The organism is Brucella anthropi, assembly GCF_046630315.1.
In the GTDB taxonomy this organism is placed as follows: Bacteria; Pseudomonadota; Alphaproteobacteria; order Rhizobiales; family Rhizobiaceae; genus Brucella; species Brucella anthropi_A.
On the sequence record NZ_LQBD01000036.1, the window covers coordinates 1 to 201,997 of the forward strand.

Genomic DNA, 201,997 nt, shown 5'->3' on the forward strand with positions numbered 1-201,997 from the left:
TAGCCGCGCTCGGTAATCTGCGCGACAGCATCGCGCTTGAACTCGTCACTGAAATTGCCAGACCCCATCATGGCCTCCTTGCCTCAAAAATAGGGAAGAAAGCGTCCACAAATCTAGGGGCTATTCAATACTTATCTGCAACCGTTTTGGCGCTTAGGCCTTTCTGATGGCGTAGATGGTCCGCCCACCGGCCAATGTCTTTCGGTGTGATGGCGTGGGCGTCTTCATGTTCAAGGAAGCTTATAAGTGCGCTCAGCTTCTGGCGATAATCTCCAACCGTTCGGGCTGATTTCCCGTCCGCAAGGTGGTCTTTCTCCCATCGTTCGAACAGTTGGGTTAACGTTAGCGCCGGTCGAGCTACCGCAGTTGCCTGTGATTCCTCTGGAGCCTCAAAGGCTGGAAAGCGTTCTGCGTTCAGGTCAGGACCATAATCCCCACTGCCACGGCGCTCCAACAATAGGGCAAGCTCACGAGCAGCTTTGTCGAATTGTTCCAGAAGTTTTTCACGGGAGGCCGTATCCACGGATAGGTGATGTTCAGATAGAACGCCATCAACCCAAGACCCTAACCGCTCATCCAAGCTCCTTTGACCGATCATAAGAGAACCGTAGGCGCTGGCCTGCTGCCGTGCTTCTATTGCATCCCAGTCACGGGCACGTTTCGCCCATAGCGCCGCCTCGCCGGGTTCATCTTCCAAAGCCTGACGCATGGTGAGGTAATACCGACCAGCGAGCGCCACGCACTGCCGTAGCGTCAAAGATATTGGCTGTTCAGCGAAGGAAAGCCAGATGCGGTCAAACTCGGTTTGTGCCTCATTACCCCTACGTTTGGCTTCCGCAACGTCTTTCGTTTGCAGGGAAACCGTAAGATCGTTGCCGATTAGAGGTGTGAAAACTTGACCGTCGATGGTTACGGTCACGCGTTTCCCTTTCGCCACACTCCGTAAGGGAGCTGGAACACGCTGCCTGTACCAATAGACGCCTGTACGGGGATGCTTATAAGGGCGGGGCATAAAAAGAACCATGTGTGTCACCTGTGTGTAGCACAAGCGACCTCAAAAAACTTAGCAAACCCTTATACTTATGGGAAATCAAGAAGATAGAATGGTGCTGCGAGAGAGGATTGAACTCTCGACCTCTCCCTTACCAAGGGAGTGCTCTACCACTGAGCTACCGCAGCAATCTCTTGAGTGCGGCGGACTTCTGCCACATCATTACGCAAATCGCAAGCAAGCAATTGCATTTCTTTTCACATAATGTGGAAATCTGCCGGGCACGCATTTGAAACCCGCTTTTCCGGCTCTTTTTCCCGTAGTAAAAGACCGCCATGAGCGAAAATACGACCAATAAAGAGAAACAGACCCAATCGGACCAGCGCAAAAAACGCCGGGCCGAGGAATTGCGGGCGAATCTGATGCGCCGCAAAGCACAATCCAGATCGCGTCGTGCCGGTGAAGCCGATGAACGCAACGACGGCATCACCGCCGCCAGCAGCGATACAGACTGAGAATCACAGCAAAAAGCCTTCCTTGAAGATAGGGGGGCTCTGCGATAAAAGCTCATTTCTGTTCTTCGCAGCGATATCGTCCCATCGTGATTCGTGTTTGACGTATTTTGGCCGCAAGACTCGTAATTTCATGACCCAACGCCGCCGCGCCGCAAGGGCTGCCGGATCTGGTGCAATTTATCGGGCAAGGCATCGGCCCAGAAGGTGACACAGCATGGATCGCATTAAAATCGTCGGCGGCAACAAGCTCAACGGCGTTATTCCCATTTCCGGTGCCAAGAATGCCGCCCTACCGTTGATGATCGCCTCGCTTCTGACCGACGATACGCTGACGCTGGAAAATGTGCCGCATCTGGCCGACGTCGAGCAGCTGATCCGCATCCTCAGCAATCACGGCGTCGATTATTCGGTCAATGGCCGTCGCGAGCATCAGAATGGAGCCTATTCGCGCACCATCCATTTCACCGCCCGCAACATCGTCACCACCACCGCGCCTTATGAACTCGTGTCCAAGATGCGCGCGAGCTTCTGGGTGATCGGCCCGCTTCTGGCGCGCACCGGCGAGGCAACCGTGTCGCTGCCGGGCGGCTGCGCCATCGGCACCCGTCCCGTGGACCTGCTGCTGGAATCCCTCCAGGCGCTGGGAGCGGAAATCGATATTGAGAACGGCTATGCCAAGGCCCGCGCGCCGAAGGGCGGCCTTGTCGGCGCACGCTACAGCTTTCCGAAAGTGTCTGTCGGCGCAACCCATGTCATGCTGATGGCGGCAACGCTCGCCAAGGGCGAAACCATCATCGAAAATGCCGCCCGCGAACCGGAAGTCGTCAACCTTGCCGACTGCCTCAATGCGATGGGCGCCCGGATCACCGGTGCGGGCACCAGCACGATCCATATCGAAGGCGTTACCAGCCTTTCGGGCGCGCGCGTGCGTGTCATTCCCGATCGTATTGAAACCGGAACCTATGCCATGGCTGTCGCCATGACGGGCGGCGATGTGCTTCTGGAAGGCGCGCAGGAATGCCAGCTTTCCGCCGCACTTGAAACATTGCGTCAGGCTGGCGCAGAAATCACCGAGACCAATAGCGGTCTGCGCGTCGTGCGCAACGGTCACGGCATCCACCCCGTCGACGTCACGACCGACCCCTTCCCCGGTTTCCCGACCGATTTGCAGGCCCAGTTCATGGGCCTGATGACCAAGGCAAAGGGCACCTCGCACATCACGGAAACGATTTTTGAAAATCGCTTCATGCATGTGCAGGAGCTGGCGCGTCTTGGCGCAAAAATTTCCCTGTCCGGCCAGACGGCAACCGTCGAGGGCGTGGAACGCCTGAAGGGCGCACAGGTGATGGCAACGGATCTGCGCGCCTCCGTTTCGCTTGTGATCGCCGGTCTTGCCGCCGAGGGCGAAACCATGGTCAACCGCGTCTATCATCTGGATCGCGGCTTCGAACGGCTTGAGGAAAAGCTGTCGCGGTGCGGCGCGATCGTCGAACGCATCAGCGGTTGACAGGGCCTGGCCGGAGTGACCTTCATTGCTCCGGCTGTTGCCCGCCCAATCTTCGGGAAACCAATCGGACAGCGACAGGCTTGAAAAGCCTGTCGATTTTTTGGTTTCGACATGCCAAGTTGGTAATCGGCCAAGTTGGTAATCAGCCAAGTGGGTAATTGATCTTCCGCCCGCCGGGCGCTTTTATTGACCGACAATGGAAAAGTGGTGCTGGACGATGGATATGTTGAAGCTTGTGGCGCTGGATGAGGAGGATTTGCAGGTTCTCTCCGCTCATCTTCAGGACGCAGTTTTGAAAGTATCCGATCTCCAGTATATCGGGAACGAAAAGCGTTTCATCCTGACGGCAAACCGTTTTGTCTGGGAAGAAAGCAAGCCGAGATTCCTGCGCAAGCCGCAATACCAGCGCCGACGCACCGCCCTGCATTTCAACCGTGTGATTGCGGCGAAGGCAACCGGCATCAATCGCCAGAAACCCGATGATGTGCTTTCCCTGATGGCCATCCGGTTCACCGCCGGCGACACACCGGCCGGAACAATAGAACTGACTTTTTCGGCAAATGCGGCTATCCGTCTTGAAGTCGAATGCATCGAGGCGCAAATGACGGACCTCGGCGCGGCATGGGAAACAGAATCGCTTCCCCGCCATAACGTCTGAGAGAAGGTTCCGCACAACCGTCTTTCGTCCGCCGGGCACAGGTCCGGCAAGCATATTTGAAGGAACAGAAGCGTGGTCAAGACGCTCAGACAAACCGATCCCGATTTCGAGAATAATTTCGAGATATTTCTGGCAGGCAAGCGCGAGGCGTCCGAGGATGTCGATCGCGCGGCCCGCGAAATCGTCGACCGCGTGCGCCGGGAAGGCGACAGCGCGCTCATCGACTATTCGCGCCGCTTCGACCGGATCGATCTCGAAAAAACCGGCATCGCGGTCACAGAGGCCGAAATCGACGCGGCTTTCGATGCGGCCCCGGCATCGACGGTCGAAGCGCTGAAGCTTGCCCGTGAGCGCATCGAAAAACATCATGCGCGGCAGTTGCCGAAGGATGACCGCTATACCGATGCGCTTGGCGTGGAGCTTGGCTCGCGCTGGACGGCCATCGAGGCTGTGGGGCTTTATGTCCCAGGCGGCACGGCAAGCTATCCCAGTTCCGTCCTGATGAACGCCGTTCCCGCCAAGGTGGCGGGCGTGGAGCGCATCGTCATGGTGGTTCCGGCCCCCGACGGCATTCTCAATCCGCTGGTTCTGGTGGCTGCCCGTCTGGCGGGCGTTTCCGAGATTTATCGTGTCGGCGGCGCGCAGGCCGTCGCGGCGCTTGCCTACGGCACCGAAACCATTCGCCCCGTTGCCAAGATCGTGGGCCCCGGCAATGCCTATGTGGCCGCCGCCAAGCGCATCGTTTTCGGCACGGTCGGCATCGACATGATCGCAGGCCCGTCGGAAGTGCTGATCATCGCCGACAAGGACAACAATCCTGACTGGATCGCCGCCGATCTTCTTGCGCAGGCCGAGCACGATGCCGCCGCGCAATCCATCCTGATGACCGATGACGAGGCTCTGGCGACGGCAGTGGAGGAGGCTGTTGAAAGGCAGCTTCGCACCCTGCCGCGCGCGCAGACGGCTGCCGCAAGCTGGCGCGATTTCGGGGCCGTTATTCTGGTCGAGGATTTCGAGGCAGCCATTCCGCTTGCCAATCGCATCGCAGCCGAGCATCTGGAAATCGCCACCGCCGATCCGGAAGCCCTGCTGCCAAAAATTCGCAATGCGGGATCGATCTTCATCGGCGGCTATACGCCCGAAGTGATCGGCGATTATGTCGGCGGCTGCAACCATGTTCTGCCGACGGCGCGCTCGGCGCGTTTCTCATCGGGCCTGTCCGTTCTCGATTACATGAAGCGCACGTCGCTCCTCAAGCTCGGCCCCGATCAGCTGCGTGTGCTGGGGCCGGCTGCAATCGAGATTGCCCGCGCTGAAGGCCTTGATGCCCATGCGCAGTCTGTCGCCATCCGGTTGAATCTATGAGGTGACATGACTGCCGGTGTTCCAGATGCCCGCCTTGTTGACGTCGAGCTCGATGAATCCATCGGGCGTTCGACGCCTGATGTCGAGCATGAACGCGCGGTGGCCATTTTTGACCTTATCGAAGAAAACTCCTTCCACCCGATCGGAGACGATAAGGGCGGGCCTTACCGGCTGAAGCTTTCGCTGATGGAATCACGGCTGATCTTCGCGATCACGCGGGAAAGCGGGGAGGATGTCGCAACCCATATTCTCTCGCTCACGCCGCTGCGGCGTGTCGTTCGGGATTATTTCATGATTTGCGAAAGCTATTATCAGGCGATCCGGTCCGCGACCCCGAGCAAGATCGAGGCAATCGACATGGGGCGGCGCGGCCTGCACAATGAAGGATCGCAAACCCTGCAAGCGCGGTTGAAGGGCAAGATCGAGGTTGATTTCAACACGGCCCGGCGGCTTTTCACACTTGTCTGCGTCCTGCACTGGAGAGGCTGACCATCGATGACCGTCACCGATGCCTCCCCTGCCAATGTGCGTGCCGACGACAAGGAGGATCATAAACCGCGCTTGCCGAAATCGCTGCTTTTCGTCTGCGGCAAGAATGCAATTCGTTCGCCCATGGCGGAATTGCTTGCAAGAAAGGCCCTGCCGCCCAATATTTATGTGGCGTCGGCAGGCGTGAAGCGGGGCGAGCGCGATCCGTTTGTCGATGCGGTTCTTCAGGAAGAGGGTCTCTCGCTCGACAACCGGCAGCCGCGCGGCCTTGAAGAACTTGCGGACGGTTATTTCGACCTGATCGTAACGCTGACGCCGCTTGCCCATCACACCGTGCTGGAGCGGATGCGCGGGTTCTCGGTCGATGTCGAATATTGGCCGACGCCCGACCCGACCCTTGTTACAGGCAGCAGGGACCAGATCATGGCGGCCTATCGCGATGTGCGTGACCGCCTGAAGCGGCAAATCACGCAGCGTTTCGATAAGCAATAAGTTCGCGGAATTCCGTTGTTCACAAATGCCGCCTAATCATATAGGTTCCGCGCAAATTCAGACCTAAAGACCGCTCGAGAGCGGCATTTTATCGAAGAAAGAAACAGGTATCGCATGGCGAAAGAAGAAGTCCTAGAATTTCCGGGTGTTGTTACGGAACTGTTGCCGAATGCCATGTTCCGCGTGAAGCTCGAGAACGAACATGAGATCATCGCCCATACGGCCGGCCGCATGCGCAAGAATCGCATCCGCGTTCTGGCCGGTGACAAGGTGCTGGTTGAAATGACCCCTTACGACCTGACCAAGGGCCGCATCACCTACCGCTTCAAGTAAGCAATCCGTTCCAGGAAATGTCTATTCGATGAGCGCGCAACACAAGCTGGTTCTTGCCTCCGGTTCTCCACGCAGGATCGAGCTTCTGGGGCAGGCAGGCATCGAACCGGACCATATCTGTCCGGCCGATATAGATGAGACGCCGCAGCGTGGCGAACATCCGCGCTCGCTGGCGAAGCGTCTGTCGCGGGAAAAGGCGCGCCGGGCCGAGGAGCAGCTGAAGGACGATGCGAATTTCGCACATGCCTTCATTCTTGCAGCCGACACGGTTGTGGCCGTTGGCCGCCGCATCCTCCCCAAGGCGGAGATTGCCGACGAAGCGCGGGAATGCCTGCGCCTGCTTTCGGGGCGCACGCACAAGGTCTTCACCGGGGTGAGCCTCGTCCTGCCGAATGGAAACCTGCGCCAGACACTGGTTGAAACAAGGCTGCGTTTCGAGCGGCTGTCCCGACAAGAGATGGATGCCTATCTCTCCTCCGGCGAATGGCGGGGCAAGGCGGGCGGCTATGCCATACAGGGCCTGGCGGGCAGCTTTGTCGTCAAGCTGGTTGGCTCCTATACCAATGTGGTGGGATTGCCGTTGCAGGAGACGATAGGCCTGCTGCGCGATGTCGGCTATCCGGTTTACGCCAACTGGAACAGCGGAAAAGTCTGAAAAACTGCCATGAGCGACAAGAAGGACATATCAGCAGCAGCGGGCGCCCGCGTGACGCCCTTGCGCCCGACGCGCCCCTGCCCGGAATGCGGAAAGCCCTCGGCGCGCGAATCCTATCCGTTCTGTTCGCCGCGCTGCAAAAGCATCGACCTCAATCGCTGGCTGTCGGGCAGTTATGTCTTGCCGGGAAAGCCGCTTGATGAAGAGGAAGAAGAGGGAAACTAGACGGTTTCAAAGCATCTTCCTGCAATGAAATCAGCTATTTATCGAAACTGTGCGAAAAGCTGATAAAAATTGCGATACGGTGCTGGACAGCGCGGAATTTAATGCTATAACCCACCCACTTCCGGCGGGAACCAACACCGCCTCGAACGAGCGAACAGCTTGTTACGGATGCCCGGATAGCTCAGTTGGTAGAGCAGCGGATTGAAAATCCGCGTGTCGGTGGTTCGAATCCGCCTCCGGGCACCACTTTTCATTTAAAACATCAAGTAATTCGATTGCTTAGGCTTGAGAGTCTCACTCCACCTAAAGCCCCCCCCTTTCATGCTTTTGGTGGAAGCATCATGCCAACCAATATAATTCCGTATCCGAAACGATTACCCCCCTTCTGAACGCGGATTGCCGATATCAGCAATATAGCATGATACAGGCTGATATTGACTTGTACGCCTGATTGACGTACATAAAGCCAACAACAACTAGCTTAAGGAGGCTGACATGTTGGCTTTCCATGATGAAGTTAGCGACATTGACGAAAAGAGCAGCGAAAGGATGAACTTTCGCACCAAGCCTCGGATCAAGAGGACCATACAGCGCGCAGCCGCTCTTTCTGGCGTGGATGACTCAGTCTTCACCATGAGCGCGGCATACAAGGCTGCGATGGAAACCATTGCTGCGCATGAGCGCACGCTGTTGCAGCCGGTGGACCATGAAGCATTCTTTACGCTTCTCGATAATCCTCCTGAGCCGACCGCCCATTTGAAGGCAGCATTTGCCCGCCACAGAAAGACGGTCATTTCCAAGTGACGCAGGAAACTTCCGGTCTGCATATCATCGAGCCGTTCGATCCAGCCAAACATGATCGAGCGGCTTTTTCTTGTGGTGTGCCGCAAGTTGATAACTTCCTCAAGCTGACGGCGAACAAGCTATCCAGGGCCGATGCAATCCGCGTCTTTGTCCTGACCAGCGCCACATATGAGCTTATGGGCTTTTATGCCCTCAATGTTCATTCCGTCGATTACCAGGACCTCCCGGCGCAATATGCCAAAAACCGACCAGGCCACGGCAACATTCCTGCTGCATATATTTCAATGATAGGCGTGGACAGCCGCTTTCAAGGGCAAGGGTTAGGGGAAACCCTGCTCATTGATGCCATGGAGCGGATTGTCATGGTTGCCGACCAGATAGGCATAAGCGTTATCATGCTTGATGTGCTGGATTGCGGCGACGAGAAGAACACTGCGCGCAGGCTGCGGCTTTATACAGAAAGGTTTGGCTTCACGCCTTTGCCTTCCAATCCGCTTCGGCTTTTCATCCCTATTAAAACTGTCAGAGCGGCTCTCATGGGCTGATTGCCAGTTACCAGCCTCGCGCACGACAGGCACCCTGCCCGCCTTCGACGTTCCGGCAGGCTGACTGTTCGTTGTGGGCGACGCGCTGATGATCCACTTTCTATAAGCGAAAAAGCCGCGCTTCCCGGCGCGGCTTTTCAGCATTCAAAAACGATGGCGTTCAGCCCTTGAACGTGTATTCCGCAATCGATTGCGGCTTCATTTCAATCGAGAAGCCCGGCAGTGACGGCGGCATATAGGCCGCATCCTTGATCACGCATGGATCGATGAAGTGTTCGTGCAGATGATCGACATATTCGATCACGCGGCCTTCCTTGGTTCCGGAAACGGCCACATAATCGATCATCGACAGATGCTGCACATATTCGCACAGGCCCACACCGCCTGCATGCGGCCAGACCGGCTTGCCGAACTTGGCCGCCATCAGCAGCACGGCCAGAACTTCGTTCAGGCCGCCCATGCGGCACGAATCGATCTGCACGATGTCGATGGCGCCTTCCGCGATGAACTGCTTGAACATGATGCGGTTCTGGCACATTTCGCCGGTCGCGACCTTTATCTGGCCGATGGCCTCGCGGATCTTGCGATGGCCCGCCACATCGTCAGGGCTGGTCGGCTCCTCGATGAAGAAGGGCTTGCAGAAGGCCAGCTTGTTGACCCATTCGATGGCCTGACCGACCTCCCAGACCTGATTGGCGTCGATCATCAGATAGCGGTCCGGGCCGATCACTTCACGCGCGATGGTGAGACGACGGATATCGTCTTCCAGATCGCGGCCAACCTTCATCTTGACGTGGTCGAAGCCCTCGTCAATGGCTTCCTGGCAGAGACGGCGCAGCTTGTCGTCGTTATAGCCAAGCCAGCCAGCGGACGTCGTGTAGCAGGCATAGCCTTCCGCCTCGAGCGTGGCGATGCGCTCAGCCTTGCCGGCTTCCGCCTTGCGCAGGATCGCGACGGCTTCATCGCGCGTCAGCGCGTCGGTCAGATAGCGATAATCGACGATATCGGCGATCTCTTCCGGCGACATGTCGGCGACAAGCCGCCATACCGGCTTGCCCGCCTGCTTGGCAGCCAGGTCCCAGAAGGCGTTGACGACGGCGCCGGTGGCCAGATGCATCGCGCCCTTGTCCGGGCCGATCCAGCGCAGCTGGCTGTCGCCCGTCAGATAGCGCCAGAACTTGCCGGGCGCGGCGCGAAAATCTTCCAGCGAAGCGCCCACGACCAGATGGCGCATGGCAAGAATGGCCTGACAGCAGATATCGTTGCCGCGACCGATGGTGAAGGTGAGACCATGGCCTTTCAGCGCCGCGTCATCCGTGTCGAGAATGACATAGGCCGCCGAATAATCCGGGTCCGGGTTCATGGCGTCCGAGCCATCCAGACTTTGCGAAGTCGGAAAGCGGAGATCGAAGACGCGCAGGTCAGTGATTTTCGTCATGATTGTTTCCGTGATCGGAGCATGATCCCAAAAGGCGGCAGGCGGTTTTGGGACCATGCCAAAAAGCCTAGATGTCGGCGCGCACGTTCTGCTTCTGCGTGCCGAGGCCCTCAATGCCGAGTTCCACGACATCGCCAGCCTTGAGATAGCGCGGCGGCTTCATGCCCATGCCGACGCCGGGAGGCGTGCCGGTGGAGATGATGTCGCCCGGCTGCAAGGACATGAACTGCGAGAGATAGGATACGAGATAGCGCACGCCATAAACCATGGTCTTCGTCGAGCCGTCCTGCATGGTTTCACCATTGACGGTGAGCCACATCTTGAGATCCTGCGGGTCGGCAACTTCGTCCTTGGTGACGAGCCACGGGCCGGTCGGGCCAAATGTGTCGCAGGACTTACCCTTGGTCCACTGACCGGCGCGCTCGATCTGGAAAGCGCGTTCGGAAACGTCGTGCAGCGTGCAATAGCCCGCGACATAATCGAGCGCGTCTTCTTCCGAGACATATTTCGCGGTTTTGCCGATGACGATGCCAAGCTCGACTTCCCAGTCGGTCTTTTCAGAGCCGCGCGGGATCAGCAGGTCGTCGTTGGGGCCGACGATGGCCGAGGTGGCCTTCATGAAGATGACCGGCTCCGGCGGCACGGCCATGCCGGATTCGGCAGCGTGGTCGGCATAGTTGAGCCCGATGCAGATGAACTTGCCGGTGCCCGCAACGCACGGGCCAAGGCGCGGATTGCCTTCAACCTTCGGCAGCGCATTGACGTCGACCGCGCCAAGCTTGGCCAGGGCATCCGGGGCCAGAGCCGCGCCGGAAAGATCGCCTATATGGGCGGAAAGATCGCGGATCGCGCCGTCGGCATCGAGAAGGCCCGGCTTTTCCTGACCGGCTTCACCGTAACGAAGAAATTTCATGAGTTTGCTCCTTTGAGAGGATGAAAGAGAGGGCGCTGAGACTAAATCGTCCAGCCGCCATCAATGTTGTAGGCTTGGCCGGTGGTATAAGTTGCACCGGCGAGGTAAACGGCAAGTTCCGCAATCTCTTCCGGCTGGCCGATACGGCCAATCGGCTGGCGGGCGATGAAGGCGGCGCGCTGTTCTTCATAATCGCCCTGCGCACGCAGACGGTCCTGCAAGGACGGGCTTTCAACCGTGCCGGGGCAGATGGCATTGCAGCGGATGCCCTTGGTGACATAATCGGCAGCAACGGCTTTGGTAAGGCCGATGACGGCAGCCTTGGTGACGCCATAGGCAAAGCGGTTCGGCACACCCTTCACGCTCGATGCGACGGAAGCCATGTTGACGATAGAACCGTCCTTGCGTTCCAGCATGCCCGGCAGCACGGCGCGGATGGTGCGGATCATCGAACGGATGTTGAGATTGACCGCGAAATCGAGGTCTTCGTCCTTCATTTCAAGGATGGAACCGCCATGGACGACACCGGCACAGTTGAACAGGATGTCCACCTGCCCGATTTCGGCGACAAGCGCCTTCACTTCCGCGTCGTCAAGCACGTTGAGCTTGCGGGTGATGATGCCGTTGACACCTTCGATTTCGCTGAGCACATCCATGTTGATGTCGGTCGCATAGACCCTGGCGCCGGCTTCCGCAAAGGCCAGCGCGCTTGCGCGGCCAATGCCTTGAGCTGCTGCCGTCACCAGCGCGGTTTTTCCATCAAAACGTATCGTCATTCTTCAAGCCTTCCGTTCGACAAGCAGGATGTGGTCGCAAGCCAGCACCACTTCGTCCCGCTGGTTAAGCACTTCGCAGCGTTCCGTCACGCGGCCCATGGCGGCGCGCTTGGGGTCGTCTTCTTTTGCACTGATCGTCACGCGCGTGCGGATCGTATCGCCGATATGCACCGGACGCACGAAACGAAGCCGGTCATAACCATAGGAAAATGCGACAGGGTTGATCAGCGTCGCGGTCAGCCCGACGCCGATGGCAAAGATCATCGTGCCGTGGGCGATGCGCTGGCCGCCCGGCAAGGTCTTCGCAAATTCCGCATCCATGTGGTGCGGGAAGAAATCGCCCGTATGACCGGCGTGAACCACGAAATCCGTTTCGGTGATCGTGCGGCCATAGGTCATGCGCCCGGACCCCAGTTCATAATCTTCAAAATAGATTATCTGTTCGGCCATGGTCAAAACTCCGGCTTTGCGGCAAGCGGCGTGGCGGGTGCGGCGCTTGACCGATAGGCCGCCTCGACCAGCGCCATGGTGTGCCAGGCATCCTCGACCGAGCCGACCAGTTCGGCATCCTCGCCTGTCGCGAAGCGCTGCAACTGCGCCATGCGGTTCAGGAATGCGTCGGGGAACCATGCGCCTTCCAGCGGCACGCAAACCCAGTCATCGCCGCCCTTGGGCCTGATCCACAATTCATCCGGCTCGCCGCGCGGATAGTCGAGATTGACGCCGAGTTTCACATAGGCCGCACCCTCTGTCCCGCAGATGCGGAACTCGCAAGCCTGAAACTTGCGGCCGAAATCATGATCGTGATTGATCGACAGCGCGCAGCGCACGCGGTCGCCGTAATCGAGGATTGCCGCCGTGCGCGTCTGCGCCACATCGTGGTTCGGATGGCCGATAGTCTTGGCGTGAACACCCAAGGGATCGCCCAAAAGCCCGCGCACGAAATCCAGATAATGGATCGAGTGCATGGCGATTTCGATGCGCGGCAGGCCTTTGAGGAAAGGCCACAGGCCCCATGGGGTCGCAAGCGCCAGCCATGCGTCGAAATCCACCACTTCGCCCAGCCAGCCCTTGTCGACGGCGTCGTAAAGGGCGAGCATCATCGGCGCAAAACGCAGCTGGAAATTCACCGCCGCTTTCAGATTGCGCGCACGGCAGACCTTCAGGATTTCCGTTGCCGCTGCCAGATCGCCGCCCATCGGCTTCTGGATCAGACATGCCGCCCCTTCGGGCAATTGAGCGAGGATCGATGCATGGGCCGAGGGCGGCGTCGCCAGATCGAAGATCGCGCCCTTAACGGCTATCGCTTCCTCCAGGCTTGCAAAAGCCTTCACGCCCCATTGGCCGACCAGCGCCGATGCCTTGTCCAGATTGGGATCGAAAATGCCTGCAACCGGAAAGCCGCCCTTTTGATAGGCGGGCAGATGCGCGTCGCCGACAATGCTGCCCGCGCCGAAAATCACGATGGGTTTCGGTTTGGACGGCCTTGCCCACCATTGGCGCAGCTGCTTTGGGTCGAAAGCGTCAGTCATGATGAAAAACCTCCTCCATCATCGCCCACCACTCACCTTCTTTCCGGGTCTCGAGCGGCTTCTGGCATGGCATGCAGACCGACCACCATTCCTGATTCTTCGGGTTATCGGCCATCTTCTTCATATCGGCCTCAAAATCGGTGCCGACATAGTCCCATGTGCCGAACAACAGGTTCTCCGGCTCTTTGAGAAAGATCGTATAATTGGTGATGTTGCACTGGGAAATGAGCGCCAGAATTTCCGGCCACACGGCAGCGTGCAGCTTTTTATATTCCGCGATCTTCTCGGGCCTGAGCCCGATCACCATGCCCATTCTTTGTTTCCGGCTTTGAACCATCACGACCTCGCGATCTCGCGGGTGAATTCGGAAATCGACCGCGAACGCACCGCATCCCAATCCCACGCGATGCCGATGCCCGGCTCCGATGGAGCGATGGCATGGCCGTCACGGATTTCCATGCCTTTGGTGGTCAGATCATCAAGCTGCGGGATATATTCGACATAGCGCCCGTTCTGCACGGCACAAGTGAGGCTGACATGCAGTTCCATCAGGAAGTGCGGGCAGACCGGAATGTCGAAGGCTTCCGCAGCGTGCGCCACTTTCAGCCATGGCGTGATGCCGCCGATGCGCGCCACATCCACCTGCACGATGGAGCAGGCGCCTTTCTGCATATATTCGCGGAAATGGCGGATCGAATAGATCGATTCACCGACCGCGATGGGCGTCGCGGTGGAGCGCGTGAGGCGGATATGGCCGTCGAGATCGTCGGCGGGAAGCGGCTCCTCGATCCATGCGAGATCAAGCTCCTTCAGGCGCTCGGCGCGACGGATCGCTTCATCGACCGTAAAGCCCTGATTGCAGTCGGTCATGATCTCGAAACCGTCCCCCACGGCTGCGCGCACTGCCGAAAGACGCGCATGGTCTTCCGCGCCATGCGGCTTGCCGATCTTGACCTTGGAGCCGGAAAAGCCCCTGGCCTTGGCTTCCATGGCATCCTCGACCAGCGCTTCCTTTTCGATATGCAGCCAGCCGCCCTCGGTCGTGTAAAGCGGACACCGATCCTTGGCGCCGCCTGCAAGTTTCCACAGCGGCAGGTTCTGCTTCTTGGCACGCAGATCCCAAAGGGCCGTATCGATGGCCGCGAGCGCCAGCGCGGTGATCGCGCCGATGGTGGTGGCATGGGTTGCAAATTCGAGCTTGCGCCAGATCGCCTCGATGCAATCGGCATCCTCACCGATGATCAGCGGCACCAGATGATCGCTCAACAGCCGCATGACGGACGAGCCGCCGGTGCCGATCGTATAGCTGTAGCCCGTACCCACCGCGCCATCGCTGTCGGTGATGGTGACGATGGGCGTTTCCTGGCTGACAAAGCTCTGGATCGCATCGGTACGCCTGACCTTCGGCGGAAGGTCGACCATGCGCAGTTCGACTTTTTCAATGCGCGCCATGACTAGACCGCCAGACTCTTGCCGCTGGCCGCATCGAACAGATGCGCCTGCGACAGATCGAAATGCATGGAGATGGCTTCACCGGCATTGAGCGTGCGCGGATTGAGCATGCGCGCCACCCATTCCCTGCCCGCGAATTCGACAAAGACCAGCGTTTCATTGCCGAGCGGCTCGGTGATCGAAACGCGCATGTCCTTTTCATGCACGGCCTCGCCGGTGGAAAGGCCGTGCCCTTTCGGGAAAATATCGTCCGGGCGCAGACCGAATGTCACCTTCGCGCCGTCCGTGACCCTGTCCTTGAACTGCCGGGGCACCGGCAGGCGGTCGCCATTGGCGAAGACCAGCTCCGCGCCCTGCACCGTTGCCTCGGCCATATTCATGGGCGGCGAACCGATAAAGCCCGCGACAAACTGCGTTGCCGGGCGCTTGAACACTTCATCCGGCGTTCCGACCTGTTCGATATGGCCGTCGCGCATGATGACGATGCGGTCGGCGAGCGTCATGGCCTCGACCTGGTCATGTGTCACATAAACGACGGTGGACTGCACCTTGGCATGAAGCTTCTTGATTTCGGTGCGCATCTGGGTGCGCAATTTCGCATCGAGATTGGACAGCGGCTCGTCGAACAGGAACACTTCCGGATTGCGCACGATGGCGCGCCCCATGGCGACGCGCTGGCGCTGGCCGCCCGAAAGCTGTGCCGGGCGGCGCTCCATCAGCGCTTCCAGACCGAGGATCGCCGAAGCCTCGTTGACGCGGCGGTCGATTTCCGCCTGCGGCTGTTTGGCGATTTTCAGCGAAAAGCCCATATTCTCGCGCACCGACATATGCGGATAAAGCGCATAGGACTGGAACACCATCGAGATGTTGCGGTCGCGCGGCGGCAGGTCGTTGACTTGCTTGCCGCCGATTTCCAGCGCGCCGTCTGAAATGCTTTCAAGCCCTGCGATCATGCGCAGCGTCGTGGACTTGCCGCAGCCGGAGGGGCCGACAAGTGCGACAAACTCCTTGTCGGCGATTTCGAGATTGATGCCATGCACCACTTCGACAGTGCCGTAACGCTTGACGAGATTTTTGATGGAAAGCTTGGCCATTGTTCTATCAACCTTTAACCGCGCCGAACGTCAGACCAGCAACAAGGTGCTTCTGGACGATGAATGTGAGGGTCAGCGCCGGAATAATCATCACGACCGCCAGCGCGCACATGCCGCGCCAGTCGATGGTGAATTCAGCCGTGTAATCGAGAAGACCGACAGGAAGGGTCTTGGAATTGACGGAACGGGTGAGCTGGGATGCCAGCGCATATTCGTTCCATGAAGTGAGAAAGGCGAAGATGCCAGCGGTCGCAATGCCGGGACCGGCCAGCGGAAATTCCACCTGCCAGAAGGCCTGCCAGCGCGTGCAGCCGTCAATCTGGGCGGCTTCCGCCAGATCCTTCGGCACCTGACGGAAGAAACCGTCGATCAGCCAGATCGTGAACGGCACATTCAGCGCCACATAGGTGAGGATCAGCCCAAAATGGGTGTCGATGATGCCGATGCGCGAATAGACCATGAAGAGCGGCAGCGAAAGCGCGATGCCCGGCACCGAGCGCGTCAGCATGAGGCCGAGAAAGCTTGTCGACTTGCCCCGGAACCGGAAGCGCGCAAAGGCATAGCCGCCCGAAACCCCGACGATGAGCGCAACCACGGTGGACGTGACCGAGATGATGAGCGAATTGCGGAAATAATCCCAGACCGGAATGCCGCCGCCGCCTGCGCCAGAAAACATCGCATAATAGGCATCGAGCGTGATTTCCTGCGGGATCCAGACCGGCGGCTTGGCCATGATCTCGACCGGCGGGCGCAGCGAGGACAGCACGATCCACAGGCCCGGAAGGCAGATGATCGCCATCGCCAGAAACAGGCCGACGAGATAGGCGACCTTTTTGATGCGGCGCAGCCAGCGATGCTGGCTGTTGGAGAGCGTTGTTGTTGCCATGATTACCACTCCGCTCCAATTTGCGCGCGTGCGGCTGCAAGCTTGTGGAAGAACATTACGGTGAAGAGGATCGAAAGCAGGATCGCGACATAGGCCATGGCATTGGCCAGTCCCATCTGCGCATCCGAATAGGCGGTGCGCCCCACCAGCGTCCAGATCAGCTCGGTGCGGCGCGCCGGTCCGCCATCGGTCATGATCTTCACGATGTCATAGGCGCGCGCCACGTCGAGCGAACGGATGGTCATGGCGATGAAGGCAAAGGGCATCAGATAGGGCCAGATGACATAGCGGAAGGTCTGCCATGGCGTGCAGCCATCGACGCGCGCCGCCTCCACCGGGTCCTGCGGCATGGACAGAAGGCCGCCCAGGATGAGGATCGCGAATACCGAGGTCGACATCCACACCTCCGCCAGCAAAATCGCAAACAGCGCCAGATTGCCGTCGATCAGCCACGGAATGGCCGTCTCGGTGATGCCAAGCGATTGCAGCGCATTGTTCACCAGACCGATATTGTCGTTGAACATGAACTTGAACTGAAAGCCGACCAGAACCGGCGAAAACATCATCGGAAACATCATCAGCGTGCGCAGGGTGCGCTGGCCGCGGGTGGCCTTGTTGACGAGCAGCGCCAGACCAAGCCCGAGCAGCATTTCCAGATTGAGCGCAATGGTGAGGAAGATCACCGTGCGGATGAATGCGGCCCAGAACACCCAGTCGGTCATGATGCGCTGATAGTTGCGCAGGCCGATGAACTTGAACAGGCTGTCGGGGCGCGTCAACCGGAATGGCGTGAAGCTTGAATAAAGCGAAAGCGCGAGAGGAAACAGAACCACCGCTGCGAGGATGATGATGGCCGGGAGCAGAAGCAGGACCGGCGGGGAGATTCGTTTAAACATTGTTCTTCCGAAGCGGTGAAACCAGCATCAAGGCGCGCATCTCGTCCAAAAATCGCCACGCACTTTTCGGGATGCGCTTGAATGGCCCGCCCGTTCTGAACGGGCCATGAAGTCACAGTTTAAATCAGGCGAAGAGGCCCGACACTACAATTGCAAATTCGTCAGGCCGTGGCGAAAAGAGTGATTTTCGAGCACCGGAGCGCAGACAAATTGCTCTTTGCAGCCCGGCATCACGAGGAATGCAAATGTAGTGTTAGAGTTCGCCAGCATCCTCAAGTATCTGCGTTGCCTTCTTGGCCGCATCGTCAAGCGCTTGCTGCGAGGTCTTGTCGCCAAGGATCGCCGCCTGAAGTTCAGGATAGACAGCGTTGGAAATCTCGATCCAGGACGGGGTCTGCGGAACCGGGAAAGCGGTCTTTGCCGTTTCCTGGAAGACCGAGAGCACTTCCTTCTTGTACGGATCCGACGCAGCCTGCTCGATGACGTAATCCCAGACGGCGGTTCGCGTCGGCAGCGTGCCGGCGGCCGATTCCTGCTTCTGCGAATCCTCGTTGGTCAGGAACCAGACGAGCGAGGCAGCCGCTTCCTTCGTCGGGCAGGCTTCCGTTACCGAGAAGCCGTGATGACCCGACCAGCCGGTGCGCTTGCCGGAAGAGCCGGTCGGCGCCGGAACGATGCCGACATTGCCCGCAACCTTCGACGATTTCGGATCGTTGAAATAGGTCGCCCAGCCCGGCCAATCCAGATTGAGCGCAATGGTGCCCGAGGCAAAGCCCGCGCCCAGTTCATCCCAGAGATAGTTGGTCGTGCCTGCGGGAACGGCCTTGGCCTTGTAGAGATTGACGAACCAGTCGAGCGCACGCACACCGGCTTGCGAATTGAAGGCGGGCTTGCCGTCCTTGTCGAGATATTCGCCGCCTTCCGCGACCAGCATTTCATAGAAGCGGCCATTGATGGCCTCTTCCTTGCCGGCAAACTGCGTGCCGTAGAAATTCGGCGGATCGGCAAAGAACACAGCCTGATCGGACACTTCCTTCCAGGTCTTCGGCGGCGCCAGATCGTAACCGTATTTTTCCTTGAAAGCGGTCTTCTTGGCGGCGTCTTCGTAAAGGTTCTTCTGATAGTAGAGCGCCGATACGTCATATTGCGCGCGCGGCAGCATGACCAGCTTGCCGTTCAGCGTGGAAGCCTTGATGACCGATGGCACGAAACCTTCGATTTCACCCGATGGCAACAGGGCGTTCAGATCGGTATAAAGATCGGTATATTGCGGCGCAAAGGACGAATGGTTGGAGCCGACGCACCAGTTGATCGATCCCGAAGCGATGTCCGACTTGATCTCCTTGTCCAGTTCGAAATGGTTCTTCTTGGACAGGATATTGACCTTGGCGCCGGTCGCCTTTTCCCATTCGGCAATGCGCGAATAGAGCGCTTCATATTGCTGACCGCCGATCAGCTTGGCGTTGATGGTCACGCCTTCGAATTTACCCGGCAGATCGGCCGCACCGGCGGACCCGATGGCCATTGCCAAAAGAGCAGTTCCCGCCAGGCAGGACGCTTTGAAATTCATGATGCTTCTCCTCCTCACGACGAACCCTTCCCCGGCCCGTCCCCAATTGTGAATTTGGTATTTATATGCAAACATATTATTCAGCACTGGTCAAGGCGGGTTTCCGCGCATTTACGACTTTCGCAATGCCGGCTGTTCGTATATGAAGATTGCTATTCATAAGGGGAGCCACATTGGAAACCGACGATCGCTATCGCGCGCCCGCGCTGGACAAGGGGCTGGATATTCTGGAACTGCTCGCCAGCGTGGATGGCGGGCTGACGCAGGCGGAAATCGCCAAACATCTCGACCGCAGCCCCAACGAATTCTACCGGATGCTCGACCGTCTGGTGAAGCGCGGTTATGTGACCAAGCTCGAAGGCGACCGCTATTCGCTGACGCTGAAGCTGTTCGGCCTTGCGCATCTTCATGCGCCTGTCCGCAGGCTTGCCTCCTTCGCCACGCCCTTCATGCGCGAGCTTGCCGACCGCTCGAAACAGGCCAACCAGCTTGCCGTGTTCGACCGCGGCTCCGTCGTGGTCATCGCGCAGCAGGAAGCGCCGGATTACTGGGGGATTTCGATCCGCGTCGGCTCGCATATCAGCCTGTTCGACACCGGCTCCGGCCATGTGCTTCTCGCCTTCCGTTCGCCGGAAGAACGCAAGATGATGATTGCCGAATATGTGAAAGACAGCGAAAGCGTGAAGCTCGACCAGAGTTTTTATCAGCGGCTCGACCAGATTCGCGAACGCGGCTATGAGATGATGCCGAGCGCCCAGGTCGCGGGCGTCTACAATCTCTCGGCTCCGATTCTGGGGCCGGACGGGACATGCATCGCCTCGCTGACCTGCCCTTACGTAACGCTGGTCAACTCGGCCTCCGCCCCCGATATCACGCAGACCATCAGCCTGCTGCAAAAGACCGTCAAGGATCTCTCGAAACTGGTGGGGTCCGATATCGGCGCAACGGATTGAACATCGTGGTAATTCTTATTTGAAAACTCTCTTCTTTTTTGAAAGTATGGCGCCGGAGGAGAGTTTTCATGATGATCGATACCCATCTGCACCTGATCGACAAAAGCGCGCTCAATTATCCGTGGCTTGGCGATGTTCCGGCGCTTGACCGCGACTTTCTGTTCGAGACCTATCGGAAACAGGCCGAACGCTGCGGCATCGGCGCGGCGCTGCATATGGAAGTGGATGTCGCGGCTGACAGCATTCAGGCCGAGACTGATCATATTCAGGAGATTTCAATCGCGAATGGTGGTTTCATAAAAGGCGCCATTGCCTCGTGCCGCCCGGAGGAGCCGGGATTCGCGGAATATCTCGACTTGCAGCTTGGCAATCCTTTCGTCAAGGGCTTTCGCCGCGTGCTGCATGTCGTGCCGGACACTGTTTCTGAAAGCCCGTTGTTTCGCGAAAATATCAAGCGGCTCGGCGGCACCGGCCTGACCTTTGATCTCTGCACGCTGCCGCATCAGGTCGACAAGGTGACGGCCCTTGCCGATCTTGGCCCCGACGTGCAATTCGTGCTCGATCACTGCGGCGTGCCGGATATCAAATCGGGTGCGCTGGAAGTCTGGCAAAAGGGGATCACCGAGATTGCCCGCAGGCCGAATGTCGTCGCCAAAATCTCCGGTGTGGTCGCCTATGCCAATGCTGAAAGCTGGACTGTCGAAACCTTGCGCCCCTATGTGGAGCATGTCATTCAGGCTTTCGGCTGGGAACGCATTGTGTGGGGCAGCGACTGGCCGGTCTGCACATTAGCCAGCAATGTCGATGCCGGGCTTTCGACATGGGTGGCGACCACCCATGCCCTGTTGGCGGGATGCAGCACAGACGAAAAGGCGCGCCTCCTGTCCGAAAATGCGCGCCGTCTGTGGAAGCTATGAAAAGCTTTCGCGGAAAAGCCGGTTGAGATCGGCGACGACATCTTCCGCCCTGTCGTTTTCCAGCAAGCCCCGGTTGATGCGCTCTGAAGCCGCGTCCTGAAACGGCATATAGCCGTCATGGCGCGGGCGCACCCATGCGCCTTCCAGCGTCGCGCGCGTGTCGCGATAGAAGCCGGACGTCGCCTCGTTTACCGTATCGTCTTCCCAGGCAGCCGCATGGCCCGGCTGACCGTTGGAGGCCGCATAAAGTCCCTTCTGCACGTCACCGCTTGCCACCCAATAGGCAAAATCGATAGCCGCTTCAGGATGCTTGCTGAAGGCCGAAACCGCGATGCCCGTGCCGCCCAGTGCCGAGCCCGCGACACCTGCCGCGCCCGCTGGAATATCGGCAAAGCGGATCAGGCGTCCGCGAAATCCGGGCATGGCATAGTTCACATAGCCATAGATCAGCGGCGAACAGGCGATTTCGGATTCCGGCTCCGCCATGTCCTCGAACACGGCAATCGGGTCCATGCCAAAGCATTGCGGCTTCACCAGCGAAGCGATTTCCCGCAATTGCTCGAAAGCCTGCGCGCCGTGCTGAACGGAGATCAGCGCGTCCCCGGTCGCGCAGGGCGTACCGTTATTGGCGGCCAGCGTATAGAAACTCATCAGCGAATGCGGCGGGCGCAGCGGCAGCAGCACTTTCCCGGCGCGGGCAAGGCGCAGCACCTCGCTCCACGCGGTTGCGGGCTTTTCCATCCGATCGGGACGCCACGCCTGAACCTGCGTTGCGGCATCGAGCGGAAAGGCCCATTGCCGCCCCTGCCAGTTATAGCTCGGGAAGGACTGGCCCACGGAACCATCGGCAAGCGCCTTCAATTCCGCCTCGCGGCCCGCCACGTCGAGCGGCAGTAGGCAGCCTTCCTTGGTGATCTGGCCGACATGCGGATGGTCGATCACGATCATATCGAAATTGCGCGCCAGTTCCTCGACCGGAAAAGTCTCGAAATCCTGCAGCGACCGCTTTTCCCATTCGATCTCGACGCCCTTGCCCCGCAACCAGCGCCCGGAACAGGCGACCATCGGATCATAGCCGCGCGGATGGCTCCACGTCATGCCCTTCAGCCTGATCGTGCTCATAGGCCGAACTCCTCGCGTATCTGCCGGCTGTTTTCGCCAATGCGCGGTGCGGCGCGCGCCACCTTCGGGCGCTGCCCGTTAATGCGCAGCGGGGAGCGCGTGGTGGTGATGGACACATCATCCTCGCGCGTCACCGTCTGGAGCATGTCGAGAACGCCAAAACCTTCGCTTGCAAGCAGCTCTTCCCAGTTGAGAACGCGGGCGCACCAGATATCGGCGGGCTCCAGAATGTCCAGCCATTCATCGACGGTCTTCTCGGCAATGCGGTCGGCAATCAGGCGCTTGATCTCATCGCGCTTGTTGAAGGCGATTTTCGGATCATCGGCAAAGGGTGCCAGCGTGTCGGTTTCAAGCAATGCCGCCAGTTTTGGAATGGGCATCATCGCGATTGCGAGATAACCGTCCGCAGCCGGATAGACGCCATAAGGCGCTGCAAGATAGGCATGGGCGCTGCGGAATTCGGAACGTCTGGGCAGGCGGCGACCATCGTTCAGATGGGTCGTCAGCACCTCGAACTGGAAATCGACCAGCGCTTCGAGCAGGCTGGTTTCGACATGCGCGCCCTTGTTGGTTATGCCGCGGCGAACCAGTGCCGCGAGAATCCCCTGCGCTGCCGCCGCGCCAGCCAGCATGTCGGCAACGGCGAGGCCAAACGGCACCGGCCCCTGGCCCTCATCGCCATTGAGCCACATCAGGCCGGAGCGCGCCTGCGCCAGCAGATCCTGCCCCGGACGCCCGACCCACGGCCCCTCCTCGCCATAGCCGCTGATCGACGCATAGACGAGGCGCGGATTGATCTCCTTAGCCGCCGCATAATCGAGGCCGAGACGCTTTATGACACCGGGACGGAAATTCTGGATCAGCACATCAGCCTGTGTGAGGAGTTTCTTCAACGCGGCCAGATCGTCGGGATTTTTAAGGTCAATGGCAAGGCTGTCCTTGCCGCGATTGATGGCATGGAAAATGGTGGAATCGCCGCCGATTTCCGTGTCGCTCAGATAAAGCCTGCGCGAGAGATCCCCGCCATCGGGCCGCTCGATCTTGATGACGCGCGCACCGAGGTCCATCAGGCGCAATGAGCAATATGGCCCCGACAGAAACTGGCTCATATCGACGACAACAAGCCCGCTCAGCGGCAGTTCGCTTTCCGGCATCGGGAAATTCCCTCCTCATGAATTTCTTATGTGAATATAGTCTTCACATATGGATTTACGGAAGGCAAGGCCGAAATTGGGGCCGGAACAGGTTTCGAACGCTCCCCTCGTCCTTCGACACGGCGCTTCGCACCGGCTCAGGATGAGGGGAGGAGAAGTCGGCGCTCCAGGCTCTAATGCATGTCTCCCAAAAGTGGGAACCGCCTTCGCGGGGAAATCAGTCCACTGGACTGATTTCTGATCCCGCTACGATGGGATAAAGACATGCAGGAAAACAAAACTTAAAGCGTGTCGTATGACTACGATAAAATGCGACGCGCTTTAAAATGCAAAACGCCGCCCGGTGAAGGCGGCGTTTTCAAGAGAAACAAGCAACCACTCAGATAGAAAGCTGGACCTCGTTGCTTGCCAGTTCCAGCAAGGTCCAGACATGATCGGCAAACGAGTTCCACACTTCGATCCGGTAATGGTTCGCATCCCATTTGAGCAGAATGATCTGGGCATGGTCGAAGACCGTGCGCGCCGCGCCCGGTGCTGGCATTTCGGCAAGGTTCAAAGGCGAAGCCGCATTGAGCAGCCATTCCGCCTCAGGGCCGGAAATATCGATGCCCGTCTCGCGGTGGCTCACTTCCGTCAGGCTGTGCGGCTCGGTTTCATAAAGCTTGGCGAAAGCCGCAACAATGGCCGTCCCCTTGCTTTCATCCGCCCAGATATACCATTCATCCGGTCCGATGCAGGCAACCGCAATATCGCCGGTGCGCGCAAGACCGCCGATGCGGGCGGGAATTTCTGCACCCAGCGCCTTTTCAGCCAGCGGCAGTTTTGCCGGGGCAATGCGCAGGATGAAGCGAGCCGCGTCATCGGCTGCGTGGATTTCCAGACGGCCGGAAATGACGACCTTGCGGCTTGAATAAGGTTTTGTTTCAACGAGCATGGTTCGATCCTTATCCGTTGCCATTCAACTTGCTTCCTTCGGGGTCGTAAAAGACCATGCCCGACACAATGGCCTCATGCACGCTGCCATCCGGCATCGGCATATAAAGCGTTTCGCCCATGCGGTCCTTGCCGCCCGACACCAGCGCCATGGCGATGGACCGGCCAAGCGTCTCGCTCCAATAAGACGAGGTGACATGGCCGAGCATGGTCATGGGCAGCGGCTGTTTCGGATCGGCGACGATCTGCGCGCCCTCCTCCAGCACCAGCTTCGGGTCCCTGGTCAGAAGCCCGACCAGATGCTTGCGGTCCTTTTTCAGCATGTCGGGGCGCGACAGCGAACGCTTGCCGACGAAATCCGGCTTCTGCTTGCCGATGGCCCAGCCAAGGCTGGCATCATCCGGCGTCACGGTGCCATCCGTGTCCTGCCCGACAATGATATAGCCCTTTTCGGCGCGCAGAACGTGCATGGTTTCGGTGCCGTAAGGCGTGATGTCATATTGCCGACCGGCCTCATAAAGCGCCTTCCACAGCGACAGGCCGTAACGGGCAGGCACGTTGATCTCGAAGCCCAGCTCGCCCGTAAAACTCATACGGAACAGACGCGCAGGCACGCCAAGGAAGGTGCATTCCGCAACCGACATATGCGGGAAGGCTTCATCGGAAATGTCCAAGCCCTCGACCATCGGCTCGATGAGCCTGCGCGCATTCGGGCCATTGATCGCCACCACCGCCCATTGCTCGGTGGTGGAGGTGAGCGCGACTTGCAGCTCCGGCCATTCGGTCTGGAGATAATCCTCCATCATGTTGAGAACACGCGCCGCACCGCCGGTCGTGGTCGTCACATGGAAACGGTCCTGCGTCAGGCGGCCGACCACACCGTCATCGCGGATGAAGCCGTCCTCGCCGAGCAGCAGGCCATAGCGGCAGCGCCCGATGCCAAGCTTGGTCCATGGGTTGGTGTACATGCGGTTCATGAATTCCGCCGCGTCCGGCCCGACCACCTCGATCTTGCCCAGTGTGGAGGCATCGAACATGCCGAGCGACTGGCGGGTCGCCCTGCATTCCCGCGCCACGGCCTGATGCATGTCTTCGCCGGGCTTCGGGAAATACCAGGCGCGCCGCCACAGCGACACCGGCTCAAAAGCCGCGCCATGCTGTTCGGCCCAGGCGTCGATCGGCGTCTTGCGCGTCACATCGAACAGTTTTCCGCGATTATAGCCGCAGAAAGCACCGAAAGTGGTCGGCGTATAGGGCGGGCGGAAGGTGGTGAGCCCCACCTGCGGCGCGGGCCGCTTCAAGGCATCGGACGCAACCGCAAGACCGTTGATGTTGGAGGTCTTGCCCTGATCGGTCGCCATGCCGTTGGTGGTGTAGCGCTTGACATGCTCGATGGAGCGGAAGCCCTCGCGCACGGCAAGGCGAATATCCTTGGCGGTCACATCATTCTGGAAATCGATGAAGGCCTTGGCCTTGCCCGGATCGCGATCCGTCGGCAATTCGCGGCAGCTGACGCCATCGCAGACGAAATCGCCCGCAACCGCATATTCCCGCGCGCTTTCCTTGTAACCGGCATCGTAACCGGCATCGCCCGCCGCATCGGCGCCGCATTGCGCGCCTTCACGCAGCGCCGCTTCCAGGTCGAAATGGCCGTTGCCCGCGCCAGCGCAGCGGCTTTCTTCCGTGCGTGCGCCCGGCAGGTAGATCTGGCGCTCCTCATCCCAGACAAGCTGGCCCTTGGTGTGCGAGAAGAGATGGACGCTCGGCGTCCAGCCGCCGGACATCAGCACCACATCGCAGGCGATGACGCGCGGCGCACCGACAGAACCGCCCCGCACCGGATTGGCCCGCACGGAGGAAACCCGGTGACGCCCGCCCGTATCGGTCACGGTCCAGCCGGTCAGCGTTTCGATGCCCAGCATTTTTGCGCGGTTGACGAGGCTGTCGGCAACCTTATCGCGCACATCGACGATGGCCGGAACCTTGACGCCTGCGACAGCGAGGTCGAAAGCCGCAAGCCATGCGCTGTCATGCGAGGTGACGACCGCGGCCCTGTTGCCGACCTTGACGCCATAGCGGTTGAGATAGGTGCGCGCGGCTCCCGCCAGCATCACGCCCGGACGGTCGTTGCCGGCAAAGACCAGCGGCTTTTCAATCGCACCCTGCGCCAGCACGACCTGCTTTGCGCGCACGCGCCACATGCGTTCACGCGGCGCGTTGGATGGCGGGTTCGGCAGGTGATCGGTCAGGCGCTGGCAAAGACCCAGCATGTTCTGGTGATAATAGCCAATCGCCGTGGTGCGCGGCAAAAGCGTGACATTGGGCATGGCGGCAAGCGCGCCCAGCGTTTCACCCAGCCAGTCCCAGCTTGCGCGGCCATTGATGACCGGCTCCGGCTCCGACAGAAGCGAGCCGCCCAGTTCCGCCTGCTCATCGCAGACCATGACCTTCGCGCCGCTTTTGGCCGCTTCCAGCGCTGCCGCAAGCCCGGCTGGCCCGCCGCCTACGACAAGCACATCGCAATAGGCATAGCGGCTGGCATAGGTGTCGGGATCGGGTTCGGACGGCGATTTGCCAAGACCGGCCGCGCCCCGGATGAAAGGCTCGTAAACCTTGTTCCAGAAGCTCTTCGGCCACATGAAGGTCTTGTAGTAGAAGCCCGCCGAAAAGAACATGTAGAGCACATCGTTGATCGCCCCCACATCATGCTTCAGCGACGGCCAATGGTTCTGGCTCTCAGCCTTCAGGCCGTCATAAAGCTCCAGCGCGGTGGCGCGCGTGTTCGGCTCGAACCGGCCCGGCCCGCGCGAGACGCCCATCAGCGCGTTCGGCTCTTCCGAACCCGCCGACAGAATGCCGCGCGGGCGGTGATATTTGAACGAACGGCCCGTCAGATGCTCGCCATTGGCCAAAAGGGCCGAGGCCAGCGTGTCGCCTTCAAAGCCGGAATAGGTCTTGCCGTTGAAGGTGAAGCGAACGGACTTCGCCTTGTTCACGCGGCCCTTGTTCTGAATGCGCATGTCAGTCATCATTTCGTCTCCGCAGCCGGAGTTTCTGCCAAAGCAGGACGGGGTTCACCGGCCTTGTAGGTGGTGACAAACTTGTCGCTCACCGTGTCGCGCACGGCATTGAAGAAACGGCCGCAGCCATGGATGTGCCGCCAGCGTTCAAAATGCGTGCCGCGCGGGTTGGAGCGGGTGAACAGGAAATCGCGCCATTCATCATCGGAAAGCGTCGAGGGATCGGCCGGGCGCGCAATATGCGCTTCGCCCGCATAGGCGAATTCGAGTTCCGGGCGCTCCATCTCGCAATAAGGGCAACGGATTAAAAGCATATCATACCTCCCTTAGTGCGCGACGGCGGCGGCAGCCGCTTCGTCGATCAGGCGGCCGGTGGTGAAGCGTTCCAGCGTGAAAGGCGCGTTGATCCAGTGCGGCTCGTCGCGGGCAATCGTATGGGCAAAGACATGGGCCGACCCCGGCGTCGCCTTGAAACCGCCCGTGCCCCAGCCGCAATTGACATAAAGCCCCGGCACCGGCGTCTTGCCGATGATCGGCGAGCGATCCGGCGTGACGTCGACGATGCCGCCCCATTTGCGCAACATGCGCATGCGGGTGAAGATCGGGAAGACCTCGCAGATCGCGGCCAGCGTGTGCTCGATCAGCGGCAGGCCGCCGCGCTGGCTGTAGGACACATATTGGTCGGTGCCCGAACCGATCACCAGTTCGCCCTTGTCGGACTGGCTGATATAGGCATGCACCGTGTTCGACATGACCACGCAGGGGAAGATCGGCTTGACCGGCTCCGACACCAGCGCCTGCAGCGGGAAGCTTTCCAGCGGCATGCGCACGCCTGCCGTATCCATCACGACGGAGGTATTGCCCGCAGCCGATACCGCCACCTTCTTCGCCTTGATGAAACCCCGCGCCGTTTCAACGCCGGTCACGCGGCCCGAGGCATCGCGGCGGATCGCCAGAACCGGGCAGTTCTGGATGATGTCGACGCCGCGCTGCGACGCGCCGCGCGCATAGCCCCAGGCAACCGCATCATGGCGGGCCACGCCGCCGCGCCGCTGCAAGGTCGCACCCACGACCGGATAACGGGCATTGGGGGAGATATCGAGCGGCGGGCAATAGTCCTTCGCCTGTTCCTTCGTCAGCCATTCATTGTCGATGCCGTTGAGGCGGTTGGCATGGATATGGCGCTTGAAGCTCTGCACGTCATGCACCGTATGCGCCAGCATCATCACGCCGCGCTGCGAGAACATGACATTATAATTGAGGTCCTGGCTCAGCCCCTCCCACAGTTTCATCGCATGTTCGTAGAGATGCGCGCTCTCGTCATAAAGATAGTTGGAGCGAATGATGGTCGTGTTGCGCCCGGTATTGCCGCCGCCGAGCCACCCCTTCTCGATGACCGCGACATTGGTGATGCCGTGTTCCTTGGCCAGATAATAGGCGGCGCCAAGCCCATGCCCGCCCGCGCCGACGATGATGACATTATATTCGGCCTTGGGTTGGGCGTCGGGCCATTGCGGCTCCCAGTTCCTGTTGCCGGAAAGCGCATTCTTGACGACTGAAGCTAAAGAAAAGCGGGACATGAACAACCACCATTTTCACCGGCCCCGCGCACCGTCGCGGCACGCACGAAGCCTTTGACGGTAGTTGTATTGCCTCCCCTTCAGGCCCGACAGCAGGCTTGCGTCAAAAGACGCCACAAATACGACATGCCCACCATTTCGCGACATACCGTCCAGGGGTCTTTGCGGCGCTGTCGGCGGGGTTTGCGCCCATGCGGGGGGTGCGCGAATTTGCCCATATAAAATAGGACAATATTGTTGTCCTTTTCTCTTTTCTTTTATTGCGCGAAGGCGTAGGCAGACATACGCAAAATCGCATTTTTAAATTCCCAAACGCAAGAAAGGTGATTTCGTGACCAACGAGAATCTGCTCGAAAGCGCACTCGTCCGGCTGGACGAAGCGGCAAGCCACATCAACATCGATGCGGATGTCATCGAAAAGCTGAAATTTGCGCGTGAAACCATGAAAGTGCGGCTGATGATCCGCATGGACGACGGTTCGCGCAAGTCCTTTCTTGCGTGGCGCTGCCGCTATGACGACACCCGCGGACCGACCAAGGGCGGCATCCGCTACCATCCGGATACGACCGCCGAAGAGGTCGAGACGCTCGCCTTCTGGATGACCTTCAAATGCGCCGTGATGAACCTGCCCTATGGCGGCGGCAAGGGCGCGATCCAGGTCGATCCGCGCCAGCTTTCCAAGGCGGAACTGGAGCGCCTTTCGCGCGCCTATATCCAGGCATTTTCCGGCATCATCGGCCCGGACCGCGATATTCCGGCGCCGGACGTCTACACCAATTCCATGATCATGGGCTGGATGGCCGACGAATATTCCCAGATCGTCGGCCAGTCCTCGCCCGCCGTCATCACCGGCAAGCCTCTGGCGCTCGGCGGCTCGCTCGGCCGCAATGACGCGACCGCGCGCGGCGGCTTCTATCTCGTTCGCCACCTGTCGAACGATCTGGGCCTTGCCTCGCAGCTTCGCGTCACCGTTCAGGGTTTCGGCAATGCGGGCCAGTTCATGGCGAAGCTGATGGCAGGCGACGGCCACAAGATCGTCGCCGTATCGGATTCGGCTGGCGCTGTTTACTGCGCAAACGGGCTTGATCTCGACGCGCTTCTGGAAGCAAAGGCGCACAACAAGTCCGTTGTCTCGACCGCCGGCAAGAACGGCCACGAGGCCATCACCCCGGATGAGCTGATTGCCGCCGATTGCGACGTGCTGGTGCCAAGCGCCATGGAAAACATGATCCATGCGGGCAATGCGGCCACCATCAAGGCCAAGCTGATCGTCGAACTGGCCAATGGTCCCGTCACGCCGGAAGCCGACACCATCCTGCAGGAAAACGGCGTCGTGGTTCTGCCGGACATTCTGGCCAATGCCGGTGGCGTGACGGTTTCCTATTTCGAATGGGTGCAGAACCGCCAGGGTTATTACTGGACGCTGGAAGAAATCCATGAGCGCCTGAAAACCATCATGGAGCGCGAGGGCCGCGCCATCTGGAACCATGCCAAGCAGCACAATGTGACAGTGCGCTCGGCAGCCTATGTTCATGCGCTGCAACGCCTGGCCCAGGCCATCGAGGCACACGGCACGCAGAACGATTTCGCTGCCTGACCCGGCCTTTCGACATCCCCCCTCCCGGCCAGTCCGCTGTCGGGAGGGGCGAAGGGCGGCTTGGTTTTCCCGCCCGCGCTACCGTTTCAAGCCGCTGCCGCCCCCAGCCGGCAATACTCAAGACGTTTTTTTATTAGCGATTGATTGAAAGCAAAGCGGCCTCTTTAAAGCCATTCTAAATTCCTGGCGCGCCGCAGGACTTGTCATGGGTCTTGATACCAATCAAAGAGATTCTAGGCGGCGCCTTTTGAAGGCTGAAACGATGAAAAACTTCATAATTGCTTCTCTCGTGGGAATTTCTGCCGCTTTGCCCCTCCCAGCCAATGCGGAAATCAGCAAGACCCCGGAAAACAGCACGATTGTAAACGGCCTGGATTTTGGCCCATTGGCCAAACTGGTCGGCACATGGAAAACGGCAGAGCCTGGCGGTACGGACGTTGCTCCCGGCAAGGACGGGTCCGATGTCGGCAAGGGCGGCACGGCTGTAGAACCATATTATGAAGTCATGACCTTTGAACCGGCGGCAGACGCCACCAATGCAAGCGACCAGTATCTGGCGGCCATGTATTACAAGCATGAAGTTTTCCGTGTGAGAGACAACGGCAAGTTTCATGACCAGAGAGGGTATTTAACATACGATAAGAAAAACAATACCGTATACAATACTTTCTGTATTCCCCGAGCGGTCTGCGTTGTCGCTGAAGGACCAGCCGGAGAAACCATGTCTCTCGAAACAAAGGGAAACGGGGTTGCGGAATCCGACTATATGTCGAAAAACGACAAGACGATGAAGTTTTCTTTCGACATCGATCTTTCCGGCGATCAGCTTCAATACACGCAGGTGACGAGCTTGCAAGTCTATGGAGAGCCGTTCGAGCATGTGGATACGAGCACGCTTGAAAAAGTAAAATAACGCTCGAAACAAGCCAATGTGCCCGAACCCGATGCGTGAAGCCATCGGGTTCGGTCGCCGTGCCTCCTGCCAGCCCGCTGTCAGGAGGGGGGACGAACGGCGGTTTCCTTTTCCCGCCCGCGCTATAGTTTACCTTCCCAAGGGAAAAAACAGCGTGATGGGATGAAGAGCATGTCGTACAGGAACTTGTTGAAGGGAAGTGCCGTCGCACTTGCCCTTTTTGCGGGCGCGATCCAGTTTTCTAGCCTCGCCGAGGCGCAGGTCGTCGTTTCATCCAAGATCGACACCGAAGGCGGTGTGCTTGGCAATATCATTCTGGCCGTCCTCAATGCCAATGGCATCGAAACAACCGACCGCATCCAGCTTGGCGCGACGCCGGTGGTGCGCAAGGCGATCACGGCAGGCGAGATCGACATCTATCCCGAATATACCGGCAATGCGGCCTTTTTCTTCAACAAGGCCGACGATCCGCTCTGGAAAGACCCGGCCAAGGCTTTCGAGACGGCAAAACAGCTCGATTACGACGCCAACAAGATCGTGTGGCTGGCGCCGTCCCCCGCCAACAACACATGGGGCATCGCGGTGCGCAAGGATGTGGCCGATCAAAACAAGCTCGCGAGCCTCAGCGATTTCGGCAAATATGTTGCAGGCGGCGGCAAGGTGGTTCTGGCGGCATCGTCGGAATTCGTGAACTCGGCGGCGGCGCTGCCTGCCTTCCAGACCGCCTATGGCTTCACCCTGAAACCAGACCAGCTCATCACGCTTTCGGGCGGCGATACGGCGGCGACGATTGCAGCCGCGGCCAACCAGACCAACGGCGCCAATGCCGCCATGGTCTATGGCACCGATGGCGGCATCGCGCCATCCGGGCTCACCGTGCTGGAAGACGACAAGCATGTGCAGCCGGTCTATCAGCCCGCGCCGATCATCCGCGAGGCGGTTTTGAAAAAGAACCCGAAGATCGAGGACCTTCTGAAACCCGTCTTCGAGAAGCTCGACCTCACCACCTTGCAGGAATTGAATGGCCGCGTGCAGCTTGGCGGCGAACCGGCAAAAGCGGTGGCGCAGAACTTTTTGAAGAAGAACGGTTTTCTGAAGTAGACGCGATAAGGCAGCAGCCCCTTGCCGGAAACCATCGCAGCACAGGAACCGCGCGCCGCCAGGCGCCCAAGGCCCGCAGCCCCGCCAGACGGCCCAGGCGGCCCAGGAGGCAGCACAGGCAGCACAGGCGGTTTTGCAGGCCGGATCGACAAGCTCGGCTTCGTCATAACCGTTCTCGGGGTCGGCGGGCTTCTGCTCCCCTTCGCCACGTTTCGCGCCAACCGCATCGTACAGGGCGAGCCGCGCTTTCTGTTCGATGCCCTGCCCGGCGCGATTGCGGGGCTTCTGGTCCTCGTCATCGGCGCAAGCCTGCTCATCGCGCTCCTTTCACGACACCGCCTCCTGCGGCTTGGCGCAAGCCTCATCAGCCTCGCCATATTGCTGGTGACGATCGGGCTTGCCGCCGCGCATCTGGCGCCGGAGGGCAACACTTATGCGCGCATATCGCCCGCCTCCGGCTTCTGGCTCCTGCTTTTCGCGCTGGCGCTCTATGCGGCTGACAGTCTGGTGCGGCTGGCGGTGCGCCCGCTCCCGCGCATCGCCCTGCTGGTCGTCGCGACGGGCCTGCTCGCGCTGCTGCTGTCCTCCGGCCTGTGGGACGATATTTCCTTCATGAAGGAATATCACAGCCGCGCGGCAAGCTTCTGGACCGAGGCGCGGCGGCATATCGCGCTTGCGCTCGGCTCGCTTCTGGCCGCCGGCCTTGCGGGCATTCCGCTCGGCCTCGTCTGCCACCGCCTGCCGCGCCTTCGGGCCTTGGTCCTCAACAGCCTCAACATCGTGCAGACCATTCCATCCATGGCGCTGTTCGGCCTGTTGATTGCGCCGCTCAGCTGGTTTGCGGCGCAATATCCGTGGGCGGCAAGCCTCGGAATCAGGGGCATCGGCGCGGCCCCGGCTTTCGTCGCGCTGTTTGTCTATTCGCTCCTGCCCATCGTCGCCAACACCGTGGCGGGGCTGGCGCAGGTGCCCGAACCCGTGACCGACGCCGCGCGCGGCATGGGAATGACCCGGCTGCAAAGACTGTTCAGGACAGAGTTTCCGCTGGCCTTTCCGGTCATTCTCACCGGCATACGCATCGTGATGGTGCAGAATATCGGCCTCACCACCATTGCCGCGCTGATCGGCGGCGGCGGTTTTGGCATTTTCGTCTTTCAGGGCATCGGCCAGACGGCAATGGACCTCGTGCTGCTGGGCGCGCTGCCGACCGTGCTTCTGGCCTTTGCCGCCGCCGTGATCCTCGATGGGACAATCGAAATCGCCGACAGGGGGAAATCCGCATGATCGAGTTCGACCGGATCACCAGGATGTATAATGGCCGGGCGGCGGTGGACGAGGTGAGCTTCACCATCGAACCGCACAGCATCGCGGCGATTGTGGGCACATCCGGCTCCGGCAAGACGACGCTCTTGCGCATGGTCAACCGGCTGGTGGAGCCGACCGCCGGTGAAATCCGCGTTGACGGGCAAAGCATTCTGGATGAGCCCGGCCATCAGTTACGGCGGCGGATCGGCTATGTGATCCAGCAGCACGGGCTTTTTCCGCATCGCACGGTGGCTGAAAACATCGCGACCGTTCCCGTGCTTCTCGGCTGGCCGAAACAGCGCATCAAGGCGCGCGTGGATGAACTGCTGGAGCTGTTCCAGCTTGAACCGGACGCCTATCGCGACCGCTATCCGCACGAACTTTCCGGCGGGCAGCAGCAGCGCGTCGGCGTGGCGCGGGCGCTTGCCGCCGGACCGAACATCCTTTTGATGGACGAGCCATTCGGCGCGCTCGACCCGGTGATCCGCGCCAAGGCACAGGAAGACCTCAAGGCCATCCAGCGGCGCTTCGGCACGACCATCCTGCTTGTCACGCATGATATGGAGGAAGCGATCTCGCTTGGCGACCGCATCGCGGTGATGGATGAGGGCAAGCTTTTGCAGTTCGGCCCGCCCGCCGAAATTCTGGCCCGCCCGGCGACCGAATTCGTCGAACGGCTGGTGGGAACCGGAGAGAGGCCGTTCCGTCTTCTCTCGCTCACCGACCTGAAAACCGTGCTGCAACCGGGCGATGCCAGCGGCGCGGCCATGCCCGTCACGGCCTCGCAGCGCGATGCGCTGGCGGAACTCCTCTGGTCGGGCCGAAGGGCGCTGCCGGTGCTCGATGAGGATGGCCGGGCGCTTGGCCGCGTGACACTGGAAAAGCTGGTGCATCAGGCAGAGCGCCCGGCATGAAGCTTTTCCTCTCCCTGCTTCCGCGCCTTGCCCTTCTGGCGGTGCTGCTGCTCTTTCTCCTGCATCCGCATCTTTTCGAGCCGGTTTTCCGCCCGCTCGTCGATGCGGGAACCCCGGTCATCTATGACCGTGCGAACCTGATGACGCTCACCTTGCAGCATCTGGGACTGGTGGCGCTCGCCACCTTCTGCTCGACGCTTTTAGCCGTCGCCATGGCGATCTTCGTCACGCGCAGGCAGGGCGCGGAATTCCTGCCCCTGTCGCGCAGCCTGGTCAATATCGGCCAGACTTTCCCGCCCGTCGCGGTTCTGGCGCTGGCCGTGCCGGTGTTCGGCTTCGGCGACAAGCCGACGCTGATCGCGCTGTTCCTCTATGGCCTGCTGCCGATCTTCGAGAACACGCTCACCGGATTGACCAGCCTGCCGCCGCCCATCGTGGAGGCCGCGCGCGGCATGGGCATGACGGGCATGCAACGGCTTTTCAAGGTGGAGATGCCGCTTGCCATGCCGGTGATCCTTGCCGGCATCCGGCTTTCCGCCGTCATTGGCCTCGCCACCGCCACCATCGGCTCCACGGTTGCGGCAAAGACGCTGGGCGAGGTCATCATTGCCGGGCTTATCTCCAACAATCTCGCCTTCGTGCTGCAAGGGGGCCTGGTCGTTGCGGCACTCGCCATCCTCATCTTCGATGCGTTTCAGGCTATCGAGCGCTATCTGATGAGGCGAACGGCCTGACATGCCTCTTTGAATAGATTTGGCGCCTTCCTATATGCTGTCAAACAGCAAACCAGCGAGGCACGAGATGAATATCGGCCAGGCCGCCGCCGCATCGGGCATATCGGCAAAGATGATCCGCCATTATGAAACCATCGGGCTCATCGAAGCTGCCGGCAGGACCAGTTCCGGCTATCGCGTCTATACGCAGAAGGATGTCGAGACGCTGCGCTTCATTCGCCGCAGCCGCGACCTCGGCTTTCCGGTGGACCAGATCAAGGAACTGCTGGCGCTCTGGCGCGACCGCAACCGTGCTTCCGCCGATGTGAAGAAAGTGGCGCTCGGCCATGTCGAGGAACTGGAAGCAAAGATGCGCCAGCTTCAGGAAATGGCCGACACATTGCGCCATCTGGCCAGAAACTGCCACGGAGACAACCGCCCCGATTGCCCCATCATCCATCAGCTTGCCGAGCAGGGACAGGAGGCGCGCAAGCCTCCCCACCCCCGCAAAGGCGAATTGCTGCACGGCAAGATATGATCGGCTTTTCGGCAGCTCTTGCGCCGGAGAAATCGGAAGGGAAATGCCCGTCCTTAATTGAGGCAGAACGAAGGCAAGAGGGTTTTGGCGCTTGAATGCCGTCAAACGATGCGCGAACCGGCCTATTTTCGCCCGTCAATTGCGGCGAGCGCATGGCAAAATTGTGTATATTGTGGCTTTCGGCCCCATCAGGCCGAGCTTCGCATGAAAAGCTGGCTGCCCAGATGGCGAATTTCCGACTGCCCGGACAGGGTGTTTTCGCGGCCATTGATGCGGGAAAAAAGCATGTCGAGACCAAGCTCGGCAATCTGCCGATAATCCTGCGCAACGGTGGTCAGAGCCGGACAGGTGAAGCGGCTCAAGGGATGGTCGTCATGGCCTGCAACGCGCAGATCGCAGCCTTCCTCGCGCCCGACCCGCAGCTTGCGCTCGAAGGCGGCCGAAATCACGCCGAAGGCAAGCCGATCATTGGCGCATAGAACGGTGCGCGTCGGAAATCCGCCGCGATCGAAAATCCGGCCCGCTTCCTGATAGCCCAGTTCCTCGAAATTCCAGTTCTTTGCGGTGATTGGAAGGACGATCGGCTCGACGCCGAGCCTTTCCATGGTTTCGATATAGGCGGCGCGCCGTTCCACCGCGTTCTGGTTGACAAGAGGCATTTCGAGGAAGCAGGGGTGTTCCCCTGTTCTGTAAAGATATTCCGTGATGTTGCCGATGCTCTGGCGGTTGTCGGTGCCGACAAAAGGCTGGTCGTCGCCGATGCGGCTGTCCAGAAATACGGCGGGTATCGAAGCCGACAGGCTGGAAAGCAGTTTTGCATCCGTGTCGAAACCGAGCGGGGCCATCAGGACGCCGGCGATCTTGAGGGACATCAGGGTCCGCATTGCCCGCGCCTCAAGTTTTCTCTCGCCATGGGAGGAAAGCACGATGGTCCAGTAGCCCTCCGCCAGACAGCGCATTTCGATCTGGCGGATGATCTCCGCATAGAATGGATCGGAAATATGCGGAACGATGACGCCGATATTCTTCGGTTTCTTGCGATTGAGGCTGACCGCAAAAATATTCGGCTGGTAATTGTGGTCCTTCAGCGCCTTTTCGATCCGGGCGCGCGTGGAAGGCTTTACGCTTTCGGGATTGTCGAAATATTTCGAGACCGTCGGACGGGACAATCCGCTCGCGGATGCGAATTCTTCCATCGTCCTGATCTTGTGTTCGGTCATGCCTTGCTTTTCCCGTTGCGGGTATCGGGCGATTTTTTCGACGCCACCCACTTTTCTTTTCATGCGTAAATTTATTTCCATGCAGAAGCAACCCACTTTCACGCCATTCCGGCAAACGATGTGGATTTGCGATTATTCTCTCAATGCGTTTTGGTAGCGCAAGGGCGGATTCAATCGTTAAAATTTTTACACGTGAAAAATTTTATATTGACACGATGAACGCGCTCCAGCATGTCTAGGGGAAGCTCACTCATGAGCTGAAGGCCCCTGCCCTTCGGGAGGTTTGACGTTGGCGACGACCGATGAACCAGCAGGAAAACCGTTGTTCATGTCCCATAGAAGGACGCCCGGCGAGCGCCGGTCATTCGGAGGAAATCATGTTTCGCAAATCGCTCAGCCGCATTCTCTTTTCCGGCGTTGCCCTTGCCCTGATGGCGGGTGCGGCGTCCGCCGAAGGCATCGGCGCATCGCTTCTCACCCAGCAGCATCCTTTCTATATCTCGCTCGCAGACGCGATGAAGAAGGAAGCGCAGGCGGAAGGCGTGCCGCTGGAAGTCTCCATCGCCAATCAGGACCTGAGCAAGCAGCTCGCCGATGTGGAAGATTTCATCACCAAGGGCGTCGATGTCATCATCATCTCGCCGGTTGACAGCAAGGGCGTCCGCTCGGCCATCAACAAGGCTGAAAAGGCTGGCATCAAGGTCATCACGGTCGATGTTCCGGCCAATAATGTGGATGTGACCTCCTTTGTCGGCACGGACAATTTCGCCGGCGGCGAAAAGGCTGCCGAACTGATGGCAAAGTCCATCGGCGAAAAGGGCAATGTGGCGATTATCGACTACCCGACGGTTCAGTCGGTCGTGGACCGCGTTGAAGGTTTCAAGAAGGGCATCGCCAAGTATCCGGACGTCAAGATCGTGGCGATCCAGCCCGGCATCACCCGTCCGGAAGCGCTTTCGGCTGCGCAGAACATCCTTCAGGCCAATCCTGATATCGTCGGCATTTTCGGCTTCGGTGACGATGCAGCGCTTGCCGCTGCCTCGGCTGTCAAGTCGGCCAAGCTTGAAAAACAGGTCAAGGTGATCGGTTTCGATGGCATGGAAGAAGCCCGCAATGCCGTGAAGAACGATCCGGTCATGGTTGGCGTTATCGCCCAGTATCCGGACCAGATGGGCAAGGTTGCGGTTGAAACCGCCGCCAAGGTCATCAAGGGCGAGGAAGTTCCGGCCAAGCAGCCGATCGTTCCGGGCGTCGTCACCAAGGATGGCGAAACCAAGTAAAACCGCGCGAAACAGCGACACTCCTCCCAGTCGCTGTTTCTATTCTGCGTGCGGCGGCGGGTGAACACCACACACCTTGCCGCCGTCGCATCCATTTAGAGCGCGTTTCGATCTGCCTGGATCAGATCGGCGCCCTAACTTCCTATGATTCAAGCATAATCTTTTCGATCCTCGTTTCACTCCGGTCGGATTATGCTCCAGACCACAGGAGGCCCTCAAAGTGACAAATCCCGTGACAGCCATCAGACCCGAACCGGCGACGGCCCCGGATGTCGTGCTCGACATTCGCGATGTCGCTAAATCCTTCGGTCCCGTGGTTGCGCTGAAGCGCATGAACCTCACCGTGCGTCGCGGCCGCGTGCATACGCTGCTCGGCGAAAACGGCGCGGGCAAATCCACGCTGATGAAAATCCTGGCAGGCGTGTTCAAGCCCACCTCCGGCACCATCCTGCTCAAAGGGGCGCCCTATGCGCCGAAAGACCCGCGCGATGCGCGCGCCAGCGGCATTGCCATTGTCTTTCAGGAACTGAGCCTGTCGCGCAATCTCACGGTCGCCGAAAATATCTTCGCCAATCATGAGCCAAGCCGCTTTGGTTTCATCCGCGAGCGCACGCTGAATGCGGAAGCGATGAATCTGGTGGCCGATCTCGGCCTGCCGGTCGATGCGCGCGCGAAAGTCGGCGATCTTTCGATTGCCCAGCGCCAGCTCGTCGAAATCGCCAAGGGCCTCAGCCTCCCTGCCGATGTGGTCATTCTGGATGAGCCGACCTCATCGCTGTCGGACAGTGAGGCGGAAATCCTGTTTTCCATCATCGAGCGCCTGAAAGCCCGCGGCACCGCCATCATCTATATTTCGCACCGCATGGAAGAAATCATGCGGCTTTCCGACGACATTACGGTCGTGCGCGACGGCGAATATGTCACGACCACGCAAAAGAGCGAGACCAGCATCGAGCGGCTGATTGCCCTCATGGTTGGCCGCGAGATGAACGACATCTACCCGCCGCGCGAAGCGCCGCGCCCTTCGGACACTGTTCCGCCAATTCTCGAAACGAAAAACCTGTCCGTTCCGGGCAAGTTCCACGATGTTTCGATCGATGTAAAGCCAGGCGAGGTTCTGGGCCTTTTCGGCCTTGTCGGCTCCGGCCGGTCGGATGTGATGAAGGCCCTGTTCGGCATGGCGCAGCCGACGGGCGAAATCAGGCTTGACGGCCAGCCCGTCACCCTTGCCTCGCCCACCGATGCCATTCGCAACGGCATTGCCTTCGTGACGGAAAACCGCAAGGAGGAAGGGCTGGTTCTGCCGCACAGTGTGGAGCGCAACATCAACATGGTCGCGCTCGGCCAGCTGGCAGGCCCTTTCGGCCTCATGCGTTCATCGGCGGAGCGCTCCGCCGCCAAAACGGAAGTGCTGCGACTTGCCATCAAGACAGCGTCGCTCGACACGGTTGCCGGGTCGCTCAGCGGCGGCAACCAGCAGAAGATCGTGCTGGCCAAATGGCTCCAGACACAGCCGCGCATCCTCATTCTCGATGAGCCGACGCGCGGCGTCGATGTCGGCGCGAAATTCGAAATCTATCGCATCATCCGTGAACTTGCCGCCAATGGCGCGGCGATCCTGATGGTTTCCTCCGAACTGCCGGAAGTGCTGGGCCTCAGCGACCGGGTGGCCGTCATGCATGACAAGCGTGTCGCCGCCATTGTCGATGCCGATGGCCTTACGCCCGAAACCGTCATGAGCTATGCAGCAGGAATGCACCAATGAGCAATGCAGATATTCAGAAGAAAGCCGTGGACGCCGAAGTCCGCCGTTCGCTTTTCTCCTCCCCGCTGGTGCGTCAATATGGCGGCATCATCATTTCACTCGCCGTGCTGTGCGTCGTTTTCGCGGTGCTGAACCCGCGCTTCCTCGCCTTCAACAATTTCATGAATATCATGCAGCAGGTGGCGGTGATCGCCGTTGCCGCCTATGGCATGACCTATGTGATCCTGCTCGGCGAGATCGACCTTTCCATCGGCTCCATCATCGCCGTTTCCGGCATGGTGGCGGCACAGGCCTTCGCGATGGGCTTCGGCTTTGTGCCGACCGTCGTGTTTACCCTTGCGGCGGGCGCCATCATGGGCGGATTGAACGGCGTGCTTTCCGCCAAGCTGATGCTGCCCTCCTTCATCGTGACGGTCGCGACCATGGGCATCTATCGCGGCATGGTCAGCCTGCCGACCAATGGCGCGCCCGAAATCATCGAAAACGACACCTGGCTTGCCATCGGTTCGGAAAGCTGGCTCGGCCTGCCGATCATCATCTGGATCGTCGGCATCCTGTTCATCTTCAACTATATCCTTCTGTCCAAGACCGTTTTCGGTCGCCGCATCTATCTGACCGGCGGCAACAAGGAGGCGGCGATCTATTCCGGCATCCGTGTCGACCGCATCAAGATCATCGTTTTCATGATCTCCGGCATCATGGCGGCAATCAGCGGCATCCTGCTATCTTCGCGCCTGTCCTCCGCGCAGACCAATGCGGGCATGGGCTATGAACTCGACGCCATCGCAGCCGTTGTCCTGGGCGGCACCTCGCTTGCCGGCGGCGTCGGCACCATGGTCGGCACCATTCTGGGCGCGCTCATCATCGGCGTCATCAACAACGGCATGAACATGCTGTCCGTGCCCTATTTCTATCAGCTCATCGTCAAGGGCGTCGTCATCCTCGTCGCCGTCTGGCTCGACGTGCGCTCCAAATCCATGCGCGCATAATCGGGTAAAGCCATGAAGAAAATCATCACCATCGGCGAAATCGTCGTCGAGATCATGGCCGTGGAAACCGGCAACGGTTTCAAGTCCGCCATCCCGCTGATCGGGCCTTTCGCTTCCGGCGCGCCTGCGATCTTCATCGATCAGGCAGCCAAGATGGGCCAGCCCTGCGGACTTGTCAGCGCGGTCGGCAATGACGATTTCGGCGCGCTCAATGTCGAGCGGCTGCAAAAGGACGGCGTGGACGTTTCGGCCATCGGCGTGCATCCGACAGCCGCCACCGGCAGCGCCTTCGTGCGGTATCGCCCGGACGGCAATCGCGATTTCATCTTCAACATCAGGCACAGCGCATGCAGCGCCATCGGCCTGACGCCGGAAGCCGAAAGGCTGATCGAGACCGCAGATCACCTGCATATCATGGGTTCGGCGCTGTTCTCGGACGGCATTGTTTCGGCGATCCATGAGGCAACGATCCGCATCAAGGCGAAGGGCGGCACCGTGTCCTTCGACCCGAATATCCGCAAGGAAATGCTGGAACTGCCGGGCATGCGTGAGGCACTTTCCCATGCTCTGGAAAATACCGATCTCTTCATGCCGAGCGGCACGGAAATCTTTCTCTTCACTAGGGCAACCGAGGAAAAGGCAGCCGTGGAAGAACTTCTGGCGCGCGGCATCAAGGCCATTGTGGTGAAGCGCGGGGCAGAAGGGGCGAGCTATTTCGACCAGTCCGGCGAAGTTTTTGCGCCCGCCTTCAAGGTGGAGGAAATCGACCCGACCGGCGCAGGCGACAGTTTTGGCGCGGCCTTCGTCACCTGCTGGCTGCGCGGCATGGCGCCGAAGGACGTCATCGCCATCGCCAATGCCACCGGCGCACGCGCTGTCGGCGTCAAGGGACCGATGGAAGGCACCTCCACCATGGCGGAAATCGAATCCTTCCTTGAAAAGCACGGAGTTCAGGCATGAGCAGCACCAAGACCCTCGGCGCCCTTCCCAGCCGCTATGCAAGCGGTGCACGCGGCGGCATCACCTCCATCTGCTCCGCCCATCCGCTCGTGATCGAAGCCGCCCTTCTGGAAGGCGTTGCCACCAAAACGGATGTTCTGATCGAGGCCACCTGCAATCAGGTCAATCAGGATGGCGGCTATACGGGCATGACGCCCGCCGATTTCCGCCATTTTGTGGAGGATATCGCGGCCCGCATCGGCTTCGACACCAGGCGGCTCGTTCTGGGCGGCGACCATCTCGGCCCCAATCCGTGGAAGCATCTGCCCGCCGAAGAGGCGATGCAGAAATCCGAAGTCATGATCGATGCATTCGTGCGCGCGGGCTTCACCAAGATCCATCTCGACACGTCGATGGGCTGCGCTGGCGAGCCGGTCGCCCTGCCCGATGCCGTGACCGCCGAGCGCGCGGCGCGGCTTGCAAAAGTTTCGGAAACTGCCGCCCGTGAAGCCGGCTACGATCTGCCGGTCTACATCATCGGCACCGAAGTGCCGATCCCCGGCGGCGCAATGGAAGAAATCGAAGAGCTGGAACTGACCAGGCCGGACGCGGCGGTCGAAACCGTCGCCATTCACCGCAAGGCTTTCGCAGCGCTCGGACTGGACGATGCCTTTGCCCGCGCCATCGGCGTCGTGGTGCAGCCGGGCGTCGAATTCGGCAACGAGAATGTCGTGTTCTACGATAGCGAGAAGGCGACGGCGCTGAGCGGCGTTCTCGGCGAAATGCCGCAATTCGTGTTCGAAGCCCATTCGACCGACTATCAGCCGGTGGAGGCGCTTTCCGATCTGGTTCACGACGGTTTCGCCATTTTGAAAGTCGGTCCCGGCCTGACTTTCGCGCTGCGCGAGGCGCTCTATGGCCTTGACCAGATTGCGGCCTTCCTCGACAAGCTGCCGGAAGAGGAAACCCTGCGCGGCAAGATGGAAGCGCTGCTTCTGGCCGAGCCGAAGAACTGGGAAAAATACTATCACGGCGATGGCGAGGAACTGCGTCTGCAGCGCCATTTCTCCTATAGCGACCGCATTCGCTATTACTGGCCGCATCCGGTGGCGACGGCTGCCGTGGATGCGCTTTTGAAGCGTCTGGAAGGCCGCAAGATACCGGAAACACTGATCAGCCAGTATCTCGGCACGCTCTATCCGGCTGTCGCATCGGGACGGGTGGAAGCCACACCGCATGCGCTGATGGTGGAAGCCGTCCGCAATGTTGTGCGCACCTACGGCAAGGCCGTCGGCACGCACTGAAACCGAAAGGCGCGGTCGGAACCGCGCCTTTTTCCATGTTCATGATTCCATCGGGCTTTTGAAGGCCTTGAGCCGCAAGGCGTTGCTCAGCACGAAGATGCTTGAGAAAGCCATGGCGCCCGCCGCCAGAACCGGCGACAGCAGGGTTCCGGTGAAGGGATAGAGAACACCCGCCGCGACCGGGATAAGCGCCACGTTATAGGCGAAGGCCCAGAACAGGTTTTCTCCAATATTGCGGATCGTCGCCTTGGAGATCGCAATGGCATTGACCACGCCGCGCAGATCACCCGACATCAGCACCACATCCGCACTTTCAATCGCGATATCCGTTCCGGTGCCAATGGCGATACCGACATCGGCAGCGGCCAGCGCGGGCGCATCGTTGATGCCGTCACCCACGAAGGCGATGCGCTTGCCGCCCGCCGAAAGGCGCTTGAGCGCCGCGACCTTGCCGTCCGGCAGCACTTCCGCCACGACTTCATCAATGCCAAGGCGTTTTGCGATGGCTTCCGCCGTGCGGCGATTGTCGCCGGTGATCATGGCGACCTTCAGTCCCTGCTCGTGAAGAGCGGCAATCGCCGCTGGCGTGGTTTCCTTCATGGGATCGGCGACGGTGAGGATCGCCGCCAGCTTGCCATCAACGGCCGCATAGAGCGGGGATTGCCCCTCATCGCCAAAACGCTTCGCATCATCGGCAAAGGTCGCAACATCATGTCCGAGCTTCGCCATGTAACGGTCGGCACCGATGGCGACTTCCCGCCCATCGACGCTCGCCTTCAGGCCGAAGCCCGGCACCGCCTCGAAAGCCGATACGTCCGCGAGCTTCAATCCCTTTTCCTTCGCGGCTTCCACGATCGCATCGGCGATCGGGTGTTCGGACCGCGCCTCCACGGCGGCGACGAGCGCCAGAAGCTCATCCTTGTCGAAGCCTTCCACCGTATCGAAATGGGCGAGAGCGGGCTTTCCTTCAGTCAGCGTGCCGGTCTTGTCGACGGCAATAATGGAAGCATCGCGCAGGGTTTGCAGCGCATCGCCGCGACGGAACAGGACGCCGAATTCGGCCGCGCGCCCGGTGCCCACCATGATTGATGTCGGGGTGGCAAGGCCCATGGCGCACGGGCAGGCGATGATGACGACGGCAATCGCATTGACCAGCGCATAGCCCATCATGGCGGTGCCGCCAATGGCCAGCCAAAGCACGAAGGTGAGCGCCGCGGCGGCCATGACCGCGGGCACGAACCAGCCCGTCACCTTGTCCACCGTGGCCTGGATGGGCAGCTTGTCGGCCTGCGCATCCTGGACCATGCGGATGATCTGCGAGATCACCATGTCGCGGCCAACCTTGGTGGCGCGGAAGGTGAAGGCGCCGGTCTTGTTGATGGTGCCGCCGACCACTTCCGCGCCCTTTTCCTTGACGACGGGAACAGGCTCGCCGGTAATCATCGATTCATCCACATAGGACGAGCCCTCGATCACCGCGCCGTCGACGGGAACCTTTTCGCCGGGGCGCACCTGCACGATATCGCCTGCGCGCACCTCTTCCAGCGGCACATCGATGGCCTGCCCATCGCGCACCACACGGGCGGATTTGGCCTGCAAGCCGACGAGACGGCTGATCGCGGCGCTGGTGCGGCCCTTGGCGCGCGCTTCCAGATAGCGGCCGATGAGGATGAGCGTGACGATCACCGCCGCCGCCTCGAAATAGACATTGACGGTGCCTTGCGGCAGCACGCCCGGCAGGAAGGTGGCGACGACCGAAAAGCCCCAGGCGGCAAGCGTGCCGACCACGACCAGCGAGTTCATGTCCGGCGTGCCGCGCAGAAGCGTGGGAACGCCCTTCTTGAAAAAGCGCAGGCCCGGCCCGAACAGGACCAGCGTTGTCAGCACGAATTGCAGATACCAGCTGTTCTGCATCCCGATCCGGTCCATGACGAACATATGGACAGCCGGGATGAGGTGGGACCCCATTTCCAGAATGAAGACCGGCAGGGTGAGAATGGCCGCGAGAATGACGCTTTTCTTCAGTTCCGCCGCTTCCGCATCGCGCTTTTCAGACTGCGTTTCCTGTTGGGCGTCGCTGCGGGCCTCGTCCAGCGCGCGCGCCTCATAACCGGCATTTTCGACCGCCTTGACGAGGTCGGACAAGGGCACCTGCCCGGCAAGCTCCACATGGGCGCGCTCGGTTGCCAGATTGACGCTGGCGCGGGTCACGCCCGGCACGGCGTTCAACGCCTTTTCCACCTTGCTGACGCAGGAAGCGCAGCTCATGCCTTCAATGGCGAGATCGACCGCGCCCGCCGGAACATCATAACCGGCCTTGCGGATGGCCTCGATCACGGCGGGCAGGTCCGGCGTGCCGCTGAAGGTCACATCCGCGCGCTCGGTCGCGAGATTGACCGAGACCTTGTCGACGCCGGGAACCCTGGAAACGGCTTTTTCGACGGAAGAGACGCAGGAAGCGCAACTCATGCCCTCCACCGGCACGGGAAAGCTTGTGGCGCCGGGCTTTACAATCTTGTTCATGGCAATCCCTTTCGTGACATTCACTTGTCGAAAATCGAGAGTTGCCCCTTGTTAGTCCTTCCAACCGTTGGAAGGTCAAGCCCCTTTCAATATAATCGTCAGACAGCAAGTATATTATGCGGGCGAACCGTGCCAAGACCGGCGCTGCTGCGGTTCTGGATAAAGGAAGGCACATCGCCCGCGGGCATGGGCCGACCGGTCAGGAACCCCTGCACCTCACCGAAACGCTCGGTCTTCAAACGTTCGAGCTGCTGGGTTGTTTCCACGCCTTCCGCCGTGGTGACGATATTGAAGCCCGCGCCGAGTGTCGCCACGGCCTGGATGATGGCCAGATCGCGCGTGTCGACCTCAATTCCGGAAACGAAACTGCGGTCGATCTTGATCTTGTCGAAGGGAAAGGAGCGCAGATAGCTCAGCGAGGAATAACCCGTGCCGAAATCATCCATCGCAATGCGCACGCCCAGCCGGCGCAGTTCAAACAGGAGTTCGATATTGTTCTTGCTGTTGGAAAGGAAGACCGATTCCGTGATTTCGAGTTCGAGCCGATCCGGCGACAGGCAGGCCGCGCCCAGCGCATCGGTGACGGACCGCAGAAGCGTCGTCTGGCTGAACTGCACCGGCGAAAGATTGACGGAAACCTTGATATCGTCCGGCCACAGCGCAGCTTCGCGACATGCGGCGGCGAGAACCCAGTCGCCGATGGGGCCGATCAATCCGGTTTCCTCCGCCAGCGGAATGAATTCGGCGGGCGAAACCATGCCGCGATCGGGATGACGCCAGCGGATAAGCGCCTCAAAGCCGGAAATCCTGCCGGTCTCAAGATTGAAGATCGGCTGATAATGCAGCTCGAACTGTTCGTCCAGCAGGGCCTGGCGCAATTCGCCGGTCATGACGTGCCGCTTTTCCGCTGCCAGGCGCAGGGCGTGCTGGTAGAAACGGAATGTGCGCCGCCCCCCGGATTTTGACGCATAGAGCGCAAGATCGGCATTGCGCATCAAGACGTCGGGATTGTCTCCATGCAAGGGCGCCTGGGCGATGCCCATGCTGCAGGTGACGAATTCCGACTTGCCCACCAGCTTGAACGCATCCTGAAAAGCCGACAGGACGCGGTCGGCGAACATTGCAACCTGGCCCAGCGTGCCGCTGCGGTAAATGATGGCGAATTCGTCGCCGCCCAGCCGGGCAATGAACTCGTCCGATGTCGCGATCTGCTTCAGCCGGCGCGCCACTTCCTGCAAAAGCTGGTCGCCCGCCTGATGGCCGATGCTGTCATTGATGTCCTTGAAATGATCGATATCGAGATAGAACAGGGCGAAGGGATCGCTGTCGCTGCCCTTCTTCAACAGGTTCTCGACATGGTGGGCGAAACAGGCGCGGTTCGGCAGGCCGGTCAGGCTGTCATGCATGGCGATATGGGCCATGCGTTCCTCGATCTCGCGCCGCTCGGTCACATCCTCGACCAGCCCGATCAGATAGCGCGGCTCATCGCCCTCGACCGGCGGGATGGACGATTTAATGATCCGCATCGTGCGCGCGGTGCCGTCCTTGCGCTCGACCTTGCGCTCGACACTCAGCACCTCGCGGCGGCGCATCGCCATGCGGTCGTGCTGACCGATGACAGCCGCCTCGCGCTCCGGAAAAAGATCGAGATCGGTCGCCCCCAACGCTTCGTCCATCGGCTGGCCGCTCGCGATCGATGCCGCCTGATTATAAAGCACATAACGGCCATTGTCGTGCATATCCTTGACGAAAACACCGAGCGGCAGATTGTTGACCAGACTGTCCAGCAGGGTCTGGGCGTGGCTTGCCTGGCGATTGGCCTGCGCCAGTTCGGTCCTGTCCTGCACAATGGCCAGAATCGCTTCCCTGCCGTCGAACACCACCTGACGCCCGTAGGTGAGGACATCCATGATTTCACCATTGGCGCGCAGGTGCTGCCAGCGTTCGGGCCGTTCGAGATCGCTGCGGTCGCGAATGGCCGCCAGCATCCTGTCGCGCTCGGTTCGGGGCCGGATGTCGAGCACCGTCATGCCGGGAATTTCGTCGGCGGTATAGCCATAGAGCCGGTATGCGGCATCGTTCATGACGATGAAATGCAGCGTCTCGGGATCATAGACCCACATGGGGGTCGGATGCGTCGTAAAAAGGATGCGGAAGTCCTGTTCGGACGTGCGCGCCATCGTACCTTCCGCCGAAGCCGCAGCGCCCTTCCGCTTCCTCATCGAAAACCCCTCATCCGACTGATCCTGCAATCTTATTTCAATCCAGCCCATGACGCGAACCGTCTCTTTTCATCGCATCATGGGTAACACGCGCAAGACGCACCCCGCGCGCAGATTAAAGCCGAGAATTTTAATAAAGCCTATACAAATCAGGGGGCGATATAAGGATTTCCTGCAAAGCCACATTTTTTCCATCGCTTGACCGGCCCGCCATTCCGGCCTATGCCTGTCGACGCAAAATTCGTTGGGGTGCCTTCGAAGCAGGATCAGGAAAAGTGCGAAGCGGTTTTCCGTCCGATCCTGCGACATGAAAGGCTGAGAGACGCATTCCCGCGTCAACCCATTGAACCTGATCCGGGTAATACCTGCGTAGGGAACGGAGTTTGGCGCGTCGCGGACGGGGTTCATTCCCCATGGGAGCTTATGCTCCATCAAGGTTCATGACGTCTCATTTTCCGTTCGGAATGAGAGACGTCGAAATGGACCAGAAACAGAGTTTCTCCCGAACCAATCCAACCGATAACCATGCGGCATCCGTGCCCATATGCGTCACCATTGCGGGGTCCGACTCCAGCGGCGGCGCGGGCATTCAGGCCGACCTCAAGGCGTTTTCGGCGCTTGGCGTCTATGGCGCAAGCGTGATCGCCGCCGTCACCGTGCAGAACACACGCACCGTCAGCGCCGTGCATGATGTGCCGCCGCAGATCGTGGCGGGACAGATCGACACCGTCTTCAGCGATCTCGATGTCGCCGCCGTCAAGATCGGCATGGTTTCAGTACCTGAAACCATCGAAGCCATTGCGCGCGGGCTTGCACATTTTTCCGGTCCCATCGTGCTCGATCCGGTGATGATTGCAAAATCCGGCGACCGGCTGTTGAGCGAGACGGCGATTTCGCGCTTACGCGAAAGGCTGGTGCCGCTGGCAACGTTGCTTACCCCCAACCGGCCCGAAGCCGCCTGCCTGCTCGACACCCGCGCAGCCGAAAACGATGCCGAGGCGGAAGAACAGGGCCGCGCCCTGCTCAACCTCGGTACCAGGGCGGTCCTGATGAAAGGCGGCCATGCGGAAGGGGCGATCTGCACCGATCTCCTGATCCGCCGCGACCGCCCGACCCTGCGCATCGAAGCGCCGCGCATTCTCACCCGCAATACGCATGGCACCGGCTGCACGCTTTCATCCGCCATCGCCGCCGGACTTTCACGCAACCTGCCGCTCGAAACGGCGCTTGCCCAGGCTCATGCCTATCTGCAAGGGGCAATCCGCGCCGCCGACCGGCTGAAGATCGGACATGGCCATGGGCCGGTGCATCATTTCCACGCCCTTTGGAAACAGGCCGAAAGGGAGGCGATCTGATGCGCGTCACGATCATCGGAGCCGGCGTGGCGGGCCTTGTCACCGCCGCCGAATTCACCGATCAGGGCCATGCCGTCACCGTCATCGCGAAAAGTGCCGAGATCGGCTCGGACAGCTGCTCGTGGTTTGCGGGCGGCATGCTGGCCCCCTGGTGCGAGGGCGAAAGCGCCGAAGAACCCGTGGTGCGTCTCGGACAGGAGGCCATCGGCTGGTGGGAGCGCCACGTCTCGACCGTCAGGCGCAAGGGGACGCTCGTGCTCTCCCACATGCGGGACATGAGCGAGCTGCGCCGCTTCGCACGGCGGACCGAGGCTTTCGACACGATCGACCAGAGCCGCCTCGACGCGCTGGAGCCGGATCTGGCCGGGCGGTTCCGGCAGGGCCTGTTCTTTGCCGGGGAAGGCCATCTCGATCCGCGCCGGACATTGATCGAACTTGCCGAAAGGCTGCGGCGACAGGGCGTGGTCTTTCACCTTGGCGTCGACGCCAAAGACATATCCGTCGCAGCCGACATCACCGTCGATGCGCGCGGCCTTGCCGCCCGCGACACCTTGCAGGACCTGCGCGGCGTCAAGGGCGAGATGCTGATCGTGCGCTCGCGCGATATCGATCTTTCGCGGCCCGTGCGCCTTCTGCATCCGCGCATCCCGCTTTACATCGTGCCGCGCGGCGACGGCATCCACATGATCGGCGCCACCATGATCGAAAGCGACGACCGCCGCGGCATCAGCGTGCGCTCCACGCTGGAACTCCTGAGCGCGGCCTATGCGCTGCACCCGGCTTTCGGCGAGGCGGAAATCCTTGAAGTGGGCGTCGATGCCCGCCCCGCCTTTGCCGACAACCTGCCGCGTGTGCGACGCCGCGGCGACACCGTCTATGTCAACGGCCTTTACCGGCACGGTTTCCTGCTTTCGCCCACGGTCGCCCGCATGGCGGTGGCGGTTGCAACCAATGCGCAGGCTGAGCCCGACTTTGTGGAGGACTATGCATGACCATCGTTTTGAACGGCGAGGCGCACGAAACCGCCTCGGCCACGCTCGCCGCCCTTCTCAGGGAAATCGAACTTGATGAAGCCGTGGTCGCAACCGCGCTCAACGGCGAGTTCATCCCCGCCGAGGCGCGGGAAGACGCAAATATTTCCGAGGGCGACCGGATCGAAGTTCTCGCCCCCATGCAGGGAGGTTGAGATGCTGGAATTCTACGGAAAGAGATTTGAAAGCCGCCTTCTGCTCGGCACCGCGCAATATCCCTCGCCCGCTATCCTTGCGGATGCGGTGCGCGCCTCGCAGGCCGGGATCGTCACCGTGTCGCTACGCCGGGAAAGCGGCGAAGCGCGTGCCGGTCAGGATTTCTGGGCGCTCATCAAGGAGCTTGGCGTGGCCGTTCTGCCCAATACGGCGGGCTGTCACACACCGCGCGAGGCAATAACCACGGCGCATATGGCGCGCGAGGTGTTCGGCACCAGCTGGATCAAGCTCGAAGTGATCGGCGACACCGACACCTTGCAGCCGGACCCGTTCGGGCTGGTCGAGGCGGCGCGCGTTCTGTGCGACGAGGGTTTTGCGGTCTTTCCCTATATGAATGACGATCTGGTCGTGGCGGAAAAGCTCCTTGAGGCAGGATGCAAGGTCTTGATGCCGTGGGGCGCGCCCATCGGCTCGGGACGCGGCCTCAACAACCCATACGCGCTCAAAACCATGCGCGCGCATTTCCCCGACATTCCGCTGGTGGTCGATGCGGGCATCGGCGTGCCGTCCCATGCGGCGGCGGCGATGGAACTTGGTTTCGACGCCGTGCTCATCAACACCGCCGTCGCCAAGGCTGGCGATCCGGCGGCGATGGCGCGCGCCTTTGCGCTGGCGGTCGAGGCCGGGCGGCTTGCCTGTGAGGCCGACCCGATCGAAGCCCGCGACATGGCGGCACCTTCCACCCCCCTTCTCGGAAAGGCATTCCTGTGACGGCACTCGATCCCTTCTACCCGATTTTCGACAGCGCGGACTGGCTGGAGCGCATGGTGCCGCTCGGCATCAGGCTGGTGCAATTGCGCGTGAAGAACAGAAGCGAGCCGGAGCTTCGCGCTGAAATCCGTGCCGCCCGCGACGTCTGCGCCGCGCATCGATGCCAGCTCATCGTCAACGATTACTGGAAACTGGCGCTGGAGGAAGGCTGCGACTTCATCCATCTCGGCCAGGAAGACCTTGACGATGCCGATCTTAACGCCATCCGCGCCGGTGGCCTGAAGCTTGGCGTTTCAAGCCATGACGCAGCCGAACTTGACCGCGCTTTGTCGGTCAGGCCCGATTATATCGCGCTCGGCCCCGTCTATCCGACCATTCTCAAGAAGATGAAATGGCACGAGCAGGGCCTGCCGCGCCTTGGAGAATGGAAAGCGCGGATCGGCGATATCCCGCTGGTGGGCATCGGGGGATTAAACGTCGAACGCGCGCCGGGCGTTTTCGATGCGGGCGCGGACATTGTTTCCGTCGTGACCGACATCACGCTTCACGCCGATCCGGCCGCGCGCGTTCGCGAATGGATCACCGTCACCCGGCCTTTCGTCGTCTGAAATCACAGCTCTGGAGGAACATCATGAAGAAAATGGCATTTGCCGCGCTGTTCGGCGCGGCGCTCAGCTTCGCCTCGTCGGCGGAAGCCGCGGAAGCCAATGACAGGCTGAAGCTCATCCTCGACTGGTATGTGAACCCCGATCACGGGCCGATCATCGTTGCCGACAAGCTCGGCTACTTCAGGCAAGCGGGGCTGGACGTGGATATCGTCGCGCCTGCCGATGCTTCCGTGCCGCCGAAAATGGTTGCCGCCGGTCAGGCCGACCTTGCCGTCTCCTATCAGCAGCAGGTGCATCTGCAAGTGCATGAGGGCCTGCCGGTCATCCGTGTCGGCACGCTGATCGACTCGCCGCTCAACTGCCTGATGACCCGCGATGACGGATCAGTGAATGCAATTGCCGATCTCAAGGGCAAGAAGATCGGCTATTCGGTTGCGGGCGTCGAGGAAACCCTGCTCGGCACCATTCTCGGCCGGCATGGCATCACGCTTTCCGATGTCGAACTCATCAATGTCAATTTCTCGCTGGCGCCATCGCTGATGTCGAAACAGGTCGATGCGGTGATGGGCGCCTATCGCAATGTGGAACTGAACCAGATGGCCGTCGAGGGCGTTCCCGGCAAGTGCTTCTTCGTCGAGGAGGAAGGCGTGCCGGTCTATGACGAGCTGGTCTATGTCGCAAACAGCGACAAGCTCGACGCGGCGGAGAAGGACAAGATTTCCCGCTTTCTGGCCGCCACAGAAAAGGCCGCGCAATATATCGTCAATCACCCGGAGAAGAGCTACGAGGTCTTTACCTCCTACAGCACGGAACTGAAGGATGAATTGAACCAGCGCGCGTGGAAAGACACGGTTGCCCGCTTCTCGCGCGCGCCGGCAAGCCTCGATCATGGCCGCTGGAGCCGCTACGAAGCCTATCTGAAGGACCATGGCCTTGTGCCGTCCATCCTGCCGGTCGAAAAATTCGCCATCGACGTCAATGCGGGAGGGAGCAGGTCATGAGCCAGCCGCAGCCGCATTATTCATCCGAACTGTTCACGCGCCTTCGCGCCGCGACGCTTGCCGACTGGAAACCCTATATCGAGCATGATTTCGTGCTGGGGCTTGGCGACGGCACGCTGCCGAAAGCGGCCTTCCTGCATTATCTGCGGCAGGATTATGTCTATCTGCACCACTATGCCCGCGCCTTCGCGCTCGGCGTCGTCAAGGCCAACAGCTTGCAGGAAACGCGGCTCTGCGCCGATATCATGCACGGTCTTGCCCATATGGAACTGCCTTTGCATGTCAGCATCTGCGCCCGTGAAGGCATCAGCGAGGACGCGCTTTACGCCACGAAGGAGGAGCCGGAAAACCTTGCCTATACGCGCTATGTGCTCGATTGCGGACAGGCGGGCGATTTTCTCGACCTGCTGACGGCGCTGGTGCCCTGCGCGCACGGCTATGGCGAGATCGGCCTCAACCTTGCCGCCACGGCCTTGCCCGGCACGCCCTATCAGGAATGGATCGACACCTATGCCGGGCCTGAATATCAGGATATGTGCCACACGGTGGGCAGGCTTTTCGATCAGGCCGCGAAGGACCGCATCGGCTGCGATTTCGAGAAAAGCCCGCGCTGGCCAAGACTCTGCCAGATTTTTGCGACCGCAAGCAGGCTCGAAGCCGATTTCTGGTCCATGGGTTTGAAAGCCGGATCGTGAACGCGGCGCTCCCGAACCGAAGCCGAATGAAGCGCGCCGCCGATGGTTTCCTGTCGGTGGCGGCGGCACTCGCCATCTGGCAGGCGGTGGTCAGCATCGGGCAGATGCCGCGCTTCATCCTGCCGGGACCGCTCGATGTCGTGCAGGCGCTCGTGGCGAATGCGGGGCTGATCGCGGAAAACGCGGCCGCCACCATCGGCGAGGTGCTGGGCGGTCTGGTGCTGGGCTGCGCGGTCGGGATCGCGACCGCAATCGGGCTGATGATGTCGCCGCTCGCGCAGCGGCTCGTCATGCCGGTGATGGTGTTCAGCCAGGCCATCCCGATCTTCGCGCTCGCGCCCATTTTGACCTTGTGGCTCGGCTACGGCCCCGCATCGAAGGTCGCGGTCACAGTGCTGATGATCTTCTTTCCGGTTGTCTCCACCTTTTTCGACGGGATGCGGCGCACCGAAACGAGCCTGATCGACGCGGCGGAAATTCTGGGGGCCGGACGCATGGCGATCCTGTTTCGCATCCGCATCCCCTCCGCCTTTCCGTCACTGGCGTCGGGCCTCAGCCTCGCCGCCGTCTATGCGCCCATCGGGGCGGTGGTGGGCGAGTGGGTCGGCGCATCGAAGGGCCTCGGCTATCTGATGCTGCTTGCCAATGGGCGCGCCAAGGTGGACCTCATGTTTGCCTGCCTGTTCGTGCTGGCGGCTTTCACCATGGTGCTGCATGGGCTTGTTTCGCATTTTGCCCGCAAGCTTGCCGCCTGGCCGAAAAAAACCGCATGAAAAAACCGGCGGTCGCCCGCCGGTTTTCGCATTCATCAAGGTCATCAGGCCAGCGTATAGGCCGTCTTGACGGTGGTGTAGAACTCGGCTGCATAGCGCCCCTGCTCGCGCGGGCCGAAGCTCGATCCCTTGCGCCCGCCAAACGGCACATGGAAATCGACGCCTGCCGTCGGCAGATTGACCATCACCATGCCCGCTTCCGAATTGCGCTTGAAATGGGTCGCATATTTCAGGCTCGTCGTGCAGATGCCCGACGACAGGCCGAAGCTCGTATCGTTGGCCGTGGCAAGCGCTTCCTCATAATCCTTCACGCGGATGACCGAGGCGACGGGCCCAAAGATTTCCTCGCGGCTGATGCGCATCTGATTGGTGGCTTCCGTGAAGAGCGCCGGCTGGAGATAGAAGCCCGGCGTTTCGCGGTTGAGACGCTCGCCGCCAAAGGCAAGCTTCGCACCTTCCTTGCGGCCGATCTCGATATAATCCATGTCCTGCTTGAGCTGGCTTTCATCCACGACCGGGCCGATATGGGTGCCCTGCTTCAGCGCATTGTCGACCACGACGGTCTTCAGCTTTTCGATTGCCGCGGCGACGAACTTGTCGTGGATGCCTTCCGTCACGATGATGCGCGAGGAAGCCGTGCAGCGCTGGCCGGTGGAGAAGAAGGCGGAATTGACGACCGATTCAACCGCGACATCGAGATCGGCATCGTCCAGAACGACGACCGGGTTCTTGCCGCCCATTTCAAGCTGGAAGCGGCGGTTATGCTCGATGGAGGCCGCCGCCACGCGCTTGCCCGTGCCGGTCGATCCGGTGAAGGTGACGGCGTTGACATCCGCGCTGTCGAGGATGGTCTGGCCGACCACAGACCCCTTGCCCATGACGAGGTTGAGAACGCCCTTTGGCAGACCGGCGCGATGGAGAATATCGACAATCGCCCAGGAGCAGCCCGGCACGAGGTCGGCCGGCTTGAAAACGATCGTATTGCCATAGCAAAGGGCCGGCGCGATCTTCCATGCGGGAATGGCGATCGGGAAGTTCCACGGCGTGATGATGCCGACCACGCCGACCGGCTCCCGCGTGACCTCGACACCGATGCCCGGACGGGCGGATGGCAGAACCTCGCCAGCAAGGCGAAGGGCTTCGCCTGCGAAGAAATCGAAAATCTGGCTGGCGCGGATGGTTTCGCCAATCCCCTCAGCCAGTGTCTTGCCTTCCTCGCGCGACAACAGACGGCCAAGCTCGTCCTTGCGCGCCAGGATTTCGTCGGCGGTCTTGCGCAGGATGGCGTGCCGCTCCAGAATGCCGGACCGCGACCAGGCCGGGAAAGCGGCCTTTGCAGCGGCAATCGCAGCCTTGGTGTCCTCGGCGGTCGCCCGCGCATAGGTTCCCACGACATCATTGGTGTCCGAAGGATTGATATTGGCGATCCCGTCGCCGCCGACCCATTCGCCCGCAATCAGATTTTGATGAATTGTCATGAAACTCTCCCTGTGCGCCGCACTGATATATCTCAAGATGAGCCTTCGCCCATGAGCCGTGGAATTGCAAGGCCACAGCCGCCTTGTAACGAAAAAAGTGAAATACGGACCCGATGACGGCCAGCGGAAGGCTTGCAAATTTGTCACAGTCAAATCCGTGGATGGACAAACCACCATTTTGCGCCTTGGCAAAACTTTCTGCTCATTTATTGTGCACCCATCTGCAACACTGGCAAGAGGTATGAGATGCGTGTCTATTACCCATTCCCGATGGTGCCCAGTGTTCGCGCGGGCGCTTCCAAGCTTTAAGTCCTTGGCCCGCAATGCAGGCTAAGGCCTGAACGCCCGTCCAGGGCGCAATTTCAAATCATCGCTTATCGTGGCCCTCTTTTGCGGGCCGATAGTCCTGTTTTCTCGATCAAGGGACCAGCATCCGTCTTCGCACGGGCTGGTGGTATTCATATGACTCGGTTTCGCATCGATTTCCGGGGACCTGCCTTCCGCAATGTCCTCGGCTACACTTTCAGCCATTGGCGAAGTCAGCCCTTGCGGCTGTCGCTGATGATAATCGGCATGCTGCTTGCAACAGCCGCAGATGTTCTGACGCCGCTCTATTCCGGGCGGCTGGTGGATTCACTGTCACTGGGCGCCGGCGCCTGGGACGCCGCCATCCATGCCCTCATCATCCTGCTTTCGCTGGGCGCGCTGGCGCTCGTCTCGCGGCAGGTGACGTTCTATGTCCTCACCGATTTCACCTTGAAAATCATGAGCGACATGGCGGCAAGCGCCTTCCGCAAGCTGCAACGCTTCTCGACCGACTGGCACGCCAATGCCTTTGCCGGATCGACGGTGCGCAAGGTGACGCGCGGCATGTGGGCGCTCGACCTGCTCAACGACACACTCATCATCGCGCTTCTGCCCTCGCTCCTGATGCTGCTGGGCTCGGTGGTGCTGCTGGCCTGGTTCTGGCCGCTGATGGGGCTGCTGGTCGCCATCGGCTCGGTGCTTTACATCGCCTGCACGGTCGTGATTTCGCTCGGCTTCGTTGCGCCTGCGGCAACGCTTGCCAATAGCTGGGACACGCGCATGGGCGGCGCGCTGGCCGATGCCATTTCGTGCAATGCCGTCGTCAAGGCTTTCGGAGCGGAGCGGCGCGAGGATGCGCGGCTGGCCAAGGTTGTGAACAAATGGCGCGGCCGCACACGGCGCACATGGCTGATCGGCACGCTGAACGGCTTCATTCAGGGCATGAACCTCCTGGTGATGCGCGGCGTCATCATTGCCTTTGCGCTCTATCTGTGGACCAGGGGACAGGCGACAGCCGGCGACATCACCTTCGTCCTGACAGCCTTCTTCATGCTGCAAGGCTATCTTCGCGATGTGGGCATGCATATCCGCAACCTGCAACGCTCGGTCAACGACATGGAGGAACTGGTCGATATCGAGGCACAGCCCTACGGCATTGCCGACAAGCCCGGTGCTCCGGCGATCAGGATCGGAGACGGCGCGATCACCTTCGATCACGTCACCTTCCATTACGGCAATCACGAAGTCGCCCTCTATCGCGACTTCTCGGTCAGGATCGAGGCCGGAGAACGTGTCGGTCTGGTCGGGCATTCGGGTTCGGGCAAGACAACCTTCGTCAAGCTCATCCAGCGTCTCTACGACGTCAATGGCGGCGCGATTCTGATCGACGGGCAGAACATTGCCGATGTCACGCAGGCATCGCTCCGATCGCAGATTGCCATCGTGCAGCAGGAGCCGATCCTGTTCCACCGGACGCTGGCCGAAAACATCGCCTATGCCCGCCCCGGCGCGACACAGGCCGAGATCGAGGAAGCCGCACGCCTTGCAAGCGCGCATGACTTCATCACCCGCTTGCCGAAGGGCTATGCAACGCTTGTCGGCGAACGCGGCGTGAAGCTTTCCGGCGGTGAACGCCAGCGTGTGGCGATTGCCCGCGCCTTTCTGGCGGATGCACCGATCCTCATTCTGGATGAAGCCACATCAAGCCTCGATTCAGAATCGGAAGTGCTGATCCAGCAGGCGATGGAGCGGCTGATGGTGGGGCGCACAACGCTGGTCATCGCCCACCGGCTTTCGACAGTGCGCGCGCTCGACCGGCTGCTCGTTTTCGACAAGGGCAAGATCCTCGAGGAAGGCGATCACGACGCGCTTATCCGCAAGCCGGACGGCATCTATCGCCGCCTGTTCGAGCGGCAGGCGCTGGAACTGACCAAGGGACTGGAAGACGTCATTTCGTAATCCACCCCGCCAAATGGTCATGGGCAGGGCCGGACACGTTCCGGCCCTGTCTTCATTTTATATCTGTTTGTTTTTATGCCTGTTTTTACCCGGAAACCGGCGCCCGCCTTCGGGGGGCATGCGCCATTCATCATCCATTCAGATCACGGTGCGTATCACGCGCGGCGCAAGCGGTGCCCAAACGTGAGTTGACATTTCCATGACGGAAATGTGACAGGCTTTTTGTGAAATATTGGGAGTGAGCGAGTAGATCATGCCGGGTGTGATGGAAAACGCTGCCGCGCGTCGCTGGAGCGATGCCGCGATTTTCGGGCCTGCCCGTATTGCCTGGCCGCTGCGTCTTGGCGCAATCGCGCTTGCCTCCATCGTGCTGTCCACCCTTCTCGTTTTCGCCATCGAATGGATCGTGCGCGGCTCGTTCACCGAAACGATGCAGTTTTTCCGCACGCCGCATAAGCCCGCCTGGACCACAGTTGCGCTGTTCGTCGTGGTGCTGACGGCAAGCGATGCCGTTTTCGGGCGCATCCATTACGGCTTTTTCGTCATTGGTCCGCTGGCGCTGATCGCCGCCACCACCGCGCGCGAAAAGAGCCTCTATCTCGGCGATCCGCTTTATCCGAGTGACTTTCTCTATGCCCGCCAGATCGTGGACCTGCTGCCGCTTCTGGTGCGGGACCGTCCATGGAGCGCTGTCGGCATAGCGCTGCTTCTCATCGCTTCCGCGGCCCTGATGATTGGCGTGACCCTGTTCTGGTGGCGGCGCTTCGACCCCATTCCGTGGAAGGGGCGGGGGCTGCGCCTCGCCTTCGCGCTGCCGCTGCTGGCCTGGTTCGCGGTGATTTCAGACTATGCAAGCTTTTCGCTGGCGCGCGACCGGCTGCGCATTCTGCCGATCATGTGGGACCAGAAGGAAAACTACGCGCATAATGGCTTTACCATGGCCTTCATTCTGAATGTGCCGATGGCGACCGTCTTCGCGCCAGAAGGCTATTCTGCGGACGCGATTGCAGCCATCGAACCGCCCGCGCAGTTGATCCCGGCCACGTTCGGCAGCAGCAGCAGGCCGGATATCATCATGGTGATGAGCGAATCCTTCTGGGACCCCACACGGCTTCCGGGTGTGGCTTTCAGCGCCGACCCGATCCCGACGGTGCGCGCGGAACAATCCGGCCACGTCTTCTCGCCGGAATTCGGCGGCATGACCGCCAATGTGGAATTCGAGGCGCTGACCGGGTTTTCCAAGGCCTTCCTGCCTTCCGGCAGCATTCCCTATCAGCAATATGTCCGCCGTCCGCTTCCCTCGCTCGCAAGCTTCTTCAAGGATCAGGGCTATGCGACGCGGGCGATCCACCCCTATCGCCAGTGGTTCTGGAATCGCGGTCCGGTCTATGAAAACATGGGCTTCGACAAGTTCATGTCGGAAGAAAACATGCCGCCGCTGGAAAAGCGCGGCGCGCTGGCCTCCGATGCGGCCCTGACCAATGAAATCATCCGCGAAGCAGATGCCATGGACGCGCCGTTCTTCTTCTTCGCGGTTTCCCTTCAGGGCCATGGCCCTTATGAGACCAATCGTTACCCGGATTCCAGGCTCGAAGTGCAGGCCGACACCAGCGACCATGCGCGCCAGTCCATCCGCTCCTATGCGCAAGGCGCCATGGATGCCGATGCAAGCCTGGCGCGGCTGATGGAATGGGCGTCCAGGCGCGACCGCGAAACCATCCTGGTGTTCTTCGGGGATCACCTGCCGCCGCTCGGTCCCGTCTATGTCGAGACAGGCTTCATGGCAAACCGCGTCGCAAGCCGCACGGCCCCTGCCGCCGACATGATGTTGCAGCACGAAACGCCGCTCGTCCTCTGGTCAAACAAGCGAGGCGCGGAGCGGGGAACCGGCACGATCAGCCCGGCCTTCCTGCCGCTGCACATTCTGGATATGGCCGGGATGCAGCACCCTTATTACACAGGCTTCCTGCGCCAGTTGCACGAGCGTTACCGGGTTGTCGACAATCATGCCGTTTTCGACCGGTCGGAAAACGCCGAGGAAGGCTGGCAGCAGCGTCCGCCCTTCCCGCCGCTGCTCAGCGATTACCAGATGCTGCAATATGACATGATCTTCGGCGGCAATTATGCGCGCGAACGGTTCTTCCCCGCGCATCCCGCGCAGAGCTAAACCGGCGCCTTGCCGGAAGACTGGCGGATGATGAGCCTGTAGCCGATCCGCCGCGGCTCCGATACATGGCCGGTTTCGATCTGTTTCAAAAGCATATCCGCCGCGTCGCGGGTCATCTCGAAAATCGGCTGGCGGACGGTGGTGATCTGCGGCGAAACCATGCTGGCAATCGCGCTGTCGTCAAAGCCTACGACCGTCAGCTGATCCGGTATTGCAATGTTCCGGTCATAGGCGACCTGCATGACGGCCGCCGCCATATCGTCGTTGGAGGCGAATATGGCAGTCGGCGGCTCTTCGAGCGAGAGCAGCATTTCCCCCGCCGCAAGCCCGCTTGCAAAACTGAAGCCGCCCTGCGCCTCATATTCTGCGCGCCGGTCGATCCCCGCCTCGTCCAGCGCGCGCCGATAGCCCGCAAGACGCAGCTCCGCCGAACGGTGCGTCGGATCACCGATGACGATTGCAATGCGCCGATGGCCGAGTTTCAGGAGATAGGTCATCAGATCGACAGCCGCCGCCGCGTCATCGATGGTGACGCTGTCGGTCGGGTGCACATTCACATCGCCCGCAACACGGGCAAAGGGCATGGCAGAGGCGGTCAATTCGGCCAGAATTTCCGGATCGTCCGACATGGGCGGCGTCACGATGATGCCGTCGAGGCCGGAAGCATGCGCCGTTTCGATCAGCGCGCCACGGATATCGTCGCGATTTTCGACAGGGAAGATCAGCAGCCGGTAGCGCGTGCCGCGCAGACGTTCCAGCGCGCCCATTTGCAGTTCGGTGACATAGCTGGCGCTCGGATTCTCGAAAAACAGCCCGATCAGGTGAGAACGCCGTTCAACGAGATTGCGCGCGGCGGCATTGGGACGATAACGCAGTTCGCTCCCCGCCTGCCTGACCCTTTCGCGGATGGCTTCGCGCACATTCGGTTCGTCATTATAGACGCGCGAAACGGTCTTGATCGACACACCGGCAAGGCGCGCCACATCATGAATGGTTGCTCGTTTTCCTATAGCGGCCATATCGGATCGTCTCCCTCCCTCTCCGATCTAACTAACCGCTTCGCCGCAAAACGAAAAGGAAAATCAGGGGACAGAACAGACCCGCGAGCGCGTCAGAAACCGGACCTCGCGCCCATTGTCGAGCGAAAACATGCCGCCGCGCCCCGGCACGACATCGATGATAAGCTCGGTATGTTTCCATGCCTCATATTGCGGACCGCTGATATAGACCGGCGCGCCGCCGATCTCGCCGAGCTTCACATCCGTATCGCCGACGATGAATTCGCCCTGTGGATAGCACATGGGCGATGAACCGTCGCAGCAACCGCCGGACTGGTGGAACATGATCGGCCCATATTCGGCCTGCAATTCGCGGATGAGATCGAGCGCCGCCAGTGTGGCGCTCACCTGCCCCCTGCCGTCGCCGGATGCTTGCTCAACCATATCCTCCTCCATGATGCGAACGGGCGGAAGTGCACCGCCCGTTCGCATATTACCCCAAGCCGCCTATTGAGTCAGGTCCATCACCATGCGGCCTTCGATATTGCCTTGCCGCATGTCGTCGAAGATGGCGTTGATATCCTCCAACTTGCCGGTGTGGATGGTGGCCTTGACCTTGCCGTCGGCTGCAAAATCGAGCGATTCCTGCAAGTCGAGCCGGGTGCCGACGATAGAACCGCGCACGGTCACGCCGTTCAGCACCATGTTGAAGATGGAAAGCGGAAAATCACCGGGCGGCAGGCCATTGAGCGAAACCGTGCCGCCGCGCGAAACCATGCCCAGCGCCTGTTCAAAGGCAACCGGCGACACCGCCGTCACCAGAACCCCTTGCGCACCGCCGTCGGTTTCCTTGCGGATATAGGCTGCCGGATCATTATGCGTCTTTGCATTGACCGTCACGGTCGCGCCAAGCTTGCGGGCGAGATCGAGCTTGCGGTCGTCGATATCGACAGCGGCGACATTGAGCCCCATCGCCCTGGCATATTGCACGGCCATGTGGCCGAGCCCGCCGACGCCCGAAATGACCACCCAGTCGCCGGGCTTGGTGTCCGTGACCTTGAGGCCCTTATAGACCGTCACGCCCGCACAGAGCACCGGCGCGATCTCGTTGAAATCGATATTCTTCGGCAAATGGCCGACGAAATTCGGATCGGCCACCACATATTCGGCAAAGCCGCCATTGACGGAATAGCCGGTATTGAGCTGTTCCTCGCAAAGCGTTTCCCAGCCGCCGAGGCAATGGCGGCAATGGCCGCAGGCGGTGTAAAGCCATGGAATGCCGACACGGTCGCCTTCCTTGACATGTTTGACGCCGCTGCCGACAGCGGAAACGAAACCGACACCCTCATGGCCCGGAATGAAGGGCGGGTTGGGCTTGACCGGCCAGTCGCCGGAGGCGGCATGAAGGTCGGTGTGGCAAACGCCGGACGCCTGAATGGCAACCTGGATCTGGCCGGGACCGGGTTGGGGGATCGGCACTTCATCGATCGTCAGCGGTTTGCCGAAGGCACGCACGACTGCGGCTTTCATCGTCTTTGCCATGGAATTACTCCTTCGTTGTCGAACTTGCGTCGGTCCAGGGGGAATCCGAAAGAACAAGCATGAGGGACGCAGGGCCTGAAACTGCTGGCTGTCGCACCGGCCGGAAAGAATCACCATTCCAGCCGGGCCGAAGATCGCCCGGGCGTTTCCGCCCAGGCACCCTTGGGAGGGTAATCGAAACCATTACGTCCGCGCGCAGAGTGGCATAAGTAATTCATCCCTTCCTTGATTAGGCGCAATGCGGAGACAATATTTCCGCATTGCGCCTGGTTGCCGGACAAGGACGAGAACCGGGACAGGGACAGGAGGCGTTCAGATTCTGGCTATGGCGTGCCGAAAATGGTGTTCTTCGAAAACCGGAGCAGAGAAGAATGCCATTCGCGGGCCGCCAGAGCCTGAATATAACGTCTCTTGTTTATACGCATGTCGTAATCGGAAAACCGGTTCCCACTTTTCCGCGACATGCTTTAGAAGAAACCCAGCTTCTTCGGACTGTAGCTCACCAGCATGTTCTTGGTGTTCTGGTAGTGGTCGAGCATCTTCAGATGGTTTTCGCGACCGATGCCCGACTGCTTGTAGCCGCCGAAAGCCGCATGGGCCGGATAGGCGTGGTAGCAGTTGGTCCACACGCGGCCCGCCTGGATGGCGCGACCGAAGCGATAGGCGCGTGTGCCGTCGCGCGTCCATATGCCCGCACCGAGGCCATAGAGCGTGTCATTGGCGATCGACAGCGCCTCCGCATCGTCCTTGAAGGTGGCGACGGACACGACAGGCCCGAAAATCTCCTCCTGGAAAATGCGCATCCTGTTATGGCCCTTGAAGACGGTCGGCTTCACATAATAACCGCCGGCAAGATCGCCCGGCAGCACGTTGCGTTCGCCGCCCGCCAGCACTTCCGCGCCTTCCTGACGGCCGATATCGAGATAGCTCAGGATTTTTTCAAGCTGTTCGCTCGATGCCTGCGCGCCGATCATCGTGGCCGGATCGAGCGGATCGCCCTGCACGATGGCCTCGACACGCTTCAGCGCCTTTTCCATGAACCTGTCATAGATCGATTCCTGAATGAGCGCGCGGCTGGGGCAGGTGCAGACCTCGCCCTGATTGAGCGCGAACATCACGAAGCCCTCGATGGCCTTGTCCAGAAAATCATCGTCTTCAGCCGCGACATCCTTGAAGAAGATGTTGGGCGACTTGCCGCCCAGCTCCAGCGTGACCGGGATGAGGTTCTGGCTGGCATATTGCATGATGAGGCGGCCCGTCGTCGTCTCGCCGGTAAAGGCGATCTTGGCGATGCGGGGGCTCGACGCCAGCGGCTTGCCGGCCTCAAGACCGAAACCGTTGACGACATTGACCACGCCGGGCGGCAGAATATCGGCAATCAGTTCCATCAGCACGAGGATGGAAGCCGGGGTCTGCTCAGCCGGCTTCAGCACCACGCAATTGCCAGCGGCAAGCGCCGGCGCAAGCTTCCATGTCGCCATGAGAAGCGGAAAATTCCACGGAATGATCTGGCCGACGACGCCGAGCGGCTCGTGGAAGTGATAGGCGACCGTGTCGTGATCGATTTCGGAAATGCCGCCTTCCTGTGCGCGGATGACGCCCGCGAAATAGCGGAAATGATCGACCGCCAGCGGCAGGTCGGCATTGGTGGTTTCACGGATCGGCTTGCCGTTGTCCCATGTTTCGGCGGCAGCGAGCGCGGGCAGGTTTTCCTCGATCCGGTCCGCGATGCGATTGAGGATGAGCGCGCGTTCCGCCACGCTGGTCCTGCCCCATGCTTCCCTCGCGGCATGCGCGGCATCGAGCGCGGCTTCCACATCCGCCGCATCGGAACGGGCCACCTCGCACAGCACCTGGCCGTTGACGGGCGATGTGTTCTCGAAATAGCGGCCCGATTTGGGTTCCACCCATTTTCCGCCGATGAAATTGCCGTAGCGTTTTGCGAAAGCCGGTTTCACGGTCCGGCTGAATTCAACCTTGTTCATGACATTCCTCCCGAAGTTCGCGCCGCTCCTCCGGCGCGTGGAAATTCAGGATGTCGCGACCGGCGGCGGGTGTCATCCCGCGCAGATGAGCGCGCACGCCCATATGTCGCAATATTGAGACAGTTGCCCCGGCCTATTTCAGCAAGGCTTCGTCAATGGGAACGGATGATCTTCAGGCGGTTCAGCTTGCGGTGCAGCGTCGCCCGGCTGATGCCCAGAAGCTGCGCGGCGGAGGAAATATTGCCCTGTGCACGCGCAAGCGCGCGCAGGATCACGCCGCGCTCCGATTCCGCCATGTCCTCCCGCGGATCAGCGGGCATTCCCAGAAGATCGGCGGCGGGCAGCGGGCCTGCCAGCGCTTCATCGTCCAGTTCCAGCGCAAGGCGGGCCGCGCGCGTCGCGCCGATGACGAGATCGTCCTTGTCGACAGCGATCAGCGCCCCGCCCGCACGATCCGCCGTCGGCGCAAGCATGATGCGCGCATCGGGAAAAGCCTGACGGAAATTCTCCGCCTCGATGCGCCGGGCGGCATCGATGACCGCCACCGAAATGAGCTGTGCGAAGGCTTCCGTCAGGTCGGACCGGCAGGAGGAAACATCAAGCGCGGCCATCAGGCGTCCGTGATGGTCGTGGATGGGTGCAACCGTGCAGGAAAGCCCGATATTGCGGGTGTGGAAATGCTGCTCGCGATGGATGGTCAGCGCGCGCTGCTCCACAATGCAGGTGCCGATGCCGTTGGTGCCTTCGCTCTCCTCGCTCCAGACGGCGCCGGTCCACAGGCCCCAGCGATAAAAAGTCTCGTCGTCGCCCGCCGCACCCCGGCGCTCCACCGGCACGCCGTTATTATCGGCCAGCAGCACGCAGCAGCCCACACCGCCGACAGCCATATAGAGGCGATCCATGCTCGCCTGCGCAATATGGACCAGCCGGTCCATCCGCTCGACGGCAGTTCTGAATTCGTGTTCGGACAGGGTGCGCACCGAGCCGGGTTCGGCGGGGTCAAGCCCGTGCAGTTCCGACGAACGTCGCCACGAGGCGACGAGCGCAGACCGGGCCGCGCCGCCGGTCGCGATTGCGGACTGGATGCGATCTGCATGTATCCGGTCTTGCGGTGCGCCCATCTTTTCCTCCCAGGAAGGCTGGAACCCGCTTCTGGGAGCCTGGATCAAAAGGCGGCATATGCGTGCGAAAATGGCGGTTTGCAGCCGCACGGAGACGACTTTTGGAACAGGCTCCGGGAGGATAATGACCCTTTAACGCAGGGCTGGCAAGCGCAGCCCTTCAGGCGGCGATTGCCGGCTCCACAAAGCCTTGCAGGGCCGCGGCTTCCGCCGCCGTCAGGCGCAGGCCAAGCTTGGTGCGCCGCCACAAAATATCTTCCGCGCTACGCGCCCATTCATGGTCCATGAGGTAGCGCACTTCCGCTTCATAAAGATCAGCGCCGAAATGCTTTCCCAGATCGGCCAGCGAAGAAGCCTGCCCCAGAAGCCTATAGGTGCGGGTGCCATAGAGCCGGAACAGGCGGCGGGCATGGCGCGCATCAAGGAAAGGACAGGCTGCCTGAAGCTTTTTCAGCTCCGCTTCAAAAGCCACATCCGCGAAATCCCCGCCCGGCAGCGGCGCGGCATGGGTCCATGGCGCACCCTTTTTCCCCAGCCGGTCTTCGATCTTTTCCAGCATGTGTTCGGCGAGCTTGCGCGCCGTAGTGAGCTTGCCGCCGAAGACATTGATGAGCGGCGCCAGACCATCCGGCGCATCCTCCTTCAGCACATAGTCGCGGGTTGCCTCCTGCGCCTTGCTCGCCCCGTCATCATAAAGCGGGCGCACGCCGGAATAGGTCCAGACAATATCCTCCCGGCGCACCGGCTCGCGGAAATATTCGCTTGCAGCCGCACAGAGATAATCGGTCTCGCTGTCGGTGATCGCCACCTTGGCCGGATCGCCCTGATAATCCTGGTCCGTGGTGCCGATCAGGGTGAAATCATCCTCATAGGGGATGGCGAAAATGATGCGCCCGTCATTGTTCTGGAAGAAATAGGCGCGCGGGTCGGAAAATTTCCTGCGCACCACGATATGGCTGCCCTGCACCAGGCGGATATTGTGCAATTGCCGGTCGCCTTCCACACCTTGCAGAACCTTGTCGGCCCATGGTCCGGCGGCATTGACCAGAAGACGGGCGTGCACCACCTCGCGCCCGCCGGTGCCGGGATTTTCCAGCGTGATCGTCCAGCCCTGCCTGTCGCGGCTTGCGGCGACGACGCTCGTTCGGGTCGCGATCATCGCGCCGCGATCGGCCGCATCGCGGGCGGTGAGCGCCACGAAGCGCGCATCGTCCACCCAGCAATCGGAATATTCAAACGCCTTGGTGAAAAGCGGCTTCAGCGGCGCGGCGGCCTTGTCGATGCGCATGTCGAGCGTGCGCGTGGCGGGAAGCTTCTTGCGCCCGCCCAGATGGTCGTAAAGAAACAGGCCAAGCCGCAACAGCCAGGCAGGGCGCACGCCGCCCTTGTGATAGGGCAGCACGAAACGCATCGGATGGATGATATGCGGCGCATTGGCCCACAGCACCTCGCGCTCCATCAGCGCCTCGCGCACCAGCCGGAACTCATAATGTTCCAGATAGCGCAAGCCGCCATGAATGAGCTTGGTGGCCCGCGACGAGGTGCCGCTGGCCAGATCGTTCATCTCCGCCAGCCCAACGCTGAAGCCCCGCCCCACCGCATCGCGTGCAATGCCGCAGCCATTAATGCCGCCGCCGATAATGAAAATGTCGAATTGTTTTTCCTGCGCCATGGCGTATCCCGAAGACCGGCATCCAAACACCAAAGCGAATATAATTCATTTAATACGAAAGCAAACCGAAAATGAAACGAAACTAGGTTTGTTTTTTCAACGGCTGACTTTGTCCAAGGGTTTCGATCAGCTCGACCTCGCTTTCGCGGCACAGCTCCCGCAATGGCGTCGAGGGACAATGATCCGTGATGAAGGTATCGATCTGCGATATGTGACCGATGCGCACCGGCGCGGTTCGCTCCAGTTTCGTCGAATCGGTGACGAGTATCACGTGCCGGGCATTGGCGATGATGGCTTGCGCGACTTTCACCTCGCGGAAATCGAAATCGAGCAATGCGCCGTCCTCATCCATCGCGGAAGCGCCGATGATCGCATAATCGACCTTGAACTGGCGGATGAAATCGACCGCGGCTTCGCCCACGATCCCCCCGTCAGACGGGCGCACCACACCGCCCGCCACCACCACCTCGATCGAGGGATGAACACGCAACGTATTGGCGACGTTGATATTATTGGTGATGACCATCAGATTGCCGTGGTCGACCAGCGCCTGGGCGACCGCTTCGGTCGTGGTGCCTATATTGATGAACAGGGAAGCGCCGTCGGGAATGATCTCCGCCGCAGCGCGCCCGATCGATTCCTTTTCATGCGCGGCAATGCGGCGGCGCGCCTCATATTCCATGTTTTCGACGCCGGAGGGATAGAGCGCGCCCCCATGGATACGGCGCAGCATCCGGGCGCGGCAGAGATCATTCAGATCCTTGCGGACGGTCTGCGGCGTCACCTCGAAGGCTGCGGCAAGATCCTCGACCAGAACCTGCCCTTGCTTGCGCGCAAGCTCAAGAATTGCGTTGTGACGGGGAGTGAGCTGCATTTTTATCCCGGCGCTGGAATTATTTCTGACTGCGTTCGGGTAATTTCGCGGTTTTTCGATAGAAAGCAACCACTTCCATTCGAATGTCCTCGGATGACATTCGCCTTTGACGAATTTTCGCGGCGAAAGCGAAAGCGGCCTCCGGTGACATGCGCTTGATGGAGATCAGTCGAGATCGAACTTCTCGCCGTACATCCTGTGCAGTTTGCACGCCACTTCCGTGCGGTTGGCGGCGCCGATCTTCTTCATGATATTGTGCACATGCGCCTTCACCGTGCCTTCGCTCATGCCGAGTTCGAAGGCGATGATCTTGTTCGACTTGCCGATGCGGATGGCATGGACAACCTCGATCTCCCGCGCGGTCAGCAATTCGCCCAGAACATCGTCATCGATATCGGTCGGCGCGGTCTGGAAAACCATGGAGGCAGGCACATACATGCCGCCGGCCGTGGCCAGGTGAATGGCCTCCACGCAAACCTTGATATCGACGGAAGTGGGGATATAGCCGCGCGCGCCGATTTCCATGGCGCGGACGACCTGCGCCCATTCCTCGCGCTCCGCAAGGAAAACAACCGGAACCGGCCGCCAAAGCTCGATCACGGATTGCAGTTTTTCCGAGAAAAACGGATCGGCCAATCGCTTCGAGCCGATATTGATGAGCACGACCGCGACATCGTCCGTCGGATCGGCGAGTTCCACCGCTGCCTGTGTTTCCACCGGAAGCTTGAGGCCATTCAGCACGAGCCCGTTATAAAGGCATTGCCGCTCCAGATTGCTCTTGCATATGAGCAACATGCGCCGTCCGCGCGCTGCCTCGATGCTTGCGGCATTCCCCCTGTCGCTCATGCTTTCCGAAGCAGCCCAGAGGCTATCCCCTCTTGTTTCCAACATGCGATTTTCCCCGCACTACTCAAGTTGCTCCAACTATTACTTTCGTCAGAGCCGAATGATTTCCTGCCTTTGGCCTAACAGTCCTGCACACTCGACTTGCATAAATATTGCTATCGGGAAATAATCGTGTCATTAACTTATGTTAGCAATGCTGAAATTTATGGTCGTTCATAGGAACGACTTGGTGAGCAGGAGGGTATAGTCCCTATATCTTTCGTTTAGCTGGTTTTCGATTTTACTGAATTCATCGGCATGAAGGGACAGTTTTACATCTTTCGAGATATGTTCCAGCGGGTTGAAAATGCACAGTGGCAGGCAGACCACAGACCCATCGATTGAGGCGCTTATCGGTTTGTTGGAGGAGGCTCCAATTCTCGCCAAGCTGGAAGCGCGGGAAACAGACGCGCTTTCTTCTCTCGCCGTTATCGAAAATGATTTCGCCGCCGATGCCACCATCATCGAACAGGGCGCCCGCGTCAAAAGCATCCACCTCGTGCGTTCCGGCTGGGGTTGCGTCTATCGCGATCTGTCGGGCGGCGAGCGGCAGATCATCGACTTTCCCATGCGCAGTGATTTTCTGGGGCTCAGGACGGCCGACGGCTACAGCTACAACACAATTGCGGCCATCACGCCGATGTCGGTTTTCGAGATTCCGCTTGCCTCGCTTGAAGCCTCGATTGAACGCGCGCCGCGTCTCAGCCTCATCCTCATCGAGCTTCTTGCGCGCCAGAGATCGATGCTGATCGAACGTCTGACCAATATCGGATGCCGCGCGGCTTTTGTCCGAACAGCGCATCTGTTTCTTGAGCTTTCCGACCGCGTGCAATCATGCGGGATGGGCGATCCGAACTCCTTCCATTGCCCGCTGACGCAATATCAGCTTGCCGATGCGCTGGGGCTGACGCCGATCCATCTCAACCGGATGCTGCGCGACCTGCGCGAGGAGGGCCTGATCCTGTTTCGGTCAAACCGGGTGGAAATACTGGATCGCAAACGTTTGATATCCCTTGTCCAATATGACGGGGAATTCATGCGTCTGTCGGTTTTCGGAAACAGGGAATAAGGCAAAAACATCGGGAAAAATGGTCGGAGTGAGAGGATTCGAACCTCCGACCCCCTCGTCCCGAACGAGGTGCGCTACCAGGCTGCGCTACACTCCGTGACCATGTGGCCGTGACCATTGAGGCGGCTTATAACGCCCCCAATTTCAAGCTGCAAGAGCATCCTGCCGTTTTTTTGGATGCCTGCCCCGAAAAGTATCAAACTGCGGCAAAGAGGGACAAGGTTCCACCGCCGAAGGCCACGAAATCAGGGTTGGCAAAACCGGCAACACCCTCATCGGCGCGCTGGCCATAGGAGAGCGGCGCGCCGTCGAATGTCGCGGTGAGCCCGCCCGCGGCACGCAACACCGCATCGCCTGCCGCCGTGTCCCACTCCATGGTCGGGCCGAAACGCGGATAAATGTCGGCCTCCCCACGGGCTATCAGGCAGAATTTCAGCGACGAACCGACAGAAACGCAATTGCTGATCCGGTTGTCGCTCAGGAATTTTTGCGTTTGCGGATTGTTGTGTGACCGGCTGCAAACCGCCACCCGCTCCGCCCCCTCGGCACGCACCGCTATCCCACGGCGCAATCCGGCCGCATGATCCTTGGTCGTCACCATTTCTTCGGCACCGCTGCGGCTTCCGATGAACAATTGATGGCGAACCGGCGCGTAGACAAGCCCAAGAACCGGAGCGCCGTCCTCGATCAGGCCGATATTCACTGTGAAATCGCCGTTGCGCAGCAGAAATTCCCGCGTTCCGTCAAGCGGATCGACCAGCAGAAAGCGCCGCCCCAGTTGCGACGGAAGCCGTCCCGCCGCCACTTCTTCTTCCGCCACGACCGGAATATCGGGAGCGACGGCGGCAATGGCCGCGAGGATGATGGCCTCCGCATCGCGATCCGCCTCAGTGACGGGCGAGGAATCCTTCTTGCTCTGGACCGCGCAACCATTGGCATAATGCTTCATGATCACGCGCCCCGCCTCCAATGCGGCTTCCTGCAGGACGGCAAGCATTGCTTCGCCGTTCGGATCGGCTTTCGGGGAGGCGGAAATCTTCATTGTTCAGATCGACCAGGAATCGCTGCCATAACTGCCGATGATACCACGTTCGGCAAGATATCTTTCCACTTCCGCGACGAGTTCGTCAACGCCGCGCCCCGTCGTCTTCAGGCGAAGCTCCGGTGCAAGGGGGGCTTCGTAAGGAGAATCAATGCCGGTGAAAGCCTTGATTTCGCCGCGCAGCACCTGCGCATAAAGCCCCTTCGGATCGCGGGCCATGCATTCCTCTATCGGTGTATCCACGAAAATCTCGACAAATTCGCCCTCCGGCAGGCGGGTGCGAACACGATCCCGCTCGGTCCGGAATGGCGAAATGAAGGAGACCAGGACAATCAGGCCCGCATCGGTCATCAATCCGGCCACCTCTCCGACACGGCGGATATTTTCGGCCCTATCCTCCTCGTTAAAGCCCAGATCACTGTTGAGGCCATGGCGGACATTGTCGCCATCCAGCAGATAGGTGTGCTTGCCGAGCGCGTGGAGCCGCTGTTCCAGCCGGTTGGCGATGGTGGATTTGCCGGAGCCGGACAGGCCCGTAAACCAGAGTACCGCCGGTTTCTGGAACTTCTGCGCCGCGCGCGTCTGCTTGTCGAGATCGAAGGATTGCAGATGCACATTCGTCGCCTGACGAAGCGCGCCATCAATCATTCCGGCGCCCACTGTCGCGTTGCTGAGCCGGTCGATCAACACGAAGGCGCCCGTGACGCGATTGTCGGCATAAGGATCGAATGCAATCGGATCCACGGTCTGGAGATGGCAAAGCCCGATCTCGTTGAGATCGAGGCGGGAGGCTTCCTGCCGGGTGAAGCTGTCGACATCGGTTCTGTATTGGATCGCATTGACCGTTACCGGCGTCTGATCCGTCTCGGTGCGCAGGATGTAGGATCGGCCGGGATGCAATGCCTCCTCGCCGAACCAGACAATATTGGCCGCGAAACGGTCGGCCACTTCGGGCCGGGCTTCCGTTCCCACCAGCATATTGCCGCGCGAAACCTCGATCTCGTCCTCCAGCACCAATGTGACGGCCTGTCCCTCGGATGCCCGCGGCAGATCCCCATCATAGGTGGCAATGCGTTTCACGCGGGAGGTCTTGCCGGATTTGGCAACCACCACGGCATCGCCGGCGCTGATCGAACCGGAGGCCACGGTGCCGGAAAAGCCGCGAAAATCGAGATTGGGCCGGTTCACATATTGCACTGGAAAACGAAAGGGCTTTGCCGCCGCCTCCGTGTCGATGCGCACGGTTTCCAGATGTTCGAGCAGATGCGGCCCCTGATACCAGTCCATGCGGGGCGATGGCAGCGTGACATTGTCGCCGAAGCGCGCCGAGAGCGGGATCGGCTGTACGCTGACAAAGCCAAGCTCTTTGGCGAAGCTCATATAGTCGGCAACGATACGCTCGAATGCGTCCTGCGAGAAATCGACCAGATCGATCTTGTTCACCGCCAAAACGATGTGGCGGATGCCTAGGGCCGAGGCAATGAAGGAATGGCGGCGGGTCTGGGTCAACACGCCCTGCCGCGCATCAACCAGCACGATGGCAAGATCGGCAGTCGAGGCGCCGGTTGCCATGTTGCGCGTATATTGCGCATGGCCCGGCGTGTCGGCGACGATGAATTTGCGGCGCGGCGTGGAAAAGAAGCGATAGGCGACATCGATCGTGATGCCCTGCTCCCGCTCGGCTTCCAGACCGTCAACCAGCAATGCGAAGTCGAAATCGTCGTCGGTCGTGCCGAACTTGCGGCTGTCGTTCTTCAACGATGCAAGCTGGTCCTCGAAAATCAGTTTTGTGTCATAGAGCAGACGCCCGATCAGCGTCGATTTGCCATCATCCACCGAACCGCAGGTGAGAAAGCGCAACAGGGTCTTGCGCTCCTGATCGGCCAGAAAATCGCTGACCGCAGCATTGGCCGCAACAGGCTTGAGTACCGCATTCATCAGAAATAGCCCTCGCGCTTCTTTTTCTCCATCGATCCGGCTTCGTCACGGTCGATGGCGCGGCCCTGCCGCTCGGATGTGCGGGCAATCAGCATTTCCTCGACAATGCCCGAAAGGTCTGCCGCGCCCGATTCAATGGCGCCCGTCAGCGGATAGCAGCCAAGCGTGCGGAACCGGACCAGGCGGTTTTCCACCTCTTCGCCCGGACGCAGTTTCATCCGCTCATCATCAATCATGATCAGCATGCCGTCGCGCTCGACCACCGGGCGATGCGCAGCAAAATAAAGCGGCACGATGGGGATATTCTCCTGGAGGATATATTGCCAGATATCGAGTTCGGTCCAGTTCGACAGCGGAAAGACGCGGATCGATTCTCCGGCGGAAACCCGCGTATTGTAGATTTTCCACATTTCCGGGCGCTGGTTCTTCGGGTCCCAGCCGTGCTGCGCATTGCGGAAGGAAAAAATGCGCTCCTTGGCGCGCGATTTCTCCTCGTCGCGACGGGCGCCGCCAAAGGCGGCATCGAACTTGTACTTGTCGAGCGCCTGCCGCAGGGCGACCGTCTTCATCACATGGGTGTGGACATTCGACCCATGGCTGAAAGGACCGATGCCGTCGCGCACGCCCTCTTCATTGATATGCACGAGGAGTTCAAAACCCTTCTCACGCGCCTGGGCATCGCGAAATGCGATCATCTCGCGAAATTTCCATGTCGTATCCACATGCAGAAAGGGAAAGGGCGGCGGTGCGGGATAAAATGCCTTCATCGCCAGATGCAGCATCACCGATGAATCCTTGCCGACCGAGTAAAGCATGACCGGGTTGGAAAAACTTGCCGCAACCTCGCGAAAAATATGGATCGCTTCCGCCTCAAGGCGTTGCAGATGCGTCAGGTTCCTGGTCAGGGATGTATGATGCACGACTGATTACTCCCGGCAACCGGATGAAAACTCGATACTGGCGGGAGGGATGGCCCTAGATCAGGAGATGGCCTTCATCCGGCGCAGATGCGGCAAAAGCCACGATGCGCGCATTGTCGTGAAATGATGCGGAAAAGGGAAAGAAACCTATCGCGTATTGCAAGCGGCTTGCGCGAAAAACTTACCGTATTTGCAAGCCGGGCCGGAACAAACTTGCGCAGGCCCAGAAAAGCGGGTTTCTGGACAAGTCACGGAAATCATATAATTTTTGTGATATTTAACGGCTTTTCGCTGCGGAGCTGCCCGTCATCGAGGCAGCTCCGCAGCCGATTATTATCTGCCGAGGCTCGCCTGAACATCGTTGAGCGCCGCTTCCAGCGCCGACACCATCGTATCGATCTGCTGATCGTTGATGATGAGCGGCGGACAGAAGGCAAGCGTGTCGCCCATCGCACGCGAAATCACCCCGCGCTCCTGAAGAACCGCATTTGCCCTTGCGCCGAGCGCGCCAGCTTGTTCAAGGCCCGTCTTGGCCTGCTTGTCGGTGACAAGCTCGACACCGGCAATGAGGCCGACGCCGCGCACTTCGCCGACCAGCGGGTGGTCCAGCAGTTCGCGCAGGCGCTTTTGCATGTGCGCGCCGCGCTCGCGCGCATTGGCGACCAGATCGCGTTCTTCAATGATGGCAAGGTTTTCCAGCGCCACCGCCGCCGCCACCGGATGGCCCGATGCCGTGAAGCCGGTGCCAAGCGTGCCGATCTTGTGGCTTTCCTCAGCAATCGGCGCATAGACGCGCTCATTGATGAGGAAGGCCGAAATCGGCAGATAAGAGGACGAAAGCTGCTTCGACATGACCAGAATGTCCGGTTTCATGTCGAAGGTCTGGCTGCCGAACAGATTGCCCGTGCGCCCGAAACCGCAAATCACTTCGTCGGCGACCAGCAGGATGTTGTAGCGCTTGAGAACGGCTTGCACCTTTTCCCAATAGGTTTTCGGCGGCACGACCACGCCGCCTGCCCCCATCACCGGCTCGCCGATGAAAGCGGCAATGGTGTGCGGACCTTCGGCAAGGATCAATTGCTCCAGCTCGTCCGCCAGCCGCGTTGCGAACTGTTCCTCGCTCTCGCCCGGCAGCCCATCGCGATAATGGTGCGGACAGCCCGTATGCAGGATGCGGTCGATCGGCAGGTCGAAGGAGCGGTGATTGTTGGGCAGGCCCGTCAGGCTGGCGGAGGCAATCGTCACGCCGTGATAGCCGCGCTTGCGCGAAATGATCTTCTTGCGCTCCGGTTCGCCCAGCGCATTGGAGCGATACCAGATCAGCTTGATGACCGTATCATTGGCCTCGGAGCCTGAATTGGTGAAGTAAGCCTTGCTCATCGGCACGGGCGCCATGGAGACAAGCTTTTCGGCCAGGTCGATGACCGGGCCGTGCGAGCGGTAGGAAAATGTGTGATAGAAAGGCAGCTTCTTCATCTGCCGTGCGGCGGCTTCCGCCAGACGCGGCTCCGAAAAGCCCACGCCGACACTCCAGAGGCCCGACATCGCCTCGATATAGCGCTTGCCCGTTACATCCTCGACGTAAATGCCGTCGCCGCGCTCGATGACAAGTGGGCCTTCCGCTTCGAGGCGGACAGCATCGGTGTAGGAATGGAGATGATAACGGATATCGCGGGCTTCAAGGGAGTTTGGCTGGGCAGTCATTCATTGATCCTCCGGGAAAGATAATGAATTTGTAGCCCGTTTCAGAAAAAGCGCAAACCGGAAAGCCGCTGGAAGATGCCCTTCGGATCAAACCGCCGAGGGACCTGGAAGAAAGTCAGAGAAGTCCGAAGGTGCGGGCCTTGGCGACCGCCTGGACCTTGTTGACCGCAACCAGCTTGGTCAGCACGTTGCTGATGTGGAAATTGACCGTGCGTGTCGAAATATTGAGGATCGTGCCGATGATTTCGGCGGTCTTTCCCTCACTCGTCCAGCGCAGGATTTCCCGCTCGCGCATTGTCAGGTTGACTTCGGAAACGCAGTTCATCGTCGGAATGTCGAGATGTTCATACATGGACAGATGCAGCAGATTGGCGGCAATCTGCATCTGCCGGCGCAACATTGAAATCTCGCCGGAAGACAGGGCCGGGCCGCTTCTCAGGAAAGACAGCATTCCGAACACGCCCTGAGCCGCCCAGCAGGGCTGGGAAATTCCCACCTTGAGATTGAAGTGCTGGGCATCCGCCCAGATTTGCGGCGCATCTGCAAAAAGCTTGGCCGACCACACCAGAGGCTCGATACTGTTCAATGCCTTGCGCACCAGCGGGTCCATATCGGCATATTTTCTGGCCGCATAGTGGTCTGTCCACGCCTGCGGCAATGACCCGAAACTAAGCCACCGGACCGTGCCGTTCAGCAAAGGAACGCGCATGACATAGGCCGTATGTGCAAATCCGCACTGTCGGGCATAGGTATCAATATATTCAAGAAGCTGTCCGGCATTGTCGGCAGATTGCATGGATTCATAAGTTTGTTCCCATTTCATTGCAGACTTCCCAACAAAAATACAACTATCAATGTTTATTGAAATTCGGCGCTTTTAAATAAAACGCCAACAAATCACTAACACATCCCTGTAAAATTTTCCATATACCTATCAGAAATACAGATATATCTACTTCCTTGACATTAAACTTAGCTAATTTATAAATAATTGCGCAAAGCAATCCGCCTTGCCGGCGGTCGAACCGCACATTCCAGACCACGGGAAAGCGGGGCGGCATCACCACCCCTGCCGGTCTGTAGTCGCAAGTCACTACAAACCAGTCAGACGTGTTAGGCAGCTGTCAGAAATACGGATATGAACGATAGGGTCAGTTAACGGCTATGGTCAGGCCGCGGCATCCTCCTGTGCGGCGCCCGGCGTGTAGTTGAGGATCGGCGTCAGCCAGCGCTCCACCTCCTCCACGGCCATGCCCTTGCGGTTCGCGTAATCCTCGACCTGATCGCGTTCGACCTTGGCCACACCGAAATAATAGCTTTCCGGATGGCCGATATAGAGACCCGAGACGGAGGAGCCGGGCCACATCGCATAGCTTTCCGTCAGTTCCACACCCGTATTGGCAGTCGCGTCCAGAAGACGGAACAATGTCGTCTTTTCGGTGTGGTCGGGCTGGGCCGGATAGCCGGGGGCCGGACGAATGCCCTTGTAGGGTTCAGCGATCAGTTCCTCCGGCGTAAAGGCCTCATCCGAGGCATAGGCCCAGAATTCCTTGCGGACACGCTCATGCATCAGTTCTGCGAAGGCTTCCGCAAAGCGATCGGCGAGCGCCTTCACGAGAATGGACGAATAATCGTCATTGGCGCGCTCGAAACGCTCGGCTATCGCCACTTCGCCGATACCCGCCGTCACGACAAAGCCGCCGACATAATCCTGCTTTCCGCTTTCGATCGGCGCCACGAAATCGGACATGGCCACATTCGGACGACCATCGCGCTTGCCCAATTGCTGGCGCAGCGTGAAGAAGGTGGCCAGTTCCTCATTCCGGCTTTCATCGGTGAAAAGACGGATATCGTCGCCCACCGCATTGGCCGGCCAGAAACCGACAACGGCTTTCGGCGCGAACCATTTTTCGTCGATGATCTTTTTCAGCATCGCCTGCGCATCGTCCCAAAGCTGCCGGGCAGCCTCGCCCTGCTTCTCGTCTTCAAGGATCGCGGGATAGCGGCCCTTCAACTCCCAGGTTTGGAAGAATGGCGTCCAGTCGATATAGCGCGCAATTTCGGCCAGATCGTAATCGTCAAAGACCTTCGTACCGGTGAATGTCGGCTTGACCGGAACGAAACCATCCCAATCGAGCTTATGCGCATTGGCGCGGGCGCGCGCGATCGGCAGGCGCTGCTTTTCGGCTTCGTTGCGCGCATGGGCGGCTGCCACCTTGGCATATTCGCCGCGCAGCCCGTCAATATAGTTCTGTTTGCCTTCCGGCGACAGCAGGCTGGAAACCACGCCGACGGCACGGCTGGCATCGATGACATAGACCGCCTGTCCGCGTTCATAGCGCGGGTGAATCTTCACCGCCGTATGGACACGGCTGGTCGTCGCGCCGCCGATCAGAAGCGGAATGTCAAAACCTTCGCGCTCCATTTCCGCCGCCACATGCGCCATTTCGTCGAGCGAAGGCGTAATCAGGCCGGAAAGGCCGATGATATCCACCTTTTCGTCGCGCGCCACCTGCAGGATTTTCTGCGACGGCACCATCACGCCAAGATCGATGATCTCGTAATTGTTGCAGGCCAGCACGACGCCAACGATATTCTTGCCGATATCGTGCACATCGCCCTTCACGGTCGCCATCAGCACCTTGCCGGCGCTCTGGCGTTCGCCGCCGCCAATGCCATTTTCCGCATTGCGGCGCTTTTCCTCTTCCATGTATGGCAGGAGAACCGCCACTGCCTGCTTCATCACGCGGGCGGATTTCACCACCTGCGGCAGGAACATCTTGCCCGCGCCGAACAGGTCGCCCACCACATTCATGCCGGCCATCAGCGGCCCTTCGATGACATGCAGCGGACGTTCGGCAGCCTGACGCGCCTCTTCCGTATCGGCTTCGATATATTCGGTAATGCCGTTGACCAGCGCATGTTCGAGGCGCTTTTCCACCGGCCATTCGCGCCAGGTCAAATCCTGCGCCTTGGCTTCCCTGGAACCGGAATCACGGAACCGTTCGGCGATTTCCAGCAGGCGCTCGGTCGCGTCGGAGCGGCGGTTCAGCACCACATCCTCACAAGCCTCGCGCAGTTCCGGATCGATGGCATCGTAAACGGCAAGCTGACCGGCATTGACGATGCCCATATCCATGCCCGCCTGAATGGCGTGGTAGAGGAACACGGCATGCATCGCCTCGCGCACCGACTCATTGCCGCGGAAGGAGAAGGACAGGTTCGACACGCCGCCCGACACATGGACATGCGGCAGGGTGGCAATGATCTGCCGGGTCGCCTCGATGAAGTCGACGCCGTAATTATTGTGCTCCTCGATACCTGTCGCCACCGCAAAGATGTTCGGATCGAAGATGATGTCTTCCGGCGGAAAACCGACCTGCTCGGTCAGAATCTTGTAGGCGCGGGTACAGATTTCGATCTTGCGCGCTTCGGTATCGGCCTGTCCGGTTTCATCGAACGCCATGACGACGACCGCCGCCCCATAGGCGCGGACCAGCTTTGCATGATGAATAAAGGCTTCCTCGCCTTCCTTCATGGAAATGGAATTGACCACAGCCTTGCCCTGAACGCATTTCAGGCCAGCCTCGATGACATCCCATTTGGAACTGTCGATCATGATCGGCACGCGGGCAATATCCGGCTCGGCTGCGATCAGGTTGAGAAACTCGACCATCGCCTTTTGCGAATCGATCAGGCCTTCATCCATGTTGATGTCGATGATCTGGGCGCCATTGGCGACCTGATCGCGCGCGACATCGAGCGCTGCCGCGAAATCACCAGCCTTGATCAGCTTGCGGAACCGGGCGGAGCCGGTCACGTTGGTGCGCTCGCCGACATTGACGAAGGGGATATCCTTTGTGAGCGTGAAGGGCTCAAGGCCCGACAGGCGCATCAGCGGCTCGACCCTGGCGGGCTTGCGCGGCGGATGTTTTGCGACAGCCTCGGCAATGGCGCGGATATGGTCCGGCGTCGAGCCGCAGCAGCCGCCGACGACATTGACCAGACCATCGCGCGCAAAACCTTCGATCTGGGCGGCCATGGCTTCCGGCGTTTCGTCATACTGGCCGAACTCGTTCGGCAGGCCGGCATTCGGATAGGCGCAGATGAAGGTGTCGGCAATGGTCGACAATTCATCGAGATGCGCGCGCATGGCGTTGGCCCCCAGCGCGCAGTTGAGACCGATGGTGAACGGCCTGGCGTGGCGCAGCGAATGCCAGAATGCCGTCGGCGTCTGGCCGGACAGGGTGCGGCCGGAAAGATCGGTGATCGTGCCGGAAATCATCACCGGGAGGCGAACGCCCTTTTCCCCGAACACTTCTTCCGCGGCGAAGACGGCAGCCTTGGCATTCAGCGTGTCGAAGATTGTTTCAATGAGGATGATATCGGAACCGCCATCGATCAGCCCCCGAATCTGTTCGGCATAGGCAATGCGCAGATCATCGAAGGTGACGGCGCGAAAGCCCGGATTGTTGACATCCGGCGACAGCGAGGCGGTGCGGTTTGTCGGCCCCAGAGCGCCCGCAACAAAACGGCGGCGGCCATCCTTCTGCTCGGCGCGCAAGGCGGCGCGGCGGGCAAGGCGCGCGCCATCGCGGTTCAGCTCATAGACCTGGTCTTCCATGCCGTAATCGGCCTGGGCGATTGTCGTGGACGAAAAAGTGTTGGTTTCGAGAATATCCGCGCCCGCAATGGCATAGGCATAGTGGATTTCCTCGATGGATTTGGGCTGGGTCAGCGTCAGAAGGTCGTTATTGCCCTGAAGCTGGCAATCGCAGGCGCTGAAACGGTCGCCGCGAAAATGCTCCTCATGGAAACCAAGCCCCTGAATCTGCGTTCCCATCGCACCGTCAAGGATCAGGATGCGCTCGCGCGCCGCCCTGTTGAGAGCTGCCAGAACTTCGGAGCCGTCAGGCTGCGCTGCCGTTGCACCAAAAAGACCGTCGAGGGAAGAGGCCATAAAACACCGCCAAATTCATTCTGTTCTCAGGCAGGGGGTGCCCGGGCACCCCTCCATTGCCTGTCATGCGCACATCGCGAAAGCCGTTTAATGACATAAACATATCTTTATGTCAATTCGGCGTAACTGTTTCCCATTCCGCATCCGGGCATCACCCGTCTGTTGCCGCCACAAAGAAATTGTGACCGCAAAACGCCGCCCCTCCGCCACATTGTCCCGCCAAAAATAGCGGCAGGGACGATCCATGTTGTTTATTTTTGCGCGCATCTCATCTGGATAAGCGTTGCACGCTTTTCGGGATGCGCGGTGAGGAGAGACCGATGAAAAGGTTTGCTTATTCCCTGTTTGCCGCATGTCTGTCACTCGGCATGGGACTATCCGCTGCTGCCGGAACCGCCAATGCGGCACAGCCATCCGTGATGCTGACGCCGTCCGCACAGACGTCGGCGCCGAACGTGCAGAGCGTGCAATATTATGATTATCGCGGCCACCGCCGCCATTGGCGTCATGACCGGTATTGGCGGCATCATCGCCCCTACTACCGGCCTTATTATCGCCATCACCGCCGCTGGGGCCCGCCGCCCCGCGCCTATCGCGGCGGCAATCCGCATGTGCGCTGGTGCTATAATCGTTACCGGTCCTACCGGGCCTACGACAATACGTTCCAGCCCAATTACGGGCCGCGGCGCCAGTGCTACTCGCCCTATCTGTGAAACGAAAAGCCCCGGCACTGTCCGGGGCTTTCTCGTCCATAAAACGGCTCAAAAATCAGGTGACGTAAGCACCGATCGATGCCGCGACCAGACCGATCGCAACAGCAATCATCACGCCGTAAACGCGCGGCTTGTCAAACAGGACCGCAAAGGCCGCGAACCAGCTGACAACCGCAGCGCCAAGCGCGAATAAAAAGCCCGGCTTGTCGCCGTGATACAGGTTCGCCGCCATCAGGCCGCCAATAATCAGCGCGCCAAAAACGATCATCAACCCTGTGGCATATCGCTCGTAATCGTCCATTTAAATTCCTCGGTTCCGGACAGCAGTGACAGCCCCCGCAACTTTCATCAATCCTTTTGGCCATTTAAGGGCATTGGCCGGTTGCCATCACACAATCACTATTCGTGTCGTTCTTCAACCATTTCACAATCCCAATTTCCGCAATTGTTACGACTTTTCACGGGAACGTTGCCATCCCTGCCCGATAAGCGGCGTTTGTCGCGGCAAAAACCATGCTAATATTATTTTCATGGAATCGTCAGGCATCCTCATTTTCGAAACGGATATCGGACCGTGCGGCATTGCCTGGCGCGGCACGAAGATCGTCGGCGTCGAAATCGGGGATGCTGACGAGAAAGAGACCCGTTATCGGCTCCGTGAACGGTTTCCCGGCGCGGAAGATATTGACGTGCCGGCTTTCGTCAACCGCGCAGCCCAGGGTGTGCGTGCGCTTCTGGCCGGGGCGGATGCCGATTTTTCGGACACACCGCTGGCGCTCGATTCGGTGCCGGACCTCAACCGGCAGGTCTATGAAATCATCCTTGAACTGAAACCGGGCGAGACGACGACCTATGGCGCGATTGCACGGCGGATCGGCGATATAAGCCTGTCGCAGGCAGTCGGTTATGCGCTGGGCAAAAACCCGTTTCCGATCATTGTGCCGTGCCATCGGGTGCTTGGCGCCAATGGCAAGGTCGGCGGTTTTTCGGCGGCTGGCGGAACGGCAACCAAGCTCAAGCTTCTCAATATCGAACGGGCGAGGACGTCCAGCGAGCCTGATCTTTTCGGCGGCCTGCCACTTCAGGAAAGACCGCAGGCCGACTGGTAATCAAGTCTTGTCCGTCACCACATCGGCGGAAAAGCGCAATTCGCGCATGGGGCGCACGAGTTGGGTCGTCGCATTGTAGGTTGGATGCTTCTTGAAAGCGAAAAGCGCTTCCTCATCCCTGAACTCGGCATAAACGACGAGATCAATACGGTCGCACATCGGATCGACCTTGGAATTGGGCAGCACTTCGAAAAGATCGGCATGGGGAATGGTGCCAAGTTGTTCCAGCCCTTTCCTGACCGTCTCGATATCCTGGCCTTGCCTGACGCTGAAGAAAACTATGTGCCGGATCACGCCGCTACTCCCTGATATTTGTGAGGCGTATCTAGCGCATCAAGCCGCGCAGAAAAATGGCAAATAATTGTCGATCTTCCGCGCGTCCAATTTCGTTCCTGAGCTGGCGAAAATGGTGGCTTTCGAGAACCGGAGCGGAATGTACTTCCAGCATAGTCCCGAAAAGTTGCAGACTTTTCGGATAAGACTATGCGTTAAAGAAAGATACATGAGCCGCGGCAAGCGCAGAAAGACGACATTTGCAGACGCTCAGGGGCGAAATTCAGCCCGCCTTGACGCGACGCCACGCAAACCCACCTACTTCCGGTACGGAACCGCGCCCCGGCTGATAATAGCCGGGCGTATCGACGAGACGGTTTTCATGAAGGCGGGCCTGCGCAACCTTGTTCGTCACCTGCAATGTGTCGAAACCGGTGCGCAGCATCAAGGCGGCCTGATCGATCAGCACGTCGCCAACCGCGCGCAACTCACCCATAAATCCTTCACGGCGCAAAATCTCGGCCTTGGAATAGGAGCGCCCGTCGCCGAAGGCCGGGAACTGCAAGGCGATTAGCGGCAGGTTTTCAAGATCAGCCAGCAGCGGTTCGATGGCTTCACCCGGCGCGACAGAAACGCCGATCCGGCGGTTGGAGGCGCGGCGGCGCTCCTCATCCAGGCCGAGCCAGACGGAGAGCGGAATAATGATCGCAGGCGCATCGCCCGCCGTTTCAAGATCGTCGGCGAAGACATAATCGTCTTCGCGAAAGCCATCGGCAGACCAGAGTTTGGTTTCGTGGATATCGCTCATTTGCGGTCATCTGCTCCAAGATTTTTCAGGCTGTCGGCAAGGCCAGTCAGATGGATGCCGCATTCCGTCTTTTCCGATCCGGCCCAGCGGCCTGCCCGCTGATCCTCGCCGTCGCTCACGGGCCGCGTGCAGGGCATGCAGCCGATGGACCGGTAGCCTTGCGCGGTGAGCGGATGCGGCGGCAGATCATGCTTTTCGGCATAGGCCTTCAAGTCCGCCGCCTGCCAGCGCGCCAGCGGATTGATGCGGATGCGCGGGCCGACCGATTCGAACGTTGGCAGGCTTTCGCGTGTCGATGCCTGAAACTGCTTGCGGCCGGTCATCCAGGCCCGATAGGGCGCGACGGCACGCGCCATCGGCTCGACCTTGCGGATGAAGCAGCAGCGGTCCTTGTCGGTCATGGACAGAGCGCCGAACGGGTCTTCGCTTTTGAGGCTTGCCTCGACGGGCGAAATGTCCTGCACACTCGTCAATCCCAGCCGGTCCACCAGATCGTGACGATAATCGAGCGTCGCCCGAAAATGCTTGCCCGTATCGAGGAAAAGAACCGGGGTCGCCGGATCGATTTGCGAAATCATGTGCAGAAGCACCGCCGATTCCGCCCCGAAGGAAGACACGACCGCAATCCGGCCCTCGTAGAGTTGGCGCGTGGCGAGCGCAATCACCTCCTGCGGGGAAGACGCGCCGTGGCTTGCCTCCAGAAGGCGGGCTTCGGCGGCAGCGCTTTGTTCAGCATCAGGCCGCACGGCTTATTTCTCCATAAAGCGCGCGTTTGAACGGCTCCATGCCGACGCGCCGATAGGCGGCGAGGAAGGTTTCCCCAGGGCTTTCACGCAAGGTGAGATAGGTGTCGACAATGGTTTCGATGGCATCCACCACATCTTCCGACGAGAAGCCGCGCCCGGTGATTTCACCAATGGCCGACTGCTCATCCGCCGAACCGCCAAGCGTGATCTGGTAGAGTTCCTCGCCCTTTTTCTCGACGCCCAGAATACCGATATGGCCGACATGGTGATGGCCGCAGGCATTGATGCAGCCGGAAATCTTGATCTTGAGATCGCCGATTTCGATCTGGCGCCGCTGGTCGCCAAAACGTTCGGAAATGCGCTGCGCCACCGGGATGGAGCGTGCATTGGCAAGCGCGCAATAATCGAGGCCGGGGCAGGCGATGATGTCGGTGATGAGACCGGCATTGGGCGTCACCAGACCGTCCAGTTGCAGGAGATCGTAAACGGCTGCGAGATCGGCCTTGGCCACATGCGGCAGAACCAGATTCTGCTCGTGGCTGACGCGGATTTCATCGAAGGAATAGGTTTCGGCAATTGCGGCCACCCGTTCCATCTGCTCCGCGCTTGCATCGCCCGGAATGCCGCCAATGGGTTTGAGCGAAATGGTGACGACGGCATAATCCGGGTGCTTGTGCGGCGTGACATTGCGCGCCACCCAGCTTGCAAATGCCGCGTCGGCCTTCTGCGTCACCGCCAGCACTTCCCAGCCCTCCGGCCGTTGCGGCAGGTCGGGCATGCGGAAATAGCTTTCAATGGCATCGATATCGCGCTGCGGCAGCTTCAGCTCACTGTCACGGATTTCTTCCCACTCGGCATCGATCTCGCGGGTCAGTTCCTCGACGCCGGTTTCATGGACGAGAATCTTGATGCGGGCCTTGTATTTGTTGTCGCGACGGCCATGCAGATTATAGACGCGCACGATCGCCGTCACATAGGTCAGCATGTCCTCGATGGGCAGGAAATCGCGAATCTTCTTCGCCACCATGGGCGTGCGGCCCTGACCGCCGCCAATATAGACGGCCAGTCCCAGATCGCCTGCCTCGTTCTTCCTCAACTGCAAGCCGATATCATGCACCTGGATCGCGGCGCGGTCATGCTCCGAACCGACGATGGCGATCTTGAACTTGCGCGGCAGATAGGAAAACTCCGGATGCAGCGACGACCATTGCCGCAGGATTTCCGCGAACGGGCGCGGATCGGCCACCTCGTCGCTGGCTGCGCCCGCGAAATGATCGGCGGTCACGTTGCGAATGCAATTGCCGGAGGTCTGGATGGCATGCATCTCGACCTCCGCCAGTTCTTCCAGAATACGCGGCACGTCCTTCAAGGCAGGCCAGTTGTACTGGATGTTCTGGCGCGTGGTGAAATGACCGAAGCCGCGATCATAAACGCGGGCAATGTGGCCAAGCTTGCGCAGCTGGCGGCTCGACAGCGTGCCATAGGGAATTGCCACGCGCAGCATATAGGCGTGCAATTGCAGATAAAGGCCGTTCATCAGGCGCAGCGGCTTGAACTGGTCTTCCGTCAGTTCGCCCGACAGCCGGCGCTCGACCTGATCCTTGAACTGGGCAACACGGGCCGCAACAAAATCGCGGTCGAATTCATCATAACGGTACATGGTTCAATCCAAATTCAGGAGGCGCGCTTCAATTCAGGCTTTTCGAGCGGCAGATCGCCGAAGGTCACGATGGTCGGGCCGGAAAGGCGGATGCGTTCGCGCAGGCGGATGGGGTAAAGCCCCTCGGCGCGCTCCTCGACATCGATCACATTCACATCCACGACCAGATTGGCTTTTGCGGCCACCTTGCCCGCATCTTCAAGAGCCTCGACGGCCTCGGCATGGCGGGCAACCAGCGCGCCGTCGATTGTTTCCTGCCAGGAGCCATCGGCGCTGAGCCACACAGCCTGCCCGTCGATCAGCCGGTTTGCGGTGAGAACTTTTACAACCATTTCCAAACTCCAAACTTTTGTTACCCGCATCCACGGGTTCAGGCTGCGACGGAAACCGGCCTGAGGGCCAATGCTTCGGCTTTATCGATTGCGGCACCGGCGACCGCATCGCCAATGATCACCATGACCGGACCGGAAAGCTCCTTGCGGTTTTCCAGTTCCGGCAGATCCTTCAATGTCCCATGGAACAGGCGCTTGTCCCGCCGGCTGGCATTTTCCACCACCGCCACGGCGGTATCTTCATGCAGGCCCGCGCCAATCAGCCGCGCGGCAACCGATGCGGCGACCGTCGAGCCCATATAGACGGCGATGGTCGCACCGGAGACGGCAAGCTTTGCCCAGCCCGGCAGCACATCGCCCGTCATGTCATGGCCGGTGGTGAACACCAGCGACGACGCGACACCGCGCAGCGTCAGCGGCAGCTCCATATCGGCTGCGGCGGCAAAGGCCGACGTGATGCCCGGCACGATTTCGAAACCGATACCGGCGGCACGCAGCGCCGCCATTTCCTCGCCCGCGCGCCCGAACACCAGCGGATCGCCGGATTTCAGCCGCACGACGCGCTTGCCCTGCTGCCCGAGCGAAACCAGCAGACGGTTGATCTCTTCCTGGCTTTTGGAATGGCAGCCCTTGCGCTTGCCGACGGCAAGGCGCTCGGCATCGCGGCGGCCCATGGCGATCACGCCTTCCGGCACCAGCGCATCATGCACGATGACATCGGCCTCCATCAGTGCGCGGTGCGCGCGCAAGGTCAGAAGGTCTTCCGCGCCCGGACCGGCACCGACCAGCCAGACATAACCGGCGGCATTGTTGCGTTGTTCAATCAGCGCGTTCGCGGCTTTGTCGGCTTCCGCGTGGTTGCCATTTTCGATTGCCCTGGCAACGCGGCCCGAAAAGAACCCGCGCCAGAAGCTCCTGCGCGCCAGCCCCCTGGGCAGGGCACGCTCGACCCGCGGGCGCCAGCTTTCGGCAAAATGCGCAAGCTCGCCAAGGCGCGGCGAGAAGGCGGCGTCGATACGCGCGCGCACCATCTGCGCCAGAACCGGGGCGCTTCCCTCCGAGCCGATGGCAATCGTCAGTGGCGCGCGGTTGACGATGGCTGGCGTCAGGAAATCGCAGAGCGCCGGGCGGTCAACGACATTGACCGGGATCTTCTCAGCCTTCACCATGGCAGCAACAGCGCGATCCTGCGCCTCATCGCCGGTCGCCACGAAAACGAGCCTTGCGCCCGCGACATGCTCCTGCGCGAAAGGTGCTGCAATATGCTCCGCGCCGTGGCTTGCGATGAAATCGGCCAGATGATGCTCCGTTTCCTCGGCAATGATGCGAAGGCGCGCGGATGTCTGTGCCACAAGGCGCGCCTTGTTGAGTGCTTCCTCGCCACCGCCGACGACGACAACCACCTCTTCCGACACCCGGAAGAAGGCAGGAAAATCAGCCAGCAGACGCTTCTGCGAAAAAGACATGAGCACCATCCTTTTAAGATGGCGCCATTATCCTTTGAGCGGCGCAATTTTATAAGAAACGCGCTTGCGCGCGAAAATCGCGCCGCGCATCACTTTTTCTCCAAAACACGATTTGCAGGATTTTCATTCCCCGCAACCGCGCCAATATACCCCACAATTTTTATAGGATTTACATGGGCTTACAAGTTGTTGCCGCTTGTGAAGAATGCCGGGACATGTTTCGGCCACCGGCGCGGCAGCACGGCAATCAGGTCGAAACGCAGCGACAGGCGGGCATGGTCGGGCTGGCGTTGCAGCCAGAGATCGGCTGCGGCTTCGATGCGCCGCATGGCATCCGGCGTGACGGCGCAATGCGCCGCTTCCAGGCTGCTGCGCGCCTTGACCTCGACGATGAGCACCAGATTGCCGCGCCGCGCAATCAGATCGATTTCGCCGAGCCGTGTGCGATAGCGCCGCGCAACGATGCGAAATCCTTTCAGAAGAAGCGCCAGAGCGGCCATGCGTTCGGCGCTGTGTCCGCGAAAGAAAGCCGTTCGCTTTTTCTCGCGGAAATCGGTCATCGCTGATCCGATTTCAGTTGCATGAGGCGCTGATAGAAAACCGATTTCTGACCGCCGGTCATGCGCGCCGCCTCGCCTGCGGCCTTGGATGGCGGCAATTCGGCGGCAAGCGACAGAAGCAGCCTGTCGATATCCTCCTCGCTTTGCGGAATGGTGTTGCCCGTCGGCGGCCCGACCAGCAGAACGACTTCACCGCGAATGCGATCCTCGCCGTCGAATTCCGCTGCAAGCTCGCCGAGCGGCGCGGTGCGGATGGTCTCATAGGCCTTGGTCAGTTCGCGGCAAAGCGCGCCCGGACGATCCGGCCCGAATACTTGCGCCATTTCGGCAAGCGTTGCTGCAGTCCGGTTTGGCGATTCATAGAACACCAGCGTCGCATCGATGCCCTTGAGGCTTTCAAGCTTCGCCTGTTTTTGTCCGTGTTTCGACGGCAGGAAGCCGCAGAACATGAAGGCATCGGTCGGCAGGCCCGAAGCGGCAAGGGCTGCCAGAACGGCGGAAGCGCCGGGAATGGGAACAACGCGAATACCCGCCTCGCGCGCTTCGCCCACCAGACGAAAGCCCGGATCGGAGACGAGCGGCGTGCCCGCATCCGACACCAGCGCAACGCTTTTGCCCGCCGTCAGCGCCGCGATCAGCTTTTCTCCGGCCTCGGCGGCATTGTGCTCGTGATAGCTGACGGGGCGGCGCGCTATGCCATAACGGTCGAGCAGAACACGGGTCACGCGTGTATCTTCACAGGCCAGAATATCGACGGAAGCCAGCGTTTCGATCCCGCGCAGCGTCATGTCGCCAAGATTGCCGATTGGCGTGGAGACGATGTAAAGTGCAGGCTCCAGTGGACGAGCGCGCATGGTCGTGCCGCCCACCACATATTCCCGCCGTGCGTCGCCCGTATCATCAGTCATTGCTTATCCTTTATGCCGCGAGATCAGCGACCAGCGCATCCAGCACCAGCGCACCGTCCGGCGTTGCGCGAATGATGCTGCCGCCCATCGGCTCGATCATGCCTTCGGCAATCAGTTTCGCCAGTCGCTTCTCGTCTATCGCATGGCCGGAAAGCCGTTCATAGCGGGCAAGATCGATACCTTCGCGCAGGCGCAGGCCCATCATCAGGAACTCGTCGCCCTCCTGCCCGCCATCGAGATATTCCTCCTCGATAATGCCGTGGCCGCTGCGTTCGACCTTGTCCAGCCAGGTTTCCGGGTGTTTTTCGGTCATGGTCACCGTGCGCACATCGTTTTCCACGAAACGCCCATGCGCACCGGGGCCGATGCCCACATATTGTCCATAGCGCCAATAGACCAGATTATGCTGCGACTCGCGCCCCGGCACGGCATGATTGGAAATCTCATAGGCGGGAAGACCATGTTCCGCCGTCACCCTTTGCGTTTCCTCATAAAGCGCTGCGGCGTGATCCGGCTCCGGCGTGGTCAGCTTGCCCGCCTTCCAGAGATTATAGAATTGCGTGCCTTCCTCGATCGTCAGCTGGTAGAGCGACAGATGATCGGCGGCAAGCCCGATGGCCTCTTTCAGTTCCTCCCGCCAGGCCTCGATTGTCTGGCCCGGCCGCGCATAGATCAGGTCGAAGGACAGGCGCGGGAAAATCTCGCGCGCCAGGCGGATGGCGGCCTTTGCCTCTTCCACCGAATGCATGCGCCCGAGACGGCGCAGATCGGGATCGTTCAGTGCCTGAATGCCGAGCGATACGCGATTGACGCCCGCCGCGCGATAGCCGCGAAAACGGTCGGCTTCCACGCTTGTCGGATTGGCTTCCAGCGTCACTTCGATGTCAGGCGCAACAGACCAATGCGAGGCAATGCCATCGAGAAGCGCGCCAACCGTTTCCGGCTGCATCAGCGACGGTGTGCCGCCGCCCAGAAAAATGCTGGTCACGGTGCGCGGCCCGGTGCGCTCCCGCAGCGTTTCCATCTCGCGGAGAAAGGCTTGCGTAAAGCGCGCCTGATCCACCGGCTTGTGACGTACATGGCTGTTGAAGTCGCAATAGGGGCATTTGGCCAGGCAGAACGGCCAGTGCACATAAACGCCAAACGCGGTTTCCCCATTGGCACGCGTGATGGGGTACGTGCCGGTGGCATTTTTCGCCTGCAAAGGGGGAAACAGCCTGTTCATTTCGCGGGCGCCGATACCACGTTGAGCGCCTTTTCGGCAAAAAGCTTGAAAGCGCGGGCGCGGTGCGACAGGGCCGAAGCATCCCCCGGCTTCCAGCCATGTTTCTCATCGGCGGTCATTTCGCCAAAGGTTTTCTCATGGCCGTCCGGCAGGAAGATCGGGTCAAAACCGAAGCCGGTCGTGCCGCGCGGTGGCCAAACAATCGCGCCTTCAACTTCACCGCGGAAATATTCCGCCTCGCCATCCGGCCAGGCAAGGCAGATGACCGATACAAACCGTGCCTTGCGTTGCTGCGGTTCAACGGCGCCCTTTTCCCGCAGCAGGTTCTCGACCTTCTGCATCGCCATGTCGAAATCGCGCGAGCCGTCCGCGGTTTCGGCCCAGTTTGCCGTATAGACGCCGGGATCGCCGTCGAGCGCATCGACCATCATGCCGGAATCATCGGACAAGGCGGGCAATCCGGTTGCCTCGGCAGCCGCGAGCGCCTTGATATAGGCGTTTTGCTCAAATGTCGTGCCCGTTTCATCGGGCTCGGGAAGACCGAGAGCGGCAACCGAGCTGACCTCGAAACCGAACGGGCCGATCAGACCGTCAAATTCCTTGAGCTTGCCTGCATTGTGCGAGGCAACGATCAGCTTGCCCTTTTCCAGTTTTCTCATTTTCAGTTCCCAGTCCGGTCAATTCCAAAAGCGTTTTGAGAAGGGGTTTTAGCCCCATAGGCGCGGCTCGGCAATCTCCAGCGAATTACCGGATGGATCACGGAAATAAATCGAATGCGCGCCATTGGGCCAATCGAACTCGGCCTCAATGGCGACGCCATGTCGTTCCAGATGTTTCCGCCAGCCCTCCATCTCCTCCCGGCTTGCGGCAAAACAGACATGGCCGGGACCGTGCGTGCCATGGGGCGGCACGGGCAAATGTCCGGGCAGCGGAGGCTTCAATGTCTCTTCCGCCTTGAAGAGAAGCAATATGCCATCGCCGCAACGGAAAAATGCATTGCGTTCACTGACTTTCCCGACCGGCTCCAGCCCCATCGTGCCGCGATAGAACGCTATCGCCTCGGCAACATCGCGCACATAGAGCGCGGTTTCAAGAATGCGTGCAGCGCGCATGGATCAGGTCTCCTCATTGAGATGGAGCAGGCTCTGTCCTATCAGAACCTGTTCCAAAAGTCGTCCTGTGCGGCTGCAAACAGCTTTTTTGATTCAGGCTCTCAGGCTCAGGCCACCGCCATCTTCTGCAACGACACAAGACGATCGATGCCGCCGCGTGCAAGCTTCATCAGGCTGGCGAATTCTTCTTCCGAGAAGGGAGCGCCTTCTGCCGTTCCCTGAATCTCGACAATTCCGCCCTTGCCGGTCATCACGAAATTGCTGTCGGTCTCGGCGACCGAATCTTCGGCATAATCCAGATCGAGCACCGGCTCGCCCTCATAAATACCGCAGGAAATCGCGGCGATGTGGTCTTTCAGAACCTTCTCGACGCGCACCATCTGGCGCGCTTCCATCCAGCGCAGGCATTCATGCAGCGCCACCCAGCCGCCGGTGATGGCCGCCGTGCGCGTGCCGCCATCGGCCTGGATGACATCGCAGTCCACCGTGATCTGCACTTCGCCGAGCGCCTGCATGTCCACGACCGCGCGCAAGGAGCGGCCGATCAGGCGCTGGATTTCCTGCGTGCGCCCGCCCTGCTTGCCTGCGGCGGCTTCGCGGCGCATGCGGTCGCCGGTCGAACGCGGCAGCATGCCATATTCCGCCGTCACCCAGCCCTTGCCGGTGTTGCGCATCCAGCCCGGAACCTTTTCCTCAAGGCTTGCGGTACAAAGCACATGCGTATCGCCAAACTTGACGAGGCAGGAGCCTTCGGCATGTTTGGAGATGCCGCGTTCAAAGGAAACGGCACGCATTTCGTCAGCCGCACGCTTGGATGGACGCATAAAGAATTCCTCGATTCATTGTTTCCGTGCGGCTTTTTAGGGTTTCCGCACATAAATAGAAAGGCTGAAAAACCGACAGAGATGTTGAGAGGCCTGTCACTATAGCCTAAAGGCTTTGACGCTTTGGCTTGCCACCTTATATTTGACCTATGCTATTTCTAGGGTTCGCGACCATAATATGATGAAACCGCCGGAACACCAGCTTCTAAGTTCGCTCGACCAGCGTTCACGCGATATTTTCCGGCTGATCGTGGAAAGCTATCTGAATGATGGCGATCCGCTCGGCTCGCGCAACCTGTCGCGGCTTCTGCCGCATACGCTTTCGCCTGCGACCATCCGCAATGTGATGAGCGATCTTGAGCATCTGGGCCTCATCTATGCACCGCATATCTCGGCCGGACGCCTGCCGACGCAAATCGGCCTGCGCTTCTTTGTCGATGCGTTTCTGGAAGTGGGCGACCTGCCGCCGGAGGAGCGCTCCTCTATTGAGGCCCAGGTCCGCTCCGCCGGAACGAACAATTCGGTCGAAAGCGTGCTGACCGAGGCAAGCCAGGTTCTTTCAGGTCTTTCGCGCGGGGCGGGCCTCGTGCTTGCCACCAAGGCGGAAGGGGCGCTGAAACATATCGAATTCGTTCGTCTCGAACCGACACGCGCGCTTGCCGTGCTGGTCATGCAGAATGGCGATGTGGAAAACCGGGTCGTCAATCTGCCGGTCGGCATCAGCGCGTCGCAGCTTGTCGAGGCGTCGAATTTTCTCAATGCGCATATTCACGGCCATACGCTTTCCGAAGCCAAGGCCGAACTGAAGAAGCTGACGGAAGAAACCCGGCAGGAACTCGACCAGCTGTCGCAGGAACTGGTTGCGCAGGGGCTGGCGGTGTGGAGCGGGGCCGGAACGGACCAGCCCGCCCGGCTGATCGTGCGCGGGCGCGCCAATCTTCTGGAAAACATCCACGCGCAGGAGGACATAGAGCGCCTGCGCCATCTCTTTGATGACCTTGAGACCAAGGACGGTATGGTCCAGCTTCTCGATCTGGCCGAAGCAGGCTCGGGAGTGCGCATCTTCATCGGCTCGGAGAACAAGCTTTTCTCCCTTTCCGGCTCATCGCTCGTGGTCGCCCCCTATCGCGACAGCGAGCAACGGGTTATTGGTGCGCTGGGAGTCATCGGGCCGACGCGGCTCAATTATGCGCGGATCGTACCGATGGTGGATTATACCGCCCAGATCGTATCCCGGCTCCTGCGGTAACTGTGAGACTTGCCGGGACAAACCAAGTCCCTGAAAATAGACCTTGATTTTACTGGCATGAAACTCGATATCCGCCCCAGAAGACATTCAAGACGGAAGTAGCATCATGGCTGACGAAAAGAACAAATCCCAGAATCCCGATCTTGAGCAGCGCGACATCAACAATCCCCGGGATCGTGAGGCGCTGAACCGGGCTGCCGACGACTTTCTGAAGGCGCGCAAGGCAGAGGCGCGCGCGGAAGCCGCCGAAGACGAGGCCGAAGCGGCGGTGGATGAAACCGCAAACAGGATCGCCATGCTCGAAGCCGACAATGGCGAGTTGAAGGACCAGCTGCTGCGTGCGGCGGCCGAGATGGAAAACCTGCGCAAACGCACCCAGCGCGACGTGCAGGATGCGCGCACCTATGCCGTGACCAATTTTGCCCGCGACATGCTGTCGGTTTCCGACAATCTGCGCCGTGCGCTCGAAGCTATTCCCGCCGATGCCTTGGCGACGGATGCAAGCCTGAAATCGCTTGCAGACGGCGTGGAAATGACCGAACGCGCCATGCTGCAAGCGCTGGAGCGTCATGGCGTCAAGAAACTGGAGCCGGAAGGCCAGAAGTTCGACCCGAATTTCCACCAGGCCATGTTCGAAGTGCCGAACCCGGATTTGCCGAACAACACCGTCGTGCAGGTCGTGCAGGATGGTTATGCCATTGGCGACCGCGTTCTGCGCCCCGCCATGGTCGGGGTTTCAAAGGGCGGTCCGAAGGCAAATGCCGACAATGGCGGGGCAACGTCCGAGAGCAACGCCTGATTTCAGCCATAAGCAATGAAGCTGAGCGGCGGCTTTGTCTGCCGCTCTTTTCGTATCTGCGGCCCGCTTTGCAATGCGGTCAATATTGCTATTGCTGCAAACTGGTGAAAAATTGTCACTGGATGTATGAAGGAGGCCGGCAGCGTGACGATCCCCGAGTTTTTGAACTTCGCAGGCGTTTTCGTTTTCGCTGCGACCGGCGCCCTTGCCGCGTCGCGTCGCCAGCTCGACATTATCGGCTTTCTTTTCCTCGCCAATATCACCGGTATCGGCGGCGGAACTTTTCGCGATCTCGTGCTGGGCGCCCCGGTTTTCTGGGTTGTGGAACCATCTTATCTGCTGGCAGGCACGCTGGCTGCCATCTTCGTCTATTTCACGGCGCATCTGGTTGAATCGCGCTACCGGGTCCTGCTCTGGCTCGATGCCATCGGCATGGCCGCCTATACGGTATTGGGTGCGGCCAAGGGGCTGGCGCTCGGCTTTGGGCCTTCCGTCGCCATCGTCACCGGCATTTCCACGGCGACGCTCGGCGGCATATTGCGTGACATGGTGGCGGGCGAGCCTTCCGTCCTGATGCGCCGCGAAATCTATGTCACGGCTTCGCTTGCCGGTGCGTGTCTTTATGTCCTGCTTGCCTGGTTGCAGGTCGAGCCGGCCCTATGCGCCATTGCCGCCGCCTTGACCGCGTTTGTCATTCGCGGCGGCGCGCTTTATTTCGGCTGGACACTGCCAGTTTATAAAAGCCGCCCCGGACGCACGGAAGAAGAGCTTCAGCGCGACCGGATCATCAGGCCGGAATGACTTTATGCAAGCCCGGCCTGGCTTGCGGCAGCCTGCAGGCTGATCTGCGGGCGCGGCCCCATCTGCTGGATGATGAGCCCTGCCGCCAATGAGCCCAGACGGGCGCAATCCTCAAGCGAACGCTCCTTCGTATAGCCGTAAAGGAAACCGGCCGCGTAGAGATCGCCCGCCCCGGTCGTGTCGACCAGCGCATCGATTTCAATGGCCGGGACAGTCAGGGTCTGGTTTGGCGTGACGACGATGGCGCCTTTTTCCGAGCGGGTGACGATCGACAGCGCACAATCCATGCGCATGGAGGCAATCGCCGTTTCCAGCGATTTCGTCTTGTAGAGCGACTTGGCCTCTTCCTCATTGGCAAAGACGATATCGACCGTGCGCGAGCGCATGAGTTGCAGAAACTCCTCGCGATATCGGTCCACGCAGAATGGATCGGACAGCGTCATCGCCATCTTGCGGTTTTTCTCATGCGCGATCTTCGATGCCATGACGATGGCTTCCTTGGCGCGCGGCGGATCCCAGAGATAGCCTTCGAAATAAGTCACTTTCGCATCGGCGACCTTGGAGGTTTCGACGTCTTCCGGCCCCAGTTCCACGCAGGCGCCGAGATAGGTGTTCATCGAGCGCTCCCCGTCCGGGGTGACAAAAATCATGGAGCGGGCGGTGGGAGAGCCTTTTTCCAGCGGGCGCGTATCGAAGGCAACGCCCTGCGCGCGGATATCATGCGCGAAAACACGCCCCAGATGGTCGGTCGCCACCTTGCCGAAATAGGCTGAACGCCCACCGAGGCTCGCGACGCCCGCAGCCGTGTTTCCGGCACTGCCGCCCGACATTTCCGTCGCCGGACCGGCGATCCGGCGGTAGAGCAGCTCCGCACGCTCCGCATCGATCAGGTTCATCGCACCCTTGACGATGCCGTTCGTTTCCAGAAATGCGTCATCGGTGCGCGAAAGAATGTCGACAATGGCATTGCCAATGCAAAGAACGTCGAATGTGGCCATGAGTGCGAGAAGCTCCCCTTTTGATTCGTCTCCTGTCCGCCAGGCGCAGATCGTTATCGAAAAGCCGCTATGCGCCTTTCCACGACATGCTTCGAGCCGGATATGCGGCAGTCATGTGCGTGCCGGTTTAGCCGTTTGCATCCCCTTTGGCTACCCTGCAAGCCTCCCGCATTGTGGGTAGTGCGGCTTGCGCCAGGCCGCAGGCATACCTATGTCCATCCTCGTCCACAGTCGCAATTGGGGCGAAAATGATCTTGGATGCTGCCTTGAAGGCCCTGAAACGCCTGACCACGCCGGAATTGCGCGCGGTTTTCTGGAAGACGCTCGGCCTGACGCTTCTGCTGCTGGTCGGCCTTTGGGCCGCGGTCCGTCAAATCTTTTTTACTTTCGCCTGGCCATGGATGGAGCAGATCCTGCCCGGCATGCCGGAATGGGCAGGCTGGCTCGGCATCGTCGCCGCCATTGTCGCGGGCCTTGGCCTGGCGCTTGTGCTGGCATTGATGATCGCGCCCGTTACCGCACTTGTGGCCGGCCTGTTTCTCGATGACGTGGCCGATGTGGTCGAGCGGGAGGATTATCCGGCCGATCCCCCCGGCACACCCTTGCCGACCGGCCGCTCCATCGTCGTTTCGCTGAAGTTCCTCGGCACCGTCATCCTTGGCAACATCATTGCCTTGTTCATGCTGTTCATACCCGGCGTCAACCTGATCGCATTCTTCGTCATCAACGCCTATCTGCTCGGACGGGAATTCTTCGAGTTTGCAGCCATGCGCTACCGATCCGAAGCAGAGGCCAGGGCGCTCCGGTCACATTATGGCCTGACGGTCTTTCTGGCCGGGCTGCTGATTGCAGGTTTCATGGCGATCCCCATCGTCAATCTTCTGACCCCGCTTTTTGCCGCCACGATGATGGTCCATCTGCACAAGGCCATCGCGCGGCGGGAGGCCGCACTCACACCTGCGGCGGCAAGGGGATAAGCGGCGCGGGGATATCGCAGGTCTTCGCCGGATATTTGCAGATATCGGCAATCACGCATTTCTCGCAGTCCGGCTTGCGCGCCTTGCACACATAGCGCCCATGCAGGATCAGCCAGTGATGGGCATGAAGCATGTATTCCGCGGGAATGACCCGCACCAGAACGGCTTCGACTGCCTCCGGCGTTTTGCCGGGCGCAAGGCCGATCCGGTTGCCGATGCGCAGGATATGCGTATCCACCGCCATCGTCGGCTGGCCGAAAGCCATGTTCAGCACCACATTCGCCGTCTTGCGGCCAACGCCCGGCAGCTTCACCAGTTCGTCCCGGTCGCCCGGCACGTCTCCGCCATGATCGCGGATCAAGGCTTCCGACAGGAGAATGACGTTCTTCGCCTTGTTGCGCCAAAGACCGATGGTGCGAATATAGTCGCCGACCTTCTCCTCGCCGAGAGCCAGCATTTTCCGCGGCGTATCGGCGGCGGCAAAGAGCCCACGGGTCGCCTTGTTGACCCCGGCATCGGTGGCCTGTGCCGACAAAACGACGGCGACAAGAAGCGTAAACGCATTCACATGTTCGAGCTCGCCCTTCGGCTCCGGCCGCTGGATCGAAAAACGGCGAAATATCTCATGAATTTCATCCGCCGTATAAAGCGTGCCGCGCACACGACGCGGGCGCGGTGCGGCGGGAGAAGCACTCACGGGCGATTTGATTTTGGCCTTTTCCATTTCGCCTCTATAATGGTTTCCCTATCGACAAAACAATCAGCAGCTTGACGCAGGCCCCTTCCCCTCCTGCAAATTGACCTGAAAACCATGCACCATCCAGACGGCGCGGAACCGGACCGGTTCGACAAACCCATTTTCGAAGCCCTGCTCACCCCCTATCGTTCACTGGGGCGGACAGGCTTCATCATCCTGATGGGCGCCCTGATCGGCTGCTGGATGTTCGTCGGCATTCTTTTCTGGTCCATCGGCGCCTGGCCGATCTTCGGATTTTTCGGCCTCGACGTGCTGCTGATTTATCTGGCCTTTCGCTGGAATTACCATGCGGCCCGCGCGCGCGAGGAAATCTCCGTATCGCGCTCGGCCCTGCATATTCGCAAATATGCGGCCTCCGGCAAGATGACCGCGCATCGCTTCCATCCGTTCTGGACGCGCTTCAAGGTCGCCCGCAAGCCGGATATCGGCATCACCGGCATGAGCGTCGAAAGCCGTGAAAAAACTGTCGCGATCGGAAACTTCCTCTCCCCGGACGATCGCGAAAGCTTTGCCAGCGCTTTCGGCGCAGCACTTGCGGAAGCACGCCGATAGAGCGCGTTTCGATCTGATTGAATCAGATCGGCGCTCTACCGTTTGTTTTTTACGCATATCTTATCCGAAAACCGGGTCACACTTTTGGGAGACATGCATTAGCAACACCCCAATATTGCCGGGTATCTTGCACCCGAACTTCGTTTTACCCTGTAACGAAGGAATCCGGATTGGCCCTTGAAGTCCGGCTTTTCACAAGCCATATCAGTTAGCGGGGAGATACGCCGTAAGGGTTCTCCTCATTACGGTCGCTTCTCATCAAGGACTGATGCAATGACAAGAATGACGCCGTTTTCGAGCCCTCTGCTGCTCGGATTCGATACGATGGAAAAGACGCTGGAACGGATCGCAAAATCCGGCGACGGTTATCCGCCCTACAATATTGAACGCCTGCGCGGCGAGACGGGTTCCGAACGCCTGCGCATCACCCTGGCGGTGGCCGGCTTCTCCAGCGATGACCTCGAAGTCATGACGGAAGACAATCAGCTCGTCATCCGTGGCCGCCAGACCGACGATACCGAGCGCGAATTTCTGCATCGCGGCATTGCTGCCCGGCAGTTCCAGCGCGTTTTCGTTCTGGCAGACGGGATGCGGGTTCTCGGTTGCGATCTGAAAAATGGTCTTCTGGCCATCGATCTCGACCGTCCGGAGCCCGAGCGGCTGATCAAGCGAATCAACATAGCGGTGAAAGACTGATCTTGTTCAGTTTTTGTTCAGCACAATCCGCTATATTGAAGACGTGAAGCTCTGATGCGGCATGGTCGCAAATGACATGCCGACGAAATGGAGGCTAAGACCATGAACAGACACATATTCACCGAAAATGAATTCGCCCATCTCGGCGAAGGTGAAGTTGCCTATGTGCGCAAGATCCGTTCAGATGACCTTGCCCGCAGCTTCCCTGCCCTCCCACCGATCGAGCCGGGCCTTGAACTCTGGGCGCTTTTCGGCGCCAGCGGCGAGCCAATCGTGCTTTCCGATGTTCGCGCCACCGCGTTGCAGGGCGCACAAGACCATGAACTGCGCACGGTGATGCTGCATTAAGGTTCGCTGCGATACCGGCCCGCCGGTATCGCACTTCCGCGCGCAAGCGCCGCAGATCATCTTCAGGCAGAAATACGCTTCTGCCGGAATTGTTTCCTTCCCTGCAAATCGTTTCCATGAACGCACAAAACCGCCATTCGAGTTCGAACGGCGGTTTTGTTTACGAGAAACGCGAGCGGTTCCGATTAAACACAATCGTGGAACCACTCTATTCCTTTGATTTTACGCATTTTCGAGCCAAAATCGCTTCGCGCTTTGGGCTCGAAAATGCTCTGTTTGACCTTAAGCCGCGTTGGACGTCGGCTGAGCGGTCAGGAATGAATAAAGCGCCTGCGCGTCATGTGTGCCGCGCAGTTTGGCAACAGTGTCGGCATCGCGCAGCATACGGGCGATGCGCGAAAGAGCCTTGAGATGATCCGCGCCGGCATTTTCCGGCGCGAGAAGCAGAAAAACAAGATCGACAGGTTGATCGTCCAGCGCCTCGAAATCGACCGGGGTTTCCAGACGAGCGAAGATTCCGGCTATTTTGTTGATGTTCGCCAGCTTGCCATGCGGAATGGCAACGCCGTTTCCTACCCCGGTGGAACCAAGGCGCTCACGCTGGAGAACTGTTTCGAAAACTTCACGCTCAGGGAGACCGGTCAGTTCCGCAGCCTTCTCAGACAAAATCTGCAAAAGCTGCTTTTTGGAGCTGGCTTTCAGCGCCGGGATAATCGCCCCGGGCTGAATCAGATCACTAAGATCCATTCTCTCCGTTCCTTCTTCAATCAGGCCTTTGCGGCCCGGTTTTGGGAAGCGCACGCGGCCGCCCAATCGCGATCCGCAGCGTGCGCTTCAGGTTTGCCGTCAGGCGCGTGGCGCGGCCTGGCGGGTGACCATCGATGGATCGACCCAGCCGATATTGCCGTCCGCGCGACGGTAGACGATGTTAACTTCATCATTGCCGGCATTGCGGAATACCAGAACCGGATTCTCGATCAGATCCAGTTCCACGACCGCCGATGCCACCGACATGGTGCGCAGGGCGACGGACGATTCCGCAACGATGGTCGGCGCGTAATCCGCCGGAAGATCCTCCTCTTCCTCCGGCAGCGGTGCCATAACACGATATGCAATGTCGTCATAGATCGCATCCGGCTGCGTAGCCGGGCGCGATTTCAGGCGACGCTTGTAGCGGCGAAGGCGGGTTTCGATCTTGTCCGCCGCCGCTTCGAAAGCCAGCTGCGGGTCCTGCGCATCGCCAGTGCTTTGCAGGGTTGCACCGCTATCGAGGTGCAAGGTGCAATCTGCACTGAAACGCGAACCGGACTTGGTGACCGTAACCTGTCCGGAAAAGCCATGATCGAAATATTTGCCGACAGCCTCGTTCACCCGATCAACGATCCGGGTTGTGAAAGCTTCACCGACGTCCATATGCTTTCCAGATACACGCAGAGTCATTTGGCACACCTCATTTGCGTTACACCACAGGACTCAGTCTAATCACAAGGCGAGCGAAGCGCAAAGCGAACCAGCATCAAAGATGCTTTTCGTCCTGTGCGTTTTCCAACTACGGTCACGGTGCAGGCAGTCCTTAAAGGCGCAGTTTCGTGCAAGGTGTTGAAACACCTTCCAAAAACGCCTTGAAATCCTGGCTGCTCCAATCAATAGCCCCTCAGCGGGATGGTTGCCGCACATCGCTCTTTTATATAACGCCCCAGTAGCCGGTCCGTTGCCGGATTTTTTCCGGCCCAGGTTTCCCCGGAGCGCCACATTGCCCTTCCTTCAAGCATAGGAACAACCGCAATTTCTTCCAGAAATTACAGTCACAAGACCGGGCATGACCGCCAACATGCATTCGCTGGAAACGCCCGATCCATATTTTCAGCCCAAAACCGGTTCCCGCTTTTGGGCGGCATGCTTCAATTCCGCTTTTGTCGACATCACGCCAACGCACGCTCGCAGCCTATCACAGAACCACTCGGGGGGCCCGGATATATGCCGCAGCGCGAGCCGGGCTTCTATTGGGTGAATTGGCGCTTGTCAATTGGTCCTCCTGCCAGTTGGCTGGCCTGCAATGCTGTTCTTCTCAAAAACCGACGTCGCGTTTTTCTGAATGAGCAGGGTTGCAGATCCAAAATTTTAGAGCATTCCTCCCCATTCAAATACGGGAATAAAGCTCCAGAGGTACAATCTGTAATTTAAAACAGTCCCTTGGCAGCGCAATCTGCGGGACCATTCCGGCGACGCAATCAGGAAGCGGAGACTCTCGCCTTCTTTTCACGCCTGCGCTGAACCGATGAAGCAATATTCATCGATTCCCTATATTTTGCGACCGTTCTTCGCGCGATATCCACACCGTCCTTCTTCAATGCATCCACAATGGCGTCATCGGAGAGCACGTCGTCGGGCTTTTCAGCGTCAATCATCTGGCGGATGCGATGGCGCACGCTCTCCGAGGAATGGGCGTCGCCGCCCTCGGATGAAGCGATGGAGGCGGTGAAGAAATAACGCAGTTCAAACACGCCGCGCGGCGTGGCCATGAATTTGTTCGCGGTCACGCGGCTGATGGTCGATTCATGCATGCCGACAGCGTCGGCCACGATGCGCAGGTTGAGCGGCTTCAAATGGGTCACGCCATGGCGCAGAAAACCATCCTGCTGCCGGACGATTTCCTGCGTGACCTTGAGGATTGTGCGCGCACGCTGGTCGAGGCTGCGCAGGAGCCAGCTTGCCGTCTGCATGCAGTCCGACAGAAACGCTTTTTCCTCGGCCTTCACGGAAGCGCTCACCTCCGCATAATATTCATTGTTGACGATGAGACGCGGCATTGCGGCTGGATTGAGTTCGATCATCCAGCCACCGTCGCGCGAGGGCGTCACCAGCGCATCCGGCACGATGGCATCGGCGACGGAGACCTCAAACAATGCACCGGGCTTCGGGTCAAGCATGCGGATTTCGGTCAGCATGTCGAGAATATCGGCCTGATCGACGCCGCACAGCTTCTTGAGCGTCGCGAAATCGCGCCGCGCCAGAAGGTCGAGATTGTCGACCAGCGCCTCCATGGCCGGATCGAAACGATCCTTGAGGCGCAATTGTATCGCCAGGCACTCCCGCAGGTCGCGCGCAAAAAGACCCGCCGGATCAAAGCCTTGCATTATTGCCAGAATGCGCTCGATCGCGGTCGTTTCAACGCCCAGATTCCGGGCAAGCGCGACACTATCGATACGCAGATAGCCGCTCTCGTCCAGCGCGTCGGCAAGTGCCGTCGCGATGAACCGGTCTGCCGTAGCGGAGAAGGTGAGCGCGATCTGTTCGGCCACATGTTCGCTCAGCGAAACGCGGCTTGCCGTAACCTGATCGATGTCATAACCGCCGCCTGAAACATAGCCGTCGCCGGAGGACGATTTCCATTGCGCAGCCAGATCGGGGCCAATCTCGTCAAAACGCCCCGGATCGTCGGGAAAAATGTTTTCCAGCGAACTGTCGAAAGTCGATGAGAGATTTTCAGCATCATCCGAAGCATCCGTCCTGAACCAGTCGCTGTCGGACATCTCGTCGGATGCGGGATCGTCACCGCCGGTTTCGGCACTTTCCCGCACAGGCTCCCCGCTCGAAAAATCGTCATTGGCTGCCTCAATTCGATCCAGCAGCGGATTTTTTTCGATTTCACCGTCGAGAAACTGTTCAAGCTCCACATGCGTCATCTGCAACAGCCGGATCGACTGCATCAGCTGCGGTGTCATCACCAGCGATTGCGATTGACGAAAATCGAGCTTGGGCGACAAAGCCATGCGACGCGTTATCTCCCCGTTTTACCCCTGCCCACCGCCATGAACCACATGTTCCGGCCAGGCTGAATGAAAACTGGTATGAACCTTGCTTGTCAATTCAGAATGTGCGGATTTGGGGTAAAAGGGAAAATAGTCGCGCAGCCGAACCGTTATATGAGACGACCGAATGCCCAGGCCGTCAAAGCGTAAACTGGTCGCCGAGATAAAGCCTGCGGACATCGGGATTGGCGACGATTTCAGCGGGACGGCCATGCGTCAGCACCTGACCGGCGTGAATGATGTAGGCGCGGTCGATAAGGCCCAGCGTTTCACGCACATTATGGTCGGTAATCAGAACACCGATGCCGCGGCTCGTCAGATGGCGCACAAGCTGCTGGATATCCGAAACGGCAATCGGATCGACACCGGCAAAAGGCTCGTCGAGCAGCATGAAGTTGGGCCGCGATGCGAGCGCGCGCGCGATTTCGAGGCGGCGGCGTTCACCGCCGGAAAGCGAAATGGCAGGCGCCTTGCGCAGATGGGCAATGTGAAACTCTTCCAGCAGCGCATCCAGTTCGGATGCACGCTTGGCGCGATCCTTTTCCACCACTTCCAGCACGGCCTTGATGTTGTTTTCCACCGACAGGCCGCGAAAAATGGAGGCTTCCTGCGGCAGATAGCCGATGCCGAGACGCGAACGGCGATACATCGGCATCGACGTGACATCGAAACCGTCGATCTCGATGGAGCCGGCATCGGCGGGAACCAGGCCGGTGACCATGTAGAAGCACGTCGTCTTGCCGGCGCCGTTCGGCCCCAGAATGCCGACCGCCTCACCGGCCCGCACGCCGAACGACACGCCATTGACGACCTGCCGGCCGCGATAGCTCTTGCAAAGCCCCCGCGCCACCAGCGTGCCCTTGAGGCGCGTCGATCTGCCCGGCTGCCCCGGCATGGCGCCTGCGGCATCGGAAGGAGCGTTTACAGCTTGTGATGCAGCTTGCGGCCCTTCGGCCTTCTTGTTCCAGAACAATCCCACACGTGCCCCGGTCAGTTCTGCCTGGGCGCCGCGCCGCCCTGCTGTTGATCTTTCGGAGCCATGATGATCGATACGCGACCCTTGGTCTGGCCCTTGCAGCTTTCGACATTGGCGCGGCCCGTATCGAGATGCGCCGTCAGTTTGCAGCCGGTCACGACATTGTCGCCATCGGTCAGGACCACTTTCTGCCCCTGAAGGACCATGACCTGATTTTTCGCATCGTAACGGCCGGTATCGCCGGTTGCGACCTGCGTACCGGACTTGAGATAAACTTTTCCCGAAATGTCGATATGATCGATACTCGATGAATCAAGGCCGCCCACGCCGGCACTTGCCGGTTCCGGGGCCTGCGCCTCGCCATCCTTCTTGGTCTTGTTGTAATAGACCGTCATCTGGCCCGCCTTCAGCAGAGCGTCGCCCTGCGAAACGGCAACATTGCCGGTGAAGACGGCAATGCCTTCCTTGTCGCGCATTTCCAGCTTGTCAGCGTCAATCTTGACGGGCGACTTGCTGTTGGAAAGCTTCAGGCCGTTCACGGCAGCGCCTTCCTGCGCCAGAGAGGCTGAGGGAGCCGCGACAAAGCCCAGCGCCAGAACTGCAAATCCCATCCGCAAAGTGCGGGCCATCGTACCCTTGTTCATCCTGCCCGTCTCGCGCTCCATATATTTTCAGCTCCCCGAAGCATTCGACCATCCCTCGGCCGACATGCGGTCAGACGCAACATTAAGCACTTTGCGGCCAAATGGGAACATTCAGCATCGCAAAATGCGATCAAAAAAGCCGTTTAGAGCCCGTAGCATTCCGACAGCATCGGAATCAGGCCCTAACAATTTGTTTTCGAGCGCATTTCGATCCGAAAACCGGCTTCAAAATGCATTCAAGCGCCCGCACGGAATAATTGGCCCGAACGCTCCCCTGCCCTCAAATCAGCCCCCTGTTCAGGGAGCCTTGTTGGGCGAAACAACGCTGCCGTCAACAGTCATTCGAACCTTGTTCTCGAAAATAAGAACCTTGCCGTTGTCCTTGACCTGCATGCTGTCGGCCAGAATATGCGTGTTGCCGCTGCGAATATCGACAGGCTTGTCGGTGGTGATCTGTCCACTTTTCAAATTGACATCCGCAGAATGCAGCACGGCACGCAATCCGTCATCCGTCGTAACAGTAAAGTCCTTATCAAGTTGCAAACGACCATTGGCATTATCGTAGATACCCGATGTCGCTTCGACCTTGGCTGTGCCCTTTTCACCAATGGGCAGCTCGGCCGAAATGCCTTGAAGCGAAATCGCACCGCTGTTCTTCGCATCCTGCGTCGCCTTCGCCGCCGTCATCGAATAGGGGCGATTGTCCTTGGTATAGCCATTCAGATGCGGGCTCGTCATGACGAGCTTTCCGCTTTCGCCGCCATTATTCACTTCCACCTTTACAGGCGTGTTCGGCGTTGCAAGAAACGTGTACCAGGAAAACACGGCCCCCACGATGACCGCGGCAACCGGAAGCGCTGTCTTCAAGACCCTGACGCGGATCGAATGACGCTGCGCGGCATGGAAAAGCGACTCGGCCTTCTCCGATGCACCAAAACGCATGCCGCCCGCGCCGCGACCGGAAGCAGTCGCGTTCTGCGGGGCATGGCTATGTGTGGTATCGGCAGTCATGTCGCGTTCGATTCCCTAACGGCTTCGCAGAATTCAATGATCATCGCGCCTGTGTCGCGCTTTTTCATTTCAATAAGGTTTATTTGGGGTGAAACAGCCGGCCGCTCAATAGCTTTATACCGCGCAAAACACCACACCCGCCTCGCAAACCGGGAGCAGGAATGGTTCATGTCTTTGATAATTCAGCCCAATTTGCACCCATCGAATTTAGATAGAATGCTAATCAACTCTTTGATACCACAAACCGCCCCCGAATTACAGAAGAACATAATGCAACCAAGCCGCGTTTGCACGGCATAATCCATGGCGACAACACAATCCCGTATCGTTTCATTACACTGTGTATTTCAGGCACTCTCGCCCCCGATTTTCCGAAGAGGCTTGCCGCGTGCCTCCATTCGAGGCAAAAGGTGTAATGCCGAGCGTAAACCACGCTGTTTGAACGAACGGAAGGACGGGAATGGCCCAGGACGCCGAAGCAATCATCGAACGCCGGAAATTGCGCAGAAAGCTGACGGTCTGGCGCGCAGCCTTCCTGCTTCTGATCGCAGCCCTGATTGCCGTTTTCGCCTTCTGGTCCCTGCGCGGCGCCAATTTCAGCCAGCCGCATATCGCCAAGGTTCGCATCGAGGGGACGATCTTCGAGAATGAGGAATTGCTGAAGCGTCTCGACAAGATTGGCCGGGACGATGCCGTCAAGGGCGTGATTCTGGTTCTCGATTCGCCCGGCGGAACGACGGTCGGCGGCGAGGCGATTTTCGATGCGGTGCGCAAGATTGCGGAGAAAAAGCCGGTCGTGACCCAGGTGGGCACGCTTGCCGCCTCCGCCGGCTATATGATTGCCAGTGCATCCGACCATATCATCGCGCGGCAGACATCCATCGTCGGCTCGATCGGGGTCCTGTTTCAATATCCCGACATTTCCAAGCTTCTCGACACCATCGGCGTGAAGGTCGAAACCATCAAATCCTCACCGCTCAAGGCGGAACCCAATTATTTCAGTCCGGCCAGCGAAGAAGCCAAGGGCATGATCCGCAACATGATCATGGATTCCTATGCGTGGTTTGTGGATATTGTCGAAAAGCGCCGCTCATTCACGCATGAACAGGCGCTGGCGCTGGCCAATGGGGCCGTGTTCACCGGACGGCAGGCGCTGGACAAGAAGCTGATCGACGGGTTGGGTGGCGAAGAAGAAGCCGTTGTCTGGCTTACGAGCAAGGGGCTGTCGAAAGACCTGCCGCGTCTGGAATGGAAACCGGTCAGCAGCGACACCGGCTTCTCGCTGCGCGATCTCATCATTCATGCCGGTGCGCGCCTCATCGGCCTGCCGCAGGAAGCCGACGGCATGTTGAAGGAGATCGCACGGGAACGCATCTTTCTTGACGGACTTCTCTCGGTTTGGCACGTTGACGGTACGCCTGACGCGAATTGACGCCAGCCGGGCACACGAACACCATCCGGCAGGCGCCGGATGAAACAGACAGAAGCACAGGGGTTTAAAGCCGTGATCAAATCGGAACTCGTTCAGATTATCGCCAGCCGCAATCCGCATCTCTTTCAACGCGATGTCGAAAACATCGTGGGCGCGGTATTCGACGAGATCACAAACGCCCTTGCCGAAGGCAATCGCGTTGAACTGCGGGGCTTCGGCGCCTTTTCGGTGAAAAACCGCCCGGCACGCAGCGGCCGCAATCCGCGCACCGGCGAAACGGTAGACGTGGAAGAAAAGTGGGTGCCCTTCTTCAAGACCGGCAAGGAACTGCGCGACCGTCTCAACTGCGCAGTCTGATCGACATCATGGCGGCAAAACGCATCATCGCCATCATTGTTCTCGTGCCGCTTGCAGTGGTTTTGATCGCATTGTCCGTGGCCAATCGCGCATCGGTGCAATTGACGATCGATCCGTTCAATCCGGGCAATCCGGCGCTGTCCTATAATGCGCCCTTGTTCCTGTGGCTGTTCGGTGCGCTTCTTGTCGGTGTCGTCATCGGCTCTCTGGTGACATGGCTCACGCAGGGCAAGCATCGCCGCAAGGAACGCATGTACAAACAGGAAGCCGCGCGCCTCCTGGAACGCAACACTGCCGCCGAAAAACGCAATATACCGGCAGCGAACGCCTGAAAGCCCCGCCCTTCCCGAACCCGGAAGCAAAACTTCCGGGTTTTCAAGCCTTGAAACGCCATTTGGCGCGATTGAACGTCGTTTTCCCCTTCCCCACCGCTTCTGTTTATCCTACCTAGACCCCAATCACGATGATTGGAGTTTCGGGTGAAAGCGCCAAAGGGAAAAGGCAAAAAGCCGTCGGGCGGCAAGCAGGACCGTGGTTTCGAGCGCGCGAGACATGATGCGCCGCGCCCGGAAGGCAAATTTGACAATAAAGGCTCGTCTTTCAAAAAGCCGCGCCCGCAATTCGCCAAGGCCGCACCCAAGCCCCTGGATGAAAAGCCCGCCGCTCCGCTGCGCGAAATCAAGCCTTATGCCGGTGCGCGTCCGGGAGAAAGACTGCCGCTCATCCTCGAAACGGAACCCTCGACCGATTATGCGCTGCTTGACAGCGGCAACGGGCTGAAGCTGGAGCAATACGGCCCCTATCGGATCGTGCGCCCGGAAGGGCAGGCGATCTGGCTGCCAAGCCTGCCGCAAAAAGAGTGGGATCAGGCCGATGCAATCTTCACCGGCAATACCGACGAGGAAGGCATCGGGCGCTGGGCGTTTCCCAAAGTGCCGCTCGGCGAAACATGGCCGATGCAGCATGACGGCATTTCCTTTCATGGCCGTTTCACCTCGTTTCGCCATGTCGGCGTATTTCCCGAACAGGCGGCCCATTGGTCTTATATGGATGGGCTTATCCGCGAGGGGGTAAAATCCGGACGCAGCGTGAAGGTGCTCAATCTTTTCGGCTATACGGGTCTTGCCTCTTTGGTGGCAGCGCGTGCGGGCGCCGAAGTGACCCATGTGGACGCATCCAGGAAAGCCATTCTCTGGGCGCGTGAAAACCAGGAAATGGCCGGGCTTTCCGACAAGCCGATCCGTTGGATCTGCGAAGACGCGATGAAATTCGTGCAGCGCGAGGAGCGGCGCGGCAGCTTCTATGACATCATCCTGCTCGATCCGCCTGCCTATGGGCGCGGCCCAAGCGGCGAGGTCTGGCAGCTGTTCGAGCACCTGCCCGCCATGGTCGATACCTGCCGCTCGATCCTGACGCCGAAGCCGCTCGCCGTCATCCTGACCGCCTATTCGATCCGCGCCTCCTTCTTCGCCATTCACGAACTGATGCGTGATCGTTTCACAGGCCTTGGCGGCACGGTCGAATCGGGCGAACTTATCCTGCGCGAACGGGCGGCAGGACGCGCACTTTCCACTTCCATGTTCAGCCGCTGGGTAGCCAAATGAGCCGTGACGACGATTTTTCCAAAAGCCCGCGGGTGGGACAGGTCAAGGAAGTTACCAGCCTCACCAACCCGATCGTGAAGGATCTGCGCTCGCTTGCGCTGAAGAAATTCCGCGACCAGCAGGGCGTGTTTCTAGCCGAAGGGCTGAAGCTCGTCATCGACGCGCTGGAACAGGACTGGCGCATCAAGACGCTGGTTTTCGCCAAGTCAGGCAAGGGCAACAAAATGGTGGAGCAGGTTGCCGCCCGCACCTTCGCCAAGGGCGGACTGGTGCTGGAAGTGACCGAAAAGATCATGGCTGCCATCACCCGCCGCGACAATCCGCAAATGGTGGTTGGTGTTTTCGAGCAGCAATATCGCCCGCTTGCAAGCCTCAAGCCAAAGAACAATGACGTTTATATCGCGCTCGACCGCGTGCGCGACCCCGGCAATCTGGGCACCGTCATCCGTACCGCCGATGCGGTGGGCGCCAAGGGCGTGATCCTGATCGGCGACACCACCGATCCCTATTCGCTCGAAACCGTGCGCGCCACCATGGGGTCGGTCTTTTCCATGCCGCTCTACAAGGTGGCGGAAGCCGATTTCCTCAACTGGCGCAAGGGTTTTTCCGGCCTTGTGGTCGGCACCCATCTCAAGGGCGCCGTCGATTACCGCACCATTGCCTATGCCGGCAAGCCGGTCATGCTGATGATGGGCAACGAGCAGCAGGGCTTGCCCGACAGTCTTGCCGCTGCATGCGACAAGCTTGCCCGCATTCCGCAGGCAGGCCGGGCGGATTCGCTCAATCTCGCAATTGCCACCGGCGTCATGCTTTATGAAATCCGTCGCGACGCACTCACGCTCGATGAAAGGGCTACCTGATGAAGCGGCATGCGGTCTGGCCCTCGCTTTTCGTTGTCATATTCACCATATTGATCGACCAGGGCGTCAAGCATCTGGTGGAAACGCGGATGGGCTATGGCCAGCAGATCGACCTGTTGCCATTCCTCGCATTGTTCCGGACGCACAATGAAGGCATCGCCTTTTCCATGCTGGCATGGCTGCATGATTGGGGACTGGTCGCAATCACCGCGACAGTCATCGCATTCGTGCTTTACCTGTGGTGGACCAATGCGCCGGACCGCATCTTTGCCCGCTATGGCTTTGCCCTTGTCATCGGCGGGGCCATCGGCAATCTCATCGACCGTGTGATGAACGGCTATGTCGTGGACTATATTCTGTTCCATCTGCCGACATGGTCATTTGCTGTTTTCAACCTTGCCGACACATTCATTACCATCGGCGCCGGCCTCATCATTCTGGAAGAGTTTCTTGGCTGGCGACGCGAAAGGACTGCCCGCTAATTTTGGGCGGCTTGAACAGTTTCAGTCTTTTGCATAATTTGATCTTGTGAAATTGAAAGCTTTTTGAAGAGGATAAGGTCCGACCACCCGGAATGACACATTGGTGACATGCTTCTGTCATCGTCGCGTAGCACTGAATCTGTACTGCTTCGACCGAGCCGGACGTCCGTTCATGCGATCAGACCGGACGAGAATTCGGAATAAGTTAGCTTTTACTGAAATATCAGTGGGAAAGCCGTTCAGGAATACGTGAAAAGACAAATCAGGAGCCATCATCATGACAGAACTGCTTGGAATGGACCAGCAAATCATTGATGATACGGTCATGTCAGGCTTAGAAGCACAACAGGCGCTGTTCGCGTCCAACGGCGACCCCATCGTTCTGGGGCGTATCGGATCGCTGGAAGTACGGCTTGCAAATTCACGCGAGGCCATCGAGGCCGCGCAGGAATTGCGGTTCCGTGTTTTCTTCGATGAAATGGGCGCGCGTCGCGAAAACATCGAAGCCGTGGAGCTGCGTGATGCCGACCGCTTCGATGCGATTTGTGACCATCTTCTGGTCTATGACACGGCTCTGCCCGTGCCCGATCATCAGCAGATCGTCGGCACCTACCGGCTGATGCGCAGCGATCAGGCGGAAAAGGCGCTCGGCTTTTATTCGGCCGACGAATATGACGTGCAGCGTCTTGCTCTTTCGCGCCCGAACCTTCGCCTGCTTGAGCTGGGGCGCTCCTGCGTGAAGGCGGAATATCGTTCCAAGCGCACCGTCGAGCTTCTGTGGCAGGGGGCATGGGCCTATTGCCGCCGCCATTCCATCGATGTGATGTTCGGCTGTGCTTCATTCCACGGTGCTGTGCCTGCCGCGCACGCGCTCGGCCTGTCGTTCCTTCACCATAATTGCCGCGCCGCGGATGACTGGGACGTCTGTGCCCTGCCCCACCGCTATCAGGCCATGGACCTGATGCCAAAGGAAGCGATCAACAACAAGGTTGCGCTTTTCTCCATGCCGCCTCTGGTGAAGGGATATCTGCGTCTCGGTGCGATGATCGGGGATGGCGCGGTGATCGATGAAGCCTTCGGCACGACCGATGTGTTCATCATCCTGCCCATCGAGCGCATTTCCAGCCGCTACATTACTTATTACGGCGCGGAAGCGAACCGCTTCGTTTAGAGCATTTCCAGCAAAAGTGCGAAGCGGTTTTGCGTCGGATAATGCGTGAAAACAAATAGATAGAGCGGTTCCGACGATTCCATTTAAACCGGAACCGCTCTAGTCTGTCAAAGGGGCGAAGGGTGAGGGTTCGGAAACCTCACGCCTTTCCGGCCAGTTCCTTCAATTTGTAGATCAGGTCCAGTGCTTCGCGCGGCGTCAGCTCATCCGGGCTGATGGCAGCGACCGCCCTGGCCAGATCACTGTCCTTCGCCTGAAGCTGCGGCTTCGGCTTTTCCTGTTGCAAGGCGACGGAGAACAGCGGCAGATCATCGATCAGCTTATCCGCCTTGCCGGAAGTTTCGCCGGCCTCCAGCTGATGCAGCACATCGCGCGCGCGATTGACCACCGCTTCAGGCAGCCCGGCCAGACGCGCCACCTGCACGCCATAGGAACGGTCGGCGGCACCTTTCGCCACTTCATGCAGGAAAACGACGTCATTGTCCCATTCCTTGACCCGCATGGTGACATTGGAAAGCCGCTCCAGCTTTTCCGAAAGCGCCGTCATTTCATGGAAATGCGTGGCAAACAGCGCACGGCAACGGTTCTTCTCATGCAGATATTCGACGGCCGCCCAGGCGATGGAAAGCCCGTCGAACGTCGCCGTACCGCGCCCGATCTCATCGAGGATCACCAGAGAGCGCTCGCCCGCCTGATTGAGGATCGCAGCCGTTTCCACCATTTCGACCATGAAGGTCGAGCGCCCGCGCGCCAGATCGTCGGAAGCACCGACGCGGCTGAACAGCCGGTCCACGACACCGATCCGTGCGGAACCGGCAGGCACGAAGGAGCCCATCTGCGCAAGAATAGCGATCAGCGCATTCTGGCGCAGGAAGGTCGATTTACCGCCCATGTTGGGGCCGGTCAGGAGCCAGATCGCGCCATTGCCGCCGTCCGTTTGCGGCGAGAGATCGCAATCATTGGCGACAAACGGATTGGCGGCCTGACGCCGCAGCGCCTGTTCGACAACCGGGTGGCGACCGGCAACAATGTTGAAGGACAGGCTGTCATCGACCTGCGGGCGGCAATAGCCCTGCTCTTCCGCCAGCACGGCCAGCGCCGCGGACACATCGAACACCGCAAGCGCCGATGCGGCGGCCCGAATATTGTCGGCATGGGAGACGGCTTCCGCCGTCAGTTCCTCGAACACGGCAAGCTCGATCGACAATGCGCGGTCGGCGGCATTGGCGATCTTGCTTTCCAGTTCCGCCAGTTCGGTGGTGGTGAAGCGCATGGCATTGGCCATGGTCTGGCGATGGATGAAGCGGCCCTTGGCTTCATCCGTATCCGTCATCGCCCCGGCATTGTTGGCCGTCACCTCGATAAAATAGCCAAGCACATTGTTGTGCTTGATCTTGAGCGACCGGATGCCGGTCTCTTCGATATAATCGGCCTGAAGACCGGCGATCACCCGGCGCGACTGGTCGCGCAAGGCCCGCATTTCATCGAGTTCGCCATTATAGCCTTCACGCACGAAACCGCCATCGCGTTTGAGGAGCGGCAGTTCATCGGCCAGCGCCCGGTCGAGATGCGCGGTGAAAACGGCAGGCATGGCGCTGACGGCATCGCGCGCCTGCGCCAGTTCGTCGGGCAGCAAGGCACCTTCCAAAAGGCTTGCAATGACATGCGCGGCCTCGAAACCACGCGCAAGCGCGCCCAGATCGCGCGGCCCGCCGCGCCCGACAGCCAGCCGCGACAGGGCGCGCGGCATATCCGGCACGCCTTTCAGTTCCGCCCGCATGGCCTGGCAGAGCGTCGGCTCGCTCAGGAACCAGGAAACGGAATCAAGCCGCAGCGCGATCTGCTTCGGGCTGGTGAGCGGCGCCGTCAGCCGTTCGGCAAGAAGCCGGGCACCGCCGCCCGTTACCGTGCGGTCAACGGCTTTCAAAAGGCTCCCATCGCGGTTGCCCGACATGGTACGCGCCAGTTCCAGACTGGCGCGCGTGGCCGGGTCGATAAAAAGCGTGCCACCCTCATGTTCGCGTTCAGGCCGCATCAGGGGCGGACGCTCGGAGATCTGCGTCTTTTCAATATAGGCGATTGCGCCGGAAATGGCGGAAAGTTCCGGACGGCTGAACTGGCCGAAACCATCCAGTGTCGCCACGTTGAAATAGCGCTGGATGCGCGCTTGCGCCGCTGCACTGTCGAAAAGCGTTGCCGGTTGCGGCGTCACCGCCTTGCCGACCAGATCGAAGACCGGGCGCAGTTCTTCATCATGGAAGGCGCTGTCGGCCACGACCAGTTCACGCGGGTCCACGCGCATGATGTCGGCAAAGAGCCGGTCGGACGTGGTTTCCGCCACACGGAAGGTTCCGGTCGAAATATCGATCCAGGCAAGCGCCAACGCATCGTCGCCGCGCGTGCGCCCCATGGCCATCAGGAAATTGGCTTCCGCCGGGTCCAGCAGCTTTTCCTCGGTCAGCGTTCCGGGCGTGACGAGACGGATCACATCGCGCTTCACCACCGATTTCGAGCCGCGCTTCTTCGCCTCCGCCGGGTCTTCCACCTGTTCGCAGACCGCGACGCGATAGCCCTTGGCAATCAGCTTTTGCAGATAGTCGTCGGCGGCATGGACCGGCACGCCGCACATGGGAATATCCTCACCCAGATGCTTGCCGCGCTTGGTAAGCGTGATGCCGAGCGCGGCGGAAGCCTCCACGGCGTCATTGAAGAACAGCTCGTAAAAATCGCCCATGCGATAGAAGAGCAGCGAATCGGCATTCGCCGCCTTGATCTCGATATATTGCTCCATCATGGGCGTCAGGCGAACGGGCGCTGCCTCGGCGGCATTGTCTTCCGCTTCCAAGCTGTGTTCGTTCACCGTCGTTTCCATCTGAAAACCTTCATTTATTGCTTAGCCAGCAAGGCTAAAGTTATAAAATTTCGTATTCCATCGCTTTTGGATGAATATCTATTCCTCGAAGCACTGTTTACACAATGCGTGACTGGCGCTATCGAGGTTCTCCCGCAGATGAAACCGGAGGGAACATGCCAGCCTCGACGCCGAAGGGCAACACATCAGAACGCGCACCCACAGCCAGTGAGAAGGAAGCGCTGGACTTTCACGCGCAGGGCCGTCCGGGCAAGCTGGAGATCAATCCCACCAAGCCCATGACCACGCAGCGCGACCTGTCGCTTGCCTATTCTCCGGGCGTGGCCGTGCCGGTGAAGGCAATCGCCGAAGACGCCGCCCGCGCCTATGACTATACAGCCAAGGGCAATCTCGTCGCCGTCATCTCGAACGGCACCGCAATCCTCGGTCTCGGCAATCTGGGAGCGCTTGCCTCCAAGCCCGTGATGGAAGGCAAGGCCGTGCTGTTCAAGCGCTTTGCCGACGTCGACTCCATCGATCTTGAAGTCGATACGACCGACATTGACGCTTTTATCAATGCGGTGCGCTATCTCGGACCGTCATTTGGCGGTATCAATCTGGAAGATATCAAGGCGCCGGACTGCTTCATCATCGAGAGCCGCCTGCGCGAATTGATGGATATTCCGGTTTTCCACGACGACCAGCACGGCACGGCCATCATCGCCGCCGCCGGCCTCATCAATGCGCTGCATCTGACCGGCCGCGACATGAAGACGACGAAGCTCGTCTGCAATGGCGCAGGCTCTGCGGGCATTGCCTGTATCGAACTCATCAAGGCGATGGGTTTTGCCTCGGAAAACGTCATCCTGTGCGACACCAAGGGCGTCGTCTATCAGGGTCGCGAAGAGGGCATGAACCAGTGGAAATCGGCGCACGCGGTGAAGACCGACAAGCGGTCCCTCGCCGATGCCATGAATGGCGCGGATGTCGTGTTCGGCCTTTCGGCCAAGGGTGCATTCACCGAAGAGATGGTCCGTTCCATGGCGCCGAACCCGATCATCTTCGCCATGGCCAATCCCGACCCGGAAGTCACGCCGGAGGAAGTGGCGCGCATCCGTGATGACGCCATCGTCGCCACCGGGCGTTCGGACTATCCGAACCAGGTCAACAATGTTCTCGGCTTTCCCTACATCTTCCGTGGTGCGCTCGATGTGCGCGCGACGACCATCAACGATGCGATGAAGATCGCCGCCGTCAACGCACTGGCCGAGCTTGCCCGCGAGGATGTGCCGGACGATGTGGTCGCCGCCTATCAGGGCAGCCGCCCGCGCTTCGGCCCGAACTATATCATCCCGGTGCCGTTCGATCCGCGCCTGCTTGCGTCCGTCTCGGCGGCTGTCGCAAGGGCGGCCATGGAGACCGGCGTTGCCGGGCGCGCCATTGCCGACATTGAAGGCTACAAGCGCGAATTGTCGGCACGGCGCGATCCGATCGCTTCCACATTGCGCGGCATTTATGAGCGCGTGCGCCGTCAGCCGAAGCGCATCGTCTTTGCCGAAGGCGAAGAAGAGCAGGTGATGCGCGCCGCCGTTTCCTACGTCAATCAGGGCCTTGGCACCGCCATTCTGGTTGGCCGCGAGGAACGGGTGCGGGATACGGCGAAAGCCGCCGGTCTCGATCTCGACCGCCCCGGTATCGAAATCATCAATGCGCGCCTGTCGAGCCGCAATGCCGCCTATGCCGACTATCTCTACGAGAAGCTGCAACGCAAGGGCTATCTGACGCGCGATTGTCACCGCCTCATCAACAATGACCGCAATCATTTTGCGGCCTGCATGGTGGCGCTTGGCGATGCCGACGGCATGGTGACGGGCGTGACCCGCAATTACGCGACGGGTCTGGACGACGTGCGCCGCGTGATCGATTCCAAGCCTGGCCACCGCATGGTCGGCGTTTCCATCGCGCTTTGCCGCGGACGCACCGTGTTCATCGCCGATACCGCCGTCCATGAAATGCCAAGTGCGGCCGAACTGGCCGATATCGCCGTGGAAGCGGCAGGCATGGCGCGCCGCATGGGCTATGTGCCGCGCGTGGCGCTGACCGCCTTCTCGACCTTCGGCCATATGGGCGGTGAACGTTCCGCCCGCATTCAGGAGGCCGTCCGCATTCTGGCAACGCGCCATGTCGATTTTGAATTCGACGGCGAAATGAGTGCCGATGTGGCGCTGAACCCGAAGCTGATGGAACAATATCCGTTCATCCGCCTGTCGGGCCCGGCCAATGTGATCGTCACGCCGGACAATCATTCGGCCTCGATTGCCGCCGACATGCTCCAGGAACTGGGTGGCGCGACCATCATCGGGCCGCTGCTCGTCGGCCTCGACAAGCCGGCGCAGATCGTCACCATCGGCGCGAAAGATTCCGACATCGTCAACATGGCGGCAATCACCGCCTACAATGCGACGAACTGAAAAATCAGCAATTGATGATGCATAGGCCGGGGAAACCCGGCCTTTGCTTTTGGATATTCATCCTCCATAAAAGCGGCTATAGGATAGGCTGCCCACTGTCCTTTCTCCGCAAACCGGATCCACATGCCGCATGAGCGCCCACGACCTTAAGCTGGAAGAGATCGTCAATCCCGAGACGCTGCGCCGCAAGCTCCATGAACTGGCGGATTCCGCGGACGAAAGCTACACGAGTTCGACCGTGCGCAAAGTGGTGCTTCAGGCGCTGAAGGATGCCCTTGTGCGCGGGCGCGCCAATGCGGAAGCCATGCTGATGAAGGATGGCGGCGGCACGCTGTGCGCCAAACGGCTTTCCTTTCTCATGGATACGCTGATCGAGGCGCTGTTCGAATTCGCCACCACCAAAGCCTATCCGATGGTCAATCCGTCGAAAGCCGAAAACATGGCCATCATCGCCGTCGGCGGTTATGGACGCGGCGGACTGGCGCCGGGGTCGGATATCGATCTCCTGTTTCTGCTGCCCTACAAGCAGACCCCCTGGGGCGAGCAGGTGGTGGAATATATGCTCTATATGCTGTGGGACATGGGGCTGAAAGTTGGCCATTCCACCCGCAACATTGATGAATGCATTCGTCTTTCGCGCGAAGACATGACGATCCGCACGGCAATTCTCGATGCGCGGTTTCTCACCGGCAATCGCGAGCTTTTCAAAACGCTTGTCACCCGCTTCGATGAGGAAATCGTCAAGGATACCGGCCCGGAATTCATCCAGGCCAAGCTTGCCGAACGCGACCAGCGCCACCGCAAGGCAGGCGAAACCCGCTATCTGGTGGAGCCGAACGTCAAGGAAGGCAAGGGCGGCCAGCGCGACCTGCACACGCTGTTCTGGATCACCAAATATTTCTACCGGGTCAAGAGCAAGGAGGAGCTGGTCAAGCTCGGCGTTCTGTCACGGGCCGAACTGAAACTGTTCAACAAGGCGGAAGATTTTCTCTGGGCGGTGCGATGCCACATGCATTTTGCGACGCTCAAGGCCGAAGAACGGCTTTCCTTCAACATACAGCCTGAAATCGCCGAACGCCTTGGCTATACGGCGCATCCCGGCCAGAACTATGTCGAACGCTTCATGAAGCATTACTTCCTCGTGGCGAAGGATGTGGGCGATCTCACCCGCATCATCTGTGCCGCGCTAGAGGAGCAGCAGGCAAAGCATGTGCCGGGCTTCAACCGCATCTTTCTCACTTTCTCGCGGCGCAAGCGCAAGCTTTCGCAGAACAGCGATTTCGTTTCGGAAAATCACCGCATCAACATTGCGCGACCGGAGGTTTTCAAGGAAGACCCGGTCAATATCATCCGTCTCTTCCATCTGGCCGACAAGCACGGGCTGGAATTTCACCCCGAGGCGATGCAGAGCCTTACCCGCTCCTTGAAACTCATCAATGCCGATCTGCGGGAAAATCCCGAAGCCAACAGGCTCTTCCTCGAAATCCTGACGTCACCGCGCAATCCCGAACTCATTCTGCGCCGCATGAACGAATCCGGCGTGCTTGGAAAGTTCATTCCCGATTTCGGCAAGATCGTCGCCATGATGCAGTTCAACATGTATCACCACTACACGGTGGACGAGCATCTGTTGCGGTGCATCGCCGTGCTGTCGGAAATCGAGCATGGCGAGATGGAAAACGAACATCCGCTTTCCAACCATCTCATCACCACAGTCAAACGCGACCGCAACCTGCTTTATGTGGCGCTGCTCCTGCACGATATCGCCAAGGGCCGCCCGGAAGACCATTCGGTTGCCGGCGCCCGCATCGCCCGCAGGCTTGGGCCGCGTTTCGGCCTGACACCATCCGAAACCGAAACCGTCGAATGGCTGGTGCGCGAGCATCTGACCATGAGCATGGTGGCACAGTCGCGCGATCTCAACGACCGGAAGACCATCATCGATTTTGCCGACACGGTGCAGACCATGGAGCGGCTGAAGCTTCTGCTGATCCTGACCGTCTGCGACATCAAGGCGGTTGGTCCCGGCGTGTGGAATGGCTGGAAGGGCCAGCTTCTGCGCACGCTCTTCTACGAAACCGAACTGGTCCTGACCGGCGGCTTTTCGGAACTGTCCCGCGCCGACCGCGACCATCAGGCCCGCCATGCACTGGCCGAACGGCTTTCCGACTGGCCGCAGGACAAGCGCGACGCCTATCTGGCGCTTCACTACACCAATTATTTCCTGACGGTGAGCCTTGAGGATCAGGTCCGGCACGCCCATTTCATCCGCGAAGCCGACCGCAACGAGCGCGCTCTGGCCACCATGGCCAAGCCGCATACATTCGAGGCCGTGACAGAAATCACGGTGCTGGCACCGGACCATCCGCGTCTGTTGTCGATCATCACCGGCGCCTGCGCGGCCGCCGGGGCCAACATCGTCGACGCGCAGATTTTCACCACCGGCGACGGGCGGGCGCTCGACACCATTCTCATCAGCCGCGAATTCGACACCGACGATGACGAACGCCGCCGGGCGGAGCGCGTCGGCAAGGTTATCGAGGATGTTTTGTCCGGCAAGGCGCATCTGCCCGATGTGCTGGCCAGGCGCACCAAGCCGAAGAAAGCCGCCAAGGCCTTCAAGGTGGAGCCGCGCGTCGAGATCAACAACACACTTTCCAACAAGTTTACCGTCATCGAAGTGGAAGGCCTGGACCGGCCCGGCCTGCTTTCAGAGCTGACCGGCCTTATTTCCGACCTTTCGCTGGATATTGCATCGGCCCACATCACCACCTTCGGCGAGAAGGTGATCGACAGTTTTTACGTGACGGATCTCGTGGGCCACAAGATTTCAAACGCCACCCGCCAGGGCAATATCAGGCGCAAGCTGCTTGGTGTTCTGAGCGGGGAAAATGGCAGCAGGACAAACGGCCGCTCGTCGCAGGCCGCAGCATAGGTTTTTCAGTCGATGAGTTTGGTCAAAAAGTTCGCCACGGTCGCGTCGGGCACGCTGATGAGCCGCATTTTCGGCTTCACGCGCGAGATGTTCATGGCGGCGGCTCTCGGCACCGGCCCGGTGGCCGATGCCTTCAATGCAGCCTTCCGCTTCCCGAACACATTCCGCAGGCTCTTTGCCGAAGGCGCGTTCAATTCCGCCTTCGTGCCGCTTTTTGCCAAGGAAATCGAAAAGAACGGCATGGATGGTGCACGCCGTTTTTCAGAAGAAGTGTTCGGCGTGCTTTTCACCGTGCTTCTGTTCCTGACCATCGTGATGGAACTTTCCATGCCCTTCATCGTGCGCACCGTCATCGCGCCGGGTTTCACCGACGATCCGGTGAAGTTCGACAATACGGTGCGCCTCGCCGTCATCATGTTCCCCTATCTCGCCTGCATGTCGCTTGCCGCGATGATGGGCGGAATGCTCAATTCGCTGCACCGCTATTTCGCGGCGGCCATTGCCCCGGTGTTCCTCAATATCATTCTGATCGGGGTTCTCGCCGTTGCCTGGTGGCGCGGCTACGACGCGCTTGCCGTTGGCTACGGCCTTTCCTGGGGCGTGATGGCCGCAGGCCTGGTGCAGCTTGCCATCGTCTGGATCGCCGTGCGCAATGCAGGCATCAAGATCGGGTTTCGCCGTCCCCGCCTCACCCCAAATGTCAAACGGCTTCTGGTTCTGGCGCTGCCGGCGGCAATCACCGGTGGCATCACGCAGATCAACCTGCTCATCAACACCAATATCGCGTCGGGCATGGAAGGCGCGGTATCCTCGCTTGTCTATGCCGACCGCATCTATCAGCTTCCGCTCGGCGTCGTCGGCATTGCGGTGGCGACCGTGCTTCTGCCCGAACTGTCGCGCGCGCTGCGCGGCGGCCATATGAAGGAAGCCTCGAACCTCCAGAACCGCTCGGTCGAGTTTACCCTGTTCCTGACCTTGCCAGCCGCCGCCGCACTTCTGGTCATGTCTGAACCCATCGTGCGGCTCTTGTTCGAACGCGGCAAGTTCAGCCCGGATTCAACGCTCGTCGTCTCCAATATTCTGGCCATCTACGGCCTCGGCCTGCCCGCTTTCGTGCTGATCAAGGCTTTCATTCCCGGCTTCTTCGCCCGTGAGGATACCCGCACGCCGATGATCTTCGCCGCCATTTCGGTGGCAGTGAATGTCTCGCTCGCCATCACGCTTTTCCCGCATTTCGGCCCGACCGGCATCGCCACGGCTGAAATCGTCGCGGGCTGGGTCAATGCCGTCCTGCTTTTCGCGACGCTGGTGAAGCGCGGCCATTGGGGACAGGATATTCCGCTGCTCACCCGCATACCGCGCCTTCTCATCGCCGCCGCGATCATGGCATTCGGCATTCACTATGCCATCGGCCATTTCGCCTATGCGCTTTCCTCCGCGGCCCCGCTTGTCATGCGCGCGGGCACCGTCGCCGCAATCGTCATTGCCGCAATGGTGGTCTATTTCGGCTTTGCCTTCGGTCTCGGCGGCGCCAATACCGGAATGATCCGCCGTAACATCAAGCGCGGCGCGGCAAAGAAAGCCCCTGAAAGCGAGCAATAATTCAAGCTTGAAAGGCGGCTTCGTCTCTGCGAAAAGACCAGCATTCAAAATCCCCGCTCTCCACCGGCGGGGCTAACTTTTTTAGGAAACGATCATGAGCACGTTCAAACCGCTTGTCTTCTCCGGCGTCCAACCAACCGGAAATCTTCACCTCGGCAATTATCTCGGGGCGATCAAGCGGTGGGTCGAAGTTCAGGAGACGCAGGAATGCATCTATTGCGTCGTGGACATGCACGCGCTCACCATTTCGCCCGATCCGGCTGAACTGATGCAGTCAACCCGCGAAGTCACCGCGGCTTTCCTTGCCGCCGGCATCGACCCGAAGAAGAGCATCGTCTTCAACCAGAGCCGCGTCATGCAGCATGCGGAATTGGCCTGGGTGTTCAACTGCATCGCGCGCATCGGCTGGATGAGCCGCATGACCCAGTTCAAGGACAAGGCAGGCAAGGACCGCGAGAATGCTTCGCTCGGTCTTTTCGCCTATCCGAGCCTGATGGCCGCCGACATCCTGCTTTATCGCGCCACCGCCGTACCGGTCGGCGAAGACCAGAAGCAGCATCTGGAACTGACCCGCGACATCGCGCAGAAATTCAACAATGACTATTCCGACCGGATCGCCGCGCTTGGCATCGGCGTGGATATGCAGGTGGGCGACGAGCAGGTTTCGGGCTTCTTCCCGATGACCGAACCGATGATTTCCGGTCCCGCCATGCGCATCATGTCTCTGCGCGACGGCACCAAAAAGATGTCGAAATCCGATCCTTCCGACCTGTCGCGCATCAATCTGATCGATGACGAAGACACGATCACCAAGAAAATCCGCAAGGCCAAGACCGATTCCGATGGTCTGCCCACGGAGATTGACGGCCTCGCCGGTCGCCCGGAAGCCGATAATCTGGTTGGCATCTATGCAGCCCTTGCCTCTCGGACGAAGAAAGATGTGCTCAACGAATTCGGCGGACGCCAGTTTTCCGAATTCAAGGCATCGCTCGCCGATCTGGCGGTGGCGAAGCTTTCGCCGATCACTCATGAGATGCGTCGGCTGGTTGCCGATCCCGCCCATATCGACAGCGTTCTGCGCGACGGCGGCGACCGGGCTGGCGTGATTGCGGAACAGACCATGCGTCACGTTCGCGATATCGTTGGCTGGTTGCAGAACTAAACTTCGCAATTATCAAAAGGGCGGCAGTTTTTCTGTCGCCCTTTTCATTTCTGGATCAGGTTTCGATCTGTCGGCCCCTGTCAAATGTCAGCTTGCAGACGATCAATCCCGATGGCAAATTGCGGCCATGGTATCAAAACGACTTAGCCGGGAAGCCGGCCACCGCCGCAAGTTTCTTGCCGTCATCGACGAAACACCCGAATGCGGGCGCGCCGTCGCCTATGCCGCGCGCCGTGCAAAAAACACGGGCGGCTCGCTCATCCTGCTTTTCGTGATCGATGACTCGGACTTCCAGCAAATTCTGGGCGTGGGCGAAATCATGCGCTCCGAAGCCCAGGATCGCGCCCGGGCAGCGCTGGAAAAATTCGCCGCAAGCGTGCGTGCCGATCAGGGAATCGAGCCGGAAACCAGCATCCGCGAAGGCCAGACCGCCGAAGAACTCATCTGTCTCATCGAGGAAGATCAAGACATCGCCATTCTGGTTCTGGCTGCCGGTTCGGGCAAGGAAGGCCCCGGCCCCCTCGTGCAATCGCTGGCGGGGCGCGCGCAATTCCCGATCCCGGTGACGGTCATTCCGGCGGGCATGAGCGACGACGACATTGATGCCGTGACCTAATCATCCTATATTGATGGCAACTGATACGCGTAAGATCGGGACTGCACTTGCGTCCATTTGGATCTGCGCTTACGAAAATCGTTCCAAAATCTGAAAGCGGGACAACTGGCATGTTCATCCAGACTGAAACCACGCCCAACCCGGCGACCCTGAAGTTTCTTCCCGGCAAGGTCGTGATGCCGGAAGGCACCGCCGATTTTCGCGATGCCTCCACCGCTGGCAACACGTCGCCGCTTGCAGCCAAGCTCTTTTCGGTTCCGGGCGTGACGGGTGTTTTCTTCGGCTATGACTTCATCACCGTCACCAAGGAAGACGGCGAGTGGCAGCATCTGAAACCCGCCATTCTCGGCACGATCATGGAACATTTCATGTCGGGCGCGCCTGCAATGGCCGGCAACAGCAATGCAGATGCCGCCGCCGCGCATGGCGAGGAAGAATTTTTCGATGAAGCTGACGCCGAAACCGTCGAAATCATCAAGGAACTGATCGAAACCCGCGTTCGCCCGGCCGTTGCGCAGGATGGCGGCGACATCACGTTCCGTGGTTTTGAAAATGGCACCGTATTCCTCAATATGAAGGGCGCCTGCTCCGGTTGCCCGTCCTCAACGGCAACCTTGAAGCATGGCATCCAGAATCTTCTGCGCCATTTCGTGCCGGAAGTGCAGCAGGTCGAACAGATCTGATCTCACTCAGATTTATAAGGAAAAAGGCCGCTTCAAGCGGCCTCAGATTGATGACAAACCCCTCGATTTTTGGCCGCAATCAAAAACGAGGGGCTTTGATTCCGATCTGTTCACGTTTTGAATCTGTGACGTTCCGTGAATCTGAGGCCATTTTGACCCTGCCGGAGGTTTGTCAGCAGCCTGAGGCCGCTTCAAGCGGCCTTTTTCATATCCTTATTGCTTCACGATAACCTTGGCACCCTGCTCGGTGCGATCGTAAAGATCCATGATATCCTGGTTCATGAGGCGGATGCAGCCGGAAGACATTGCCTTGCCGATGGACCACCATTCCGGCGTGCCGTGCAGGCGATAGCCCGTGTCGCCGCCCTTGTTGAAGAGATAGAGCGCGCGGGCGCCAAGCGGATTGCGCAAGCCGGGGTCCATGCCATTGCGATATTTGGCCAATTCCGGCTGGCGCTTGATCATCGCGGAAGGCGGCGTCCAGGTCGGCCATTCCCGCTTCATGGCGACGCGGGCCGTGCCGGACCATTCGAAGCCTTGGCGGCCAACACCAATACCGTACCGCATGGCCTTGCCTTCCGGCATGATGAGATAAAGATACTTTTCCCGCGTATCGACGATGATGGTGCCAGGCTTTTCATCCGTCGGATATTTGACGACCTGGCGGCGATATTGCGCGGGTATCTTTTCGCTCGGAATGGCCGGAACGACATAGCCGGCATCAGTGACCGAAGAATAGGAAGCGGTATAGAAAGGACCGCCTGCGGTCGAGCAGCCGGCCAATGCGCCTGCCAGAAAAAGGGCCGCCGTCAATTTCAGGACGCGAGAATTCATGCATTCCCCCCACATTGGTTCATTCCGTCAATGGAACCGTGATAGCCGAAGATAGAAGCGAATCGCTCAATTCCTGCTGAAGATGGGGCAGTATTGTTAACCAGGCGTTAACCGTAAATTGAAAATTCCTTGAATATGACATTTTTTGGCCATGTTTCGTCAGGCTGCCGCAGTTTTCGTGACAGGCTTTCTGGTTTTCCGATTGTTTCAATCCAAATCCACGCACACACTACGCCCATGCCAATCGTGATTCCCAACCAGACCCATCCTCTTTCCGATGGCCGACAGTCGGAGAACGCCATGCTGGTGCGGCGCGGCGTGCAGCGTCTCTTTCTGGAAATGGGACTTGCCACATTGCCGGAACTTCCGCTGGCCTCCGGCAGGCGCGCCGACCTGATCGCGGTCAGCCGCAAGGGGGAAATCTGGATCGTGGAAATCAAATCATCGGTCGAAGACTGGAAAGCAGACCGCAAATGGCCCGATTATCGCGCTTATTGCGACCGGCTGTTCTTTGCCACCCATCCGGCGGTGCCGCGCGAAATATTTCCGCAAGAATGCGGCTTCATTCTCTCTGATGGCTATGGCGCGGAGATCCTGCGCGACGCGCCGGAGCATAAATTGCCCGGCGCCACGCGAAAGGCGCTGATGTTGCGCTTTGCGCGCGCGGGCGCAGCGCGCCTGACAATCGCCGAACTTGCCGGTCTTGATGTGCCGGATGCCGAAATCGATTGATTGATTTCAGCGTGGCGCGCGCTTCGCCAGAATGCGCTGCAAGGTGCGGCGATGCATGTTGAGGCGACGTGCAGTCTCGGAAACGTTGCGCTCGCACATTTCATAGACACGCTGGATATGTTCCCAGCGCACTCGGTCGGCGGACATCGGATTTTCCGGCGGCGCAACCTTTTCACCCGGACGGCGGGTCAGGGCCGCGAAGACCTCATCCGCATCCGCAGGCTTCGACAGATAATCGATGGCGCCAAGCTTAACCGCATTCACCGCGGTTGCGATATTGCCATATCCGGTGAGAACGATGGCGCGCGTATCGGCGCGGCGCGAGCGAATAGCCTCGATGATGTCGAGACCGTTGCCATCGCCGAGCCGCATGTCCACGACAGCATAGGCCGGCGCGGCGGCCTTGGCAGCGGCAATGCCTTCCTCAACCGATTCCGCAATCGTGACCTGAAAACCCCGGCTCTCCATGGCGCGGGCAAGGCGCTGCAAGAAAGGCTTGTCATCATCAACCAGAAGGAGGGTCGGATCGTTGCCTATGGCTTCGGTGTCTTCCTGCTTCAAGTCGTCCATGGGGTGCTTCCTGCCTGTATTTTTCTTTCCTTATTGATACCCCTGCGTCAAAAAGTCAAATAGCCATTGAATTGTTGAAGCAATTTAAGCGCTCGCCTCACAGTAAGGCGGGCGCAAGCCTTTGTATTTCAAGAATATTCTGAAATGTGGACACAAGGATTTGATAGGATAATCATGTGTTTGCCGAAAAGCCCGCTTCAGCCCGATGTAAAGGCCGAGCGCGGCCAGACCACCTTGACCTCCGCGCCCTGACCCGGATTGTTGCGATTGCGGAAGGTGATCTGCGCGCCGGAGCGTTCCAGCAATGTTTTGGCGATGAACAGGCCAAGGCCAAGGCCTCCGCCGCCATTGCGGGTCTGATCGCGGCTCGTCATATAGGGCTCGCCGATGCGGTCGAGGATTTCCGGTTTGAATCCGTCACCATCGTCCTGAATGGTCACGCTCACATGCCCTTCGGTCCAGCCCCAGGTGACGCTGACCGTATCGCGTGCAAAATCGACGGCATTTTCCACCAGATTGCCGAGGCCGTAAAGCAGGCCGGGATTGCGTCGGGTGACGGGCTCCGGTTTCGGGCCTTCCGTTTTGTGCACGTCGATGGTGATGCCGAAGTTGCGGTGCGGCGCGATGACCTCTTCGATCAGCGAGGACAGCGGCAGGCGCGACATATGTTCCTCGCCCTCCGAGGAAAGGCTGGTCAGCCGCTGGAGAATCTCACGGCAGCGCTGCGTCTGGGAGTGAAGCAGGGCAATGTCTTCGGCAAGGCTCGTATCGGTGGTGCGGGCGCGCTGCATTTCCTTCACCACCAGCGCAATCGTTGCCAGCGGCGTGCCAAGCTCATGGGCAGCCGCAGCGGCCAGCCCGTCCAGTGCCGACAGATGCTGTTCGCGCTGGAGAATGAGTTCGGCGGCACTCAATGCGTCGCCCAATTGGCGGGCCTCCTCGGCGATGCGATAGGCATAGACCCCGGTGAAGCCGAGCGCCGAAATGATGGCGCACCAGATGCCGATCACAAACAGGAATGGCAGGTCCAGAGTTTCGCCCGGATACCAGGGCAGCGGTTCATGCCGGACGACAAGCACCGACGTGCAGACGACGACCAGCAGGGCAAGCACCAGCGTATGGCGCGCGGAAAGTGAGGTCGCCGAGATGATGACGGGCACGATCATCAAGATGATGAAAGGATTTTGCAGCCCGCCCGTGAGGTACAACAGCCCTGCCAGTTGCAGAATATCGAAGGCCAGCACCAGGCTTGCAGCGGCCGGATTGAGCCGATGATTGGTCGGAAAGCGAAAGGCGAGATAAAGATTGAGCCAGGCCGAGCAGGCGATCAGCGCAAAGCAGATGCCGACGGCAAAAGGGAATTGCAGATAGAGCGCCACCAGCATGACGGCCGCCGTCTGGCCGGCAATCGCCAGCCAGCGCACACGTATCAAGGTGGTCAGCCGCGGGCGGCGCGAAAGATTGGAAGCGCGATTCTCGAATTCTGCGTGCATGGGGTCCCTCGTCAGGGCCTCTTATGAGGCAAGCCCGGACAGGAATGCAAGCGAAACTGCGTTATCCGGTCGCAGGCCGAATTTACGTCCCGCGCGGCTTGGCGCGGCGGGTGGCTTGCGCATTGGCCGGGTCTTCCGGCCAGACATGTTTCGGATAACGCCCGCGCATGTCGGAACGCACATCGGCCCATGAGCCTTTCCAGAAGCCGGGAAGATCGCGCGTGATCTGGATCGGGCGATGGGCAGGAGAGAGAAGCTCCAGCAAAAGCGGCACCGTGCCATTGGCGATGGAAGGATGCGTGGCGAGGCCGAACAATTCCTGCACACGGACGGCCAGTACCGGCTCATCAGCGTCATAGCGGATGGGAATATGCGAGCCGGTCGGCACCGCGAAATGGGTCGGCGCAAGCTGGTCGACGCTGCGCTGCAAATCAAACGGCACAAGGCTCATCAGGCCGTTTTTCAGCACGTGCCCCGGAACGCGGTCGAGCTGGGCCTCGCCCGTCAGGAAGGGCAAGAGCCAGTCTTCAAGCCGGTCCAGAAGCGTTTCGTCTTCCATCGACGGCCATGGATCGCCGAGGCCGCGATGAAGCCAGCCAAGCCGGCAGCGCAGGATTTCGGCTTCCCTGTTCCATGGCAGGATGGAAAGCCCATGCTCGCGCAAGGCCGCAATCACACCTTCGTCGGCGGCGGCACCGGAGGGAGCGGCAAGCGGCTTTTCCGAAAGCGCGATCATGCCGATGCGCACGGCTTCGCGCGCCCGCAGGGCGTTCTTTTCCGGGTCATAGACGACCAGCTTGCCGCTTTCGATCCGGTCGCCAAGCGCGGCGCGGATTTCGGATTCAGAGGTTTCCGCCGCCGACAGAATGCGGGCGCGGCCCGCCTTGCCGGACATATCGGCCACCACCAGCCATGGCGCGCGGCTAAGGCTGACGGCGGGCTCGACTTCGCCGCCGCGCCCATTGGCGAGCAGGAACTGTCCCGTTGCCCCGCGCGCCTTGGCGATGCGGTCCGGATAGGCATCGATCAACAGGCGTCCCACGCCCGAACCGGCAGGCGCACCCTGATTGCGCAGATTGGCCGCGAGGCGCTTCGCCAGCCCCCTGGCACGCTGCGCCCGGTCAGAGCGATCACCGCGAAAGCGCGAAAGACGGGTTTCAAGATCGATATCGTTGCCGCCAAGCCCGCGCTCGGTCAAAAGCACGGCCAGTTCGGCTGCGGCCTCTGCCTCGCCGCGCCTGGCGGCTTCCGCCACCATATGGGCCAGCCGCGCCGGGAGAGCGAGCGAGCGCATTGCCTCACCATCCGGCGTCAGACGGCCAGCCTCATCCAGCGCGCCCAGCCGATGCAAAAGGGTCTTCGCTTCGGCGAGGGCCGGTTTCGGCGGCTTGTCGAGAAAATTGAGCGTCGCAGGATCGGTCACCCCCCATGCCGCGGCATCAAGCACAAGGCCGGACAGGTCAGCCTCCAGAATTTCCGGCGGCGAAAAGGCGGGAAGCGACGCCGTCTGGCCCTGATGCCAGAGGCGGATCGCGACACCGGGTTCGGTTCGCCCGGCACGGCCCGCACGCTGATCGGCACTTGCGCGCGACGTCCGCACGGTTTCAAGCCGGGTGAGGCCGGTGGCCGGTTCATATTTCGGCAGGCGGGCGAGCCCGCTGTCGATCACCACGCGCACGCCATCGATGGTGATCGATGTTTCGGCAATCGCGGTCGCCAGCACGATCTTGCGCTTGCCCGCAGGCGCGGGCCTGATCGCCGCATCCTGCGCGCCGCCTTCCATCGCGCCATAAAGCGGCGCGAGCAGGACATTGGCCGGCAGCCTGTCTTGCAGAAGCCGCACCGTGCGTTCGATCTCGCCCTGCCCCGGCAGGAAGGCCAGAATACTGCCCGTCTCGTCCGCCAGCGCATCGCGGATCGCCCGCGCCATCGCATCCTCGATCCGCTCATCCGCCTTGCGGTCGCGATAGCGGATATCGACCGGATAGGCGCGGCCCTCGCTCTCGATGACCGGCGCATCGCCAAGAAGCGAGGCCACGCGCGCGCCATCGAGCGTTGCCGACATGACGAGTATCTTGAGGTCATCGCGCAATGCCGCCTGCACGTCGAGCGCCAGCGCCAATCCGAAATCGGCGTCGAGGCTGCGTTCATGGAACTCATCGAAGAGAACGGCGGCGACACCCTTCAGGTCAGGATCATCGAGGATCATGCGCGCAAAGACGCCCTCGGTGACGACGAGGATTCTGGTTTTGCCCGACACCCTGCTTTCAAGGCGCATCCGGTAGCCGACCGTTTCGCCCGGCTCCTCCCCCAGAAGCTGCGCCATGCGGCGGGCTGCGGCGCGGGCAGCAAGCCGCCTTGGTTCCAGAAGCACGATCATGCCCTCCCCGCGCCAGTCCGCACCCAGCATATGGAGCGGCACCAGCGTCGTCTTGCCCGCGCCGGGCGGCGCGACAAGGACCGCGCTTGCGTGAAGCGCCAATGCCTCATCAAGCTGAGGCAGAATTCGTGTCACGGGAAGATCGGGCAGGCTCGTCAAGGGCTTTCCATCTTTTGCATTGAACGCCCTGGCGGTTTGCATGAGCGGCGGGGAATTGTCCAGCCGTTCCGGGCCGATTGACATACTCCCCCAGAGTATTTAGGCTTCGTGAAAATCGGGAGAATCCATGCCGCATTCGCCGGAAGACAAGAAGCGCGCCCTGACGCGCCTGCGCCGTATCAGGGGGCAGGCCGAAGCGCTGGAACGCGCGGTGGAAGCGGGGACGGAATGCGCGGCGCTTCTCCAGCAGATCGCCGCATTGCGGGGTGCTGCCAACGGGTTGATGGCCGAAGTGCTGGAAAGCCATTTTCGCGAGACTTTCGGACATGCGCGCGAAACCATGGCGCAAAAAGACGATCCCGATGCACAGATCGATGAAATCATGCGGATTTTGCGCACCTATCTGAAATAGGCGCGCAACACACAACTGGAAGGGAAACATCGCCATGAAGTCACGCGCAGCCGTTGCCTGGGAGGCAAGGAAGCCGCTCACCATCGAAACCGTCGAGATCGGCGGGCCGAAGGCGGGCGAAGTGCTGGTCGAAATCATGGCGACGGGTGTTTGCCATACCGATGCCTACACTCTTTCGGGCCTCGATTCGGAAGGCAAGTTCCCGGCCATCCTCGGCCATGAGGGTGCGGGCATCGTGCGCGAAGTTGGCGCGGGCGTAACATCGGTCAAGCCGGGCGACCATGTCATCCCGCTCTACACGCCCGAATGCCGCCAGTGCAAAACCTGCCTGTCGCAGCGCTCGAACCTGTGCACCGCCATCCGGTCGACGCAGGGCCAGGGCCTGATGCCCGACAAAACCTCGCGCTTTTCCTGCGATGGCGGCGAAGTGTTCCATTATATGGGCTGCTCGACCTTCTCGAACTTCACCGTCCTGCCGGAAATCGCCGTCGCCAAGGTGCGCGAGGACGCGCCTTTCGACAAGATCTGCTATATCGGCTGCGGTGTCACCACGGGCATCGGCGCCGTGATCTACACGGCCAAGGTTCGTCCCGGCTCGAATGTGGTGGTGTTCGGCCTCGGCGGCATCGGCCTCAATGTCATTCAGGGCGCGCGCATGGTTGGCGCCGACAGGATCATCGGCGTGGACATCAATCCGGCCAAGGTCGAAATGGCGAAAAAATTCGGCATGACCGACTTCATCAACCCGCGCGAGATCGGCAATGACAAGGTGGTGCAGGCCATCCAGGACCTGACCGATGGCGGGGCGGACTATTCCTTCGACGCCACGGGTAATACCGACGTGATGCGTCAGGCGCTGGAATGCTGCCATCGCGGCTGGGGCGAATCGATCATCATCGGCGTGGCCGAAGCCGGCAAGGAAATCGCCACCCGCCCGTTCCAGCTCGTCACGGGCCGGGTCTGGAAAGGCACCGCTTTCGGCGGCGCGCGCGGGCGCACCGACGTGCCGAAGATCGTGGACTGGTACATGGAAGGCAAGATCAATATCGACGATCTCATCACCCACACCATGCCACTCGATGAGATCAACACCGCCTTCGACCTGATGCATGAAGGCAAATCGATCCGTTCGGTGGTTGTGTACTGATGACCGAAAAGCGTTTCGTTTCCCGATGGGACGACATTGACGGCCTGACCCCGCGCGCGCTTTATGCGATGCTGAAACTGCGCGTGGATGTCTTCGTGGTCGAGCAGAAATGCCCCTACCCGGAGATCGACGGCAAGGATATCGGCGCGTTTCACCTGCGCATTCTCGACGGCGAGGAACTTGCAGCCTGTCTGCGCGTTCTACCGCCGGAACAGGACGGCAAGCCGGTCAAGATCGGGCGCGTGGTCGTGGCGCCGGATTATCGCGGCTACAAGCTCGGCCAGCGCCTGATGCAGGAGGCCATCGAATTCGCGCAAGGCCGCTTTCCGGGCACGGCGATCGAACTGGGCGGGCAGAGCCATTTGCAGAAATTTTATCGCTCGTTCGGCTTCGTGGCGATTTCGGACGAATATCTCGAAGACGGCATTGCGCATGTCGATATGCGATTGGAACCAAGGGGAACGGTTGTCTGATGTTTCTGCTGCGCCGCCATATGTCCTTCTATATCGGCGCCTTCGGTGGCGTCACGGCATTCGTCATCGCCTGGTTCCTGAAAAGCCCGCTCGCCCCGGTCATCGGGGCCAACTGCTTCTTCGTGATCTATCTGGCGCTGGCGGCTTCCGTCCTGCCGAAGCTCACCGCAGGCTTTCTGAAAAAGCACGCGGCAAGTGCTGACGAACCCGTTCCGATCATCTTTCTGGTGACATTTGCAACCGTCATCGTCGCAATCGCCTCGCTGTTCATTCTCATCAACGGCGAGCAGAAGACCAACACATTCTCGCTGGTGATGACGCTTGCTTCCGTGCCGCTCGGCTGGTTCACCATTCATATGCTGACCGCCATCCATTACGCGCATGTCTACTGGCAACCGGAAGAGCCCGCAGGCGGCGACCCCAAACATGCAAGCCGCTATCGCGGCGGGTTCGACTTTCCCGGAACGCCGGAACCATCGGGCTGGGATTTTGCCTATTTCGCCTATGTCATCGGCATGACGGCGCAAACCTCCGACACCAGTGTCACGACGCCTGCCATGCGCAAGGTCACGCTGCTGCACAGCATCGTCTCCTTTTTCTTCAACACCGTGCTGGTCGCCGCTGCCGTCAATGTTGCGGTGGCGCTCGGAAGCTGAATAAAACCGGGAATTTTTTGATGGAAACCATTTCGGTTGCGACATGCTTTGGCGGAACGCAGGGCGTTTATCGCCACAAGAGCGAGACGAACCAATGCGACATGACCTTTGCCGTCTTCCTGCCGCCGCAGGCCAAAGATGGGCCGGTACCGGTATTATGGTATCTCTCCGGCCTCACCTGCACGCATCAAAATGTGATGGACAAGGGCGAATATCGGCAAATGGCCGCCGAATTGGGAATTGCCGTTATTTGCCCCGATACCAGCCCGCGCGGCGATGATATTCCGGATGAACCCGACAACTGGCAATTCGGCAAGGGCGCCGGCTTTTACGTCGATGCGACACAGAAACCTTTTGCGCAAAACTACCGGATGTACAGCTATATCACGCAGGAACTGCCCGCTCTGGCGGCAAAACAGTTTCCGCTGGATATGGCGCGACAGGCGATCACCGGCCATTCCATGGGCGGACATGGCGCGCTGACCATTGCGCTCAAGAACCCCGACCGTTTCAAATCGGTCTCGGCATTCGCCCCGATCGTGCAGCCTTCCACGGCGGGATGGTCCAGACCGGCGCTCCAAAAATATCTCGGAGCGGAAGAACGGGCATGGCGCGCCTATGATGCCACGCTTCTGATCGAAGACGGCTACCGTTTGCCGGAAATCCTTGTCGACCAGGGGACCGCGGACGGCTTTCTCGATGACGGCCTGCGGCCCTGGCTTCTGGAAGAAGCCTGCAACAAGGCGGGCATTCCCCTCACGCTCAATATGCGCGAGGGCTACGACCATTCCTATTTCTTCATCTCGACCTTCATGGGCGACCATCTGCGCTGGCACGCGGAACGCCTGAAAAGCTGATCAGCGCCTCACCACCTTCATCGGCAGGCCGCCTTGCGGCTGGGTGGTGAGCTTCTGCACCGGCCACGGTTTCGTCGTTTCGAGAACATCGAAGCGGCGGCCATCCAGCAAGGTTGCCAGAGCAATAACCGCTTCCTGCAAGGCGAAGCTTGCGCCGATGCAGGTCCGCGGCCCCGCACCGAAGGGCAGATATTGAAAGCGATCGAGCCTGTCGCGGTTTTCCGGCCAGAAGCGTTCCGGCATGAAGGCATCCGGCTGGTCCCAGTAGAGCCTGTGGCGATGAATGACCCATGGCATGACCAATATGGCCGTGCCCTTCGCAATCCTGAGATCCTCGTAAGTATCGTCTTGCGCCGCCTCGCGGTTGATCGATGGCGCCGGCGGATAAAGCCGCATCGCCTCCTCGAAGGCCGCGCGCGTGAAAGGCAGCGACGCCAGCCATTCCTGCGGAGGCAGATCGCGCCCGCCCTTTGCGTGAAAGCCATCGATTTCGGCTTCGACACGGTCGCGTTCGTGCGGCGCCTTGGCGAGCAAATAGAGCGTCCAGCCAAGCGCGCGGGCGGTGGTCTCATGGCCCGCGCCGATGAAGGTGATGATATTGTCCTCGATTTCGGAACGGCTCAGCCCGTCCGCTCCCTCGGCGCGCAAAAGCAGGGTAAGGAAGTCGCTCGGTACATCTTCCCCCCTGTCCATGCGGGCTTTGCGCAGCGCTATGGTGTTGGAGACGAGTTCACGAAAGAAACCCAGCGATTGCTGTCCGCGCAGGCGCGTGAAGCGCGGCAGCCAGTCGGGCAGGCCCAGAAGATCGAACGGGTCGACCCGCCCCATCGTTTCGAAAAGCTTGTCGATCTGGTTTGCGAAATCATTCGGATCGCCTGCGATCTCGCCCGAGAACAAGGTTGCGGCAAGAATATCATAAGTCAGGAGCGTCATGTCATGGGCGACATCGGTAATCGTCCCCGAGGTCTTGTAACGCGCGACGAACTGGCGGGACCGGTCGCGCATGGTCTCGGCAAAGCCGCCGATATGGCGCGGCGTGAAAACCGGCGCCATGGCTTTGCGCGAGCGCTTCCACACCTGGCCCTCGGCCGTCAGCAGGCCATCGCGCAGCAAGGGGCGCAGCACACGCTGGCGAATGGCCGACATGGGATAATTGGCGGCATTGTCGACCAGCACATGACGGATCAGCCCCGGATCGTTGGCGATGATGGTTTTCATGCCGAGCCAGCTCACCTCTACCCAGCGTTCATTGTAGGAAGGTTCGCCCCAAAGCTCGAGCGGGTTCCTGTAGACGACCCGCATCATCTCGAAACGGCCGACCGGCTTTTCGCGCGGACGCGGTGCAGGCGGCACGAATGGATCTGATCTTTCGCCCATGGCGTTGGCAATTTCCATCAAGTGTTCCTTTCGTCATGAAACAGGCCGAGAACACCCCCGTCAAACCGGATATAAGCGCCAATTGTGGCGCTTCCAGAAGCGGGACGGCGAAGGGACCGGCTCGTGAGCGGCAGATGGCCGGAATCCCCGGCAAATTTACCGTCATAATTTGGAAAAATAGCCGTTAGCACCTATATTAAAGCCATGTTTGTCGCGTGATTCGACATATCTTTGAAGCTGCATCCGCAGCGCATTTTTCGAAAGATTTTCATGAGCGAGATGCCCGAGATGAATTCCGAAGCCCCCGCCGAATATGGCGCGGATTCCATTCGTGTTCTGAAAGGTCTGGATGCCGTTCGCAAGCGCCCCGGCATGTATATCGGCGACACGGATGACGGCTCCGGCCTGCATCATATGGTCTACGAGGTCGTGGACAATGCAATCGATGAAGCGCTGGCAGGACATGCCACGCTTGTGACCGTCACCCTCAACCCGGACGGGTCCTGCACCGTGACCGATAACGGGCGCGGCATCCCGACCGATATCCATAAGGAAGAAGGGGTTTCGGCAGCCGAGGTCATCATGACCCAGCTTCATGCCGGCGGCAAGTTCGACCAGAATTCCTACAAGGTTTCCGGTGGTCTGCACGGTGTCGGCGTGTCGGTGGTGAACGCGCTGTCGATCTGGCTGAAGCTGAAGATCCGCCGCGCCGGCAAGATCCACGAAATGAGCTTCACCCATGGCGTCGCGGACGCACCATTGGTCGTGACCGGCGATGCGGGGGCGGAGACGGGCACGGAAGTGAGCTTCCTGCCGTCGCCCGAAACCTTCTCCATGGTCGAATTCGATTTCGACACGCTGGAGCGCCGCCTGCGCGAACTTGCCTTTCTCAATTCCGGCGTTCGCATCAAGCTTGCCGATCGCCGCCATGCCGACGTCAAGGAGCATGAGCTGCACTATGACGGCGGGCTTGTCGAATTCGTGAAATATATCGACCAGAGCAAGAAATCGCTTCTGGAAGAGCCGATTTATATCCGCAGCGAAAAAGACGGCATGACGGTGGAAGTCGCCATGTGGTGGAACGATTCCTACCATGAAAAGGTGCTGTGCTTCACCAACAACATTCCGCAGCGCGACGGCGGCACGCATCTGGCCGGTTTCCGTGGCGCGCTGACCCGTCAGGTGACGGGCTATGCCGATGCATCGGGCATGACCAAGAAGGAAAAGGTGCAGCTTACCGGCGATGACTGCCGCGAGGGCCTGACCGCCGTTCTTTCGGTCAAGGTTCCCGATCCGAAATTCTCCTCGCAGACCAAGGACAAACTCGTTTCCTCGGAAGTGCGCCCGGTCGTGGAAAGCCTCGTCAACGAGGCGCTTTCGACATGGCTGGAAGAACATCCGGCAGGCGGCAAGGCCGTGGTCGAGAAGGTCATTCAGGCAGCCGCAGCCCGTGAAGCCGCCCGCAAGGCACGCGACATCACCCGCAAGAGCAATCTGAGCGTGACGTCCCTGCCCGGCAAGCTTGCCGATTGTCAGGAGCGCGACCCGGCCAAGTCGGAAATCTTCATCGTCGAGGGTGACTCGGCAGGCGGCTCCGCCAAGAGCGGTCGTTCGCGCCAGAACCAGGCCATCCTGCCGTTGCGCGGCAAGATCCTCAACGTGGAGCGCGTGCGTTTCGACCGCATGATCTCTTCCGATCAGGTCGGCACGCTGATTACCGCGCTCGGCACATCGATCGGCAAGGATGAAACGCACGGCTTCAACCCGGATAAGCTGCGCTACCACAAGATCATCATCATGACCGATGCTGACGTCGACGGCGCGCATATCCGCACATTGCTGCTGACCTTCTTCTTCCGCCAGATGCCGGAACTGATCGAGCGCGGCCATATCTATATCGCGCAGCCGCCGCTCTATAAGGTTTCACGCGGGAAATCCTCGCAATATATCAAGAACGAAGCCGCCTTCGAGGACTTCCTCATCGAGACAGGTCTTGAGGAAGCAACGCTGGAAATGGCAAGCGGGGAAGTCCGCGCCGGGCCGGACCTGCGTTCAGTGGTCGAGGATGCCCGCACCATGCGCCAGCTTCTGGCCGGGCTCCACACACGCTATGATCGCCGCGTGGTGGAACAGGCAGCCATTGCCGGGCTTCTCAATCCGGATGCCTCGAAAGACAATGCAACCGCGCAAGCTTCCGCCAATATCGTTGCAAAGCGTCTCGACATGATTTCGGAAGAAACCGAGCGCGGCTGGGAAGCCCATGTGACGGAAGATGGCGGCTATCGCTTCGAGCGCATGGTGCGCGGCGTGAAGGATATCGCCATTCTCGACATGGCGCTGCTCGGCTCTGCCGACGCCCGGCAGATCGACCGCGTGGCTGCACGCCTGTCGGAGGTCTTTGCCGAGCCGCCCGTGATGCGCCGCAAGGACAAGGTGGAAACGCTTTCCGGGCCGATGGCCCTGCTTGACGCCATCTTTGCGACAGGCCGCAAGGGCCTGACCCTCCAGCGCTACAAAGGCTTGGGCGAAATGAACGCCGAACAGCTTTGGGAAACCACGCTCGACCCGAATGTGCGCTCGCTGTTGCAGGTCAAGGTGACGGATGCGACCGATGCGGATTCCCTGTTCTCGCGCCTCATGGGCGATGAGGTGGAGCCGCGACGCGAATTCATTCAGGAAAATGCGCTGAGCGTTGCCAATCTGGACGTTTGATACGAAAAAGCCCCGGAAATCTGGGGCTTTTCATTATTCTGAGCAGTAAGTTTATTCGCCGCGGCGCTTCTTGCCAAAGCCGCCTTCGGGCTTCTTGCCACCCTTTTTGAAGCCGTCTTTCCTGAAGTCGTCTCCACGGGAGAAATCACGCGGCTTGTCCCACTTGTCGCCCTTGGAGCGGTCGCCCTTATAGCCTTCGCTCTTGTAGCCGCCGTCCTTGAACTTGTCGCCGCGCGGCTTGAAGCCACCCTTGCCTTCGCGCGGGGCGGCGTCGCCGCCTGCACCGGCAACGGCGGTGCGGATCACAAGGCCCTTTTCGCCGGTACCGCGTTCCTCGACCGAACGGCGGAATTCATCAGCCTTCGAGGCCGTGATTTCGAAGCGGGTTTCATTGTCGAAAATCTTGATCGATCCGACATCGCGCTTGGAAACATCGCCCGCCTTGCAGATGAGCGGCAGCAGCCATTTCGGATCGGCGCGATGCTTGCGACCGGCAGAAACCGAAAACCACACGCCGTCAAAATGCGCATTGCGGTCAAAACGTTCGCCCGGTTCGCCACGCTCGCGGCGCTCTCCGCGTTCGAAGCGGTCGCCACGGTCGGAACGCTCACCTTTTTCAAAACGATCTCTGGGCTTCTTGCCGCCAACCGGATGCACAGGTGCATCGGAAACTTCTTCCGCTGCCGGATAGGAAGCCACCTCACGATTGAGGAAAGCGCTAGCGATCTGTTCCGGCGTATAACGCTCGACCAGTGCCTTGAGGAGATCCTGATATTCTTCTTCAACCAGCTGGTTGAAGACTTCCGCATTCAAGATGCGCTCATTGGTCTTGGCCTGAACGGCTGCAATGCTCGGTGCCGGAACCGTCTGCGCGTCGAGCTTTGCCATGTGCAGAAGGCGCTCGGCGGTGCGGCGGCGCGAGAACGGCACGACCAGAACGCAGGTGCCCTTGCGGCCTGCGCGGCCCGTGCGGCCTGAGCGGTGCAGCATTGTTTCCGGGTTATTCGGAAGATCGGCATGAATGACCAGATCAAGGTTCGGCAGGTCGATCCCACGCGCGGCAACGTCGGTTGCGACGCAGACGCGGGCACGTCCGTCACGCATGGCCTGAAGCGCATTGTTGCGCTCGGCCTGGCTCAGTTCGCCCGAAAGCGCCACCACGGCAAAGCCGCGATTGGAAAGCCGGCTTGCCATGTGCTTCACCGCTTCGCGGGTCGAGCAGAAAATGATCGAATTCTGGCTGTCGTAATAGAGCAGCGTATTGATGATCGCGTGGTCGCGCTCATGCGGCGGCACCGGCATGGCGACATAATCGATATCCGCATGCTGGCTGGTTTCGCTCTGGACGGTGATGCGCAGCGCGTCGTTCTGGAAGCGCTTGGCAAGCTGGGCAATCGGCTTCGGCACAGTTGCCGAGAACATCAGCGTGCGGCGGTCTTCCGGCGCTTCGCCAAGGATGAATTCGAGGTCCTCGCGAAAGCCCATGTCGAGCATTTCGTCGGCTTCATCGAGCACGACGGCACGCAGTTGCGACATATCAAGCGCATCGCGGGTGATGTGGTCGCGCAGGCGGCCCGGCGTGCCGACGACGATATGGCTTCCCCGTTCCAGCGCCCGGCGCTCGGTGCGGATATCCATGCCGCCAACGCAGGATGCAATCCGCGCGCCGGTATCGGCATAGAGCCATTCCAGTTCACGACGGACCTGAAGTGCCAGTTCGCGCGTCGGCGCGATAATCATGGCCAACGGCGCGCCCGCATCGCCGAAGCGCAGTTCGTCCTCTAGAATGGTGTTGGCCATGGCAAGGCCGAAAGCAACCGTCTTGCCCGATCCGGTCTGTGCGGAAACGAGAAGGTCGGCATCGAGCGTTTCGGGAGCCAGAACTGCATTCTGAACGGCGGTGAGCGTATTGTAACCGCGAGCGGCTAATGCTCCGGAGAGAGCCGGAGCGATGGTATCAGGCAGAGACATGAATAACTTTCAAAAAAGCTTCTCAAGCCGCATACCCATTGGTCGTGAACCACTTGTCCACGACTCCCCAGACGACTACCGAAGCACCAGAATTGGCTCTTCCCTATAGGTTTAACGCTTCCCGGTCAACCGGAACAAAACTCAATGCGCTTCGTCCCAGTTATGCGCCGCCCTTGCGTCCACATGCAGAGGAACCGCGAGCGAGACGGCGGGCATGGCCGCATTTTCCATCACGCGGCGCACGACGGGAATAGTCTTTTCCACTTCATTTTCAGGCACTTCGAAGATGAGTTCGTCGTGGACCTGCAACAGCATACGCGCGGCGAGATTTTCCGCCGCCAGCGCATCTTCCATGCGGATCATAGCGCGGCGGATGATATCGGCGGCTGAACCCTGGATCGGCGCATTGATGGCCGCACGCTCGTTGAAGGCGCGGACCTGCGGATTGGACGCCCTGATATCCGGGTAGTGCGCGCGGCGACCGAAAATGGTTTCGACATAGCCATGCTCGCGCGCGAAAGCCTTGGTCGCCTCCATATAATCCTTGATGCCGGGGAAACGCTCGAAATAGGTGCGGATATATTGTCCAGCCTCCTCACGCGGGATGGAAAGCTGGTTGGCCAGACCGAAGGCGGAAATGCCGTAGATAATGCCGAAATTGATCGCCTTGGCGCGGCGGCGCACTTCCGAAGGCATGCCTTCGACCGGAACGCCGAACATTTCCGACGCCGTCATGGCGTGAATGTCGATGCCGTCGGCAAAAGCCTGCTTCAATTGCGCAATGTCGGCTACATGCGCGAGCACGCGCAACTCGATCTGGCTGTAGTCGGCGGAGATCAGCTTGTTGCCGGGCTCGGCGATGAAGGCTGTCCTGATCTTGCGCCCCTCGGCGGTGCGCACCGGAATATTCTGCAAATTGGGCTCGGACGAGGAAAGCCGCCCCGTCGAGGTGGACGCCATCGCATAGGATGTATGGACGCGCCTGGTCCGGGGGTTGATGAAACCCGGCAGCGCATCCGTATAGGTGGATTTGAGCTTGGTGAGCTGGCGCCAGTCCACGATCTTGCGCGGCAGCGGATGGCCTTCTGCGGCAAGGTCTTCCAGCACCTGCGCGGAGGTCGACCACTGGCCGGTCTTCGTCTTGGACGCACCCGGAAGCCCCATCTTGCCGAAGAGAATATCGCCAAGCTGCTTGGGCGATCCTATGGTGAATTTCTCGCCCGCCAGTTCGTAAATTTCGTCTTCATAGGCAGCGGCAGCCTGCGCCAGATCGCCGGAAAGGCGTGAAAGCACCTGCCGGTCGACGGCGATGCCGCGCTCTTCCATGCGCGCCAGCACATCGATCAGCGGACGTTCCAGGCGCTCATAGACCGACATCAGCCCTTCGGCGGCAAGACGCGGCTTCAACACCAGCCACAGCCGCAGCGTGACATCGGCATCCTCGGCGGCATAGGCCGTCGCACGATCGATATCCACCATGTCGAAAGTGACCATGCTCTTGCCGCTTCCCGCCACATCCTTATAGGCAATCGGCGTGTGGCCAAGCCAGCGCTCGGACAGCGGGTCCATGCCGTGGCTGCCGGTGCCCGCATCCACAACATAGGAAATCAGCATCGTATCGTCGAAGGCAACGGTGTTGATGCCATGGCGGCGCATGACCAGCCAGTCATATTTCATGTTCTGCGCGATCTTGAGGACGGAAGCATCCTCCAGCACAGGTTTCAGCACGGCCAGCGCTTCGCCCAGCGGAATTTGCCCCTCGACCATGCCGCCGCCAAGAAGATCACCCGCACCGGACTTGTGCTGCAACGGCACATAGGCGGCCTTGCCCGGCGCCAGCGCCAGCGAAAAGCCGACAAGCTCGGCCTGCATGGGATCGACCGATGTGGTTTCGGTGTCGAAAGCCACGAGGCCGGTTTCCACCGCCTCGGCCAGCCATTGCTTCAGCGTCGCCATATCGCGGATGCAGGTATAGGCGCTGGTATCGATCTTCTGCGCGGTGGCTTCCGCCGCCCGCCTTTCCGCGAGCGCCTTCGGCGCATAGCCCTGATCGGACCCGGCGGCCGTGGGTGCCAAGACCGGTTGCGATGCAGCAGCAGCGGCCTTTTCGGGAACATCGACATCGGGGCCATGGGCATCCGCACCCCAGTCAGTCTCCACATGGCAGGGTTCGACCGCCGATGCATCCGTGTCGGTCGCCTCGGCCACGCGGCGGGTGAGCGAGGTGAATTCCATGGCCTTCAGGAAACCGATCAGCTTCGGTCCGTTCTGCGGCTCCAGCACGAGCCCATCCAGATCGACATCCAGCGGCACATCGGTCTTGAGCGTCACCAGTTCGCGCGCGATCTTCGTCTGGCCGGCAAAGGCCAGAATGTTTTCGCGGCGCTTGTTCTGCTTGATTTCAGAAGCGCGGGCCAAAAGCGTGTCGAGATCGCCAAACTCCTCCAGCAGCTGCGCCGCCGTCTTCGGGCCGATGCCGGGAATGCCGGGAACATTGTCGGTGCTGTCGCCGGTCAGCGATTGCAGGTCAATCATCTTTTCCGGCGGCACGCCCCATTTCTCGATCACTTCCGGGATCGAAATCTGCTTGTCCTTCATGCTGTCATACATCGACACGGCTGGTGTCACGAGCTGCATGAGGTCCTTGTCGGAGGAGACGATGGTGACATCGCCGCCTGCTTCCTCGGCCAGACGCGCATATGTGGCGATGAGATCGTCCGCTTCGAAACCTTCCTTCTCGATACAAGGCAGATTGAAGGCGCGTGTCGCCTGCCGGATGAGGCCGAATTGCGGGACCAGATCCTCCGGCGGCGCGGTGCGGTTTGCCTTGTAATCGGGATAAAGCGCGTTGCGGAACGTCTTTGACGAATAGTCGAAAATGACCGCGAAATGGGTCGGCACCACGCCGACATCGGTATTGCGCGCATCCTTCAACAGCTTCCACAGCATGTTGCAGAAGCCGGAAACCGCGCCCACGGGCAGACCGTCCGTCTTGCGGGTCAGCGGTGGCAGGGCATGATAGGCGCGGAAAATATAGCCCGAGCCGTCAACGAGAAAGAGATGATCGCCTTTTTTCATACGGTAGAATTAGAGGAAAGCGGCCATAAAGGAAACCGCTCCCATGTCAGGAGAAACATCCGTCCACGTGAAAGAAATCCATCACGTCGCGATAACACGTTTGTTACAGATTTGTAATCTTCCGTGCCCTTGAATAGCCACAGTTGAAAGGCCAAATTCAGGTCATCGACAATTCGTCGGTCGCCGGTTTTCTGACCCGTCCCCCGTTGGATGCCGGATGTTAGCGGCAGCCTCATTCCCCTCTCCGGGCTGCCGCTTTGAGTGTAGTGATATGGCCGCTGTGGTAACCCCCTCACCGCAGCGGCCAATTCATTTTCAGGCGGATATCCCTCTCTCGAATTGGGTTTCTTATTGATGGCGCTGGTTGTAGTGTGCCGCCAGTTTACGTTACGACTCGTCAGGAAGCATCCATGTCCACGCCATCGCTCGACAAAGTTCTCGACCATCTCGACGCCAATCTCGACAAGAGCCTCGACCGCCTGTTCGATCTTTTGCGGATCAAGTCGATTTCTACCGACCCGGCCTATAAGGCCGACTGCCGCAAGGCCGCGGAATGGCTGGTGGAAGACCTGAAGTCGATCGGTTTCGATGCCAACGTGCGCGATACGCCCGGCCACCCGATGGTCGTTGCCCATCACGAAGGCGCAACAGCCGATGCGCCGCATGTGCTTTTCTATGGCCATTACGATGTGCAGCCCGTCGACCCGCTCAATCTGTGGGAAAACGATCCCTTCGATCCGGCTATCAAGGACATTGGCGATGCCTCGACTGGGAGCCGCAAGATCCTGACCGGGCGCGGCACCTCCGACGACAAGGGCCAGCTCATGACCTTCGTGGAAGCCTGCCGCGCCTACAAGGCCGTGAACGGCAACCTGCCGGTCAAGGTGACGCTTCTGTTCGAGGGCGAAGAAGAATCCGGCTCGCCGTCGCTGAAGCCATTCCTCGATGCCAACAAGCAGGAGCTGAAGGCCGATGTGGCGCTGGTCTGCGACACGTCGATGTGGGACATGGAAACGCCCGCCATCAGCGTTGGCCTGCGCGGCCTCGTCGGGGAGGAAATCGTCATCAAGGCCGCCGACCGCGATCTGCATTCGGGCTTCTTCGGCGGTGCTGCGGCAAACCCGATCCACATCCTGACCAAAATTCTAGCCGACCTGCATGATGAAACCGGGCGCATCACCGTGCCGGACTTCTATGACGGCGTGGAGGAAACCCCGACCCAGATTCTGAAATCCTGGGAAAGCCTCGGTCGCACGGCCGAAAACTTCCTCGGCCCCATCGGTCTTTCCATCCCGTCCGGCGAAAAGGGCCGCAGCGTTTTGGAACTCACCTGGGCACGCCCCACCGCAGAAGTGAACGGCATTATCGGCGGCTATACCGGCGAAGGCTTCAAGACCGTGATCGCAGCCGAAGCTTCCGCCAAGGTCTCCTTCCGCCTTGTGCACAAACAGGACCCGGCCAAGATTCGCGAAGCCTTCCGCGCCTTCGTGAAAGAGCGTGTTCCAGCCGACTGCTCGGTCGAGTTCCATCCGCATGGCGGCTCGCCAGCAATCCAGCTTCCTTATGATTCCCCGCTTGTTTCCAAGGCGAAGGACGCGCTTTCCGACGAATGGCCAAAGCCTGCCGTACTGATCGCCATGGGCGGCTCGATCCCGATTGTCGGCGATTTCGACACATTCCTCGGCATGGAATCGCTTCTGGTCGGCTTTGGCCTTGAAGACGACCGCATCCATTCGCCCAATGAAAAATATGAGCTGAATTCCTTCCACAAGGGCCAGCGCTCATGGGCCAGAATCATGGCGACCATCGCCGCCAAATAGGGCAAGAATCATAGCGGCCGTCGCCGCGAAATAAGGACAACTGAATGACTATCCGTTTTCACAAAAACGATTTGCCGAACCTTGACCATTATCAGGTGGACGCGGTCGCCATCGACACCGAAACGCTGGGCCTGAACCCGCATCGCGACCGGCTTTGCGTGGTGCAGATTTCACCCGGCGACGGCACGGCGGACGTGATCCAGATCGAGGCCGGGCAGAAAAAGGCGCCCAATCTGGTGAAGCTTCTGAAGGATCGCTCGATCACCAAGATCTTTCATTTCGGCCGCTTTGATCTTGCCGTGCTGGCGCAGGCTTTCGGCACCATGCCGCAGCCGGTGTTCTGCACCAAGATCGCATCGAAGCTTACCCGCACCTATACGGACCGTCACGGCCTGAAGGAGCTTTGCAGTGAGCTTCTGGAGGTTTCGATCTCCAAGCAGCAGCAGTCTTCCGACTGGGCAGCCGAAGTCCTGTCACAGGCACAGCTTGAATATGCCGCCTCGGATGTTCTTTATCTCCACCGCCTGAAGGCGGTTCTGGAACAGCGGCTTGAGCGCGATGGCCGCACGAAACAGGCCGAGGCCTGCTTCAAGTTCCTGCCGACGCGCTCGGAACTCGACCTCATGGGCTGGCCGGAAGACGATATTTTCGCGCATTCGTGATGCAATCAAACGGCGGCGGCGGCCGCCGTTTTCTTTTGCGGCACCGGATCGATAGAGGCCCAGCCGGGGCGATGGAACAGAAACTTTCCGTAACCGCTCCACCGGATAAGGCCATAAAGAATGACAGGCCCAATGACGCCGCTTGCGGTGGTCAGCAGCGAGACGGTGCCGATATCGCCGATCCCGAGTTTCAACAGCACCGTGCGGGCGATCGCCATGGGCAGGAAGAAAGCCAGATAGACGACGATCGAATGCGCGCCGAGCCAGCTCAAGCCGCGATGCAGCCAGTTTCCGGCGGGGAGCAGGCTCAAAAGCGAAGAGACGGCGATGATCGCCAGCGCGCCCACCAATCCGAGCAAAAGTGAAACCACCGGCAGATCGCCGATAGCGCCGCGCCCATCCAGAAGGTCGCCTGCGGGCGGGATCAGAGCGGCCAGGCCTTCAGGTACGGGCATGAAGACGAGCTTATATTCCACAAAGCCCCAGACAAGCAGACCGGCCATGCCGATAAGCGGGCGCTGACGCAGCCAGTCCGCGGCCCGGAAAATGGCGGGTGCAAAGGCATAACCCGCATAGAAATAGACGAAGCGCGAGCAGAATTCGTCCACCATGACCCAGCCTGTATGGATCGGCAGCATCTCCAGAAATGCCAGCGCCGTGAAGGCACCCCCCACCGGCACACGCTTCAAAAGCCGCGTCACGATGAAGAATACCGGCAGGATATAGATGAACCAGAGCGTCCCGAACGGCTCGATGAATGCCATCAGATAGGCCAGCACCACACCGGAAACTCCGGTTTCGCCGGCAATGGCGGGTGCCTTGAAGGCAAACTGGATCGTCAGCCACAGAATATAGAAATAGAGAAAGTGCACCACCTTGCGGTCAAGATAGCGCCGCCACGGCCTGTCGATGACAAGACCGAGAAACAGGCCCGATATCATGAAGAAATCCGGCATGCGAAAAGGCTTGGCGAAGGCGACCACATAATGCATCCAGCCCTGCGCCCCGGCTGCCTTTTCCACACCCAGCGTCGAATGCATCATGACAACGAAGATGATGCAGATACCCTTGGCAATATCGACCCAGTCGACCCGCCCGTTCACGCCCTTCGTGCCACGCATTTCCTGTTTCCCCGCCAGTTGTGCTGCTTTCTATAACCTGAACGACGGCGAAATTATATCCTGAAGAACCGGCATAGGCCTGCCCTCGATTGCGCGGGTCGAAGTCAACCGTGTTTGCCGGGTGCTCACGGGAACGTGTAACGCGCAGGCGACATTCCCCTTGCTGTGACCCGTTTGCTACAGACTTTTAGAAGCAATCCCTTATATTAGGGACAAATAATGGTTCTTAAGACTTTCCTTTGGAGGTTTATCATGAAGCTCAAGGCCCTTCTTCTTGCATCGACTGTCGCCCTCGTGGCCGCCACGGGCGCCAAGGCTGCCGACGCCGTCATCGAACAGGAGCCAGCTCCGGTTGTGGTTGCTCCGACCTTTACCTGGAACGGTGCCTATATCGGTGGCCAGATCGGCTATGGCTGGGGCAAGTCCAAGTTTGATGATAGCTTCGATACGCTCGAACTGAAGCCGGACGGTTTCCTCGGCGGCCTTTATGCCGGTTACAATTTTGACCTCGGCAACAATGTCGTTCTCGGCATTGACGGTGACGCCACTTACAACAACCTGAAGGATGACTTTACCGGACTTGGCGGCTCCGTCGATACAAGGCTTCGCTGGTCGGGTGCCGTTCGTGCCCGCGCTGGCTATGCGTTTGATCGCTTCCTGCCTTATATCGCAGGTGGTGTAGCCTTTGGACAGGTCAAGACCAGCGGCGATGTTGATGGCATCGGCTTCTCCGAAAGCAAGACGCTCACCGGCTGGACCGCAGGCGCTGGCGTTGACTATGCCGCAACTGACAATGTGATCCTTCGCCTTGAATATCGCTACACCGACTATGGCGACAAAGACATCGATTTCGCTGGTGCGAACGTCAATCAGGACTTCAGGACCAATGAAGTTCGTCTCGGCGTCGCATACAAGTTCTAATTCGATCGAACATGTCTGGAAAAGGCCCTGCTTCGCGGGGCCTTTTTTTGTTACCCATACCTCAAATTATTGCGATCAAATTTAATAATATCTAAAATATATCTATCAATCTATATTTAGATTTAAATGAAAATATAATATAAAATCAGACTAACAATATTTTATATGTAACATAACGCCAAATCAATACTGATGTTGCCGTTATGTTACATACATTCTCGCCAATCGGTACTACATACCCTGCCGTCTCAATTATATTTTCTAGGAGTTTTCGATGAAGATCAAAATTTTACTGAGTGCCTCCCTGCTCGCAGTTGTTGCCAGCACCGGCGCGTACGCCGCAGACGCAATCACCGCACAGGAACCAGCCCCGATGGCCGTGGCTCCGGTCTTTTCCTGGGGCGGTGCTTATATCGGTGGTGAAGTCGGCTGGGGCTGGGCTCGCTCCAAACTTGACGACAAGTCCAACGGCCAATCCAGCGAATTCAAGCCGAACGGTTTCATCGGCGGCGTCTATGCCGGCTATAACTTCGACATGGGCAACAATGTCATTCTCGGTGTCGACGGCAACTTCGACTATGACAACATGAAGAAGTCGCATGACTATATCTCAAGCGGCAACGCCGTTCAGACCTCGGCTGAAACGAAACTGCAATGGTCGGGCGCGGTGCGTGCACGTGCTGGCTATGCCGTTGACCGTTTCATGCCTTACATCGCCGGTGGTGTTGCCTTTGGCGGCGTGAAGAACTCGCTCAATGTCGGCGGCAGCAGCTATAGCAGCGACAAGACCCTGACCGGCTGGACCGCAGGCGCCGGTATCGACTATGCCGCGACCGACAATATCCTGCTCCGCCTCGAATATCGCTACACCGATTTCGGCAAGAAGGACTTCGGTTTGGGCGACTACAACACCCGCGGCTCGTTCAAGACCAACGATATCCGCCTCGGCGTCGCTTACAAGTTCTAAGCACAGCCCGAGAGGAATTGAGAAAAGGCTCCGCTTCGGCGGAGCCTTTTTTGTGCATGCATGATTTACATCCCTTTAAACTGCCGTATTTATCCTGCACCGGATTAGGCCCTTATTTGCTTTTGCGGCGCAAAATCCCGTAAAGCACTCAATGACAATAAATTTCACCGGCCTGCTTCACGATGGGACCGGCGAGCGGGTGGGCGGATCTAGGCTGACATGGCATCGCGTGACGATAAAAACCGGCGCATCGAACCTTCCTTCGGTGGCGAAGAGAAAAAGGATGACGAGGTTTTTCGCGTTGACGAGGAGGATCGCATGGCCCGCACGCAGCAGCGCCGACGCAGGCAATCCGACGATGGGGAGCCGCGCTCTTCACGCAGAGCCAGGAAAAAGTCGCGCGGCTTCTTCGGCTTTCTGCGCCGCGCATTCTATTGGTGCCTCGTGCTGGGATTATGGGGCGGCATCGCCTTTGCCGGGATATTGGTCTATTTCGCAGCCAAGATGCCGCCGACGACCGATTGGGCCATTCCGGATCGCCCGCCCAATGTGCGCATTGTCGATGTCAACGGCAATCTGATCGCCAATCGCGGCACCACCGGCGGCGAGGCCATCGGCCTGCACGAAATGTCGCCCTATATTCCACAGGCGGTCATCGCCATCGAGGACCGGCGCTTCTATTCGCATTTCGGCATTGATCCTATCGGCCTTACCCGCGCGGTTGTAACCAACCTCGTTTCGGGCCGGGCCGTTCAGGGCGGGTCCACACTCACGCAGCAGCTTGCCAAGAACCTGTTTCTTTCTCCCGACCGCACGCTGGAGCGCAAGGTACAGGAAGTCATGCTCGCCTTGTGGCTTGAGCACAAATACACCAAGGACCAGATATTGGAGATGTATCTGAACCGGGTCTATCTCGGGTCCGGCGCTTTTGGCGTCGATGCGGCGTCACGGCGTTACTTCAACAAATCGGCCAAGGACGTGAACCTGATGGAGGCGGCAACCCTTGCCGGTCTTCTGAAAGCACCCTCGCGCCTTTCGCCTGCCCGCGATCCGGAAGCCGCCGCCGCGCGTGCCAAGCTGGTGCTTGGCGCCATGCGCGAGGAAGGCATGGTGGATGACAGCCAGATGGCCATCGCCGAAAGCGAACCGATGACGCGCGCGCCATCCTACTGGCAAGGGTCGGAAAACTACGTTGCCGACAAGGTGGTGGCGGAACTGCCCGAGCTGATCGGCGAGGCGAAAGACGATATCACCGTCCAGACCACTATTGATCTCAACCTGCAACGCGCTGGCGAAGAAGCGATCAAGGACCAGATCTCCCAGAACGGGAAAAAGATGAATGCCAGCCAGGGCGCGCTTGTCTCCATCGACAGCACCGGCGCGGTGCGCGCCATGGTCGGCGGCGTCGATTATGCGACAAGCCAGTTCGACCGTGTGACGGATGCACGCCGCCAGCCGGCCTCCTCTTTCAAGCCCTTCGTCTACCTGTCCGCACTGGAACAGGGACGCACGCCGGATTCGGTGCGCAATGACGCGCCGGTGCGCATCGGCAAATGGACGCCCAGCAACGATAACGGCAAATATATGGGGCCGGTCACGCTCGCGACCGCGCTGTCGCATTCGCTGAACTCGGTTGCCGCGCAGCTCGTGATGGAAGTCGGCCCGCAGACGGTGATCGATACGGCCCACCGGCTTGGCGTGCAGTCGAAACTCGAGCCGAATGCCTCGCTGGCGCTCGGCACATCGGAGGTGACGCTGCTGGAACTGACCGATGCCTATGTGCCGTTTGCCAATGGCGGCTATCGCGCGCCGGTCTATTTCATCACCAAGGTGACGGATTCGGACGGCAAGGTCCTTTATCAGAAGGAAGACGGCGTCGGCCCGCGTGTCATCGACGAACGCAATGTCGGCATGATGAACGCCATGCTGCGGCGCACCGTGGAAGACGGAACGGCCAAGCGCGCCGCCTTCGGCTGGCCCGCCGCGGGCAAGACCGGCACCAGCCAGAATTTCCGTGATGCCTGGTTCGTCGGCTATACGGCCAATCTCACCACCGGCGTATGGTTCGGCAATGACGATGGCAAGGGGATGAAGCGCGTATTCGGTGCGACGCTTCCCGTTGCAGCGTGGAAAAGCTTCATGAAGGAAGCGCATAAGGGCGTGCCCGTGGCAGAGCTTCCGGGCCATTACGATATTCAGAACATCGTTCCCGGCGGCAGCGATGGCATCGACCCGAATGCGCCTTACGATCCCGGCATGATGCCGCAGGAGCCCTATGGCAATCAGCCGATGGCGGGCAATGGCGATGACGGCTACTGGCCGCCTGCGCCCGATTCTCCGGTCCGCAGCGGCATCCAGCAGTCGAGCCAGACCGGACCTGCGAGCTATCCGGCCAACGGCAATGACACTTATCGCCCGATGCCGCCCGGTGATGTGGGTGGCGGGCAACCGCAGCAGTCAGGAAAGTCCACGACCTTGCTCGACATCATCATGGGTAATTCGCAATAGGATGAGTGATGGCCATCGCGACCGTTGGTCATGACTCGCGATCAAGTGAAGCAGCTTCGATGCAAGCTTGTTAATTCCCCTCGAAATCTTGAGCCGCTTGGTCTATTCAAGATTGGAGAGCGAGGTTTCCATGTCCCAAGTCCCCCAAAAAGACGTTTCCGGTTCCGCAGCGCCCAAGGCGGATACCGAGCGTAAAACCCTGGTCCTGACCGGGGCCAGCCGTGGCATCGGCCACGCGACGGTGAAGCGTTTTTCGCGCGCCGGGTGGCGCGTCATCACCTGCTCGCGACAGGATTTTTCCGACAATTGCCCATGGCCCGCAGGCCCCGAAGACCACATCAAGGTCGATCTGGCCGATCAGGAAGATGTCGGCAAGGCAATCGCCGAAATCCGCCGCCGTCTCGAGGCCAATGGCAGCAAGCTGCACGCATTGGTCAACAATGCGGGCATTTCGCCGAAGGCGGAAGGCGGACGCCGCATGAACTCCATCGAAACACCGATGGCGGTCTGGCGCGATGTGTTCCAGGTGAACTTCATGGCGCCGATCATGCTGGCGCGCGGCCTGTTCAAGGAACTGGAAGCAGCCCAGGGTTCGGTCGTCAACGTGACCTCCATCGCCGGCAGCCGCGTGCACCCCTTCGCCGGAACAGCCTATGCAACGTCAAAGGCCGCACTGGCCGCATTGACCCGCGAAATGGCGTCCGACTTTGGGCCTTATGGCATCCGCGTCAATGCCATTGCGCCCGGCGAAATCGATACGGCGATCCTTTCGCCGGGAACCGACAAGCTGGTGGAACAGCTTCCCATGCGCCGCCTCGGCAAGACATCGGAAGTGGCGGAAACCATCTACTTCCTCTGTTCAGAGGCTTCATCCTATGTGACGGGGTCGGAAATTCACATCAATGGCGGCCAGCACGTCTGATAACCTTAGAAAGCGCGGAGATTGAAATTCTCCGCGCTTTTGTGCTTATGTCTTTTTCAATCGATTTAACAGCTGAGTTGTGCCTTCATGATCCTGTGTTGCGGTGAATCCCTGATCGACATGCTGCCACGCGAAACAGCAGGCGGAGAGACCGCGTTCCAGCCCTTTGCGGGCGGCTCCGTCTTCAACACGGCCATTGCGCTGGGACGGCTCGACGTTCCAACCGGGTTCTTTTCCGGCATTTCATCGGATTTTTTCGGCGAGGTGCTGCGCGATAATCTGGCGCGATCCAATGTCGATTATTCCTTTGCCGCAATCTCGGATCGCCCAACCACGCTGGCTTTCGTGCGTCTGGTGGACGGACAGGCACGCTATGCCTTCTATGATGAAAACACTGCGGGCCGCATGCTGGCCGAAAGCGACCTGCCCTATGTCGATGATGCCGTCGACGCGATGCTGTTTGGCTGCATCAGCCTGATTTCCGAACCCTGCGGCAGCGTCTATGAAGCGCTGATGACGCGCGAAGCCCCAAGACGCATCATGTTCCTCGACCCGAATATCCGCGCAAGCTTTATCACCGACCGCGATAAACACCTCAAGCGCATGAAGCGTATGATCGCGCTGGCCGATATCGTGAAGCTTTCCGATGAAGACCTGGCCTGGTTCGGCGAGAAGGGCAGCCACGACGAAATTGCCGCCGAATGGCTGAAGCTTGGACCGAAACTGGTGGTCATCACCAAGGGTGCGCATGGCGCCGATGCCTATACGGCCAAGGCGACCGTGCGCGTGCCGGGCGTGAAAGTGGATGTGGTCGACACTGTCGGCGCGGGCGACACGGTCAATGCGGGCATTCTTGCCAGCCTTCACGATCAGGGCCTTCTCGACAAGAACGCGCTTGCAGACCTCACCGAAGACCAGATCCATTCCGCTGTCGCGCTCGGCGTCCGGGCTGCTGCGGTGACTGTCGCGCGCGCAGGCGCAAACCCGCCCTGGGCGCACGAAATGAAGGATTGACGCAGGGAACGAGCGACCGGCCATGGCCCAGAATATTTATGACCGAGACGATTTCTTCACCGCATACAGCCAGTTGCCGCGCTCGGTACATGGGCTGGAAGGCGCGCCGGAATGGCCCCTCGTCCGCTCGCTCCTGCCCGATCTGACAGGCCGTGACATTGCCGATCTCGGTTGCGGCTTCGGCTGGTTTTGCCGCTTCGCCCGCGAAAACGGGGCTGCCTCCATCACCGGCTACGATCTTTCGGAAAATATGCTGGAACGCGCGCGCCGCGACACCGATGACGATGCGGTGCGCTATATTCAGGCGGATATGGAAGCGCTGGAGCTTCCGGAGGCAAGCTTCGATCTCGTCTATAGTTCGCTGGCCTTTCACTATATCCGTGACTTCCCGCGTCTTTTGAAGACGATCCATGCGGCTTTGCGGCCGGAAGGTCGCCTTGTTTTCACGATCGAGCATCCGATCTTCATGGCCTCTCTTGCGCCGGGCTGGGTCGAGGACGGCAATGGCCGGAAGCACTGGCCGGTCGACCATTATGCCATGGAGGGCGAGCGGCGAACCGACTGGCTGGCCGAAGGCGTCATCAAATATCACCGCCGTCTCGGCACCACAGTCAATGCGCTGATCGAAGCCGGATTTGTCATCAACCGGCTGGAGGAATGGCATCCCTCGCCGGAGCAGATCGCGGCATGGCCGGCGCTGTCGGAGGAAATGGAGCGCCCCATGCTGATGACGCTTTCCGTCAGCCGACAGACTGCTTGACCCGCCACATTTCACGCCTTTTATAGGGGTGGGCGGGCACGAATCAGACTGGCGAGGAGAAACCATGGACGTGTTGCGCATTGCAGCCTTTTCGCAAGGCAATCAGGGCGGCAATCCCGCCGGAGTATCGATCACCGATCACATGCCCTCCCCGCAAGACATGCAGAAAATCGCCAAGGATGTCGGCTTTTCCGAAACCGCCTTTGCCGCACCGGAAGGCGACAGCTGGCGGGTGCGGTATTTTGCGCCGGAGATGGAAGTTCCGTTTTGCGGCCATGCCACGATTGCACTTGGCGCGGCTCTTGCCATGCGCGAAGGCGATGGCCGTTTCGCGCTCAAGCTTAACAATGGCGATATCAGCGTCGAGGGCCGCAAGGAAGGCGACCTGTTTGCGGCCAGCCTGCAATCGCCGCCGACGCGCCAGCGCGCCGCCAATGACGCGGAAGTGGACCAGGCGCTGGCGCTGTTCAATTTCGAAAGGGACGATCTGGCGCCCGGCCTCACACCGGCACTGATCCATGCCGGGGCAGACCATATCATGCTGCCGCTTCGCTCACGCGAGAAGCTCGCCTCAATGCATTACGACATGGCGCGCGGGCGCATCCTGATGAAGCGGCAAGGCTGGACGACGATCCTGCTCATCTATTCCGAAACGCTTCCACAGCCGCAATCCGTTTGCCTCGGGCGGGGTGTATGAAGACCCGGCCACCGGCGCGGCCACGGCGGCCTTCGCCGCCTATCTGCGCGATAGCGGCTGGCCGCATGGCGGCGAGATCGAAGTGTTTCAGGGTGAGGATATGGGCAGCCCGTCACACCTGCGCGCCCAGATCGGCAATGAACGCGGCGGCTCTATTCGCGTTTCCGGCACAGCGCGGCTGATGGAATAGAGCATGTCTCCCGAAAGTGGAAACCGGTTTCGGGAGGCATGCGTAAAAACAAATAGACAGAGCTACAGTTCGTCAGACCTTGACGAGCTGCTCCACCCGCGCCTCATTTCCGAAGAATTTGAGATAGCGCGCCACTTCCTTGGGATCGCCGGTCGCCTTTTGCGGATTGTCGGAAAGCTTGACCGCCGGATGGCCGTTGGCATCCGTTACCTTGCAGACCAGCGAAATGGCATTCAGCCCTTCAATTTGCTTCGGGGCACAGCCCGCAAAATCATTGGTGAGGTTGGTGCCCCAGCCGAAACTCATGCGCACCCGTCCCTCGAAATGACGATAGGTTTCCTCGATCGTATCCACGTCGAGCGCGTCGGAAAAGATCAGCAGCTTTTCGCGCGGGTCCTTGCCGCGTGACTTCCACCATTCGATGATGCGTTCGCCGCCTTCAATCGGCGGGGCGCTGTCGGGGCGAAAGCCGGTCCAGTCGGCAACCCAGTCCGGCGCATCGCGCAGGAAGGCAGCCGTGCCGAAGGCATCCGGCAGCACGATCAGAAGATTGCCGCCATAATAGCGGTTCCAGTCCTGCAGCACGCGATAGGGTGCCGAGCGCAATTCATCGTCATTCATGGCGAGAGCTGCCAGCACCATCGGCAATTCATGCGCATTGGTGCCGAGCGCTTCAAGGTCGGTATCCATGGCCAGCAGCACATTGCTGGTGCCGGTGAAGGCATCGCCGATACCTTCCTTCAGCGCTTCCACGCACCAGCGCTGCCACAGGAAGGAATGGCGGCGGCGTGTGCCGAAATCGGAAATCTTCAGGCCCGGAAGCTGGCGCAGACGCTCGACCTTGCTCCACATCTTCGCCTTGGCGCGGGCATAAAGCACGTCCAGCGAAAATGGTCCGAGATTTTTCATCGCCGCGCGCGAGCGCAGTTCATTGATGATGGCAAGGGCCGGAATTTCCCACATGGTCGTGTGTGACCATGCGCCATGGAAATGCAGCTCGTACTGGCCGTCCTTGCGGCGCAGATCATATTCCGGCAGCTGGAAATCATGCAGCCAGTTCAGGAATTCGGGCTGGAAAATCTGCTTGCGGCCATAGAAGCTGTTACCCGCCAGCCAGATCATTTCCTTTTTGGAAAAGCGCAGCGTGCGGGCATGGTCGAGCTGCGCGCGCAATTCGCCCTCATCGATCTCATCGGCAAGGCGCACGGAGGTCGTGCGGTTGATGAGCGAGAAGGTTGCATCCACCTTGGGGTAAAGGCCCCAGATCATCTGCAGCATCAAAAGCTTGTAGAAATCCGTATCCAGAAGGCTGCGGACAATGGGATCGAGCTTCCATGCGTGATTGTAGACGCGGCGCGCAATATCAGTCTTGGCCATGACGGCCTCCATTGCATGATCATATGCTTCAACCAAACCAAATGCTTGGCAGCAAAAAGAAAGGCGGGTTTTCACCCGCCTTTTTAGTCGCTTCACTTCTGTTTGGGAAGCTCTACGACGATTTCATGTTCGCCGTCCGGCTTGATCGGCACGCCTTCATCCGGCTTGCCGACCTTGCGGCCATTGAGCTTCACCGCCTTGTCCTTGGCACCCGCCACGACCTTCACGCGGTAGAGCGCTTCGCCAAAGCGAAGTTCCGCTTCATAGCCGTCCCATTCCGGCGGCAGGGCCGGATCGAGATGCAGGCGGTCGCCGCGCCTGGTGACGCCGAGGATACCTTCCGTCGCCACACGGTAGAACCAGCCGGCGGAGCCGGTATACCAGGTCCAGCCGCCCTGTCCGCGACGCGGCTCGACGGAATAGATGTCGGCTGCGATCACATAAGGCTCGACACGGTAGATATCCGGGTTGCGGCCATGGCTGACCGGGCTGATGAGCGAGAACAGCTTCCATGCTTCCGCCGTCTTGCCCATGCGGGCGAGCGCCAGAATGGCCCAGGTCGCGCCATGGGTATACTGACCGCCATTCTCGCGGACGCCGGGCGGATAGCCCTTGATGTAGCCCGGCTCCTGAATGGTCACGTCGAAAGGCGGCGTGAACAGACGCAGCAATTCGCCTTCGTCATCCAGCAGGTATTTTTCGAGCGAAGCCATCGCCTGTTCGGCACGCTTCGGATCGGCAACGCCGGACAGCACGCTCCAGGACTGCGCAATGGCATCGATCTGGCATTCGTCGCTGTCCTTCGAGCCAAGCGGCGCGCCATTGTCGTAAAAGCCGCGGCGATACCACTGGCCATCCCAACCGTCGCGGTCGAGGGCCTTTGTCAGGCTTTCCAGATGCGCTTTCCAGATATCGACGCGCTTCTTGTCCTTGCGCGCTTCGGCAATCGGGATGAATTTGCCGAGCGTATAGGCAAGGAACCAGCCGAGCCACACGCTCTCGCCCTCGCCCTTCACGCCGACGAGATTCATGCCGTCGTTCCAGTCGCCGCCAAGGATCAGCGGCAGGCCGTGCTTGCCGGTTCGCGCCACCGCAAGATCGAGCGCCAGCGCGCAATGCTCATAGAGGCTTGCCGTCTGCTCGGAGATTTCCGGCTGATAGAAGGCATCGTGTTCGCCCTCCTCCAGCTTGCGCCCTGCGAGGAACGGCAGCTTTTCGTCGAGGATCGAGCGGTCGCCCGTCGTCTCGACATAAAGCGAGGCGCCATAGCCGAGCCAGACCACATCGTCCGAGATCAGCGTACGCACGCCCGCACCCGTGGCAGGCAGCCACCAATGCTGAACATCGCCTTCCGGGAACTGGCGCGATGCGGCATTGAGGATTTGCGCACGGGCAAGCGACGGATCGAGCAGAAGCAGCGACAGCGTGTCCTGCAACTGATCGCGGAAGCCGAACGCACCGCTTGCCTGATAGAAGGCGGCGCGCGCCCAGATACGGCAGGCAATCGCCTGATAAGGAAGCCAGCCATTGACCAGAAGGTCGAAAGCCGGATCGGGCGTCTTTACCTGAACGCGGTCGAACAGACCCTCCCAATGGCGCTTGGCGGCGGCAAGCCTGTCGCCGAACGAAACCTTGCGGGTCTCGGCGATCAGCGTCTTTGCCTGTTTCTGATCGGCGGCATTGCCGAGCAGGAAGACGATCTCACGCGCTTCGCCCGGCCCCACCTCGATATCGAGGGCGAGCGCGGCGCAAGGATCGCGGCCTGCCTCGACCGTGCCTGAAAGCGCCTTGCCAGCCAGCACGACCTCCGGCCTGTCCACCGAGCCGGTGGTGCCGATGAATTCGCTGCGGTCGGCAGTGACGGATTGCGGCTTTTCGGTTGCGGCAAAGAAGGCGATCTGCCCGGACTTGTCGGGATGGTACGGATTGCCTGCAAAGAGCGCGCCCAGTTCCTCATCCTGCGACGGCACGATGAACGGCGCATTCTTGGCGCGGGCATTGCCCAGCACCCATTCGACATAGCCATAGATGCGCAGCTTGCGCTTGGATCGCCCCTTATTGGTGATCGTCAGGCGCGACAGGCGCACCGGCTTGTCCGCATCCACGATATGGGTCAGATCAAGCGCCAGCTCGCCATGCTGTGCCCCGAAGCTCGAATAGCCGTGGCCATGGCGCGCTTCATAGGTCACCGCCTCGTCGCGCAGCACGCTTGCGGTCGGCGCAAAGGTGCGGCCCGTTTCACGGTCGAGAATATAGATCGCCTCGCCCGGACGGTTCGTGACCGGATCGTTCGCCCATGGGGTGAGCTGATAATCGCGGCTGTTGCCTGCCCAGGTGAAGGCCGAACCTTCCGCCGAGACATGAAAACCGAAATTCGGATTGGCGATCACATTGATCCACGGATGCGGCGTGGTGGTGCGATTGTTGATGCGCACCACATAGGAGCCATCCTCCGCAAAACCGCCATAGCCGTTCCAGAAGCGAAGATCGTCGCCGGATGGCACAGGACGGTTCACTGCTGGCTGGACCGCAGGCCGGCGTTCTTCCGTCCCGCGTTCGATGGCGATGGGCGCAAGACCGGCAGCGCCCAGCCCCTGAGAGGACATCTGTGCCGAAGCCTGACCGACAATGGCGGTCTTGGCGTCGCGCGCGGCCAGATCGACGGTGATTTCCTCGCTGCGGCGCAATTGCTCGGCCAGCGAGCCGTTCTGTGCATGCATGACGATGCGCGCCGAAGCGAGCAGCGTGTTGTAGCTTTCGTCACTCATCTGGTCGCGACGGACCGCGAAGATGTGCGGCTGACCGCCGCCACGGGCGCGGAAGCCTTCGACGATCCAGTCGATGGCGCGCTGTGTGTCCTGCGCATAGGAGAAAGCGCGCTCGTTGACCGCCACGACATCGACGGTGAGGCCCTTCGAGCGCCAGTATTCCTGCGCGCGCAGCACGCCGCGCAACACGTCGAGATCGGCTTCGTTGTCGATGCGCAGCGCGAAGATCGGATAATCGCCGGAAATCGACATCGGCCACAGGTCCGACTGCTTGCCGAGGCCGCTGGCGATGGTTTCCGGCGGCTGGCGCAATGTCCGCTCCGGATAGAGCAGATAGGCGGCGACCTTCTGATAATCGGCAGCTTCGGCAGGCTTGATGCCGATATGGTAGAGCTGCACCTGCGAACTGGTCCACGACAGGGAATATTCGCGGGCGAAGGTTTCCGGGTGGCGATGCAGCGCCACGGCATGTTCCACCGCATCGCGGCTTCCGCCTGCAAAGGTCCAGAAGACGAGGCTCACCTTCTTATGCGCCGGAACGCGGACGCGCGTGCGCACCGAAGCGATCGGGTCGAGCACGCAGCCCTGGCTGCCGGTAAACCTCGCGCCCGGATCGAAGGCAGCCGCATCGCGCAAGGAACGACCACGCCCGACAAAGGCACGACGGTCGGTTTCCACCTCGATCTCGCGCACGGCCCCCGTGAGGTCGGTCATGAAATGCGCGACATGAATATCCGGATCGGACGGCGCGCGCTTGCGGCGCTTGGCATAGATGGTGGACCCATTGTCGGAGATTTCGGTTTCCACGAACATCTTGGCAAAGGCCGGATGGGCGGCATCGCCGTCGCTATCGGTCAGCACCAGTTCCGCATAGGAGGTGACCTCGATCATGCGGTCGCGGGCGGACGTGTTGATGATGTCGAGCCTACGGCCCTCGCCGTCAGATTCCGACGACACGATCACTTCCATGACCGTCTTGATATCACCGGCGGTCTTGTAGAATTCCGCCTTGTCTTCGGTGAAGACCGTCTTGGTTTCCTCTTCCGGGTTGCGGACCGGCTCGCCGGTCGCCGACCACCAATAGCCGCTTTCCATGTCGCGCAGGAACAGGAATGTGCCCTGCAAATCTTCCGACGCATCGGCGTGGAAGCGGGTAATGTCCCAATTGTGCCAGCGGCTGTAGCCCGAGCCATTGGCCGTCACCATCAGCGCATATTGGCCGTTCGACATCATATGGGTGGTGCGCGGCGCCTTGAACGGCTTGTCGACAATCCGCATCGGCGCATCGTCGAAGCCGCCGGAATCAACCCGCATCGGATTTTCCGTCTTGGCGTAGATCATCGGGATTTCGCGCGGCGCCTTTTCCTGAAGCAGGAGTTCGGCGGCCTCGATCACCGGATCGGAGTGGAAACGCTCGCGCATCCGGCCTTCGAAGATCACATTGTTGACCGCGATGATCGCCATGCCATGATGGTGGGCATAGTAGTTCTTGACCACCGCACAAAGCTCTCCTTCGCGAACACGCGACGGCGTGAAATCCACCGAATCGTGGAAGCCATAGCGCCCAAGCGCGCCGAGCTTGGCAAGGCGCTTGAGGTTGGCAACGGCTGCGGCCGGCTGATATTGCGCGGCAAGCAGGCTCGCATAGGGCGCGATGACCGCATTGCGCGACAGGCCGCGTTGCAGGCCGAGATTCGGCACGCCGAAGTTGGAATACTGGTAGTTCATATGCGCATCGCGCGCATTGAACGCCGCTTCCGAAATGCCCCATGGCAGGCCACGCGAGGTCGCATAGTCGATCTGGCGCTGCACCACGAGCTTGTTGGTCTGGTCGAGAAGCGAACCGAGCGGCTCGGACATGACCAGCGGCGGCATCAGATATTCGAACATCGAGCCCGACCAGGAGAGCAGAGCGCCCTTCCAGCCCACCGGCACCAGAAGACGGCCAAGCTTGAACCAATGTTCGACCGGCACGTCGCCCTTGGCAATCGCAAACAGGCTTGCCAGACGCGCTTCCGACGCCAGAAGATCGTAGCAGCTTTCGTCCAGTTCGTTTTCCTGCACGCGGAAACCGATGGAGAGTAGGCGGCGCTCCTTCCGCTCAAGGAAGCCGAACTGCATGTCGAATGCCAGCTGGCGCGAACGGGTTGCGAGATCGCGCAGACGTTCGCGCAGCGCATCCGTGTCGTGCTCGCCGATGGAATCGTCGGTATGCGCCTTGCAGGTATCGACCAGAATACGGCCCCATTCCACGGCTTCCGCGCTGGCGGGCGTTTCGATTTCGCCGTCGAGTTCGTCCATCAGGCGCACGATATCGGTTGCGAAGAGCGACAGGTTGATGGTGCGGAAGGATGCCGTTTCCGGCTCATCCTTGATAGAAATCACGGCGCGGCGGAAATTGGCGATCCGCTCTTCCAGACGGCGGCGCAGCGGACGCAAAATCCGGCGGTCGTCCGGGATTTTTGCGATTGTCTCTTCCAGGATGTCGTTGACATCGAGAATGCCGTCGAGATCCCCTTGCATGTAGACGGACGGCGCTTCGGCCCATTCTTCCAATGCGGACGACAATGTGACCAGATGACCGGCAAGATTGCCGCTATCCACCGCCGAGACATAGAGCGGGCGCATCGGCGTCAGCGTGTTGGTCTCGTACCAATTGTAGAGATGGCCCTGATATTTCTCCATCTTCTCAAGCGTATTGACGGTCGCTTCAACTCGATCCAGCGTTTCGCCAAAGCCGATCCAGCCGAAATCACGCGCGGCGACCACCGACAGGAGATAGACGCCGATATTGGTCGGCGATGTGCGCTGCGCGACAATCGGCGCCGGGTCTTCCTGGAAGTTGTCCGGCGGCAGATGGTTGTTCTCTTCATTGGCGAATTCGGCGAAATAGCGCCATGTCCGGCGCGCATAGCGGCGCAGGTCCGACTTGTCGGAAGAAAGCACTTCCAGCGTGTCCTGCGGCTTGGCCGAACGGCTGACGAGCCACGCGATCAGCGGCGAGGCAAACCAGATGACGGCGAAAGGTGCGGCGATCAGCGCGGCATGGCTTTCAGCGGCAAGGGGGAAGAAGATCGCCAGACCCGCAATCGCCAGGGCCGGCCACATGAGCTGGAAATAATAAAGCAGCGTATCGGGAGAGGTTTTCGCCTGTGCCGCCGTGCGCCATTCCAGTAGATTGCGGTGCGAGACGAACAGGCGATAGAGGGTGCGCGCAATGGCATCGGCCATCAAAAACGCCGAATGCGCGATGAAGGTGGTGCGCAGCGCCACGTCCGCCGTGCCGAGCGCGATATCGGTCAGCACCGATTGCGCGTGGCCTTTCAGCGAATAGTCCATGTTCGAGGGGATGAGGTTCGTCACAATGCCGAAGGTCGGGGCCACGAACATGGAAAGAATGAGGAAGCCCTGCCAGACGGCGGCGGCGCCAAGCGGCAGGACGCACCAGCCGACAACGGCTGCGATCAGCCACAGGATGGGATTGAGCGAGCGGCGCAGATTGTCGACCATCTTCCAGCGCGTGATGGCGCTGACGCCGCGGCTCGTCGAGAACAGCCACGGCAGAAGCTGCCAGTCGCCACGCGCCCAGCGATGGTGACGCGAAACGTCGACATTATAGCCGGTCGGATAATCCTCGACCACTTCAACGTCGCTGACCAGCGCCGCGCGGGCATAGCCGCCTTCGAGAAGGTCATGGCTGAGCAGCGTGTTTTCCGGCACGCGGCCCTTCAGCGCCGCCTCGAAAGCGTCGATGTCGTAAAGTCCCTTGCCGGTGAAGGTGCCTTCGCCGAGCAAGTCCTGATAGGTGTCGGACACGGCAAAGACATAAGGATCAATACCGCGATTGACCGAGAAGACGCGCTGCAGGAACGAGGCTTCGTCGCCGGTGGTGAGCGAAGGCGTGACGCGCGGCTGGAGAATGCCGTAGCCACGGATGACCTTGCCGGTCTTCTCGTCAATGACGGGGCGGTTCAGCGGATGGCTGAGCTTGCCGGCCAGATGCGTGACGGATTCCGGCGTCAGACGCGTATCGGCGTCCAGCGTCATCACATATTTGATTTCCTTCGGCAGGCGCTCGTCGGCGGGGAAGAAACTCGTATCCTGATCGCCGCGCAAGAGCAGGTTCAGCTCGTGCAGCTTGCCGCGCTTGCGCTCCCAGCCCATCCAGCAATTCTGCTTCTCGTTGAACAGGCGGCGGCGGTGCAGAAGGAAAAAGCGCGGCTGGTCGTCGCCGGTATAATGCTCATTGAGCCTGGCGATTTCCTCACGCGCATATTCATAGATTTCCATATCCGCGGGCGTGATCTCCTGGCTTGCATCGGTCCAGTCGCTGACCAATGCAAAGTAGATTTCACCGCGCGGATTGGTGAGATAATGAACTTCCAGATTGCGAATCTGCTCGTCGATGGAATCCCGCGAGGTGATGAAGGTCGGCACCGCAACCAGCGTGCGCGCCTCCGCCGGCAGGCCTTCCTTATATTCGAAACCGATAAGCCGTGTCGGCTGCACGAACCATGGCACCAGCGCATTGAACAGCGAATAGGACGCGTCCATCGCCGGGAAAAGCGCCAGAAGCGTGAACAGCGTGCGCAGATCGGTCGAAAGACCGGCGCGGATCATGCAGTAGTTCACCAGAAGCAAGGTCAGGATGGTGAGGATCGCCGTGGGGATGAACAGGCCCCAAAGGCCGAGCCCCCGATAGAAGCGCAGCGCCCTGGCCCCGAACGGCGCCTTGTAACCGCAGACCTTTTCCAGTTCCTTGCGGCCTTCGCCTGAAAGATAATAGGCGATTGCGCCCTTGCCTTCCGCTTCCGGATGTCCTGCCTTTTCGGCACGGTGGCCGTCTTCGGCCAGCTTGAGCGCTGCCCAGGTGATGTCGATTTCGCTCATGTCCGAATAGCGGGCGAGCTTTTCGATCGTCACGCGATAGGCATTGCGGGAGCGGAAATCCAGAAGCTCGAAATCGCTGTGGTCGCGCAGGATCGCATCGACCTCGTTGACGGTTTCGAACCAGGTTTCCCAGTCCACGTCGTCAATGGATTTCAGGCTGCGGATGACATTGCCCATCGTGACGCCGCCGGTGGACTGGCGGGCATGTTCCTCGACGATGGCGTCTTCGGCATTGCTGCCTTCCTGTTCCAGAATCCGTTCCAGCCAGTTGGCTGCCGCCGTGGTGTCGGTGGAGGAGGAACGCAGGCGATAAAGCAGATGGGTCGCGAAAGTGCTGTCGCGGGCGGCATCGGCATATTGCGCCAGAACCGAATCCAGTTCGGCCCCGTCGGCGGCCACCACGATGCGGTCGGCAGCCGTATTGGCAAGATTGCGCATGATGCGCGCGCGATCGACGCGCAGTGCCAGGCGGCGCGCATTCTCGATCAGGAAATAGCGCACCGCAGACGGCAGCGCCCACAATTCACCGATCTTCAGCGGCTCGACGGTCTGGAAACCCTTGACGATGGCCGTCAGCGTCTTCAGCGAGAAATTGCTGTCCGTATGGGCGACATAAAGCCAGGCCAGCGCGAAAATGCGCGGCATGCCCTCGTAATTTTCGGACGGCGCCTTGTAGAGCGGCAGTTGCCGGATGAAGCGGCGCGGCAGGTCGCGGCGGGCCTGCTGCACGTTTTTGTCGATCTGGTAATGGTTGTCGAGCAGCCATTGGGCGGCTGGCGTGATGGTTTCGCCCGCGCGCGAGGCGGCATCGGAGGCGCGGTAGGCATGCAGGATCAGCTTGCCGTTTTCGGACAGGCGCTGATCGAAGGGAAAGGAAATATAGCCCGGCAGCGGAATGTCTTCGCCGCGCGCCACGGCAGCGGCAAGCGCGCCAAGCTCTTCCTCGGTCTTATACAGGGCCCGGATGGGAGACGGCTGTTCAGGCGGAATCCGGCCCGATGCATCGGGCTCGCTGGATTTGGGTTCCATCGACGGTTGCTGCATCGGCGATTTATTCTCGGTAGAGGTTGATCTGGAGAGCGAAGAAGACAATTCCGGCATCTGCCTTAACAGCCTTTCCGAAGGAAATGAGTTATCTGCGGCGGGTGGATACTGACATTATTTTCACTTCAGGGAAACGGCAGTATCCGTGATCGGTTCCCTGAATGTCGACCGCATTTGGCCAAAATGCGACGGCGCAATGTGCTGATCTTCAAACCGTTTGAATCGCAACGCACAATTCTTTCCGCCCATTAATGTTGCGTTATGGAACACCCCGTTTCCTGCAACCCTAACATATTGAAAATAAAAATAATACTACCGCAGGTAACGCACCGAAAATTTCATCGCGAAAGGCTCGTACTCTGAAATACGGAAAAGCCCGGCAGGCCTGCGGGAATCACCGCGCATCTGCCGGGCCTTGTGTTTCAGTTCACCCGAAATTGAGGATCAGGAATCTGCTCCGGAACCGGTGTCTCCGGTCGGAAAAAGCTTCCAGTAGCGCGGGCGGAAAGCGATGCGGCTTTTTTCCGCAGCCGGATGTTCGGCCGGAATTTCGATCTCGATCCGCTCGCGCGCGCCACCCACTTCCAGTTCGACACGCCGCTTGCCGCCCGAACGGCGGCTGGCCACCACCGTGCCTGCAATGCAGCCGCCGCAACCATCCAGCAATTCCACATCGTGCGGGCGGAAGAAGAGTTGTGCGTCACCGTCCGCCACACCCTCGACGGTAAGGCCGATATTGCGGTCGACAAGCCAGACCTCGCCCTTTTCGACCCGCACCGGCAGCGTGCTGGACTCGCCGATGAAGCCATAGACACCGGGGGAATTCGGATTGTCATAGACCTCGTCCGGCGTGCCGATCTGCTCGATACGGCCCTGGCTCATCACCACCACGCGGTCGGCCAGTTCCAGCGCCTCGTCCTGATCATGCGTCACGAAAACGGTGGTATGGCCGGTCTTGTCGTGGATTTCGCGCAGCCAGCGGCGCAATTCCTTGCGCACCAGCGCATCGAGCGCACCGAACGGTTCGTCGAGAAGCAGGACTTTCGGCTCGATCGCCATGGCGCGGGCAAGCGCCACGCGCTGGCGCTGGCCGCCGGAAAGCTGTGCCGGATAGCGTTTTTCGAGCCCCTGCAACTGGACGAGATCGAGCAGTTCCAGCGCGCGATTACGAATGGCATCGCTCGACGGGCGTGTCGCGCTGGGGCGCACCTTGAGGCCGAAGCCGATATTCTCCGCCACCGTCATATGACGGAACAGCGCATAATGCTGGAAAACGAAGCCGACATTGCGCTCCTGCACGCTCTTCTGCGACGCATCCTCATCGCCAAAGAAAATCGTGCCCTCGGTCGGCGTTTCCAGCCCGGCGATCAGGCGCAAAAGCGTGGTCTTGCCCGAACCGGAAGGTCCAAGCAGGGCGATCAGCTCGCCGGAGCGAATATCCAGCGAGACATTATGCAAAGCCGGGAAGCGAGCGAACTCCTTACGCACACCGGCAACACGAACTTCCATTCCCAATCCTTTCCCCTGCCGCCGCGCGGCCATGTTCATTTCCACCGCCTTGCGGACGGCTATCGGTTCAATTTTAATGTCCGTTTCCGCTGCCGGCCAGCTCATCGCCATAGCGCAGTTCCAGCGCCGTCTTGATGGCAAGCGTCAGCAGCGCCAGAAAAGCCAGGAGCGACGCCACCGCGAATGCGCCGACGAAGTTATATTCGTTGTAGAGAATTTCCACATGCAGCGGCATCGTATTGGTGAGACCGCGAATATGTCCAGACACAACGGAAACAGCGCCGAACTCGCCCATTGCACGCGCATTGCACAGCAGCACGCCGTAAAGCAGCCCCCATTTGATATTGGGCAGCGTCACATGGCGGAAGGTCTGCCAGCCATTGGCGCCAAGCGAAATCGCAGCCTCCTCATCGCCGGTCCCCTGTTCCTGCATCAGCGGGATCAGTTCGCGTGCAACGAAGGGAAACGTGACGAAGACCGTGGCCAGCACGATGCCGGGGACCGCGAACAAGATTTCGATCCCATGCCGCGACAGCCACGGCCCGAGCAGGCTGTGGCTGGAGAACAGCAGCACGAAAACAAGGCCGGAAATGACCGGCGACACGGAAAAAGGCAGATCGATCAGCGTCGTCAGCAGCGCCTTGCCCTTGAATTCGAACTTGGCGATGGCCCAGGCGGCTGCAATGCCGAAGACCAGATTGAGCGGCACGGCGATGGCCGCGACGATCAGCGTGAGCCGGATCGCGGCCCAGGCGTCAGGCTCGACCAGCGCGGCCAAATATTCGCCCGCCCCCTTGCGGAAGGCTTCCACGAACACCGCAACCACCGGCAGAATGAGGAAGAGCGCCAGAAAAGCCAGCGCCAGGGCAATCAGCGTGATGCGTACGCCCAAGCTTTCGGTGACAGCGCTGCGGCAGGCGGGGGAATGCGCAGGTTCATGCGCCATGGCCGTATTTCCTCCGTGTCCACGACTGGATGAGATTGATGAAAAGCAGCATCGCGAAGGAAAGCGCCAGCATCACCGTGGCAAGCGCCGTCGCCCCGGCATAATCATATTCCTCCAGCTTGATGACGATCAGAAGCGGCGCGATTTCCGAGACATAGGGCGTATTGCCCGCAATGAAGATGACCGAGCCATATTCGCCGACCCCGCGCGCGAAAGCGAGCGCAAAGCCGGTCAGGATGGCGGGTTGAAGGCTCGGCAGCAGTACCCGCCAGATAGTCTGGAACCGGGATGCGCCGAGCGTTGCCGCCGCCTCTTCGACCTCGCGGCTGATTTCCTCCATGATCGGCTGGACGGTGCGCACCACAAACGGCAGGCCGATGAAGATCAGCGCGATGACGATGCCCGCCCGCGAAAAGGCGATGCGAATGCCGAACGGCGTCAGCAGGCTGCCGATCCAGCCATTCGGCGCATAGATGGCGGCAAGCGCGATACCGGCCACCGCCGTTGGCAGCGCGAAGGGAATATCGACGATGGCATCGACGAACCGGCGCCCCGGAAAGCGATAGCGCACCAGAACCCAGGCGAGGATGACGCCGAAGACCACATTGACCAGCGCCGCGATGAAGGACGTGCCGAAACTCGTTTCAAGCGCCTTCAAGGTGCGCTCGTCGGTGACGAGGCGCCAGAAGCCGAGAAATCCGACTTCGGATGAACGCAGCACCAGTGCCGCAAGCGGAATGAGAATGAGAAGGGTCAGATAGGCAACACTGAAGCCGAACGTCAGCCCGAAACCGGGAATAACGCTCGGCTTTCTGAAGTGCGACCCTGCTCTGGCCCGTGCAGGGATCGAAGACATGCGCTGGTTTGTTCCCTTTTCAGTGCGGATGGTGACTGATTGTTCTCGAATTCCGGATCATTTTCCCGGCTTGTAGATCTGGTCGAAGGTTCCTCCGTCGCCGAAATGATAAGGCTGCGCCTTGGCCCATCCGCCGAAAATCGGATCATCGATCGTCACCAGCGTCAAGTCGGGAAACTTGCGCTGCCGGTCGGCAGGGATGATGTCAGGCTTCGACGGACGGTAGAAATGCTTGGCGGCAAGCGCCTGGCCTTCGGGCGAATAGAGATATTCGAGATAGGCCGTTGCCAGCTTGGTGGTGCCGTTTTCCTCGGCGTTCCTGTCCACGACCGCGACCGGCGGTTCAGCCAGAATGGACTGCGGCGGAACGACGATGTCGAATGCATCCGCGCCAAATTCCGCGACCGAGAGATAGGCTTCGTTTTCCCAGGCCAACAGCACATCGCCGAGCTGCCGCTGCACGAAGGTGGTCGTCGAGCCGCGCGCGCCGGTGTCGAGCACCGGCACATGGCGGAACAGTTCGCCGATGTAATCCTTGATCTTCTGCTCGTCGCCGCCGTACTGCTTGTAGGCCCAGGCCCATGCGGCGAGATAGTTCCAGCGCGCGCCGCCCGATGTCTTCGGGTTCGGCGTGATGACCTCGACGCCGTCCTTCACCAGATCACCCCAATCCTTGATGCCCTTGGGATTGCCCTTGCGCACGAGAAAGACGATGGTTGACGTATAGGGCGCGGAATTGTTGGGCAGGCGCTTGCGCCAGTCCTTGTCGATCTTGCCGGAAAGCGCGGCGATGGCATCGATATCGCTTTCAAGCGCCAGCGTGACCACATCGGCCTTGATGCCGTCGATCACCGATCGCGCCTGCTTGCCCGATCCACCATGGGACGCGCGAATGGTGACGGTCTCGCCGGTTTCCGCCTTCCAGTGGGCGGCAAAGGCGGCATTGTAATCCTTGTAGAGCTCACGCGTCGGATCATAGGACACGTTGAGAAGTGTCTGATCGGCAAGGCCCGGCCGAACTGTTCCGGCCAGCGAAGCAGCCGCAACCAATGCCGCCAGGGTGAGCGAAAATCTCGATATTCTCATGACCGCCTCCATGTTCCACTGGCCAAGACAGTATCAGAGCCCTTTGAAGACAGGATGCCACAAGCCGGTCGTTATTTGAAACGACTTTGAAAAATTTACTCTTCTCAAGAGAGAAATCAGGGATAATTTTTCAGTCGGCATGTCAGAACATGCCGACGATAGTATCTTTAACTCACTGCACGGGGGCGGGCTCGGCGGACGGCGCGACCGCGGCGGGTGCATTGACCGCGGGGTGCTCCAGTTCGAGCGGAGACTGCTTCGGCTCGTTCCAGCCCATGAAATTATAAACCGCATAACGCAGGACGCCGATCTCCTCGTGAAGCGCCACATCCGTTGCCAGGACGGACAGGCCGGGAGAAGACAGGTTCGTATGGGATGCGGTCAGATAAGCTGCGGCAACAGGCTCAGGCTTCACGCCAAAATGCGCCAGATAAAGAAGATTGCGATTCAACATCGGCGCAACCTGCAACAAAACGACCTTCGCCGGTTTGATCTTGCGCAGGATTGCGGCTGTATTCCTGGCATTCTGCCAGCTGTTGCGGCTCTTTTCGTCCAGAAGAATGGAAGCCGAATCCACCCCGGCCTTTTCAAGCTGCATGGCGATCAACCTGGCCTCTGAAACGCCCGTTCCCGCCACATCGGCACCGCTGACAATGAATTTGCAACCAAGGCCCTTTTCGACACATTGATGGTTCATGGCGACAGCCGCCAAAATCGGCCCGTAGGAGAAAGCGAGCGGCTCGACCACCTTCTGGCCGCGTTCATCGACTGTCTGCGTTCCCATGCCGAAGATGATGAAGGCGGTATTGTCTTCGAGCGGCGATTGCAATTGCGATGAATAGGCTGATTGCAAGCGATTCATCAGATAGTCCGGGAGAATGGCCGAAGCAATCGCACCATAAAGAACAGCGGCAAGGCCAATCAAAACGACCCCTGTCTTAAGCCATTTCAAAAGCAGCAGGAGCAGACCAAGGACGACGAGGACTACGACAATATTGAGCGCCATGAGCAATACCGGGGGGAGTAGCATAAGTTTATGATTGAACCTGTTCCATAAGAACCAGGCTTTGGTGACGAATGAACTTGTGATTTGGTATGGGCGAAAAATCTTCAGCTTCAGGAGCTGAAACCGAAGGTAGGGTCACTTGGCAAGGTATCGAAACGCCCCTTGTGGAGATCACTCCACGGCGGCCATTTCTCCTGTTCAGCAACAAATACCCTCGCGCCAAACCATTCAGTGAATTCGTCACTTGAGCCTAAGCGTTGCCCGGATGCGGAACCAACCCCAATAAATGAGGGATAATGCATGTTCTACCCACAAATAGTGAGGCCCGGACTGGGGTTGCGGGGGCAAGTGTTCATCCGGGCCTCAGCCGGTCTCGCGAAAATCTCGGGACTGGCAGGCCAATAACGGACGAAACCTGTTTCGGTTGCAGGAAATCGGGAGGCACCTGATCTTTTTTCGGGCACTTTCGATCATTAACCACGGTACGCCATCCGGCCTTGAAGCCTTCAGCCGAAGGAATATCTTCAAGGTGCTGAATTGGCTGACCAGAGGATTTTCGATCATGGCATACAGCACAGGCAAATTTTACATTTTATCGGCTGCCGCGGGGCTAACGCTCGCCGCCGCATGGCCGGCGGCGGCACAAAGCCCCCAGACGAACGCGATCGAGCGGGTCGATTACATCTGCGAGCGCGGCGTCGTGGTGCCTGTCACCTATATCCGCAACGGCGATGCGCCGGGCTTTGCGGTTCTGGACGCGGAAGGCAAGATGATTGCGCTGCAATGGCACGACGATATCGGGATATATGTCGCCATCGATGAGCAGGACAGCTATCGCTGGAACGACAAGGGCAGCCAGGCCGTTCTGAGCCACCTCGAAGCCGATCACACCGCCAAGGAAGTGACGCTGCTTTCGGCCTGCCGTTCGGATGATTCGGAAGAATAGCCCCCTGTTACGGGACGAGATAATGCCTGTCCCACTGGTCCTGGGGCACCTCATCGCCGATATCGTAACGGAAGGAAACGATATTGATATGCTCGTCATCCGTCTTGCAGGCGAAGGATAGCTTGTACCAGTGCTCCCGGCTGCGGAAGGCAGCGCCATCGGCCTTGATCGAGTTTTTCTTCGTCACCGGATCGGAGAAGGCATAGGCCAGAACCTTGTCGACCGAAAACCTGTGCTGCTCCCGCGTGATGCGCTCCATGGCCTCCACGTCGCAACGCTGCTCCAGACGGGTCGCCGGGTCGAGCTTTTCAAGCTGGGCCTTTTCGGAGGCGTTCATCGCGAAAGACGGGTAAACCGTCAAGCCAAGAAAGATGAGACTGACAACAGCAGACGCGGGCAACACAGCAGACATGAATTTCATGAGATTTTCGGGAACTCCTCGGCATTCGGATGATCGGCGGCGATCATAGGCATGATTTGCGGCAATGTACGGATCATCACTGGAAAGTTATCGAAGGCCAACCGTAAAAACCGCCATCCCCAAAATTCGTCGTTTCTTATAAACCGGCCGTCGCCGTTCGGGCTCATCGCCTCCATGCTCCGCGAGACGCGGCGCCGCAGCCACCCCATGCTTTCGCGCTTGATTTCACCGGGCCCTCTGTGTTTCTAGAGCGGCTCCGGTTAAAACGGAATCGCTGGAACCGCTCTAACCTATCTGTTTTGATGCATTGTCCTACGCATCGCAGCGGGATCAGAAATCAGTCCAGTGGGCTGATTTCCCCGCGTAGGCGCTTCGCACTTTTGGCTCGAAAGGAAGAGACATGAAACCCGTTTTCCTGCAATTGCAGTGCACCCCCGGCAAGACCTATGAGGTTGCCGACACGCTGTTTCAGCGCGAAATCGTCTCCGAGCTTTATTCCACCAGCGGCGAATTCGACCTTCTGGCCAAGATCTACATCGCCGAGGACCAGGATATCGGCAAGTTCATCGCCAAGAACGTCCTCGACATTCCCAATATTGTCCGCTCGCTGACGACATTGACCTTCACCGCCTTCTGACCCGACGCGTCTCATCGCCCGCATGCCGGTAAAGGTTTGATTCACCATTAACGAATTATCATGTCGGCAAAGGGAACCTCTGCTTGCGCTCGCGCATTTCCTGCGTGAAGGCTCACCTCAAAAAAAGGGAGGCAGCGAGACACGTGATGAACGATCTTGGACAGCGGCGGGTATTGGTGGTGGAAGACGAGATTTTCGTCGCACTCGATGTCGCCGCGACTGTCGAGGACGCGAACGGAAACGTTCTCGGTCCGGTCGGCACCGTCCGGCAGGCGATCGACATCATCAACCGCAACGAAGTCGACGCAGCCATTCTCGATGTGAACCTTGCCGATGGCGATGTGGAAGCGGTGCTGGACCGGCTGAAAAGCCGCGATATATTCGTGGTCATCCATACCGGCGGCGGATTGCCCGCCCGTCTGGCGGCGCGCTATCCGGAAGTGCCGGTTTTCCAGAAGCCGATCCCGCCATCCGTGCTGACGCGCGCGCTGGCCTCCGCCCTATCGTCGCATATGGTTTGACGGGGCAGGATGCGGTCGACATTTCCCGATTTCGCAACCGTGCTGAAGGAAGTCGAGGCCGATGCAGACCCGGCGTACAACAGCCGCCATCCGCAATTCGGCTTTGCCTCCGCCGTCTTTTCCGCCGATCTGGGCAATGCCCCGATGCCGCCCCGCCAGCGGGACGGCCTGCAAGGCCTGTTCGATATCGCCCCCCCGCCCGAGACCGCACTTGACCCGGAAAGGCAGGCGATAGAAGCACGCATGCAAAGACAGTCCCCGGATGCGATCCTCCAGGAACTGGAGCTGCGCCCCGGCCTGAAACGCGCCGAACTTCAGCGGCGTCGCCGCAGCTTTGCCGCCGGCAACCATCCAGACCGTCTGCCGGAAGAGTTCCGCCCCGCCGCCGAACAGCGGATGAAAACGGCAAATGCGCTGCTCGATTGCGCCATGGCCAGCGCCTCATCGTAACGCCAAGCAATTTCGTTACGTTTTCGCTGCAAAATCTTTTGCCTTATAACAATAACGTGCTAGATTGCCTTGTCTGTGCCTGCGAAAGCTGTCGCACGCCGGAACCCTTTCCGTTGTCCGCAAGCCTGCAAATGGACCAGCCCCTGATAATATGGGGCAATTTGCGCTTTGCTCTGCGGGGACGGTTCTGTCATATCGACGTTACACATTGGAATAGTTCCTAAAAGGTTTTAAAATGCCTCCTTATCGTTCGCGTACAACCACCCACGGTCGCAACATGGCCGGCGCGCGCGGCCTATGGCGCGCCACCGGCATGAAGGATGAGGATTTCGGCAAGCCGATCATTGCCGTGGTGAACTCGTTCACCCAGTTCGTGCCGGGCCATGTGCATCTGAAGGACCTCGGCCAGCTCGTCGCGCGCGAAATCGAAAGCGCTGGCGGCGTGGCCAAGGAATTCAACACCATCGCGGTCGATGACGGTATCGCCATGGGCCATGACGGCATGCTCTATTCGCTGCCCTCGCGCGAGCTCATCGCCGACTCGGTCGAATATATGGTCAATGCGCATTGCGCCGACGCGATGGTCTGCATTTCCAACTGCGACAAGATCACCCCCGGCATGCTGATGGCGGCGCTGCGCCTCAATATCCCGGTCGTGTTCGTTTCCGGCGGTCCGATGGAAGCAGGCAAGGTCGTCTGGGACGACCAGGTCAAGAAGCTCGACCTCGTGGATGCGATGGTTGCCGCCGCCGACGACCATTACACCGACGAACAGGTCAAGACCATCGAGCGCTCCGCCTGCCCGACCTGCGGCTCCTGCTCGGGCATGTTCACCGCCAATTCGATGAACTGCCTCACCGAAGCGCTCGGCCTGTCGCTGCCGGGTAATGGCTCGACGCTCGCCACCCATGCCGACCGCAAGCGCCTCTTCGTGGAAGCCGGTCATCTCATTGTCGATCTCGCCCGCCGCTATTACGAGCAGAACGACGAAAGCGTGCTGCCGCGCTCGATTGCGAGCTTCCCGGCTTTTGAAAACGCGATGACGCTCGACATCGCCATGGGCGGCTCGACCAACACGGTCCTGCATCTGCTCGCTGCCGCGCAGGAAGCCGAGATCGACTTCACCATGGCCGATATCGACCGCCTGTCACGCCGCGTGCCGGTGCTGTGCAAGGTCGCGCCCGCCAACAATACGGTTCACATGGAAGATGTGCACCGCGCAGGCGGCATCATGGGCATTCTCGGCCAGCTCGACAAGGCAGGCCTGCTGACGACGGACATTCCGACCGTCCACAGCGAAACGGTTGCCAAGGCGCTCGACCATTGGGACGTGACGCGCACCAACAGCGACATGGTGCACAAGTTCTATTCGGCTGCTCCCGGCGGCGTGCCGACGCAGGTTGCCTTCTCTCAGGAACGCCGTTTCGATCATGTCGATACCGACCGCGAAAAGGGCGTCATCCGTTCCAAGGAACATGCATTCAGCCAGGATGGCGGTCTGGCCGTGCTTTACGGTAATCTGGCCGAAGACGGCTGCATCGTGAAGACGGCAGGCGTGGACGATTCCATCCTGAAATTCTCCGGCCCCGCACGCATCTTTGAAAGCCAGGATTCGGCCGTGCTCGGCATTTTGAACGGCAAGATCAAGCCGGGCGACATCGTGCTGATCCGCTATGAAGGCCCGCGCGGCGGCCCCGGCATGCAGGAAATGCTCTACCCGACCAGCTATCTGAAATCGAAGGGGCTGGGCAAAGCCTGCGCGCTCATTACCGACGGACGCTTCTCGGGCGGCTCTTCGGGCCTTTCAATCGGCCACGTCTCGCCGGAAGCAGCCGAAGGCGGTACGATTGGCCTGGTGCGCGAAGGCGATATCATCGATATCGACATTCCGAACCGCAAGATCCACCTCGCCGTTGATAATGCAACGCTGGCCGAACGCCGTGCCGAGCAGGACGCCAAGGGCTGGAAGCCTGCGGAGGAACGCAAGCGCAAGATTTCCACCGCCTTGAAGGCTTATGCCGCGATGGCAACCAGTGCTGCCAAGGGTGCGGTGCGGAAACTGCCGGATTGATTGATATTTAAAATATATAAAGGGCCACCTGTGGCCCTTTATATATTTAAAAGCAGTGTTTTTTGCCACCTCAGTTCGATGACGATACTCATTATACCACGCAAATATCACCTCAATAAAATTCCATTAATAATACTTGTAATTTTACTTAAAAATCTACTTATTAACCCATGGCTTAAGCAAATTACGTAATTTATTTATCTGATTATTTCTAGCATCCATCAACATTTCCGAGGTAATGCTTCCAACTGATATCTCCTTTACCCAATCGGGCATATTCGGCGCGATTTCCACTGAACTAACAACTTCATCCAGCATCGTAGCCGAAGGCACAGAATTATATTCTGTAATATTTTCATTGAGGAAGCATTCTATAACCGGCTTGGCGTTTATTTCGCAATGGATGAAAATATCGCGTAACAATTTAGCCGGAGCAGTGAAACTACGAGTACCTTCACGATTTTCCACGCAACGAGGGGCTAAAGCAAGAGTAACACCATCGACAACAATGCCGCTGCCGGTCGGATCAACACCTCGGTGTACAACACCATTTCTAAGCTCTCTTAAATATCTTCTTATATTATCTCCAGAAGTATCCGGCGATTCAAAGGCCTCATCCAGAGCATCAGTGAAAGAAGAACCAAAAACTTCTTTCAACATATCTAGAGCTGACATAAAATTGGTGATATAAATGGAATAATGCATTCTCATTTGAAATAGATCAGCAGGCGGTCGAAAATTGTCAATCGTATCAGAAGCCCATTTCATGCATTCAAGATGCCATGAAATGGTATTCAGAAGCTCAATATTCCGCATAACCCACCTAAGTGTGTAGTAATATGAGTACGATAGGGCACACTTCAGACTGACGATCTATCCCTACGATGCTTTGGACGTCTTGCTACTTTCCTATGGCATTCTCCACCGCCGGCATCAGGTCGTTCTTCACCGACTCCGGCGTGAACGGCCCGACATGCTTGTAGATGATCTTACCGTCCGGGCCGACGAGGAAGGTTTCCGGCACGCCGTAGACGCCCCATTCGATGGCTGAGCGTCCGGCACGGTCGGCGCCGACAGCGGCAAAGGGATTGCCGAGATCGCCGAGGAAGCGGCGCGCATTTTCGGGCTGGTCCTTGTAATTGAGGCCAACCACGCGGATGCGTTCGTCCTTGGCGATTTCCATCAAAAGCGGGTGTTCCTGACGGCAGGGAACGCACCACGATCCCCAGACATTCACCAGCGTCAGCTTACCCTTAAAATCCTCGCTGTCGAGGCCCGGAACAGGCGCGCCATCGCGCACCAGACCTTCGACAGGCGGCAGGTTGGTCTGCGGGGCCTGCTTGCCGATCAGCGCGGACGGTATCGTCGTATTGTCCTTGCCCGACAGAAGCTGGACCGCGAAGACCGCTGTCAGTCCGACGAAAATCGCCAGCGGCAGCAGGGCAACCCAAGTGGAGCGCTTTTTCGGCGCGACGGGCTTTTCGGTCGTTTCGGTCATTGTACCTTACCGGGGGATTTTGCGGAACGGCGGCGAACGCCCTGCATTTCCAACCGCTTCAGTTCGTTTTTCTGGATACGCTGATCGATCAATATCCAGCCGATGGTGACGACAAGTGCCGCGACCGTGATGCCATAGGAGGCGAGAACAAAGCCGAAGTGATTCATAGCGCGCCCTCCTGTGCCTTGGTCTTGCGGTCGGCATTGCGTGCGGCAAGTTTCTTCATCGACGCCACGCGGCGACGCCAGATTTCATTGCGCATGGCCATCATGTGCAGCGTGAAGAACAGAAGCGAGAAGCCGATAGCCATCACAAAAAGCGGGCGCAGCATGGATGCATCGATGGTGGGGCCGTCCATGCGGAACACCGAAGCCGGCTGGTGCAGCGTGTTCCACCAGTCGACCGAGAATTTGATGATCGGAATATTGACGAAGCCGACCAGCGTGAGCACGGCCACGGGCTTGGCGCCTTTTGCCGGATCAGCAAAAGCCCGCGACAGCGCGATAATGCCGAGATACATCAGGAACAACACGAAAACCGAGGTCAGCCGCGCATCCCACACCCACCATGTGCCCCACATCGGCTTGCCCCACAGCGAGCCGGTGGCAAGCGCAAGCGCGGTGAAGACAGCGCCCAGGGGCGCGGCGGCGCGGATCGACACATCGGCCAGCGGATGCCGCCAGACCAGCGTGCCCAGCGCCGAAACGGCCATGATCGAGTAGCACATCATGGAAAGCCATGCGAAAGGCACATGGATATACATGATGCGGACCGTCATGCCCTGCTGGTAATCCTCCGGCGACAGGAAGAAGACCATATAAAGACCAGCCGCCAGAAACAGCACCGAAAGCCCGGCCAGCCACGGCAAGACCTTGCCCGCAAAGGCAAGGAACCGCGTGGGATTGGCCAGGTCGAGCCAGCTCGTGGTTTTAACGGCGTCTTTGGTCATGTCTTTTTCCATGGCCTCTATTTACCTGCCCCCCCCGTGCCGTTCAATTGACCGTAATCAACTGCGTCAATCGGTCGAACTTTTGAGCGCCGCGCTCGCGGCCAGAGGTCCAAGAACGGCAAAGAACAGGGTGAGAGCGGCCAAGATGAGAAAGGGCGCCAGAAAGGGCGCATTGTCTACCGTTGCTCCATGCGAAGCTGATACACCGAAAATGAGTACCGGAATGGTGAGCGGCAGCACGATCACCGATACCAGCAACCCGCCACGCGGCAGCGCCACGGCAAGCGCCGCCCCCACCGCGCCGATGAAGGCGATGGCTGGCGTTCCCACCAGAAGCGTCAGCGATGTCGCGCCGATTGCCGTCGCATCCATGTTCATGAACAGGCCCAGCATCGGCGATGCGACCACCAGCGGCAGCACGCTTGCCACCCAATGGGCCACGCATTTCACAAAAACCGTGAAGGCCAGCATGTGGCTCTCCGCGCCGATCAGCAGAAGATCGAGCGAGCCGTCCTCCCTGTCGGCTTGAAACAGCCGGTCGAGCCCCAGAAGCGTTGCCAGCAGCGCGCCGATCCACAACATGGCGGGGCCAATGCGCGCCAGAAGATTGAGATCAGGCCCGACGCCGAACGGCATGACGGCAATGACCGCGAGGAAGAACAATATGCCGATCAGCGCGCCGCCACCGGCGCGGAAACTGAGGCGCAGATCGCGAAGGAAAAGCGCCAGCATCAGGCGACCTCAAGTGAATAAGCGGCCATGTCGAGCGAGGATAAAGATTCCAGTCCCAACGGAATATGCGTTGCGGCGACGATCATGCCGCCTTCCCGCATATGTGCGCGCATGATTTCCGCAAAGCGGGCTTCGGACGCCTTGTCGAGACCGGCGGTCGGCTCGTCGACGATCCAGAGCGGGCGGTGGCTCACCAGAAGTTTTGCGATGGAAACACGCCGCTTCTGCCCCGTCGACAGGTAGCCGAATGGCAGGTGCTCCACACCGGGCAGATCGACGGCCTCCAGCGCCGCATCGATCTCCGCTTGCGCGGCGCCATTGAACTTCTGCCAGAACAGGAGGTTCTCCCGCACGCTGAGCGCGGGTTTCATCGCATTCTGGTGGCCGAGATAGTGGCAGGTGGCGCGCACCGGCAACACTGTGCCATCCTCTCGAAGCTCAACCTTGCCCGCTTCAGGCTGAAGCAGGCCGCATATGATTCGCAGCAATGTGGATTTTCCCGAGCCGTTGGGCCCCGTCACCACCAGCGCTTCGCCCGCATCAATGGCGAAAGACAGATTGGCAAAAATCGTTTCGCCCCCGCGTTCGCCAGCCAGCTTGTCGGCTTCAAGCCGCATTTTCACTCCTTGGGATCGCACTCAAACCGATTGAACCGCAACTTCCAAAACACATCGCAACATTTCGCCGCAAGGGGCCGTATTCACGATATTCTGTCTGGAATCGTTTTAGAAAACTCTCTATATGAGGGCTACCACGCCAGCGGTCGGCGTGGAAACCATTTTTGGCCGATCTCAACCTGTTGCCCTTAAGGACGCAGGCATCGGGACGGACAGCGGAAATGACTGCACCCGCACCTTGGCGCGTCCTTGAAACGCTAGCCTAGGCGTTCGTCCTGGTTTTCCGGCCAGTAGCATGAAGGACGAACGCAGTGTCGCACATCGACAGCTTTAAATGCCGCAAAACCCTTACCGTGGGTGGTAAGGATTATGTTTATTACAGCCTGACGGAAGCCGAAAAGAACGGCTTGACAGGCGTTTCCAAGCTTCCCTTCTCCATGAAGGTTCTGCTCGAGAACCTGCTCCGCTTCGAGGACGACCGCTCCGTCAAGAAGTCGGACATCGAAGCTGTTGCCAAGTGGCTGAACGACCGCGGCTCCGCGGGCGCGGAAATCGCCTACCGCCCGGCGCGCGTGCTGATGCAGGACTTCACCGGCGTTCCAGCCGTGGTTGACCTTGCAGCCATGCGCGACGGCCTCAAGGCTCTCGGCGGCGACCCGGAAAAGATCAACCCGCTCGTTCCCGTCGATCTCGTCATCGATCACTCGGTCATCGTCGACGAATTCGGCAATCCAAGCGCTTTCAAGGCCAATGTGGACCTCGAATATCAGCGCAACGGCGAACGCTACCGCTTCCTCAAGTGGGGCCAGCAGGCATTCAAGAACTTCCGCGTCGTTCCTCCGGGCACCGGCATCTGCCATCAGGTGAACCTCGAATATCTGGCCCAGGCTGTCTGGACCAAGGAAGAAGACGGCGAAACGATAGCCTATCCCGACACCTGCGTCGGCACCGACAGCCACACCACCATGGTCAACGGCCTTGGGGTCTTGGGTTGGGGTGTTGGCGGCATCGAAGCTGAGGCGGCCATGCTCGGCCAGCCGGTTTCCATGCTGCTGCCGGAAGTCGTCGGCTTCCGCCTGACCGGCAAGATCAAGGAAGGCGTGACCGCGACCGACCTCGTTCTCACCGTCACGCAGATGCTGCGCAAGAAGGGCGTTGTCGGCAAGTTCGTCGAGTTCTTCGGCGAAGGCCTCGAAAACATGACGCTGGCCGACCGCGCAACCATCGCCAATATGGGCCCGGAATATGGCGCGACCTGCGGCTTCTTCCCCGTCGACCGCGAAACGCTCAACTACATGAACACCACCGGCCGCGACGAGCATCGCATCGAACTCGTCGAAGCCTATTGCCGCGCGCAGGGCATGTGGCGCGACAAGGGTGCAGCCGATCCGGTCTTCACCGACATTCTCGAACTCGACATGGGCGACGTCGTTCCGTCGATGGCCGGTCCGAAGCGTCCGGAAGGCCGCATTCCGCTGGAAAACATCGGCTCCGGTTTCGCAACCTCGCTCGAAAACGAGTACAAGAAGACCACCGGCCAGACCACGCGCTATGCCGTTGAAGGCGAAGACTACGATCTCGGCCATGGCGATGTCGTCATTGCCGCCATCACGTCGTGCACCAACACCTCGAACCCGAGCGTGCTGATCGCGGCCGGCCTTCTGGCCCGCAACGCGGTTGCCAAGGGCCTCAAGACCAAGCCGTGGGTCAAGACCTCGCTTGCGCCCGGCTCCCAGGTTGTTGCCGCCTATCTCGAATCCGCCGGTCTCCAGAAGGATCTCGACGCATTGGGCTTCAACCTCGTCGGCTTCGGCTGCACGACCTGCATCGGCAATTCCGGTCCGCTGCCTGCCCCGATCTCCAAGACGATCAACGAAAAGGGCCTGATCGCGGCTGCCGTTCTGTCCGGCAACCGTAACTTCGAAGGCCGCGTTTCGCCGGATGTGCAGGCCAACTATCTGGCTTCGCCGCCGCTCGTCGTCGCCCACGCCCTGGCCGGTACGGTGACGAAGGACCTGACCAAGGAGCCGCTCGGCGAAGACAAGGACGGCAACCCGGTCTATCTCCGCGACATCTGGCCTTCCTCGCAGGAAATCCAGGACTTCATCGCCAAGAACGTAACGCGTAAAATTTTCTCGGAAAAATATGCCGACGTGTTCAAGGGCGACGCCAACTGGCAGGCCGTTCAGGTTCCCGCCGGTCAGACCTATGCATGGGACGACAACTCGACCTATGTGCAGAACCCGCCTTACTTCGTCGGCATGGGCAAGTCGGCCGGTCAGATCGGCGACGTCAAGGGCGCCCGCATTCTGGGCCTCTTCGGCGACAAGATCACGACCGACCACATTTCGCCTGCCGGTTCCATCAAGGCACAGTCGCCGGCCGGCAAGTATCTGCTGGACCATGGCGTCGGCGTTGCCGACTTCAACCAGTACGGCACGCGTCGCGGCAACCATGAAGTGATGATGCGCGGCACCTTCGCAAACATCCGTATCCGCAACCACATGCTGGGCGAAAACGGGCGTGAAGGCGGCTACACCATCCACTATCCGTCGAAGGAAGAAATGTCGATCTACGACGCGGCCATGGAATACAAGGCCGAGGGCGTGCCGCTCGTCGTCTTCGCGGGCGTCGAATACGGCAACGGCTCGTCGCGCGACTGGGCGGCCAAGGGCACCAACCTGCTTGGCGTCAAGGCCGTGATCGCGCAGTCTTTCGAGCGTATCCACCGCTCCAACCTCGTCGGCATGGGCATTGTGCCTTTCGTCTTCGAGGAAGGCACGAGCTGGCAGACGCTGGGCCTCAAGGGCGACGAAATCGTCACCATCGAAGGCCTGGCCGATGTGCGCCCGCGCCAGAAGGTCGAAGCCTCCATCACCTATGGCGACGGCACGGTGAAGAAGGTTCCGCTCATCTGCCGCATCGATACGCTGGATGAACTCGACTACATGAAGAACGGCGGCATTCTGCAAACCGTTCTGCGTGATCTCGCCGCTTAGAGCGCGTTTCGATCTGACTGGATCAGATCGGCGCTGATATGAAATCGGGAGCCGCCGGAGAAATCCGGCGGCTTCTTTGTTCTGGATCAGGCTCTCACCGTAACGTGAATTCCTATTGATTGTCGAACTTCTTACATAATAGATGTCAGCGACAATTATTGCAGGATGAAACGAAGTGATACTCCACGCCCCCTTCTATGGGAGAGGTCCATGGCTTACCGGTGCGTATCTGCCCGGCTGGCGAAGCATCTGTGCCGTTCTGGGGCTGGCTTTCACCGGCTGCATCTCCATGCAGGGGCTGGCCAAGGCACAGGACAGCAACAGGAAAACCGCCGTTCTGGAGCTCTACACCAGCCAGGGCTGCAAGTCCTGCCCCCCGGCTGACCAGAATTTCGCGAAATATGCCGACGATCCCAATGTTCTGGCACTGTCGTTCCACGTCAATTACTGGGATTATATGGGCTGGCGCGACACGCTTGCCACCCAGGAGAATACCGACCGGCAGAATGCCTATCGCAATTCCTTCAATGCCCGCATGATCTATACGCCACAGGCCATCATCAACGGCACGGCGGAAGTGAATGGCCGCGACAGCGGCAGCCTTCGCACACAGGTCGGGGCCAAAACGCTGGATGTCCCGGTTTCGATCGCACAGCTCAATGACGGGCGCCTGTCCATCGACATCGGCGCCGGCGAAAAACCGAAAGCCCCGGTGCATGTGGTGCTGTTCTATTTCCGCGATTCGGTGACTATCCCGATCACGGAGGGCGAAAATGCCGGTCAGACCGTCACCTATCGCAACACGGTCCACGACACCACTACGATCGGCATGTGGGATGGCAAGCCGCTGAAAATCGAGATCCCGGCTTCGGAGCTGAAGCGCAAGGATGTTTCGGGCTGCGCGGTGGTGCTTCAGGAAACCCGCGACGACAACACGCTCGGCCCCATCCATGGCGCGGCCATGTTCAAGCAGCCGAAACCTGTCAGTCTCTGAGCGCAGGGGCGCGCAAAGAGGTGCGCATTGTGCGGTTGAACGAAAACATTTCGGGGTGATTGTCGCCGTGACGCCCGGCGAATGTTGCAAGCTGGAAAAGTTGGTTCGGTTCAGGCCGTCCTTTGGGCGGGGGGCTTGGGGTCGGACGTACCTGAACCGAACCGTCTCAGGCAACGTGTAGATGCTGAAGCCATAATCAGGCTGGAATGCGAAGCTGACAAGGCGAAAATGTGGCCGGCAATCACCATTGCAAACAGGCATTCTCTTTTCGTGATTACTAATATAAAGCCCGCATCCCTATTTGTTGGAGGCTTTTCCGGGTGGAAACCACGGTTGAAATCCGGCATCCACAGCCTCCCCTTGAAATTGTTTCACAAAAGCATCACCCTGTTGTCATGCACCGGCTCGGTTCGCGGCATCGTTGACGGCGAATACCGATATGGTCGCGCGCTGTTTGTTTTCGCGCCTGTCCGGCTGGGCTTGCGCTCTGCAAAAGGCTGAAAGGAAGGCAATGGATACGTCAAGCGCAGCGAATGAGGATTTGTCATCCCCGTCTCCCTCGTCTGCTTCGCCGAAGGTCGTTCCTCTCGACCGTGCCCGACCGGCTCCCGTCAGTTTCAACCGGCATGAACTCGGCAAGATCCTGAACATCTATGGCCGCATGGTCGCCTCCGGCGCGTGGCGTGATTATGCCATCGATCATCTGGCTGACCGCGCCGTGTTTTCCATCTTTCGCCGCGCAAGCGAGATGCCGCTTTTCCGCATCGAAAAGAATCCGAAACTGGCGCAGAAACAGGGCGCCTATTCGGTCATCGCCGCAAGCGGGCTCATCATGAAGCGCGGCCATGAGCTGGAGCGCGTGCTGCGCGTGTTCGACAAGAGCCTCAAGCTCGTGGAAAGCTGATCCTTCGTTGCATTGTGTATCATGAAAGCGGCGGTGTTCCCGGTTCCGTTGAACGCCCGCCATTGAGCGGCAATTGCATCAGCACCGTGTCCAGCCAGCGTCCGTGCTTGAAGCCCGAACCCTCGATGCGGCCGCAATGGGTAAAGCCCAGGCTTTCATGCAGCTTCACCGAACCGATATTGTGCTCGCCGTCGCCGATCACCGCCAGCAACTGGCGAAACCCCAGGGCGGAAATCCGCGCGATGAGTTCGCGCAGCAGAAGCTTGCCAATGCCCTGCCCCTTCGCGTCGGGGGCGATATAGATCGAATCCTCCGCAAGCCAGCGATAGGCTGGCCGGACGCGGAAATAGCTCGCATAGGCATAGCCGAGAATCCGACCCCCATCCTCCGCGACGAGGATCGGAAAGCCCTGCTCCGCAAATGCCGCAAAACGCTTTGCCATTTCGTCCATTGTCGGCGGCTCGATTTCATAGGAGCCGGCGCCGGTCAGCACGGCTTCCCTATAGATGGCGGTGATGGTTTGGATATCGGCAGGCTGGAAATCACGAATGACGGGCATGGAAGGAACCGGAAAATGAGTTCAAACATTTCCAACATGCATCATGAAACGGCCGGACAAAAGCAAAAAGGGCAGCGTTTCCGCTGCCCTTTGTCCGGTCCGGTTCCGGCCTGATTATTCACGGTTGCCCATGAATTGCAGCAGGAACATGAACATGTTGATGAAGTCGAGATAGAGACGCAGCGCGCCCATCACGATCTTGCGGCCCTGCGTGTCGGCAGCGTCGCCTTCATAGTACATTTCCTTGATCGACTGCGTGTCGTAGGCGGTGAGGCCCGCGAAGATCAGGACGCCGATCACCGAGATTGCGAACTGCAACGCGGTGGAGCCGAGGAAAATATTGACGACCGAAGCGAGGATGAGGCCGAAAAGACCCATCATCAGGAACGAGCCCATGGCGGACAGGTCGCGCTTGGTCGTGTAACCATAGAGCGACAGTGCGCCGAAGGATGCAGCCGTCACGAAGAAGGTGCGCACGATGCTCTGGCCCGTGAAGACGATGAAGATCGACGAGAGCGACAGGCCCACGAGCGCCGCATAGCCCCAGAAGATCGCCTGTGCCGCGCCGACGGAAAGGTTCTGGATGCGGAAGCTCAGGAAGAACACTGCCGCCAGCGGAGCGAGCATGATGACCCAGCGCAGCGGGCTTGCGAAAAGAAGCTGCTGGAAAGCCGGGTTGGACTGGGCGAGCGCGGCCGTGCCGAATGCGGCAAGGCCGGTAACGGCCAGGCCGATAGCCATCATGTTATAGACGCCAAGCATATAGCTGCGCAGGCCCTGGTCGATGCCTGCATCGGCGCGAGCGCCGCCTACCGGCCTCTGCTGCGCCTGAATATTGCGAAAGTCAGCCATGACTTAAATCCTTTTGCCATGTCCCGTCCGGTGTCGGGGCGGTCAAAAGGCCGATCCGCCGCCAGGCGCCGCTGGCGGGACCCCAGCATGCCTGCCTGACATTATGGGGATTTCAACCCTCCCGTACAAGTACCACCTGTAAAAAAACGTGATGCCCGCAATGGCCTTCCGAAACGCATTCCCCATGCGATCCAAAGGGTTAAGCCTTACATTACAAAAGTTTCATACGGTTCTGAGCACGTAAGCGGGCTTCTGGCCGAGAACGCGCCATGTCCCCGCGAGGCCGAAACCGACCGTCAGCACCAGCGCTATGGCAAGGGTCATCAGGGCGACATTGGGCAGGAAATGCGCTTTCAGCTTCATGATTTCCACCACGACATACCAGCCCGCAACACTGCCCGCGACGAGCGCGAAAAGCGCTGTCGCAAGGCCAAGCAGCAAATATTCCAGCACATAGGCCATAATCAGCGTGCGGCGCGTGGCGCCCAGCGTCTTCAGCACCACCGCATCATGGACACGCGCGCGATTGCCCGCCGCAAGCGCCCCGCCCAGCACCAGAACAGAAGCGGCGAGCGCAATGGAAGCGGCAGCGCGAATGGCGGTGGCAAGCTGGCCGATGAGATCATTGACGACATCGAGCGCATCGGTCACGCTGACGGTCGTGACCGCGGGCCATGTCTTCGTGACCTGCCGCAGCACATCGGGCGCAAGGTTTTTCTGACTGTCGGGAATGGTGAGCGTCGCAAGCCACGTCGCGGGCGCACCGGCAAAAGTGTTTGGCGAGAACACCATGACAAAATTCATCGCCAGTGTTTCCCACTGCACCTGGCGGAAGCTTGCGATCTTCGCGGTGATGTTGCGGCCAAGCACATTGACCGTCACCGTATCGCCGAGCTTGAGGCCCAGCTCCTTGCCCTCGCGTTCCGCAAAGGAGACCAGCGGTTCGCCGCTATAGTCGGCTGGCCACCATTCGCCTTCGCTGAGCGTCGAATTATCCGGCACCTTGTCGGCAAATGTGATGCCGCGGTCGCCGCGCAGCACCCAGGCTGCTTCCGGCGGAATTTTCATGTCGCGCACATTGGTGCCATTGAAGGCAACGATACGCCCGCGCAGCATCGGGCCGGAGGTGAGCTTGCCGTCCGGCACGATGCCGCCGACCAGCCGGGTGAAATCGGCGATGTCGCGGTTCTGGATATCGACGAAGAAGAAATCGGGCGCCTGTGCCGGAATGTTTTCCGTCACCTGGCGGCGCAGATTGCCGTCGATCAGCGCGATTGCCACCATCAGCGTGAGGCCAAGGCCAAGCGAAAGCACCACGGAGGGCGTGAGCGCGCCGGGGCGATGAATATTGCCGATAGCAAGCCGCAGCGCTGTCGAACGCACGCGCGGGACCCGGCGGGCAAGCCAGCGGATGCCGTCGGCCACAAGCCGCAGCACGCCGAAGGCTGCAATGGCCGAGACGATGAAGATGGCCGCGATGCGCCGGTCGTAAGCCACATAGAGCGCCAGCCCGGCCAATGCGGCGATCAGCAGCACCGCAAGGCCGAGATAAAGCAGCGGCGGCAGGCCGCGCTGCTCAAAACCCTGTTCGCGGAACAGCGCCGTCGCCGGAATATCCCGCGCCCGGCCCAACGGAATGATGGCGAAGGCAAGCGTGGTGATGAGGCCGAAGACAGCGGCAAGCGCCAGCGCGCCGGGGAAGAAACCGCCGCCACCGGCGACCGGCAGATAATCGGCAAGCGCCATTGCTGCGGCATAGGGAATGATCGCCGCCAGTATCAGCCCGAGAACAATGCCGATCAGGCCGATCACCATGATCTGCGTGAGATAGACCAGCACGGCGAAACGCGCGGGCGCGCCGAGCGACTTGAAGGTCGCGATCACGCCGCGCTTGCCGTCGAGATAGGCGCGCACCGCATTGGCGACGCCGACGCCGCCGACGATCAGGGCTGTCAGGCCCACCAGCGTCAGGAATTGCGAGAAGCGCTCGATATTGGCGCTCAGCGCCGGCGCGGCATTGGCGCGGGAGCGGATATTCCAGCCCGCATCGGGAAAAGCGGCGGCGGCCTGACGCCTGACTTCGGCAATTGCCGAATCCGGCGCGCCATCCGGCAGGGCGACCTTGTAGATATGATCGACAAGGCTTCCGGGCTGGATGAGGCCGGAAGCCTTGAGGCCATCCAGCGACACCAGGAAGCGCGGCGCGAAATTGAAGCCCGCTGACAGGAGGTCCGGTTCGCTCTCGATCAGGCCGCGCAGTTCAAAGGCCTGCGAACCGAGCAGAACCTTTGCACCCAGCGACAGGCCCATCCGGTCCAGAAAATCCTGTGTCACGGCAGCGCCGTAGACACCGCCCCTCTCGGCCATCATATCGGCCAGGGATTGCTGCGGCTCGACCTTCAATTGACCATAGAGCGGATAGGCCGCATCGACCGCCTTCACCTCGACCAGCGACTGGTCGGAACCATCCGGCATGCGCGCCATGGAGCGCATGGTGGCGCTTTGCGCCATTTTGCCCTGTTTTTCGATGAAGGCGCGCTCTTCCACCGTGGCTTCGCGCTGATTGAGCGCAAAACTGACATCGCCGCCCAGAATGCTCTGGCCTTGCGAGGCGATGCCGGTGCTGACCGACCGCGCGACCGAATTGACGCCGCCAATAGCGGCAACGCCAAGCGCGATACAGGCGAGGAAAATATAGAAACCGGCAAGCCCGCCGCGCATTTCGCGCAGCGCAAAGCGGAGGGCAAGCGCGAAAGACCTTGCCGCACTCATGTGCCAGCCGCCAGCGACCGGAGAACGGAACCATCCCGTGCAGGCTCCTCGATCCGGCCCGAGCGGACCGGAATTTCGATGTCGCAGCGCGCCGCAAGTGCCGGATCATGCGTGACAAGCACCATGGTCAGGCCATTCTCGCGCTGCTTGGCGAACAGAAGATCGGCAATCTGGCGGCCCGTCGCGGTGTCGAGATTGCCGGTCGGCTCGTCCGCGATCAGGATTTTGGGGCTCGGCGCAAGCGCGCGGGCAATCGCCACGCGCTGCTGTTCGCCGCCGGAAAGCTCAGACGGATAATGGGTGAGGCGCTCGCCAAGGCCGACGGCGCGCAATTCGCGTTCCGCCACGTCGAATGCATCGCGGCGACCGGCAAGCTCCAGCGGCACGGCGACATTTTCAAGCGCGGTCATATTGGGAATGAGGTGAAAGGACTGGAACACGATGCCGATATTGGCGCCGCGGAAAGCGGCGGCCTGATCCTCGCCCATCCGGCTGATCGTTTGGCCTGCGATCTTCACAGTTCCGTTATCGACATGTTCCAGACCGGCCAGAACCATCAGAAGCGTGGATTTTCCCGAACCGGACGGGCCGACGATGCCGACCGACTGGCCCTGCGCTATCTGAAGGGAAACACCCTTCAGCACATGCACCAGCGAGGCGGCGTGCCCAAGGGTCAGGTGGACATTCTCCAGTTCGATAATCGGGCCAACAAGCTGTTCCGTCACGCGGTTTTTATCCTATATGAATAACAGCGCGCCACAAATTTGAACTTATGTTGCGCCAATCATTGTAGAGAAGTCCGGCGGGCCATTTGCCCACAGCCCCTCAAATATGGGTTTTCGACAATGCGTTTCAAACTCTCAATTCCGGCATGGCTCCCGATTTTTGCGGCGATTGCGTCTTTCACGGCGGCAAGTCCCATCATGACGGCGAGCGCACAGGAAGAGCCGACCGGCCTTGAAGACGCATTGCCGACCGAGCAGCTGTCGCAGGTCCGGATCGTCGGCCTCGGCGACAGCCTGATGGCGGGCTATCGCCTGCCGGCCAATGCCGCCTTTCCGCAGCAGCTTGAAAAGGCGCTGGACGACAAGGGATACGAAGTCTCCATCGAGAATGCGGGCGTATCCGGCGATACGACCACGGGCGGGCTGTCGCGCATCGACTGGTCGGTCCCCGACGGCACCGACCTCGTGATCCTGGAACTGGGCGCCAATGACGCGCTGCGCGGCATCGAACCCGACATTACCGAGAAAAATCTCGACGACATGCTGGCGCGCCTCAAGCAGCGCGGCATTTCGGTCATTCTTGCCGGCATGATGGCCCCGCCCAACATGGGCAAGGATTATGCCGCCAAATTCAACCCGATCTATCCGAAGCTGGCACAGAAATATGGCGTGCCGCTCTACCCGTTTTTCCTCGACGGCGTAGCAACCAGAAAGGATTTTCTGCTCGAGGACGGAATGCACCCCAATGAAAAGGGCGTCGAAACGATGGTGTCCAACTTCATGCCCACTATCGAAAAGAGCCTGACGAACATGCAAAACAAGGGGACATCGGGAGGCTGACGCCGGCCGGGAGCATAAACAGCTTGCCCCCGGTATAAAACTTTGATTCGCTCAAGCTGCATCGGCAAATATCGAATCATCTTCGATGGAACGATGCACTGACTCTCTGGGTTGGAGCGTCTTTCACGCATCCAGTCGGATGCAGGCGCTCTGACAGGGAACGCTTCGAGGAGGATGCCTTATGCCGCGTCTTTTCACTGCCCTCGAAATCCCGCGCGACGCCGCGCTTTCGCTCTCGTTGTTGCGAGGCGGCCTTCCCGGCGCACGCTGGATCGATGTCGAAAACTACCACATAACGCTGCGTTTTATCGGAGATGTGGAAGGCCACGTGGCCGACGAGGTTGCCAATGCGCTTGACCGCGTGCGGCGGCCCGAATTCATGCTCAACCTGTCGGGTGTCCATGCTTTCGGCTCCAAGAAGCCGCACAGCATCTATGCGGGTGTATCCCCCTCGCCTGAACTCAACGCATTGCAGGCGGAAATCGAACGGATCTGCCAGCGGCTGCACATTCCAGCCGACCCGCGCAAGTTCACGCCGCATGTGACACTGGCGCGGCTCAGAAACGCCCGCATCGACGATGTGGCGCGCTATCTGTCCTCACGCGGCAACTTCGCGACGCTGCCCTTCAAGGTGGGACGGTTCGTGCTGATGTCGTCACGCGATTCCGTCGGCGGCGGACCTTATATCGTGGAGGAAGCCTGGCCTCTGGTCTCCGTGTCCCGTTCCGGCCAGAACTGGTCGGCAAGCGCGATGGAAGCTGCCAGAACCATCCGGTAAACCGTTTCGAAATCCCCGGTCCCGCCATAATAGGGATCGGGGATTTCAACCGCCCGCCCTTCGGCGATCTCGGTGAAAAGCCCGATATGCGCGCTTGCATTTGCAGGCTGTCGCCCGGCGATCATCCGCATATTGTAGCGGTCCATCCCGAGGATCAGGTCAAAACGGCTGAAATCACCTGCGATCAGCTGGCGGCAGCGCTGCGCGGAAATGTCGAGGCCATGCCGCGCCGCGACGCGGATGGAACGCTCGTCCGGCTCCTCGCCGGTATGATAGCCGTTGGTTCCCGCAGAATCGACCAGCACATGGCGGATGCCGCGCTTTTCCAGCACATGGCCCATCACGCCTTCGGCAAGCGGAGAACGGCAGATATTGCCTGCACAAACGAAAAGAATGCTTGTTGGAACTGACACCGTCACGGAACTCTCGCGCTTATGGTAGGTTATCTCAGGAACCGCAACATAGGCGAAAGACGATGGCACGCAACCGGCTGACGGAAAGTGAACTCAACGAAGCGCTCAAGGAACTGGATGGCTGGCAGAAGGTCGAGGGGCGTGAGGCGATTGCCAAAAGCTTCAGGTTCAAGGATTTCAATGCCGCCTTCGGCTTCATGACGCGCGCGGCACTTCACGCGGAAAAGCTCGACCATCACCCCGAATGGTTCAATGTCTATAACCGTGTCGATGTCACGCTTGTCACCCATAGCGAGAACGGCATTACCGAGCTCGACATCGGGCTTGCCCGCAGGATGAACGCCCTGGCCTGAATTCAAAGCTTTGAGATATATACGTAAATCTTCCGGCGATCATAGTTGAAGCTGCCGTCGGGATTGCGGCTCGAATAGGGAAGAACGCGGGTCAGGTTGGTGCGATCCTGCCAGTTCTGCCCGAGTTTTCCGCCATGGACGCCGCGTATATAGACATCGCCAAGCGAAATGGCGGCATGGAAGATGTGCCCGGCCTGAACGTCGTAAAAGCCGATTGCCTGCCCGAAAGGCAGCGCCGAATAGCCGTTCCATTGTTCGCCTGCCCTGAAATTCAGGATCGGTATCCAGTTCTGGCCGGATGTGCCACGCAGCGTGTTGAGCGAAATTCCGGCGCCGAAGAGAAACCGCAGATAGACGGCGGCGTCATAACAACCGGCATCGAACAGGTCGATGGCGACATGATCGTCTTCGCTGGCGGCGGCAAGCAGCTGGTTGCCGCGAAACAGCCGTGTTGAACGGTCGCTGCGGATGAAGTTCTCCCCATAGCCGGTCAAATGCATCGAAACCTCCATTCATGCGGCATCGCTCCGGCGTGGAAGCGAGCTGGTCGAATCTGTATTTTGGGGATTTGACGGGGGCATTGTAGCTGATGGTTCTTGCAGGATCGGGCTGCGGGCCAATCGAAGCGGACTTGCAAGGACGGCGCGAACTCCCCATTTTATCCGGTCGTAGCCGCATTCGACAATGACAATCGGACGGCAGGAGTTGAACGAGAATGGATGACGTCAGAATCGGTGAAATCCTCGAACCCGGCAGCGAGAGCGAATTCAAGAAGCGCAGCGAACGGGTGAAGAACGGTTTCTGGAAGGCCGCGCGCCGCGCCGGTCGCATGGTGCCGTTCATGGATGAGGTGGTCGCCGCCTATTACTGCGCGCTCGACCAGAAGACGCCGACCCGCGTGCGCATGACGCTGATGGCAGCGCTCGCCTATTTTGTCCTGCCGTTCGACGCCATTCCCGATATTCTGGCGGGCATCGGCTTCACGGACGATGTTGCCGTGCTGATGGCGGCGCTGACCGCCGTTCGCGTCCACATCACGCCCGCGCACCGGCTGGCCGCGCGGCAGGCGCTCGAGGATGAAGTAGGGCAGTAGGGCAGTAGGGCAGTAGGGCAGTAGGGCAGTAGGGCAGTAGGGCAGTAGGGCAGTAGGGCAGTAGGGCAGTAGGGCAGTAGGGCAGTGAAGGTTATGGTGGTTGCGGTCATGCGCAACCAAAATATACTCCCCTACTCCCTTATTCCCCTATTCCCTTAACATACTGCCCTACTGCCCTACTGCCTTATTGCCTTAACCGACTGCCTTACTGACGCCGCTTTCTTTTCATTCAACTGAACCAGGGATGGCGGGGCGATTTGGCTGCTTATTCAAGTTTTATTTCGAAACTTCACCGTTTGGTAACCCAGATTAAGGCAATTTAATCGGCAACTGAGCGGGACGGCGTGATGAACGGCGGCATCCCGATATTCAAGTTTGAAGCAAACGAAAGAGAACCGGTAAAAACCAATGCTTGGAAAATCGATCGTCGCGGCTTCTGTGTTCATGATTGGGATGGCGGGCTCGGCACTCGCCCAGACCCCGAGCCAGATCAGCCAGTTCAACGCCTGGGGCGCCTACAGCTATCAGTCGGGTAACGGCAAGGTCTGCTACGTCCTCTCCGTACCGACCGAAAAGGCCCCGGCCAATGTCGATCACGGTGACAACTTCTTCCTCGTGAGCCAGAAACCCGGACAGAACATCTCGTTCGAACCGCAGTTCATGGCCGGTTACGACCTCAACCCCAATGCCAAGGTCATCGTCACCATCGGCAACCGCAGCTTCAACATGTTCGTCAACGGCAAGTCCGGCTGGATGGAAAATGCAGCCGAAGAGCCCCAGCTCATCGCGGCCATGCGCGGCGGTTCCGACATGAAGGTGCAGGCACAGTCCAAGCGCGGCACCAAGACCAGCTATACCTATTCGCTCAAAGGCATTTCCGCAGCACTGGCCGCGATCCAGAAGTGCAAATAATCCACAAGACTGAAAGATTTGAGCTTTCAAAGCCGGGCGCCAAGCCCGGCTTTTGCTTTTGAACTGCATATATGCATGGCAGACCGGATTTCATGTGGGATGACGAATGCGTTATTGTGTGCTAAGAGCGCGCGCAACAGGGCTCGCATCGCATATGGAAAGATGATCGATCCCATATATCCATGCAATCGGCCCAGATAATCTGGAAGCTTTATTGGCGCGCGGGATCGTGGTCGCCCTCCAACAGTTGAAAACAGATGTCCATTTCGTTCGACCTTACCATTGATGATACGCGCGACCAGCTTGCCCGCCATGCGCGCGCCAGCCTGGAGGCAAAGCCGTCGCTCATCGGCCTATCGCGCGAGGAAATGGCTGAAGCGCTGATCAAGGTCGGCGTGCCCGAGCGTCAGGTGAAGATGCGCATCAGCCAGCTCTGGCACTGGCTCTATGTGCGCGGCGTTTCCGATTTCGCCGATATGCGCAATATTTCCAAGGACCTGCGCGCCCTTCTGGCGCAGCATTTCACCATTCAGCGCCCCGAAGTGGTCGAGGAACAGATCTCGCAGGACGGCACCCGCAAGTGGCTGTTCCGCTTTCCGCCGCGCGGCGCCGGTCGTCCGGTCGAAATCGAAAGCGTCTATATTCCCGAGGAAGGCCGCGGAACGCTGTGCATTTCCTCTCAGGTCGGCTGCACGCTCACCTGTTCCTTCTGCCATACCGGCACGCAGAAACTGGTGCGCAACCTGACCTCGGAAGAAATTCTGGCGCAGCTTTTGACCGCCCGCGACCGGCTTGGCGATTTTCCGGACAAGGATACGCCCGACGGCGCCATGGTTCCCGCCGAAGGCCGCAAGATCACCAATATCGTGATGATGGGCATGGGCGAGCCGCTCTATAATTTCGAGGAAGTGAAGAAGGCCCTGCTGATCGCCTCCGATGGCGACGGCCTGTCCCTTTCCAAGCGCCGCATCACGCTGTCGACCTCCGGCGTCGTGCCGGAAATCTATCGCACCGGCGACGAGATCGGCGTCATGCTCGCCATTTCGCTGCATGCCGTGCGCGACGAATTGCGCGACATCCTGGTGCCGATCAACAAGAAATATCCGCTGGCTGAGCTCATCAAGGCCTGCCGCGAATATCCCGGCCTGTCGAACGCCAAGCGCATCACCTTCGAATATGTGATGCTGAAGGACATCAATGACAGCCTGGAAGATGCAAAGCTTCTCGTGAAGCTGCTGCAGGGCATTCCGGCCAAGATCAACCTGATCCCGTTCAACCCGTGGCCCGGCACCAACTACCAGTGCTCGGATTGGGAGCAGATCGAGAAATTTGCCGATTATGTCAACGCGGCCGGCTATGCCTCGCCGATCCGCACCCCGCGCGGCCGCGATATTCTCGCCGCCTGCGGTCAGCTGAAATCGGAATCCGAGCGCCTGCGCAAGAGCGAGCGTCTCGCCCTCGAAGCCATGATGATTGCCGGGCATGGTGAATAATAGGGCGATTAATTGGGCGAATAAACCGATGGGTGAGCGCGCTTGAACGATACTTTCGACTACATAACGCGCTTCGTCATCGTGGTATTCGGCTATTGCTGCGGCGTCCTGGTGTCAGGCTGGTTTTTGGCCGCAGTCCTGTTCCGCACCCTCGGGGTCGATTCTATCATGAATGACGTCGTCATGATGGCGAGCGATATGGATACCGGTGCGCTTTTTGCGGCCACAAGCTTCTGGGGCGCCGTCTTCGTCGGCGGTTTCGTGCTTGCGGCAATGGCTGGCGGGTTCAGCTTCGTGCCTGCGCTCATCCTCATCATTCTGGCGGAAGCGCGCGGCTACAAATCATCGCTGTTCTATTGCGGCGCGGGCGCCCTGATCGGGCTTGCCGCCGCAGGCGCATCGCTTCCATTCAATGACGGCCGCAGCGTGCCGGAAAGTTCGCTCTGGATCGCAGCCATTGCAGGCGCCGGCGTCGTCGGCAGCTTCGTCTACTGGCTGCTGGCGGGCCGCAATGCCGGGCGGCTTCTGTCCCGCCCGGAAGAATAGGGTTTTATTTCGCCTGTGCGGTGATGATCTTCAGCGCGAAGGCCGAGAATACGCCCGCAAACATCCAGTCCACGATGCGTGTCACGGTCGGGTTCTTTTTCAGAAGCCCGGCAAACTTGTCCGCCGCCAGCACCATCGGAACGGTGAAGGGCAGCGCCAACGGAATGAACGACAGGCCGAGGAAGAACAGTTTGCCCATGGCATGGGGGTCATGCGCGGAGACAAACTGCGGCAGGAAGGTCATGTTGAACAGGATGATCTTCGGGTTGAGAAGATTGATGCCGAGCCCCGTCAGCCAGTTCTGGAACAGCGTGTGCTTCCTGCCGCCATTCTTTTCGGGCGAGAAGGCCGATCCCTTGCGGATCGCCTGCACGGCCAGCCAGACCAGATAGCCCGCCCCCACCATTTTCAGCACCGTAAAGGCCGCGGGAGACGCCAGAATGAGCGCCGAAAGACCGAGCGCCACCATGCTGGTGTGAATGACGATGCCGGTATTGGCGCCGGCCATGCAGGCAAATCCCGCCGCCTTGCCTTCGGACAGGGCGCGGCCTACGAAAAGCGTCATGTCGGGGCCGGGCGTGATGGAAAGGATCGCGGTTGCTATCGCGAACTGGACAAAAATCGTCCATTCGGGAATGAAGGTCAGGTTTGTCAGAAAAGACATCGAAATGTGCTCCAGGAGATGGCGCACGCTAGAATAAAATTTTCACAATTGAAACTGGCCAACAGTCGAATGGAGACAGAAATGCTGCTGATCGTGGGAACCGTCCGCTTGCCGCCGGAAAACCGCGCCAAGGCGCGCGCGGCCATGCAGTGCATGATTTCGGCCAGTCGCGAGGAAGATGGCTGTGTGGACTATTTCTATGCCGAAGACGTGCTCGAACCGGGGCTCATCCATGTGAAGGAGATGTGGCGCGACCGTGCCGCGCTCGACCGGCATTTCGCCTCCGCCCATATTGCCGAATGGCGCGCGGCATGGCCCGGGCTTGGCATCGGCGACCGCAATCTGGTGGTTTACGAAGTCGGCGAACCGCAGATCACGTAATAAGCATGAGTTTTAGCGACAAGTCTCGGCTTGCACGCGGCTTGGCAACTGATAAAAGACTTGCGGATATATCTGTTGGAGTTCCCGCTCCAACCGCACCGCATCAGACGGAAGTGAACTATGAGCAAGTGGAAAGACGTTAAGAAAGTCGTTCTCGCCTATTCGGGCGGCCTCGACACCTCGATCATCCTGAAATGGCTTCAGACGGAACTGGGCGCGGAAGTCGTGACCTTCACCGCCGATCTCGGCCAGGGCGAGGAACTTGAACCGGCCCGCCGGAAGGCGGAAATGCTGGGCATCAAGGAAATCTTCATCGAGGACGTGCGCGAGGAATTCGTGCGCGATTTCGTCTTCCCGATGTTCCGCGCCAATGCCGTCTATGAAGGCGTCTATCTGCTCGGCACCTCGATTGCCCGCCCGCTGATCTCCAAACATCTGATCGACATCGCCAGGAAGACCGGCGCCGATGCCATCGCGCATGGCGCCACCGGCAAGGGCAACGACCAGGTTCGCTTCGAGCTTTCGGCCTATGCGCTGAACCCGGACATCAAGATCATCGCCCCATGGCGCGACTGGTCGTTCAAGAGCCGCACGCATCTGCTCGAATTCGCCGAGCAGCACCAGATTCCGGTTGCCAAGGACAAAAAGGGCGAAGCGCCGTTCTCCGTCGACGCCAACCTGCTGCACTCCTCATCCGAGGGCAAAGTGCTGGAAGACCCCGCGCAGGAAGCGCCGGAATATGTGCATATGCGCACCATTTCGCCGGAAACCGCGCCCGACAAGGCAACGATCATCAAGATCGGCTTTGAAAAGGGCGATGCCGTTTCCATCAATGGCGAGCGCCTGTCGCCTGCGACCCTTCTTGCCAAGCTCAACGATTACGGTCGCGACAATGGCATCGGCCGTCTCGACCTCGTGGAAAACCGCTTCGTCGGCATGAAGTCGCGCGGCGTCTACGAAACGCCGGGCGGCACGATCCTGCTCGCCGCACACCGCGCCATCGAATCGATCACGCTCGACCGCGGTGCGGCGCACCTGAAAGACGAGCTGATGCCGCGCTATGCGGAGCTGATCTATTACGGCTTCTGGTTCTCGCCGGAACGCGAAATGCTGCAAGCGGCCATCGACCACAGCCAGCGCCATGTCGAAGGCGAAGTCACGCTCAAGCTCTACAAGGGCAATGTGATGGTGATCGGCCGCGAGTCCGACAAGTCGCTCTATTCCGACAAGCTCGTCACCTTCGAGGACGATCAGGGCGCCTACGACCAGAAGGACGCAGCAGGCTTCATCAAGCTCAATGCGCTGCGCCTGCGCACGCTTGCGGCGCGCGATCGCAAATAAGCTACGAACCGCCTATATTATGAAAAACGCCCTTCCGGTTTTCCGGGAGGGCGTTTTTTTTAATACGGGCATTGCTCCTTACAGTCGGCCCGTTCAGATCGCTGCAAGCGCCTGGGAGAGCCCCTGAAGCGGCGCAAGAAACGAAATCCGGCTGGATTGGCCCTGCCTGTCGGGGACATCATAGGAAATCTCCGGCATGTTTCCCTTCGCAATATAGACACGCATGCGCGGCCCTACCGGCAGATAGGAAAGGCAGATATTCCGGTCACATCCCGTGGTCTGGATCTTGATGGGCGCCGTCTTGTCACGGAAATCAAGCTGAATGTCTTTCCCCTGCCCGACCATGGATGGAACCCGGACAATCATGAAAGGCTGCCCTGTTTCCGTTGCGGCCAATGACCAGCTCAATACCGTTATGCCCGTCTCATGAACGACTGTCTGGCTGATGTTGCAGACCCGCTTTTTGGCTTTCAGGTTTTCATCGCAGATCTGCGTCCAGTTCTGAAAAGGCCGGATGATGCGGCGATATTGCCCCACCGGCACGCCATCAGGAATGGTTACATCCCCAGGCTTAACCGCAAAACCGGGTGTCATTGCAACGGCTTGCGACTGCGGCGGCTGTTGCGGCGGGCGGCCCTGTTTTCCCTTCTGCCCGGCGGCAACGCCGCCGGGCAGAAAGACCAGAATCAGGCAGGACAAGACCAAAAACATCCTGCCGATCCGATATGTCGCAAGCATTGGCGTGCGATCCTAGTTGAAGGTATAGCTCAGGCCGACACCAGCGCCGACCTTGCCGCCTGCGGTGGTCATCGAGGCATTGGTCCGGAACTTGGAGTCCAGGCTGGTATAGCCAAACCCCATTGCAAATGCACCTTCTCCGCGCCAGAAGCCGCCGCCAACAGCCGCGCTGAGCTTGCCGGGGCGTTCATCATAGCGAAGGGAAGCCGCAGCAAGACCGATCGCTGCCGCCTGGCGGGCTTCCGAACGAACGTCGCCAATATCGCCACGCAGCCCTGCAATATCCTGATTGAGGGCGTCAATCTTCCCATCGGTATAGCTGTTGGCCTGACCGAGGGTTTGAATGGCCACATCGTCGGTATATTGCTTGGCATCAGCGAGCGTTTTTGTCGAGGCTGCTTCCATTTGCCCGACGTTTACAGCGTCGTTTTGCTTCACGCCGGCAGCAACATTCGACAGGACCACAGGCGCATTCGGATCTCCACCCTGCAAGGTGACGGAGTTGGCCCGCTTCCCGTCAGGCGTTGTGTCATATCTGATGCCGTTCTGGCTGATATCCGCAACGTTCGACTGCAGGTTTCCGATTGCCTGATTGGTGGCATATATCTGCGAGCCGTTGACAGCATCGGTTGAATCCGCAGCAATCCGCCCGGCAGCTACATTCGTAATGGTGCGTTCAGCCCCCTTGTCGCCGACCGATACGGTGCCGACCGGCGCGTCTCCGGAGAATGCATAACGCTGTCCGTTGATCGTTGTGCCGGTGGTCGCAACCACTTCCGCAGTCTTTGATCCCGCTCCCAGCGCGACACTATTGGCATCGGAAGCCACGGCATTGCGCCCCATTGCCACGCTGTCCGTTGCGGACGCAACACTGTCAGGCCCGACAGCGATGGAATTTTCCCCCGTAGCCCGACTGTCGGCCCCGGTTGAGTTGGCGTGGAAATACTTGATCCCGCCCCCGTCGCTGATGCCCGACACCTGCTGCTTGAGTGCGGTGAGGTTATCATCCACGGCGCTGAAGCTATCATAGATCGTTTGATGCTGTGTGCCCTGGATCACATAGCTTGGCCCACGAATCTTTCCATCCGCGTCAATGGCAGCATCGCCGCCAAGCTGATCGGTTATGCTTTTGGCGACGTTATGCAATTGGGAACCGTTGATCGCATCGTCGGAATTTGCGTCTACGCTGCCCGCTGCCACATGGGACACTTTCTTGTTTCCCGCATCAATTCCGCCCGCCAGCACGCTTGGGCCGCTGGCAATCGTCAGACCGTTCGCATTCAGCGTGCTTGCACCGGCCGTCAGGCTGTCAATGGAAACATTCTTGGCGAGATCGAAAGCCAATTTGGGCCCTGTTTGCGTCAGAACGATATTTCCGTCGCCATTGCTCATATCCACGGTCGTGTTGGGCGCTATGTTGCTGGCATCCCCGCCGTTCGCCGACAGGTTCCAGCCCGCCCCCGCCTGCTGCCTTAGGGTATAAAGCTGCGAACCGTTGACCGCATCCGTGGATGATGCCGATATATCGCCATCGGCAACATTTGTGATCTTGCTGGAGGAGGCGCCATTGTGAGCAGCGCTAAACGCCGACGCGTCGGCATTCCACTGCAAACTATTGGCTTGCAATGTGGCGATGGAGGTTCCCTGCGTTGTGACTTTTCCGTCCAGCGTCTTGATATTATCGTTGGTGTCAAAAAGCTGGGAACCGTTGACCGCATCACTGGAATTTGCATCCACAAGACCCTTTGCCACATGGGACACTTTCTTGTTTCCCGCATCAATTCCGCCCGCCAGCACGCTGGGACCGCCGGCAATCATCAGGCCATTCGCATTCAGCGTGCTTGCACCGGCCGTCAGGCTGTCAATGGAAACATCCTTGGCGAGATCGAAAGCCAGTTTGGGCCCTGTTTGCGTCAGAACGATATTTCCGTCGCCATTGCTCATATCCACGGTCGTGTCGGGCGCTATCTTGGTGGTGTTCTTGCCATTCGCCGACAGGTTCCAGCCCCCAGAACCCGTCTTTTGGCTTATGGCATAGAGCTGTGAACCATTGACGGCATCCGTGGACGATGCCGATATAGCGCCATCGGCAACATTTGTGATCTTGCTGGAGGAGGTGCCATTGTGAGCAGCACTATATGCCGACGCAGTGGAATTCCATTGCAAACTGCCGGTTTGCAATGCCATGATGGAGGTTCCCTGCGTTTTGACTGTCGCACCCAGCGTGTCGATAGACTGGTTGGTGGCAAAAAGCTGTGAGCCGTTAACCCCGTCCGTAGAGGTCGCAGTCAGACGGCCCGCAGCGAGATTCGTCAAGGTGCGTTCATTATTAGCCGTCCCGATCGACACCGTGGCAATCGGCTTGGCGCCAGCAAAGTTATACTGCTTGCCATTGATGGTGGTGCTTGTCGTCGCGACTGCTTGTGCAGTTACCGATTTCGCCCCCAGCGCAACGTCGTTCTTATTGACAGCTTTGGACGTATCACCAATTGCAACCGAGCTAGCTCCTCCAGAAACAGCGGTTGGGCCGAGCGCGGTGCTTCCATAGCCTGATGCATTTGCCTTCCCACCAAGCGCGGCTGCCCAGCTAGAGGCATTTGAATTCCCACCGATTGCTATTGCGGTATCACCTGCAGCTTTTGCTGTCGTTCCAATCGCAATGGCATCTGAGCCGGAGGCAAGAGTGGGGTTGTTTCCGGCTCCTATGGCCAATGCTCTCAGGCCGGATTGACCGTCGAGCGTTGCCAGGGAACCGATTCTCATCCCCTTGTTCGCATCCCCTCCCCCAAGGCCAAACCTTCCACTATTGACAAACAATTCCCCACCGAGGGTCAGCGAACGTGAGCCGCTGCTATCATTATTGCCATAGAAGAGAACCCGATCCGTCTGCGTGGCCTTGTCCGTAGGCACACATTTTATAGTCGCTGCACCAAGCTCTCCAGTGGACGGTATTCCCAAATCATTATTCATATTTACCGTAGCGGTATTCTTTCCACCGGGGCTAAGATTTCCGCTATAAGTTCCCATTATAGTCTTATTGGCTGCATCGTATGTCCAGATGCAGCCGTTGTCAGTGCCGTCATTTATGAATATACCAGGCGCCGCATAACCTTCATTAATTCCATAAAAGCCAAATATAAATGTACTTAATAC

182 protein-coding genes, 3 tRNA genes, 1 pseudogene and 1 riboswitch are annotated in these 201,997 nt (G+C 59.7%); of the genes and pseudogenes, 94 read left to right on the top strand and 92 right to left on the bottom strand.

The genetic code is table 11. The annotated features are described in order from the left end of the window. Positions 1-124: 124 nt before the first annotated feature. Positions 125-1,024, bottom strand: coding sequence for a DUF6538 domain-containing protein (locus AVM02_RS15860; RefSeq protein WP_411507889.1), 900 nt, complete (start codon positions 1,022-1,024; stop codon positions 125-127). An 80-nt stretch (positions 1,025-1,104) separates the two neighbouring features. Further along, positions 1,105-1,179 (bottom strand) — tRNA-Thr (locus AVM02_RS15865). A gap of 147 nt (positions 1,180-1,326) precedes the next feature. Here AVM02_RS15865 and AVM02_RS15870 point away from each other — a divergent pair. The 12 genes from AVM02_RS15870 (at position 1,327) to AVM02_RS15925 (ending at position 8,579) form a co-directional block, all read left to right on the top strand. After that, positions 1,327-1,506, top strand: coding sequence for a hypothetical protein (locus AVM02_RS15870; protein WP_411507890.1), 180 nt, complete (start codon positions 1,327-1,329; stop codon positions 1,504-1,506). A gap of 214 nt (positions 1,507-1,720) precedes the next feature. Beyond that, positions 1,721-3,013: a UDP-N-acetylglucosamine 1-carboxyvinyltransferase gene (gene murA, locus AVM02_RS15875; RefSeq protein ID WP_411507891.1), complete on the top strand. Its 1,293-nt coding sequence runs from the start codon at positions 1,721-1,723 to the stop codon at positions 3,011-3,013. A gap of 217 nt (positions 3,014-3,230) precedes the next feature. After that, positions 3,231-3,671, top strand: a complete 441-nt coding sequence (locus tag AVM02_RS15880) for a DUF2948 family protein (protein ID WP_411507892.1) — start codon at positions 3,231-3,233, stop codon at positions 3,669-3,671. A 72-nt stretch (positions 3,672-3,743) separates the two neighbouring features. Further along, a complete protein-coding gene (hisD, locus tag AVM02_RS15885; protein ID WP_411507893.1) occupies positions 3,744-5,036 on the top strand; it encodes a histidinol dehydrogenase in 1,293 nt (430 codons plus the stop codon). Between the two features lie 6 nt (positions 5,037-5,042). Beyond that, positions 5,043-5,525 (top strand): UPF0262 family protein, encoded by a 483-nt coding sequence (locus tag AVM02_RS15890; protein WP_411507894.1) that lies wholly within the window; start codon positions 5,043-5,045, stop codon positions 5,523-5,525. A gap of 6 nt (positions 5,526-5,531) precedes the next feature. Next, positions 5,532-6,017, top strand: a complete 486-nt coding sequence (locus tag AVM02_RS15895; RefSeq protein WP_411507895.1) for a low molecular weight phosphatase family protein — start codon at positions 5,532-5,534, stop codon at positions 6,015-6,017. A 114-nt stretch (positions 6,018-6,131) separates the two neighbouring features. Beyond that, positions 6,132-6,350 carry a translation initiation factor IF-1 gene (gene infA, locus AVM02_RS15900; RefSeq protein WP_002965531.1) on the top strand — a complete coding sequence of 73 codons (219 nt, stop codon included), beginning with the start codon at positions 6,132-6,134 and terminating at the stop codon, positions 6,348-6,350. A 28-nt stretch (positions 6,351-6,378) separates the two neighbouring features. Continuing rightward, a complete protein-coding gene (locus AVM02_RS15905; RefSeq protein WP_411507896.1) occupies positions 6,379-7,005 on the top strand; it encodes a Maf-like protein in 627 nt (208 codons plus the stop codon). 9 nt (positions 7,006-7,014) lie between these two features. After that, positions 7,015-7,230 carry a DNA gyrase inhibitor YacG gene (gene yacG, locus AVM02_RS15910; RefSeq protein WP_411507897.1) on the top strand — a complete coding sequence of 72 codons (216 nt, stop codon included), beginning with the start codon at positions 7,015-7,017 and terminating at the stop codon, positions 7,228-7,230. A 170-nt stretch (positions 7,231-7,400) separates the two neighbouring features. After that, positions 7,401-7,476, top strand: a tRNA-Phe gene (locus tag AVM02_RS15915). 249 nt (positions 7,477-7,725) lie between these two features. After that, on the top strand, positions 7,726-8,034 hold the full coding sequence (locus AVM02_RS15920) for a DUF1778 domain-containing protein (protein ID WP_009364766.1): 309 nt from the start codon (positions 7,726-7,728) through the stop codon (positions 8,032-8,034). Beyond that, positions 8,031-8,579, top strand: coding sequence for a GNAT family N-acetyltransferase (locus tag AVM02_RS15925; RefSeq protein ID WP_411507898.1), 549 nt, complete (start codon positions 8,031-8,033; stop codon positions 8,577-8,579). The genes AVM02_RS15920 and AVM02_RS15925 overlap by 4 nt, the downstream gene beginning before the upstream one ends. Before the next feature lie 160 nt (positions 8,580-8,739). Here the strand turns inward: AVM02_RS15925 and AVM02_RS15930 are convergent, their stop codons facing one another. The 11 genes from AVM02_RS15930 to AVM02_RS15980 form a co-directional block, all read right to left on the bottom strand. Next, complete coding sequence (locus AVM02_RS15930; RefSeq protein WP_411507899.1) at positions 8,740-10,017, bottom strand: L-fuconate dehydratase; 1,278 nt, start codon at positions 10,015-10,017, stop codon at positions 8,740-8,742. Positions 10,018-10,084: 67 nt separating this feature from the next. Continuing rightward, entirely contained in the window at positions 10,085-10,930 is an 846-nt protein-coding gene (locus tag AVM02_RS15935) for a fumarylacetoacetate hydrolase family protein (protein WP_411507900.1), read from the bottom strand. A gap of 41 nt (positions 10,931-10,971) precedes the next feature. Continuing rightward, positions 10,972-11,706, bottom strand: coding sequence for an SDR family oxidoreductase (locus AVM02_RS15940; protein WP_411507901.1), 735 nt, complete (start codon positions 11,704-11,706; stop codon positions 10,972-10,974). Positions 11,707-11,709: 3 nt separating this feature from the next. Beyond that, the gene (locus AVM02_RS15945) at positions 11,710-12,156 is read right to left on the bottom strand and encodes a MaoC/PaaZ C-terminal domain-containing protein (protein WP_411507902.1); all 447 of its coding nucleotides are present in this window, start codon (positions 12,154-12,156) and stop codon (positions 11,710-11,712) included. Positions 12,157-12,158: 2 nt separating this feature from the next. Next, positions 12,159-13,238, bottom strand: coding sequence for a Gfo/Idh/MocA family protein (locus AVM02_RS15950; protein ID WP_411507903.1), 1,080 nt, complete (start codon positions 13,236-13,238; stop codon positions 12,159-12,161). Next, complete coding sequence (locus AVM02_RS15955) at positions 13,231-13,575, bottom strand: L-rhamnose mutarotase (RefSeq protein ID WP_411507904.1); 345 nt, start codon at positions 13,573-13,575, stop codon at positions 13,231-13,233. The genes AVM02_RS15950 and AVM02_RS15955 overlap by 8 nt, the downstream gene beginning before the upstream one ends. Further along, positions 13,575-14,690 carry a mandelate racemase/muconate lactonizing enzyme family protein gene (locus tag AVM02_RS15960; RefSeq protein WP_411507905.1) on the bottom strand — a complete coding sequence of 372 codons (1,116 nt, stop codon included), beginning with the start codon at positions 14,688-14,690 and terminating at the stop codon, positions 13,575-13,577. Before AVM02_RS15960 ends, AVM02_RS15955 begins: the two co-directional genes overlap by 1 nt. 2 nt (positions 14,691-14,692) lie before the next feature. Next, on the bottom strand, positions 14,693-15,784 hold the full coding sequence (locus AVM02_RS15965) for an ABC transporter ATP-binding protein (RefSeq protein ID WP_411507906.1): 1,092 nt from the start codon (positions 15,782-15,784) through the stop codon (positions 14,693-14,695). 7 nt (positions 15,785-15,791) lie between these two features. Next, a complete protein-coding gene (locus tag AVM02_RS15970; RefSeq protein WP_411507907.1) occupies positions 15,792-16,670 on the bottom strand; it encodes a carbohydrate ABC transporter permease in 879 nt (292 codons plus the stop codon). A 2-nt stretch (positions 16,671-16,672) separates the two neighbouring features. Further along, positions 16,673-17,566, bottom strand: coding sequence for a carbohydrate ABC transporter permease (locus tag AVM02_RS15975; RefSeq protein ID WP_411507908.1), 894 nt, complete (start codon positions 17,564-17,566; stop codon positions 16,673-16,675). 253 nt (positions 17,567-17,819) lie between these two features. Beyond that, a complete protein-coding gene (locus AVM02_RS15980; protein ID WP_411507909.1) occupies positions 17,820-19,136 on the bottom strand; it encodes an ABC transporter substrate-binding protein in 1,317 nt (438 codons plus the stop codon). Positions 19,137-19,294: 158 nt separating this feature from the next. On the opposite strand from AVM02_RS15980, the gene AVM02_RS15985 reads away from it, so the two are divergent. Both AVM02_RS15985 and AVM02_RS15990 read left to right on the top strand, forming a co-directional pair. Continuing rightward, the gene (locus AVM02_RS15985; protein ID WP_411508055.1) at positions 19,295-20,089 is read left to right on the top strand and encodes an IclR family transcriptional regulator; all 795 of its coding nucleotides are present in this window, start codon (positions 19,295-19,297) and stop codon (positions 20,087-20,089) included. A gap of 68 nt (positions 20,090-20,157) precedes the next feature. Further along, positions 20,158-21,006, top strand: a complete 849-nt coding sequence (locus AVM02_RS15990) for an amidohydrolase family protein (protein ID WP_411507910.1) — start codon at positions 20,158-20,160, stop codon at positions 21,004-21,006. Here AVM02_RS15990 and AVM02_RS15995 read toward each other — a convergent pair. From AVM02_RS15995 to AVM02_RS16020, 6 genes are all read right to left on the bottom strand, one after another. Further along, on the bottom strand, positions 21,001-22,128 hold the full coding sequence (locus AVM02_RS15995; protein WP_411507911.1) for an extracellular solute-binding protein: 1,128 nt from the start codon (positions 22,126-22,128) through the stop codon (positions 21,001-21,003). The two genes, AVM02_RS15990 and AVM02_RS15995, sit on opposite strands and share 6 nt — an antisense overlap. Beyond that, the gene (locus tag AVM02_RS16000) at positions 22,125-23,282 is read right to left on the bottom strand and encodes a CaiB/BaiF CoA transferase family protein (protein ID WP_411507912.1); all 1,158 of its coding nucleotides are present in this window, start codon (positions 23,280-23,282) and stop codon (positions 22,125-22,127) included. Before AVM02_RS16000 ends, AVM02_RS15995 begins: the two co-directional genes overlap by 4 nt. A 379-nt stretch (positions 23,283-23,661) precedes the next feature. Continuing rightward, a complete protein-coding gene (locus AVM02_RS16005) occupies positions 23,662-24,216 on the bottom strand; it encodes a sarcosine oxidase subunit gamma (RefSeq protein WP_411508056.1) in 555 nt (184 codons plus the stop codon). Between the two features lie 10 nt (positions 24,217-24,226). After that, entirely contained in the window at positions 24,227-27,247 is a 3,021-nt protein-coding gene (locus AVM02_RS16010) for a sarcosine oxidase subunit alpha (RefSeq protein ID WP_411507913.1), read from the bottom strand. Continuing rightward, complete coding sequence (locus AVM02_RS16015) at positions 27,244-27,549, bottom strand: sarcosine oxidase subunit delta (RefSeq protein WP_411507914.1); 306 nt, start codon at positions 27,547-27,549, stop codon at positions 27,244-27,246. Before AVM02_RS16015 ends, AVM02_RS16010 begins: the two co-directional genes overlap by 4 nt. A 12-nt stretch (positions 27,550-27,561) precedes the next feature. Next, a complete protein-coding gene (locus tag AVM02_RS16020) occupies positions 27,562-28,815 on the bottom strand; it encodes a sarcosine oxidase subunit beta family protein (RefSeq protein ID WP_411507915.1) in 1,254 nt (417 codons plus the stop codon). A 331-nt stretch (positions 28,816-29,146) separates the two neighbouring features. Here AVM02_RS16020 and AVM02_RS16025 point away from each other — a divergent pair, with 331 nt between their 5' ends. The 7 genes from AVM02_RS16025 to cueR all read left to right on the top strand — a co-directional run bounded on the left by AVM02_RS16025 (position 29,147) and on the right by cueR (position 35,896). After that, complete coding sequence (locus tag AVM02_RS16025; RefSeq protein WP_411507916.1) at positions 29,147-30,412, top strand: Glu/Leu/Phe/Val family dehydrogenase; 1,266 nt, start codon at positions 29,147-29,149, stop codon at positions 30,410-30,412. A gap of 262 nt (positions 30,413-30,674) precedes the next feature. After that, positions 30,675-31,325: a heme-binding beta-barrel domain-containing protein gene (locus AVM02_RS16030; protein WP_411508057.1), complete on the top strand. Its 651-nt coding sequence runs from the start codon at positions 30,675-30,677 to the stop codon at positions 31,323-31,325. A gap of 171 nt (positions 31,326-31,496) precedes the next feature. After that, positions 31,497-32,426: an ABC transporter substrate-binding protein gene (locus tag AVM02_RS16035; protein WP_411507917.1), complete on the top strand. Its 930-nt coding sequence runs from the start codon at positions 31,497-31,499 to the stop codon at positions 32,424-32,426. Between the two features lie 21 nt (positions 32,427-32,447). Further along, positions 32,448-33,710 (top strand): ABC transporter permease, encoded by a 1,263-nt coding sequence (locus AVM02_RS16040; protein WP_411507918.1) that lies wholly within the window; start codon positions 32,448-32,450, stop codon positions 33,708-33,710. Beyond that, positions 33,707-34,645, top strand: coding sequence for an ABC transporter ATP-binding protein (locus tag AVM02_RS16045; protein ID WP_411507919.1), 939 nt, complete (start codon positions 33,707-33,709; stop codon positions 34,643-34,645). Before AVM02_RS16040 ends, AVM02_RS16045 begins: the two co-directional genes overlap by 4 nt. Then, positions 34,642-35,379 (top strand): ABC transporter permease, encoded by a 738-nt coding sequence (locus AVM02_RS16050; RefSeq protein WP_411507920.1) that lies wholly within the window; start codon positions 34,642-34,644, stop codon positions 35,377-35,379. Before AVM02_RS16045 ends, AVM02_RS16050 begins: the two co-directional genes overlap by 4 nt. 67 nt (positions 35,380-35,446) lie before the next feature. Then, positions 35,447-35,896 carry a Cu(I)-responsive transcriptional regulator gene (cueR, locus tag AVM02_RS16055; protein WP_411507921.1) on the top strand — a complete coding sequence of 150 codons (450 nt, stop codon included), beginning with the start codon at positions 35,447-35,449 and terminating at the stop codon, positions 35,894-35,896. 188 nt (positions 35,897-36,084) lie between these two features. Here the strand turns inward: cueR and AVM02_RS16060 are convergent, their stop codons facing one another. After that, complete coding sequence (locus AVM02_RS16060; RefSeq protein WP_411507922.1) at positions 36,085-37,116, bottom strand: LacI family DNA-binding transcriptional regulator; 1,032 nt, start codon at positions 37,114-37,116, stop codon at positions 36,085-36,087. A gap of 377 nt (positions 37,117-37,493) precedes the next feature. Between AVM02_RS16060 and AVM02_RS16065 the strand changes: the two genes are divergently transcribed. From AVM02_RS16065 to AVM02_RS16085, 5 genes are all read left to right on the top strand, one after another. Next, the gene (locus AVM02_RS16065) at positions 37,494-38,396 is read left to right on the top strand and encodes a substrate-binding domain-containing protein (RefSeq protein ID WP_411507923.1); all 903 of its coding nucleotides are present in this window, start codon (positions 37,494-37,496) and stop codon (positions 38,394-38,396) included. A 220-nt stretch (positions 38,397-38,616) separates the two neighbouring features. Continuing rightward, positions 38,617-40,161: a sugar ABC transporter ATP-binding protein gene (locus AVM02_RS16070; protein WP_411507924.1), complete on the top strand. Its 1,545-nt coding sequence runs from the start codon at positions 38,617-38,619 to the stop codon at positions 40,159-40,161. Then, positions 40,158-41,150 carry an ABC transporter permease gene (locus AVM02_RS16075; RefSeq protein ID WP_411507925.1) on the top strand — a complete coding sequence of 331 codons (993 nt, stop codon included), beginning with the start codon at positions 40,158-40,160 and terminating at the stop codon, positions 41,148-41,150. The genes AVM02_RS16070 and AVM02_RS16075 overlap by 4 nt, the downstream gene beginning before the upstream one ends. A gap of 12 nt (positions 41,151-41,162) precedes the next feature. Then, a complete protein-coding gene (locus AVM02_RS16080; RefSeq protein ID WP_411507926.1) occupies positions 41,163-42,110 on the top strand; it encodes a sugar kinase in 948 nt (315 codons plus the stop codon). Next, positions 42,107-43,393 carry a D-tagatose-bisphosphate aldolase, class II, non-catalytic subunit gene (locus AVM02_RS16085; RefSeq protein ID WP_411507927.1) on the top strand — a complete coding sequence of 429 codons (1,287 nt, stop codon included), beginning with the start codon at positions 42,107-42,109 and terminating at the stop codon, positions 43,391-43,393. The genes AVM02_RS16080 and AVM02_RS16085 overlap by 4 nt, the downstream gene beginning before the upstream one ends. 39 nt (positions 43,394-43,432) lie before the next feature. On the opposite strand, the gene AVM02_RS16090 is transcribed toward AVM02_RS16085, so the two are convergent. Next, positions 43,433-45,916 carry a heavy metal translocating P-type ATPase gene (locus AVM02_RS16090; RefSeq protein ID WP_411507928.1) on the bottom strand — a complete coding sequence of 828 codons (2,484 nt, stop codon included), beginning with the start codon at positions 45,914-45,916 and terminating at the stop codon, positions 43,433-43,435. Positions 45,917-46,014: 98 nt separating this feature from the next. After that, positions 46,015-48,138 carry a putative bifunctional diguanylate cyclase/phosphodiesterase gene (locus AVM02_RS16095; RefSeq protein ID WP_411507929.1) on the bottom strand — a complete coding sequence of 708 codons (2,124 nt, stop codon included), beginning with the start codon at positions 48,136-48,138 and terminating at the stop codon, positions 46,015-46,017. A gap of 235 nt (positions 48,139-48,373) precedes the next feature. Continuing rightward, positions 48,374-48,531, top strand: a riboswitch (TPP riboswitch). 86 nt (positions 48,532-48,617) lie between these two features. Here AVM02_RS16095 and thiD point away from each other — a divergent pair. Genes thiD through AVM02_RS16135 form a run of 8 tightly spaced genes read left to right on the top strand, consistent with a single transcriptional unit; the run spans position 48,618 to position 54,528 of the window. Beyond that, on the top strand, positions 48,618-49,493 hold the full coding sequence (thiD, locus tag AVM02_RS16100) for a bifunctional hydroxymethylpyrimidine kinase/phosphomethylpyrimidine kinase (RefSeq protein ID WP_411507930.1): 876 nt from the start codon (positions 48,618-48,620) through the stop codon (positions 49,491-49,493). Then, positions 49,493-50,485 (top strand): FAD-dependent oxidoreductase, encoded by a 993-nt coding sequence (locus AVM02_RS16105; RefSeq protein ID WP_411507931.1) that lies wholly within the window; start codon positions 49,493-49,495, stop codon positions 50,483-50,485. Before thiD ends, AVM02_RS16105 begins: the two co-directional genes overlap by 1 nt. Further along, positions 50,482-50,679, top strand: coding sequence for a sulfur carrier protein ThiS (gene thiS, locus AVM02_RS16110; protein WP_411507932.1), 198 nt, complete (start codon positions 50,482-50,484; stop codon positions 50,677-50,679). Before AVM02_RS16105 ends, thiS begins: the two co-directional genes overlap by 4 nt. 1 nt (position 50,680) lies before the next feature. Further along, positions 50,681-51,451 (top strand): thiazole synthase, encoded by a 771-nt coding sequence (locus AVM02_RS16115; RefSeq protein ID WP_411507933.1) that lies wholly within the window; start codon positions 50,681-50,683, stop codon positions 51,449-51,451. Continuing rightward, positions 51,448-52,059 (top strand): thiamine phosphate synthase, encoded by a 612-nt coding sequence (locus AVM02_RS16120; protein ID WP_411507934.1) that lies wholly within the window; start codon positions 51,448-51,450, stop codon positions 52,057-52,059. Before AVM02_RS16115 ends, AVM02_RS16120 begins: the two co-directional genes overlap by 4 nt. A 23-nt stretch (positions 52,060-52,082) precedes the next feature. Further along, positions 52,083-53,060 carry an ABC transporter substrate-binding protein gene (locus tag AVM02_RS16125; RefSeq protein ID WP_411507935.1) on the top strand — a complete coding sequence of 326 codons (978 nt, stop codon included), beginning with the start codon at positions 52,083-52,085 and terminating at the stop codon, positions 53,058-53,060. Continuing rightward, positions 53,057-53,755 carry a thiaminase II gene (gene tenA, locus AVM02_RS16130; protein ID WP_411507936.1) on the top strand — a complete coding sequence of 233 codons (699 nt, stop codon included), beginning with the start codon at positions 53,057-53,059 and terminating at the stop codon, positions 53,753-53,755. The genes AVM02_RS16125 and tenA overlap by 4 nt, the downstream gene beginning before the upstream one ends. After that, positions 53,752-54,528, top strand: coding sequence for an ABC transporter permease (locus tag AVM02_RS16135; RefSeq protein ID WP_411507937.1), 777 nt, complete (start codon positions 53,752-53,754; stop codon positions 54,526-54,528). Before tenA ends, AVM02_RS16135 begins: the two co-directional genes overlap by 4 nt. Before the next feature lie 44 nt (positions 54,529-54,572). Here AVM02_RS16135 and AVM02_RS16140 read toward each other — a convergent pair whose 3' ends face one another. Continuing rightward, the gene (locus AVM02_RS16140) at positions 54,573-56,006 is read right to left on the bottom strand and encodes an aldehyde dehydrogenase family protein (RefSeq protein ID WP_411507938.1); all 1,434 of its coding nucleotides are present in this window, start codon (positions 56,004-56,006) and stop codon (positions 54,573-54,575) included. Positions 56,007-56,468: 462 nt separating this feature from the next. Here AVM02_RS16140 and AVM02_RS16145 point away from each other — a divergent pair, with 462 nt between their 5' ends. Together AVM02_RS16145 and AVM02_RS16150 are read left to right on the top strand one after the other, a co-directional pair. Then, positions 56,469-58,271 (top strand): ABC transporter ATP-binding protein, encoded by a 1,803-nt coding sequence (locus AVM02_RS16145; protein WP_411507939.1) that lies wholly within the window; start codon positions 56,469-56,471, stop codon positions 58,269-58,271. Positions 58,272-58,524: 253 nt separating this feature from the next. Next, the gene (locus AVM02_RS16150; protein WP_411507940.1) at positions 58,525-60,438 is read left to right on the top strand and encodes an LTA synthase family protein; all 1,914 of its coding nucleotides are present in this window, start codon (positions 58,525-58,527) and stop codon (positions 60,436-60,438) included. Here AVM02_RS16150 and AVM02_RS16155 read toward each other — a convergent pair. The 8 genes from AVM02_RS16155 to AVM02_RS16190 form a co-directional block, all read right to left on the bottom strand. After that, positions 60,435-61,457, bottom strand: coding sequence for a LacI family DNA-binding transcriptional regulator (locus AVM02_RS16155; RefSeq protein ID WP_411507941.1), 1,023 nt, complete (start codon positions 61,455-61,457; stop codon positions 60,435-60,437). The two genes, AVM02_RS16150 and AVM02_RS16155, sit on opposite strands and share 4 nt — an antisense overlap. Positions 61,458-61,520: 63 nt before the next feature. Continuing rightward, positions 61,521-61,880, bottom strand: a complete 360-nt coding sequence (locus AVM02_RS16160) for a DUF779 domain-containing protein (protein ID WP_411507942.1) — start codon at positions 61,878-61,880, stop codon at positions 61,521-61,523. 63 nt (positions 61,881-61,943) lie between these two features. Beyond that, positions 61,944-62,978: an alcohol dehydrogenase AdhP gene (gene adhP / locus AVM02_RS16165; protein ID WP_411507943.1), complete on the bottom strand. Its 1,035-nt coding sequence runs from the start codon at positions 62,976-62,978 to the stop codon at positions 61,944-61,946. 467 nt (positions 62,979-63,445) lie between these two features. Continuing rightward, positions 63,446-64,963: an aldehyde dehydrogenase gene (gene adh, locus AVM02_RS16170; RefSeq protein WP_411507944.1), complete on the bottom strand. Its 1,518-nt coding sequence runs from the start codon at positions 64,961-64,963 to the stop codon at positions 63,446-63,448. 152 nt (positions 64,964-65,115) lie between these two features. Continuing rightward, entirely contained in the window at positions 65,116-66,084 is a 969-nt protein-coding gene (locus tag AVM02_RS16175; protein WP_411507945.1) for a GAF domain-containing protein, read from the bottom strand. Positions 66,085-66,244: 160 nt separating this feature from the next. Beyond that, a complete protein-coding gene (gene glpD, locus AVM02_RS16180; protein WP_411507946.1) occupies positions 66,245-67,756 on the bottom strand; it encodes a glycerol-3-phosphate dehydrogenase in 1,512 nt (503 codons plus the stop codon). Between the two features lie 82 nt (positions 67,757-67,838). Further along, the gene (locus AVM02_RS16185; RefSeq protein WP_411507947.1) at positions 67,839-68,630 is read right to left on the bottom strand and encodes a DeoR/GlpR family DNA-binding transcription regulator; all 792 of its coding nucleotides are present in this window, start codon (positions 68,628-68,630) and stop codon (positions 67,839-67,841) included. 165 nt (positions 68,631-68,795) lie between these two features. Beyond that, positions 68,796-69,521, bottom strand: a complete 726-nt coding sequence (locus AVM02_RS16190) for a LuxR C-terminal-related transcriptional regulator (RefSeq protein ID WP_411507948.1) — start codon at positions 69,519-69,521, stop codon at positions 68,796-68,798. A 301-nt stretch (positions 69,522-69,822) separates the two neighbouring features. On the opposite strand from AVM02_RS16190, the gene AVM02_RS16195 reads away from it, so the two are divergent. Beyond that, positions 69,823-70,584 (top strand): Crp/Fnr family transcriptional regulator, encoded by a 762-nt coding sequence (locus AVM02_RS16195; protein WP_411507949.1) that lies wholly within the window; start codon positions 69,823-69,825, stop codon positions 70,582-70,584. Positions 70,585-70,604: 20 nt separating this feature from the next. Here the strand turns inward: AVM02_RS16195 and AVM02_RS16200 are convergent. From AVM02_RS16200 to metH, 7 genes are all read right to left on the bottom strand, one after another. Further along, positions 70,605-70,681: transfer RNA gene (locus AVM02_RS16200), tRNA-Pro, on the bottom strand. Positions 70,682-70,780: 99 nt separating this feature from the next. Continuing rightward, the gene (gene cysQ, locus AVM02_RS16205; protein ID WP_411507950.1) at positions 70,781-71,626 is read right to left on the bottom strand and encodes a 3'(2'),5'-bisphosphate nucleotidase CysQ; all 846 of its coding nucleotides are present in this window, start codon (positions 71,624-71,626) and stop codon (positions 70,781-70,783) included. Between the two features lie 3 nt (positions 71,627-71,629). Then, positions 71,630-73,564, bottom strand: a complete 1,935-nt coding sequence (gene cysN / locus AVM02_RS16210) for a sulfate adenylyltransferase subunit CysN (RefSeq protein WP_411507951.1) — start codon at positions 73,562-73,564, stop codon at positions 71,630-71,632. After that, on the bottom strand, positions 73,564-74,484 hold the full coding sequence (cysD, locus tag AVM02_RS16215) for a sulfate adenylyltransferase subunit CysD (protein ID WP_411507952.1): 921 nt from the start codon (positions 74,482-74,484) through the stop codon (positions 73,564-73,566). Before cysD ends, cysN begins: the two co-directional genes overlap by 1 nt. A 333-nt stretch (positions 74,485-74,817) precedes the next feature. Beyond that, positions 74,818-76,188: an aspartate aminotransferase family protein gene (locus AVM02_RS16220; RefSeq protein WP_411507953.1), complete on the bottom strand. Its 1,371-nt coding sequence runs from the start codon at positions 76,186-76,188 to the stop codon at positions 74,818-74,820. Positions 76,189-76,303: 115 nt separating this feature from the next. After that, positions 76,304-77,011 (bottom strand): LuxR family transcriptional regulator, encoded by a 708-nt coding sequence (locus tag AVM02_RS16225; protein ID WP_411507954.1) that lies wholly within the window; start codon positions 77,009-77,011, stop codon positions 76,304-76,306. 345 nt (positions 77,012-77,356) lie between these two features. Beyond that, entirely contained in the window at positions 77,357-81,148 is a 3,792-nt protein-coding gene (gene metH, locus AVM02_RS16230; RefSeq protein WP_411507955.1) for a methionine synthase, read from the bottom strand. A gap of 320 nt (positions 81,149-81,468) precedes the next feature. On the opposite strand from metH, the gene AVM02_RS16235 reads away from it, so the two are divergent. Next, positions 81,469-81,861, top strand: coding sequence for a BA14K family protein (locus tag AVM02_RS16235; protein ID WP_411507956.1), 393 nt, complete (start codon positions 81,469-81,471; stop codon positions 81,859-81,861). 55 nt (positions 81,862-81,916) lie between these two features. Here AVM02_RS16235 and AVM02_RS16240 read toward each other — a convergent pair whose 3' ends face one another. Beyond that, complete coding sequence (locus AVM02_RS16240) at positions 81,917-82,162, bottom strand: hypothetical protein (RefSeq protein ID WP_010658028.1); 246 nt, start codon at positions 82,160-82,162, stop codon at positions 81,917-81,919. A 229-nt stretch (positions 82,163-82,391) separates the two neighbouring features. Here AVM02_RS16240 and AVM02_RS16245 point away from each other — a divergent pair, with 229 nt between their 5' ends. Further along, positions 82,392-82,970 (top strand): methylated-DNA--[protein]-cysteine S-methyltransferase, encoded by a 579-nt coding sequence (locus AVM02_RS16245; RefSeq protein WP_411507957.1) that lies wholly within the window; start codon positions 82,392-82,394, stop codon positions 82,968-82,970. Here the strand turns inward: AVM02_RS16245 and AVM02_RS16250 are convergent, their stop codons facing one another. The 12 genes from AVM02_RS16250 to rph all read right to left on the bottom strand — a co-directional run bounded on the left by AVM02_RS16250 (position 82,971) and on the right by rph (position 92,884). Next, a complete protein-coding gene (locus AVM02_RS16250; RefSeq protein WP_411507958.1) occupies positions 82,971-83,264 on the bottom strand; it encodes a Dabb family protein in 294 nt (97 codons plus the stop codon). Between the two features lie 262 nt (positions 83,265-83,526). Beyond that, a complete protein-coding gene (locus AVM02_RS16255; RefSeq protein ID WP_411507959.1) occupies positions 83,527-84,051 on the bottom strand; it encodes a DUF934 domain-containing protein in 525 nt (174 codons plus the stop codon). Next, positions 84,048-84,797, bottom strand: a complete 750-nt coding sequence (locus tag AVM02_RS16260; RefSeq protein ID WP_411507960.1) for a phosphoadenylyl-sulfate reductase — start codon at positions 84,795-84,797, stop codon at positions 84,048-84,050. The genes AVM02_RS16255 and AVM02_RS16260 overlap by 4 nt, the downstream gene beginning before the upstream one ends. Next, positions 84,787-86,457 carry a nitrite/sulfite reductase gene (locus AVM02_RS16265; protein WP_411507961.1) on the bottom strand — a complete coding sequence of 557 codons (1,671 nt, stop codon included), beginning with the start codon at positions 86,455-86,457 and terminating at the stop codon, positions 84,787-84,789. Before AVM02_RS16265 ends, AVM02_RS16260 begins: the two co-directional genes overlap by 11 nt. A 14-nt stretch (positions 86,458-86,471) precedes the next feature. Continuing rightward, positions 86,472-86,789 (bottom strand): DUF2849 domain-containing protein, encoded by a 318-nt coding sequence (locus AVM02_RS16270; protein ID WP_411507962.1) that lies wholly within the window; start codon positions 86,787-86,789, stop codon positions 86,472-86,474. Positions 86,790-86,827: 38 nt separating this feature from the next. Next, positions 86,828-88,264: a siroheme synthase CysG gene (gene cysG / locus AVM02_RS16275; protein ID WP_411507963.1), complete on the bottom strand. Its 1,437-nt coding sequence runs from the start codon at positions 88,262-88,264 to the stop codon at positions 86,828-86,830. Between the two features lie 170 nt (positions 88,265-88,434). After that, positions 88,435-88,815 (bottom strand): YraN family protein, encoded by a 381-nt coding sequence (locus tag AVM02_RS16280; RefSeq protein ID WP_411507964.1) that lies wholly within the window; start codon positions 88,813-88,815, stop codon positions 88,435-88,437. Beyond that, the gene (gene rsmI, locus AVM02_RS16285) at positions 88,812-89,723 is read right to left on the bottom strand and encodes a 16S rRNA (cytidine(1402)-2'-O)-methyltransferase (protein WP_411507965.1); all 912 of its coding nucleotides are present in this window, start codon (positions 89,721-89,723) and stop codon (positions 88,812-88,814) included. The genes AVM02_RS16280 and rsmI overlap by 4 nt, the downstream gene beginning before the upstream one ends. A 10-nt stretch (positions 89,724-89,733) precedes the next feature. Next, positions 89,734-90,948: a radical SAM family heme chaperone HemW gene (gene hemW / locus AVM02_RS16290; protein WP_411507966.1), complete on the bottom strand. Its 1,215-nt coding sequence runs from the start codon at positions 90,946-90,948 to the stop codon at positions 89,734-89,736. Beyond that, positions 90,945-91,607 (bottom strand): RdgB/HAM1 family non-canonical purine NTP pyrophosphatase, encoded by a 663-nt coding sequence (rdgB, locus tag AVM02_RS16295; protein WP_411507967.1) that lies wholly within the window; start codon positions 91,605-91,607, stop codon positions 90,945-90,947. Before rdgB ends, hemW begins: the two co-directional genes overlap by 4 nt. A gap of 48 nt (positions 91,608-91,655) precedes the next feature. Then, complete coding sequence (locus AVM02_RS16300; RefSeq protein ID WP_411507968.1) at positions 91,656-92,060, bottom strand: VOC family protein; 405 nt, start codon at positions 92,058-92,060, stop codon at positions 91,656-91,658. Between the two features lie 107 nt (positions 92,061-92,167). Further along, the gene (rph, locus tag AVM02_RS16305; RefSeq protein ID WP_006465898.1) at positions 92,168-92,884 is read right to left on the bottom strand and encodes a ribonuclease PH; all 717 of its coding nucleotides are present in this window, start codon (positions 92,882-92,884) and stop codon (positions 92,168-92,170) included. Between the two features lie 178 nt (positions 92,885-93,062). On the opposite strand from rph, the gene hrcA reads away from it, so the two are divergent. From hrcA to AVM02_RS16320, 3 genes are all read left to right on the top strand, one after another. Then, positions 93,063-94,133 (top strand): heat-inducible transcriptional repressor HrcA, encoded by a 1,071-nt coding sequence (hrcA, locus tag AVM02_RS16310; RefSeq protein WP_411507969.1) that lies wholly within the window; start codon positions 93,063-93,065, stop codon positions 94,131-94,133. 106 nt (positions 94,134-94,239) lie between these two features. Continuing rightward, on the top strand, positions 94,240-94,932 hold the full coding sequence (gene grpE / locus AVM02_RS16315) for a nucleotide exchange factor GrpE (RefSeq protein WP_411507970.1): 693 nt from the start codon (positions 94,240-94,242) through the stop codon (positions 94,930-94,932). 144 nt (positions 94,933-95,076) lie between these two features. After that, a complete protein-coding gene (locus tag AVM02_RS16320; RefSeq protein ID WP_411507971.1) occupies positions 95,077-95,733 on the top strand; it encodes a trimeric intracellular cation channel family protein in 657 nt (218 codons plus the stop codon). A 2-nt stretch (positions 95,734-95,735) separates the two neighbouring features. Here the strand turns inward: AVM02_RS16320 and AVM02_RS16325 are convergent, their stop codons facing one another. After that, on the bottom strand, positions 95,736-96,731 hold the full coding sequence (locus tag AVM02_RS16325) for an adenosine kinase (RefSeq protein ID WP_411507972.1): 996 nt from the start codon (positions 96,729-96,731) through the stop codon (positions 95,736-95,738). A 248-nt stretch (positions 96,732-96,979) separates the two neighbouring features. On the opposite strand from AVM02_RS16325, the gene AVM02_RS16330 reads away from it, so the two are divergent. After that, the gene (locus tag AVM02_RS16330; protein ID WP_411507973.1) at positions 96,980-97,708 is read left to right on the top strand and encodes a sulfate transporter family protein; all 729 of its coding nucleotides are present in this window, start codon (positions 96,980-96,982) and stop codon (positions 97,706-97,708) included. On the opposite strand, the gene nth is transcribed toward AVM02_RS16330, so the two are convergent. Next, positions 97,683-98,432 carry an endonuclease III gene (nth, locus tag AVM02_RS16335; RefSeq protein WP_411507974.1) on the bottom strand — a complete coding sequence of 250 codons (750 nt, stop codon included), beginning with the start codon at positions 98,430-98,432 and terminating at the stop codon, positions 97,683-97,685. The two genes, AVM02_RS16330 and nth, sit on opposite strands and share 26 nt — an antisense overlap. An 87-nt stretch (positions 98,433-98,519) precedes the next feature. On the opposite strand from nth, the gene AVM02_RS16340 reads away from it, so the two are divergent. The 3 genes from AVM02_RS16340 to AVM02_RS16350 all read left to right on the top strand — a co-directional run bounded on the left by AVM02_RS16340 (position 98,520) and on the right by AVM02_RS16350 (position 100,061). After that, positions 98,520-99,017: a DUF2244 domain-containing protein gene (locus AVM02_RS16340; RefSeq protein ID WP_411507975.1), complete on the top strand. Its 498-nt coding sequence runs from the start codon at positions 98,520-98,522 to the stop codon at positions 99,015-99,017. Positions 99,018-99,290: 273 nt separating this feature from the next. Then, a complete protein-coding gene (locus AVM02_RS16345; RefSeq protein WP_006470903.1) occupies positions 99,291-99,713 on the top strand; it encodes an Hsp20 family protein in 423 nt (140 codons plus the stop codon). A 102-nt stretch (positions 99,714-99,815) separates the two neighbouring features. Further along, positions 99,816-100,061 (top strand): DUF1150 family protein, encoded by a 246-nt coding sequence (locus AVM02_RS16350; RefSeq protein ID WP_010658006.1) that lies wholly within the window; start codon positions 99,816-99,818, stop codon positions 100,059-100,061. Positions 100,062-100,343: 282 nt separating this feature from the next. Here AVM02_RS16350 and ptsN read toward each other — a convergent pair whose 3' ends face one another. The 6 genes from ptsN to lptC all read right to left on the bottom strand — a co-directional run bounded on the left by ptsN (position 100,344) and on the right by lptC (position 106,504). Beyond that, complete coding sequence (ptsN, locus tag AVM02_RS16355; protein ID WP_411508058.1) at positions 100,344-100,808, bottom strand: PTS IIA-like nitrogen regulatory protein PtsN; 465 nt, start codon at positions 100,806-100,808, stop codon at positions 100,344-100,346. A 99-nt stretch (positions 100,809-100,907) separates the two neighbouring features. Next, positions 100,908-101,501 (bottom strand): ribosome hibernation-promoting factor, HPF/YfiA family, encoded by a 594-nt coding sequence (hpf, locus tag AVM02_RS16360; protein ID WP_411507976.1) that lies wholly within the window; start codon positions 101,499-101,501, stop codon positions 100,908-100,910. A gap of 791 nt (positions 101,502-102,292) precedes the next feature. Beyond that, complete coding sequence (rpoN, locus tag AVM02_RS16365) at positions 102,293-103,834, bottom strand: RNA polymerase factor sigma-54 (RefSeq protein WP_411507977.1); 1,542 nt, start codon at positions 103,832-103,834, stop codon at positions 102,293-102,295. Positions 103,835-104,012: 178 nt separating this feature from the next. After that, positions 104,013-104,768, bottom strand: a complete 756-nt coding sequence (lptB, locus tag AVM02_RS16370; protein WP_411508059.1) for an LPS export ABC transporter ATP-binding protein — start codon at positions 104,766-104,768, stop codon at positions 104,013-104,015. Between the two features lie 95 nt (positions 104,769-104,863). Beyond that, entirely contained in the window at positions 104,864-105,514 is a 651-nt protein-coding gene (locus tag AVM02_RS16375) for an LptA/OstA family protein (protein WP_411507978.1), read from the bottom strand. A gap of 276 nt (positions 105,515-105,790) precedes the next feature. Continuing rightward, a complete protein-coding gene (gene lptC / locus AVM02_RS16380) occupies positions 105,791-106,504 on the bottom strand; it encodes an LPS export ABC transporter periplasmic protein LptC (RefSeq protein WP_411507979.1) in 714 nt (237 codons plus the stop codon). A gap of 460 nt (positions 106,505-106,964) precedes the next feature. Between lptC and sppA the strand changes: the two genes are divergently transcribed. The 7 genes from sppA to AVM02_RS16415 all read left to right on the top strand — a co-directional run bounded on the left by sppA (position 106,965) and on the right by AVM02_RS16415 (position 112,410). After that, on the top strand, positions 106,965-107,936 hold the full coding sequence (gene sppA, locus AVM02_RS16385; RefSeq protein ID WP_411507980.1) for a signal peptide peptidase SppA: 972 nt from the start codon (positions 106,965-106,967) through the stop codon (positions 107,934-107,936). A 72-nt stretch (positions 107,937-108,008) separates the two neighbouring features. Then, a complete protein-coding gene (locus AVM02_RS16390; protein WP_411508060.1) occupies positions 108,009-108,293 on the top strand; it encodes an integration host factor subunit beta in 285 nt (94 codons plus the stop codon). A gap of 8 nt (positions 108,294-108,301) precedes the next feature. Continuing rightward, entirely contained in the window at positions 108,302-108,625 is a 324-nt protein-coding gene (locus AVM02_RS16395) for a lipopolysaccharide assembly protein LapA domain-containing protein (RefSeq protein WP_411507981.1), read from the top strand. Positions 108,626-108,772: 147 nt separating this feature from the next. Next, positions 108,773-109,897 (top strand): class I SAM-dependent methyltransferase, encoded by a 1,125-nt coding sequence (locus tag AVM02_RS16400; RefSeq protein WP_411507982.1) that lies wholly within the window; start codon positions 108,773-108,775, stop codon positions 109,895-109,897. Then, entirely contained in the window at positions 109,894-110,757 is an 864-nt protein-coding gene (locus AVM02_RS16405) for a TrmH family RNA methyltransferase (protein ID WP_411507983.1), read from the top strand. The genes AVM02_RS16400 and AVM02_RS16405 overlap by 4 nt, the downstream gene beginning before the upstream one ends. Then, positions 110,757-111,239 carry a signal peptidase II gene (lspA, locus tag AVM02_RS16410; RefSeq protein WP_411507984.1) on the top strand — a complete coding sequence of 161 codons (483 nt, stop codon included), beginning with the start codon at positions 110,757-110,759 and terminating at the stop codon, positions 111,237-111,239. The genes AVM02_RS16405 and lspA overlap by 1 nt, the downstream gene beginning before the upstream one ends. A gap of 277 nt (positions 111,240-111,516) precedes the next feature. Next, entirely contained in the window at positions 111,517-112,410 is an 894-nt protein-coding gene (locus tag AVM02_RS16415) for a GNAT family N-acetyltransferase (protein WP_411507985.1), read from the top strand. A 139-nt stretch (positions 112,411-112,549) separates the two neighbouring features. Here the strand turns inward: AVM02_RS16415 and mutS are convergent, their stop codons facing one another. Beyond that, the gene (gene mutS, locus AVM02_RS16420) at positions 112,550-115,282 is read right to left on the bottom strand and encodes a DNA mismatch repair protein MutS (protein ID WP_411507986.1); all 2,733 of its coding nucleotides are present in this window, start codon (positions 115,280-115,282) and stop codon (positions 112,550-112,552) included. Positions 115,283-115,437: 155 nt separating this feature from the next. Between mutS and AVM02_RS16425 the strand changes: the two genes are divergently transcribed. The 7 genes from AVM02_RS16425 (at position 115,438) to AVM02_RS16455 (ending at position 124,960) form a co-directional block, all read left to right on the top strand. Further along, positions 115,438-117,732, top strand: a complete 2,295-nt coding sequence (locus AVM02_RS16425) for an NADP-dependent malic enzyme (protein WP_411507987.1) — start codon at positions 115,438-115,440, stop codon at positions 117,730-117,732. 130 nt (positions 117,733-117,862) lie between these two features. Continuing rightward, entirely contained in the window at positions 117,863-120,667 is a 2,805-nt protein-coding gene (locus AVM02_RS16430; protein ID WP_411507988.1) for a [protein-PII] uridylyltransferase, read from the top strand. A 12-nt stretch (positions 120,668-120,679) separates the two neighbouring features. Then, complete coding sequence (gene murJ, locus AVM02_RS16435) at positions 120,680-122,269, top strand: murein biosynthesis integral membrane protein MurJ (protein WP_411507989.1); 1,590 nt, start codon at positions 120,680-120,682, stop codon at positions 122,267-122,269. A gap of 94 nt (positions 122,270-122,363) precedes the next feature. Further along, the gene (trpS, locus tag AVM02_RS16440) at positions 122,364-123,431 is read left to right on the top strand and encodes a tryptophan--tRNA ligase (protein WP_411507990.1); all 1,068 of its coding nucleotides are present in this window, start codon (positions 122,364-122,366) and stop codon (positions 123,429-123,431) included. A 127-nt stretch (positions 123,432-123,558) separates the two neighbouring features. Continuing rightward, positions 123,559-124,047: a universal stress protein gene (locus AVM02_RS16445; RefSeq protein WP_411507991.1), complete on the top strand. Its 489-nt coding sequence runs from the start codon at positions 123,559-123,561 to the stop codon at positions 124,045-124,047. 110 nt (positions 124,048-124,157) lie between these two features. Continuing rightward, positions 124,158-124,730 carry a NifU family protein gene (locus AVM02_RS16450; protein ID WP_010657988.1) on the top strand — a complete coding sequence of 191 codons (573 nt, stop codon included), beginning with the start codon at positions 124,158-124,160 and terminating at the stop codon, positions 124,728-124,730. 50 nt (positions 124,731-124,780) lie between these two features. Next, on the top strand, positions 124,781-124,960 hold the full coding sequence (locus tag AVM02_RS16455) for a hypothetical protein (RefSeq protein WP_411507992.1): 180 nt from the start codon (positions 124,781-124,783) through the stop codon (positions 124,958-124,960). Here the strand turns inward: AVM02_RS16455 and AVM02_RS16460 are convergent. Then, positions 124,944-125,564, bottom strand: a complete 621-nt coding sequence (locus AVM02_RS16460) for a L,D-transpeptidase (RefSeq protein WP_411507993.1) — start codon at positions 125,562-125,564, stop codon at positions 124,944-124,946. The two genes, AVM02_RS16455 and AVM02_RS16460, sit on opposite strands and share 17 nt — an antisense overlap. 237 nt (positions 125,565-125,801) lie before the next feature. Between AVM02_RS16460 and AVM02_RS16465 the strand changes: the two genes are divergently transcribed. Then, entirely contained in the window at positions 125,802-126,296 is a 495-nt protein-coding gene (locus AVM02_RS16465; RefSeq protein WP_411507994.1) for an MmcB family DNA repair protein, read from the top strand. 6 nt (positions 126,297-126,302) lie between these two features. Here AVM02_RS16465 and regA read toward each other — a convergent pair whose 3' ends face one another. From regA to hrpB, 3 genes are all read right to left on the bottom strand, one after another. Beyond that, a complete protein-coding gene (regA, locus tag AVM02_RS16470) occupies positions 126,303-126,866 on the bottom strand; it encodes a global response regulator transcription factor RegA (protein ID WP_125300544.1) in 564 nt (187 codons plus the stop codon). A 197-nt stretch (positions 126,867-127,063) separates the two neighbouring features. Next, positions 127,064-128,359 (bottom strand): ActS/PrrB/RegB family redox-sensitive histidine kinase, encoded by a 1,296-nt coding sequence (locus AVM02_RS16475; protein WP_411507995.1) that lies wholly within the window; start codon positions 128,357-128,359, stop codon positions 127,064-127,066. A gap of 82 nt (positions 128,360-128,441) precedes the next feature. Next, complete coding sequence (hrpB, locus tag AVM02_RS16480) at positions 128,442-130,898, bottom strand: ATP-dependent helicase HrpB (RefSeq protein ID WP_411508061.1); 2,457 nt, start codon at positions 130,896-130,898, stop codon at positions 128,442-128,444. Between the two features lie 127 nt (positions 130,899-131,025). Between hrpB and AVM02_RS16485 the strand changes: the two genes are divergently transcribed. The 5 genes from AVM02_RS16485 to fghA are packed head-to-tail and all read left to right on the top strand — an operon-like array spanning position 131,026 to position 134,443. Continuing rightward, entirely contained in the window at positions 131,026-131,310 is a 285-nt protein-coding gene (locus tag AVM02_RS16485) for a metal/formaldehyde-sensitive transcriptional repressor (protein WP_411507996.1), read from the top strand. 34 nt (positions 131,311-131,344) lie between these two features. Beyond that, positions 131,345-132,457 carry an S-(hydroxymethyl)glutathione dehydrogenase/class III alcohol dehydrogenase gene (locus AVM02_RS16490; RefSeq protein ID WP_411507997.1) on the top strand — a complete coding sequence of 371 codons (1,113 nt, stop codon included), beginning with the start codon at positions 131,345-131,347 and terminating at the stop codon, positions 132,455-132,457. Then, complete coding sequence (locus AVM02_RS16495; protein WP_411507998.1) at positions 132,457-132,930, top strand: GNAT family N-acetyltransferase; 474 nt, start codon at positions 132,457-132,459, stop codon at positions 132,928-132,930. The genes AVM02_RS16490 and AVM02_RS16495 overlap by 1 nt, the downstream gene beginning before the upstream one ends. Further along, the gene (locus AVM02_RS16500; protein ID WP_411507999.1) at positions 132,930-133,586 is read left to right on the top strand and encodes a DUF1345 domain-containing protein; all 657 of its coding nucleotides are present in this window, start codon (positions 132,930-132,932) and stop codon (positions 133,584-133,586) included. Before AVM02_RS16495 ends, AVM02_RS16500 begins: the two co-directional genes overlap by 1 nt. 20 nt (positions 133,587-133,606) lie before the next feature. After that, on the top strand, positions 133,607-134,443 hold the full coding sequence (gene fghA / locus AVM02_RS16505) for an S-formylglutathione hydrolase (protein WP_411508000.1): 837 nt from the start codon (positions 133,607-133,609) through the stop codon (positions 134,441-134,443). Here the strand turns inward: fghA and AVM02_RS16510 are convergent, their stop codons facing one another. Next, positions 134,444-135,838 (bottom strand): cytochrome P450, encoded by a 1,395-nt coding sequence (locus tag AVM02_RS16510; protein ID WP_411508001.1) that lies wholly within the window; start codon positions 135,836-135,838, stop codon positions 134,444-134,446. Between the two features lie 252 nt (positions 135,839-136,090). Here AVM02_RS16510 and gyrB point away from each other — a divergent pair, with 252 nt between their 5' ends. Continuing rightward, positions 136,091-138,532: a DNA topoisomerase (ATP-hydrolyzing) subunit B gene (gyrB, locus tag AVM02_RS16515; protein ID WP_411508002.1), complete on the top strand. Its 2,442-nt coding sequence runs from the start codon at positions 136,091-136,093 to the stop codon at positions 138,530-138,532. A 51-nt stretch (positions 138,533-138,583) separates the two neighbouring features. Here gyrB and AVM02_RS16520 read toward each other — a convergent pair whose 3' ends face one another. Continuing rightward, complete coding sequence (locus tag AVM02_RS16520) at positions 138,584-140,503, bottom strand: DEAD/DEAH box helicase (protein WP_411508003.1); 1,920 nt, start codon at positions 140,501-140,503, stop codon at positions 138,584-138,586. Between the two features lie 141 nt (positions 140,504-140,644). Continuing rightward, entirely contained in the window at positions 140,645-143,581 is a 2,937-nt protein-coding gene (gene polA, locus AVM02_RS16525; RefSeq protein ID WP_411508004.1) for a DNA polymerase I, read from the bottom strand. 410 nt (positions 143,582-143,991) lie between these two features. Between polA and AVM02_RS16530 the strand changes: the two genes are divergently transcribed. After that, positions 143,992-145,401, top strand: a complete 1,410-nt coding sequence (locus AVM02_RS16530; RefSeq protein WP_411508005.1) for a dipeptidase — start codon at positions 143,992-143,994, stop codon at positions 145,399-145,401. A gap of 44 nt (positions 145,402-145,445) precedes the next feature. Further along, complete coding sequence (locus tag AVM02_RS16535; RefSeq protein ID WP_411508006.1) at positions 145,446-146,063, top strand: ribonuclease D; 618 nt, start codon at positions 145,446-145,448, stop codon at positions 146,061-146,063. Between the two features lie 5 nt (positions 146,064-146,068). Here AVM02_RS16535 and AVM02_RS16540 read toward each other — a convergent pair whose 3' ends face one another. Then, a complete protein-coding gene (locus AVM02_RS16540; RefSeq protein WP_411508007.1) occupies positions 146,069-147,184 on the bottom strand; it encodes an acyltransferase family protein in 1,116 nt (371 codons plus the stop codon). Between the two features lie 252 nt (positions 147,185-147,436). Between AVM02_RS16540 and AVM02_RS16545 the strand changes: the two genes are divergently transcribed. The 7 genes and pseudogenes from AVM02_RS16545 to AVM02_RS16575 all read left to right on the top strand — a co-directional run bounded on the left by AVM02_RS16545 (position 147,437) and on the right by AVM02_RS16575 (position 155,163). Beyond that, entirely contained in the window at positions 147,437-148,105 is a 669-nt protein-coding gene (locus tag AVM02_RS16545; RefSeq protein ID WP_411508008.1) for an outer membrane protein, read from the top strand. A gap of 274 nt (positions 148,106-148,379) precedes the next feature. Then, the gene (locus AVM02_RS16550; protein WP_411508009.1) at positions 148,380-149,072 is read left to right on the top strand and encodes an outer membrane protein; all 693 of its coding nucleotides are present in this window, start codon (positions 148,380-148,382) and stop codon (positions 149,070-149,072) included. Between the two features lie 219 nt (positions 149,073-149,291). Continuing rightward, on the top strand, positions 149,292-151,580 hold the full coding sequence (locus tag AVM02_RS16555; protein WP_411508010.1) for a transglycosylase domain-containing protein: 2,289 nt from the start codon (positions 149,292-149,294) through the stop codon (positions 151,578-151,580). A 130-nt stretch (positions 151,581-151,710) separates the two neighbouring features. Beyond that, positions 151,711-152,502: an SDR family NAD(P)-dependent oxidoreductase gene (locus tag AVM02_RS16560; RefSeq protein WP_411508011.1), complete on the top strand. Its 792-nt coding sequence runs from the start codon at positions 151,711-151,713 to the stop codon at positions 152,500-152,502. Between the two features lie 87 nt (positions 152,503-152,589). Further along, on the top strand, positions 152,590-153,516 hold the full coding sequence (locus AVM02_RS16565; RefSeq protein ID WP_411508012.1) for a carbohydrate kinase family protein: 927 nt from the start codon (positions 152,590-152,592) through the stop codon (positions 153,514-153,516). Between the two features lie 22 nt (positions 153,517-153,538). Beyond that, on the top strand, positions 153,539-154,276 hold the full coding sequence (locus tag AVM02_RS16570) for a class I SAM-dependent methyltransferase (protein ID WP_411508013.1): 738 nt from the start codon (positions 153,539-153,541) through the stop codon (positions 154,274-154,276). Between the two features lie 64 nt (positions 154,277-154,340). Further along, positions 154,341-155,163, top strand: a pseudogene (locus tag AVM02_RS16575) (PhzF family phenazine biosynthesis protein). Between the two features lie 72 nt (positions 155,164-155,235). Here AVM02_RS16575 and pncB read toward each other — a convergent pair. The 7 genes from pncB to AVM02_RS16610 form a co-directional block, all read right to left on the bottom strand. After that, positions 155,236-156,540, bottom strand: coding sequence for a nicotinate phosphoribosyltransferase (gene pncB, locus AVM02_RS16580; protein ID WP_411508014.1), 1,305 nt, complete (start codon positions 156,538-156,540; stop codon positions 155,236-155,238). Positions 156,541-156,632: 92 nt separating this feature from the next. Further along, entirely contained in the window at positions 156,633-165,299 is an 8,667-nt protein-coding gene (locus tag AVM02_RS16585) for a GH36-type glycosyl hydrolase domain-containing protein (RefSeq protein WP_411508015.1), read from the bottom strand. Between the two features lie 387 nt (positions 165,300-165,686). Further along, positions 165,687-166,751 (bottom strand): sulfate/molybdate ABC transporter ATP-binding protein, encoded by a 1,065-nt coding sequence (locus AVM02_RS16590; RefSeq protein ID WP_411508016.1) that lies wholly within the window; start codon positions 166,749-166,751, stop codon positions 165,687-165,689. Between the two features lie 73 nt (positions 166,752-166,824). Next, positions 166,825-167,697, bottom strand: a complete 873-nt coding sequence (cysW, locus tag AVM02_RS16595) for a sulfate ABC transporter permease subunit CysW (RefSeq protein WP_411508017.1) — start codon at positions 167,695-167,697, stop codon at positions 166,825-166,827. Further along, positions 167,687-168,553 carry a sulfate ABC transporter permease subunit CysT gene (cysT, locus tag AVM02_RS16600; RefSeq protein ID WP_411508018.1) on the bottom strand — a complete coding sequence of 289 codons (867 nt, stop codon included), beginning with the start codon at positions 168,551-168,553 and terminating at the stop codon, positions 167,687-167,689. The genes cysW and cysT overlap by 11 nt, the downstream gene beginning before the upstream one ends. Positions 168,554-168,610: 57 nt before the next feature. Continuing rightward, a complete protein-coding gene (locus AVM02_RS16605) occupies positions 168,611-169,639 on the bottom strand; it encodes a sulfate ABC transporter substrate-binding protein (protein ID WP_411508019.1) in 1,029 nt (342 codons plus the stop codon). A 172-nt stretch (positions 169,640-169,811) separates the two neighbouring features. Further along, on the bottom strand, positions 169,812-170,645 hold the full coding sequence (locus tag AVM02_RS16610) for a YdcF family protein (RefSeq protein ID WP_411508020.1): 834 nt from the start codon (positions 170,643-170,645) through the stop codon (positions 169,812-169,814). A 562-nt stretch (positions 170,646-171,207) separates the two neighbouring features. On the opposite strand from AVM02_RS16610, the gene AVM02_RS16615 reads away from it, so the two are divergent. Further along, on the top strand, positions 171,208-171,591 hold the full coding sequence (locus tag AVM02_RS16615) for a lysozyme inhibitor (RefSeq protein ID WP_411508021.1): 384 nt from the start codon (positions 171,208-171,210) through the stop codon (positions 171,589-171,591). Between the two features lie 7 nt (positions 171,592-171,598). On the opposite strand, the gene AVM02_RS16620 is transcribed toward AVM02_RS16615, so the two are convergent. Beyond that, a complete protein-coding gene (locus AVM02_RS16620) occupies positions 171,599-172,012 on the bottom strand; it encodes a DUF930 domain-containing protein (protein ID WP_411508022.1) in 414 nt (137 codons plus the stop codon). After that, positions 172,009-172,179 carry a hypothetical protein gene (locus tag AVM02_RS16625; RefSeq protein WP_411508023.1) on the bottom strand — a complete coding sequence of 57 codons (171 nt, stop codon included), beginning with the start codon at positions 172,177-172,179 and terminating at the stop codon, positions 172,009-172,011. Before AVM02_RS16625 ends, AVM02_RS16620 begins: the two co-directional genes overlap by 4 nt. Positions 172,180-172,412: 233 nt before the next feature. Between AVM02_RS16625 and AVM02_RS16630 the strand changes: the two genes are divergently transcribed. From AVM02_RS16630 to ilvD, 4 genes are all read left to right on the top strand, one after another. Then, a complete protein-coding gene (locus AVM02_RS16630; RefSeq protein ID WP_411508024.1) occupies positions 172,413-172,649 on the top strand; it encodes an Lrp/AsnC ligand binding domain-containing protein in 237 nt (78 codons plus the stop codon). 146 nt (positions 172,650-172,795) lie between these two features. After that, positions 172,796-173,170 (top strand): response regulator, encoded by a 375-nt coding sequence (locus AVM02_RS16635; protein ID WP_411508025.1) that lies wholly within the window; start codon positions 172,796-172,798, stop codon positions 173,168-173,170. Positions 173,171-173,179: 9 nt separating this feature from the next. Beyond that, complete coding sequence (locus AVM02_RS16640; protein ID WP_411508026.1) at positions 173,180-173,620, top strand: hypothetical protein; 441 nt, start codon at positions 173,180-173,182, stop codon at positions 173,618-173,620. Between the two features lie 235 nt (positions 173,621-173,855). After that, positions 173,856-175,691, top strand: a complete 1,836-nt coding sequence (gene ilvD / locus AVM02_RS16645; protein WP_411508027.1) for a dihydroxy-acid dehydratase — start codon at positions 173,856-173,858, stop codon at positions 175,689-175,691. A 156-nt stretch (positions 175,692-175,847) separates the two neighbouring features. On the opposite strand, the gene AVM02_RS16650 is transcribed toward ilvD, so the two are convergent. From AVM02_RS16650 to ccmA, 6 genes are all read right to left on the bottom strand, one after another. Continuing rightward, on the bottom strand, positions 175,848-176,459 hold the full coding sequence (locus tag AVM02_RS16650) for a hypothetical protein (RefSeq protein WP_411508028.1): 612 nt from the start codon (positions 176,457-176,459) through the stop codon (positions 175,848-175,850). A 133-nt stretch (positions 176,460-176,592) separates the two neighbouring features. Then, a complete protein-coding gene (locus AVM02_RS16655; protein ID WP_411508029.1) occupies positions 176,593-177,189 on the bottom strand; it encodes a DsbE family thiol:disulfide interchange protein in 597 nt (198 codons plus the stop codon). Continuing rightward, positions 177,186-177,356 (bottom strand): heme exporter protein CcmD, encoded by a 171-nt coding sequence (gene ccmD / locus AVM02_RS16660; protein WP_411508030.1) that lies wholly within the window; start codon positions 177,354-177,356, stop codon positions 177,186-177,188. The genes AVM02_RS16655 and ccmD overlap by 4 nt, the downstream gene beginning before the upstream one ends. Beyond that, positions 177,353-178,138 carry a heme ABC transporter permease gene (locus AVM02_RS16665; RefSeq protein ID WP_411508031.1) on the bottom strand — a complete coding sequence of 262 codons (786 nt, stop codon included), beginning with the start codon at positions 178,136-178,138 and terminating at the stop codon, positions 177,353-177,355. Before AVM02_RS16665 ends, ccmD begins: the two co-directional genes overlap by 4 nt. Positions 178,139-178,204: 66 nt before the next feature. Continuing rightward, positions 178,205-178,870 carry a heme exporter protein CcmB gene (ccmB, locus tag AVM02_RS16670; protein ID WP_411508032.1) on the bottom strand — a complete coding sequence of 222 codons (666 nt, stop codon included), beginning with the start codon at positions 178,868-178,870 and terminating at the stop codon, positions 178,205-178,207. Next, complete coding sequence (gene ccmA / locus AVM02_RS16675) at positions 178,870-179,487, bottom strand: heme ABC exporter ATP-binding protein CcmA (RefSeq protein WP_411508033.1); 618 nt, start codon at positions 179,485-179,487, stop codon at positions 178,870-178,872. Before ccmA ends, ccmB begins: the two co-directional genes overlap by 1 nt. A 311-nt stretch (positions 179,488-179,798) precedes the next feature. Here ccmA and acnA point away from each other — a divergent pair, with 311 nt between their 5' ends. From acnA to AVM02_RS16695, 4 genes are all read left to right on the top strand, one after another. Next, positions 179,799-182,486, top strand: a complete 2,688-nt coding sequence (gene acnA / locus AVM02_RS16680) for an aconitate hydratase AcnA (RefSeq protein ID WP_411508034.1) — start codon at positions 179,799-179,801, stop codon at positions 182,484-182,486. 259 nt (positions 182,487-182,745) lie between these two features. Beyond that, the gene (locus AVM02_RS16685; RefSeq protein ID WP_411508062.1) at positions 182,746-183,480 is read left to right on the top strand and encodes a DUF1223 domain-containing protein; all 735 of its coding nucleotides are present in this window, start codon (positions 182,746-182,748) and stop codon (positions 183,478-183,480) included. Positions 183,481-183,561: 81 nt separating this feature from the next. Then, complete coding sequence (locus tag AVM02_RS16690; protein ID WP_411508035.1) at positions 183,562-183,981, top strand: hypothetical protein; 420 nt, start codon at positions 183,562-183,564, stop codon at positions 183,979-183,981. A 10-nt stretch (positions 183,982-183,991) separates the two neighbouring features. Then, complete coding sequence (locus tag AVM02_RS16695; RefSeq protein WP_411508036.1) at positions 183,992-184,384, top strand: DUF2794 domain-containing protein; 393 nt, start codon at positions 183,992-183,994, stop codon at positions 184,382-184,384. Between the two features lie 19 nt (positions 184,385-184,403). Here the strand turns inward: AVM02_RS16695 and AVM02_RS16700 are convergent, their stop codons facing one another. The 4 genes from AVM02_RS16700 to AVM02_RS16715 form a co-directional block, all read right to left on the bottom strand. Beyond that, positions 184,404-184,943, bottom strand: a complete 540-nt coding sequence (locus AVM02_RS16700; protein WP_411508037.1) for an N-acetyltransferase family protein — start codon at positions 184,941-184,943, stop codon at positions 184,404-184,406. Positions 184,944-185,057: 114 nt separating this feature from the next. Next, complete coding sequence (locus tag AVM02_RS16705) at positions 185,058-185,795, bottom strand: Bax inhibitor-1/YccA family protein (RefSeq protein ID WP_411508038.1); 738 nt, start codon at positions 185,793-185,795, stop codon at positions 185,058-185,060. 222 nt (positions 185,796-186,017) lie between these two features. Beyond that, complete coding sequence (locus tag AVM02_RS16710) at positions 186,018-188,567, bottom strand: ABC transporter permease (RefSeq protein ID WP_411508039.1); 2,550 nt, start codon at positions 188,565-188,567, stop codon at positions 186,018-186,020. Continuing rightward, positions 188,564-189,292 carry an ABC transporter ATP-binding protein gene (locus AVM02_RS16715; protein ID WP_411508040.1) on the bottom strand — a complete coding sequence of 243 codons (729 nt, stop codon included), beginning with the start codon at positions 189,290-189,292 and terminating at the stop codon, positions 188,564-188,566. Before AVM02_RS16715 ends, AVM02_RS16710 begins: the two co-directional genes overlap by 4 nt. Positions 189,293-189,412: 120 nt before the next feature. Here AVM02_RS16715 and AVM02_RS16720 point away from each other — a divergent pair, with 120 nt between their 5' ends. After that, positions 189,413-190,132 carry an arylesterase gene (locus AVM02_RS16720; RefSeq protein WP_411508041.1) on the top strand — a complete coding sequence of 240 codons (720 nt, stop codon included), beginning with the start codon at positions 189,413-189,415 and terminating at the stop codon, positions 190,130-190,132. 181 nt (positions 190,133-190,313) lie between these two features. After that, positions 190,314-190,910, top strand: coding sequence for an RNA 2',3'-cyclic phosphodiesterase (gene thpR / locus AVM02_RS16725; protein WP_411508042.1), 597 nt, complete (start codon positions 190,314-190,316; stop codon positions 190,908-190,910). Here thpR and AVM02_RS16730 read toward each other — a convergent pair. Continuing rightward, positions 190,814-191,329 carry a low molecular weight protein-tyrosine-phosphatase gene (locus AVM02_RS16730; RefSeq protein WP_411508043.1) on the bottom strand — a complete coding sequence of 172 codons (516 nt, stop codon included), beginning with the start codon at positions 191,327-191,329 and terminating at the stop codon, positions 190,814-190,816. The genes thpR and AVM02_RS16730 overlap by 97 nt on opposite strands. Positions 191,330-191,385: 56 nt before the next feature. On the opposite strand from AVM02_RS16730, the gene AVM02_RS16735 reads away from it, so the two are divergent. Beyond that, entirely contained in the window at positions 191,386-191,676 is a 291-nt protein-coding gene (locus AVM02_RS16735; protein ID WP_411508044.1) for a 4a-hydroxytetrahydrobiopterin dehydratase, read from the top strand. Positions 191,677-191,678: 2 nt separating this feature from the next. On the opposite strand, the gene AVM02_RS16740 is transcribed toward AVM02_RS16735, so the two are convergent. After that, positions 191,679-192,176, bottom strand: coding sequence for a hypothetical protein (locus tag AVM02_RS16740; RefSeq protein WP_411508045.1), 498 nt, complete (start codon positions 192,174-192,176; stop codon positions 191,679-191,681). Positions 192,177-192,391: 215 nt separating this feature from the next. On the opposite strand from AVM02_RS16740, the gene AVM02_RS16745 reads away from it, so the two are divergent. The 4 genes from AVM02_RS16745 to AVM02_RS16760 all read left to right on the top strand — a co-directional run bounded on the left by AVM02_RS16745 (position 192,392) and on the right by AVM02_RS16760 (position 195,720). Beyond that, entirely contained in the window at positions 192,392-192,769 is a 378-nt protein-coding gene (locus AVM02_RS16745; protein WP_411508046.1) for a YkvA family protein, read from the top strand. Between the two features lie 408 nt (positions 192,770-193,177). Further along, entirely contained in the window at positions 193,178-193,681 is a 504-nt protein-coding gene (locus AVM02_RS16750) for an invasion associated locus B family protein (RefSeq protein ID WP_411508047.1), read from the top strand. Between the two features lie 257 nt (positions 193,682-193,938). After that, entirely contained in the window at positions 193,939-195,174 is a 1,236-nt protein-coding gene (gene rlmN / locus AVM02_RS16755; protein ID WP_411508048.1) for a 23S rRNA (adenine(2503)-C(2))-methyltransferase RlmN, read from the top strand. 42 nt (positions 195,175-195,216) lie between these two features. Then, a complete protein-coding gene (locus AVM02_RS16760; RefSeq protein WP_411508049.1) occupies positions 195,217-195,720 on the top strand; it encodes a hypothetical protein in 504 nt (167 codons plus the stop codon). Positions 195,721-195,724: 4 nt separating this feature from the next. On the opposite strand, the gene AVM02_RS16765 is transcribed toward AVM02_RS16760, so the two are convergent. Further along, complete coding sequence (locus AVM02_RS16765; RefSeq protein ID WP_411508050.1) at positions 195,725-196,384, bottom strand: LysE family translocator; 660 nt, start codon at positions 196,382-196,384, stop codon at positions 195,725-195,727. A gap of 81 nt (positions 196,385-196,465) precedes the next feature. Between AVM02_RS16765 and AVM02_RS16770 the strand changes: the two genes are divergently transcribed. Together AVM02_RS16770 and AVM02_RS16775 are read left to right on the top strand one after the other, a co-directional pair. Beyond that, entirely contained in the window at positions 196,466-196,765 is a 300-nt protein-coding gene (locus AVM02_RS16770) for a putative quinol monooxygenase (RefSeq protein ID WP_411508051.1), read from the top strand. A gap of 120 nt (positions 196,766-196,885) precedes the next feature. Next, positions 196,886-198,106 (top strand): argininosuccinate synthase, encoded by a 1,221-nt coding sequence (locus AVM02_RS16775; protein WP_411508052.1) that lies wholly within the window; start codon positions 196,886-196,888, stop codon positions 198,104-198,106. Between the two features lie 93 nt (positions 198,107-198,199). Here AVM02_RS16775 and AVM02_RS16780 read toward each other — a convergent pair whose 3' ends face one another. After that, positions 198,200-198,805, bottom strand: coding sequence for an invasion associated locus B family protein (locus AVM02_RS16780; protein ID WP_411508053.1), 606 nt, complete (start codon positions 198,803-198,805; stop codon positions 198,200-198,202). A gap of 51 nt (positions 198,806-198,856) precedes the next feature. Next, positions 198,857-201,997, bottom strand: a 3,141-nt coding sequence (locus AVM02_RS16785; protein ID WP_411508054.1) for a YadA-like family protein, incomplete at its 5' end; no start/stop codon positions are given.

Bases quoted from the DNA above. Each gene is read 5' to 3' on its own strand.
- AVM02_RS15860 (WP_411507889.1), bottom strand. From the start codon at position 1,024: ATGGTTCTTTTTATGCCCCGCCCTTATAAGCATCCCCGTACAGGCGTC.
- AVM02_RS15870 (WP_411507890.1), top strand. From the start codon at position 1,327: ATGAGCGAAAATACGACCAATAAAGAGAAACAGACCCAATCGGACCAG.
- murA (WP_411507891.1), top strand. From the start codon at position 1,721: ATGGATCGCATTAAAATCGTCGGCGGCAACAAGCTCAACGGCGTTATT.
- AVM02_RS15880 (WP_411507892.1), top strand. From the start codon at position 3,231: ATGGATATGTTGAAGCTTGTGGCGCTGGATGAGGAGGATTTGCAGGTT.
- AVM02_RS15890 (WP_411507894.1), top strand. From the start codon at position 5,043: ATGACTGCCGGTGTTCCAGATGCCCGCCTTGTTGACGTCGAGCTCGAT.
- AVM02_RS15895 (WP_411507895.1), top strand. From the start codon at position 5,532: ATGACCGTCACCGATGCCTCCCCTGCCAATGTGCGTGCCGACGACAAG.
- infA (WP_002965531.1), top strand. From the start codon at position 6,132: ATGGCGAAAGAAGAAGTCCTAGAATTTCCGGGTGTTGTTACGGAACTG.
- AVM02_RS15905 (WP_411507896.1), top strand. From the start codon at position 6,379: ATGAGCGCGCAACACAAGCTGGTTCTTGCCTCCGGTTCTCCACGCAGG.
- yacG (WP_411507897.1), top strand. From the start codon at position 7,015: ATGAGCGACAAGAAGGACATATCAGCAGCAGCGGGCGCCCGCGTGACG.
- AVM02_RS15920 (WP_009364766.1), top strand. From the start codon at position 7,726: ATGTTGGCTTTCCATGATGAAGTTAGCGACATTGACGAAAAGAGCAGC.
- AVM02_RS15930 (WP_411507899.1), bottom strand. From the start codon at position 10,017: ATGACGAAAATCACTGACCTGCGCGTCTTCGATCTCCGCTTTCCGACT.
- AVM02_RS15935 (WP_411507900.1), bottom strand. From the start codon at position 10,930: ATGAAATTTCTTCGTTACGGTGAAGCCGGTCAGGAAAAGCCGGGCCTT.
- AVM02_RS15940 (WP_411507901.1), bottom strand. From the start codon at position 11,706: ATGACGATACGTTTTGATGGAAAAACCGCGCTGGTGACGGCAGCAGCT.
- AVM02_RS15945 (WP_411507902.1), bottom strand. From the start codon at position 12,156: ATGGCCGAACAGATAATCTATTTTGAAGATTATGAACTGGGGTCCGGG.
- AVM02_RS15950 (WP_411507903.1), bottom strand. From the start codon at position 13,238: ATGACTGACGCTTTCGACCCAAAGCAGCTGCGCCAATGGTGGGCAAGG.
- AVM02_RS15955 (WP_411507904.1), bottom strand. From the start codon at position 13,575: ATGGTTCAAAGCCGGAAACAAAGAATGGGCATGGTGATCGGGCTCAGG.
- AVM02_RS15960 (WP_411507905.1), bottom strand. From the start codon at position 14,690: ATGGCGCGCATTGAAAAAGTCGAACTGCGCATGGTCGACCTTCCGCCG.
- AVM02_RS15965 (WP_411507906.1), bottom strand. From the start codon at position 15,784: ATGGCCAAGCTTTCCATCAAAAATCTCGTCAAGCGTTACGGCACTGTC.
- AVM02_RS15970 (WP_411507907.1), bottom strand. From the start codon at position 16,670: ATGGCAACAACAACGCTCTCCAACAGCCAGCATCGCTGGCTGCGCCGC.
- AVM02_RS15975 (WP_411507908.1), bottom strand. From the start codon at position 17,566: ATGTTTAAACGAATCTCCCCGCCGGTCCTGCTTCTGCTCCCGGCCATC.
- AVM02_RS15980 (WP_411507909.1), bottom strand. From the start codon at position 19,136: ATGAATTTCAAAGCGTCCTGCCTGGCGGGAACTGCTCTTTTGGCAATG.
- AVM02_RS15990 (WP_411507910.1), top strand. From the start codon at position 20,158: ATGATGATCGATACCCATCTGCACCTGATCGACAAAAGCGCGCTCAAT.
- AVM02_RS15995 (WP_411507911.1), bottom strand. From the start codon at position 22,128: ATGAGCACGATCAGGCTGAAGGGCATGACGTGGAGCCATCCGCGCGGC.
- AVM02_RS16000 (WP_411507912.1), bottom strand. From the start codon at position 23,282: ATGCCGGAAAGCGAACTGCCGCTGAGCGGGCTTGTTGTCGTCGATATG.
- AVM02_RS16005 (WP_411508056.1), bottom strand. From the start codon at position 24,216: ATGCTCGTTGAAACAAAACCTTATTCAAGCCGCAAGGTCGTCATTTCC.
- AVM02_RS16010 (WP_411507913.1), bottom strand. From the start codon at position 27,247: ATGATGACTGACATGCGCATTCAGAACAAGGGCCGCGTGAACAAGGCG.
- AVM02_RS16015 (WP_411507914.1), bottom strand. From the start codon at position 27,549: ATGCTTTTAATCCGTTGCCCTTATTGCGAGATGGAGCGCCCGGAACTC.
- AVM02_RS16020 (WP_411507915.1), bottom strand. From the start codon at position 28,815: ATGTCCCGCTTTTCTTTAGCTTCAGTCGTCAAGAATGCGCTTTCCGGC.
- AVM02_RS16030 (WP_411508057.1), top strand. From the start codon at position 30,675: ATGAAAAACTTCATAATTGCTTCTCTCGTGGGAATTTCTGCCGCTTTG.
- AVM02_RS16035 (WP_411507917.1), top strand. From the start codon at position 31,497: ATGTCGTACAGGAACTTGTTGAAGGGAAGTGCCGTCGCACTTGCCCTT.
- AVM02_RS16045 (WP_411507919.1), top strand. From the start codon at position 33,707: ATGATCGAGTTCGACCGGATCACCAGGATGTATAATGGCCGGGCGGCG.
- AVM02_RS16050 (WP_411507920.1), top strand. From the start codon at position 34,642: ATGAAGCTTTTCCTCTCCCTGCTTCCGCGCCTTGCCCTTCTGGCGGTG.
- cueR (WP_411507921.1), top strand. From the start codon at position 35,447: ATGAATATCGGCCAGGCCGCCGCCGCATCGGGCATATCGGCAAAGATG.
- AVM02_RS16060 (WP_411507922.1), bottom strand. From the start codon at position 37,116: ATGACCGAACACAAGATCAGGACGATGGAAGAATTCGCATCCGCGAGC.
- AVM02_RS16065 (WP_411507923.1), top strand. From the start codon at position 37,494: ATGTTTCGCAAATCGCTCAGCCGCATTCTCTTTTCCGGCGTTGCCCTT.
- AVM02_RS16075 (WP_411507925.1), top strand. From the start codon at position 40,158: ATGAGCAATGCAGATATTCAGAAGAAAGCCGTGGACGCCGAAGTCCGC.
- AVM02_RS16080 (WP_411507926.1), top strand. From the start codon at position 41,163: ATGAAGAAAATCATCACCATCGGCGAAATCGTCGTCGAGATCATGGCC.
- AVM02_RS16085 (WP_411507927.1), top strand. From the start codon at position 42,107: ATGAGCAGCACCAAGACCCTCGGCGCCCTTCCCAGCCGCTATGCAAGC.
- AVM02_RS16090 (WP_411507928.1), bottom strand. From the start codon at position 45,916: ATGAACAAGATTGTAAAGCCCGGCGCCACAAGCTTTCCCGTGCCGGTG.
- AVM02_RS16095 (WP_411507929.1), bottom strand. From the start codon at position 48,138: ATGAGGAAGCGGAAGGGCGCTGCGGCTTCGGCGGAAGGTACGATGGCG.
- thiD (WP_411507930.1), top strand. From the start codon at position 48,618: ATGGACCAGAAACAGAGTTTCTCCCGAACCAATCCAACCGATAACCAT.
- AVM02_RS16105 (WP_411507931.1), top strand. From the start codon at position 49,493: ATGCGCGTCACGATCATCGGAGCCGGCGTGGCGGGCCTTGTCACCGCC.
- thiS (WP_411507932.1), top strand. From the start codon at position 50,482: ATGACCATCGTTTTGAACGGCGAGGCGCACGAAACCGCCTCGGCCACG.
- AVM02_RS16115 (WP_411507933.1), top strand. From the start codon at position 50,681: ATGCTGGAATTCTACGGAAAGAGATTTGAAAGCCGCCTTCTGCTCGGC.
- AVM02_RS16125 (WP_411507935.1), top strand. From the start codon at position 52,083: ATGAAGAAAATGGCATTTGCCGCGCTGTTCGGCGCGGCGCTCAGCTTC.
- tenA (WP_411507936.1), top strand. From the start codon at position 53,057: ATGAGCCAGCCGCAGCCGCATTATTCATCCGAACTGTTCACGCGCCTT.
- AVM02_RS16140 (WP_411507938.1), bottom strand. From the start codon at position 56,006: ATGACAATTCATCAAAATCTGATTGCGGGCGAATGGGTCGGCGGCGAC.
- AVM02_RS16145 (WP_411507939.1), top strand. From the start codon at position 56,469: ATGACTCGGTTTCGCATCGATTTCCGGGGACCTGCCTTCCGCAATGTC.
- AVM02_RS16150 (WP_411507940.1), top strand. From the start codon at position 58,525: ATGCCGGGTGTGATGGAAAACGCTGCCGCGCGTCGCTGGAGCGATGCC.
- AVM02_RS16155 (WP_411507941.1), bottom strand. From the start codon at position 61,457: ATGGCCGCTATAGGAAAACGAGCAACCATTCATGATGTGGCGCGCCTT.
- AVM02_RS16160 (WP_411507942.1), bottom strand. From the start codon at position 61,880: ATGGTTGAGCAAGCATCCGGCGACGGCAGGGGGCAGGTGAGCGCCACA.
- adhP (WP_411507943.1), bottom strand. From the start codon at position 62,978: ATGGCAAAGACGATGAAAGCCGCAGTCGTGCGTGCCTTCGGCAAACCG.
- adh (WP_411507944.1), bottom strand. From the start codon at position 64,963: ATGAACAAGGTTGAATTCAGCCGGACCGTGAAACCGGCTTTCGCAAAA.
- AVM02_RS16175 (WP_411507945.1), bottom strand. From the start codon at position 66,084: ATGGGCGCACCGCAAGACCGGATACATGCAGATCGCATCCAGTCCGCA.
- glpD (WP_411507946.1), bottom strand. From the start codon at position 67,756: ATGGCGCAGGAAAAACAATTCGACATTTTCATTATCGGCGGCGGCATT.
- AVM02_RS16185 (WP_411507947.1), bottom strand. From the start codon at position 68,630: ATGCAGCTCACTCCCCGTCACAACGCAATTCTTGAGCTTGCGCGCAAG.
- AVM02_RS16190 (WP_411507948.1), bottom strand. From the start codon at position 69,521: ATGTTGGAAACAAGAGGGGATAGCCTCTGGGCTGCTTCGGAAAGCATG.
- AVM02_RS16195 (WP_411507949.1), top strand. From the start codon at position 69,823: ATGCACAGTGGCAGGCAGACCACAGACCCATCGATTGAGGCGCTTATC.
- cysQ (WP_411507950.1), bottom strand. From the start codon at position 71,626: ATGAAGATTTCCGCCTCCCCGAAAGCCGATCCGAACGGCGAAGCAATG.
- cysN (WP_411507951.1), bottom strand. From the start codon at position 73,564: ATGAATGCGGTACTCAAGCCTGTTGCGGCCAATGCTGCGGTCAGCGAT.
- AVM02_RS16220 (WP_411507953.1), bottom strand. From the start codon at position 76,188: ATGACTGCCCAGCCAAACTCCCTTGAAGCCCGCGATATCCGTTATCAT.
- AVM02_RS16225 (WP_411507954.1), bottom strand. From the start codon at position 77,011: ATGAAATGGGAACAAACTTATGAATCCATGCAATCTGCCGACAATGCC.
- metH (WP_411507955.1), bottom strand. From the start codon at position 81,148: ATGGCCTCTTCCCTCGACGGTCTTTTTGGTGCAACGGCAGCGCAGCCT.
- AVM02_RS16235 (WP_411507956.1), top strand. From the start codon at position 81,469: ATGAAAAGGTTTGCTTATTCCCTGTTTGCCGCATGTCTGTCACTCGGC.
- AVM02_RS16240 (WP_010658028.1), bottom strand. From the start codon at position 82,162: ATGGACGATTACGAGCGATATGCCACAGGGTTGATGATCGTTTTTGGC.
- AVM02_RS16245 (WP_411507957.1), top strand. From the start codon at position 82,392: ATGGAATCGTCAGGCATCCTCATTTTCGAAACGGATATCGGACCGTGC.
- AVM02_RS16255 (WP_411507959.1), bottom strand. From the start codon at position 84,051: ATGAGCGATATCCACGAAACCAAACTCTGGTCTGCCGATGGCTTTCGC.
- AVM02_RS16265 (WP_411507961.1), bottom strand. From the start codon at position 86,457: ATGTACCGTTATGATGAATTCGACCGCGATTTTGTTGCGGCCCGTGTT.
- AVM02_RS16270 (WP_411507962.1), bottom strand. From the start codon at position 86,789: ATGGTTGTAAAAGTTCTCACCGCAAACCGGCTGATCGACGGGCAGGCT.
- cysG (WP_411507963.1), bottom strand. From the start codon at position 88,264: ATGGTGCTCATGTCTTTTTCGCAGAAGCGTCTGCTGGCTGATTTTCCT.
- AVM02_RS16280 (WP_411507964.1), bottom strand. From the start codon at position 88,815: ATGACCGATTTCCGCGAGAAAAAGCGAACGGCTTTCTTTCGCGGACAC.
- rsmI (WP_411507965.1), bottom strand. From the start codon at position 89,723: ATGACTGATGATACGGGCGACGCACGGCGGGAATATGTGGTGGGCGGC.
- hemW (WP_411507966.1), bottom strand. From the start codon at position 90,948: ATGAACAGGCTGTTTCCCCCTTTGCAGGCGAAAAATGCCACCGGCACG.
- rdgB (WP_411507967.1), bottom strand. From the start codon at position 91,607: ATGAGAAAACTGGAAAAGGGCAAGCTGATCGTTGCCTCGCACAATGCA.
- AVM02_RS16300 (WP_411507968.1), bottom strand. From the start codon at position 92,060: ATGCGCGCTGCACGCATTCTTGAAACCGCGCTCTATGTGCGCGATGTT.
- rph (WP_006465898.1), bottom strand. From the start codon at position 92,884: ATGCGTCCATCCAAGCGTGCGGCTGACGAAATGCGTGCCGTTTCCTTT.
- hrcA (WP_411507969.1), top strand. From the start codon at position 93,063: ATGATGAAACCGCCGGAACACCAGCTTCTAAGTTCGCTCGACCAGCGT.
- grpE (WP_411507970.1), top strand. From the start codon at position 94,240: ATGGCTGACGAAAAGAACAAATCCCAGAATCCCGATCTTGAGCAGCGC.
- AVM02_RS16325 (WP_411507972.1), bottom strand. From the start codon at position 96,731: ATGGCCACATTCGACGTTCTTTGCATTGGCAATGCCATTGTCGACATT.
- AVM02_RS16330 (WP_411507973.1), top strand. From the start codon at position 96,980: ATGATCTTGGATGCTGCCTTGAAGGCCCTGAAACGCCTGACCACGCCG.
- nth (WP_411507974.1), bottom strand. From the start codon at position 98,432: ATGGAAAAGGCCAAAATCAAATCGCCCGTGAGTGCTTCTCCCGCCGCA.
- AVM02_RS16340 (WP_411507975.1), top strand. From the start codon at position 98,520: ATGCACCATCCAGACGGCGCGGAACCGGACCGGTTCGACAAACCCATT.
- AVM02_RS16345 (WP_006470903.1), top strand. From the start codon at position 99,291: ATGACAAGAATGACGCCGTTTTCGAGCCCTCTGCTGCTCGGATTCGAT.
- AVM02_RS16350 (WP_010658006.1), top strand. From the start codon at position 99,816: ATGAACAGACACATATTCACCGAAAATGAATTCGCCCATCTCGGCGAA.
- ptsN (WP_411508058.1), bottom strand. From the start codon at position 100,808: ATGGATCTTAGTGATCTGATTCAGCCCGGGGCGATTATCCCGGCGCTG.
- hpf (WP_411507976.1), bottom strand. From the start codon at position 101,501: ATGACTCTGCGTGTATCTGGAAAGCATATGGACGTCGGTGAAGCTTTC.
- rpoN (WP_411507977.1), bottom strand. From the start codon at position 103,834: ATGGCTTTGTCGCCCAAGCTCGATTTTCGTCAATCGCAATCGCTGGTG.
- lptB (WP_411508059.1), bottom strand. From the start codon at position 104,768: ATGCCGGGGCAGCCGGGCAGATCGACGCGCCTCAAGGGCACGCTGGTG.
- AVM02_RS16375 (WP_411507978.1), bottom strand. From the start codon at position 105,514: ATGGAGCGCGAGACGGGCAGGATGAACAAGGGTACGATGGCCCGCACT.
- lptC (WP_411507979.1), bottom strand. From the start codon at position 106,504: ATGACTGCCGATACCACACATAGCCATGCCCCGCAGAACGCGACTGCT.
- sppA (WP_411507980.1), top strand. From the start codon at position 106,965: ATGGCCCAGGACGCCGAAGCAATCATCGAACGCCGGAAATTGCGCAGA.
- AVM02_RS16395 (WP_411507981.1), top strand. From the start codon at position 108,302: ATGGCGGCAAAACGCATCATCGCCATCATTGTTCTCGTGCCGCTTGCA.
- AVM02_RS16405 (WP_411507983.1), top strand. From the start codon at position 109,894: ATGAGCCGTGACGACGATTTTTCCAAAAGCCCGCGGGTGGGACAGGTC.
- lspA (WP_411507984.1), top strand. From the start codon at position 110,757: ATGAAGCGGCATGCGGTCTGGCCCTCGCTTTTCGTTGTCATATTCACC.
- AVM02_RS16415 (WP_411507985.1), top strand. From the start codon at position 111,517: ATGACAGAACTGCTTGGAATGGACCAGCAAATCATTGATGATACGGTC.
- mutS (WP_411507986.1), bottom strand. From the start codon at position 115,282: ATGGAAACGACGGTGAACGAACACAGCTTGGAAGCGGAAGACAATGCC.
- AVM02_RS16425 (WP_411507987.1), top strand. From the start codon at position 115,438: ATGCCAGCCTCGACGCCGAAGGGCAACACATCAGAACGCGCACCCACA.
- AVM02_RS16430 (WP_411507988.1), top strand. From the start codon at position 117,863: ATGAGCGCCCACGACCTTAAGCTGGAAGAGATCGTCAATCCCGAGACG.
- murJ (WP_411507989.1), top strand. From the start codon at position 120,680: ATGAGTTTGGTCAAAAAGTTCGCCACGGTCGCGTCGGGCACGCTGATG.
- trpS (WP_411507990.1), top strand. From the start codon at position 122,364: ATGAGCACGTTCAAACCGCTTGTCTTCTCCGGCGTCCAACCAACCGGA.
- AVM02_RS16445 (WP_411507991.1), top strand. From the start codon at position 123,559: ATGGTATCAAAACGACTTAGCCGGGAAGCCGGCCACCGCCGCAAGTTT.
- AVM02_RS16450 (WP_010657988.1), top strand. From the start codon at position 124,158: ATGTTCATCCAGACTGAAACCACGCCCAACCCGGCGACCCTGAAGTTT.
- AVM02_RS16455 (WP_411507992.1), top strand. From the start codon at position 124,781: ATGACAAACCCCTCGATTTTTGGCCGCAATCAAAAACGAGGGGCTTTG.
- AVM02_RS16460 (WP_411507993.1), bottom strand. From the start codon at position 125,564: ATGAATTCTCGCGTCCTGAAATTGACGGCGGCCCTTTTTCTGGCAGGC.
- AVM02_RS16465 (WP_411507994.1), top strand. From the start codon at position 125,802: ATGCCAATCGTGATTCCCAACCAGACCCATCCTCTTTCCGATGGCCGA.
- regA (WP_125300544.1), bottom strand. From the start codon at position 126,866: ATGGACGACTTGAAGCAGGAAGACACCGAAGCCATAGGCAACGATCCG.
- AVM02_RS16475 (WP_411507995.1), bottom strand. From the start codon at position 128,359: ATGCACGCAGAATTCGAGAATCGCGCTTCCAATCTTTCGCGCCGCCCG.
- AVM02_RS16485 (WP_411507996.1), top strand. From the start codon at position 131,026: ATGCCGCATTCGCCGGAAGACAAGAAGCGCGCCCTGACGCGCCTGCGC.
- AVM02_RS16490 (WP_411507997.1), top strand. From the start codon at position 131,345: ATGAAGTCACGCGCAGCCGTTGCCTGGGAGGCAAGGAAGCCGCTCACC.
- AVM02_RS16495 (WP_411507998.1), top strand. From the start codon at position 132,457: ATGACCGAAAAGCGTTTCGTTTCCCGATGGGACGACATTGACGGCCTG.
- AVM02_RS16500 (WP_411507999.1), top strand. From the start codon at position 132,930: ATGTTTCTGCTGCGCCGCCATATGTCCTTCTATATCGGCGCCTTCGGT.
- fghA (WP_411508000.1), top strand. From the start codon at position 133,607: ATGGAAACCATTTCGGTTGCGACATGCTTTGGCGGAACGCAGGGCGTT.
- AVM02_RS16510 (WP_411508001.1), bottom strand. From the start codon at position 135,838: ATGGAAATTGCCAACGCCATGGGCGAAAGATCAGATCCATTCGTGCCG.
- gyrB (WP_411508002.1), top strand. From the start codon at position 136,091: ATGAGCGAGATGCCCGAGATGAATTCCGAAGCCCCCGCCGAATATGGC.
- AVM02_RS16520 (WP_411508003.1), bottom strand. From the start codon at position 140,503: ATGTCTCTGCCTGATACCATCGCTCCGGCTCTCTCCGGAGCATTAGCC.
- polA (WP_411508004.1), bottom strand. From the start codon at position 143,581: ATGAAAAAAGGCGATCATCTCTTTCTCGTTGACGGCTCGGGCTATATT.
- AVM02_RS16530 (WP_411508005.1), top strand. From the start codon at position 143,992: ATGTCCACGCCATCGCTCGACAAAGTTCTCGACCATCTCGACGCCAAT.
- AVM02_RS16535 (WP_411508006.1), top strand. From the start codon at position 145,446: ATGACTATCCGTTTTCACAAAAACGATTTGCCGAACCTTGACCATTAT.
- AVM02_RS16540 (WP_411508007.1), bottom strand. From the start codon at position 147,184: ATGCGTGGCACGAAGGGCGTGAACGGGCGGGTCGACTGGGTCGATATT.
- AVM02_RS16545 (WP_411508008.1), top strand. From the start codon at position 147,437: ATGAAGCTCAAGGCCCTTCTTCTTGCATCGACTGTCGCCCTCGTGGCC.
- AVM02_RS16550 (WP_411508009.1), top strand. From the start codon at position 148,380: ATGAAGATCAAAATTTTACTGAGTGCCTCCCTGCTCGCAGTTGTTGCC.
- AVM02_RS16555 (WP_411508010.1), top strand. From the start codon at position 149,292: ATGGCATCGCGTGACGATAAAAACCGGCGCATCGAACCTTCCTTCGGT.
- AVM02_RS16560 (WP_411508011.1), top strand. From the start codon at position 151,711: ATGTCCCAAGTCCCCCAAAAAGACGTTTCCGGTTCCGCAGCGCCCAAG.
- AVM02_RS16565 (WP_411508012.1), top strand. From the start codon at position 152,590: ATGATCCTGTGTTGCGGTGAATCCCTGATCGACATGCTGCCACGCGAA.
- AVM02_RS16570 (WP_411508013.1), top strand. From the start codon at position 153,539: ATGGCCCAGAATATTTATGACCGAGACGATTTCTTCACCGCATACAGC.
- pncB (WP_411508014.1), bottom strand. From the start codon at position 156,540: ATGGCCAAGACTGATATTGCGCGCCGCGTCTACAATCACGCATGGAAG.
- AVM02_RS16585 (WP_411508015.1), bottom strand. From the start codon at position 165,299: ATGCCGGAATTGTCTTCTTCGCTCTCCAGATCAACCTCTACCGAGAAT.
- AVM02_RS16590 (WP_411508016.1), bottom strand. From the start codon at position 166,751: ATGGAAGTTCGTGTTGCCGGTGTGCGTAAGGAGTTCGCTCGCTTCCCG.
- cysW (WP_411508017.1), bottom strand. From the start codon at position 167,697: ATGGCGCATGAACCTGCGCATTCCCCCGCCTGCCGCAGCGCTGTCACC.
- cysT (WP_411508018.1), bottom strand. From the start codon at position 168,553: ATGTCTTCGATCCCTGCACGGGCCAGAGCAGGGTCGCACTTCAGAAAG.
- AVM02_RS16605 (WP_411508019.1), bottom strand. From the start codon at position 169,639: ATGAGAATATCGAGATTTTCGCTCACCCTGGCGGCATTGGTTGCGGCT.
- AVM02_RS16610 (WP_411508020.1), bottom strand. From the start codon at position 170,645: ATGGCGCTCAATATTGTCGTAGTCCTCGTCGTCCTTGGTCTGCTCCTG.
- AVM02_RS16615 (WP_411508021.1), top strand. From the start codon at position 171,208: ATGGCATACAGCACAGGCAAATTTTACATTTTATCGGCTGCCGCGGGG.
- AVM02_RS16620 (WP_411508022.1), bottom strand. From the start codon at position 172,012: ATGAAATTCATGTCTGCTGTGTTGCCCGCGTCTGCTGTTGTCAGTCTC.
- AVM02_RS16625 (WP_411508023.1), bottom strand. From the start codon at position 172,179: ATGAGCCCGAACGGCGACGGCCGGTTTATAAGAAACGACGAATTTTGG.
- AVM02_RS16630 (WP_411508024.1), top strand. From the start codon at position 172,413: ATGAAACCCGTTTTCCTGCAATTGCAGTGCACCCCCGGCAAGACCTAT.
- AVM02_RS16635 (WP_411508025.1), top strand. From the start codon at position 172,796: ATGAACGATCTTGGACAGCGGCGGGTATTGGTGGTGGAAGACGAGATT.
- AVM02_RS16640 (WP_411508026.1), top strand. From the start codon at position 173,180: ATGCGGTCGACATTTCCCGATTTCGCAACCGTGCTGAAGGAAGTCGAG.
- ilvD (WP_411508027.1), top strand. From the start codon at position 173,856: ATGCCTCCTTATCGTTCGCGTACAACCACCCACGGTCGCAACATGGCC.
- AVM02_RS16650 (WP_411508028.1), bottom strand. From the start codon at position 176,459: ATGAAATGGGCTTCTGATACGATTGACAATTTTCGACCGCCTGCTGAT.
- AVM02_RS16655 (WP_411508029.1), bottom strand. From the start codon at position 177,189: ATGACCGAAACGACCGAAAAGCCCGTCGCGCCGAAAAAGCGCTCCACT.
- ccmD (WP_411508030.1), bottom strand. From the start codon at position 177,356: ATGAATCACTTCGGCTTTGTTCTCGCCTCCTATGGCATCACGGTCGCG.
- AVM02_RS16665 (WP_411508031.1), bottom strand. From the start codon at position 178,138: ATGACCAAAGACGCCGTTAAAACCACGAGCTGGCTCGACCTGGCCAAT.
- ccmB (WP_411508032.1), bottom strand. From the start codon at position 178,870: ATGCTGGCGCTTTTCCTTCGCGATCTGCGCCTCAGTTTCCGCGCCGGT.
- ccmA (WP_411508033.1), bottom strand. From the start codon at position 179,487: ATGCGGCTTGAAGCCGACAAGCTGGCTGGCGAACGCGGGGGCGAAACG.
- AVM02_RS16690 (WP_411508035.1), top strand. From the start codon at position 183,562: ATGTTGCAAGCTGGAAAAGTTGGTTCGGTTCAGGCCGTCCTTTGGGCG.
- AVM02_RS16695 (WP_411508036.1), top strand. From the start codon at position 183,992: ATGGATACGTCAAGCGCAGCGAATGAGGATTTGTCATCCCCGTCTCCC.
- AVM02_RS16700 (WP_411508037.1), bottom strand. From the start codon at position 184,943: ATGCCCGTCATTCGTGATTTCCAGCCTGCCGATATCCAAACCATCACC.
- AVM02_RS16705 (WP_411508038.1), bottom strand. From the start codon at position 185,795: ATGGCTGACTTTCGCAATATTCAGGCGCAGCAGAGGCCGGTAGGCGGC.
- AVM02_RS16710 (WP_411508039.1), bottom strand. From the start codon at position 188,567: ATGAGTGCGGCAAGGTCTTTCGCGCTTGCCCTCCGCTTTGCGCTGCGC.
- AVM02_RS16720 (WP_411508041.1), top strand. From the start codon at position 189,413: ATGCGTTTCAAACTCTCAATTCCGGCATGGCTCCCGATTTTTGCGGCG.
- thpR (WP_411508042.1), top strand. From the start codon at position 190,314: ATGCCGCGTCTTTTCACTGCCCTCGAAATCCCGCGCGACGCCGCGCTT.
- AVM02_RS16735 (WP_411508044.1), top strand. From the start codon at position 191,386: ATGGCACGCAACCGGCTGACGGAAAGTGAACTCAACGAAGCGCTCAAG.
- AVM02_RS16740 (WP_411508045.1), bottom strand. From the start codon at position 192,176: ATGCATTTGACCGGCTATGGGGAGAACTTCATCCGCAGCGACCGTTCA.
- AVM02_RS16745 (WP_411508046.1), top strand. From the start codon at position 192,392: ATGGATGACGTCAGAATCGGTGAAATCCTCGAACCCGGCAGCGAGAGC.
- AVM02_RS16750 (WP_411508047.1), top strand. From the start codon at position 193,178: ATGCTTGGAAAATCGATCGTCGCGGCTTCTGTGTTCATGATTGGGATG.
- rlmN (WP_411508048.1), top strand. From the start codon at position 193,939: ATGTCCATTTCGTTCGACCTTACCATTGATGATACGCGCGACCAGCTT.
- AVM02_RS16765 (WP_411508050.1), bottom strand. From the start codon at position 196,384: ATGTCTTTTCTGACAAACCTGACCTTCATTCCCGAATGGACGATTTTT.
- AVM02_RS16770 (WP_411508051.1), top strand. From the start codon at position 196,466: ATGCTGCTGATCGTGGGAACCGTCCGCTTGCCGCCGGAAAACCGCGCC.
- AVM02_RS16775 (WP_411508052.1), top strand. From the start codon at position 196,886: ATGAGCAAGTGGAAAGACGTTAAGAAAGTCGTTCTCGCCTATTCGGGC.